Source organism: Maridesulfovibrio sp. (assembly GCF_963676065.1).
Classification (GTDB): domain Bacteria; phylum Desulfobacterota; class Desulfovibrionia; order Desulfovibrionales; family Desulfovibrionaceae; genus Maridesulfovibrio.
Window position 1 is genome coordinate 2,140,001 of sequence record NZ_OY780933.1, and the last position, 230,686, is coordinate 2,370,686.

The window sequence follows — 230,686 nt, forward strand, 5'->3', positions numbered from 1 at the left end:
ATCATGTGTAGGATAGGTGGGAGGCTTTGAAGCCGGCACGCTAGTGTCGGTGGAGCCAACCTTGAAATACCACCCTTGATAGTTTTGAATTCTAATCCAACGCCGTTATCCGGCTTGGAGACAGTGTCTGGTGGGTAGTTTGACTGGGGCGGTCGCCTCCCAAAAAGTAACGGAGGCTTGCAAAGGTTCCCTCAGGCTGATTGGAAACCAGCCGTTGAGTGCAAAGGCATAAGGGAGCTTGACTGTAAGAGAGACATCTCGAGCAGGAACGAAAGTTGGTCTTAGTGATCCGGTGGTCCCGCATGGAAGGGCCATCGCTCATAGGATAAAAGGTACGCCGGGGATAACAGGCTGATCGCGCCCAAGAGTTCACATCGACGGCGCGGTTTGGCACCTCGATGTCGGCTCATCACATCCTGGGGCTGAAGCAGGTCCCAAGGGTTCGGCTGTTCGCCGATTAAAGTGGTACGCGAGCTGGGTTTAAAACGTCGTGAGACAGTTTGGTCCCTATCTACCGTGGGCGTAGGATAATTGAAGAGGGTCTGTCCCTAGTACGAGAGGACCGGGGTGGACGAACCTATGGTGTTCCTGTTGTCACGCCAGTGGCATTGCAGGGTAGCTAAGTTCGGAAGGGATAACCGCTGAAAGCATCTAAGCGGGAAGCCTGCCTCAAGATAAGTTATCCCTATGCTTTAGCATCTAAAGATTCCAGGTAGACCACCTGGTTGATAGGCCGGAGGTGTAAGTGTGGCAACACATTCAGCTGACCGGTACTAATAAATCGTGCGACTTATTTTTCTTCTCTTCCCTTAACTTTAACTAAGTTAAGGTAATTCTTCTCTATTAAAACCATATATTTTGCTCATCGAAGCAAGCAAATTTGCTTGCGACCACTGAGGAGAGGTCACACCCGACCCCATTCCGAACTCGGAAGTTAAGCTCTCCATCGCCGATGATACTGCTAGGTAGCTAGTGGGAAAGTAGGTCGTCGCAAGCTTTTTTTTCAAAGCCCCCTTGTTAACTCAAGGGGGCTTTCTTGCGTCTCATGATTAAAGGGAAAAGATACTAGCCATGCAAAGTGAGGGGTTGAACATTTGAATGTTTATGAAAGTATGAATTTCATAATAGAATTGTCTTTTTTGAGAGCGCCTGTATAATTAGATAATTCTGTATATAATGTTTTTATTTTTTTAATAATAAATCTGATCGGTTAGTATCTTTTTTTTAGAAGTGGTAGGGGTCACATATTGAGTAAGTTCTCCTTATTTGACGGGCTACAGGTAAATTATTGATTACTGGGATCAGATGTTTAATCTTTTAATATAAATGTTGTGGGGGAGCGTATGCAAAATAACGTTAACGGGGAAACTTCCGAGAAGCTGAAAAAAGTTTTGATTGTTGAAGATAGTATTACTTTTTCCGGCATCCTTAAAAGGTGCATTCATGCAAAGTTAAATGTCGAGATTGAATTGTGTCGCGATTATGCTTCTACGGTAGAGTGTCTGAAGAATAATCCTGATGAGTATTTTGTAGCCCTTCTGGATATTGTGCTGCCTGACGCTCCTGATGGGGAAGTTGTTGATCTGGTTGTCTCTCATGATATCCCTTCAATAGTTTTTACAGGAGAGATCAGCGATCAATTGCGTTCTTCTATGTGGTCCAAGCGCATTGTTGATTATGTGCAGAAAGTTAATTTTGACGATATTGATCATGTTGTCCGTTTGGTGGACAGGCTCAGGAAGAATTTGTCTTCTAAAGTCCTTGTAGCAGATAGTTCTAAGGCGACCCGTACTTTGTTCAAGGAATTACTGCGGGTATATAATCTTCAGGTGGTTGAAGCTGATAGCGGAAAATCTGCGCAGGAAAAGCTTGAAGAAGATGAAATTCATCTTATCATTTCCGGTTACGATCTGCCGGATATGAGTGGGTCTTCATTTGTAAAAGAAGTCCGTAAAAAATATACTAAATCTGAACTTCCCGTCATCGGTTTTTCACGTGACAGCGAGGCGTCAACTACAGCTGAAGTTTTAAAGAGTGGTGCTAATGATTTTATAAAAAGTCCTTTTGAACCGGAAGAGTTTTATTGTCGGCTCAGCAACACGGTTGATACCGTGGATTACATCAAGACAATAAAATTGATTTCAGATCAGGATTCTTTAACAGGACTTTATACCCGCAGAGCATTCTTCAAGTATGGCGAAAAACTTTTTGGACAGCAAAAGCGTACTGAAGCAGCACTGGTTGCGGTAATGTTGGATATTGATAATCTCCGGGCCTATAATGAAGCATACGGACAGTTTGTAGGAGATGAAATTATTCGGAATATCGGCGAAACATTAGGAAATCGCTTTCGCAAGGGTGATGTGGTCAGCCGTTATGGTGGAGATGCATTTTGTGTGCTTTGCGCTGATATGAAGCTCCAATATGTTGAGTCTGTTTTTAAAGAGCTGGCAGCCAGCATAGCGCAGGTTCCCATTGAGATTGGTGAATACAGAATAGAGGCTACAGTTTGTATCGGGATCAATACTCAAGTCGGTGCCACTTTGGAGGAAATGATCTCTGGAGCTGAAGAAATGCTGCTTAAGGCTAAGGAGAAGGGTGCCAGCAAAGTTGAATGTGGTTCAGCTTAGTCGTAAATGGCTGTGCGGCTTGAATAATTGAAAAATCAGGGAGTATTTATGCTGCCACTGAGTTAACCTTTTTTTATGGTATGTTAGGTTTGCGCTGAATATCATTTATTTAAAAAAGGAAGTCGTCAATTTATCATGCCGATAACTCCAGATATTTTACTCGTTCTTGCCGTACTTTTTCTGGTCGTACTCTTTTTTGTCTTTGAATGGGTGCGAGTTGATATGGTCGGCATTATGGTCATGGTCTGCCTGCCTTTATTAGGACTTGTTACCCCTCAGCAAGCGATTAGCGGACTAAGCAGTAACGCTGTAGTTTCCATAATTGCGGTAATTATTCTCGGGGCAGGACTGGATAAAACCGGCGTGATGAACAAGCTGGCCATGTTGATTTTGAAATTTGCCGGAAAAGACGAAAAAAAAATAACTTCCATTGTTGCCGCGACGGTTGCAGTGATTTCCGGATTTATGCAGAACATCGGAGCAGCCGCACTTTTTATGCCCGCAGCCCGACGTATTTCGACACAAACCGGCGTTCCAGCCTCACACATTCTGCTTCCGATGGGGTTTTGTGCCATCATCGGAGGCACACTGACCTTAGTAGGATCAAGTCCCCTTATCCTCTTAAACGATTTACTGACCGTTCGGGGTGTTAGCTATGAGCATTTCGGTATGTTCAGTATGACACCTATCGGAATACTGCTCGTTATCAGCGCATTGATTTATTTTATTGTTTTCGGGAAATGGATTCTACCTCACTGTAAGGTTGGAGAAAAACGCGGATTGCTTTCGCCATTGCTAGCTAAAACTTATCATGAGGTCGGCGAAATTTATGAAATGAGTATCCCGGAGCATGGCTTCCATGAGCAATGTCTTTCAGAATTACAGATTCGTTCAGATTACGCCTGTTCTGTTCTGGCTTCGTACAACCCGACCACCCACAAAAGAAATGTAGCTCCCCGGCCCGAAGATACCCTTTGTCCGGGAGATACAATCGCGGTGATAGGTGAGGCCATATTTATCAACAGGCTCGCGGCTGATTTCGGATGGAAAATTTCTCCTGAAGTCACGGTATTTGCCGATGACCTTGCCCCTTCTAATTCCGGGATGATGGAAGGCATAGTTTCTCCCCGTTCGCAATTGGTCGGGATGACCGTGCAGGAAGCGAAGTTGCGAAAAAAATACGGGGTAGTTCCGCTAGCGGTTTTTGTTGGACATGAGATGATTATCAGTGATCTTTCCGAACTGACTATTAATGAAGGAACAGCCTTGTTGCTGCATGGCAAGTGGAGTGCATTTCATCAGCTCAAGGATCAGAATGACTTTGTTTTCACCGAGCCTCTTCAAGGAGAATCTGTTCGTGAAGACAAAGCTTTTTGGGCTCTTGGCTGTCTTGCTGTGACCATGTTCATGATTCTGGTGCTCGATATCCAGCTTTCCATTTCGCTTCTTTTCGGAGCAATGGCTATGATTCTAGGCCGCGTGTTGAGCCTTGATGAAGCTTACCGTTCTGTAGATTGGATGACCGTGTTTTTACTGGCTGGATTGATCCCGCTTGGGCTGGCCTTTGAAAATACCGGAGCAGCTAAGATGATAGCTGATATGCTGATGAATGCTGTCGGGGTGCCATCGCCTACGGTGTTACTGGTCTGCATTGGTTTATTGACTTCTTTTTTTACTCTTTTTACTTCCAATGTGGGGGCGACTGTTCTGTTGGTGCCATTATCAATGAACCTTGCTTTATCGTGCGGTGCTGATCCCAGAGTCGCGGCCATGACAGTTGCGCTGGCAGCCTCCAATACTTTTATTCTCCCTACCCATCAGGTGAATGCTTTAATTATGAGGCCCGCAGGGCTGAAAGCTGTGGATTATCTGCGTGCAGGAACGGGAATGACCATTCTGTTCATGATTATTTTAGTGGGAGGTATGCGGCTGTTTTTTTAATCTGATTTTATTCTTTTTTTATACTAAAAAAGCCGCAGCGCCATTAGGGGCTGCGGCTTAATTTGTTTTTATGGCTTCGATAAAGTGATTTTTGGGGCTAGTACATAGCCTGCGGCAGATACAGAATAATCTGGGGGAATATTGCAAAAAGAACGATCCCGACCAGAATAGCCAGCAGAAAGGGCATGGTGCCTTTAAAGATCTCTTCCAGCGTTATCTCCGGTGCGAACTTACGGGCCATACCGTAAACCACGTAGACGTTGATGCCTACCGGAGGGGTGATAACTCCTATCTGGGTTACCAGAACGATGATAACTCCGAACCATATGGGATCGAATCCCAGCGTGGTGATGACCGGGTAGAATACAGGGATGGTCAGCATAATCAGAGCCAAAGCGTCCATTATGCATCCGCCGATGAAGTACACAACCAGAATCATGGAAACAATAATCAGCGGATGAAGGTCGAATGAAGCTGTCCACGCTGCTACATTGAACGGAATACGGGTGACGGCAAGAAATTTACCGAAAATAAGTGCTCCGGCCACGAGAAACAGCACCATAACTGAAGTCCGCAATGTTTCGTAAAGTGAATTTACAAATGCCTGCCAGCTCAATTGGCGCTTGATCACCCCAAGTACAAGGATGCCCAGTACACCGACTGCTGCGGATTCGTTGGGAGTGAAAAAACCAAAAAACATTCCGCCGATAACAAGTGCGAATACTGCAATGGTATCGATAAGTCCCAGGAGAGATTTCAGCTTTGCGCCCATGGAAAATTTTTCGCCCTTTGGGCCGAGGCTGGGATCTCTGTGGCAGACTATGGCGATTGCGATTATGAACAACACCGTCAGCACTACTGAGGGAAGAATACCGGCCATGAACAGTTCACCGATGGATTGCTCGGTCAGGATTCCATACACGATAAGTACGATGCTGGGTGGCATGATCATGCCCAGTCCTCCTCCGGAAGCTACTGAGCCGGCGGCAAGGGAATTCGAGTACCCGTATCGTCTCATTTCCGGGATACCTACTGTTGCCATAGTAGCGGCGGTGGCAGGACTGGAACCGCAGACCGAACCGAATGCGGTGCAGGCTGCTACGGTTGCCATTGCCAGCCCGCCTTGAATGTGGCCCATGAAATGGTAGGCCGTGCTGTACAGCCGGCGACTGATTCCGCTGTTAAAAGCGAGCTGACCCATGAGGATGAACAGTGGAATGGTAGACAGGCTGTAAGATGAAAATGTGTCGTAAAAATTGCGTGAAAGCAGATTCATGCCGCCTTTCATAGAGATAAGCATTGAGAATCCGCCAAAGCCCACCAGGGTCATAACGTATGCAACGGGCATGCGGGTCATCAGAAGGGCCAGCATCACAAAGATGCCGATAATCCCAAGAGTAGTCGGTTCCATTTATTCTTCTCCCGTAAAGATCTGTATGAGTTCTTTCAGCAGGGTGAGAGTGAAGCAACCGAAACCGAAAGCGAGTGCGAAAATTATTTTATCCGTAGGCAGTTCAAGAGTCATGGAGACTTCGCCCGCTTCGTGCATGGAGCAGCCGTATAAGTATAGTCTCCAAGTGACCAGCCCGAAAAGCAAAGCGCTGGCGGATGTTGTTATGATTTTAACTACGCGCCGAGTGCGGAGTGACATCTTACTGTACAGAAATTCTACGCCGATGTTGGCTTTCTGTGATTCGGCGTAACTAAGGGATAGCCCCGTAGTCAGCACAGCTAAAACAGCAACAATATCTTCCACCCCGAAAATTGGTGCGCCGAGTATGCCGCGTGAAATAATATCCGCCCCGGTCAAAATGGCCATGCCGATCAGACATACGGCAGCTGCATTTTTTAGTAGAGCCTCAAATTTTTCAACGAAGCCAGAAATCTGATTACCCAAAATTTTCTCCGAAATTTATGCTTCAGATAGCCGGCAGAGGGAAATAGTTTAAAAAAATCCCTCTGCCGACCGCCGGTTCTTCTATTTATTGTATTTTGTTCAAAGTGCCTACGGTAAAGTCGAGGACTGCTTTACCGTCTATTTTTTTCTTGGAAACTTTTTCAATGTAATTCTGCATCATGGGAGCGGCTTTGTCTTTCCAGCGCTGTCCTTCGGCTTCGCTCAGTTCAATGTACTTGCCGCCTTTTTCAGTCAGGAACTTGCGCCCTTCTTTGTCGCTGTCATCCCATGCCTGGCCGTGCTTGGCTGCAAACTCTTTGCTGATTTCCATAATGATATTTTGATCCTGCTTGGAAATGGCGTTCCACTTGTCTTTATTCATTACTGCGAAAAAAGTTGTGGTATAGCCGACCGGATAATCGAGGGTACAGTAATCAACAACTTCACCCATTTTCCAACCTTTGTTGGTTTCCATAGGATAGACACCGCCGTCCACAACGCCTTTGCGGATGGCCTGATAAGTATCCGGCATGGACATAGCTACCGGTGCGGCTCCGAGGGCTTTGAGCAACTGGGCGGAGTTTCCGGTGCCGCGAAGTTTCATACCCTTGATATCTTCAAGGGTTCTTACTGGCTTCTTGGCAGTGAAAAGCAGTCCGGGACCGTGTGCGTGGAAAAACAGAACCTTTACATCACGCAGTTCTTTGGGCTGGAATTTATTGTACACCGCATTGGCTAATTCGGTCGCAGCAACACCGGACTTATAACCAAGGGGCAGGTCAACGGCTGCCATTACCGGGAAACGTCCGCGGGAATACGCAAGAGCGGACATGCCTATATCGGAAAGACCTTCAACTACGCCATCATAGCACTGCTTTGCTTTGGTGAGTGTGCCGCCGGGAAAGTAGGTGATTGTTACACGGCCTTCAGTGCGTTTGCCTACTTCTTCGCCCCATTGCTGAGCCAGTTTGGACTGGATGTGGGTAGGAGGGAAAAAATTGGAATATGTAAGGTTGATGGATTTCGCGCCTGCGCTAAGGGGCAGTGCGCATATGCACATGGCTACGGCCGCTACTGTAATTAAGATCTTCTTCATTTTCCCTCCGGTTGGTTTATATAAATCAGCTGTCTATTCAGCTTTTTTCAGCCCATTCTGTATTGCAAGGGTGACAGCCGCCTTGCGGATGTCTTCAAAGTCGATAAGGCCTTTTTGACCGTTATCTCTAATCATGAAACCGGTCTCTATCGAATTTCGTACCATGTAACCTTCAAATAATACGGTATTGAAAGCCCCTATCTTTTCCGGCGGATAGTCGGTTTCGACAAAATTACGGACCAGATCGGCGAAAACATCTTCGGAAAGTCTGTACTGACTCAGGCTCAGGTCTTCACGCAACTCCGGTATCCGGGAAGCGTAGATGGTGAATTCAAGAAAAACTTTGGCCCAGTTCCGGTCTCGGACAATATTCTCCAGAAAATCCCAGATGATGTTCATAACTTCTTCAAGAGACTCGGCTTTATCCAGCCGGTCATCGCGGGAATTGCGATATTCGGTCAGCTTTTCCTCCACGATTTCCAGAAAAAGTTTGTCTTTGCTGACCCAGTGGCGGTAAAAGCTTCCTTTAGCGTAGCCGGCATGCTTCGTTATTTCGGCCACAGTAGTCTCAACGAACCCTTTTTTACCGAAAAGTTCGTTGGCTGTTTCCATGAGCTCTCTTTTGGTCTGAAGAGATTTTTCTTGTTGTTTTCTTGCCATTTAGATTCTAATTAAGTGTGGTTGTGACCTGTAGTCATAAAGTGACCGCTGGTCATTTTTAATGACGTATAGCTGTGAGGGGGAGTTGCTGTCAACACCTATCTATGACAATCTGTTCGCTGGAAAAACAAAATTATCTGAGGGTAATATCAGAAGTGAAAAAGCTGTTTAATTTGTTTGTCTTATTCGTCTGCTGTCTTGGGAGCGTTTCCGTACAGGCCCATCCGTTGGGTGAGGTTGTGCAGGAAAGCACGGTTATGAACGAAGGCACACGTCTGCTCATAGTTTATGATACCTCGATAGGTCCCTCAATTACTGCCACGCTAATCCCTGATGCAGATCATGACGGTAAAGTTTCAGGCGCAGAAGAGCGCAGTCTTTCGCAGGACATACATAAACTTCTGGCACCAAATCTGGAAATATTTCTGGATAATAAAAAGGTTGTTCCAGAGCTTTATTATGCCTCGGTTTCTCCTTCGCCCGGAGGCTATAACAACGGATTGCGGTCAAACCTTGTATACACCGTTCCGCTGCCCAAAGAAGATTTCGGAAAGCATTACCTTAAATTATCCGATAATAATTTTCAGACCGGGGAGCTTAAATGGCTCAAATGGAAAGTGCAGGCAGATCCTCAGTTCAGTGTGGTCAGAACTTCTCCAGATTCACGAGAGCTGAATTATCAGTTTTTCACCAGGAAGATTGATGGGGCAGCTGCTTCCTTTCCCGTCCCGGATGCAGGCGGAAATAACGGCATTAGGCCTACCCCGCGCGAGAATGCAAGTCAGGCGACTCTAAAGGATTATCTCGCACAGGAAAATCTAGGGCCGGGGACCATTCTATTCGCACTTGGATTAGCTTTTTTTCTCGGTATGGGGCATGCGCTGAGTCCCGGCCACGGCAAGGCAATGGTGGCTGCTTACCTTATCGGGCGAAATGGCCGCATTCGTGACGCTTTTACGCTGGGGACAATAGTAACGGTTACTCACGTTGCCAGCGTAATAGTTCTCGGCATCGTGGCTCTGCTGCTTTCCCGTTATTTTCTGCCCGGAGATTTGTATCCGTGGCTGGGGGCATTTTCTGGAGCACTGGTCTTTGCCGTTGGGTACATGATGCTGGCCCGCAGGGCTGTTCATCACCACGGGCATACTCACAATCATTCACATTCGCATTCTCATAATCATGACGGTGAAGACGATTCCGACCCTGTTTCATGGTGGTCCATGCTCAGCCTCGGCGTTGCCGGAGGTATGGTTCCCTGTCCCACAGCATTGGTAGTGTTGCTGGCATCAGTTGCGTTCGGGCGTATTGTTTTCGGGCTGCTGCTGATTTTTTCCTTCAGCTTTGGTCTTGCCGCGGTGTTGATTCTTATCGGTATACTGACGGTGCGGGCATCGAAACTTACCGAAAGGTTTTCCGGTTCACGCCGATGGATTGAGAATCTGCCGGTACTTAGTGCCGGGCTGGTTATGCTCGCGGGTATCGCCATCGCACTGAATGCTCTGCATGCCGGTGGAATAATAAAATTTACTTTCTGAATTTCCAGAAATCCGTGATTGAATCCAGCGCCGCATCCTGTGTCGAGCCGTAGGGGATTAATTTGAAATCAAGCGCTTTTACCTGCTTAAGATAGTCGGCGTATTGGGATTTTTCTATGTATTCAACGTCAAGGATTGTCTTACCTGCTTCAGCAAGTTGTTTTGCCAATTGCAGACGGTAGTTTTTGTCTTCTTCGCTGTGGTAATTGAAAAGCAGGCTTTCAAGGCCGACCATATCGATAGTTTTGAAATAAACTTCCTTGTATTCCGGGGAGCAGTCTTTGAAAATTCCTATACCGTTCTGGGGACAGATGATGAAATTTTTACCTGCTTTCTTGCGGGTGTAGTCTGCGATTCTTTTGATTAATTTTACCATTTCATCTGCAGTGTCCCGCACTTCCATACCCTGTTCATGCCAGAACCAGTAACCGTCTACGATGTCCAGATAGACTCCATCGAATCCAGCTTCCAGAATACGGTCTAGGTAGGGGCGTAAACCTTTTTCCCACCAATCTTCGCGCCAGTATTTTACTTTATAGTTTCCGGTCCAGTCCTTATTTTCCGGTCCCAGAAAGCCGGGTTGATTCTTTTTCCAGTCGTTCTGCCAGTAGAAACGGTACTCTTCAGCTTCGCCAATGGAAAAGTAGCAGAGCACTGTCTTTTTAAATTTATGTAGAATGGAAATGTCTTTCGGCGATAATCTTTTCTCGTCCGACCCGTCCTTCGAATAGTCAACGACCAGTAAATCATATGGAGATTCAGCTAAAGCAGCGACCTTGGGATTTTGCAGTTGATAGGCCCAGCTTGAAATTTTTTTGTGGGGCGGGACGATACCGACTTTGGTTTTTGTTTGTTTGGCCGACGTGGATAGCGGATGTTTTGGTGTTGTGGAAACGCACGCGCTGACAAGCAAAAGACAAGTCATAATAGTTAGGTATCGTATCTTCATGTTTTTTTGGTGTTAGAATTTTTATATTCGAATAAATAGCACGGACTTGTTCAAAACTAAAGTTTCATGCTTTATTAAATCACAAGAATAAAAATAATTCAAAAGCATAAACAAAACTTTGCATAAGTATGAAATATGATTATAGTTGTTGAAAAATGATTTAAATTTTTTTTCTATGCTTTTTATGGGAAGTCTACTGAATTAATTTTATTAAAAGCTGATAGTTTTTCAGGAGTAAATAAGGAGGGTCGTGTGAATAGGAATTTTATAGCTGTTTTGGCTTTTTTTCTCTTTCTTTCCGGATGTTCCGGTACCTACATGAAAGATTATGTTCAATCGAACGGGATCGCCAGTGACGCGCGGCACGCAGCTGTATTGCCGCTGGTGAATCTGACCAACACCCCAAATGCGGGACGTATGGTCGGTGATCTGCTGACTACCGAACTTTATGCCTCTACCGGATTCGACCTCATGGAAACGACTGAAATGCTTAAGCGCATCAAAGGCGATGAGGATGATCTGGAGTTCGTCATGGAAGATGTCGTGGCCCAGAAATTGGGAAATAAGCTTGGCGTGGATACCGTTATCTACGGTTCTGTGACCGAGTACCAATACAAGCGGGGAGTGAATCAGAGTCCCACCGTGGGTATAAATCTGCGTATGATTGATGTCTCCTCCGGCAATGTTATCTGGGCTTCATCTTCTTCCAAGAGCGGGGGGTGCTTTTTCGGATGTACGGAATCCTTGAACAGCGTTGCGCAGGAAACTCTAGCGGAAATGGTTGCAGCTATGTCCACCGTTTCTGCACAATAATCCTGATCGTGATCTCTTTCTCCCTGTTCGGCAGAACTTTTGCTTTTGGCGGAAGTAATGCTGTTTCTTCTTGGGCTTGCTATTACGGTAGCGAGGACCGGACTGCCCAGCTATCCGGTTTTGATCTGCTGGTTTCTGCTCCCGGTGGGCAGGACCCGGCTTTGCTGCGTGCGAACGGGGCTAAGGTTCTGGCTTATGTAAGCCTCGGAGAGGTGGAGGAAAACGGCCCTTATTATGATGAAGCTAAAAAGCTCGGTTTGCTGGTTCGTCATAATGAAAACTGGAATTCATGGGTTGTTGATGTGCGTAGTCCAAAGTGGCGTGAACTTCTTTTCGCCCGGATAATTCCCGATGCCCTTTCCGCAGGGTATGACGGCCTCTTTTTTGATACTCTTGATTCACCTATCGATATGCAGCGTCGGGACCCTGATAAATACAAGGGTACCGAACGTTCCTGCGTGGATCTGGTCCGTACAATCAGGGAAAATTTTCCCAAACTGTTGCTCTGCCAGAATCGTGGTTTTGAGATTGTCCGGCGGACAGCCCCTTATCTCGATTATCTGCTGATCGAGGGGCTGAGCAGTTCCATGGACATTGCCACATTAACCCGCACGGATGTATCGAAAAATGATCGCGATTTCCTCATTGCTAAAGTTGAATCTGCGCTAAAGGCCAACCCGAAACTGCAGATCCTGACCCTTGATTATGTCCCGGCTGACGATGAGCAGGAGATTAAAAAGGCTTACGAATATTCCCGCAGCATGGGATTCATTCCTTACGTCAGCACTCCCGCATTAAATGAGGTGTTTATCCATGCGTCTGATAAGTAAATTTGTTCTTGCTGCCTTGTTTGTTGTTCTCAGTCTGTCGTTGGCTCATGCCGCTGAGGTCAAGCGCAAGGTGCTGGTCCTATATAATGGCGCAGAAAGTAGAACGGTTGTAAATAACAGTTTTGTTGAAGGATTTGCCTCCCCCCTGAATTATCTGGGCTTTTTGTATGAAGTCCGTGATGTCTCACAGCGTCCGCTGCCTTCGGATAAAAAGATGGCTGAATACGGAGCTGTTTTTACCACATTCGCCGAAAATATGATGAATAATCCTGATGAATATTTGAAATGGCTGATCAGGCAGCAGGAGAATGGAAAACAGCTGATTATAGCCGGTACGCCGGGAGCTTTAAGCGATTATGACTCGGTCAATTCCGATCCGGTATTGATTAAGAAGGTCTTTTCCAACCTTGGATTTTCTTATCAGGGAAACGCTGTCAACGATAATTCCCGTTTGAGGTATGACCATGTTGATCCTGAAAAAATGAATTTTGAGCGCAAGCTCCCTTTGTTTCCGCAGAAATATATGCAGATTGTGCCTAACCGTAAGGATGTTGAATCGTGGGCTAATGTAGGATTCAAGGGCAAATCCGAAACCTCAGCCTCTGTAGTTGGAGTGGGGCCGCGAGGCGGCTTTGCTTTCGATGGATATATGCGCTGGCAGGACCCGGTCGATTATCTGAAACGCTGGTATTTGAATCCATTTGATTTTTTGCGTGTCTGTCTGGATCTGAAAGGGATGCCCGCATTTACTCCAACAACACTTAACGGTAAGCGGGTGGCTTTTGCCCATATCGACGGGGATGGTTTTGCCGGATATACCGAAATTGATAAGCATAAGGTCTGCGCAGAAATAATCATGGAGCGTATCTTTGAACGCTACGATTTTCCTAATTCGGCTTCAGTTATCGCCGGCGAGATCAATCCGGCGGTGAAGGGCAGTAAAGATAATGTAGAGATGGCCCGGACCATGTATGAAATGAAGAATGTCGAAACGGCTTCCCATTCCTATACGCATCCTTTCGCATGGAGCGCCGAACTTCGCGAATCCAAAGAATATAAGGATGACTTTGTCATTGGGCAGTATGAGGTTCCGGGTTACAAATTTGATGCGCGGTACGAAATTGTGGGGTCCTGTGATTATATCACCGAGAATCTTGCCCCGGCTCAGAAACCTTGCAAAATCCTGCTTTGGTCCGGAATGTGCGAGCCGACTGAAAGTCAGGTTGCCATTGCTGACAAGGCCGGAATCCTGAATATGAACGGCGGGGATACGGTATTTGATGCCCGGCGCAATTCTTATTTCGGGGTGTCTCCACTATACAAGCCGTTAGGCTCCCGTCATCAGATCTATACCGGACAGGCTAACGAAAATATTCTTACCAATCTTTGGAACGGTCCTTATTTCGGATTTAGAAATATTGTGGATACCATGAAACGAACCGGTTCTCCGCGGCGTATCATGCCCATCGATATCTACTATCATTTTTACAGCGGCGAAAAATTCGCATCGCTCAAGGCTCTTGAAGATGTTTATGAATGGGCGCTCAGTCAGGATACCGCACGGGTATTCGCTTCCTCTTATATCAAAATGGTTAACGGCTATCTTTCTGCAAAGATAGATAAAATCAGCCCCGGCCATTTTGTCTTCCGCGATTACAATGATTGCCTTTCCGTGCGGCTGGACGGAATGAAGATGGTCCCAGATCTGGCGAAATGCAAAAATATTCTTGGGTATGACATCCAGCCGGAAGGTATTTTCGTTAATCTACGGCCCGGAACTTCTAAGGCGGAATTGGTGCTCACAGCGGATAAAAATGCTAATAATAAAATAGTTTATTTGAAGAACGGGTCCGGATGGGTACGTAATTTTGAACCAACATCAACCGGGGTGCGTTTTGATTTTGATTGTTTCAGTAAGGGGCGTTTCGATCTCGGTGGTCTTATCCCGGACCGGAAATATAAACTTATTCGCGGAGACGGTCCGGCTCTTGAATTTAACAGTAGCAAGGGCGGGGTGCTCAGCGTGAAGGATGTCCTTTCCGGACCGATGGAGATTGATTTGATTTGAACATAAAGCTCTGGCGGGTACTTGCTTTCGTACTCTTCATAACCGGGACGACCGTGCTTATATATCCCTTTCCGAGGGATCTTGTCCACCTGTACCTGCGGAGCGGTGAAGTTTCCAAGGCTGCGGATCTTTTGAACGACCTACTCGCTGAAGATCCTTATGATCTTGGCCTTTTAAAGGTAGGAGTCGAGGTTTATCTACAGCGGGGAATGCCTGACAAAGCTATTTCCAACCTTGAGGAGATCCTAAAGCAGAAGCCCCACCGCATACCGGAGCGCAAAAAACTGGCGCAGGTGTATGAATGGACTGTAATGCCGCACAAGGCTCTGCATGAATGGGAAAAATTGGCACAAGTTGAACCTGAAGAACTTGAGCCTTTGCAACGCATGGTTATGTATTACCGCTATTTTAATATGTTACCGCAGGAAGTCGATGCAGTTATCAGGCTCAATAAGTTGCAAGGCAGGAAGCCTTTCAATAGTGATTTTCTGCAGGTTCTAAATAAAGAGATAGATCGGCTTAGCGCTGAATATGATCAAAACAAAGATGATCCGTATCTTAATTTCCTGATTCAGCGTGTTTTTATTGTGGGGGAACAGTTTAAGGCTGAAACCGACTTCAAGGCTGAGACAGGGGGCAAGGTCGACTATTTGCAGTATGTCACCTATGTGCTTGAATATTTTATAGCTGTGGACCGCATGGATGAAGGCTACCTGTATGCCGAGCGCATGGACCAAAAAACAGGGGCTGACATTGAAAGCAGGGTTCAGATGGTCAAGGTTTTAGGGTGGGCAGGTAACTATAACCGAGGATTGGAAATAGCGGAAAAGTTACTCAAAATCAGTCCCGAAAATATCGAGCTGCTGACTGAAACCGCATGGATGGCCCGTTCTGCCGGAAGGTTTGATGTCGCAGAGGATGTGCTGGAAAAGCTGGTTGAAGTGGAGCCGGACAATACGGAACATCAGAAGGCTTTAGCTGACGTTTATATTGAAACAGGTAATTTTCAAAAAGCTGTGGACTTGTTCCGCCGTCTTGCACAGAGAGTTGGAAACTGGTTGATATACGCGCACGATATGTTGCGTGCAGCCCTTTTCAGCGGTGATATCAGGCTTATGTCTGAAGTAGTGGAAGAAACCGGGAAGGTTGATTTTTCCGAACCGGAATATCTGCGAACCCGCGCTGAGTTATTGCTGACCCTTGAGCGTCCCCGCGAAGCTTATGATGCTTTACGCAGGGTGGTGGACTCTCCGAGCGCGACACTGGCTGATTATCAGAGTCTAATCGATGCGGCGGCATCCACTGCCGATAACCGGCTTGTTGCTGAGACGGTTGATCTGGCCCTGAAGGTTTATCCTGACGATCTCGACCTGTTGCGTACTGCCGGATCCGCGTGGCTCAACGTTGGAAGGCCTTATAAGGCTTACCGTGCTTACCGGAAAGTGCTGCTGCTGGAGCAGACTCAGCAGGATATTATCGATATGCTGCTGGCTGCGTCCGAGACTCAGGATTTGAAGCTGGCGGTGCAGGCGGCTAAGTACGCTGAGAAGATTGCTCCCAAGGATGTAAAAGTCATCAAACAGGCCGGGGAAATCATGCTCTGGCTTAATTCACCTAAAGACGGCTATCCATACTATAAAAAGGCCGCGATTATGACCGGCGGCAATCGCGAATACGTAATGAATCTTATCCAGATAGCTTCCTATACCGGCGATAAGGCTTTATTCCGGGACGCTGCAGAGACGGCTATCCGGTTGCGGCCAAATGATGAACAGGTGGGACTGCTGGCCGCTGCTGTTTGGTCTGCCGCCGGGGAAAAGAAAAAAGCCGAACTGCTGCTTGCCCGTTTTGCGGGGCAGGGCGCAAAGAATCTGGGCATGCTGTATAAGTGGGCGGTCTTTGCGGATAAGGCCGGATTGAGTGAAGAAGCCTACCGTATCTATAATGAACTTTATTCGCGGGGATACAAGCGCGCTGAAATCAGAGATGATCTGGCAAGGCTGGCAGAGTGGACAGAACGTCCGGCTGTGGCTGCAAAGTTATACGCTGAAATTTCTGATGAATCTCCACGCGATTTCACTTTTGCCAAACGGGCTGCCAAATCATGGGCCGATGCCGGTAATTACGCGGATTCTGTAATCTATTACGAGCGGGCCTTGGACATTGAGCCTCGTGATTATGAGTTGATGCTCGATCTGGCAAGGGTTTACGGTTTTGCCGGGAAGCCTGCGGACCAGATCAGGGTCTATAAGAAATTGCTGGCTGCCGGTAAATTGCCGGAAACCGAACGGGTAGAGCTGGCACGGGCCTATCTTGACGCCCGGGAACCCGATGCGGCGCTGGGAATTCTGGAGCCGTATGCCCGCTTGAATAAACTGCCCCGGTTTGAAGGATTTCTGCTGGCTTCGGCTTTACACATGGCCGGACGCGAAAGCGAGGCCTCAGATGTTTATAAAAGGTTGAAAAAAGAGTATAATGACGACGAAGTGTTTCTGGCTCGTCTGGGCGCGGAGGCGTTGTTCAATAATTTAAAAACCGATGCGTATGCTCTTTTTGAAGCGGCTTTGAGGGTTAATCCTAAAAACCGCACAGCTCTTAAAGGATTGGGAATAATTTTAAGTGAGCGGGAGCAGTATAAAAGGTCTGTCTCCCAGTTTCGTAAATATTTGAGTCTGGTACCTAATGATGCGGATACACGTTTTCAACTGGGTGAAATATACAGGATCATGGGTCGTGAAAGCGCCGCAATCCGTGAGTTCAAACGTGCAGAGCGTATTCTCCGTCGTGAAGGGCGGAAAAAAGTGGATAAAGGAAGTTGAAAGGTAAGGATTTGAAAAAAGCAGTAGCAGTACTTTTACTTTTCGTGACGGTTTTACTGCCGGTCATATGCGCAACTCCGCTTTTGGCGGAGGATGGCGCAGCTGTATCCGTTGCGGAAAAGAGTGAACGTATCTGGACTGTCCGGATCAGCTCTTTCAAACAGGCTGACTCAGCCTGGGATTTTATGTCCTACTTAAAGGGCGAAGGCTACAATCCTGCCATGGTTTACCTTTATGATGGACAGGGTCAGGGCTGGCGGGTGATACAGCTCGGTGATTATCCTACCCGGAGTCAGGCCCGTGCAGCCGGGCGTCTTTTCAAGAAGAAAACCGGACTTGATTATCTGATCCGGTCCATGTCCGTTGCCCTGCTTGAAGAGCGTACCCTTGAGTCTCTCAGAAGCCCGCTTCCCGTGAGAAAGAGCGCCGAAACAGGGGCATCTAACGCTTCCGGCAATTCCCCGGCACTAAAGAAGAAGCTGATCGGCGCACCGGAGTCCCTGTTTTATGAGCTTGATCAGCGCGATGTGTTGCTGGCTGCGGATGAAAGACAACAGAACCTGATCCTTGCCCGGATAATGATCCGTAGAGGATATGTGGAAGACGGTTTGCGTCTTTATGAAAAGATGCTGCGTAGTACCCCAGGTGATGCCGACCTGCGCGAGGAATATATAGGCGCACTTATCGATAATGGTGAGCTTGCGAAATCAACCTCCATGATTCAGGAATGGCTACGTCGTGATCCCCGGTCCCCGGCCGCTTTGCGACTGGTGGCCCGGCTGCGTTTATTATCAGATGATTACCCCACGCGGGTGAAAACTATTGATTATCTCTTGCGGTTGCGGCCCGGCGATATTGATACGATTTCCAGCAAAGCGTACAGCGCTCAGCAGGGCGGAGATTGGCTGGGAGCCGTTGAAAGTTTTTCCGAACTAATTGACGCCGAACCGGATAATTACGAAGCCCGGCAGGCACTCTCCGAAATACTTATGGATCGCAGGCCGAAACTGGAGCAGATCTCCAGCGTATCCCTGCAATCTGATGAATCCATAACCACCACTTTCGGCAGTCGTTTTTCCATGCAGCTTACTGACTTGATCAGAGGGGAATTCTACTACGCCAATACCCGCATCTACCGTCCTCAGCAGGATGGAATTGAGAAGATCAACAAGGATGTGAATCAGGCTGAAATTTTATTGAAGAAAGATTTTAATCGAGTCTTTACCGGGATTGTCGGCATCGGAGCTCACGAAGGAACTTCCGACGGTATTTCAGCTGCGCTTGGCTTTGATTGGCGTATTCATGATTCCGGTAGCTTTTCCGCCATGATAGATTACGATAATCCATGGCTGGATGAACCTTCAGCCGCCAACTATGAGGGCAGATACAGCCAGATTTCCCTTACTTATGACGGATTTTATGATGATACGTGGGGACTTTATTTGAACGGTCAATTGCGGGAGTACCAGCTTGAATCAGACCGCAATTATGGAGCTAAAGGGATATATAACATAATTTTGACCCGCAGGCTTCTAGCTGATCCTGATTTGTACGTGTCTTATTCTTTTTACCGCTCCTTTTTCAAGTATGACGATGATAATTATAAGCCGTTTGAAGTGGTGGAGAATGAGAGCATTCATACTTTCAGCACCAGTTTCAGCAAGTCCATTTCCGAAAACATCGTTTTTCAGGCCTCCGGCGGGATCAGGATGGATGAGTTCAAGAATAGCCCCAGTTACTTCGGCGGGCCTTCGCTGGCCTTTAATCTGGGACGCTTTAAATTGAATTTCGATTATGAGTATAGCAGTGATTCTGGCCTTGCCGGAGGTGGGGAAACCCAGTTCGTAAGCGGGGGGATCGGGTATGTTTTCTAATGTGATTGAAACTAGGCGGGCCGGTGTATATGTTTAAAATTATTTCACCATCAAAAAAATTCAAGCTTTCAAAATATTATGAAGTCCTGCTCGGCCTCATCGCTATAACCGCGATAAATTTTCTATTTTACCGGCATGATCCGGGCTTTGTCTCGCTCTCCCCGCATCCTTACTGGATTGTTATTCTACTTACCTCTACCCGGTACGGGTTTTCGGGTGGTTTCTTTGCCGGGCTTGTGTCCGGGATGATTTATGTTATTTTCAAAAGCTTATCCATCCCTGATGTTGAGGTGGCTGATTTTAGGACACTTGCCATCTGGGCCAAGCCTATTCTTTTTTTGCTGGTCGGTGTCGTGCTTGGCGAGATGCGTCAATTGCATATCCGTGAATACGATGCTGTCTGTGAAGAGAGGGATACCTATCACGATGCTTTCGATAAAGTAAAAACCAAGTACGATATACTCAGTGAAGCTAAGCAGGAACTGGACAGTAAAATTATTTCTCAGGAGAGCACACTGGGAACTCTCTATGAAGCGGCGCAGGGATTGCGTACTTTAAGCATAGACAGCATTTATCCTGCGGTGTTGGAGATTCTTCGTGAATTTATGGATGTTGAGGATTGCTCGATCTATTTATTTGACGGCACTGAGTTTAAAATTGATACGGCTTTGCGGCACAGCAAAAGTTTTGTTGCCGATACGGTTCCTCTTGGGGAAAGTCTGATGAGCATCGCCGCAGAGAAGAAAAAAGCTGTATCCATTCGCGATATAGCAAGTACCGAGAGTATGCCCAGCGGTATTGTTATTTCCGCACCTATCTTAGCAGATAACCATTCTCACGTGATAGGTATGCTTAACGTTGAGAAAATGCCTTTTTTGAAATTCACCAGCGATTCCGTGCGGGTGGCCGGTCTGGTTGCGGACTGGTGCGGCAGTAGTGTTGAGAACGCCACTGTTTTTGCCGAGACTAAGGATAAACTTATCGCCGATGAAATAACCGATGCGTACACTTATGATTATTTCTTGCGCAGGTTGCGTGAAGAATTTGTACGGGCACGGCGTTACGAATTGGATCTTTCCCTGATTATGCTCGAATTTCCCGGTCTTTCCAATGCTTCGGACGAAGGGCGTGATGAAGTGCTGATGGCTTTCAGTATGATTCTCAAGAATCAGATACGTGAAATAGATATCCTTTTTATGAGTGACGAACCGGGAGCTTTTTACATGATACTTCCGACTACTCCCGCTGCCGGTGCGCGGGTTGTGGTTAATAATCTGCTGAGTTCTTTCCGGGCGCTCAGTGTAATGGCTTTTGAGACTGATCAGAATCTTGTCGAACTCCGGGCCGGGGTGGCCGGATATTCCCTGGAGATGGAGGAAGCCACTGAATTGGTCGATAGGGTTAAAGAGGATCTGGTAAGTGTTCTTTTTGCGGAATAAAGTAATCAGAAGGGCGCGGGTGCTCCTGCTGGGGGCTTTTGCCGCTTCCTATCTGTTCGAGGGGACAGCGCTCTGGTTCTTCCTGAACCGGGGGGGCGTCTTCTGGTATATTTATGCCGCTATTGCAGCTCATTTGATTTCCAGCCTGTCCTTTCTGATATTTACCACTCCCAAGCCTAGAGCTCTGCCGGGTATAGCTTTTTATTATCCCCGCCTTGCGGCTCTGTTTACGCTTTTCATGCCCGTGATCGGGCTGATCGGTATTTCCGGAACTCTCCTTGCGGCAAGGGTGCTTATGCGCAGTCGTGGGCTTGCGGAGGAATATAAAGAAAAAGCCTATGAAGGAAAGGATATGGAAGTGGATTTACCCACGGATATAACCGAATTCCTTTACGATGAAATTGATGTGCATCCCATTGCCGACATTTTGTCCGGTGATGATATGGAGATGAAGCGCGGGGCGGTTAATCTGCTGCGCCGTATCGGTTCCGCCGAGGCTGTTAATTTATTGCGAAAAAGCCTTTCCGATGAAAATGCCGAGGTCCGTTTTTACGCCCACACCGCACTCACCCGTCTCGAAGAAGACTACGCCGACGCAGTGGATAAGGCCCGTTTCAGGGCGGAGAGGTATGACAGTGCTCAGGCACATGCCGAGCTGGCCTCTACCTATAGGAATTATGCCAGAAGCGGTTTGCCGGAAGTTAATATGCAGGAGAGTTCCATGGCTCTTGCTTGTGAACACTGGCGTAAGGCAGTTGAACGGGATCAGGAAAATAAAGAATACCTCCTGCGCCTTGCAGAGTCATACGCGGAAAGTAAATCGTTTGCCGAAGCGTTGCACATCTACCGAGAGACTTTGAATGACCCCGAGCTTGAGCTTGAATCACGACTGGGGATATGCATGGTGTTTTTTGAGATGGGCAATTTCATTGCTCTTTTTGAAGAAGTTGAGAAATTGCGGGCCCGTCCGAAATTGGAAGCTCATGATCCTTTCAGAAAATTGATTTATACTTTCTGGCTTGAAAATACTTCCGCTGATGAAGAGCAGGCACCAGAAAACTTTGACGAGGTGGGCAGTGAGTTCGCATAAAAAATATGATGTCTGCCTGCTTCTGGAGGGGACTTACCCCTTTGTCTCCGGGGGTGTTTCTACCTGGATTCATAACCTGATCAAGGGAATGCCGGAGCTGACTTTTACCGCAGTGTGTATTCTGGCTTCCTCTAAAGAGAAGGCCGAATATCGTTACGATGTGCCGGATAATTTTGTCGATCCTAAAATTATCTATCTGCATGATAAGGTTGATATACCGCGTAATCCATTCAAGAAAATTTCCCGCAAGAATATGGAAAAGCTCAGGCATTTTCATTCCTCCTTGGATCGCAATGATATCAGCATGATGAAAGATATGGTCGAATTGTTCAGGCATGATAAATTCCCCCTCTCCGAACTTTTTCACGGCAAGAAATCGTGGGATTTATTGGTGGATAGGTACGGCCCGGAATCAAGTAAGGAATCCTTTATCGATTATTTCTGGACTTTCAGGTTTACCCATCTCCCGATTTTTAAAATGCTCTCTCTGGAATTGCCCGAGGCTAGAGTTTATCATACAATATCAACTGGATATGCAGGACTTCTCGGGGTTATCGCACGGGTTATGACCGGAAGACCACTGTTGCTTACTGAGCATGGTATTTACGTCAAAGAACGTAAAATTGAAATTTCGCAGGCAGAATGGGTTTACCGCCGGGAAGATGAACGAATGCGCATCGAGAGTAAGCTAGGAGCATTCCAGACATTCTGGATCAGGATGTTCGAGCAGCTAGGTCGGCTTTGTTACGACTATTCATCCGCTATTTATACACTTTACGAGGGGAACAGACAGCTTGAGATTCAAGAGGGGGCCGATCCGGATAAAATAAGGATTATTCCCAACGGGATCAGTCTGGATAATTTTCTGGGCCTTAAGCCCGCGAATCATGATTATCAAGGCCAGACTGAATTCGCTATCGGCTTCGTAGGCCGGGTGGTACCTATCAAGGATGTAAAAACTTTTTTGCGGGCTATTAAAATAGTAGCCGGCAAAATCGAAAAACTTAATGTTTACATCATGGGGCCAACTGAGGAGGATAAAGAATATTATGAAGAATGCGTTAATCTTGTTCGGTTGCTGCACCTTGAAAAGGTTGTGGAATTCACCGGCAAGGTGAAGGTTACCGACTATCTGCCCACGCTTGATCTGATTGTTCTAACCAGTATCAGCGAGGCCCAGCCATTGGTAATAATGGAGGCCAATTGCGCGGGAGTTCCAGCGGTAGCTTCCGATGTAGGTTCCTGCCGGGAACTTTTGGAAGGGCGTAGCGTGGCTGATCAGGCTCTCGGGCCGTCAGGGATTGTTACCAAGGTTGCCGATCCGGTCAGCACCGGAGAGGCTATCCTGAAAATTCTGACCAGTCCAATCCTGCGTCAGCGCATGTCCAGAGCCGGGATAGAACGGGTGAAGACATATTATAAAGAGTCCGACCTCAATGAAACGTATTTAAATATATATAAAGACTATATGGCAATGGATGATCTGGAGTAAAATATGGCTGGAATCGGTTTTGAATTAAGAAAAATGCTGCGCGGGGATAGCTTCCTGTCCGATGTGTCCGCCTACCTCTACGCGGCCATGGTTTCTTCCGGTCCGTGGCTTATGAGTGTGCTTTGTCTCGCTGTTCTGGGGGTATATTCTTATTCCGGTTTTTCCGAGCAGGATCAGGATATTTTCCGGTCTACCATTGTGTATGTTTACGCCTTTACCCTCATTTATGTGGGCTACATTCAGCTGGTGGTTACCCGCTATCTGGCTGACCGTTTTTATATGGGCGATGAGAAGATTACCCTGACTGCTTTTTTTACGGGGTCGGTAATTGTTCTGGTGGCCGGTGGGCTTTTAGGGACTGCCGGTATAATGTTTTTTGAGCTGACGCTGATTTACAAAATTATCTCGATTGTGCTTTTCCTGATTGTGGCCATGATCTGGCTGACGATGATTTTTCTTTCAGCGATTAAGGATTTCCGGTCAATAGTGCAGGCCTTTGCCCTAGGCACATCGTGCAGTGTGGGCGGAGCTTTTCTGCTTTATCCGTTCGCCGGGCTTGAGGGGTACCTGCTGGGGTATACTCTCGGACAGGCGGTGATATTTTTTTGGCTGCTGGCCCGTTTACTGGCAGAGTTTCCGGCCGGTAGAGTCTGGGACTCAAAGATGTTTTCTTATTTCGGGAAATATTGGGAATTGGCCTTGATCGGCGTGTTTTTCAACCTCGCCATCTGGATTGATAAGATAATGTTCTGGTTTGCGCCGGATTCAAGGGAAGTAGTCCCGTTTCTCCGTACCAATGATATTTACGAGGGACCGATTTTCTTTGCCTATCTGACCATTGTACCGACTCTCGCGCTTTTTCTGGTTAAGATTGAAACCAAATTTTATGAGCATTATCATGATTATTTCGCGAAAATTATTTCCAAGCAAAGTCTATCCAGCATACTGCAGGAAAAGAAACTAATGGTCTCCATGCTCAATGAGTGTTTACGGGAAATTCTCATCGTGCAGGGATCATTGACCATGATTTGTATTTTTCTGGCTCCTGAATTTGTGGATCTTGTAGGTTTGGCGCCATTGCAGCAGCCGTTGCTGCAGATCGCTCTTGTTGGAGCGTTTATGCAGGTAATGCTTTCCGTTGCCGTTATCATCCTTTCCTATTTTGACCGGCGTAAAGACGTGCTGGCAGTTACGCTTGTTTTTCTGCTGAGCAACTGCGGTCTTAGCTGGCTGAGCATGCAACTGGGATTTACCTTTTACGGCTATGGCTATTGCTACTCCTGCTTTATCTCGTTGATGTTTGCCTATTACCTTGTCTCCAAGTGTGTGCGTAATCTGGAGTACATAACCTTTTCAAGCCAGCCTATATTTTAAAATATGGAGTAAAGATAAATGCAGAAAGTATGTCTTGTGACCGGTTGCGCCGGGTTTATCGGAAGTCATCTGACCAGCAGTCTGCTTGATCTGGGGCATGCCGTTGTGGGGGTTGATAACTGTGCCAGCGGCTATTCTCGCAATATGGAATCTTTCATTGGACATGCCGACTTTACATTCTATGAACGGTCCATAACTGATAAAGGGTTACTCGCCGAATTGAAGGCTAGACATGAAGAACTGGATGTGGTCTTCCAATTGGCGGCGGTGGTCAGCGTGCCTTATTCTGTGGACAACCCTGAGCTGACCATTCAGGTAAATTTTGAGGCCAACAGGGACATGCTCGATGCCGCTAGGGAGATGGGCTTTTCGAGCTTTGTCTTTGCCGGGTCAGCTGCGGAATACGGCAACGAAGAACGTCTTCCGGTTAAGGAAGAATATGCTGGATCAGCTGAGCAACTCAGCCCTTATGGGGTGGCTAAATATAAGTCATCAGCATACATTGAAAAGTCCGGCTACGGATGCTCGTTGCGTTTCTTTAATATTTTCGGTCCGCGGCAGGACCCGACCAGCCAGTACAGCGGAGTTATTTCCCGTTTTGTTGATTTCGGTCTTTCCGGTGAAAAAATGGTCATTTTCGGTGATGGAAATCAAAGTCGTGATTTTTTATATGTTTCAGATGTGGTGACTTCCTACCTGATAGCTGCCGGACTGGACCGTGAGGGCCGAGGACCATTGACCGGTATTTACAATGTGGGTACGGGCAAAGGGCGTTCCATCCGTGAACTGGCGTCCATCATTGCGGATCTTACCTCTGGCCCTAAAGAGATTAGTTTCAAGCCGGAACGAGCCGGGGATATAAAACATTCCTGTGCTGACGTCAGCCGTATTACGGCTGCCGGATTCAAGCCGGAAATATCTTTTGATGAGGGGCTTGCTTTAACCGTTGCATGGGCTAAAGAAGCCCATATTCTTAATTCAGAAGGATAGCGATGCAGGATGTAGATAAGACAAAGACTTTAAATCCGCAGATTAAAGAAGCGGCTATTAGATATGTAAAAAGAATGTATCAGAATAACCGTGATTCCGATATTATGCGGGTTTTAAAAAAAGAGTCCTTCAAGCATGTTTATAAAAAAATGGTTGTTGATCCGGACGAGTTCAAGGTTAAACCGCGTCCGGCTGATATTGGGGCGTGGAATGGCAGAAAGCCTGAGAGTCCTAAAGATTTTTTGAAGTCAAAAGTTGTGCTGCCGTCCTTGCCTCAGGTTCTGATTGAGATACAGAAAATTATCCAGGACCCGGGCAGTTCCGCGGATGATCTTGCTCGGGTGCTCAACAAAGATCCCAAGTTGGTGGCCTCTATTTTGAGATTATCGAATAGCGCCATGTACAGCTTTCGTACCGAGGTGGATACAACTTCGCGCGCTGTTGCCTTGCTTGGATTCAAACAAGCGAGTTCTCTTGCACTGGGAACGGTTTCACTCAGTCTTTTCAAACGTTCGATGAAGGGAGCCGTTCTTCATGTTGAAAAGTTCTGGAAGCATTGTATTGCCTGCGGGGTGATTGCTCAGGCAATCGCTGAAGCAGCCGGCTGTGAGAATGTGGAGCGCTTTTTTGTGGCCGGGATGTTACATGATATCGGGCTTTATGTTATTTTTGAAAGTGACGCCAGTCTTGCACAGGAGCTTGTTGATCTGGCCGGTAAGGAAGGTAACTGTCTGTGTGATGCTGAAATGGAGTTACTCGGTTTTGATCACGCCACTCTTGGCGGTGTGATTCTAAAGGATTGGAGTTTTCCTACTATGCTGGTTCGATCCACTGCCGGACATCATGATCCCAGTAAGGTGGTAGATGATCCAGATTCCGGGATTGTCTATATTGCGGAATTTATAGCACAGGCTTTAGGGTATGATCTGGGACTTTCTTTAATAGTAGGGACCTTAAATGATGAGATAATTGAGAGCATTGGGCTTCCCCCCGAACGTTATGTTGAGATTCTTCCCAGTGTTCATAAAATAATTGATGAAATATTTGAAATACTCAATCCGTCATAGATGTTAACACGTTCCTATTAATAAGTATTATTTGTATGCCAACAGAAAGAATCAAAATAAGACCGGATGTTAAGGTCGCCGCAGTTCGGTATGTGCACCAACTCTTTATGCATGCTGGTGATTCAAGCCTGATCCGTGCTTTGAAGAAAGAAGCTTTCAAACGGGTTTACAAAGAGATTCTGCGTGATCCTAATTTTGGCAGGCCCCGGGCTATGCCTCATAGTTATGAGCCTTGGAACAGAGAAAAACCTAGTGGTTTTGAAGATTTTCTCAAAGGGTCAATCTCCTTGCCCTCTTTGCCGCACGTACAGATTCAATTGCGTAAAATAATTAATAGTCCTGATCACGATGCTGCTGATCTCATTAAGGTAATAAGTAACGACCCAAAGCTCTCCGTTGCAGTTATGAGGCTGGCAAATAGCGGACTATATCAGATTGATGAAGCCGTTGATACTCCGGCAAAGGCCGTTAAAACTCTTGGTTTTTCAAAAGCCGGATCTTTGGCTCTAGGGACTGTTTCACTTAGCCTTTTTAAGAGACAAAAAACTTATGTTCTCGATTTGGAAGAGTTCTGGACGCATTGCATCGCTTGCGGAGTGATTGCTCAGGAAATAGCATTTTCTGCAAAGCTTGGTGACCCGGAACGTTTTTTCACCGGTGGATTGATCCATGATTTCGGTCTTCATGTGATTTTTGAGAGCAATCCAGGTCTGGCTGTGGAGTTGTATCGCCTGGCGAATAGCGAAGGATACAATCTTTGCAAGGCAGAGCAGGAGTTACTAGGATTCAGCCATACTGACCTCGGCGGTTACATCCTTGAAAAATGGAAATTCCCACGGCAATTGGTATCTGCTGCGGGAGGGCATCATAATCCGTGTATGATAAAAACGGACCCTGATGCCATGGTCATTCATGTGGCTGATTTTATCGCTCAAGCACTGGGATATGGTTTAGGATTATCTAAGTCGATTGGAGTAATTGACCCGAACGCTTGGGAAATAATCGACATAACAGAGGATCAGTTAATTGAAATGTTGCCGGAAATCAGAAGATTGGTGAAAGATATCGTTAGTATTTTAGAAGAATAAAAAAAGTCCCGGAATATTACATCCCGGGACTTTTTATTTTTATGATTCCATTTCATAACCTGACCTGCGCCAGGCAATCGCTCCACCAGCCAGTGAGCATACTTGCGAAAAACCGCTGCTTTGCAGGTAGCTTCCTACAATATTTGACCGGTATCCCGATCCACACATGACTATGACGGGACTGTCTTTATCCACATCAATGCCTTCTTCTAGAATATTGGTAAAGGGTTTGTGGATCGCGCCCTTTACCATTCCGCTTGTAACTTCCGCGGGAGTGCGAACATCGATCAGGGTAAAATCCCTGCCTTCCGCAATTGCATCATGCAGCTGGTGTGCTGACTTCTGAGCAAGGCTTTCCACCGGGTAACCGGACATGAGCCATGCGGCCATTCCTCCATGCAGATAACCGAAAATACGGTCATAACCGATGCGGTGCAACTGGGTACACATCAGATCATAATCTTCCTTGGAGCTTACCACCAGCAGCAGGTCGGAATCCGGATCAACGGCCATACCAACCCAGTTGGCAAGCTGTTTTTCAAGACCGATGTTGAGACTGCCTGGAATATGAAAACCGCCGAAACCGGCAGCGTCACGCACATCAATGACCGTACAGCCCTTATCAATCATCTGTTTGAATTTCTCAGGGTTCATGGCCCGGTCGAGCGGACAGCGTTCCAGCAGCGGGGCACCTTTGAAGTTTGTGTTGATGATGTGAGTAAAGGATTTCGGGCGGCTGGGAAATGATTCCATAACCTTTGCCTTGAAATCCTTAAAGGTTTTGAATTGGAGCATGGGATTGTAGCGGCGTTCATAACCCAGTGTGCTGCTGGGTTTAGCGCTCATACCTTTACCACACAGCGATCCCTGCCCGTGGGCTGGGTATACTTCCAGATAATCCGGGAGCTTGCCCAGCTTATTGTATAAACTGTTGTAAAGGTTTTCAACCTGCTCATCCAGAATTTCATCACCGGGAAGGTCCGGGCGTCCGATGTCGCCGACAAAAAGCAGATCACCGGTGAGGATCATCCATGGTTCAGCTCCGCGCACGATGTCGGTAACAAGAATAGATACGGCGTTGGGAGTGTGGCCGGGGGTAAATAGAAAATCAAGTTTGGCTGCTCCTACAGTGAGGGTATCGCCTTCCTTGATGGGAGTGTGCGGGTAGCCGACATCCGCGTTTTCGTGGATATAAAGCTCCGCACCGACAATGGATTTCAGCTCCTGTTCACCGCCCACATGGTCAGCGTGAACATGAGTGTTGATGACACGGGTAATTTTCATGCCTTCTTCGCGGGAAATATCAAGATATTCCTGAACATCCCTTCGCGGGTCCACTACAACCATTTCTCCAGCGGCGGGGCAGCCAATTACATAGGAATAGCAGCCCAGTCCTTCTGTTGTTAATTGTTTAAAATACATTTAATGCGTGCTCCTATTAGTAGATTTCGCTTTTTAGAATGAAAGAGGAGAACATTTTCTACAGTCGTTTTCGTTTATAATTTAACAGGAGTAACCCAGAAATCGTGCTTGTTGCAGAAGCTGGTAGCGTAGAGTTTCTTTTTCTTGCTTCCAGCCGGCAGCTTGAAGGTGGAGATAGCTTTTTCGTCAGTGTTGGAAAATGTTTTGGCGCCGATAACATTACCGTCCTGATCAACTAAAGTATGCCGGACGATGTAATGTTTTTCGGTCATCGGGTGCAGGGTACGGATCGTGGCAGTGTTGTTTTCAACTTCTACTTGTGGAAGGTGGGTGGCAGCTTTTTTCGCCCAGACACCGGGATCTTTACTGGTGTATACGATGTTTGAAGGATACCCATGTCCCTTTTTTGCGGCTGCATTGGTTACAGGCATCAAGATAGCCGCTGTGGCTGCGGCGGACATAGCCATGAATTTTCTTCTGGAGTTCATAATTTTCTCCTTGCGACCTGAGGGCCGTGATTTATGTTTCTTACAACGGAATCATACTATAATAATATAATTAGTAATACCTTATGCTTGAAAATCTGATACTAGTCAATAATAATTCCTGATATTAGTTGTTATGAAATGTTAACACGCTTGATTCTTTCTAAAAACTGTAGCTTGGTAATGGGCTTGGTCATATAGCCGCTGCACCCGGCCGCATGGGCTGATTCTGCTGTTCCCTTAATCGCGTGAGCTGAAAGGGCAATAACAGGAACCGGTGTATGGCCGATCGTTTTTTCCCAGTCTCTAATTATTTTAGTTGCTTTATAGCCATCCATTATCGGCATCTCAATATCCATAAAAACAATGTCGGGCTGAAATTCTTTATACAGTTCGACTCCTTCTTCACCGTTCGCCGCACACTTCATAATATAGGAGGTCCCGGAGATGAAATGCTTAAAAAGAAGCTGATTACTCTGATTGTCTTCCACCAGCAGCACTTTGCTCTGGATATGCGAGTCTGCTGCCTTTGGTTCGGTCTTGTTTTCGGTAGAAGGCGAATCTATTACCTCCGGCATGGTTATGATGAAGGTAAAATTGCTTCCGCGACCGGGTGTGCTGGATACGGTTATGCTGCCGTTCATCAGTTCGCACAATTTTTTGCTTATGGATAACCCCAGCCCAGTCCCCTGAAATTCACGGGATATGGAATTGTCAGCTTGCGTAAACTGGTCAAAAATAGCCTGCTGTCTATTTGGCGGAATGCCAAGTCCGGTATCCTCAATTTCGAATTTTAACTCAACCTGACCGTTGCGGAGATTTTTGCTGCACGCCTTAACGCTGACTCTTCCTGAATCTGTAAATTTGACCGCATTTCCGATTAGGTTGATCAATACTTGTTTTACTCGTACCGGATCTCCTTTAACCTGATCAGGCAGCTCTCCGTCGATGCGGCAGGTTAGTTTTATTTTCTTCTTAGCTGCTGAAAGTTCAAAAATATTAAAAGCTTGATGCAGGGTTTCTGAAGGGTTGAAGTTAATATGTTCCAGATCCAGTAAGCCTGCTTCAATTTTAGACATATCCAGAATGTCGTTGATCAGGTCCAGCAAGCCACCGCCTGCATTATCAAGTAGTTTGATGTATTTTTTTTGGTTCTCTCGAGGATTGGATTCTTTAAGCAGGTCAGTAGCACCGAGAATGACATTCATAGGTGTTCGGATTTCGTGGCTCATAACTGCCAGAAATTTACTCTTGGCCTGATTTGCATCCTCTGCTGATTCCTTGGCCTTGCTTATTTTACGGGCCACAGCCCAACCTATAAAGCCGGAAATGAGGACCGCCAGCGCCGCAATGATCAGGCTTAGTTTGTATTCTTTTTTGATGCCGCCCAGATAATCGTTTTCCGGGAGATAGAGCCCTATAATCCATGGCCAGTGGTCATTTTTAAAGGGCGTGAACACGGAAATATAGCGTTCGTTATTGTGTTCAAAGGTTGTAAATACATGTTTTTTGGGTAGTTGGTCAGGTAGAAGGTGCAGGGAATTGAATGCCTTTCGGCTCAATATATCCGGGAGTTCGTTTATCTTGCTTAGGCGGACTTTATTATTCTGAGTTGTCTGTTTCAGTGCTTCCAGATCCGGAAAAGCCACCACGTTTCCGCTGGTATCAACAATAAAAGCTTTACCGTTTTTGCCGATGCTCAGCTGTTTTAAAAAAATCGAGAGTCTATCTATTGTTATGTCGACGCCTACAACTCCCCGCAAGCGTCCTGCTTTATCGTAAACCGGGCTGGCTGTGGTGATACCGGGTTTCTGGCTGGTAAAGAAGATGTAAGGAGCGGTCCAGATAACATCATTGCTGACCAGAGAATCGATGAACCATGGCCGCTTTCTGGGATCAAATTTGTCCAGCGGTGCGAATTTGCTTTCAAGCTCTTGATGATCGGGAGTTGACCAGATTAACTTTGTAGTCCTTTTGCCGTCCTTTATCTTGATTGTTTTGGTGAACAGTCCGTCCTTAACTTTGTCATTGGAACGGGTGACCATGAAAAATTCACCTTTTGTATTACCGTAGTATATTCCGGTAAACTGGTGATACAACGAAAGCTGCTCCTTGAAGTACTGAAGCATATTTTCAGAACGATCACCGCTGACGATATTACTGTCGGCCAAAAAACGGGTAAGTTCAGCTGCTTTTTCCGCCGGACTCAGATAACTTTCTGATTTATCGAGAGTATAGGCTGAAATATTGAGCATTATATCGTGTGCAAGTCCGGTGAGAGCTTCGCGAGAGGTGGTGGAGTAGGGGATTATTATGATTGCCGTAAGTGCCACTGCTAGAGATATAAAGCACAGCGTTATCCACCATTTTTTTAAATAATTCATATATTTGATATCTCCGCTCAGTTCTGGATGTCGTATATATTGTGTTTTTATCATGTACAAAATACATCATTAATTAATTATCCTGCTGAGAGCATAAAATCAATATACTATGTAGGAAAGTTGGAAAGCTAGCTTCCTTTCTGAAAGTGTTTCTTCCGCTTGTCACTTATAGTTGTAATGAGGTAAATATTTTTGCATGGTGGGGAAAATATGAACTGGAAAAATATCCCGGAGATTTGATGCTGCCTGTTAATATTATTAAGTTTTGGGCTGGGAACCTGCTTGCACCGCGAGCTCTTCTACAGCGAAAGTATGAAGCTTTTAAAGTCCTGCTGGAATATGATTCACAGGCTCTTGATCTGATAGCCGATATTGAGGAATTGTTCTACGGCGAAAGAATTGCAGACCGCAGTCAGGCCAATAGTCTACATAGACAGCTGGCTTCCGCTGTGTCCTGTATGATTGAGGAATTGCGGAAGATGCATCCTTTACGGTTTCGGGACCTGCCGGAGAATTTCAACCGTATCAATAATTATGCACGGGATCTGGTCCGTCTGCCTGTGATGGACTCCGGCCCTCCATACACAGTCCCGCTGGCCACGGCAGGTGAATACCCGGATTTAACTGGGGGCAAGGCCGCTAATCTGGGGCGTGTGCATGCGCTGGGACATACTGAAGCCCTGCCCGGGTTTGTGATAACCGCCAACGCTTTTTATGCCTACGTGGAGTATAACGGTCTACGCGAAGAGATAAATGCGAGACTATGCCGCATGGAAGTGGGGAATGTCCGCAAGCTTTCTTCGCTGACCCTTGAATTGCAGGAACTTTTTCTGGACGGAGAAGTCCCACCGGCAGTGGTGGAAGAAATAGAGCGGAGCCTGGAAACCTATGTGGACGGAACCGGTCTTCTGGCTGTGCGGTCCAGTGCTTTGGCCGAAGACAGCGAGATTTCATTTGCCGGGCAGTATGCCAGCGAACTTAATGTGAACCCTGCTGATGTGTTTGATGCCTATAAGAGGGTTCTGGCCGGTAAATATTGTCCCCGTGCTGTTTCATATCGTATATCCAACGGGCTGACGGATGATGATACTGCCATGGCTGCGCTCGTTGTGCCCATGATTGACGCGGTCAGTTCAGGCGTTGTTTATTCCATGGACCCGGACTGCTTGAGTCGGGACAGTGTGGGAATTTACGGGGTTCGCGGACTGGGGGCTTCGCTTGTGGACGGCAGTGTTATTCCGGTCAAGTGTTCGCTTAATCGCGGCAAAGAACCCCGTCTGGTAAGTGAATGCTCTTTTGACCGGTCCGCTTTACCTGATGAAAAAATGCTGATTCAACTGGCGAAATGCGTTCTTAAGTTGGAAGATCAGTTCGGTTGTGCTCAGGATATGGAGTGGGCCGTGGACGGGGCCGGGCAGCTTCACATCCTCCAGACCCGTCCTTTGCAGCAGGAAACACATGAACATCCGGCCCAGCCTGCTTTGCTTTCGGCCATGCCGATTCTCGAAGGATTGGAACGTGCCTCAGGCGGTGCAGGGTGCGGTGAAATCTATTTCGCCAGCACCGGTGCGGAGATAGCGCGCATTCCTGAAGGCTCTATCGTCATCACTCCTTCGCTGAAACCTTCACTTCTGAGTTTTTCAGCAAAAATGAACGGGGTCCTTTCTTCCGCCGGTAGTCGGGCAAGTCATTTCGGCTCTGTGGCAAGGGAGCTTGGGATTCCAGTACTGGTCGGTGATGTTGCCAAGTCTTTTGAGCAGGGCCAGTTGGTCACCGTTGATGGCCATGCCGGAGCTGTTTACAACGGCTGCGTGGATGATGTTTTAACCCGGTCCTGCGTCGATGCACAGGTTTCCACACGAGTTCTCGATCTGTATACGGATATGATTCATTCGTTCGTGCGTTTGAATCTTGTTGACCCGGACGCTGAAGATTTCGAGCCCTCAGGATGTGAATCCTTCCACGACCTCGTGCGTTATTGCCATGAGATGGCTGTTAGGGAAATGTTCTCGCTGGTAGATAAGCGCGGATTGGGTATGGGCCGGTCCAAAAAGCTGCGGACCGAGCTACCGCTGGTTATTTATCTGATAGACCTTGATCAAGGACTGCGAAACGGAGTGCAGAGGCAGAAAGAAGTCGCTCCGGCTGATATAGCTTCACTCCCCATGCAGGCCTTCTGGAAAGGGTTGAGCGATGAGCGGGTTACGTGGCCGGATAATATGACTCATGTGGATTGGGAAGAATTCGATCGCATGTCCGCCGGTATTTTAAATAATGATTCCAGATTATTGGCAAGCTACGGTCTGCTGGCGGAAGATTATCTGCATCTGCTGGTCCGTTTTGGGTACCATTTTTCTGAAGTGGATTCTCTTTGCGGGCAGCTTGCCGGTCAGAATTATGTGAAATTCCGTTTTAAAGGAGGCGGGGCAGCGATTGAAAATAAAACCCTGAGGCTGAAGCTTATTCAGCGTATTCTTATTCATTTCGGGTTTGAGGTCGGGATACGCGGTGATATGCTCGATGCGTTCTGTTCACGAATGGGGTTTGAGGACACCGCGAAACGGTTGAGTATTCTGGGGTATCTGATGGCAGTTACCCGGATGATGGATATGCGGCTGGATAGTGAGGGTAAACTGGATAAGGAATTTGAGAATTTTATTTCCGCAGTGGAGCACATTTATGGCTGATCAGGATAAATCTCAGGCTTATATTCCCACTTGGGTTACCGATCAGTTGGCTGTGGGGTGTGCTCCCATGAGCCATCATCAGTTGGATTCCCTTAAAGAGCAGGGTATTGATGCAATCATCAATCTTTGCGGAGAATTCTGTGATCTGCATGAGATCGAGCAGAAGGCGGGATTCGATGTATATTACCTGCCCGTTGATGATGAAGAATCACCGGAACTAATGCAGCTCGAAAATGCTCTTGAGTGGCTGGATGAAGCAATTTATCTGGGTAAAAAGGTGCTTATCCATTGCCGTCATGGTATCGGGAGGACAGGAACTGTACTTAATGCCTATCTGCTGCGGCGGGGGCTTGGACATAAGCTGGCCGGACGTAAGATGAAGGATCTGCGGTCAAAGCCGGCCAATTTTTCTCAGTGGTGGACTATCAGAAAGTATGGGCGCAAAAGCGGAAAACTTACCTCGCGCGCACCTACTTTAGAATTCAAGCGTCAGGTCGATCTCTCTCCGTTTTTCAATGATTACCTGCAACTGGCCGATAAAGTGGAGCAGCGTGCCGGACAATTGAGGTCGCGTCTTCAATGCGGTTTGGATCACGACCTTTGCTGTCGCACTCCGCTTAATATGACGCTTGCCGAGGCCCTGCATCTTAGCCACTGCGTAAATCTTGAGCTTACCCACGATGAAAGGACGGAAGTAATTGAAAGGGCAATGAACACGGCAAGGATAGAAAAACGGGCTATGCGGGAGCTGGCTGCGGATAACGAGGCCGGGTTTTGTCTCTCCGGTGTGGATTCATTTTGTCCTCTCTCTGCTGGGAATAAATGCATGCTTTTTGAATCCCGCCCTTTGCAATGCCGTGCGTTCGGGCTGGATAGTTCCGAAAACGGAAGACTCTGGCGGGAACTCTTAAGTCCCGGACTGGATAGCATTTCCACACAAATATGGTTTGCCTGTACCGGAGTGATGCAACATACTTCGCTACCGCATTTTTCTTTGCCGGATGTTGTTTCCGGAAAATTTATTGAGTTGCTTTTTAAGTTGATGATGGAACAGGGATTGGAAAGTTGAGCTGATCTGGATTAAGTTTATATTCATATCGCCCCTCTCTGCTTTTTTTGGGCACAGAAGGGCTTTATCTTCTACCTCGGTCTACATGAAACGTTTATCAATCACCCGTCTGATTTTTCCAGTTGTCTCAACTCTCGCAATGCCTCCTGATGGTACCACCAGAATTTTAAAGGCCCGGATGTTATTCTTGCGGCGGTTTATTCCCACTGCGGGTATCTCCGCGCTTAAACATTTATATATGCTGGAAGCCAGTTGATAATCATCCACAGCTTCACTATCCGCTGCTTCAACACGGATTATGATATCCGTCTGCTCGCCGTTCAAGTCCAGCCGGAGCTGGAAGACCGGGGCCAGTTCACTGAATTTCCCAAGGCATGACCCCAGCTGCTCCAAAGTCATGGAATCGTGCACGAATTCGATGATTTCATCGGAACGCTGCAGCAGTTTAAATCGGGGACTGGTCCGGCCGCAGGGGCATTCTCCTTCCAGCCATTCGATATTATCGCCGACTTTCATGCGGATTGAAGGTTGCAGGGTGCGGATAAGGGAGGTGGCGATTATTGCTCCGTCATCATCCTTTTCCACGATGCAGTCCGGTCGCAGGATATGGTGCTCGGTTCCGGTGCAGTGTTCACACTGAAAGCCGATCGGTCCGACCTCCGCAGCTCCGTAACCGGCTGAATGAAAGGTCGCCTTGGGCCAGACTGAAGAAAGATAGCTTTCCTGTTCCGTTGTAAGCGGGGTGGAGGCGAAGGCTACTTTTTCGATGTCCAGTTTAATGCCGCGTCGTGTTGCTTCCTGCGCTATAAGCACCAGTGTGGGAGATATGCCGAAAAGAGTGTTGGGGCGCATCATTTCCAGATATTCCAGTGTTTTTTCGATGGGCTGGTTGTCGGTGATGGGAAGGATGTTGCATCCTATCATTTCAAGAGCGCGGTAGCTGGTCAGAAAACCGGTCCAGAAAGCCCCGGCTCTTATGCAGTTCGCGACAAGGTCGTCAGGGGTGATACCGCAGGCTTTAAGGCCGTATGCCGCTCCGTTACATACTTCGCGGAATTCATCGAGACCGTAACGGGCAAAACTCATTCGTCCGGAAGTACCTCCGGTGGAGAATTTGTAGAATCCTCCGGTGGTCCGCGTGTATAGGGATTTTTTGCAGATTTCCCCTTCGGAGCACAGGGTCTGCTTATCAATAACCGGAAGGCGCTTGAGGTTGTCCAGACTTTTCAGCGGCAGGGTGATGCCTTGATACAGATTTTTATAAAACGGGGCCTTAACGGAAATTTCCAGTACCCGATTAAGTCTTGCCAGTTGCTGAGCTTCTGCTGTTTTGCGATCTGAAAAATGGATATCTGTCATACCGGCCTCCCTGATTTGTTCAATGCATGGAACAGGTTTTCATGCAAATCTTATCAGATTTTGGAAGGCTGTGTATATAAATACGAAAGCTTTTTTGAGGTTCGTTAAGTCCGGTTCAGGCTGCGGGTCAGGAATTTATCCAGCTGATTTGTGAAGTTCTGCCTGTCCTTAGGGCTGAAGGCGGCCGGACCGCCGGAAACAGTTCCAGCGCTGCGCAGTTCCTCCATAAGGTTACGCATGCTCAGGATTCCTTTTATGTTGTCCTCTGTGTACAGTTCCCCGCGCGGATTAAGGCCGGTAGCCCCTTTTTCCACAATTTTATCGGCCAGCGGTATGTCGGCGGTAATGACCAGATCACCGGCATGGCAGAGCCTGACTATCTCATTATCAGCCACATCGAATCCGGCACCCACCTTGACCATATCGATGAGCGGGGAAGCGGGTACCGTCATGTACTGGTTGGCCACGAGAGTAAGTTTTACTTCCCTGCGTATGGCGGTTTTAAATAGAATTTCTTTCACTGCCTTGGGGCAGGCATCGGCATCGACCCAGATCTGCATATTTTAATCCCTGATAATCAGAAGTTGCTTTTGGGGTTTAACTATGAGGGCCGGGGATAAAAATCAACAGCTAAATTAATGTTCCAGTTGTTTGAGAATAAAATCGGTCAATGCTCCGAATTCCGGCATGGCCCTGCTGCGGGGGCGTTGCATCTCTACATCGATCATTTTGTGGATGCGGCCCGGACGGCTGGACATAATAACTATCCGGTCGGCGAGGTAAACCGCTTCATCAACGGAATGCGTCACCAGCACGATGGTTTTACGGGTCATTTCCCAGACTTTGAGCAATTCCTTCTGCAACAGAATTCGAGTGTGGGCGTCCAGCGCGCCGAAGGGTTCATCCATCAGCAGAACGTCCGGTTCATTGGCGAGTGCCCGGGCGATGGCAACCCGCTGGCGCATGCCCCCGGAAAGTTCATGCGGATAGGCATCCTTGAATTCCGCCATGTTAACCATGCGGATGTAGTGCATCGCGTCCTTGTACCGTTTATCTTTATCGACCCCGGCGAATTCAGGTCCGGACGCGACATTATCAATCACGCTCAGCCACGGGAAAAGTGAGTATTCTTGAAAAACAAGGCCGATCTCAGCGCATGGTTTTCTGACCGGTTCGCCCTTGTAATGAACACTGCCTGATGATTCTTTTTCCAGCCCGGCTGCTATGCGCAGGATGGTTGATTTACCACAACCGGAAGGGCCGACAATGCAGGTGAAAGAGTTGCGGGGGATTTGCAGGCTTACGCTATCCACGGCAAGGATATTGTTCCCGTTTCCGGTGGTGAATTCTTTACTCAGCCGATTGATTTCTATGACCTGTTCCTGATTCATTTATTCCGCCTGTCTGCGCCATGAAAATTTTTTATGTTCAATGCGTCGGAAGACCGCGTCCATCGCAGTTCCGACCACGCCGATTGAGATCATCCCGGCAATGACGATATCAGTTGATGCCAGCGTGAATGCGTGGGTGATCATGTAGCCGATTCCGGAAAGGGAGCCGGGAAGCATCTCCGCGGAAACGAGGCACATCCAGGCAATACCCAGCCCGATACGCATGCCGGTGATGATGGAAGGCATGGCCGCGGGCAGCAGGACCTTGCGGAATATCTGGCTTTCACTTGCGCCGAGAACCCGTGCGGAATCAATCAGGGTTTTATTTACAGTGCGGACCCCGTGAATGGTCGAGGTCAGGATGGGGTAGAATGCACCGATGAAGATGATGAACAGCATGGAAAATTTGATGTTGTTCAAATAAATGTAGATTTTTCCGGTCTCAACACCGCTTATGGTGGCAAGGCTTGATATTCCGAACCAGGCCATGACCAGCGGTACCCATGCCAGTGGCGGAATGGGGCGGAATAGATTTAGAAATCCATTGAAAAATTTAAATATTACACCATAGTAACCCATTGCCACTCCAAGAGGGATGGCAATCAGCGCCGCAAAAGTATAGCCCATCAGTACCCGCACAAGGCTGACCAGTACATTGCTCGCCAGCGATCCCATGCTGATTAAGTCTTCCGTGGGATGAAATACAATCTGCCCGACCTGTTCTATACTTGGCAGGATAACCTGATTCCCGATCTCACGGGCAAGAGCTATCCATATTAAAGCCAGCAAGGCCGGGGCCATAACGGGAAGTGTAAGTGATAAGGCTCTTGTTCTCATAAGAATTAGGTGCGCTATGCGGTTTTATGTATGGAATTTGCCTCCGGCAGCTGGGGAAGGAAAACTTTTATCAGGGCTTCGCCGCTTAGTATTAATGAGATATCTGTTAATAAAAAGGTGCGAAGCTTACTAAAAGTTTTTGAAGAGTCCAGAGAAACTTTTTTCAAAAAGTTTCCTTGGTCCCCGCAGGGCCGCCGGAGGCTTCTGAATTATTTCTTCAAGCTTTTCTTAACAAAAGAGAAGTCGTACAAAATGGGGGTTGCGGAAGCTATGTCCGCGCCTTTCATTTTGCCTTTGAATTTATTCATGCCGTTGAGCATAGTGATAAATTCAGCTTCGCCCTTGAGCCAGTTTTCAGTGGGGTCGGTGGTGTAGATGATGGTGGATTTTTCCACTGCTTCAGCGGGAACACCGATCCATTTAGCCGAGATATCGGCAGCTTCTTTTTTATGGCTGTTGCTCCATTTGGAAGCAGAGGTCATGAGATCAGTCATGGCCTGAACGATGGCGGGATCATTTTTGATGATCTGGTCACTGGCACCCATTACGCAGCAGGGAAAGTCTGTCCATGCTCCTGCGGGCGGAAGATCGCGGGAATCAAGGCCGATGTGACCTACGTGCTTGTATTCGGCAACAACAGGATGCGGTGCGGGGCCGACCCAGCAATCAACCTGTTTGCTCAGCAGAGCGGGGATAAGGTTGGATGTGGATTTCAGGTCAACCATAAGAATATCCGCATCGGTATCGTTGGGATTTCCGCTGATTTTAAAACCGGCTTTGTGCAGCGCGCCTTCAAAAGCGATGCGCGGTGCGCTGGTAGGGGAGTGGTAACCGATTTTAAAAGGTGTTTTGGACGCTTTGATTGCGGCTGCCACATCTTTATAGCCATTGATTTTACTGCCTTCCGGGAAAACCATGCTCATGCCGTCCACATGCAGGGGACAGAGGATTTTCACCTTGGTGCCTTTGTCGATACCGCTCATAAAAGCAGTGCTGGAAGCAAGGCCGAGGTCCAGACGGTTCATGGCGAACAGGGTGGATGTTTCGGAGCCGCTTTTGGATACAATAAGGTTGATAACAGCCAAAGGTTTACCTTCAGCGTTCATGAGTTTGTATTTTTGTTTAGGGACCATTTCTTCAAAGTAGGAACCGGACTTTTGGAATTCCTTACCTTTGATCGCAGCCACCATTACCGGGGTGTGGTGGGTGGTGAAAACATATCCCATATACAGGCTGGGCAGTTTTGCCGCCTGTGAAGAACCCGCACTCAGGCCGCATGCCAGAATAAGGGCCGCAATAATTGCAAATCCTTTGTTGAAAACACCTTTAACGTTCATCATCATCTCCTTAAGAATGTGTTATTCAGCAAGTTCTACGAACGCCTCGATGCGGGTCCGCAGTTGCTCAATATCCGATTCGGAATAATCGGTCTCAATATGCAGGAAGGGCAGGCCGGTTTCTTCCTCTACAAACTTACGCAAAATAGTTGATTCCGCGTTGTAGGTATGGCAGCCCAGCCATGTGAGATCGATTATTGCGTCCACTTCAAAAATTTTGATCATCTCACGTATGGAATCGAGCCTGCCGGGATTGGGGCTCATACAGGAGCAGGGGACTTGCAGATAGCGGCGGGCAATGGCTTCGTAAGGATCAACTGTCTCCTCAACTGGCAGGGTCAATCCTTTCAGTCCCGAGCAATTCTCCATGCATACAACATGGGCGCCCAGCTCTTCAGTTATTGTGATTGCTTTCTCTGAGCCCTTGCCAACCGGGCAGCCGGTCAGCATTATGCGTACCCCTTTCTTGCTTTGCAGATTCGGGCGGCTGAGATATTCCTGCATTTCAGCGTGCAGGGTCTCAATTTTGGTCAGGTAATCTTCGGGATTTACGGAAAAACTTTTGCTCTCCTGCACTGCAAGCATGTCGCGGGCTGTGAGCGGGGAGCGCCTGTCCGCACAGAGAATCATCAGCTCGTAAAGTTCCTTACGGATTTTGTTCTGCAGTAGGATTTCCGCATGCAGCGTTTCTTCCGTAACTTTTATCCCGGAATGCTCGAAAAGAAATTTTTCCAGCTCATGAAGTCCGGCCAGCCAGTATTCAAAAGGAGCGTTTCCCTTCTGGGTATGCGGCAGCTGCATGAGGTGAAGCGGCTTGATGCTCTCCATCATCTCATACATTTTCTTTTTTCCGTCACAAGTGGTTTCGGCTATGATGATGTCTGAAAAACCGAAAAACGGGCAGGTATCAGTTACGGCATAGCCGTAGCTTGATTTGATAAGCGGACACAGGCTTGCGGGAAGATCTTTCTCTGCTTCTTTAATGGGAGTCTGTTTTTTCCCGCAGAGGCTTACCGGGGCAATCCCTGCTGCGCGGATAAGTTCTGTTGGCGCATATATGCAGTAGACCCCGGCAACGATGCCCCCGTTATCTTTCCATTGCTCAAGTTCAGTCAGACTGTATTCGGAAAAAGAAGTAAACGGCCTTAAGTTCATGGCTTCATCCCCGGTAATTATGTGATGGTTATTGCGCTTAAGAGTCCAAATAATTTGGTCAGTTAAATGAGCACAGAACAATATTTGCGTCCAATTGGTTATGTGGATGCTTGATTATGTTTAGGATAGATATGTGTGATGCAAAGGGCGGGATTGATTTGTTTGCAGAGATTCACAACTGATCAAATCTGTAAATCGGCTGCAATTAATAAAATGTTATTTTTAATATAGGTTTATTTTAACATATATTTTTTACAGTGTTCAGGTTGCCCTAAAAACCTTGTGATCGATAGGTTTTCAGCATGGATGAGGCTGCTAGTCATAATTTTCGCATATCGGTCCAAATAATCTTTGTTTATTGTAACTGTCTTAAATCAAACATAAAAATAGTTTTGTTCCAAACCGTAAGCAATCCGCTAAGTTTTGCTGTTTAGTTGCGTTTTCTTAATTGTGTCCAGAACGGCATAATAAAGCATTTAAGCATATGGAGAGAATATGAACCTTGAAGCCGCCATCGGGCAGGAAAATATAACCCCGGTCCGTGATGATTCTATCGGTCCGTACACTTATGACGAATTCATTGAGGCTGCCCGTAATTTTCACGGCAGTCCGGCCCCGGGGTTGATTCTAGGGGCGTATATGATGGAAGAGGCCCGCAGGAATCTGCCTGAGGGCACAATATTTGACGCAATATCCGAGACGTCGTGGTGCCTGCCGGATGCGGTTCAGATGCTTACCGTATGCAGTACCGGGAACGGCTGGCTGAAGGTGAAGAATCTAGGCGTATATGCGCTGTCCCTTTACGATAAATATACCGGCGAGGGTGTCCGTATCCGCGTTGACCCCGAAAAGTTAAAAGACTGGCCGGAAACCGAATCATGGTTCTTTAAAAAACGTCCCAAGCACGAGCAGGATTCCGTGAAGCTGCATGCGGAAATACGCGAAGCAGGGGCTTCGTTCTGTTCCATCGAGGCTGTGCAGATCAAGCCAGAGGCAATGGTTAAACGCAGCAAGGGCGGTATTGCCGTTTGTCCTATTTGCGGCGATGCCTATCCCGGTTCTTTCGGTGCCATATGTAGAAGCTGTCAGGGTGAAAGTCCTTACGCCAGCCGCGATATATGTTTAAAATCCGCAACGGCTCAGGTGCCGGAGGGGCTTAAAGTCGTCCCGGTAGAAGAAGCTGAGGGTAAAGCTGCGGTTCACGATATGACCAGCATAGCACCCGGCCAAAGCAAGGGGCCCGAGTTTCGCAAAAATCATGATTTTACCGCTCACGATATCTGTAGATTGCAGATGATCGGTAAAAACCACATCTATGTTGACGAAGGTGATATTCCCGAAGGTGAATGGATACATGAAAATGAAGCTGCCCGTACTTTCGGCAGAATTATGGCCGGGAACGGCGTATATGTAGACGGCGAACCGCGTGAAGGTAAAGTCACTCTGCTTGCCAATCATGACGGAGTGCTGGTCAGCGATTTAGAAATGATGAATCGTTTCAATCTTGTGCCGGATGTGATGGTCGCGGCCCGCAAGGGTGGTTCTCTTGTTAAAGAAGGTGCGCGAATTGCCGGAACAAGGGCCATTCCTTTATATATCTCGCGTGAAAATTTCTCCCGCGCTGTATCCGCACTGAACGGTGAACCGTTATTTCAAGTACTCCCCCTGCAAAAAAAGAAGGTCGGTATCCTCATCACGGGAGAAGAGGTTTTCAGCGGCCTTATTGATGATAAATTTGAGTCTGTCATCACTGCAAAGGTGCAGGCATTAGGCTGCGAAGTTGTCCGCTCTGTAATTAAACCGGATGACCGCGGAGAAATCCGTGACGCAGCAATCTCCCTCATGAAAGAAGGTTGTGATCTGATTATCACAACCGCGGGAATGTCTGTCGATCCTGATGATGTGACCCGCCACGGCTTGGTGGATGCCGGAGTATCCGACCTCCTCTATGGTGCTCCGGTACTCCCCGGCACTATGCTGCTGCTTGCTAAAGCCGGAAATGTCCGGGTTATAGGCGTTCCGGCCTGTGCACTCTTTTTCAAAACCACAAGTCTCGATCTTGTGCTGCCGCGCGTGATAGCCGGGCAGGAAATCACCCGCAGGGATCTCGCCGCCCTTGCTGACGGCGGATACTGTATGGAATGCAAGGTCTGCACTTTCCCCAAATGTCCTTTTGGAAAATAGGAGGCGAGTATGAATAAGAATCTTGACCCGCCGGAAATGGGTTCGACTGCGGCACTGGGCCAGATGGATTCCCATACACCGACAATCCGGCTGCATCTTTGGCTGGAAGGCGGCGAAGGGGTTTTCTTCGGTTACGGCAGATTGCTCCTGCTGGATCGCATTGAAAAATGCGGTTCGCTCAAAAAGGCATCAGAAGAACTGGGCATGTCCTACCGCGCCGCTTGGGGCAAGATTAAACAGACCGAGCAGGTACTTGGTTTCCAGCTCATGGAGCGGGTGGGCAGCAGGCGCAGCGGTTACCGGCTGACCGAAGCAGGGCGGCTTGTACGTGATAAGTATTTTGAATGGTTCAATAAAGTTGAACAGGATGCCCGAGCAAGAGCTGAGGAAATTTTCCCATGGAAATCCAAGAGCTTCGGTGAGAGTTAAGATTCAGGACTATCATAAATATAAAACCCGGGTCTTGCGTGGCTAAACACGCAAGGCCCGGTTTTATATATTCTCAATGCAGAATTCAGGCACCCTGCATTAAGCCTTCCAGCCCGGTCCTTTCACTACAATTTCATTTAAGGCGCGCGCCATCTTGGGGCCATCCATCATTCCGGTCACAACTTCGATATAGCATCCACTGTTCCCTGCTGCAGCTTTCTGCAATGCTTCATCCAGCTCGCGGTTAGTGGTCACTTTTGTGCTGAACCAGCCGTTCATGCCAAGCGCTTCCGGCAGTTTACTGTAATTCCACTGGGCCAGATCATTATAATAAATGTAAGGATCTTCGCAAAGCAGCCGCTCGATGAGATAACCGTCGTTATTCACACAAATGATTACTGGCTTGATCTTGAAGCGGGCGAACTGGCAGATTTCCTGCGCGGTCATCTGGTGTGATCCTTCTCCTGTGATCAGAATAGTGCGGCGTTTCGGCGCGGCCATAGCGGCTCCGAATGCTGCCGGAGTAGCCCAGCCTATGGAGCCCCAGAGCGTCTGGTTGAAGAATACGGCATCCTCCGGCAATCGGGAATTGACCAGCCCCATTGAGGAGGTCCCGGTTTCACCCATGATAATGTCATTGGGTTTGAAAAAACGTTCGATGCGCGGATAAAGAGAATCCGCGGTGATTGCATCGTCCGGTTTGCCCTTAGGTTCACCTAGACCTTGCTGGATCTTCGGAATGGGGAGGGAAAGATTTTTGATTCGTTTGCAGAGTTCGCGCAGAACATCATCCATAAGCACATTATGATAAACCGCATGGCCGATGCAGACCCGGTCCGGGTGAATTTTGATTTCATGGTTGGGGTCGAGATTGACGGTGAAAGCGCCGGTGTTGATGTCGGATCTGATGGCGCCGAAGCTGATCACTAATTCCGCTGATTCAACCGTCTGCTGCACTTTTTCATCAAGTATGCGCCCGTTGTAGACTCCGATAAAATTGGGATGTGTTTCGGAAAGAGTTCCCTTTGCCATAAACATGGAAGTGAACGGTATGCCGGATTTATCGATGAATTCCAGCATTGGTTCATGCAGTTCGTACCGTCCTATAAGGGCACCGACCATAGCGATGGAGTTGTCTGATTTTTCCAGTCTTTCAACGATAAGCTGAATGACCGTTTCGAGGGTATCCTTATCGCTGGCGGGCAGGGGCAGGATATGCGGCTTGGTGCAACCCAGCTCCTTGAGCGCTTCATCCGCCGGAACTGCGATGTAGACGGGCTGTTTTTTGGTTCGTGCAGCATTGATGCATCGTTCCACTTCTGCCACGGCATTTTCAGCGGTCAGAATTGTGCTGGCGCAGACAACCGGTTGAGCCATTTTATGAAAAAGATCGAATTCGCCGTTGCCCAGCGAATGGTGGATGAGGTTGCCGTTACGCTGTACCGAGCATTTGGGGATTCCCACAATGTGAAAGACGGGCAGATTCTCGGCATAACTTCCGGCGATGCCGTTGATGGCGCTGAGTTCACCCACTCCGTAAGTGGTGCAGAGCGCGGCCCGCCCCTTGATCCGGGCATACCCGTCAGCAGCATAGGCCGCATTAAGCTCGTTACAGCAGCCGATCCATTTGAAATCAGGATCATTGCAAAAAGCATCATTAACCGGGAAAGCATAATCGCCCGGAACACCGAAAATGTCTGTGATCCCTATCTCTTTTAGGCGTTCAAGAAGGTGCTCAATTACTGTCTGGCTCATGGATAATCCTCCTATTCCCGTCTATTTTGCCATTGTAGGGGATTTGTGTCTACCGGGATATGAGTATTGCTGAAGCTTTTGCCAGTTGCCTATTGCATGGCCGAAGTTGATCAGCTGATAAGAGAGAATAAGAATAAATATTGCTGCCTCTCTATTCAGCACGAAAATTTTTGAGTAATGTGACTTAACTATGTTTCCCATATCCATCCTGCGATTGGAGAATTTCCATGATACTACCTCCGCTTCCCGGTTTTCATGCTCTGGCAGTTCTGGCTTTAACTGCTGTTGCGTTGTTATTATTTAGCCAAAAAAAAATTCAGCTGGAGACCTCCAGTCTGTTTATTTTTCTGATTTTGACGGTTGGGTTTGAGCTTTTTCCTTACCAGTCAGACGGTGAAGTCTTCCACGCAACTAATTTTTTTTACGGCTTCGGTAATGAAGCCCTTATCGCGGTATGCGCACTAATGATTGCGGGGCAGGGAATTCTGCGAACTGGAACTCTAGACCCGGTAGGGCGTATGCTTGCCCGGGCATGGAAAAAAAGTCCTTCCCTTTCCTTTTTACTGACTCTGCTGCTGGGAGCATTTATCAGTGCCTTCATCAATAATGTGCCCGTGGTGGTTCTACTTTTACCGGTCCTCATCAGCGTATCTTTAAAGACGGGATCTCCTGCTTCATCTGTCTTGATGCCCATGGGATTTTCTACTCTGCTTGGTGGAACCGCTACAACCATCGGGACTTCAACTAACCTGCTTGTCGTTTCAGTTGCTTCAGATATGGGGTTAAAACAAATGGAAATGTTTGACTTCGTATTGCCGGCAGTCATTTCCGGAAGCATCTGTCTTTTGTATCTTTGGCAAATAGCTCCGCGCCTTATCCCGAAGATTGAAATTACTTTAACAGACGGTTCGCCTCGAATTTTTACCGCCCACTTGGAAGTCACCGAGAACAGTCCTCTGGTCGGTCAGCCTCTTTCAAAAGCTTTTGAACTTACCGATAATACAATGGAAGTTTCTGCAATTGAACGTGGCGAAGGAAAGCCGATCTATTTGCATCCGGGAGTCATTCTGCAACCCGGTGATCATCTTGTGATAAACGACACCCCGGATCAGCTCAAAGAGTTTGAAAAGGTATTGCAAGGCACTCTTTTTCCCGTAGGTTCGGAAGTCCCTATTGATGCCGAAGAACCATTAGTCGCGGCTGATCAACAGATTGCTGAAATTTTAATTTACCAAGGATCATCGCTGAAAGGTACGACCCTTAAAGAATACCATTTTGCAGAACGTACCGGCATGACAACCCTTGCCATTCACCGGTCCGGTAAAAAATTAAAACGGTATCTGGATAAGATAAGTGACGTAAAACTGAAGCAGGGCGACATCCTTCTTGTTCAGGGATCGCGGGAGAAAATTAAAGAACTCAAAATGGACACAAATGTGCTGGTCCTCGATTCCACAATGGACCTTCCGCATTCCAAAAAGATCCCGCAGGTCACTGTAATCATGTTAGGAATAATTCTTACCGCTGCTTTCGGCATACTGCCGATTGCCATCAGTGCCTCATGCGGGGCACTGCTCATGATTCTTACCGGATGCATCACTTGGCGGGATGCAACACGCGCCTTGAATGTTCAGGTGGTTTTGATTGTGGTGACAAGTCTTGCCTTGGGAAAAGCCATGCTGATTACAGGCGGCGCAGATTTTCTGGGTAAGCTGTTCGTTGCATTAAGCGGAGATGCTCCTGCTGCCTTGATTCTTAGTGGATTAATGCTATTTATGGCTATTTTAACCAATATTATTTCCAATAATGCGACAGCTGTAATCGGCACGCCCATTGCCCTGTCCATTGCCCAGCAGTTAAACCTCGACCCGGAACCGTTCGTTCTGGCGGTCCTGTTTGGGGCCAATATGAGTTTTGCTACTCCCATGGCTTACAAAACCAATTTACTGGTCATGAATGCCGGTGAATATTCATTCTCGGACTTTTTTAAGGTAGGGACCCCACTGGTATTGATTATGTGGGTTACATTATCAATCGTTTTGCCTATCCTTTATCTATAAGGATACAAGCTTAACTGGGGATTAAACCGGAAAGTTCAACATCGCCGCCATCATTGTTAATCCGCTTCTGATTGGGGGTAGTCTTCCGGGGTTTCTTTTAATTCTGGATGCCGCTCGTAAAATCCTTCGAGAGGTTCCAATTTAGCTCCACATGACTCACATGCTGCATTGGCTGGTGCTTTCCCTGCCATGTATACTTTTTGGCATTTTGGGCAGATGGTTTCTTCTTCTTTTGCATTATTATTTTTGCTGTCGACTCGAATCCAAAATAAAATGATTAACCCCAGTACGACCTCCGCATAGCCAGCGTAGGGTGAAACATAAAAACCTTTATAATATGATCCGTCTCCAATAATTGTAATTAGGCCAAAGGCAACTATTACCCAACCGAAAATTTTTAGTGTTGCAATGTTCATTTTATAAAATTTTATTTGAATTTGATCTGCGGTTTGAAGTCCTCTCAATATAATCGCCGATCTTATTTGTGTAATATATTCCTTCTTCAACAATGGCCTTGCCTGCGCTTACTGCTCCCCCTCGAGTAGGTGAAGGGGGCTGATTGTCGATAAGTCCTGTAGCTGCCTCACCGACCTTTTCAAGGTCTAATTGGTACTTTGTCCCAATCTTACTCGTCCGTATATCGATGTCAGCTTTTCTGCCCACATCCTTAACAAAATCTTTGCCGCGTTTTACTGCTTTGTTGAGCTTGCCAACTCCCTTTTCCAGATACGGGGCGGCGCGGCTATGTCCTTCTTCCGAAAGAATAGTGTATAAATTAAAGCCCTCGCACCAGAGTGCGAAGGCTGTGTATTATTTTAGCAAGTATTCTTTTCTGAATGGAATACCTTTCATACAATGGCGACAATAGAATTTTGGTTCAGAACATAGATAGTAAAGTGCTGGAGTCAAAAAAAGCAGCCTAGAATAGTAATTGATGCTGTCTCCTACCATAAGATCATGCACGATACGAGATCCTGTCATGAGTAGCAATACTGTTCCAAGTTGAGCATAGGTAACTGTTTTTATAACTTTTCCACATTCAATGCATTTGATTCTTTTTCTAAAAAGAACACAATAAATTAATGCTAAAACAAATATAATGACATTTAAATCTATGCTGAACATTTGTTAATTCCTATACTGCTTTTTAAAATTATCTATATGTTTATCTATGTCTTGACGTTGTGTGCGGAAGTTGTCCTCAATCTTTTGAGAGGCTTCATTCTTTGAATTCTTATCATCGTTAATCGCACCGATTAAACCGTTGAGCATACCTATTGAGCCACCAACCATTCCTTCAGCTAATCCGGCAGGCCCAAAATTCATGGCTCCATCAAGAGCTCGATCCGTTGCCTCTGCTTTAGCTTCCTTCATCATTTCATTGAATATTTTACGCTTTTTAGGACTGACATATTCCCCAAACTTAATATAGTCATCACCTTCACCTTGGAGAGTCTCACCCGCCTTAGAAACAGCTTCCAACGTAGCTTTTCCGCCTTCAGTAACAGCTTGGCTAACTCCGTCGTACACTTTTTCCAAAGATCCTTTCTCTTCTTTCTCAGCATCAGATGATTCTGCTTCAGATTCAGGGCTCTGTTTTTCAGCCTTCTCTTTTAGGGCTTGACGTTCCTTGCGCATATCCATGCCGGTAATGGAATGTTTTTTGTCCTCCGCTCCCGACTCCCCATCATCTTCTTTTCCATTGCGGCCTTTAAGCCCATCCCGGTCAACGAAGTTAATCGGATCATCGAGGCAGTAGCCGTACAGATCAACATCGCCGCCGGCGTAGCCAAGCGGATCGGGTGAGATGAATCTGCCGATGGTAGGGTCGTACTCACGGAACCCGAAGTGGATCAGGCCGGTATCGGGATCGTACAAGCCGCCTGCAAAACCTAGCGCCGTGTCATATTCGGGGGCGCTGTTCTGTATCCTTCTTCCGAAAGAATCGTATAGGACTTCCTGTACACTGTTTCCTGATGAATCGGCAAGTGGGCTTTGGTGGGGGGGGCTAGGCGGTTGTGCGGAGGAGGATAATAAAACCCCGAACCGAGGTCCGGGGTTATGGTTAATCTTCTTCTTGCTGGGGGTAGTCTTCCGGGGTTTCTTTTAATTCTGGATGCCGCTCGTAAAATCCTTCGAGAGGTTCCAATTTAGCACCACATGAGTCACATGCTGCATTGTCTGGTGCTTTCCCTGCCATGTATACTTTTTGGCATTTGGGGCAGATGGTTTCTTCTTCTTTAGCGACCTTACGCATGTCGGATGACCGTTTGTATAGTAGGGCATACCAGACCCAAAAAAATCCAGCTCCTAACTGAGACCACCCTGCTATTTTCATGACGGGAATTCCTTTATAAAGGCTCCCGCCGTCTAGCGTAAATAGACCTCCTATTATGAACAAAAGTCCAAAAAGAATAAGAAATATTTTTCGATCCTTACTTAATCCTTCCGGCTTATTCTTTTGCATGACGCTGATTACCTTTTCGATTAGATTCTGTATGATTTTTGTATCTGGTGTATAGGTCATTTGCAACAGCAACACCTGCACCTCCTCGACTTTGAGAAGGTGGAAGTCCTTCAATAGCAGCAGTTGCACCATCTATAATGTCATTGGAATCAATATATTTTCCGATTCTACTGCTGCCTATTTTAGCCTCAGTTCTTTGAGCCACATCCTTAACGAAATCTTTGCCGCGTTTTACTGCTTTGCTGAGCTTGCCAACTCCTTTTTCCAGATACGGGGCGGCGCGGCTGGCACCCGCTGCTCCTGCTGACAAAGCTGCTTCACCACTAAGTGTGCCCCCTGCGATTGCAGCTGGCAGTAATGCCGCTCCTGTTGCTGTACCCCATATTCTTGGGTCATCTGCAATAGCTTCACCCGCTTTAGAAACAGCTTCCAACGCCGCTTTTCCGCCTTCAGTCACAGCTTTGCCTACTCCGTCGGAAATTTTTTCCAAAGCTCCTTTCTCTTCTTTCTCAGCATCAGATGATTCTGCTTCAGATTCAGGGCTCTGTTTTTTGGCCTTCTCTTTTAGGGCTTGACGTTCCTTGCGCATATCCATGCCGGTAATGGAATGGTTCTTGTCCTCCGATCCCGAATCCCCATCATCTTCCTTTTCACTGCGGCCTTTAAGCCCATCCCGGTCAACGAAGTTAATCGGATCATCAAGGCAATAGCCGTACAGATCAACATCGCCGCCTGCGTAGCCAAGCGGATCGGGAGATATGAATCTGCCGATGGTAGGGTCGTACTCACGGTACCCGAAGTGGAGCAGGCCGGTATCGGAATCGTACAAGCCGCCTGCAAAACCTAGCGCCGTGTCATATTCGGGGGCGCTGTTCTGTATCCTTCTTCCGAAAGAATCGTATAGGACTTCCTGTACACTGTTTCCTGCTGAATCGGCAAGGGTGGGGAGTTGGTGGATTAGGCGAGGTGGTCATGGCTGGTGGGGTAAGAACAGCCCTCGAACCGAGGTCAGAGGGCTGTTGGTTATGAGCTCTGTCTGTTATTTTAGTAGTTGATTTATTGTCTTACAGTTAGGACATCTGTATTCTTCTTTTTTGAAGAGAGAATAAATGAATGTCGCTCCAGCAAGATAACACATAAATGAAAGTCCCTTGCCATAAATAAAAATATTAACAAAGGACATTTGGGTAAATATGCAAAAAGTTACAATAACTATCGTCCTTTTAGGGATTGCTCCGAAGTTTTGATTACATTTTTTACATATAATCGACGTTGTCATTTTTGATAAAATAAAAGTTAAAACTGCAATAAAAACTATTTCTGCAACAGAGTATATTAAGTATGTCATTACTTTTTCTGTGGTGTTTTAAAATTTTTATTTGATTTTTCCATAAGTTCACGTAAACGCTTTTGATCTTCTTCGCTAATTCCTGTTGACTCAGAAATTGCTCGTCCGCCCACTTTGTAAAGCATTCCCACAGATCCTCCGGCAAATGCCCCTGTGACTGCTCCTGCAGCAGTCCCCCATGGGCCTAAAGTGCTACCGTAAGCAGCTCCTGGCCATACTCCCTTTTTGGCTCCATCCCATGCAGCCTCACCGAGGTCTCCCAAGGTTAACTTAGATTCCTTTTTTTTCTGCGTTTCACGGGCTTCCCGATCCGCACCAGCAATCTTTTTCTTAATTGGTGCAGGGCTGGAGTTGTCAGCACCGGCTAGTTTGCTATTTGATTCCTGCTCCTCCGATTCCGAATCCCCATCATCTTCTTTTTCACTGCGGCCTTTAAGCCCATCCCGGTCAACGAAGTTAATCGGATCATCTAGGCAATAGCCGTACAGATCAACATCGCCGCCGGCGTAGCCAAGCGGATCGGGTGAGATGAATCTGCCGATGGTAGGGTCGTACTCACGGAACCCGAAGTGGATCAGGCCGGTATCGGGATCGTACAGGCCTCCGGAAAAATCTAGCGCCGGATTATTATATCAATTTGTCTAGTGACTTCAGGATCAATGACAACAAAACCGCTGGTGATGAAGCCACCAGGCATTCTGTTTTGCAAAATTTTCTCTATGCGCCCCAACAGAAGTCCAGTGCGTATCGCCGATCAGGTGTTGAACTCGATCCATCGTACCATTAAACTTTGTAGATAGTGACTTATGAAATCATGACAGATGTGGAGGCATGAAATCTCCTTTTGAGCTGGGAGTATTAATTTTTAGCATGAGCGAGTATTATTTTTTCGTAGTATTTTTTTTCAGCCGCGTATTTAACGACACATCCCCATTTTGAACTTGAAAGATAAAATGAATTGAAGTTCTTAGCACAGATAAGGTCAAGGATATAATTTTTCTTAACGCTTTTTACTTTCTCAATGGGGACCTTGAACTTAAAAATACTGAATTGAAGCGTTATCACTTCGTTTTCGTATTCCGCGAGAACAACTCCGCTATATATGGACATCAACAAAAAAATACAGCTACCAAGAATAAACCACAGTCCAAAGGCAGTTCCTGTTGTTAGCATGTAGATTCCTGTCAGAATGAAGATAGCCGTCATTAATAATGCGACGTGGTTGTATAATTTAATTAGTGCCATAATCTGGTTTCATAGAGTTTTATGTCTTTAAAGACTCGACAGTTTCTTTGATTGTTTTATAGCTATTTGAGTCTTTCTCGTACAACACCACGTATCTTCTATTCGAAATTGTCCGCATATAAAACCCCAGAACATCTTTGGGACAATAGAAATCAATGATGTCTGAGGTTTTAATTTCCTCAATTTCGCTGAATTTTATTCTTTTCTTTAGATACGAAAATTTTATAATTACCCCCTCATCATCAACTACATGAACAAGGCCATTGAATTTAAATGACAAATACAAGATTACAACAGCCACGGGAGACCAATACAACGGAAACAAATTAGACTTAGCAATACCGATCAAAGTAAAAAAAAACCAAGCCATCACAAAACCAAATATGCCATGATGAAACAGTTTTGTTTCGAACATTCCCTTACCTTAAGTTAAATACGGGGGAGCTCAGTGCTCCCCCGAAATTGATTACCACCTGACGCTTGTTCTGGGAGGAATGCTTGGTTTAGCTTTTCTGCCCTTATTGATTCGTGCCAGATTTTTATCGACTTGCTCTGCATACTCGTCAAAAGGCGGATTAAATTTAACGAGTGTCTTCGTGTAAGTCTTCCCGGTATTGGTTACAGGTAGCCCGTACTTGGAAGTTTTAAGCCCGACTCCTACATCTACTGCTGTAGAGTTGCTGGTCTTGCTAAAATTTTTAGTATACCCGGCATTCACTTTTTTGCCGGGGATGTTCAACCCGCCTCGTGCATAAGTCCCGCTTCCTTCCATTTCTTCTGCATTTTGGGCTGTTGATTTTTCAGCACTGACATTCAGCCCTATGCCACTATCATTTGACGCTCCAACCCTACCTTCGACAAGAAGAGCGGCATTCTCTTTATCGAAATATGCCAGTTTACCGCTTACTCCTACCTCACCACCAAAACCGGAAAGATCAACGCCAGCCCCTACTGCATACGAACCATCCTGCGAATCATCTTTGGTATCTTGATCATTTTTCTTAGATTTTTGCTCGTTGTTTTTTTCGTCTTGTGAATCTTTCTTCTCTTTGTCATTAGTAGATTCCTCTTCGTCCTCCTCACTCGCCTCACTGGTCTCACTCAACCCCAGCCGGTCAACGAAGTTAATCGGATCATCGAGGCAATAGCCGTACAGATCAACATCGCCGCCGGCGTAGCCAAGCGGATCGGGTGAGATGAATCTGCCGATGGTAGGGTCGTACTCACGGAACCCGAAGTGGATCAGGCCGGTATCGGGATCGTACAAGCCGCCGGCAAAACCTAGCGCCGTGTCATATTCGGGGGCGCTGTCCTTTATCCTTCTTCCGAAAGAATCGTATAGGACTTCCTGTACACTGTTTCCTGATGAATCGGCAAGGGTGCTTTGGTGTGGGGGCGAGGCGGTTGTGCGAAGGGGGATAATAAAAACCCCGAACCGAGGTCCGGGGTTATGGTTAATCTTCTTCGTGCTGGGGGTAGTCTTCCGGGGTTTCTTTTAATTCTGGATGCCGCTCGTAAAATCCTTCGAGAGGTTCCAATTTAGCACCACATGAGTCACATGCTGCATTGGCTGGTGCTTTCCCTGCCATGTATACTTTTTGGCATTTTGGGCAGATGGTTTCTTCTGTCTCATGATCTTTATCAGAACTGAATGATTCTTCTTTTCTTGTTCTCCATAAATAAATTAGTATGATGGATCCGATAACGAATTGTATATACCCAACAAAGTTATATACTTCAAAACCTTTATATTTTCCTCCTCCAGTAATAGGGGTCAGCACTCCAGAAAAGAAAAAAGCCCAGCCTGCCAAAATTAAGGTGAGTCTGTCGGCTCCGCCTTTTGCTGTTTCATTTTCTCGTTTTCCCTTTCTATTTTTTTTCATGGGTCTTTTTCGATTTAGCTGTTTTCTCAATTAAGTATTTGCCCGCGCTTACTGCTCCTCCTAGAGTTGGAGAAGGGGGTTGATTGTCGATAAGTCCTGTAGCTGCCTCACCGACCTTTTCAAGGTCTAATTGGTACTTTGTCCCAATCTTACTTGTCCGTATATCGATGTCAGCTTTTCTGCCCACATCCTTAACAAAATCTTTGCCGCGTTTTACTGCTTTGCTGAGCTTGCCAACTCCTTTTTCCAGATATGGGGCGGCGCGTCTGGCACCCGCTGCTCCTGCTGACAAAGCTGCTTCACCACTAAGTGTGCCCCCTGCGATTGCAGCTGGCAGTAATGCCGCTCCTGTTGCTGTACCCCATATTCTTGGGTCATCTGCAATAGCTTCACCCGCTTTAGAAACAGCTTCCAACGCCGCTTTTCCGCCTTCAGTTACAGCTTTGCCTACTCCGTCGGAAATTCTTTCCAAAGCTCCTTTCTCTTCTTTCTCAGTATCAGATGATTCTGCTTTAGATTCAGGGCTCTGTTTTTCTGCCTTCTCTTTTAGAGCTTGACGTTCCTTGCGCATATCCATGCCGGTAATGGAACGGTTTTTGTCCTCCGATCCCGAATCCTCCTCACTCGCCTCACTGGTCTCACTCAACCCCAGCCGGTCAACGAAGTTAATCGGATCATCGAGGCAGTAGCCGTACAGATCAACATCGCCGCCGGCGTAGCCAAGCGGATCGGGAGATATGAATCTGCCGATGGTAGGGTCGTACTCACGGAACCCGAAGTGGATCAGGCCGGTATCGGGATCGTACAAGCCGCCGGCAAAACCTAGCGCCGTGTCATATTCAGGGGCGCTGTCCTTTATCCTTCTTCCGAAAGAATCGTATAGGACTTCCTGTACACTGTTTCCTGATGAATCGGCAATAGTAAAAATGCTGCCTGATTGATCCGTTGCGAAGAGGAATACCTGATCATTACGGACCATCCCCATGCAGCGACCGTGTTCATTGTAATGAAATCTGCTGAGACCTCCCGCATCTTCAACCGCCGCAAGGGTGGTCAGATCTTTCCAAATGTAGCGCTGTATCAGCTGACCGTTGACGTATTTGGCAGTCCTGAAGCCGCGTTCATCGAAGCGGTATTCGATGTCTGTTCCATCCGGCAGATGTACTTCGCAGAGTTGCCCGGTTTCCAGATATTCGTAGCTGGTTATACCTTCGGGGGAATTTTTTTCGGACAGGTCGCCATCGGCATCATATGAATAGGCTGTTGCTCCGGCACGGATCAATTGGCCGAGATCGTTGTACCTGTATTCCTGCTTCTCACCACCTGCTATTTGCGAGAACACGCGCTGGCCCAATCTGTTGTAACGATATACTTCAACGGGCTCGCCACAATAACGGACGGACTGAAGCCGACCATCTTCATCGTACTGGTATTCCAGAACGTGGCTGGACTGCTCTGATACGAGGATTTTATCTTCGATTCTGAGATTGTCATCGCGGTTCACGGCCAGTACTGCGTATGGGCTTTCAGTTTCGGGGGTCAGGAATTGGAGCACTTCGTCGCCTATTTCTTCGATGCTCACATTATCACGCTGCATCTCATCGCGAATTGACTGACCTGTTCCTGTCTGGGGTGTTCCGGGCTTTATTCTGGTCTTGGGACCTCCGATATGTTTTTTATATTCGTTATTAACTTCAAATCCATACGTTGTTTTTTTCAATTTCTGCACCACAGGAAGATCGGGATTTTCTTCCATGAACTTAGCGTGGATCATACGTTTAAGCTTTGCGTGCATGGCTTTGGATTCTTCCCACTCATTATTTTTTCGGTCCCATCTGCATTTGACTTCCGGTTTCATCATGGAAGGGTACATGCGGTCACCGGTTGAGAATTCGGCGAAATCAGGCCTTGGCACGGCCAGTTCCTCACCTGTTCTGCGGTCCACGATTTTCCATAGATTTTCAATCTGCATCTCTGCCGGTTCAGTTTCACCGTAAAGCACCTGTCCTGCTGTCAGCTCACTGCGCGGTCTTGGTTCCATCCGATAATTTTTAAGCGATTTCATGCTGTCCTCCAGTTAAAATAGTTTAAGGGGAGATGCTTTGAACCACCGCGATTCAAGGCTATTCTCCCGCATCCAAATGTAATTTATCTGGTAGGGCGGACATGTTTCAGGTGGTTCAGGTCCGCTTTCGCTCAAAAATTGGTTTATATGTGTTAAATCTAACACATTGCAATTATTGACTTTATTTTGGAGGTGGGATTCTATGGGATAATCAATGAAATTGTCAGGCTTTTTGCGGATTTTGAGGTCTGACTTAAACTGTGGAGGTTCCATGAATATTTCACGGCGAGGGTTCATGAAACTTGCGGGCGTAAGTGTTGCAAGTATCGGTATGAGCCAGCTGGGACTCGATCTTTCCCCGACGCAGGCTTATGCCGCCGGGCTTAAGATCAAGGGCGCAAAGGAAGTTATTTCCATTTGTCCGTTCTGTTCAGTCAGCTGTCATTTCATCGCTCATGTGAAGGATGGCAAGATCGTCAGCACCGAGGGTGATCCTGATTATCCGGTAAGTGAAGGTGCGCTTTGTGCTAAGGGTGCGGCTATGCTTTCCATGCATAACAGCCACCACCGCATTGAAAAGCCGCTTTATCGTGCCCCTTACGGCACTGAGTGGGAAGAAAAAAGCTGGGATTGGGTGCTGGACCGCATCGCCCGGCGCGTTAAGGAAACACGTGATGCAGACTTCAAACGGTTCAATGATAAGGGCCAGGAAGTCAACCGTGTAGAATCAATTTTTCATCTGGGTACATCACAGATGGATAATGAGGAGTGTGCAGTCGTCCATCAGGGGGTGCGCGGCCTCGGCCTGGTGCATTTTGATCACCAGGCACGTATCTGACACAGCGCAACAGTTGCGGCTCTGGCAGAGTCGTTCGGGCGCGGTGCGATGACCAACCACTGGTGCGATATCGAAAACGCGGATTCTATCCTTATCATAGGTAGTAACGCCGCTGAGCACCATCCTATCTCCTTTAAATGGGTATTGCGGGCCAAGGACAAAGGCGCCAAGGTTATGCATGTTGACCCAAAATTCTCACGAACCTCCGCGAGATGTGATTTCCATGTACCTCTCAGGTCCGGTACTGATATCGCTTTCATGGGCGGTATGATCAATTATGTCCTTGAGAATGACCTTTATTTCAAGGAATATGTCGCCAATTACACTAACGCTGCCTTCATCGTCGGTAAGGATTTCAAATTCTCTCGCGGATTGTTTTCCGGCTATGACGAGAAATCCCGTAAGTACGACAAATCCCAGTGGGCTTTTGAGCTGGATAAAGACGGCGTTCCCAAGCGTGATGAATCCCTGAAACATTCCCGCTGCGTATTTCAGCAGCTTAAGAAGCATTATTCCCGCTATTCCCTTTCCAAAGTTTCCAAGACCACAGGTGTATCAAAGGATAACCTGCTCAAGGTCTATAAGGAATACAGTGCCACGGGTAAGCGTGATAAAGCCGGAACGATTATGTACGCACTGGGCTGGACTCAGCACACGGTCGGCGTACAGAACATCCGTTCCAGCGCAATCCTGCAGCTTCTTTTAGGTAATATAGGTGTCGCGGGCGGCGGAATTAACGCCCTGCGCGGTGAGCCGAACGTACAGGGTTCTACCGATCACTGTATTCTCTGGCATATCCTGCCCGGTTACCTGCCCATGCCCAAAGCCAGCATGGGATCGTTTGAAGAGTACACCAAAGCCACAACCCCGGTCTCACATGACCCGCAGAGTGCAAACTGGTGGCAGCACAAACCCAAGTATATGGCTTCATTGCTTAAGGGATGGCGTGGCGAGAATGCCACGGCTGATAACGGCTTCGGCTATCAGATGCTGCCCAAGGCCGATGACGGTGAAGATTACTCATACCTCTTCATCTTCGACCGCATGTATCGTGGTGAGATCCGGGGCGGATTCGCATTCGGAACCAACCCGGCCATGAGTGTTCCCAACTCCAACAAGGTCCGTAAGGCTCTCGATAACCTCGACTGGCTGGTCGTGGGCGAGATTCACCATACCGAGACTTCTGAGAACTGGCACCGTCCCGGTGTTGACCCGACCAGTAATAAGACTGAAGTCTTCATGCTGCCGTCTGCTCAGCGTGCGGAAAAAGCCGGTTCAATCAGCTCCTCCGGGCGCTGGCTGCTCTGGCATTACGAAGCATGTCGCCCGATGGGTGAATCAAAGAGCATGGGTGAAATGTACGTGGATATCATCAACCATGTCCGCCGTCTCTACGATAAAGAGAACGGTGTATATCCCGAAGCTCTGCTCAGTCTGGACTGGCCTGCCTACTATGATGCCGAGGATGTCGCCCAGCGCATCAACGGTCGTTTTACCAAGGACGTTGAATTCAAGGGTAAAAAATACAAAAAGGGCCAGCAGGTTCCTTCATTTGTAGCCCTTACGGATGACGGCGCTACCTCTTCCCTGAACTGGCTGTACGCAGGCAGTTACACTGAGGAAGCAGGCAATAAAGCCAAAATCCGTAGTCTGAAACAGACACCAATGCAGGCGAAGATCAATCTGTATCCCAACTATGCATGGTGCTGGCCTGTCAACCGGCGCATCCTCTATAACCGCGCATCCGTAGACCTTAATGGTAAGCCTTACGCTCCTGAAAAGGCTGTCATTGAATGGGACGGTTCCAAGTGGATAGGTGATGTGCCCGATGGCGGCTGGCCTCCGATGGCAACCGGAAAGGGACGCTATCCTTTCATCATGCGTAAGGAAGGTCACGGTCAGCTTTACGGTCCCGGCCGTCAGGACGGTCCTTTCCCCGAGCATTACGAGCCGGTGGAAACTCCCATCACACGGCATCCGTTCTCAAGCCAGCTTAGCAGCCCGGTCTACAAATTCACCGACAGTGATATGGATAAACTGGCTGACCCTGCTGATAAACGTTTCCCCATTGTACTTACCACCTACAGCCTCACCGAACACTGGTGCGGTGGTGGAGATACCAGAAATACCGCTGTCCTGCTGGAAGCGGAGCCTCAGCTTTATGTGGAAATGAGTCCCGAGCTGGCTAAGGAAAAAGGTATCGAAAATGGTGACGGTGTCATTGTGGAAAGTATCCGCGGCAAGGTTGAAGCTATTGCCATGGTTACCGTGCGTATGACTCCATTCGAGATAAAAGGTGATACCGTCCACGAAGTAGGTATGCCTTTCTGTTTTGGCTGGACAACCCGTGGCTGTGGTGACTCCACCAACCGTCTTACCCCGTCAGTTGGTGACCCGAATACCACTATTCCTGAATTCAAGGCCTCTCTGGTGAATGTTCGCAAAGCGAAAAAACTCACCGAGATCGAAGAATAACCCGCAACCAAGGAGTAAAACATGCCTAAAGCATTCTTTGTCGATACCTCAAGATGTACGGCTTGCCGCGGTTGCCAGGTTGCCTGTAAGGAATGGCATGGTCTGCCCGCAGTAAAAACAAAACAACGCGGTTCGCATCAGAATCCACCTGATCTGAATCCCTTCACCTATAAACTTGTCCGATTCAGTGAGCACCGCATCAACGGCAAGGTCGAGTGGTATTTCTTCCCCGACCAGTGCCGTCACTGCGAAGTTCCTCCCTGTAAGGACATTGCCGATTCATACGTAACTGGCGCGGTCATAAAGGACGAAGATACCGGAGCGGTAATCTTCACTGATCAGACCAAGCGACTTGGCGCTGATGAATGTGTTGAAATGACAGACGCGTGTCCCTACAATATCCCGCGTCGAAATTCCGGAACCGGTTTGATGAGCAAATGCGATATGTGTATTGATCGGGTTCAGGCCGGTCTGATTCCTGTTTGCGTCAAGACCTGCCCCACGGGAACCATGAACTTCGGTGATCGTGAAGAGATGCTCGAACTTGCTGAAAAGACCTTGACCAAGGTTAAAAAAGAGTATCCCGAAGCTGCAATAATCGATGCTGACGAAGTAAACGTCATCTATCTGGTTATGAATAAACCTGAACTCTATTACGAGTACGTTACCGCGGATGCCTCAGGCGTCGGCAACGGCGTAACCCGCAAAGAGTTCCTCGCTAATCTCACCAAACCTGCAAAACGCTTGTTTGGATAATTAGTTGCCTCCGGCGGCTGGGGAAGGGAAACTTTTGGGAAAAGTTTCCCTTCCCCAGACCCCATCCCTTCAAAACTTTTTAGTAGGGCTTCGCCGTTGGGGATGATGAAATGGGGTTGAATTAAAATAAAACAAATTTCTACAGACTTTCGTTACCGGACGCGAAGCAGAATAAAACGTTTTGGGAGCCTTAAACCCTTTTGGAAAAGGGTTTAAGGCTCCCGGCAGGGTCGCCAAAGGCGAAATCTTTCGAAAATAGCGCGTAGCGCATCAAATATTTCAGGAGCATGATTAATGGGTAATAAGAAGAAACATGATGTGCAGGCGGGATTACTGGCTTTACGTAAGAAAATGCCTGCCCTTGAGAATATTTTCGATGCCTTCGGGCCGCTGGTTGTGGCTTTGGAGAAGGCTGACGATCTGCTTCTCGACTGGGACGGCTATGTTTTACCAGAGGCTTATGCACCCCGTTTCGAGCAGGGGGTACCGCTGATGACGGATATGGATCTACCTCAGTTTGGTGCTAAGTACCGTGAAGTTTTTATGCTTATGGTGGATGCAATAGCTGAGGGGCTTCCCGCTATTTCCGCTCAGGTTGATGACATCAGGCAAGTTGCTGAGGTTGCGGATGATTTTGATAATTTAGCCAAATTCCTTTGGTTTGAGAAAGAGAAACAGCTGCATAAATTATTTGATAAATGGAAAGTCTCTGGTCAGATTCTGGCTTTTATCGGCACTTTGGCGCTGAAACCTTTCATGGTCGCCATGGAGCCAAAGGCAGCCGCGGCAATTGCGAGTATGGCCTGGCACAAAGGCTATTGTCCGGTCTGCGGTACTTTTCCCGATCTTGCTCTGCTCCGTAAATCCGGCGACGACAACGCCTATTTGAAATCACACGGAGGTCAGCGCTGGCTGCATTGTTCATGCTGCGGTCATGAATGGCGCTTTAAGCGCAACACCTGCCCGTGGTGCGAAAATGAAGATCATGAAAAACTGCGTTATCTTCAGGCTGAAGAACGTCAAAACGAGCGGGTCGATGTCTGCGATAACTGCAAGCATTATTTTGTAACCATCGATACTCGAGAACTTACCGATCAGCCCGATCCGCGTGTAGCACCGCTTGGCCTTGTTCATCTGGACATTAAAGCGCAGGAAGAGGATTACCGTCCTATTGCTGAAATGCCTTGGAATGTTCTTTAGATTTTTGGAGATTTGAAACGTGAAACCGCCGCACTCATTCGAGGTTGTGGCGGTTTTTTTATTGGCAGGAAATATCATTGCCCGCGATTAAATCTGCAAGCACATGATTTTTTTCGGTCTGATCAGGGAACTTGAGTAGATAAATGCAGTTCCAATTCCCTTCCCACAGACAATCCTGTTTCGGGGGATCGGCAAGGATTTCTTTGAAATTTTCAGCCGCCCCGGCATAGAGCATATTGACTTGAAAGCCGGACCTGTGTCCGCGCGGGTGGGTGTAGGAAAGAATGTAGATGCCGCCGTATTCAGGGATAGGACGGGTTTTGGCAAATATTCCGAAGTGATATTCTTTTCCCGATTTTCCGGTGAATATCCATTCTTTTTGTTTGAACATTTCTCCTCCACCCGTCACCCCTGAACCTGAGCTTACTTATATTTCGGTTCAGGGGTGATGTCTTTTGGGTTCCGAATTGAAATTTATTTAGGAATTGCCGCACGAAGTTTTTTAATCGTGCCGCCAATGTCGTCGGCTCCGACAATTTCTGTGACCAGAGCCACGCATTTTGCTCCCCGGTTCATTACTTCCGCGATATTGTGTTCTTTTATGCCGCCGATGGCTACGAAGGGGATATCAATATTTTTGACCACCCAGTCGAGGTATTCAAAGCCGACCGGATCAACCACATCTTCTTTGGTGTAGGTTTTGAAAATGGGACCTACTCCGATGTAATCCACGCCTGCTTCAACTGCGGCGAGGGCCTCCTCGGGAGTGTGGGTGGAAAGGCCGATTGCCATTTCCTCACCAATCAGCTTCCGTACTGCCTCTACCGGAAAATCTTCCTGACCGATGTGGATGCCGTCTGCTCCGACCATCATAGCGAGATCAATGTCGTCGTTGACGATGAAGGCGGCTCCGGCTTCACGGGTCATGCGGCGTATTTCCATGCATTCTTCGTATTTCTGCCCGGATTTAATCTCTTTTTCACGGTACTGAATCAGCTTGATACCGCTATCGAGCATGGCTTTGACCACTTCAACATTAGAGCGGTTTTTAGAAAATTTGAGGGCGGTTAAGCAGTAAATATCAGTATCGAGTATGTTTTTGCGGGTGATTTTTGTTTCGCTCATTGTTCGTTTCCTTAATTGGTTTCGTGGAATTTTTTCAGGTAATAATCGAGAACAATATCTGCCTGTTTTGCCGCACAGATTGCAACTCTAGGCGAAAATGGCGGGGTCTCGGCGTTGCACTCGGTTTTCATATCACCGACAATGTAAAAGTTGTCTCGGACCTTGCGGGTTTTGATTTCATCAGAGTTGCCCGCTCCGCCCATGCCGGAAGCTGTTATCAGCAGCTTGCCCGTGGGCAGGAAACTTTCCACCAGTGCTTTTTTGGCAGCGGCGTCATCAAAAGCCTCGACTATCACATCGCAACCGTCAAATATATCGTGCACGTTTTCGCGAGTTACAGCAGTAGTATTAGTAGTGATGTCGAGGTTCGGGTTGATGGACTTCAGATTTTCACACAGAGCATCAACCTTGCTGCGGCCCAGTTGGTTTATGAAGTAGAACTGGCGGTTAAGGTTGGACTTCTCAATGCGGTCAAAATCAGCAATGACGAAATTTTTGAAGCCGCTGCGGACCAGATGCACGGCGCAGTTGGAGCCTAAACCCCCGGCTCCGGCAATACCGATGCGGACCGTTTGCAGGTAGCGCAAACAGTCCTCACCGAGATATTTTGCTATGCCTTGCTCAGCGTGGTTCACGATGCTTCCTGCAGGGGATGCCAGTCTTTGAAGACAGGCTGATAGCCGTGGTTGCGCAGCATTTCACACATTTCATCAACACTGCGACCATCGCTGATATCGAACTGGCCTACTTTCTCCTGTTCCTCTTCATCTGCGTGACCGCCGACTTCGGTGCAAACTCCCGCTGACATGCGGGTTACACCAAGCGGAAGGATGTTCTCGCGGAAATCGGGTGCTTCACGGGTGGAAACAGTAATTCCGCAGCGGGGCAGGAAAATACGCAGGGCCAGCATGTTCTGGACAAGTGCGGTATCATTTACCAGTGATTTGGGCGTAAAAGCATCGCCCACATGTGTGCGGATGCGCGGCAGGGAAACTGCAATGTCGACTTCAGGATAATTGTTTTGCAGGTAGGCGGCGTGGATGCCTGTTTTCAGTGCGTCATGCCGCCATTCGTCAAGTCCGAGCAGGGCGCCGATGTTGACCACGCGCATTCCTGCCTTGCAGGCCCGTTCCGGTGCATCGAGACGGAAGCGGTAATCGTGCTTGGGGCCTGAAGGGTGCAGGGTCGGATAAAGCTCTTCATTGTAAGTTTCCTGAAACATGGTCATCCCGTCCACACCGACCTCTACCAGCCGGGAATATTCTTCTTCGGTCATGGCATAGATTTCAATGGCAACGGATGGAAAATGTCTGCGCAGAATTTTCACTGCGGATTCAATGTATTCAGGAGATGATTTAGCGCGTGCGTCACCGGTCAGTATAAGTAGTTGCTTAAGTCCGGTTGCGGCGATGGCTTTTGCTTCCGCTTCCAGTTCAGCGGGGCCGAGCTGTGAACGGGGTATGTTATTTTTAGTGTTGAAGCCGCAGTATACGCATCTGTTTGTACAGAAATTTGCCATATAAAGCGGGGTGAAAAGTTGGATGGTCCTGCCGAAATTCTGCAAAGTGAGCTGGCTGGCTTTGGCCGCCATTTCTTCCAGCAGGGGGATCGCCGCAGGGCTTAACAGGGCAAGGAAATCTTCCGGGCCGAGAGTTGTCTTGTTAAGGGCGCGCCTGACATCGTGTTCAGTTACGGAGCCGAATTGCTCGGCAAGGGGGGCGTCGTTGTATTCGGCGCAGATGGGATAGAAGCTCATTTTATTTATCCTTGGTGCAGGAATCCGGTAAGGGGTGAGGATGCCTTGGCATGGCTGTGTTTTGCTCCGGGACCGGAGAGGTATGCTTCACGACCGGCTTTTACTGCGCGGCTGAAAGCTTTGCCCATGAGAGCTGGGTCACTTGCGGTGGCGATTGCGGTGTTTACCAGACAGGCGTCAGCTCCCATTTCCATAGCCTCGCAGGCTTCGGAGGGGCGGCCTATCCCGGCATCAACGATGATAGGCAGCTCAATTTCATCAATCAGGATGCGGATCATCTCACGGGTTTTGAGTCCCCGGTTGGAACCGATGGGAGCGCCAAGGGGCATTACGGCTGCGGCGCCGGCATCGACCAGTGAACGGGCGATATACAGGTCCGCGTTTACGTACGGCAGAACCACAAATCCTTCTTTAGCGAGGATCTCGGTCGCCTTGGCGGTTTCGTAACCGTCGGGCAGCAGGTATTTGTTATCAGAAATGACTTCGATCTTAATCCAGTTTCCGCAACCCATGGCCTTGGCAAGATGGGCGATTCGTACAGCTTCATCGGCGGTGCGAGCTCCGGAAGTATTGGGTAGGAGCTGCATGTTTTTGGGGATGAAGTCCATAACGTTTCCGGTTTCCGCTTCAAGATCAACCCGGCGCAGCGCCACGGTAATGATCTGGGAGCCGGAAGCTTCACAGACATCCGGGATTACGGAATCATCAGCGTATTTACCTGTTCCGGTAAGCAGACGGCTATTAAATTCAACGCCGCCCAATTTAAAGATATCATTGCTCATTTTAATCAGCCTCCGCCTACAAAGCGCAGTATTTCGAGGTGGTCCCCGTCGTTTATTTCGGTTGTGCCGTAATTTTCAGCAGGTATGATTTCCATGTTCAGCTCAATGACTACTGTCTCGGGTACAAGATTTTTCGATTCAAGGAGTTCTAGAACAGTCATGCTTGCGGTCAGTTCAGCATCTTTACCATTAAGTTTTACGATCATTTTCACTCCGTAAAAAAAAAGCTCACCATGTAGGTGAGCACAACAATAGATGGAACAATGTGAATCTATGTAAGCTTCCCTACGGCGGGATTAACCGCATCAGGTTCGAAGGGACAGGCGAAAACGCCATCTCAGCCAAATAAGGCACCCCCAGCTGCGGAAGAGAGTATGAAATTAGTCGGGCAGTGTAAAGGGAAAAAGAAAAGGGCGGAGATACAAATGTATCTCCGCCCTTAAAAATTGAGGGATAAATCTTATTTTTTGCCGCCAAAATACTCAGCATATTTAATAAAATAGATATGCTCGGCAATGTTGGTGATGTGGTCGCCGACGCGTTCCAGACAACGCATGGTAAAGAGCAGGGAAATGAAACCCTTACCTTCAAGATCTTCGGCTTCCACGCAATTTCTCATGCCTGTTACGCCTTCTTTGAACAGCGCGTCCACATTGCTGTCGCTGTGCCAGACATCAAGAGCCTTCTCAACACTGAGTTCCTTGAAGGCTTCAAGGATGGTGCCCAGCATGGCGGTCAGTTCCTGTCCCATGTGTTTCACGTATCCCAGATGCTGGGTGTGTTCTTCTGCAAAGCCCCGTTTGCCTTTCTTGGCAATGCTCTTGGCATAGTCGGCAATGCGCTCAAGGTCGGAGGCAATTTTGCTGGCAGTCAGGACGTAGCGCAGATCAGCGGCTTTAGGCTCCATCTTGGTGATGATCATAAGGGACATCTTGTCCACTTCGTGTTCCAGATCGTTTACCTTTTCATCCCTTTTGACAATGGCTTCGGCTTTCTCGGGATCGTTTTCCTCAAAAGTTTCAAGGGCCTTGTTCAGTTGCTCGAGTGCCAGATTGCCTAATTCAAGGACCAAAGCCTGAAGATCGGAAAGTTCCTCTTCGTAAACCTTCAGAGGATGGTGCATATCCATATAATCTACTCCTGCGCCCGGATCGGGCGGCTGCTCTTTATAATTAAGTGTCCGTCAGCTTTAAACATGCTTCGCCGTTATCATTTACGTGGTTTTTGTTACGAAAACGTGGCGGAACTGTTTCGGGGGAGTAGATATGTTTTTGTCAGTCTACCTATTACCTATTCTGCCTTGAGTTCGGTTCTGCTGCGTGAATCACCTGCAAAAGTACCGAGTACGAAAGCACTGAGGGACGCCGCCGTGGTGGGGACAATGGCGTGTATACCGCCCATGGCTGGTTTCATTATGGTCAGCACAATAAAGGTCCCGACGCCGATGACTATGGAAGCTATCGCGCCTGTGGAATTGGCTCTGTCCCAGTACAGTCCGATGACAATTGGGCACAGGAAGGCCGCTTCCAATCCTCCGAATGCGAAAAGATTGATCCAGACCAGCAGATCCGGCGGCTCTATGGCGGCGATAAAGACCATCAGGCCGACCACCACTGTAACGATCAGACTCATTTTTTTCAGGCTGACCAGAGTCATTTTGGATGCGTCATCCTTGAGACGGTAGTGAATGTAGAGGTCTTTGATGATCGCTGCGGAAACCAGCAGAAGCATGGAATCCACGGTAGACATGATAGCTGCCAGCGGTCCGGCAATAAAAATTCCGGCCCAGACCGGAGAGAGCAGCTCCACAATGAGTGAAGGCATCGCGAGATCGCCCGCCGGGAGTTCCGGGAGAATCGCCCGGCCGAGAGTTCCTGCTAGGTGAGCGCAGAGGATCATAAATCCGATGAGCAGGGTGCCGATGATCATGGCATCATGCATGGCTTTGGAGTCCTTGTAGCCCATGCAGCGCTGGGTTGTCTGAGGAAGTCCCAGAATGCCGATGCCGACCAGCACCCAGAAGGAAAGGGTGAATGGCTGCGGTACCGCGTTCTTCGGTCCGGTGGGTGTGATCAGTCCGGGATCAATCGCCTTGAGTGACTGGATACATTTTTCCATGCCGCCTCCCGCATTGATAACCGCCAGAAGGATGACCACTACAGCCACGACCATGACTATTCCCTGAATGGCGTCAGTTAAGACTACTGCCCTGAATCCGCCGATGGCGGTGTAAAGGATAACGCTTATGCCGAAGAGCACAAGACCCACAACATAAGGGTATCCGGTCACAGTCTGGAAAAGTCTTGCCCCGCCGATGAACTGAGCCAGCATGGCAGCCATGAAAAATACGATCAGGGCCACTGAGCAGAGGATGACCACTGCGTCGCTTTTGTATCTGGCGCGCAGAAAGTCAGTGATGGTTACAGAATCCGTCCTGCGGGCCATGATGGCAAACCGTTTACCCAGTATGCCGAGGGTCAGGAAAGTGGTGGGAACCTGAATCATGGCCAGCAGCACCCAGCTAAGTCCCAGTTTGTAGGCTACTCCGGGGCCGCCGACAAAACTGCTTGCACTGGTATAGCTGGCGATGATGGTCATAGCCAGCACCATGCCGCCCATGGATCTTCCGCCTATAAAATAATCTTCAATGAAACCCTTGGATGATTCTGTCGATTCAGATTTTTTACGCGCCCAGAGAGCTACGCCGAAGGATATTGCCAGATAAAAAATGACCGGGATGATGGTCAGCATGGTATCGCTCATGATTGTCCCTCTCCGGTTTTACGGCTTATTTCATCTTCGGATTCTTCCTCGAGGGGCATATGCTTGAACTTGAAACGGACAAGACCCCACAGGATGATAGTTATGAGTGGGTAACCGACAATGCAGCTGTAAAAGAACCATTCCGGCAGGCCGAAAATGTATTCATATTCTTCCGGGTCTCCGCTGCCCATGCCGTAGGAGCAGACATACCACCAGATAAAGTAAAGGGCATATGCCCCCAGTGTAAACAGGGCTTCTTTATTCGCCTGTGCAAATCGCCAGTCCTTGGTCTGTTTTTCCATGGTGCTTGGCCTCAAGATGAGATGTTTGTGGTTGCGTGAATCAGGCGTTCGGATTTGAGGATTAAGTGAACTGCTTATGACCGACGCCGCGGCTTGAGTGCCTGATGCCTGCGATAAAAGCAAGTTTTTTTGTGGTACGATCCATATTGCTATTTTATCTTTTCCATCTTGGCTGCCGCTTTATGCACAGCTTGAGCGGGCGTGGTTCCGTTGTGCAGGGTTTCATAGATCATTTCCGGGATGATTTTCTGCTCTGACGCTTGGGCCGCCTGCGGGATGATTTCTCCATTTACCAGACTGAAGCTTTTAATGTTATCAAATCCGGAGACTATCTCCCCTATTCTTTTGCGAGAATATTTTTGGAAAACTCCCTGAGCGTCACGATAGAATGACGGATCGGAAGTGATGTGTTTCAGCATGGGCAGCATGCCTCCGGGAACCATATGAAGCCATGTTATATAGGCATCATCCTGATACAGAAATTCTGCTAAACGCACAGCTGCCGCCTGTTTTTTATCGTTTCCTGTTTTTAGTAATCCAAGGGCATGGATCACACCGTAGGCTGCATTCTCAGTCCCGCGGATACTTGAAATCATTCCCGTGTTTTTGAGTAGCATGTAATCGTAATCGGCGCCGTTGAGTTCCTTGAAATTGTCTGTCCCCAGTGAATCCTGGGCTATTTCCGGGATGGCTAGATCGTCCATTATGAAAGATGAATAGAACATCATGGCCAGCCTGCCCTGCATGTAGAAATCACGGCCTCGCCACCATTGCGGTCCCGGCGGGGTGTAGCGGGAAAGCTCTTTGTAAAATTCAAGAGCATCGACCGTCTGAGCTGAATCAAATACAACTTTTCCCTTTTTATTGAATTCTGAAACTCCGGCGGAAAGGGCCAGATGCGTAAAAATCTGCTCGGCATACGAATCACCGCGGGTTCCGATAAGAATCCCGTACCGTCCGTTTAGCGGATCATGAAGAACGCGGGCTGCCTTAAGGATATTTTCCCAGCTGTCCGGCGCGGCTAGTTTTTTGTCGGCAAACCAGTCCTTACGGTACCAGATGCCCTGTATCCAGCCGTTGAACGGCAGACCGCAGTATTTATCACCCGTCCGGAATTTGTTCAGAGGACCGGCGAAGAAGTTCTTCCTGCCTACATGTTCAAGAACTTTGCGGGTGGTGCGGCTGTTCATCCATCCTTTTTTGTTGAAAGCCACAACTAGATCGGAGGAGCAGGTTATGATATCCGGTGAGTCTCCGTTCGCACGCGCGGCAGCGAGTTCCTTCGCTATCCTGTTTTCTTCCACTCCCCGGACGGTAACATTAATGTAGCGGTTGCTTATCCGGAAAGCTCGGACCAGATATTCTATTACGGCCTGTCTGTCAGGTGCTACTTCCGTGGTCCAAAGGGAGATGGATGTTCTGGCCTGCGCGACGTTACTGAGCATCAGGCAGATCATTGTGATCAGCAGTAAGCTGCAAATTTTATTTAACATTGAATCTGATCTCCCCCTGCCAGTCCTTTTTCGGAGGATGGGCCAGAAACTCACGGGTTAATTTCAGGTAATAGTCAGCCAACCGGTCGGGGCCGTTGGTATCGAGGTGATTAATGAGGAGCTTTTCCGCTTGGTTGAAGTCGCGTGCCAGTAAGGCTTCCAATGCTTTTTCCCATTGCAGGACCTTGGTTTTATCCTGCGGTCTGACCGCAAAACGGGCATATTCTTCTGTGCTGTCAGGGCAGGTTCCAAGAAGTTCATAGACACCGCAGCTATGAGCGGTTCCCTTGGGCATAACTCTTCCGGCAAAGCGGAACATGAATCTATCCCCGGCCAGAAGCTTGGTGGATTCACTGACCAGTATGTCGGTACCGAGATGTTTGTTCAGTCCTTCCAGGCGGGATGCAAGGTTTACCGCTGCCCCGATTGCCGTATAGGACATGCGGTCCGATGATCCTATATTGCCTACAACCGCTTCCCCGGTATGAAGTCCCAGGCGGGTCAGCATTTCCGGTTCGTTATGCGCCCGGCAGTTCGCATTGAATTTTGTCAGGGCGTCGCGGAAGCTCAGAGCGGCAAGGCATCCGTTACGGGCATGCTGCCTGTCATCGACCGGGGCGTTCCAGAAAGCCATGATAGCATCACCGATGTATTTGTCGATGGTGCCGTTGTTATCCAGGATTACACGGCTCATGCATTTAAGATAGCCGGTGATGGTTTCAGTCAGTTTCTCCGGGGGCATTGTTTCAGAAATGGAGGTGAAATCCTTTATGTCACTGAACAGGAAGGTCAGTTTTTTTCTTTCGCCTCCCAGTCTGGGAACAATGTTGTTTACAAGCATGGATTGCACCAGCGGACGGGGAATATATTTTCCGAAAGAATTAAGTGTACTGCGCATGGTTTCAGTTGCTTCGGAAAGATCACGGACTTCAACAATTCTTGATTTAATATCCACCTTTTTGTTTAATTTGAATTGGCGGATGTTATCTACGCTGCGGGTAAGTTCAATCAGCGGTTTGCTCAATTTTCTGGCAACCAGATGAATGAGTGGAAGAAAAAGGATCAGAATTCCCAGTGAGACGAACAGGGCCCTTGTTCCTATTTCTGCAATTGGCTTTGTGAAGAAAGCTTCCGGGACTGTGATAGCGACAAAGAGTTTTTTCCCATATTCTGAGGGGAGAGGGTCGACCAGCGATATATATTTTTCTCCGTCAACATTCAGTTGCTGGATATGTATGGTCTTCCCGGGGTGTTTTTGCTGATTTAAAACCAGTGAATCAAGGACCGGGTTTTTAAGTCCGGTAACTTTAGGGCGGTCCAACTTACTGTTGGCTTTTGAGTATATGCTGCTGCGCATCTTTTCCATGTCGTGGTAACCGTAGAGATCACCTGATTTTTCAAAAATCATGATTTCGGAATTTTTGCCGACCAGCTCTTTTTTCATGAATATAGAAAGATTGGCCAGCGAGATATCCACCCCGATTACTCCGGGCACTGGGCCGTCGAACCTGCGTGATACTGTCAGCCCCGGTTCGCCGGAAAGAGCGAACATATATATGTCGCTCAGTACGGCCTTGTCGGTAATTTTTGCGCTGCGGTACCATTCGCGGATTCTAGGATCGTAGCTCGGGTTGCTGTCTGAATTCGAGCCGACTGTCACGAACCCTTTGTCCATATATCTGGTAAGTTCATATCTTCTTCCGCTGGGAAGATGCCCGAGAGTCTGAGTATACCATGCAGCATTTGCGGGGATGTTTTTTTCTTTTTTCATTTTTTCCCGGTTTCGCAGGGAGGAAATCAGGAAAAAGTCACCATCCGCAAAGCCGATGAAAATTGATGTGAAATCATTGTGTTCCTGAAGGCACTTGAAGAAAGCATTACTCATTGGATGGGAATGCAGGGAAGGTTTCTCTTCAATCTCATTGAAGCCGACATAGGTGTTGACTGTCATAAATGCACTGTCGAAAATGCTTTGGGTTCGTTCACCTATAGCTGCCCCGGTCTGCTTAACCAACTGTTGTGCCGAAAAAATAGCAATGCGTGAATTCTGGATGTAGCCATATGCTATTATGCAAAGTGCGATTGTGCACATAAGAATTGTAAATACGGTTAAGATGTTTAAATATAGTGGTATGTTCTTTTTCATAGAGTATGCTCGCAATTGCAGACATCATTGGTTTTATCTAACTTAGATATACTCGTGTTAAAATAAATCTCAATATTTAATTCAATTACAGGCTCTCCTGTGGCATATTTAAATAATAACCCGAACTGCATGGAGGAATTATAATGAGGAGCTGGCGTATTGCTATGGCTGTGAAATTATGTCTGGTTTTGGCAGTCTTACTTGTTTTGCCCGGATGCAGTGAAAAGAAACCCGAACAGAAAAAAGAGTTGTTGGTATATTGCGGCATCACCATGATTAAACCGATGACTGAGATAGCGAAAGTCATTGAGCGGGAATACGGATGCAAAGTTCTCATTACCAAAGGCGGTTCCGGTAATCTTTTACGCTCCATTAAATCTAATATGCTGGGCGATCTTTATCTGCCCGGCTCCAGTTCTTACATACAAACCTGTTTTGAAGAGGGATTGGTTACGGATACCGCCCATGTGGGATTCAATAAAGCTGCGATGATGGTGAAAAAAGGAAATCCTAAAGGAATCCCCGATTCTTTGGACAGCCTTACAGACAGCAATTTACTGGTGGCTATCGGCAACCCTGAAAGTGGAAGTATAGGCCGGGAAACTAAGAAAATTCTGGACAGGAAAGGCATTTTTTCCAAGGTCGCAAGTAATGTGGATAAGGTTACAACTGATTCAAAGGATCTCATTCGTTTACTTAAGGATGATGAAGCTGATCTGGTGATTAACTGGTATGCTACGTCGACATGGCCAGAGAACAGGGACAGCGTAACCGTTTTGTCTATTCCTGAAGAATATGCAGGTAAAAAGAAGCTTGTGCTCGGCCTGCTAAGGTTTTCCCGCTATCCTGATATCGCTAAATCATTGATGAAATATGCATCAGGAGAAGAGGGTAGGGCTATTTTTAATAAATACGGATTATATGATGTTAAGTAAGAAGATACCGGGACTTTTTAAGGAACAGGTAACCGCTAAGGTGCTTTTTCTATGTATGATTTTTTTTCTGGTTTTTTTCGTAAATTTTGTCGTCGACCGGGTTCAACTCAGTACTTTTGCGCGATATGATCGGGAAATTCGTAACCAGCAGGCTCGTTCCGACCTCGGGAAAGCCATCATGCATCGACTGCTGATGATTGAGCTTGGTGTGGAACGTATGGTGAATTACAATGATTTACGTAAAGTGGATTTGTCCATAGGTGACATAAACCATAGTCTGGATAAGCTGGGTAATATTCTGAATGTGTTGCAGCATGGCGGATCTTTCACGAATATTTTTCCGGCTAATTTTTATGATGTCGACGAAGTTTATGAGCAGATAGATTTCCACAGGGACGAAGGGGCCGGCTATGTGATGGAAGCCATTGATCTGAACCCCAAAATCTTTGAACTTGAAGAGGCTATAAACAGTGTCGTGTACATGATGCGGGATCTGCTTGGCAGAGAAAATGTGCCTACCCTCGGAAAGATTCATTCCATACTGAACTATCGTATCCTGCAGATAGATGCTTTAATTCTCAGGGCAAGGGAATCCACCGGTAAGATCTTCAATGAGACAGAGGTTGAAATTAACCGCCTTAAAAGGCTTAGAGATGAATCTTCCGATAGGTTGGAGAAGATAAAAATCGGTGTTTTAATTTTTAGTGTTACGGCTTGCCTCTACATTTTTTTTCGCATTATTTTTAATATTGTATCAATTCTGGAGGATCGAGAAAACAAGGCCCGTAATCTTGAGGAAGCTAAACTGACCATTGAAACCATTCTCGATTCTATCCCCGTGGGTATGGCTATTATAAATAAGCGCAGGGAGGTTGTCAGGATCAATCCGGCGGCTTTGAATATGTTTGGTGTGCAGTCGGAAGAGATGGTTCTTGGGCAGCGTTGTACCGATGTTTTTTGTATATCCGTATCAGAAGAGTGTCCGTTCGCGGATGGTATCGAAGATACTTATATGAATGAAGTTCGTCTTCAGACTGCCGATGGCCGCGAGATTACTGTCGTGAAAAACGCCACTTACGTCACTTTGTCCGGTGAGCGGGTTATTCTTGAAGCTTTTATGGATATCAGTGACCGCATTGAAATGGAAAAACGTCTTCAGGAGCAGCAGGAATATAACAGCGCGGTATTGCAGAGCGTGCAGGCCGGGGTAGTGGTTATTTCCGCTGAAACCCATACCATAGTGGATATGAATGAAGCAGCGGCCAGGCTTATCGGTGTAAATCGCGTTGAAGCCATCGGAGCGGTCTGCCATAAATATATCTGCCCAGCAGAAGTGGGGAAATGCCCGGTTACTGATCTGGAGCAGGATATTGATCATGCGGTGCGCAGGTTGTCTAATGGTAAATTGGTTTTGAAAAGCGTTGTTCCGTTCAAAAGAGGTCAGGAGACCCTTTTGCTGGAGAATTTTGTAGATATCACCGATCGCATCGAGGCAGAGGAACAGCTCAAGAATGCTCTTGAAGTTGCTGACTCTGCCAATAAGGCCAAATCCGAACTCCTTTCACGCATGAGTCATGAATTGCGTACCCCGCTAAATGCCATTGCCGGATTTTCCGATCTCCTGCAGACTGCGGAGGAACCCCTTGCAGATAAGCTGAGGTCCCATACTGAGCACATCGAAGCTGCGGGACGGCACTTGACGCAGGTGATTAACGAAATTCTTGATTTCTCAATGATTGAATCCGGAGATTTTACCATCAGTCCGGAAGCGGTCAGTGCTTATGAATTAATAAATGATGCAATCAAATTTGTCGCTAATGATGCTGCCGAAAGCGGGATTACGATCAGCGTTGATGAAAAAATCGCGTCATTGCCCATCGTGATGGTGGACAGGACCAGATTTAAGCAGGTCCTAATCAACCTGTTTTCAAATGGAATAAAGTATAATCATAAGGGCGGAAGTCTTGATATCACCGGGGCGTCCCTTGGAAATATGGTCCTGTTTACTATTTCTGATACCGGAATAGGGATTCCGGAGGACAGGCAAGGGGATTTATTCAAGCCTTTCAGCCGTTTTGCTGACGCTGATTCCGACATTGAGGTAGCCGGAATAGGGCTGGTGATTTCCCGGCAGTTAATTGAGCTTATGGGCGGGAGCATAAAGTTTACCAGTCAGGTCGGCCAGGGGACAACGTTTACTATTTCTGTGCCCGGCAGCATTGAATGTGTCGGAGATGAAGATGAACACGAGATATTGCCCTCGATTTTGTATATTGATGATGTACGTAAAAATATTGAAAATTTGCGGAATGTTATCGCCGTATGGGGCGGCGGTGACTTGATCGTACGCAAGTCCGTGGCAAAGGGAATGAGAGCTTTACCGTTGCTTAAGCCTGACGCTGTGCTCATAAGCAGAGAACTCGCATATGATTCCCTTGCACAAATAATCGAAGATATGCGTTTTTTGAAAGAGGATAACTGGGTGCCGATTATTGCGGTGGTCGGTTATGGTGAGCCCATGGGCGCTGATTGCGTGGTCCCCGCGCCTGTGACTTTGGAAGGACTGCAATACGTTCTGACGCAAAGCAAGGGTGAGCCGAATGATTGATGGTAATCGGATAAACATTTTTTGCCGTGACTTTGGAGCGTCCGTATAAATCAGTTCTACGCGAAGAAAAAAAATTAATTTTTATTTTTTTCGTTATCTGTATTAACATATGTAATAATGTGGGTCTGGATATTTGAGTATAATCCCAAAATTATTGCTGCGGAGGCTTAAGAGTAATGAAAATCAAGTTTAAAATGTTTATCATGGTTGGAGTGCCTGTTGTAGCGTTGCTCATTATTTCATTGCTAGGGCTTACCAGCTTTGATGGTATAAAAAAGGATATAGATCGGGTTAACTCTTTGCATCTTGATCGTGCAACAATGATTGATGCCGACCGTGACGCGTATCAGGCACAGCAGGCTGTAGTCGATGCAGAGATGGCAAAAGAAGTAGCGAGTATTAACTCGGATATCGAAACGTACAACGAGAATCAACAGCAGACTTGGGATAGAATAAACGGACCTTCCGAACATTTTACTGCCGACATGGCTGGTGATTTCGCTGATTTCAAAAAAACATTCAAAATATGGGATGAAGGAAACAGCGCAGCCCTTAAAATTACTTCAACAACCCTGACTGTTAATACTGAGAGAGAAGAATATAAAAAAAGCGCTATGGGTTCATTTAGCGCCATGCGTGATGTTATTGATAAGCTAGGCGAAATAGCCGGTGAGCAGGCATTGCAGATCGGTCCGCAGGCTCTTTCCAGCATTCTTAATGCCGACCGCGATGCTTATCAGGCATATGTAGCTATTTTGTTGATTGACCGGGCTTCGACTCAAGAAGAACTTAATACTCAGGTCGCGACCTATAAAGAAAACTCCGCGCAGACCCTTGATCGGGTCGTAAAAGGTGCCGACCTTCTCGGCTACGGTGCAGCCGAGCTGAAACAGCAATTTCTCAAGCAGTATAATCTCTGGAATTCACAAGGTGAAAAATTCGTAAGCCTAACAACGAAATCCTTTTCGGATAATATTAAACGAACTGAATTGCAGGCCAAAAGCGGTGAAGCCTTTGCAGTCATGCGTGAGAGCATTAACAGGCTTGGCGAAAAGGAAACTGAGCTTGTGGAAACTTATATAGGCCAGATGGAAAATACCATTTCCAGAACTGTTTCAATTTATATAGCAGTAGCCTTGATTTCCATCTTGGCGGCTTTGGGAATTGCATATGCATTTTCAACGCGCATTTCAAAAGCTTTGCAGGAAAGCGCCGAAGCTGCAACAGAAATTACCAGGGGTGATTTTGATATCGCTCTGCCTGCGAAGGGTAATGATGAAGTCGCAGAGTTGCAGTCTGCACTTAATTCCATGGCATCAACTTTACGTGATAACATAGCTGAAATTAATATCAAAACTGAAGAGGCCGAAGAAAAAGCGGTCCAGGCCCGTAAAGCTACCGAAAAAGCGGAAGAAGCCATGCGCCGTGCGGAAAGCGCCAAGCGGGAAGGTATGGTTCAAGCTGCTGATGAGCTTGAGGGTGTTGTCGGGCAGGTGAGCTCTTCTTCAACACAGCTTTCAGCGCAGATTGAAAATTCTAAAAGTGGAGCTGAAACGCAAAGGGTCCGTGCATCGGAAACAGCAACCGCAATGGAAGAGATGAATGCCACGGTCCTTGAGGTTGCAAACAACGCCGGACTTGCTGCGGAAATGGCCATGAAAGCTCAGGATGAAGGTGCCAAGAGCGGAAGAGTTGTCAATGAGGTTGTTAATTCTACCAAAAAATTGAATACGGAAACCGTTAAGCTTCGTGAGGAGCTGGATAGTCTTGGTAAACAGGCGAACTCTATCGGGCACATCATGAGTGTTATCACCGATATTGCGGATCAGACCAATCTACTGGCACTTAATGCTGCAATTGAAGCGGCAAGAGCAGGTGATGCTGGACGCGGGTTTGCTGTTGTCGCCGATGAAGTGCGGAAACTTGCGGAAAAAACAGTCTCCGCCACAAATGAAGTGGGCGACGCTATAAACGCTATTCAAAACGGCACTGCCAGTTCAATCAGCAGGATGGAAGAGACCTCGAGAGTAGTTGTAAGCAGTACGGATCTGGCGGGTCAGGCCGGTGATGCAATTGATGAAATTGTCAAGATGATCAATTCCACCACTGAAATGGTTCAGGCCATTGCCGCTGCATCGGAAGAGCAGTCTGCGGCATCTGAGCAGATCAACCGGAGTGTTGCCGAGGTTGATGAAATTGCAACTGAGAATGTTGTCTTCATGGATCAGGCATCCGAAGCGATGGTTTCCCTCTCCGAAATGACTGAGCGCTTGAATAATATCATCAAGGCACTGAAAGAAGAATAAGGCGTTAAGCTGTGGACGCTAAAAATTCACGGCTTAACCTGCACATCTAAATGAATTTTGAAAACTTCCGGCAGAGCAGATATTATGATGAAAATGTTTTTATCTTGTTTCTGCCGGTTCTTTTTGCCTCATATAATGCTTTATCAGCCTGAGTTATTAATTCGTCAAAGGATACTCCGATTTCGCGTGCATTATGTGTACTTATTCCAATGCTTACTTTGAACTGTATTGTGTTGCCATCTACTTCAAAAGAACTCGATTCAATTGTGCTGCGGATTCTTTCTGCAACTTTTAAAGAAACGGCACGATCAGTCGCAGGCATGTACAAGCCGAATTCTTCGCCGCCCAATCTTCCAAATATATCGTAATCCCGTATTAAAGAATTCGTGATTCTGCAGAAGAACTTGAGAACGTCATCTCCTACGCTGTGACCATAAGTGTCATTCACATTTTTGAAATGATCAATATCGAGCATTAAAAAGGAGAAGGGCTGTTTAGTTCTAATACCTCTTTCCATCTCTTTAGTGGCTAATTCGTAAAAACTTCTTCTATTATTGATACCGGTCAGTGGGTCTGTAGCGGCCTGTTTTCGCAGGGCATACTCAAGTTCTTTTTGCACGGAAATATCATTTACCATCCAGATACTGTTTATTTTGCTGCCACTGTGAATCTCTGCCTGACCGATAATACGGCACCAGAAAATGTTATTGTTTTTGTCCTTAATTTGAATCTCTGTTGTAAAAATACCACCGTCTTTCATCTCTTTTTCATATGCGTCTCCAATAAGCTTATAGTCTTCATCCGTTACCAATATTTTTCTGCTATTGGAACCTAACAGCTCCTCCATACGGTATCCTGTCATCCTTAGTAATTCAGGATTACAACGTTTTATTTTTCTGTCTACAATATATAAAATCCCAACCGGGGTGTTATTAAATATAACTGAGAGTTCTTTGTTCGTTGCTTGTAGTCCTTTTGTTTTGGCCTGAATCTGTTTTTTCAATGTTATGTTCCAAAAGAAAAAGAACAGGAAAAGTAAAAAGAGGCAGAGAGTTCCAAGTAAAATAAACTGGGTCTTTGTCAAAAGCATTTTCGACGGTTTAAGGCTGATCCATTTTCTGAAAATCTCTTTTTTCTGAGCCTCGCTGATCGAGTCCATAGCTTTTTGAAGAATACCGGCCAGTTCAGGCCAGTCAGATCTCACCGCGAAGCCGAGATTCAGGTCAAGATCTTTTTCCTCTACAACTCCCGCAACTCTCAGGTTGTTGATTCCCGTTTTTTCGGAGAAATATGAAGCCACCGCGTTTGTTGCAATCATAACATCGGCTGAACCTATAGAAACAAATCTCAGACCTGTTTCTATGTCAGGTACCACTATAAGATTGTAGTCGGGAAAGTTTTCTTTCATATATTTATGGGTCGCATAATTCTTGACCACAGCAACTTTTTTGCCTGCGAGATCCTCTATCGTATAGTTGGATTTGATATTCTCTCTGACAATCAGAACCGACGGAAAATAAATATACGGAGTCGGAAAGGTCATATATTTAAGTCTTTCTTTGTTCTTGGCGGCGCATCCCCATGCATCGACATTTCCCTGCTTTGTTGCCGCAACAACTTCAGCCCATGTATCATATTTAACTATCTTGAAGTTAATATTAAATTTTTCTTTCAAAATATGAAGAATATCGCTTGTTATTCCCGAAAAGCGGCCTTGTTTATCAAAAAATTCAATAGGGGGGTAATTAGGGGCGGGTGCATATCTGATGTTCTGGTGACTGTTCAGCCAGTTTTGTTCAGCTTCGGTTAATTCCATCGCGGCAAGATTGGGAACCTGAATTAGGAAGATGAATATTATAATTATTATTTTGTTGAGCAAGGTGTGACTCTCCTGTTGTGAATATCGATATGTCTATTATTGTTTATTTTAATTAATTTAAAAGTTTATTTCAATTGTATTTTTAAGGCAGTTCGGTAATCAGGATATGAATGAAGGTATAGGTGAATTTAAAAATTGATTATTTAATTTGCATACAACCTTTGATTAAATAATAAATGATGTTAGTAATATTAACTAGTGAATAGTCTGGATGGGTGATGTTGTTAGTTGAACTTTAAGATCCATTAGCGGTGTAGTTGTCAGCTGCGGAATAATTCTCATTGCAAAGGTAGCCGATGTCTGAATTGCCAAATATGTTGTATAAAAATAATCTGTTAAGGATAGCTGCTCAATCTATCGCCTGTTTTTTGGTTTCCTTGTCTCTCCTATTGGGTGGGGCATATCTTCTGTATCATTTAAAGTCGCATGAAGTTTGCTCGGAGATACAGAATCAGGTGCAGGAACATGTGGATTCAGCCCGGGATATGATTCTTTTTGAATTCGGAGAGCCGGTCGCCGAGCTTTTATATTTGGCAAGTTTAAGTGAGGCTACTGAAGCTTTTACATCCATTATTTCTCATGACAATCTTGCTGATCTGGTAAGTCTTTCCAGAATTAAGCGGAAATATGACCAGATCAGGCTCATTGACCGTTATGGTATGGAAGTTGTTAAAATTTATTATAATGACGGAGCCCCTGTCGTTGCCAAGGATAAAGAACTGTTTTTCAGAGGTACTAAAGAATGTTTCAGCAAAGCAAATGTTCTGAAAAGGGATCAGATTTATGTCTCTCCGCTTGATTTAAATGTAAAGCAGGGCGAAGTGGAGATCCCGCATAAACCGACTATCAGAATGGCAACACCTCTCTTTGACAGCGAGGGTAAAAGACGCGGGCTGGCGGTTCTGAATTATCTGGGTGAATATCTCTTTCCATACCTTGATTCTCCCGATGAAGCATTGGGTGAGGAAATATTTTTAGTTAATAATAAAGGTTATTACCTGTTTAGCCCAAACCCTGAAATTAACTGGGGGTTCATGCTTGACAACAGAGCCGATAATAAATTTCAAACCAGATTTCCGCAGAGCTGGGATGCGATAAAGAAGAATAAATCCGGTCATGTTATAAATGAGCAGGGAGTGTTCGCTTATACCACTATAAACATAAGCGAGGTAGAGCATGATTCTGCCGCTGAAATTATATCCCATGCCGGTGACTGGAAAGTTATTTCGTTCGTCCCAACCTCATCTTTAGATAAAAGTACTGATCAACTGTTCCGTGATATCTCGCATTTTGTCCGTATATTGATCCTTGTTGCTGCTGTGATTTGCCTTATTCTCGGCAGGATACGTTTTTCCAAAGCAAAAACAGAAACTTCCGTTCTGGAGATGACCAAATCATACGAGCGCTTCGTGCCCCGTGAGTTTTTGACTCTTCTTAAAAAAGAGCGGTATCGCGATATTACACTGGAAAGTCATGTCCGCAGATTCATGGGGATTTTGTTCAGTGATATCCGTTCTTATACCCATATCTCCGAATCACGGGAACCTGAGGAAGTGCTGCTTTTTCTGAATCAATATTTTCAATCAGTAAACCCCGCGATTTCATCTAACAGAGGTTTTGTTGATTCGTTTCACGGTGATGCTCTTCTGGCTTTGTTTCAGGAAAAACCTGATGACGCAGTACAGGCCGCAATTGATATGCGTGTAAATCTGGATGCATTCAATACGAAAAGAGAAGAGAATGGTGAAGATCCTATTAAGATCGGTATTGGTGTTCATTTCGGGGAAGTTACACTGGGAACGGTTGGGACTACTTATCGTATGCAGGCGACTGTTATTGGTGATGCCGTGAATCTGGCCTCACGCATTGAGTCCGTAACCAAGAATTTTAAGATAGGCATAGTACTTACCGGTGATGCTCTGGAAATGATGGAATCTCCTGATAAATTTCACATCAGGGAAATTGATACCGTACGGGTTAAGGGGAAAGAGCATCCTGTTGTGCTGTATGAAGTATTTGACAATGATCCAGCTGAAATAAGAGACGCTAAATCGGAAATGATACCGCTTATGACTCAGGGGTTGCAGTTTTATAAGAAAGGTGAATTTCAAAAAGCATTGGATATCTTTAAGATTTGTGCTGATTCTTGCGCAGAAGACAGTATCCCACCGATTTATATTAAAAGATGCAGTACGTTTCTCCGTGTACCTCCCGGTTCCGGGTGGACTGGAGTAAGTTCTGTGTAACCGCCTTCAAAGGAGATGGAAGATGGCTTTTATTGATTGGGAAGATAAGTATAGAATCAACGTGGCTGAGGTGGATAGGCAGCATAAAGGCCTTTTCGACATTCTTAACCGCCTTCACCAGTCTGTTATTAGCGGTGAAGATAAGTCCATGCAATCCGTTATCCTAGATGATTTGATTGACTACACCGTTGAACATTTTGCCACTGAAGAAAAAATGTTTAAGGAAACAGGTTATCCCGGATACGAAAACCATAAAGAAGTTCATGATGATCTAACGCGTCAGGCCGTTAATATTCAAAATGAATTCAGAAATGATAATGCGACGATATCATTCGATCTGTTGGATTTTCTGAATGAATGGCTGACTACGCACACTTTGGGTCTGGATCAGGAGGCCGGGGATTTCTTAAACAGTAAAGGAATATTTTGATTCAAGCTTTTTTCATAAATACAAGAAAAGGGGCTGCGGCTATCAATGAAAAATTGACCGTCAGCCCTTTTTTTATGGACTTGAGCGGGAGGAAAACCGGAGCATAGCGAATTCCTCATTATCTTAGGTCCTAAAAATATCGCCTTCCTTAATACTGTAAGCGAGAGCAACCCTGCTGCAACTGTTGGCACTTTCGATTTGGATAATGTAGGTGCTTTGACGGACATACAGTCATATATATTTGAGTTACATTTTATGATGACCAAGAGGACCTCTCCTCTGGTTTTGCTGTGTTGGATACTGCTGTTGCTGAAAACAATAGAAATAAGGAACCGGCTGTATAATGAGAATTCGTTATCTTACGCTTTTGTTGGTATTAATGGTGGGGCTGTGCTTTGGGGACTTGGCTTACGCCCAGATAAAAACCATCACTAAAACAATTCGCCAGCCGTTTGGAGGGGTGCAATCGCCCGAGGACGCCCGGATTACGGCCCTGACGCGTGCCAAGCGCAGTGCTTTGGAACAAGCTGGCACATATATCGAAAGTCTGACCGAGGTTCGCGATGGCATGCTGGAATCTGACGACATTATGGCCATTGCCGCCGGAGTGCTCAGCACGGAAATATTGAAAGAAAAAAAGTATGTTGAGGGCGATTCCTTCGGCATTGAAGTTACGGCCCTGGTTCGTGTGGATCAATCCGTGTTGGAGCAACGGGTTAAGGCGTTTCTTGAAGACCGGCGCGCTCTTGAAAATTATAGGGAGTTGGAAAAGCGTCAGGTAGAGCTTTTGAAACGGATTAAGAGGTTGGAAGCGGACAATGAGAATTTAAAGAATGGTAGTAACGAGCAACGGCAAGGACTTAAAGAGGAATATACGCAGGTCACTGAGGGATTGGTTGCGTCCGACTGGCTCAGTAAAGGATGGAGTGCAAGAGATTCAAACCAAGAACTTGAATATTATAATAAGGCCATTGCCACGGACCCTGAGTATGCACTGGCATACTATAGTAGAGCCTTTTACTACCAGATTAATGATCAATTTCATAAATCGTTGCGCGATATCAACAGAGTAATTGAACTTGAACCAGAAAATGCTGAAGCGTACCGTTTTCGAGGTGATGTATATAAATTAATGGACCAGCCCCAAAATGCGATACGTGATTACGATAAATCTATTGAATTGAATCCCGACTACTACAGAGCATATTCAGATCGTGGAACAGTTTATCTCAATAACGGTCAATTCGAAATTGCAATACAGGATTACACAAAGGCAATTGCTTTGGATCCTGAGTACGAATCAGCATACTATTATCGCGGAGAATCCTACTCTGCAATGGGCCGGAACCGTAAGGCATTAGCAGATTACAATAAGGCCATTGCTCTGGATTCAGAAGATGGATTTGCTTACTATGGCCGTGGAAATGTATATTTTGAGATGGATGAGCACAGAAAAGCAGTAGAAGACTACAACAAGGTCATTGCTTTTGGTCTCGCAGATGGTTGGGTATATAATAACCGCGGGATTTCGTATTTCAGTCTGGGAGATTATGATAACGCTTGCCGAGATGCCGAAAAGGGCGCGGAATTAGGAGTGGGTACGGCATTAAAATTATTGCGTGAAGAAGGGGAGTGCCGCTAACGAGAGGAATTAATTCCGAAGTGTAATGAGGAATACCCTCGGCTGATCAAGGATCACCGAGAGTCTTTTACCGCCCATACATGGAAGTCTTCATTTGCCTTGTAACCAACACCAACAGCTCCTTTTTTCCAGTACAGGCAAAATACCCAGTCAGGGTCAAATCCACTTGTGGTTGAGGACCAGCAGGCTTCCGGGACCTCGATAAATGGATGGTCTGCCGGAAGAGCCGGGGAAAATTGTGAACAGTCGGTTAATGATTCCAGCTCTTGAATTGTAGGCATGCGCCATCTCTCTCCGCTCTGACGAGCCATGTCCTTGACTGCTTTCATGGCCGAAGCCCAGCTGACTTGCTTCCCTGTGAGGCTGGCCTGTCTTGACCAGCAGAGTCCTGTCATCAGATCTTCTACATCATTATCACATTTACGAAAGCGTGATCCGTCCCAGCTGATTCCAGCTTTTACTTCGCCGTCTTGACCTGAGTCCGTGCAGTTAATTGTTTTGCCCTGCTCATCGAAACATGCTGTCTGTCCTGTTTGTAAAAGTTTTTCAGATGAACCGCGTACAGGCCATACAAGGGAATCTTCGACCTTTTTACCAAAGAACATCCGGCCACCGGTAAACTGAACTCTCCAAGCATAATCCGTAGCGCCCGCATATGTTGTTGATGTCCAGTACCATCCTTTCCAGACATCCTGAAACGGATGTCCCTTAAGCATAGCCGGTTGTTTCTCGCTATAGTCGATAAGTGAATTAAGCTCGCGCCTGTTGGGTAAACGCCAATCATTCTTCCCAAATTTATTCTGCTTATTCATTTCGCTCACAAACTGCAGTGCTTCCAACCACGGAAGACCGGTAAATGTAACAGCCGCATTCAGTGTCCATGTCAGTCCTGTAGCGGTATCCAAGACCGTGTTTTCATGAGTGATGAAGCGATTCTCAGACATGTATAATTCTCCGGTGACTAATGAGCGGTCGATCTGATCTACGGTTATGATTTCTGCTACCTAAGGGTTTCCTTCATTGAAATAGATGTCAAGGTGGCGTGGCTGTTTTTCCCGGTTAGTGCCGTTCGTAAGTATAATTTGGGGAGCAGCTACTGCCTCCAGATAGGCCTGTATTAGCAAAGTTAATTGACCACAAATCATAAAATATTGGGTGCACGTGAAGATTGTCTTGGAGGTGCAAGGTACCGATACAAATAGCAAAAAACTATTTATCTATATATAAGGCATTGTTTAAAAAAAGAATGTTGCGTTGGCTTGGTTATAGTATTATAGGTGTTAGCTGCCTTAGGTATGTGTAGAAATGATTTTAAATTTATTTTAAATGGTTAAATAACTAGAAATTATGCGTGATTAGGAATAACAGTATGCTCGTCCCATCATTATCAGAGTCTTGTGTTACCTTAGACGAATTCAAACCCAAAAGTGATTTAACATACAAAAAGATGACTGGCTTAAAGTTGCACAATATAAATGTAACTCAATCTTTACTTGCTGGTTCTCTGTTTAGAGAGACTGTCGTGTCTAGTAGCACATTTCATAGATGCGATTTTGAGGGTACAAGAATTGAAAATTGCAAATTTAAATCAACAAGTTTTGAGCTTGCTGATATAAGGTCATGCGATTTTTCTAATACAGTATTTAAAGAGTGCATATTTGATTCTGCTTTTATAAAAAATTGTAACTTTACAGAGTGTATTTTTGAGACTTGTTCCTTTAAAAAGAGTGCCTTTACAGAGTCTTCTGCCAAATTGTGCAAATTTAACAAAATGGACCTCACAGGTTCCACAACAATGTTGAATGAATATGTAAACTGCGAATTTATAACAACCTCGCTTGGAAACTGCACTTTTTTGCTGCACATATGTTTAAATTGTAGTTTTTTAAATGTTAGTTTTAATCTTGACAGTATTGGCCTTATCTATGGGATAAACGAACAAAATATAATCGATAATGATTTCGTTTTTCTTGGCAATGAAGAAGGTGTGAACGATAAGCATGAATTGGCATCGTCAATAATAAATGAATACGAAAGACGTAGATGGGTTTTACAAGCAGGCATAGCTAGGCTTAATTTTGGAATTATGTCCCCAATGGAGTTTACTGAATATCTTTGTTTGTATATTGAGCTTAGTATTAAGAATAATATTATTGTCAAAAAAGAAGATATGTTGTTTATTGGCAACATATTTAATCTTCTTTTAAGACTTGAATCTCTTCCGTACTTGGGCGTGCAGTCTTTGCTAAAATTTTCGCATCGATATTTTTCGTCAAGCGATAGTATTGGGTCTCAAAATATGGAGGCTCTACAAACTTTAGCAAATAATTTAATGCTAAATATTGTGTCTATGCAAGACAATCTAGCTAATAATTTGTCTAGTGTTGGGAATGTCGAACTAGAGTGTGAAGCTGAATTTATAATGTCATTTCAGAGAGAACTAGAGTTTGACTTATGTAATTTACTTGACAATGTGGCATATATAGTCAGTGGATTTAAAACTAAATCAAGGATAGTTAATACAAAAGAAGGTTCTTTTATATATTACATATATACAACAGTAGCAGCAGTTTTTGGTTTTCAACTAATTCTTTGGATGCTCAACGGTTGTTTAATTCAACTCACTGAAGTTTATGCCCGAGTTAAGGCGTTAAATGATGGCCCCCCTAAAGAATATCAAGAAATTGCGCAAAGCTCTAAGCATCCTATCCCTCCAGAAATTCAACAGGCTTTGGAAATTTTTTTAAAACATGCCCTTGATTCTGACTTCTCGTCTGATTCACTCCACAAAGGACTTGATATTTCTAATTTTATTTCTGTCGATGTAAAAAAATCATAAAAGAGCCAATGTTTTTAGCAAACGCACCAGAGCTCCACGAAATTGAGGTGAATCAGCGGCAAGATTAATTCTGAATCCGAGCCCCCATTCTTTTGAGCAATGATTTCGAGAACCAGGTATAAAACTTGCGCCACTATCCATGATACATTTTTTTAAACCTTCTCCATCCAGAATACTTTCATTTTTATCTGTAACGAAAACCATTCTAAGATAGCCGTGCGAATTATAGTCGTATCTAATATTAGGAATTTTATGAAAATGATCAGTAAGGTCGTTCCATGTTTTTTTCAAATTATCTCTGAATGTATTGTCATATATTTCAAAATCATCAGACAAATAGTGACATAGTGCTGTAACATTAGAGGAGCTTAAGCATCCGTATACTGCATCAGACCAATGGTCATAATATTTTTGGTCTGCTTTATTACTAACTATGCACGAGAATTTAATGCCATTCATGCATACCGTTTTATGTGGACAGTAGATGCCTGTAAAGTTGGTGTACCTGCCTAAGTGACGGGAAAGCTCTTTCCCTGACTCTGCCAGACATTCGTCTGCAACAATTTTTACTCCACTCTCAAGTAAAGTTCTAAATTTTTCAATTTCGCAAGTGGAATAATATACCCCAGAACAATATATTGGATTTGTAATCCATAGCACTGTATCACAGGGTAGTGCAAAATCATCAAATAAATATCCATCACTTGTTCTGTTGACATAAATTCTGTCGAATTCAATTCCTAGGCTTTTGGCAATATGTGGAACAGTAAAGTAATGGGGAGATAACGCTAAAACCCTTTTGTATCCTTCATCTCGAATTTTTTTTAATGCACAAACCAATGAGACTGAGCCACTTGGGGTGACAAGGCTGCTTTTATCGTTTTGTGCAAAGCCAAGTTTATCAATTAATTGTTCATGACAGTCTAGAGTATACGAAAAAGAGTAATCAACGACGTTGTCTATGAACGGAATATTGAGAGCAAATGATGTTCTTGCTTTAAAGTCAGAAGAGGGGTTCCACCATGACACATTTGTCGGCTTAATTCTATATTTTTTGCAATATTCATCTTCTATCTTTTCTATATCTTCTAAGGCTGAAAGTTCGTTTATTAGCATCCGCCAATTCCTAATCACGCATAATTTCTAGTTATCAATACTTCTCTCCTACCTAATCTTTCTCCTCGGATGTTTTTTTACCAATATGTCCCGCTGTGATGAAAGGCTCACGTGAGTGTATATTTCTGTGACAGATAATGAGCTATGGCCTAGTAATATTTGAATATTTCTTATATCTACGCCGTTTTCCAGCAACATGGTCGCAATGGTGTGGCGGAACATGTGAGGGGTTATGTTTTCAGTTATCCCGGCAATTTTGCTGTACTTCTTGATAATTCGCCTTACAGATTGATCGGAGAGTGGCCGCAAGTCTCTGTTTAGAAAGAATGATGTAGAGTCATGGAATTTGTCTTTATAAAGGCGGGTATATTCTTTTAAAATTTTGAGTGAGTTCTTTTCGCATAGTGGAATCATACGTTGTTTGTTGCCTTTACCATTTATTTTTAGCTTATTATTTTTTAGATCAATTTCTTGAGGTGCTATATCACACAATTCTGACACCCTAATTCCTGTAGCGAAGAGTAATTCTATTACACAAATATCTCTAGTAATTTCCATATAGGCTTTGCTGGATTGGCAAAATTTTTGTTGTTCAAGATATGCGTATTTTAAAATTTGAGATAAAGATGATTCTTTTATTGTTTTTGGTAATTGTTTAGATCTGTCAATCTTGATATGAAGTTTTCTAAATGGAGTAACAGGTATAAGATCTTCTCTTTCTAAAAAATTAAAAAATGATTTTAAAGTTGCGAGCTTTCGCTTTAATGTTTTCGGTTTATATCCATTATTAATCACTGATAAATATGACCTAATTATTTCTTTATCTAAAGATGTTACGTCATAATTTTCTGAGTCAGTAATGCTTAAGAATTGATCAAGGTCTTTTTGGTATGCATTTAGAGTCAATGGGGAGAGTGCTCTTTCTACTAAACAGTACTGCAGGAATGATTTAATAGCTCGATTGAATTTCATATATAGTATCTCCTTTGATTATTTGACTTAATGAGACAAAAATAAGGAGTATGCAATTGATATATATGCAATAATTATGGAGCTGTGTAAGGGTAAATAGCTGGCTGGGTCTTTCATCTGTTTTGAATGTTTTCGCTAGATTTTTATTCAGGTTTTATTAGTCAGCAGTTATAAAGTTATTGCCAGATGATATGTATAGTCGTCTTTTAGCTCACGCTATTTTCCTTGGTAGCAAGGGTAAAGAAGCCCGCGCTTGCAAGGTCCATATAATCAAGTCCGAATTCATCGCCAAAAATAAATTTGAAGCCTCCCCGCATTTTTGCGGGAAGGCTTCAATCATTGCTCACTGTATTTTCGCACCCGGATGTTACTTAATCTTCAAGGATTTCTTTTCTTTTAAGGTATTCATCTTCGTCGATGTCGCCCCTTGCGAATCTTTCCCTGAGAATTTGGACTGAATCCTTGCGGTTGCTCTTCCGGGGATTCGTTACACCGCTATTGCCGAGGTTCTGAACCAGCTTGAAAATGAGGTATGCGATAAGTGCGATAATCAGTATATTTATGAACATTCCCAAAAAACCTCCACCCATTAATCCGCTACCCATAAAGCTTCCTCCGGGACCGAATCCGAGATAGTTACATCCATACATATTATGCTCCTGATATTTTGGCCTGTTTATCTTTCAACTACCAGCTGCGTCCGTAACCTGCAGGACAGTTGTATCCACCGCCTCTGGGGCCCATGCGACCGAAAGAAACGTTATTGGCTTTGGCCTGATCAGAAAGCTGGATTTCCTTCTTGGCGATACTTTCAACAAGAGTGCGAACCTTTGCAGGATCAGGATTGGTTCCGGCCATTATTGCCTGAAGTTCTGCGCGATCGGCTCTGAGTGAAGTTCTGAGATCACGGGTTTGATCGAGAAATTGCTGATACGCAGTATTATTACCCTGCTGATAGTAGCCGCCCATCATCTGTCCACCACCCATCATTTGTCTTCCGTGCATGCCATGCCCCGGTCCATTTCCCCATGCGAGGGCGTTGGTGGTGGTGAAGGCCATTCCTGCTGCCAGTACCATTGCGATTGCGATAATTGTCTTTTTCATTTGTTATCTCCGTTTGGTTTTAAATTTTTGAACGCCTTTTGCATCGTATAAGGCAAGAGCGATGCCAAAATGGTGTTGTTTAGTATAAGATATTAAAATAAATACTAAAAATTAAAAAAATGATTTGATGTCAGCTTTTCACCGCTTGCTTAAATTTTAAGCAGATGTTTAAAAAATAGACACGGTCAGAGATTAACTGTCCAACTTTTAGACAGCCGGGGCTGACAAAATCCGGGAAGGAAAATGAAAAATAGGCTTAAGTCATATCTGGGTAATGTTTCGCCGTGGATAGTCATCGGTACGAGCCTGATACTTGTGGCCGTGGTGCTCACTCTGGCGTTCATGAACTATAATCGGGAAAAAGAATATACGGGCAGGGTGCTGAGCGAGAAAGGAACCGCCCTGATCCGTGCATTTGAGGCCGGAACCCGCACGGGGATGATGGGCCGCCTTGGACAGGGGGCAAACATTCAACAGCTTATAGATGAAACAGCCGCATTGCCCGACATCCTCTACATTACCATAGTCGACGGAGACGGCAGAGTCGTCGCTTCAAGCGAGAAAAATACAATCGGCAGTACTTTCATTGCTCCGGCAGGACTGAAGAGGCTGTCCCCCTCCAACAGTACCAAGTGGCGTGTTATGGACTCTCGGCATGCAACCGAAGCATTTGAGGTCTACAAGCTTTTTGCCCCGACTCAGCGAAGATTACGACACGATTCGCACGGCACGTCCCGGCACATGGGAATGATGGGAGGCAGAAATTCGTGGCGTGATAACAATTTTTTCTCCGGTCATGGTGGAATGGGCCGGATGCATTCCCGCCCTGACAGAAGACAAATAAACGGGGACGGGCGAACCTTCATTTTCATAGGCATGGACATGACCCCCTTCAAGGCCGCGATAAATGAAGATCTCTCGCTGACCTTGACCATGTCCGGGACCTTGCTGCTGTTGGGGCTTGGTGGATTCGTTTCCCTTTTCTGGATGAACAGTCACCTGCGCTCCCGGAAACTTTTGCAGGATAACCGGGCACTGACAGAGGAGATTGTCGCAAACCTGCCGGAAGCAATTGTTTCCTGCTCGCCCAAGGGTGAAGTCAATTTTATCAACCCCACTGCAAGGCAGATGCTGGCAAAGGATGTCTTCAACCCGGGACGAACTGTCCGGGCAATATTACCCGAAAATATAATCAGTCTGGGCGATGAAGTTCGGCGGACCGGATTCCCCATTATCAACAGCGAGATGGAACTGGAAAAACCGTCCGGCGTTGTGATTCCCGTGGCGGTGAACGTAACCGAAATACGGACCGGAAACAGCGAACACTTGGGCATGGTCTATATGATTCGCGATCTTACACAGGTCCGGCAGCTTCAGGAACAGATCCGCAAGGCAGACCGCCTTGCCGCCATAGGCCAACTGGCCGCCGGTGTGGCCCACGAGGTTCGCAATCCCTTAAGCTCTATCAAGGGCTACGCCACCTACTTCGGTTCCCTGTTTCCAGAAGACAGCGACAACCGCAAGGCCGCCGAAGTTATGACTACCGAAGTGGAAAGGCTGAATCGGGCTATATCCGAACTGCTTGAGATGGCCCGTCCGGCAGACATAAAGCTGCGTGAAACTGATGTGAAAACCCTGATAGAATCTTCGCTTAGGCTGGTGAGTCAGGAAGCCGAGTCCGCATCCGTTTCCATTGAGACTGATGTCGCCCCGGACATGCCACGGATAACTGCCGACCCGGACCGTCTGGCCCAGACCCTCATCAACCTGTATATCAACGCCATTCAGGCTATGCCGGAGGGCGGTATATTGGGCGTTTCAGCCGGGTTGGCGGAACAGGGGCTTAGAATAACGGTCAGGGATACCGGAGGAGGGCTGCCCGGTGATGACTTTTCAAGGATCTTCGACCCCTACTACACAACCAAACCATCAGGAACCGGACTGGGGTTGGCCATAGTGCAGAAGATAGTGGAAGCCCACGGCGGGACCATCGAGGTTGAATACAGCGGAACTCAAGGAACATCATTTATCATCACAATTCCGGCATCACCGGAAAGACAGGAATAAATTATGAGTGCATCCATACTGGTCGTGGACGATGATAAGGCCCACCTTTCCATGCTCTGTACCATCCTCTCGGGATGGGGGCATAGTCCAGAAGGGGTTGAAGACGGAGGCGACGCCATTGAAAAAGTGCGTGAAGCACCATTTGACGCAGTGCTAATGGACGTGCGTATGGCAAAGGTTGGCGGTATTGAAGCCCTTTCTAAAATTAAAGAGATAAATCCGTCCATTCCGGTGGTCATTATGACAGCGTACTCTTCTGTGGATACGGCAGTGGAAGCCATGAAGATCGGGGCCTACGATTATTTGACCAAACCCTTGAATTTCGATGAACTCAAGCTGACCCTTGAACGCTCCCTAGAACATATGACCCTTATTAAGGAAAATCGCAGCCTGAAGGAAAAGATTTCCGAAGGCGGGCAAGCTTCTGGAATCATCGGCAGAAGTCGGCCTATCAAGGAGTTGCTGGATATGGTTAAAACCGTGGCCGCAACCGAGGCCACAGTGCTTATCAACGGAGAAAGCGGAACCGGTAAGGAACTTTTTGCCAAGGCCATCCACACAGGCAGTAACCGCAGCGATTCACCGCTGGTTACGGTAAACTGTGCGGCCTTGACCGAGACCCTTCTTGAATCCGAGCTCTTCGGGCATGAAAAGGGTTCTTTCACAGGAGCCGATAGAAAACGTGAGGGCAGGTTTGTTCAGGCCGACGGGGGAACTCTCTTTCTTGATGAGGTGGGCGAAATCCCCATGCCGATGCAGTCCAAGCTGCTACGGGCCATTCAAGAGGGAGAGGTTCAAAGAGTGGGCAGTGATAAGGTTTTGAGTGTGGACGTGCGCATAATCGCCGCAACCAATCGCGATCTGCTCGAAGAATCTAAAAAGGGAAATTTCCGCGAAGACCTTTACTATCGCCTGAATGTGGTCAGCCTGAAAATTCCTTCCTTAGCCGAACGTAGCGAAGACATACCGCTGCTGGCGAGTCATTTCCTTGGGCGATATGCCGAGCGCAACAGGAAGAAAATCAAAGGCTTCACTCCCGGTGCAATGAACCGGCTGAACCGTTACCCATGGCCTGGAAATGTGCGCGAGCTCGAGAACGCAGTGGAAAGGGCTGTCATCCTGACCGCCGGAGAATACATTTCCGAAAAGGATCTTCCCCCGTCAATCACAGGGGATTTACCTATAATGCAGGAAGAGGATGTTCAGGTGGGCAGTGCTTCGCCTTCAATAGGCGGTAAGCCCCTGCACGAGGTGGAGAAGATTGCCATCCATGAAACCCTGATCCGCACCGGCGGCAACAAAAGCGAGGCGGCTAAAATTCTCAATATCACCCGTACCACACTGGATAACAAGATTAAAAAATATTCCATAGACCTGCATCATCTTGATAAAAAGAGTCTCTATTAAGGCTCAATCGGCCTCGAACCTATGGTCAGATATAGACATTATGCAAGGATTGTTCATAGCTCCATGTGGGTTTGAACAGCTCTTGCTGATTTAGAATCTTTTTATTGGATATCTTTAGCACATTTGTAGGTGTTTTGGCGGACATACATACCTTTCATTCTTCTGTATTTTATCAAAATAAATCAATTCCATTTCTCTCTGAAGCATTGTCAGGGTGAATGGATTCTAGTGCGTATTTGGTTGGCTACACTAGTTACTTGAAAATATTCTTACACATAGAGCTTTTCATATAATTTTAGTGTTCTATTTGAAGTAATGAAAGGGAATGATGTGATAAAAGAAATAAGGCTTCATGCGCTTGCTCAACTAGTCGTATTTTTGGGGTTTGTTTTTTGCTCTTTTACTATTGCAATTGCGGCAGAAAGTTCCAATTATGCTTTAAATATTTCATCCACAGATACTGTGAACCTTACTAGCGGGACATACTCTGCTGATGGTTCTGGTTCCGAGGTCTATGGTATTTATTCCTCTGCATCGTTACTTAATATAGGTGATTTGGGGGCGGGAACAACTGTGAGCGCTACGGCCACAGGTAGCGGAGCTCATTCTTACGGCCTATATTCTACTGATATAAATATTACGACAATGGCCGGGGCAGTGAGTGCAACAGCTGAGAATGCTGTTCAGGCGTTTGGCTTGTACGCTGATGGCGGCACGAGTGACGGCAATTTGAATATTGAGACTCTGTCAGGGACTGTAACCGCAGAGGGTACCAATGCCGCCGCTGCCGGTCTGTGGGCAAGGGGGGGGATGTCCAGCCATGGAATAATAGACATAACAACCCTTTCGGGAATGGTAAGTTCTTCGGCCTCCAATAGTGACTCATACGGCCTATATGCCAGTGGCAGAACGAATATCACAACCTTGTCCGGCACAGTAAGTAGTACAGCTTCCGGTTCAGTTTCAGAGGAACGACTAGTCTACACTAATGGAGTAGATGCTACCGGTGGATTATCGGAACTAACCTATGATCACGGCGCAACAGCTTATGGTTTAAGGACTCGTAATGTAAACATTGGAGCTCTGTCCGGCACAGTGAGTACCACCTCTACAGAAGGTACTGCCTACGGTATATTTAGCTCCAACGATGGGATCACCATTGGTGAATTGTCCGGTAATGTAAATACTTCTTCCCTTGGTGGCACGTATGCCACCGCAGATGTTTACGGAACAGTCACAACCGTCAATGCTCCCGCTTATAGTCTTTATGGTGATTATATAAGTATTGGAACGTTATCCGGTAGTGTCAGTACCAAGTCCGCCGGAGGCATAGCCTATGGCTTGTATTCCTCAGGAACACTCAACGGCGGTGATGCTGATAATGCGATGCTGATTTCGGGCTCGGTGGAGGCCACGGGTGGAAACGGGGCGTATGCCCTGTATTCCGATGGCGCAGCCAATGTATATGTCACGGGGGCACTTAAGGCCACTGCGTCTAGCGGTACCGCTTATGCTATTAAAACCGGTAACAGCGCAGACAAAGTGACACTGGGCACTGGTGCAAATCTGACCGGAGCAGTAGATCTGGGGGGAGGGACTGATAAATTAGCATTGTTGGGATCCGGCACGACTTCTTCAGTTTTCAGCAATATTGAAAATCTAGAGGTGGGTGATGGCAGCACCTCAACAGATTGGATCTGGGGCGCGAGTTCCAGTGCCTCCGTCTTTGATTCCATCAATGTTTATTCCGGTGCCGAACTAACCACGGGTCGTGATGTCAGCTTGAACACAAAAAGTTTTACTGTCGCTTCCGGAGGAACACTGAACATCGCGGCCTATGGGCAAAGTACGGCCGGCGTCACGGTTACAACAGCGACTATTGACGGCAAACTTGGTGTGGATCCTTCTTCCGGATCAGTAGGTACTACCTCGCAAATTCTTTCAGCCAGTACGTCTCTTAGCACTACGGGCGTGGTCTCTAACAACCCTAATTTTACGGTAACTCGTACTGATAATGATGCCTCAGGCACCGTGACTGTGTCGACATCTTTTACCCCTCATGATGACGAGTCCTCTTTAGGGACTGTTGCTTCACTGACCTCGGCTCAGGCCTTTTCTTCTGTTGCCCAGAGCCGCAACCTGAGTATGCTGGCGGAAAGCGGACAGGATAGTGATAAAGAAATTTTAGTAGCTTCCAGTGGCTCGCTCGCCGGATTGCTCAGTCCTCGCAAACCGGAGTCGTCCTGGGGCATGTATTTACAGCCTGTATTCAGTCAGGTCTCCCGGAATGGCAATTCTGAAAACGAGGGTTATGATTCCTATATGGGTGGGCTGGAACTGGGCGTTGACCGCAAGTTCGGTGAGAACTTGGTGTTGGGTTTCATGGGCGGGATCGGTATAGGCCAGATTGATTTCAGCGGGTCAGATTTTGTGTCCGGTGATTCAGAGAGTCAGTATTTATATGTAGCCGGACTATACGGAGGCTACAAGTTGAAGGATTGGACCTTTAGCGATACCCTGAGCACAACTTATGCAACTCACGAATCTTCCCGCAATGCGGGGCTATCGCAGACGGCCAAAGGCGATTACGACTCTATATTAACCTCCAACCAGTTTACGGCCATTTATCACTGGTCTCCAGCCAAAGACTGGGAGGTCGCTCCGCGCATCGGGCTGAACATAACCCATCTGCATCGAGAAGGGTTCAGCGAGACCGATGCCACCAATGCGGTCTCGTATGACGATTTGGATAAAACTTTTGCTGACGGGAGTTTGGGGGTACGTGTCAAGTATGATATTTTGATTAAGGAAACTCTTGTTACACCGTATGCTGGCTTTGGAGTTGTTCATTCAATAGGTAACAACGATATCACAGTCCTCCAGTATTTACCCACAACCTCAGCGCAGGTGACAACAGAGAATGATTCCAATCGTGTGACTCCAGAATTTGGTGTGACTTTTGGGCAGGGGAATACTTCCTTCACCTTAAGCTATGCCGGAGAGTACGGTGAAACAACGGAAAGTAATTCCATTTTTGGTGTTCTGCGGATGGATTTTTAAGTTGTTTATGTCAGCGCATGCAGAGATTTATTGCTTGTGAATAAACGATAAGCGATATGTAAGAAGTTTATTTAATTCAATAATATTTTTAATGTCTCATATAATTAAGATCGCAAAAATTCTCTTCAGAATTGTTTAAATCTGGGGTTCTTACTCTGATCTTTTTTTATCCTGAAGTTCTGAAAATGATTTCCAGCACTTCCACAGAATCACCAAAATAATCAATCCACTCAGTGACCAAATCAGACCAATCAGGATAACCTTCAATGTTTAGGTGTTCTTGGTTGAGACTGATAGCTCAGCCATGCCGAAGGATCAATCTCAGGGAGCTTTAACCCGTGTCCTCATCCCCCAGAGAAGTGTTCTAGAGATTATTTAAAAACGAGCATTTTTTGCGGTAAGTGAAAATATCATGCTGGTGATTCAGTATGGTCCTGATTTTGAGTAAAGCTGTCACCTCATATCATCCACGGTCACTAAAAAAGTTGTACAGAAGTTGTACAAAATTGCGTTAGGCACAAAAAAAGGGTCTACGAGACAACTTAGAAGTTGTTCATAAACCCTTGATTTTCTTGTGGTACCCAGAGCGGGAGTTGAACCCGCACAAGCGTAAGCTCGAGGGATTTTAAGTCCCTTGCGTCTACCAATTCCGCCATCCGGGCACGGAAAGTACTGCTTGATATACTTTGTCTTTTACGTAGTCAAGTCTAGATTAAGTATATTACAGAAGATTTTTCATGTCGAGATAGTTTCTGTACAGTCTTTTGCTGATTCTTGAGAATTTATCAAGATCAGAAACAATTTCCAGACCGGGGACGATAGCCCTTGTTACCGGAATCTCGAGGTCCTTGCGAGTCAGGTCTACATAGTATGGCGTGAATCCATTAATTGCCAATGTATTTTCAATGACCAGCACATCTCCTTCAGCGCTTCCGGTGGTCAGGTCGGGCAGCTCTTCCAGCTTGCGGACAGGCAGCCCTTCGGGAATTTCCGCTGTGGGAGGTCCGGGGAAGGGGTAAGGTATTTCGGTCAGGGCTGAGAGTAGAGCGCGTTTACCGGAGAGGGAGCAGCCTCCACCTTTATTGATGTCGCCGTGTTTGCCGACAGCAAAGGCTGTGTAGCAGGGGATACCGAGCTCAGAAGTCTTGTCCTGAAACCAGACGTTAATCCCGCTTTGCGCGAGCGCATCGAGATGTTTTTGTACTTCTTCATCTTCTGTTTCGATGGTGAAACATTTCTCCTTATCAAACGGGATAGTTGCGTCAGAATCCCTTTCCAGAACTTCCAGCAGGCCGCTGAGACGTGCTTCAGCCATTGTGTTGCCCGATGCAAGTCCGGTGGAATTCAGGCCGCTGAAAAGATTCTGCTCGTCAAGATTGCAGAATAGGAAAACGTGCTGAACCGGAATCTGCGTCGCTACGTGATTTTGTCCGTCGAATTTTTCCGCAGGCATCCACCATAATTGTTGCTCGGCGTAAGGTGTTTCAAGGCTCAGGTCTTCCGGGTTGAGGGCCGGACCCTGCTCGGAGATTTCCGCGTATGATCCTTTGACCACAGGCAGGGCGGTTGTGCGGTTTGCTACACCTGATTTTCCTATGGTTGCGTATGAACTGACTCGCTCGGCAACTTCCATGGCGCAGGAAACACAAGCCTGTTCAAAGCTGAAACCACGTCCGTAACTGGTTTGAATAGCACGCAGGGAGTTGTCGAGACTGCCGCTAGCGGTGCGGTTTTCAACCATCCAGTTATGGAGCACCGCAAAGGGGCTGAGGCATCCTTTCTGGCGCATTTGCGGACCCATGAATACGCCTGCAGCTTCAAGTTTCTTGTTGGCATTTGCGGTTACTTGCTCAATGGGAGCGCGTTCTTTGGCCGGGGGGAGTTTGCTTTCTGCCTCCAGCTTTGCGCGTATTTCGGAAGCGGTGGTGAAAATTTTAGAAGGCAGCTCATCTTTTTTGTACAAAGGTTCTAGTTCTGCAGCTTCTGCTGAAGGCATGTCTTTGTGCATGTCCATATTATCGGAGAAGAGTCCGGTCCATTTGTTGTGCAGAGGCTGGTCCTGCTGAAGATGAGAACGCAGATGCAGGGTCGGGCTGAATTCCTTCAGCTCTTCGGCGTCAAATACCGCTTCAACTTCGGCGCGAATGGAAGCCAGCCGGGGGTGGGTTACGGCTGCTTCGTATATGAGTGCGGCGAGGACTTTCTTTTTTGGATCGTCTTTGATCTCTTTGATCAGCTTTTGAATCTTACGTGTGCGGTGCTTGCCGAGCATATCCAGCATGTGGCGATGCATAAATTCATCATAAGGATGTGCTTCCAGATGGGCCAGTACTTCGGAGAAGCTCAGGTTTGGACCGGGGAACGCGGCAAAGCAGCCGGTTCCGGAAAGAGTGTCCATCAGTTTGAGTTCGTAGCGCATATTTTCCCCTAATTATTGTTTTCTGAAATGAGATTTTTAAGTAATTAAACTTTGAGCCGGTCAGCGTGTGTTATCCTTATATGATTTGGATGTCACGTCTATTTCGGACTTTGAAGGTATGGAATTGGGAGAAGTAAGTGAAGATGGAAAAGAAACATCCGGTGAAACATTATTCGAAAAAGATGATTTTACACGGGATTATTATGTTGCTGTTTGTCGGGGCTGTTTCCCTTGCGATCGAGCATTGGGGCGAGGGGCATCTCTCCGCTTTAACCGATTGGATTCAGGCCAGAGGTAATTTCGCGCCGTTTTTATTCATGCTGATAAATGTGATAGGCATGGTTCTGATAATCCCCCAGACCCTGTTTACTGTCGTTGCCGGGGTGCTTTTCGGTGCGGCAAAGGGTACGGCTATGTGTCTGACGGGTATGGCCGTAGGATCTTCATTGTCATTCTTTCTGGGGCGATTTGTGTTCAGAGAAAGGGTGATCAAAAGGTTCAGGACTGACCCCAATTTTATGAAAATGGAAATGCTCAGCCGCAAGCATCCAATCAAGGTGCTGGCTTTAAGCCGGATAGTTCCGGTGGTTCCGTATCCGGTGGCGAATTATTTATGGGCTGCTACAGGTGTGCGTTTTCTGCCTTATATTGTGATGAGTGTGCTTTGCCTTGTTCCCGAGACGGTTTTTCTTACCACCGGGGGGCATCTGCTTTCCGCCGGGGTGCGTAAGGGAAGTCTGGACCTGACCATGCTTGGTGTGCTGGTTGCAGCGGCTCTGCTGATTTATTTCCTTGTGCGGGCGGTGCGCCGAAGCATTGAAGCTGATGAATGATCAGGGCTATTCAAGCATGGTGGCCAATGATTTCTGCCCTGATTCCATTTGTATGATGTAGATAGGCTTTTCTGCGCCGTTCCCGTGAAAAGATATTTTTCCGCAGACTCCTTCAAAATTTGTTATTCTCGCGAGTCCATTACGGATGCCAGCTGCTGTGGAGTCTTTTTCGCCCGCTGCCGCAAGGAGCATGATGGAGTCGAACCCCAGCGCCGCGTACCCTGTCTGTGGGGCATTCCCGAAAAGTCCCTCATAGGACTTAACAAATGAACGTACAATCGGGGCTTCCCGGTCCATTGAGGCTTGTGAAGCATAGTATATAGTATCCGGATATTCTTGCATTCTTTGCTGCATGAAAACTGTATCAAAGGTCATCCCACCCAGAATTGGATACGGTTTCGTGTTTTTGAGCTGTTCCAGCAGCTTTGCAACGATGTGAGCCGGTGTGAAAATTATCACTGCATCCACCTGCGGCCGGTCCGGTTCGGCATCCCGTTTCTGGATGGTTATCTCCGCTGCACTATCATCAAAATCGCTGGCTCCGACAGTATCATCAACTACTGTGCTGTTTGTATTTTCGGGCGGGATCAAATCTTTCAGCTTTTCACTGATAAAAGAAAGATTCTGGTCTGCCTCGGTGATACGCATTTCAGCCATTATATTTCCGCCGTTTTGTTTGAAGCGGCGGGCAAAGCTGTCAGCCTGCCGGGCGGAGCTATCGGACAGGTCCGAGCGGATCAGCATTATGTTGTTGACCAGCATGGAATTAGTGGAGAATTCAGCAAGCAGCTGGCCGGTCCTGATATCCGGTACAGCAAGGCTGAAAATATTGGAACCGATGTGCGACAGATAATCGGCCTGAGCACCGCTGCACAGGAAAGGAAGGTTGGCAGCTTGAAATGCCGGCGCAGCTGTGAGAGCCGTATCCTCGGAGATTATGCCCGTTGCGGCGATTATTTTTCTGGTTTCAACAAGCGAATCAACTACCTTCAAGATTCCGCTGGGTTGGCCGGTACTGGATTCAATCTCCAGCTGGATTTTACTGTGCTTGCCTGATTCATTAATTTTTTTTGCTGCCAGCAGTGCGCCGTTTAAAGCTTCCTGTGCTGTAGGCGCCAGACTGCCTTTCAGCTCGAATATTGTCCCCAAGACCATTTCCCCGGCAAAGGCCGGTGAATTCAGGAAACAGAAACAGGCCAGTAAGACAGCAAAAAATCTCATACGCCGCTTCCTTTACGCTCTTTGCGTGTTTTTATAATCTTGAAAGTTCTTTTTTGTTCCGTTTTTCCTTTTTTGTTTCCGGTCATTTCTGGTCTTTTCTCTACAGTCTTTGGGCGATCTTTTTTCGTGGAAACTTTTTCCTTTTCGATTTTTTGCTCTTCTGATCTGCGCCGGCTTTCTTCACGCAATTCTCTTTTTTTCTTGAATTCCGTTACCGCTTCTTTGAAGGAATCTTTTTTGTTCGTGAATGCGACTTTTCCGGCATGTACGATTTCAGTGATTTTTTTCACTTCCCAGAGTTCGATGGGCCGGGGGTGTTTGATGTAAACCGGGATTATTTCGTGGTGGTGCAGATCAATAGAAAGAGGCAGCTGACTGGTCAGGATGGAGCGTTTGAAGATGCGCGATGTATTGAAATAGCTGGAAACAAAACTGTCCGGTTCCGGGTTGCAGGCATCATCAAAGTAAATGGCAATAATGATATCTATCTGCCGTTTCACGCATTCCATAATCGGAACAGGGGATGAAAAGGCTCCGTCAATGAGTCTTCTTCCATCCACATTACCGGGGGGCATAAGCGGATAAATGGCGCTGCTGGCGTAGATGGCCTGAGCGAGATTTCCTTTTTCAAGGATGACCGGTTTTCCGGTTTGCAGGTCTGTTGTAGCGATAAGTGTCTTCGGTGAGAGGTCGGAGATATCGGTTTTTTTGAAGAGATTTTCGTAGGTCCGGCGCAGGCAGTCTGTTTTGAGTATGCCGGATTCTGCTGTGAATTTTCCCATGCCGTTGCTGGCGATTTCCAGCACTGAGTTGTAGTCCACATCGGTGTAAAAGCGCGGGTCGACGGTTTTGGAAAAAACGTCCTGAATCTGTTTTAGATTATAACCGGCACCCATGAAGCCGGCGAGCAGGGCACCGCCGCTTACACCGATCACAAGGTCTATCTCGATATTTTCAGACTGCAGGTATTCGATAAATGGCAGGGCGCAAAAGGATTTTATGCCTTCGGAACCGATGATCAAAGCCACGGAAGGACTTTCAGGCTTTTTTAAAGCCTCAGGCTGCCCGTTTTTTTTAGGCTGTTCTGTTTTCTCGAGGGATCCCGGCTTGTCTTTGTCTTCCATTATCTCTCCGTGATTTACATGGAAAGATACATTGGCTGGGTGCAAAAAACAATATTAATTACCCGGAGATGGATTTCAAAAAGTCTTTAAAGGCTGGAAACATGTTTTCGACCATGACTGCCACGCCTTCGCTGTTGGGGTGAACTCCGTCCGGCTGGTAGAATTCCGGTGATTCTCCAATGCCTTTGGTCAGATTAGGGTAGAGAGGAATGCTGAATTTTTCAGCAATTTCCGTGAATATGCGGTTAAATTCAGAGGCGTAGGAATGGGGCGTGAAATTCATGGGTTTAAAGCCGAGCAGCAGAATGGGAATGGCTGCTTCCTGAAATGCTTCCACCATGCGCTCAAGGTTCATTTTAGTCTGCTGCGGGTCCATCAGCTGGAAACAGTCATTGGCTCCGAATTCTATGTAGGCAGCATCCGGTGCGCTCTCTAATACATCGGCAAGGCGAAACAGCCCGTCCGCGGAGGTATCCCCGGACAGGCCGAAATTATTTATTTCAACATGGAGGCCTTCCTCAAGCAGTTTGCGCTCAAGTTGGGACGGAAGAGAACTGTACGCCGGAAGACCGTACCCTTCTGTAAGACTGTCGCCGAAGGCTGCCAATGTTATTTTTGCCATGCTTATTTTTCTCCCTCGCGCAGCCAGTTCTGAAAGCTGGCGACTTCATCTTTCCACTGATCAGAGATGCGGATGGTGATGAATTCTTTGAAAACATGATCAAAGAGTGTGAGGCATTTTTCTATAAGGAAAATTTTTTCCAGAAACTTTGCGTCCGGATCATCACCTTCTTCATCTTTCATTTCGACTTTGGGGGTCTTCAGCCCGCTCATGGTGAAATCTTCGGCCTTGATCTGAACCTGCCAGAGGTTTTCGTCGATTTCCATCTTCAACTGACAGCGGGTTACTTTTTTACCTGTACGCAGTCCATAGAGGACTTCGGTCATATCTCCGCTGGCGGAGTTTACAGTGGCGGTATCCACGTTTTCTCCGTCGCCACCCTGAACGGACATGCGTTGCTCCATATAGAGCATGAAGCGTTCGCCGTTTTCCAGTTCGAACATGCCGTCCATAATTTCGCTTTTATACCACAACCAGGTCAGAAAATCCTGACCCAGAAGAGTGTTTTCCCTTTCGGCAAGCATCATGAGGTCCATAACTATGCTCCTTTAAGTAAATTCTTTTAGTCCCTAGCCTACAAAATAGGTGGGATCGAGCGATTCGAGTTTCTGTACAGCCTCTTCGCCGAGTATTTCCATTGCCAGAAAGAAGGGAGTCAGCGGTTCAAGGGTCAGTTCAAAAGTGTCGGAAAAATGGTCGGTAAAGAGGTCCATAACCTTGCTGTTGGTAGCGGCAAGGTAGACCCGGTTTTCAGGAACGTTCCAGACCACATCGAAAACAGCCGGGATGGGCAGGGAACGTGCGCGCAGTTTTAGGTTCACTTGTTCCTTGATTTCCCTTTTACGGTCCCGTGATACGAAATTTTTTCCTTCTTTCTTTGCTTCGGCCAACTCGTGGTTGAGAGCTATTTGAAAATGTTTTTTCAGCACCGCGGGCTGAATTCTGCGGGTATCAAGGCGCAGAGAGAAGGTGAAATACTGGGCCTTTTCAGGTGGCGATACAGCCCATTTATCATCAAGCATATCATCCATGTTCACCCAACCGAAGGAACGTTCTTCCGCAGTGTGATCAATATCCATGAATGCGAATTTAGCTAATTTTTCGGGTATTTCCCGAATTAAGTCATCGCTGACTTCTTCCAGAATCCTGTACCTTGTGATTCCTGTGCTGGCTGAAAGTATTGGCAAAGCATGCTCCTTGAACCGGCAGTCATTTTGTTGGCAATGCCGGATTTATTTCGCTGTGATGAAAAATACAATCGACAATAGTTATGTTCATTCGCCCCTGATGTAAAGGGAAAGAATTGCCAATCAACGAGTATGGCATATTAGGTGCATAATATAATTTAGTTGTAGAAGATTGTAAATTAGGCAACCCCTCAAGGAGGATTCAGTTAGTAAGAACTGATGCAAGCTGGTGGAGGTCGTTATGACTCTCATGGATGTACGGATCGAAGGTAATTATTTCGTTGTAGGTAATCAGCGTAGAAAAATGTTGACATCCGAAGGGTGCAACGAGCCGTTCAAGGACCGTTTCTGGTGCCCGCGTAAGAAGTGGTTTATGAAAAGTACCTGTCCGTTTATCAATAAGCTTGAGTGCGGTAATTATCGCCATATGTGCGGATCTCTTTGATTGCAGAAGTTTTACTGGCGTGATTTTTCCCTTGCTTTTTTTTTCGCTGAGGATTTAAAAATGTACGGTAATAAAAATTAAAGGGAGTAAAAATGAGTTCCGGTAATCCGTACATGCAATTGGCAGCCTGGCTGGAGAAGGAAGCTTCTGAAATACGTGAAATAGAGCGTGAAGCAGATCATGTCCTGCATAATGAGGGTGACGAGGACGCGTACAGGGAACTGATGCGTGCCAAGGCCTTGAAACTGGCCTCGCTTGAGGAGCAGAGTGTTGAGATTGTCCAAGAGGAAAATCCCGCGCTAGTTGCGGTTATGAAAAGGATAAAAAGGTTTTCGCAATCCGCGGCGCAGTCGCTTAGGGTCGGCAGTGTGTTTTTCATGTCAGCCCTGCTTTATCCTGAAAATTATAAGCACGGCGAACGTAACGATCTGGAGAATTTTGTCGCCGAGTTAAGATCTTTAGCGTCGTCTTCTGCGGATTAAACTGATCTTTGAGTGGGTATTATTATTTTTATTTTATGTCGGTTGATTTTGCCGTGGTGTTGATATATCAAACTACCTTGAACGAAGGGGGCAGACTTGGAGAAATAGTCTGTCTTGTGATAATTCTACAGGAAGTATTGGAAGCTGATGTATTATTCTGAGAAAAGAACACCTCGCATTGATGGAGCTGTTAAACCATTGAAAATTTTACTTGCCGAAGATTGTGAAAATAATGTCCTTCTGGTGCAGTTGTACCTGAAGAGTTTTCCGTATTCTATAGATGTAGCTGAGAATGGTAGTCAGGCATTTGATTATTTTCAGCGCAATGAATACGATGTTGTACTTATGGATATTGAAATGCCGGTGACCGACGGATACGAAGCAACGACCCTCATTCGTGACTTTGAAATCAAAAATGAGCGGACCAAGACCCCGATTGTCGCTGTTACCGCACACGCACTTCCCGAGAATGAAGAGCGGGCCTACGAAGTAGGCTGTGACTTTTTTATTACCAAGCCTGTCCGTAAAGCGGATCTTATCTCCACTGTCCAAAAGTACGGAGCCGGTGAAGCAACCTAGGCTTTTCCTACACCGTTAACTACGTTTATAGTTTTTCCGTCTACGAAAGCCTTTACATTAGCCACGGTTGTCTGGGTCAGTCTTGAACGCGCTTCAAGAGTTGCCCATGCAATGTGCGGGGTTATCGTCAGGCGCGGAGCTCCCGAAAGGGGATTGCCCGGGAGCATGGGTTCCGCCTCCACAACATCGAGTCCTGCACCGGCTATAACTCCTTCGGTCAGCGCTGCGGCAAGATCCGCTTCGTTGATGAGCGGTCCGCGGGCGGTATTGATCAGGTAAGCGTTAGACTTCATGGTTGAGAGCAGATTTTTATTGATAAATTTTTCATTGTCGGCGGTCAGCGGGCAATGAAGGGAAACAACATCCGCTTCCCGGAAAAGTTGCTCAAGGGGAACGAAACTGAAAGGTTTATAATCCGGTGCCGGTTTAGGCCTCGGCGCGTAAACCAAGACTTCCATGCCGAATGAGTTCGCTATACTTCCCACCTTCCTGCCTATATCACCGTATCCGACGATGCCCATCTTTTTCCCGGCAAGTTCGATGAGCGGGGCAGTCCAGAAGCAGAAATCCTCCTGCTCTGCCCACTGCCCGTTTTTTACTGCCTGATCATGCATGGCAATCCTGTTTGCGTGATTCAGCAGCATGGCGAATACGTGCTGGGCAACTGAAGGAGGCGAGTAGCCCGGAACATTTGATACCGGAATGTTACGCGCTGCTGCCGCTTGCAGATCCACCACATTATACCCGGTTGCAAGTACGGAGATGAATTTTAAGTTCGGCAGGGCATTGATGGTTTCGGCGCTGAGTATGGTCTTATTGGTGAGGATTATCTCTGCATCCATGGACCGTTCAAGTATCAGGTCCGGTGAGGTGCGGTCATAGGCGGTCAGCTCGCAAATTTTTTCCAGATCGGTCCAGGGATTATCGCCGGGATTGAGTGTATAGCTGTCGAGAATAACTGTTTTCATTGTGGTGTTCCTTGTTTTCCGGCCCTTTAATCGGGATTAAAGCTTGATCTTTTTATTGGAAGCGGTAACTACGCCGCGTTTTTTCTGGGCTTCGACTTCTTTTGCAATTTCTTCTTCCGTGTGGTCCGGGTGTTTGCCTGAATGTTTCTTTTGGATAAGCCGTTTCTGGGCGGCGAGAATTATTTTGCTGATGATTTTGTCTTGGGATCTTTCCAGATCCATAAATTCACATCCGACAACTTTAGGAGTTCGGCGCATAACTTTCAGTTTAAGATTTTTAAGGATGGGCTTTCCAGACCAGAGCAAAATCGTATCCAGAACGGTTCCCTCAGGAAATTCTTTAGAGCTGGCAAAGCCGATTCCGCTGGCGCTTAGATCTAGAATTCTGCATTTGACCCTTGGTTTCCGGCAGATAACATGCATGTTGTCAACTTCTATTCGATAGGCTCTGCGGGCGGCTGGAACTGTTTTTTGCGGTTTGTAATCAATGTCCAGCGATTCGCATTTTTTTCTGCCCAGCATGCGGTCGAGCTTGCTCGTTAGTGTACTGAGCAGCCCAGTTTTTTTCTTATCCTTGCCCATTCGTTACCCCTGATGAAAGGTGTTTGGATAAATAAAGTGTGAAGGATTTTCAACTTGTCAGCATTATTAAATTAAATATGAGATGCAATCTTTTTTTATCATATCTGTCTATGATTCTTTGTCAATATTTATACTTAAACTAGAGCTTGACATTCTTGCAAATAATAGAGAAGTATATTCAAAATTTTGGTAATAAATCTGGTTAAATACTTGGAGGTATTTGGGCATGATAGGCGAACTGATTCATAACATGGGCCATAGCAGCACAGCTGGCTTTGTAGGTGTTTCTCTTATTTTTGTTTACCTTGCATGGATTCTGTTCATGGCATTTTTCAGAATCGAGGAAGGCAAAAAAGAAGGTCATCATTAGGAACTTTTTTGGAGGGGGGTGAACCCCGGTCCAGTAAAAAAGGCGCGTATTACGCGCCTTTTTTTTATTCAAATTTGCTGTTTATTTCAGAGAGTTGCTCCAGAATTATTTTTAACTGGGCATCAAATCTCCGGGCCAATGCCTGAACCCTCTCTTCCTTTACTTTGGCACTGATATCCTTGATAAATAATTTACGTCGCTTGAAATCATTAAAAGCGTATCCGCATTTCTTTTTGAGCAGCTTGGCTTCCCGGCTTTGGAATTTTTTTTCTTTTTTTACGAGATTCACCACCGAAAAAAGTGAGCTCAGGCTGTGGACCTGCATTTTGCTGGTCTTGCACATATCCGCCATATCCTGCAGGGCATAGACCCTGTCCGGGCGAGTGTCTGATCCTGCTATCTTATCTATCTCCATGCGCAATGTCTTGATGGCTTTTTCGGTATCTGAAAGTTTGCTGAACTGAACGGAGAGGTCCTGTACTGCACAGAAACCAGCTGCCGGAGCAAGTAGCGCAACAATAATTACCAAACAGAGTCCTATCTTTTTCATGAGTTTATCGCCTTCGCGTCGTTATAGAGTTCAATCAGATACTGTCCGTAGTCGTTTTTAAGCATGCCGTCCGCCAGCTTTTTCATATCATCTAGGGAGATGTAACCCATGCGGAAGGCTATCTCCTCCAGACAGGCTAACATAAATCCTTGTCTTTCCTGTACGGCTTCCACATATGAGGCCGCCCGAAGAAGAGATTGGTGAGTTCCCATATCCAGCCATGCATAGCCGCGTCCAAGGAGTTCTACATTGAGTTTGCCCTGTTTGAGGTATTCATTGTTTACATCGGTTATCTCAAGCTCTCCGCGAGCTGACGGTTTTATTTTTTTGGCAATTTCAATAACTGAATTGTCGTAAAAATATAATCCGGTCACGGCAAATTTGGATTTAGGCTTTTGCGGTTTTTCTTCAATGCTGATCACGGTCTGTTCTTTGTCGAATTCTACAACGCCGTATCTTCTGGGATCTTTGACAGCGTATGCGAAGACGGTTCCGCCTTCATTTAAGGAAGCGGTTTTTTGCAGTATGTGTGGCAGGTCATGACCGTAGAATATGTTATCACCTAGAATCAGGCTGACGTTATCGTCGCCTATGAAATCTTCTCCGATGAGGAATGCCTGCGCGAGACCTTCCGGCTTGGGCTGTTCCTTGTATGAAATGTTGATCCCGAGGTGGGAACCGTCGCCGAGGAGGTCTTCAAATCTATGCAGGTCTTCGGGGGTGGAAATGATCAGGATATCCCGGATGCCCGACATCATGTGGATTGATAACGGGTAATATATCATTGGCTTATCGTAGACGGGCAGGAGCTGTTTGCTGACTACTCTCGTCAGGGGATAAAGTCTAGTTCCTGAACCACCAGCCAGAATTATTCCTTTCATATTTGCACCTTCCTTGTGCTTGTATTATTCGTTTATTCACAGCTAAATTAGCAATAAAATCTTGTGGTGTCTGTATTTATAGCATTTAATAACCAGAAATTGTGCACATCTGCAAAAAAGGAGTTTCGTTGGATGCGTGGACCCATGTTTTCTTTACCGACAGTCATGTTTCTGGGAATTATATTTTTTGTCCTCATATTCTTTTTGTTTATATTTGTACAGGTTGGTCTTGTTACCGTGGCCTTCTCCAAATTGGGACTGACCCCGGGGCAGGGCTTTCTGCTGCTGATAGCGACCCTTTTCGGAAGCGGTGTGAATATTCCGATCTTCCGTTCGGAAAGGCTGGTTCCGGATATAACCGTCAGGCGTGTCCGCATGTTTAATCCTTATTCTCCTATTAACGGACAGCGTGAAACTGCAACCCTGACTAATCAGGTCGTAGCCGTTAATCTGGGCGGTTGCGTTATCCCGGTGCTTCTTTCCCTTTCCCTACTGAGTCGATCAGGGTTCAATTTTTCCATTCTGCTTTGCATCGCAGTGGTCAGCGCAGCTGCCTATGCACTTGCCCGGCCCATTCCGGGGGTTGGGATTGGTATTCCGGTGCTTATTCCACCGCTGATTACCGCTCTGGCCGCCCTGATTTTTGTTCAGGGTGAAATGGCGCCTATAGCGGCTTATGTTGCGGGTAGTCTGGGAACTTTGATAGGAGCTGATTTGTTGCATTTAGCTACTCCGGCTACTCGGCGGATGCTGGACGCTCCGCTCGTTTCCATTGGCGGTGCGGGAACTTTCGACGGTATTTTTATCACCGGTATTCTGGCCGTATTACTGGCCTGATTTTTATAAGGGAGATATTTCTGTGTTTAAATGTGATTTTTCCAAGGTAAAAGGCGCTGGTGCAGGTAGCATAATTTTGCTTGGCGAAACCAGTTTTATGCCTGCAGGGTGTCAATGTGCGGTCCTTAGCGGTGAAATTCCCAAGCTGCGTTCCGGAGCGGTTCTGACTGTATCCGGATTAGGGGTCCTACGTGTAATCTCCGGCATCTGGACAGCCGGTATTCCGGGAGCAAAGTCTTGGACAGCGGAAGTTTTGAGCGAGCTGCCCGGGGAACAGACTGAAGTTTCAGTGACAAAAGAAGGCTATTCCCTGGCATATGTCACTCTCAGCGACAAAGGGGCGGCAGGCGAGCGCGAAGATCAGGCCGGACCCCTCATTGCTGAAATGATAAAAAATGCACTTCCGCTTTCCATCGTGCAGGGATATCTGATTGCTGATGAAAGTGATGATTTGAAGGCACTGCTGATGCATCTTGCCCATGTAGACGGTTTCGATCTGATCATGACTACCGGGGGAACCGGAGTCGGCCCGCGTGATGTATCCCCCGAAGCAACCATGGCGGTCATTGATAAAAGGCTGCCCGGTTTTGAGCGGGCAATAACCATGACAGGGCTTGCCAAGACGCCTCACGCGATGATTTCCCGAGCTGTAGCCGGAACCATAGGTGATAGCGTGGTTGTTAATTTCCCGGGAAGTCCCAAAGCTGTCCGGGAAAGTCTTGAGGCCGTTTTGCCTGCTTTGAAACATACGGTTGATAAACTGCAGGGGGATAAAACCGATTGTGCGCAGGTTTCATAGTGTTTAAAACAAAATTGACACTTGATTCCCTGCTCAGGAACATCTATATAGGGTCTGATTTTGTATATTAATTTCTTTTAAATAATAACAGCACGCTCAGGATGTGAAGAATGAAGCGCATTATTTCATTTTTAATTGTATTAATTTTTACGTTGTCAGTGGCCGGTTTCGCCAATGCACAGCAGGTCGAGAGTGCTAATGCCTCCGGTCAGGACAATGCTACCGTCTCTATGGAGCAGGCTACCGTTCAGGTTCCGCAGGCCGTTACGGATGGAGATGTGGATGCAGATATGACTCTCACTCTTAAAGAGTGTGTCGAGCTTGGTCTGAAGCAGAATCCTACCATCATCGCAGCCCGCAAGAATCTCCTTGCCGCAGAAAGTGATGTGAAGAGGCAGCGCGGTGCTTTCGGTGCTCCTGTGACCACCACTTACGGTTATACCCATTACAGTGATCAGCCACGCAATGGCGATGTAAAAGCTGATTATCAGGATAAATGGGCATTTACCGCTAAGATCAGCCAGCCGATTTTCAAGGGTTTTGAACTGCTTTCCAAATATCAGAAAACAAAACTTCAACGCGAGTCCACCGAGGCCAGCCTCTATAATGCGGAATTGACTCTGATCAGTAATATTCAGACTTCATTTCTGACTTTGCTGCAGGGACGTATGGAAGTTAAAAGTAAGCAGGATTCCGTTGCCCGTCTGCAATCGCAGTTGGACGTTATTCAGGCTTTTTATCAGGTCGGCCTTAGACCCAGAGTGGATGTCTTGCAGGCGGAAGTAGAGCTTGCCAACGCGGAGCAGGATCTGCTCATCGCTAAAAACTCTGTGGATTCAAAGGTTGCAAGGCTGAACACTCTGCTGAATCTGCCCATCGAAAAGAAAGTTAATTATTCAGGTGAGCTGACTTATCTGCCTTTTTCCATGACCCTTGATCAATGCATCGGTAAAGCGGAAAAAGGCCGTCCGGATTTGAAAATCGCACGTAAGGCCGTGGAAATATCTGAAAAAGATGTGACCCTCGCTGAAAGCGGTTATTATCCTGATTTGACTGCGGATTTCAATTACAGCAGTGCAGGCGGCGACCCCTCAGTAAGCAAGAATAAATATAATTATGAGAATCGTCCCGATTCATGGAATGTAGGGGCAAACGTGAACTGGGAAGTCTTCAGCTGGGGTCAGACCTACTATGATTCCAAACGTGCTGAAGAGAATGTTAAAAAGATTAAAGCTGAATACGATAATACAAGGCTTGAAGCGGAATACGAAATCAAGGATCAGATGCTCAGTCTTAAAGCTGCTGCTGACCGTATCGGTGTAGGCCGCAAGTCTGTAGAAGCCGGACGTGAAGGTTATCGCATGGCCATGGCCCGGTATCAGGCTCAGGTGAGCACAAACAACGAAGTACTTAACGCGCAATCACGCTTAAGTGATAGTGAAGCCCAGCTTATTCAGGCTCTTTCGGATTATCAGGTTGCATTGGCTAAGCTTTATGTTGCAATGGGTGATATGAATCCATCACTTAAAACCAATTAATTGTCAGGATCAGATTTTAATCTGATGCATTGAGTTTATTCGTCCGGCAGATTGCTTCGCAGCAGTCTGCCGGATTTTTGTTGTAGACATTGTGCTGCTATAAAATTTATATGTTTAAGCGGATGGAGAGAATAATGTTTAATAAAAGAGTTTTCAAAAACACCGCTGATGCCGGTGAAGGTCATAATGGACACTGCCGTGCATGCGGAGGTGATCTATATACTTACCGTGAGTGTCCTAGAGTTATTTTACGCTGCGGAGAATGCGGTAAAAAATTTAATATTGCAGATTATTCTGAATTTATTGATGATGAATTTGAAGAGGAAATGGCAAACGTACCCATGAACAGACTATAGGGGATGAATGCAGAAATGTTCAGAAAATTCAGAGTGGTTCTTTTTATCTTTTTAATTGCTGGCGTTGTGTTTGCCGCTGCCGCATCCGCTTCCGCGACTGATTCCCATAGCTGGGACGGGCTCAAAGATAGATTGGTTACCGATGGCTTTAACCGGGAATATGTGGATTCGGTTTTTTCCGCCAGCTCACTTAAATATGATTCCACAATGATGGCCCGTAAGATGCGCGTTCTTCTCAAGCGCAGATTTGAGCCTCCGGCGAAGAAAGTCGCTCGCGAAAAGCAATTTGATGAAAGATATATAAGCCCGGTCATGCTGGCTGGGGGCTATTCCTATCTTCGTGAACATTATGATTTATTGCTGAAAATAGACAAGCGTTACGGGGTCGCTCCTTCTGTTGTGGTTGCCCTGCTGCTTGTGGAGACCAAGCTTGGTTTCACCCTCGGAAATGCGCCGGCCTTTAATAATCTGGCCAATATGGCTGCCAGTTCGGATCCCCTAAAATTTTTTGATGAACTCGGATACAAAAAGCTTGATGATGAGGATATGCGTTGGCTGAAAAAAAGAACCCAGAAAAAGGCCGATTGGGCCTACAGGGAACTTTCGGCGTTACTTAAATTTTCTTCAGATAATACAATTGTTCCAACGGATATTCCCGGTTCACCGTACGGAGCTTTCGGGATATGCCAGTTCATGCCCAGTACCGCCCTGCATTATGCTGTGGATGGTGACGGTGACGGGCGTATTGATCTTTTCGGACGCGACGATGCCTTGTTCAGTATGGCCAGTTTTCTGGAGCGGCACGGCTGGACAAATTCTTTGAGTAAGGAAAAGAAACTGAAAGTCATCTATCGTTACAATCATTCCATGGTCTATGCCCGAACTATCTACGAAGTGGCCCGCCAGCTTGAAAAGATTCGTTCTACTTTCGGCCCGGCTTAATCTGAAGAAGCAGCCCTGAACCTTATCATAATTTTACGGTATTCATCAGACTTGAGCCTTTAAGTCGGTTTGAAATAAAAAAGCGCAATATAATGTTATATTGCGCTTTTTTATTTGCGTTTAGTGCACATCCGGTCCGGTCTTATGAAATAATCATTACCGGTCCGGGAACCGTGGGCATTACATTATACTCTGGTATAGAGTCATGGTTCGTTTTAGAAAATTTTCTCCTGAAAGCTGGGACATGGTCCTTTTGTGCTCAACAACAAGTTCTTCCAGAAATTCAGGCCTGTTTATTGTCTCAGTCAGTTTTAAAGAAAGCTGCGTAACATCTTGCGGCGGTACAATGGCCTGCTCGGGCAGCAGGTCCGGCATTACTCCAACCGAGGTTGAGATTAGCGGTCTGTCGCAGGCCATTATTTCAAGTGCCGCGCGGGCAATTGTCTCGGACCAGAGTGAAGCAACAACCCCGATATCAATGGCTGAAATACAGGCGTTTACGTCTTCGCATTTTCCGCTGATGGCGGTGATGTCAGCTATGTTGTTGTCTTTCAGCCATGTATCCACCTCGTGTTTGCTGGTGGCGGTAGGAAAGCCGATCAAAAAAAGTTTGATGCTTTTGCCCTGCACGTTGATACGGGTTTTGGCCAGTGCTTCGATAAGTTCCTTCTGGCCTTTTACCCGGTCGAATCTGCCGAGCATTCCGACGACGATATCGTTATCGGAAAAACCGAATTGTTTGCGTATCTTTTCTCGGCCCTGCGGATTAAAGTGGAACTTGTCGCTATCCACACCGCCGTGGATGAGCCAGAGCCTGCTTTCGTCCAACTCCATTTTTTTGAGAAAATGGTCGGCCATTCTTTTATTGGTAACGACCACAGCGTCGGCTATTTTGGAGTGCAGGTAGCGGTTGAAAAAATCGCTTTTGGGGAGCCTTTGGTCGCCGCGTGTACGCACCAGTTTGAAACCCATACGTATTTTACGCAGGATTCCCCACCAGAAAAATGCTTCCCCGCGATGGCAGTTCACCATGTGCGGTTTGTGTTTTTTTACCAGTGCAAAAACTTGTGAACAGGCTTTTATAAGCTTATGAGGCCGTGCGGAGTTAAGTTCAATGGTTTTCACGTTAAGCCCCATTTCAAGGGCGGTTGCCTCGGTTTCGGAGTTGGGAACGGTGATAACCAGCACGTCATGCCCTGCATCTTGCAGTAATTTGCTTAAATATAGGGCATACCATGAAGTGGCGTTGAACCAGCGGACATTGATGACTTGGAAAATTCGCATGTGAGTTGGTGGTATTCCGTAAAGAACTAAAGGGTCTAAAAAAATAACCGATTTTGATTATGTTCTGAAAAATTAGCCTTGTGTAACTGTACACAGGATATGTTTTTTTACTAATATGAGCAAATAACATTTGGCATATGAATTATTTTTAATGAAGCAGTATAGGTGATTAATTGGATAATCTTAGTGTAGCACCAAAAGTCTCTGTCATTATACCTACTTATAATAGGGAGAAAGCTGTCTGCCGGGCAGTTGATTCTGTGCTGGAACAGAAGTTCATCGATTTTGAATGCATTATAGTGGATGATGGTTCTACCGATAATACCTCTGAAAAACTGGCAGAATATTCCGATTCTCGGCTGAAAGTGCTCCTGCAGGAGAACAGGGGAGTCTCAGCTGCCAGAAATTTTGGAATAGCCAATTCGTGTGGCAGGTTCATCGCTTTGCTCGATTCTGATGATGAGTGGCTTGCGGACAAGCTCGCGAAGCAGGTCCCGTTCATGGAAGAGGGCGGATTTGAAATCAGCCAGACCGATGAGATATGGATTCGCAAAGGTAAACGGGTCAATCAGTGTAAGAAGCATGAGAAACCCGAGGGGATGTTTTTTGATCGTTCACTTTCTATGTGTATGGTCAGCCCCTCGTGTGTGATGTTCAGCCGCGCTCTCTGGGATGAGCTTGGACCGTTTGATGAGGATATGCCGGCCTGCGAGGATTATGACCTCTGGTTGCGGGTGGGGCTTAAGTATCCTGTGGGGCTTTTGCGTGAACGGCTGACTGTAAAGCATGGAGGAAGGCCGGACCAGCTTTCCAACAGTGTCGGGTGTTTGGATTTATACAGAATATACGCTATAGCAAAGTTGCTATACAGTGGAAAACTGTCTGTAGAAGAACAGACCATGGCTGTTGAGGAGTTACAGCTCAAGGCTGGATTTTATGTTGGTGGATGTCGGAAAAGGGGACGTGAAGCACAGGCCGCGAGGATTGAAAGGCTGGTACAGGACATAGTTTTAGGAAAACAGGTTTCACCGGCTGAAATAATTGAAAAATAAAGTGGGCCGGGATATTTATAACCCCGGACCACTACCATAAATTTAAGCCATTATTTCTTTTTTGGTGAAGGCTTCGGCTTTGACCCTATCCAGCAGGCTGGCAAGGCAAGCCTTGACATTCTCACGGATATCGCCTGCAACGATTAGGAAGAGTACATCGTCACCTGGTTTGAAGACGCCTTCGTTGGCGTGTGTGACGATCTTGTATATCCCGGGGAATTTTTCATGTTCCTCACGGATCTGTTCAATTTTTTCATGATCGGCCTTGATTTCTATGCCGGTAACTTTTTCACGGGTACCCCGCGACCAGCCGCGGACAATACCATTATGGATCAGGATCATGCCCACATTATCGGCAAATTCCGGGTCCTGTTTAAGTTCTGCAATTTTTTTTGAAATGTCCATAATTCCTCCACAGGTAAGGAGTTTTTGTTTTGTATTCGATTTCAAGCTTATTGGAAAAATTACCGGTTGTCAGCCATTCACGCATGGTAAATCGAGGTTTCGGTGTCTGGATAGTCTGGGCTGGCACTCTTGAAGATTCCATTGTGCGCAGTATGCGTGATTTCGGCGGCAGAATGATGAGCGAGGAATCAAATCAGGCTTACTGGTTTTTCTTCAGCGATGATGTCTTTAGGGTTGTCTCCCGGCTTGAAATCTGGGCAAGACTCAATCCTATGCCGGTGTATATTCAGGTGATGCCTGCCACTCTTCTGGTTGATTATAATCTGGGGCTTTCCCTGAAAGTAGACGGTGAATTTGCAAATCAGGAAACATCTCTTCCAACTGAATTTGATATTCACATCCACCCCAAGCTTGCTGACTGGATAAAAGCAATTGCCGGACTTGAGCTTGAAGAAGTCAGAACTCCCACCGGTATTTCCAAGTCCGGGTGGCTTTCGCTGATTCCGGATCAGAGTCTGGGCTACGATTCCCTGCAAAGTTGGTACTTTATCCTTATTCCGGTGGGGAATCCCTCCGATAAAGATTTTATCAAGGGTTGGCGTTCTTTTTTTTCTGAAGTGCAGGTCATGCTGCAGAAACTCGGAATTCAGTACATTACTTCAGAGGTTAAAGTCATCCTGCCCATCGGCTCGTTTTCCTTGCTCAGGACTTTTCTACGTGAGCTGCTCATGCTTATCGATCGGGTCAGGACCAACGAACAGACCGAAGAAGTATCCTATTGGCCCTCGGTTATGGCCCTTGTTCCCCAGATGAATATGAGCTTCAACGACGATATCCTGCGCAAGGTAAACCTTGATTGGGACAAGCTAACTCCGGACTGCCCGCATCTGCGTTATCGCGATGCTTTTTTGTTGGGCGATGATTTCGCTGTAAATGAAGTACGTTTCGGCAGCGATCAGGAAAACGTGGACGGATGGTGCCATGTCAGCCTCAAGCAGGGTGTGCAGGATTCCAGATCGTCTGCCGTATCGGTGACAATTTCCCGTAAAGTTTCAGTGGGTGAATACGAAGATTGTTTTTATTGCGGAATGAAAAATCATAGCCCCGACAACTGTCCGAGCCGCAGCTTGAGCGGTCTGGACCCGGTGGTCTGGAAACAGCTTGCAGCCATCGACGGCGATAAGTTCAACGAAGGTTTTCAAAGTATTGACCTCCAGATGCAGGATAAAGAGGATCTTGTCGATGAATTTTCCAAAATCCTTAATAGCAGCAAGGGCTATGAAGGAGTTATAACCCGCGCGCTTTTCTCTATAAACTCTATATCCCAGTTGCGCACACTGTATATGGTCTGGCGTTGCCGAGGTAAAGATTGGCCGCTTGGAATCAATGATCAGGGCCCGGAGGAGGGCGAATTAATCTGGTCTGCGTACGAAGCCTTACGCAATCGCTTTTACAATGAGGCGGAAACGTTGATTAAAAATGCCATGATCCGGTTCAGCCGCAGTTATCAGCCCAGAGCGCTGATGGCTTTTTATGAACTTGAAAACGGTGATCCCGATCAGGCTTTATTTTATTGGCAGGAAGCTGAAAGGCTCTGCTACTCTCCTTTGCAGCAGGGATATTTTGTTTATTTGCAGGGACGTATGAAGGAAGTCGCGGGAGAATATGGAGAGGCCAGCGATTTATACAGGAAAGTTCATAATATCTGCCCTGAATGGCTGGAGCCTCAATATCGCCGGGCTGTGTGTATGGTCAAGATGGGATTCGCGGAGCAGGCAGTGACTCTGTTTCAGGACGTTATTGAAAAAGATCCTCACTATTTTAACCGGGCTGCCATTGATCCTGAACTCGACCGGGGTCGGCTGACGGTCCTGCAGGAAATGGGGGAACTTTGGGCGGTGGCCGAGTCCGAGGCCAAGGAAGTTGCGTCGGGCATGGATACCCTGTCTTCCAATATCGCCCAGTGGTTTGAGGAAGGCCATGAATTCGCGGACGAAGCTAACCGTTTCATGGACCGGATGAACAAATTGGCCAAGGTTAAAAACTATGTCGCATTCCGGCAACTTATCAGCGGGATTGCCCGGCTTACTGATGAAATTGAAAAGCGTGTGGAATATGAAATCAAGGTAATTAATAAAAAATTGGAAATTTACCGTGAGGAACTGTTGGATGTCCAGCGGGAGGCTTCCTGGTTTCCATTTCCAAAACTATTAACCGAATTCAATAGCGATTTTAACTACTGCGCTGATAAAATTTACTGGATTAAAACCCAACAGCTTAATGCCGCGGAGACTTTTCGCAAGACACAACGCTATCTCAACCGGATTGATGACCGGCTTAAAAAACTTAGAAAAAGATTGGTCACACTCAGGGTTGTGCGGGATTCAACTCTATTCATCATGCTGCTGGGCAGAAGTTTTGTCTGGCTTGAGGTCGTTTTTCTCGGACTGGCATTACTCTGCATTCCATTGTTGATTTACTATTCGAATAATTTTCATTCAAATTTTATTATCGATATGATTATCCGTCAAAAATGGGAATTCCAAAAAGGTTTGATCCTGATTCTGAGTATTCTGGCGCTGGCAATTTCAGCGTTCCGTGCCGCTGTAGTCTTTGAGAAAAAGAAGAGAGAGCTTTTCCTTATTGATGACGGCAAGGATGATGATTGATTTTCCGTTTGGTACACTTGGTGCAATCCCTTAGTTGAAAAAGATATTTTTTTGACAGAGGGATACTATGACTAATGTGACCAACGATATTGCCGCGATGATGAAGATGCTGGGTAACGTGTCCGGTACTCCCGGAAAGACGTCACCCGGCCTTGCTGCCATGAAAGGTAAGGCGGGAGCCTTCGACATGGAACTCATGATGTCCGAAAAAATGTTCTCAGCCGGTTCAGATAATGAACTTTCGCCAAACAACATGGACATGGGAGTCATGGGCGATGTGCTTATGCTCGAAGCCCTTACCGCGCTAAATTCCATCAAGGGTTTGCAGGGCGGACCCGGCAGGCCTAACGCGCATGCGCTGAGTGCCTATCGCGCTAATCCTGTTGCGTCCGAAAAAAGCAGTGTCAAAAAAATGGATACCCCGCTTGTCTCGGGGGATCTTTCCGCAAAATTTGAATCAGGTTCAAATGGAGTTTCCGCTATCGGCTATGACCGGGTCGGCGGCACTTCCTACGGTAAATACCAGATAGCGTCCAAAACCGGGACCATGGATCGTTTCTTGGAATTTCTGAAAAGCAAGGCTCCGGAATTAGCTGAAAAACTGCTTAATGCCGGACCGGCAGACACCGGATCAAAAAATGGTGCCATGCCTGATATATGGAAGCAGCTCGCTGATTCAGATCCAAAGGGGTTTGAAAAGTTGCAGCATGATTTTATTCAGGGAAGCCATTACGATCCGGCGGTTAAGATGATCCTTGAAAAGACCGGTATAGACATAAACTCCATGCCCGCTCCCGTGCGTGAAGTGCTCTGGTCCACATCGGTGCAGCACGGTCCTACCGGCGCATCCCGCCTGATTTCCAAGGCCATAGAGAAGTTGGCTTCGAATGCCGAGAACAAGGGATTTCCTGCAGATCTGGTCAAGGAGATTTACGGTGAACGCAAGGGCCAATTCGCGTCGTCCACAGAGCGGGTCCGGCAAAGCGTAGTAAACCGCTTCGAGCAGGAGCAGCAAGCTGTTCTGGCTATGCTGGGGGGAGTTTCCAGAACCGCATAGCGGTAGGCGCCGCAGTTTAATGAAAATTGCGTGAATCTTATTTCTTAGCCAGCTTTGTTTCCAAAGACTGATCAATATCAACGTGCAGATTCTGAAGCACGCTGTCTACTGCCACTTGCCCGTGGGCCCAGCCTTTTACCTTACGAACGTCTTTCACCAGCGCGCACATAACGTCCGCCTTGGAATCATTTGTGCGATAGCTTTTCAGGGCCGCAAGCACGGCAGCTTCGCGCAGAGTCTGTTCAGGTACTTCCTGGCTGGGATGGTCCCTTTTAAGAATGACGTGGGAACCGGGGCCGCCCTGCACATGAAACCAGTAATCGAAAACCGAAGAAACTTTGCTTAAAATTTCGTGATTGGCTTTGCTGTTCTTTCCTCTGATCATGAGAAAACCATCGGACGATATAAACAGAGCTGCCGCTATATTCTTATATTTGCTTGGGATTTCGACGTTCTTCTTTTTCCGGTCCTTATCAGCGGAAGGCATAAGGTTGGCCTTCAGAAATTGCTCGTGCTCGGCCTCAACTTCCTGCCTGCGTCGCTCCATGTGCCGGAATCCACGCTGAGCTTTGGCCGCGAAACGGAAAATTTTCTCCATATTCTCGGTCGGGGTCAGTAACGGATCAAGCTTAACTTCCATTTCACCATGTTCCGGATGGGTGACCGTCACCTTGTCCAGTTCACGCAGGTCTTTTAAGCGATACATCTCCGCCTGCAAGGCTTCGGCTTCGATCTTGCGGGCCAGCAGAGCGTTTAAGCGTTCTTCTTCCTGCTCAATACGTCTGAATATCTTCTTGTATTTCTTTTTACCGGATTTAAGGGTGCTGCGCTGCTCGGCATTCTCCATGCGCTCCATTACCGGAAAAAGAACTTTTTCTCCGTATACCGAAGCCGCTTCACTTGCAGAGTGATAAACCTGCTCGGTCATTTGGGGGTTGGACCAGACGCGAGGGGCTGTCAGTTCACCTTTCTTTTCAGAGATATAGAACTTATCGGTAATCCCATGTTCAAGTCTGCTCAGCAGGTCCTTCCCTTCGCTCTCACTGAGTGTATTCAGCTTTTTGCGCAGGGGAGGGGATATCTGCGGGAATTCCCGCCAGATTTCATCACTGGAACGGGTCTGCTCGTAGGTCGGCCAACTGACTGGCGCGGGAAATCCCGGCGGCAGTTCATGAATCAGGGAAACTCCTTTTTTCATGTCCAGCAGCAGGTAGCGGTATTTATCGCGTTGTTTCCAGGGGGAAAGAGTAAAGGCAACCCGTAGGTTGATCCAGTCATGGTGAGCTTCAAAAAGCCTGCGCCCGGCCAGTCTTTTACGCAGCCACATAACCTGTGACGGCGGACTGGGGGGATTAACCGGTTTTACTCGTGAAAGAAAGAGCAGGCCCACCGATTTGGCGGGCCTGAAGAGAAGATATTCCTTACCTCCCTTTGATTGGAGTGCGAAAGTCCACACTCCATCAGCGGGGGCAAATATTTTTTCCACCCTGCGGCCTTTGAGGTTTTCCTCAAGTTCACCGGTCAGGGTACGAAAGAAGTGAGCATCCATTTAGATTAATCCGGACCTAGTCTCCGCGGTTCTGTTCCTCTTCTTCCTGTTTGCTTTTACAGGCGATACAGAGAGTTGTTACAGGACGGGCTTTCAGCCTCGGGATGGAGATGTCGTCGCCACAAGAGTGGCAGACACCGAAATCACCATCTTCAATGCGTTGAATAGCCTTCTGAATTTTCTTGATAAGCTTGCGTTCCCTGTCCCTTAGTCTAAGGGTAAAGGCTCTGTCAGACTCTGCGGTTGCGCGGTCTGCCGGGTCTGCATAGGTTTCCCCTGATTCAGTCATGTCATCAATTGTTTCCTTACCCTTTTGAAGAATGTCGTCGAGCATCTTGTTCAGGGTTACGCGGAAATATTCAATATCTTTCTGTTCCATATTGATAACCTCTCTTTGAAAATACGGAGGTGGGGTTACGAGTTTTCCAAAACAACTCTAACAATATTTTAAGATGAATGGTATTAGCCTAAAGTAGGTATGGAAGTAAAGGGCATGATAAAAAAAAATAAAAAAATAAAAAATTAAAATGGTTGACAAAATTTTACGCCTGCCCTAAACCCTTTTCTCAACGGCGGACGAGCCGGTTCTTTGAAAATTAATGTTTGACTTAATGACTTAAAAATGAGCAAGATGATTAATCATTTTTGCTTGCAGGCAGGTCATTTGAGTAAAGCAAAAAAAAACAAAATAAATTTTTAAAAAAGTGTTGACAGTTTGATGACAGAAAGTTAAAAACTGCTTCGCTTTTCGTGAGCGGGAATAACTCAGTGGTAGAGTACAACCTTGCCAAGGTTGGAGTCGCGAGTTCAAATCTCGTTTCCCGCTCCACAAAATCAGGCGGCATAGCCAAGTGGTAAGGCAGAGGTCTGCAAAACCTCCATTCTCCGGTTCAAATCCGGATGCCGCCTCCACTTCGCGGGAATAACTCAGTGGTAGAGTACAACCTTGCCAAGGTTGGAGTCGCGAGTTCAAATCTCGTTTCCCGCTCCAGTAAAAAATCGGGCCGACCTTAATTGGTCGGCCCGTTCTTCGGTTAACCACGAAGATATATATCCCGCGGGAATAACTCAGTGGTAGAGTACAACCTTGCCAAGGTTGGAGTCGCGAGTTCAAATCTCGTTTCCCGCTCCAGAATTTCATAAAGGGCTATCCATTTAGGATGGCCCTTTTTTGTTGTTAATTGCGGGTGTTTCAGAGTATGGTCTGCCGGGTCAAAGTTGAGGTGGCGAAAGGTCTATTGCCCTTTCCCGGTGTTTGTCCGGTTGGTTCTCATCATAGTTTGCAGGATTAATAATATGAAAATTGTTACTCTTGAGTCCGATTTTCTGGCTTCTTCATTTTTGGAATTAGGGCACGATGTCTTCTATATCCGGTGGGGTGATGAACCCGCTGAAGACAATAATTTTCTGCAGGTAAATCGCCCGCTCTTCTATAAAGATCTTCTTACTGTTTTCGATAAATATTCATTTCAGCCCGACTTGGTCCTCTGGCACGATGTGGGGAATATCCCCAGAGTCTGGGGGCTGGAGGCACTGCCTTGTCCCACAGTAGGCTTTTTTGTCGATTCATATTGCAATCCATGGCATGTTCCGTATTCATACGCTTTTGATTGCTCTCTGGTTGCCCAGAAGAATGCGGTGCCTTTCTTTCATGAAGATGATTTTCCTAAGTTGAATAAATGGTTTCCTCTTTTTTTTAATAAACGCAGAGCGTTTAATGATTCTACAAAGCGGGATATTCCGGTCTGTTTTGTGGGAACTGTTGACAATAAACAAAACATTTTGCGGAAAAAATTTCTGGACGAGTTTTCCAAATATTGTCCCATCCTTGTGAAGCAGGGCGCTTATCAGCCCCTATTTGCCCGCTCTAAGATAATTTTGAATCAATCTGCCGCCGGGGAATTAAATTACCGCACTTTTGAGACCGCAGCCTGCGGTGCAGCCGTTTTAACCGAAGATTGTGATAATGGTCTTCTGGATTTATTCAGTCCCGGGGAAAATATTCTGCCCCTGTACGAAAGGGGGAATGCGAGACATGCTGCGGAAATTGCTCTTGAAGCGCTCAGCAATGAAAAAAAACTGGCAGAAATTTCCCGCGAGGGCGAGCGGTTGGTCAATGAAAAACACAGCTCTCTTGCCCGCGCGCAGGAACTGCTCGATTCCATTGATTCTTTTTCTGCTTCCGTAAGCAGGCGCATAGTCGGCGGCGAATTCATTAGGTCAAAGCTGGCTCTTGCCGCAATGTTCATTAGCGGCGAGTCGCAGACAATGCTTCCTGCGCATATAATCCAGCACTTTGATGAGATCGCAAATACCTATCAGGACCGCTGGGATAAGGTTCACCTGTTTTCTTAATATGTTGCCCGTCTGCGCTGCATGAGTTCACTATAATTGGCCGGTCCCGCTGTTGACCGTCCGCTGGTTAATGATTATTCCTCTTCGTTCTTGGAAAAAACAACTGCCGTGATTCAGGTTTCTCCCTGTCCGGCAGGTGAAATAAATATCGATTCCTTTTGGAGGTTTCCTTGAAAAATATTGCGTTGAAGCCCGAAGCTTCTTTTGATGAATTGCTTGCAGCCGCCCGAAATAAGTTCGGAGCAGTCAAGTTTGAAGAAGTTAAGGTGGGTGACCGGATTTTTGAATTGGCTCAGATCGCGGATATGCCGGCATATCTTGATAAGCTCGTGAACAAGGCTCGCGGTGGCAAGAAAATTGACCTGCCGCTCTGGGCGAAGATCTGGCCTTCCTCTCTGGTGCTCGGTTTTTACGCGCTTAAGTTCAAGGCCGCCGATGGAGCTAAATTTCTCGAGGTGGGAACTGACGGAGGGCTTTGCGGAATGATCGCTGCCAGCCGTGGTTACGAGGTTGTCCTTGCCGATACGGATGATGACGCGCTTCTCTTCGCCCGCCTCAATGTCTGCCGCAACAAGCTTGATGATAAAATCAGCATGCGTAAAGTTGATTTTGCAGAGACCGATCTGGATGAAAAATTCAATTACATTCTTGGATGCGAAATTCTGCATCGTGACGATGTGGCCGAGGCTTTACCCGGATTCATAATCAGACACCTCGCGGATGACAAAGGGGCCGAAGTTCTCCTTGCCATGGATAAAAAACGTGGTGGTAAGAAATTTTTCGAGCAGACCAAAGACAGCTACCGCCTTATGCGGCAGGAAGTCCCGTTTGCCGGTAATCAGGGTGAGGGTAAATCCATTGTTTCTCTGGTCAGAATGGGGGTTAAGTAATGCTTGAGCTTAAATCATGCCCCAAAGTATACTCCAAGGATCAGGATAAAGCTGTAAGTCCGGAAGAGACTGTTGCACGCGTTAAAGCTCTGCTTGATGAAAAATGTAACGGTGTTTTAAAGTGTACCCGGAAAGTCGATACAGGGCGTCTGGGGATTCCTGTGTTCATCAGTGAATGCGGTGACGAAGCCCGCGAAGTGATGCCTACCCGTAAGCAGATGGGTAAGGGCGCTTCCGTGGCTCAGGCCGAGGCTTCCGCGTTGATGGAGCTGGTCGAAAGGTTCAGCTTCTTCAGTTTCTGGGCCAATCGCGAAAATTTTACCCTTGCCACCTATAGTGAGGCCGAAGAACTCTGGCCCGGCAAGGTTATTTCCATAGAGAAGATTTTACAGTCCGTCGGTGAGGATATAGACCCCGGTAAAGCACGCGTCATTCTTGATCTGGTGCGCTGGCATTTTTATCCGGCACTGAATGTCCACACCGGTGAAGAAGAATATGTGCCATTGGACTGGTTTAAAATTCTTAATGAATTTAACGGTGCGTCCGCCGGTAACTCACCAGAAGAATCTGTCCTTCAGGGGGGCAGCGAGCTGGTTGAAAGGCATGTTTGTGCCGTCATCGATCGTGAACGTCCTGAAGTTCCGGTTATCGATCCCGCTTCCTGCGACGATGAAGTGCTCTCCAATCTCTGTAAATGTTTTGATGATAACGATATAAAATACATCATCAATGACTTTTCACTCGGTATGCCTTTGCCTACTGTAGCTGTTACCGCATGGGACCCATCAACTTTTCCGGGTATGAGTGAAATTGTTTTCACTGCCGGAACATCCGCTTCCCCGTGTAAGGCTGCAATCCGCGCCTTTACCGAAGTGGCACAGCTAGCAGGGGATTTTGAGACCGGGCGGGTTTACGAGGCTTCCGGGCTGCCTAAGTTCACCGAGATTGAGCAGACCGGATGGCTTGAAGCAGGGGAGTGCGTAAAAATGAAATCCCTGCCGTCTGTTGAGGGCGAAGATATTTACGACGAGCTGAAATCTTTTGCCGCTCAATTGGATGAAAAAGGTTACACCCTTTACACGGTCGACACCACACATCCTGAATTGGGCGTTTCCGCAAATTACAATTTCGTGCCCGGATTTCAGTTTCGCGAGCGCACCCCGCACGCAAGCCTCGGCCTTTTCGTAGGTCGCATTTTGTCAGAGAAAGTAGCGCTTGATCTCGCCGGGGACGGGCTGGATGTAATTTCCGACATCTACGGTGAACCTTATTTTATACCGTTTTTCGAGGGAATGCTGGCTCTGCGCGGAGGCGATACCGCACGTGCTGTCGATATGTTCAGCATAGCTGTTGACCTTCAGCCTGCGGACGAAGAGAAGGCGTTGTCTGCATTTTACACCGCCTATGCACTCTCCCTTGAAGAGCGTTGGTCGGAAACAATTCCCTATCTCGACCGGGCCATTGAGCTTGACGACGAGGCCAAGGAGTATTTCAATCTGCGCGGTGTGGCTAAATTTAAAGCTAAGGATTATGCCGTGGCTGCAGTTGATTTCAAAGCCGCGCTTGCGCTTGATAGCGGATCAGCTTCCGACCTTGCCAATCTTGGATTGTGTCATAAATTTATGGGCGAAGATGATGAAGCCATCGAGTATCTTACCACCGCTTTGGAGCTTGACCCGTCTCTTGATTATGCGTTGCCGCATCTTCAGGAGTTACTCGATAAATAAATTGCAGTTTTGTCCCCTTCAGTTAAGAACTTGATTGACAAGAAAGGGTTTAAAGGCTTATTTCATCTGGAGCAAAAAGGCGAAAGCTTTTGAGTGCAAAATAGTCGTGAAACAGCGGATCGCTGTTTTTGGATATGGCAGATTCGGCTGAGGTCGAACTACAGTAATAAATGTAAATATTCCTAGGAGTATTATTATGGCTATCGTAGAATTCGAAGGCAAAAGCTTTGACGTTGATGAAGATGGTTTCCTCCTGAAATTTGAAGACTGGTGCCCTGAGTGGGTTGACTACTGCAAAGAAGGCGAAGGTATCAAAGAACTCAACGAAGAACATCAGAAAGTTATCGACTTCCTGCAGGACTACTACAAAAAGAACGGTATCGCTCCTATGGTGCGTATCCTCTCTAAAGTTACTGGTTTCAAACTGAAACACATCTACGAACTGTTCCCCTCCGGTCCCGGTAAAGGAGCATGTAAGATGGCTGGTCTTCCTAAGCCTACTGGCTGCGTTTAGTTCCAGACAGCTTTCAGAATATTTGGGCGGGATCTTCGCGATCCCGCCTTTTTTGTTCACATATGACAGGTAGATGACTGGTGACGGTCCGGTTACTATATGAATGGGGATAGTGACTGGTAACGGCCCGGTAGTCGAATCTTCAGCAGGCATCTGCTGTCAGTTGGCCCTGCCGCTTGACGAAAGTCCGGTCGGCTTGTTATTTTAATCCACTTTAATTTACGAAACAGGTCAAATAAACCTTGCATATTATCAGTAGCAGGGGTATTGGGCTGTGTTTCCACGGTTAACAAAGACAGGAGAAAGTCATGAAAAAAGATATCCATCCTAAACTTCATAAGGCAACAGTCCGCTGTCACTGCGGCTATGAGTCTGAACTTTACTCTACACTGGGTGAAGAAATCAGCACTGAAATTTGCTCCAATTGCCATCCTTTTTACACTGGTAAACAGCGTTTTGTTGATACCGCCGGTCGTATCGATCGCTTCAAGAAGAAGTTCGGTAACTTCGACGCTGCAAGCAAAGTTAAAGGCAACTAGCTTATCTTTTTGCGGTTTTGCCGCGTAAACATGCCTCTGTCGTATTGTGCGGCAGAGGCATGTTCTTTTTTTGATTTTTCAAAGTCCTGCATCGTAGCCGGGTGGGACGTTTCCTATCCCTCCCCGCTGTCTTTTCTGTAATGATATTCAATCTCAGTCTTGCTTGACTGCCGATAGTGATTAATTTACTGAGAAGCATTACTATTTTACAGGCCGCTGGTCTAATAAGTGAGGAAACGGATTTGAAATTACCTCTTCTCGTGTCCGCTGCCAAATCAGTTGGCGGACAGGCTGTTATCGAAGGCGTTATGATGCGCGCAAAGGACAATCTTGCCATTGCTGTCCGCCGACCTGACGGCGAAATCACTGTTGAAGTCCGTCCCTGGTTTTCTATGACACCCGCGTTTATGAAGAAACCTTTTCTGCGCGGTTTTCCAATTTTTATGGAAACTATGGTTAACGGAGTCAAAGCCCTTAATTATTCTGCCACACAGGCTCTCGACGAAGAGGAAGACGGCGAACTGACCACCTTCCACCTTGTGCTGACCATGGCCTTTGCGCTCGGTGCTGCGCTCGGACTTTTTGTTGTGCTGCCGCACTTTTTTTCCGTGGCGATGAAATGGTGGGGGATTTCAGGCGGTGTGGACTCCTTGAGTTTTCACGTCTGGGACGGCTTTTTCAAGATGCTCATGTTTCTCGGTTACATTATTTCAATTTCATTTGTGCCGGATATTAAACGTGTGTTTGAATACCACGGTGCAGAGCACAAGGCTATCTGGGCTTACGAGGCCGGTGGCAACCTTGATGTCTGCGAAATTAAGAAATTCAGCAGGCTCCATCCCCGTTGTGGAACAGCATTTCTGCTTTTTGTGCTGGTGGTGAGTATTCTGCTTTTTACTGTGCTGGTTCCCTTGATTGTTTCGATCTGGGTGCCGAAAGTATTTGTGCTTAAACATTTATATATAGTTGGTATCAAGCTGCTGCTGATGGCTCCTGTTAGTGCTGTCGCTTATGAAATGATCAAGGCGTCTTCCAAGCATGAGGATAAAGCCCTGTGCAAAGCCGCCTGTCTGCCCGGTATGGGAATGCAGCTGCTGACTACCCGCGAACCCGATGAAGAGCAGATCGCAGTTGCTCTCGCGGCATTGAATTCGGCGGTTGCTGCCGAGGCTGATGGAGGAAACAGCTGATGTTTGCCAAATTGGAAGATATTGAACGTTCTTTCATGGATCTGGAGCAGGAGCTCGCAGACCCGGAAGTATATAATAATCAGGACCGCTATCGCAAAGTAACCATGGCTCACGCCGAGCTTGGTGATGTTGTTGAAGCTTTCCGTGAATATAAGAAGCTTTCCGCTGACCTTGAAGACAACAAGGAAATGGCCAAGGATTCCGATCCTGAAATCCGTGAAATGGCCGAGATGGAAATTGCTGAAATCAAGGACCGGATGCCTAAGCTGGAAGAGGAGCTTAAACTCCTGCTTCTGCCTAAAGATCCCATGGATGGTAAGAACATCATCCTTGAAATACGTGCCGGTACCGGCGGTGAAGAAGCTGCTCTTTTTGCAGCTGACCTTTTCCGGATGTATTCACGCTTTGCCGAGTCCAACGGTTGGAAGGTTGAAGTCATGAACTCCAACCCCACCGGAACAGGCGGTTTCAAAGAAATCATTGCCGCCATCAGCGGCAGTCGCATCTATTCCAAAATGAAATATGAGTCCGGTACTCATCGCGTTCAGCGTGTTCCCGCTACCGAGACTCAGGGACGTATTCATACATCTGCTGCCACGGTGGCAATCATGCCCGAGGCGGAAGAAGTTGATGTTCAGGTGCGTACCGAAGACCTGCGCGTCGATGTCTTTCGCGCTTCAGGTCCCGGCGGTCAGTCTGTTAACACCACTGACTCCGCTATCCGTATTACTCACCTGCCTACCGGGCTTGTTGTTATTTGTCAGGACGAAAAGTCCCAGCACAAGAATAAGGCCAAAGCTATGAAAGTTCTTTGTTCACGCCTGTTGCAGGCTGAACAGGACAAACAGCATGCTGAAATGGCTGAGCAGCGTCGTGCTCAGGTCGGCTCCGGGGACCGTTCCGAACGCATCCGTACTTACAACTTTCCGCAGGGCAGGGTAACGGATCATCGCATCAACCTGACTCTTTATAAACTCGACTCAGTAATTGAAGGCGATATGAATGAGCTGGTCGATTCGCTCGTAAGTCACTACCAGTCCGAAGCCCTTAAGCAGCAGGCTCAGGACGGTTAATGCAGCCTGATACATTCAATTAAGCCTTGAAGGTTTAAATTTAATGAAATGCATTTCAGAACGGGATATTAATTCAATATCCCGTTTTTATTTTATTCCCGGAGATGAGATTTGTCTGAACCGAAATTAAAGGATGTCTTATCCAGAGCCACTGCCGTGCTTAGCGAAGCAGGGGTTGATTCACCGGCTTTGTCAGCTCAGTTACTGGCGGAGAAGGTTTTCGGGCTGGATCGCCTCGGTCTGATTATGGAGATGGGCCGTGCTGTAAAGGAAGGTCCGGTTGCCGAGTTTATGGAACTGGTCGAGCGCAGGGCGTCCGGCGAACCTGCGGCTTATATTTTGGGAGTGAAGGAATTTTTCGGACTGGAGTTTAAGGTCGGTCCCGGAGTGCTGATCCCGCGCCCTGAGACTGAGGAAATAGTCGAAAAAGTGCAGGACTTATTCGGCGCTGACGATAATTTTTTGTTCTCAGATTTTGGAACCGGGTCAGGAATCCTTGCTGTGACTGTGGCTAAACTCTTTCCCCGTTCGAGGGGGATCGCTGTTGATCTCAGTCCTGCCGCGCTCGAAATTGCGCAGGAAAATGCGCGTTTGCACGAAGTGGACGACAGGGTGCAGTTTGTGCTGGCTGATTTCAATCGACCGCTACTTTCTGAGGCTAAGTTTGACCTTATTCTGGCCAATCCACCCTACCTCTGCGAAGCTGAGCTGGATGAGATAAGTTACGAAGTTGCCGAGTTCGAGCCGGTTTCCGCATTGGTCAGCGGGCCGTTGGGTGATGAAGACATCCGGGGCAGCGTTCCCCATATAGGTGCAGCCTTGAAAAAAGGCGGAATGTCGTTCATGGAGATCGGCTACCTTCAGGGAAAAGTGGCGTATGATATTTTTGACTCTTGCGCGGATTTTTCAGGAGGCGTTGAGGTTGTGAAAGATCTTTCCGGGCATGATCGAATTGTTGTGGCTGAAAAGAGATAGCTTTGTTGCAGGGTTGCAAAAAAACCACAACGTATGTTTGATGTTGTTGTAAAAAAACAACTAGTTACGATTGTTAAAAAATATATTAATAAAAAACTAATAAAATAAGTACCTTAGATGATAAGCGAAAGTGGCATATTCTTTGCTTGTGTTAGAGGCAACAGGAGATAATATGCTACAAACTACAATTCAGAATACAGTAAGATGCAAAGGCGTCGGGCTCCACAGTGGTAAACAGGTGGAAATCGTACTTAGACCTGCTGTAGAAGATACCGGAATACTTTTTTCATTACACACCGGTTCTGGAAGTTCCTTCATTACTCCCAATCCAAATCTGGTTGTAGCCACCGGCCTTGCCACTACCCTTGGCAACGGACAGGATTCTGTTTCCACAGTCGAACACCTGCTCGCCGCTCTGCGCGGAATGGGCATTGATAATATCCACGTAGAAGTCAGAGGTAATGAGCTGCCCATTATGGACGGCAGCGCAGGTCCTTTCGTTTATTTGCTCCGTCAGGCCGGTGTGCGCGAGCTCGCAAAGGCCCGTAAGGTTCTGGCTGTGACTAAATCAATTAATTTTGAGCAGGACGGAAAATACGTCAGGGCTTTTCCTCATGACGGTTTCGCTGTTGATTACACTATTGATTTCGGTCATCCCCAGATCGGTAAACAAACCCTTTCCCTTGAAATTACTCCTGATGTTTTTATGGATGAGCTGGCAAAAGCCAGAACTTTCGGCTTCCTGAAAGAAGTAGAATATCTGCATGCAAACGGTCTAGCTCTTGGCGGATCTCTTGATAACGCGGTTGTCCTTGATGACTACGGTATTCTTAATGACGGCGGTCTCCGTTTTGCTGACGAGTTTGTAAGGCATAAAATGCTCGATTTTATCGGTGATATGGCTGTTCTAGAAGTGCCGCTGCAGGGCCGCTTTGAAGTTTATGCTTCCGGTCACGCACTGAATAATTGTTTCCTGAAATATCTGCATGAAAACGCTGTTGACTATCTTGAAGAACATGTTCTCGAGCCTGTCCCCGGTAAGGTTGCTGAAAAAGGTTTTACCGCTGTTGCTCCGGATGCTATCCCTGCCCCAGCCTAGCCTTTATCTTTTATAAAATTTTTAGAGACCTGCCGTAATTGGTGGGTCTTTTTTTTGAGGAGATTGCATGCCGATACATAAATCCATTTGTCCCTACGATTGTCCAACCTCCTGCGGTCTGCTTATTGAAAATGACGGTACCAGAGTTCTCAAAGTAAAAGGCGACCCTGATGATCCTATCTGCGGAGGGTTGATCTGCCGCAAGATGCAGCGTTACGAAAAATCGATCCATTCACCGGAGCGCATTCTTACTCCCCTTAAACGAATAGGAAAAAAGGGAGAAGGGCGTTTTGAACCGATTTCATGGGATGAGGCGGTCAATGCTATTACCGGAAAATGGCGAGAGGCTCTGGATTCGCACGGACCGGATTCTATCCTCCCATTCTACTATTCCGGCGTCATGAGCATGATCCAGCGAAAATGCGGTGATGCATTATTCAATCGGATGGGAGCATGCAAACTGATCATGACCCTCTGCTCTTCGGCCAAAAGTGCCGGTTACAAGTCCGTGATGGGGGGGACCGGATGTCTCGATCCCCGTGAGCTGGCAAAAAGCGATTTTTATATTGTCTGGGGCAGTAACATGAAAGCCACCCGTTTGCAGAGCATGCCTGATCTGGTCAAGGGGCGCAAAAATGGTAAGCGGGTTGTGCTTATAGAATGTTTTGCCGGAGAAATGGCGGGATATTGTGACCAGGTGGTGCTGGTAAAACCCGGTACAGACGGCGCCCTTGCACTCGGAATGATGCATGTGCTGGCTACTGAAGGTCTTGATGATACAGATTTTCTGCAAAACGAAGCGGTGGGGTACCATGAATTCGTAGCCACGCTTGGTCAGTATACCCCGGAGTGGGCTGAAGCTATTACCGGTGTTCCGGCGCAGGTCATCAGCGATCTTGCCCGTGAATATGCTGCGGCAGCTTCCCCCGCGATAATCCTCGGAAGTGGTAATTCCCGCTACGGAAACGGCGGCATGACTGTACGGCTGATAACTATTCTTTCAGCTTTTACGGGCGCGTGGAAGAATTCTGGAGGCGGTCTGTGCGGTTGTAATCCCGGTGGCGGACCTTATGTTGATGCGGACCGCATCACCCGCCCCGATTTGCGGCAAAACGAAGCACGTAGAGTGAATATAAATCAGCTGGCGATGGCGCTAAAAGGTGATGATGGACACGCTCCAATCCGCTGTCTGCATATTTTTGGAAGTAATCCGGTCGGTTCTGTTGCAAATCAGCTCGGAATCCGTGCCGGACTGGAAAATCCAGAACTTTTCACCGTTGTCCATGAGCGTTTCCTCACCGATACCGCATGTTATGCAGACATTATTTTGCCTGCTACTTTTTCGGTTGAGCATTCAGATTGTTACGGTTCATACGGATATTGTTCATTCGGAACGGCTCGGAAAATTATAAACCCGCCGGGTGAATGCAAAAGTAACTGGGATATATTCTGTCTGCTTGCAAAAGGTATGGGCTTTGAAGATCAGCATTTCCATCATTCGGAGGATTCCCTGCTGGATGAACTGCTTGCGAATTCGCTGCCAGCTTTGCAGGGTCTTGATGCAGAACAGCAGGAACGGTTACATTCCGGTGGAATGATTTCAGCACCTTTCGCGGATCACACAGATTGGAAAACTGTTTCGGGGAAAATTCAGATAGTTGATGAAGAGCAGCAGGTTTCCATGCCGCAGTATCAGCAATGTCATGGCGGTGAGTATCCTTTGCAACTGATTGCCGTGCCTAGCGTAGAAACGCTTAATTCCATATTTTTAGAGCGTGATGAGCTTGTGGAAGGGCGCGGGCCCATGGTTATGGTTATTCACCCGGATGATGCGGAAGAACGGTCCATTTCCGATGGTGACGAGATCGTGGCTTTTAATGATCTGGGAGAGGTTCCTTTCACCGCAAGGGTTACGCCCTTAGTCGCAAAGGGAGCTGTCGCAGTGGCTGGTATTTTTAAATCTTCCCAGTCCGCAAACAGGAATCTGGTCAATGCGCTGCATCACGAGCGTCTTTCCGACATAGGAGAAGCAACCACCCTCAATGATAATACCGTCGATATCCGGCGCTGAAGAGTATCCGGTGGATGAATGTGAATTCCTGCGAGTCTCCGTACTCCTTCTTTTTTTCAATTAATTTAGGCTGAAGAGTTGACAGTTTGCATAAGATTTTATAGAAATTCTTTCACCCAACACAAGTGGGGCTGTAGCTCAGTTGGGAGAGCGCTTGAATGGCATTCAAGAGGCCAGGAGTTCAATTCTCCTCAGCTCCACCATAGATATCAAAGGCTTAGAAGGTTTTCCTTCTAGGCCTTTTCTTGTTTCTGGTGTTTAAGGTACCAGTTTGGTACCAGTTTTTATGCCTCCTCTTAGTGTCACTTCAAAATGCCTTCATATTATGTCATTCTCTGTGAGAAAAATAGAAAGGTGGCATATGTTTTCGACTTTATTCAATAAGAACAAGAATAGTTCTACCTTAGAAGGGAGTTCTCGTAAGAATAAGAGCCTTTATTCAAAGGTCGCTTCGTTTTGTAAGAAGGTTTTTTGCAAAAGTGAATATTCCAAAAGGGCTGAAAGAGAAGTGAAATCTGAAATGTATGCTTTTTGCTGTGTAGCTGTTTTTCTTCATGAAGAAATTGTGAATGCAAGTAAAAAAAATGCGCAAGGTCTTTCAGATTCTTTTTGTAATTTTATTGAAATCATTAATATAAATGCGCTTAACGGGCTAATGATCAACAAACATTTTTTCCGATCATTAGCTGAGATGAATTCGATGTATTTCTTAAGTAGCATCGATCAAGAATATTACCATCCCAAATATGAATGGCATAAGACTTCTGAATTTAGTGCTTATGTATTCAATCCTTCTATTTCGCTTCCTGAATATGTTTTCTCTGGAGATCTTTTAAGACGTTTCATAGGAAATCCCGCTTCAGTCCATAGGCAAAAAATAATCATATTTCAAAGAGTGTTTTTAGAAATTTTCATGGAGTCATCCATTCTTGTACAAGAATATAGAGAGGCTGGGACTATTAATAATCCTTTATTTGAAAGACTTGTACAGAATGGAAAGGAGTTAGAATATCTGTCGAATATAAGCATTTCTGATCATGAATTTTTGAGTTTTGAAATGGAGCGGGAAAAATCGCTAATAGGAATTTCATATGAGGGCGTGCAAAGGCTGATGATCCCTTACAGTCTATCTCTTGAAGATCTGTCGGAGTCTGATACTGCGCTAGAAGATCTAAACGACATGGTTCTGCAACAAGCGGAAAATTCTCTTAATTCCAAAAGAAATATTGAATCGACTGAGAAGCGTTTAGACGTTGAAATTGTTGAGTTGCCAAACGTTGAGTTGTTAGACGAAAGTGAAGAATCGATTGAAGATGCTAATGCTGATGTAATCCAGTTTCTTTCAAAACTTGAAGAAGATCACCACCGTAGAGATATTTATTTTTCAATTATTGCTTATGAGTATGTAAAGGGAGGTAAAAAATTAAAATTTAAACCTTTTTGGGAATGGCTTCTAATACATTTGGCGGATCAACCTTATCACACTCGTAATATTGATGGTTATGAAGTTAAGATCTTTTTGAGGGGAGAAGTTATCGAGCATTTAGGTCTGTTGAAGGATGCAAAGAAGAATAGTCAAGTTCAAGAAGATACATTTAAAAGGGTGTACTTTAAAGAAATAAACTCTATCTGTCCGAAAATAAAGAAGTTTTGTATAAAAAGTAATATTGAGAATATTCCTATTATTCTCTAATTTTGCCGTTATCTTTGGAGGAAATCATAACTCTGGAGATGACATCATGTCTTTTAAGAAATTAAAAACAACGACTAGGGAACCAAAACGTCAAGATACGTTTTTTAAAAATCTTTTAGCTGAACTTCCGCCTATTATTCCTCGTAAGGAGCTGCCTAAGTATCTTGGTAACTTGATAAGTGTAGGCTATATGGCAAACCTTGATTCTGCCGGGCAAGGACCAGAATCACGCAGAATTGGCGGGCACGTTGTTTATGAACGTGATAGTTTTGTACAGTGGCTTGAATCCCGCACAGGGAATGATTAAGCCATGCTGGATTACCTTCATATAAACGCATCTAGTATAAGCAGTGCCGCTTTGCTGTACGCTCGTTCTGGGATTCCCGTCTTTCCATGTACTGATAAACGCCCCTGTGTTTCTGGCGGATTTAATGCTGCGAGCACAGACTTAGATCAAATCACTGCTTGGTGGCAGAGATTTCCTGATGCAAATATTGGAAGTCCTACAGGCGCAAATAGTTTTGTCTTAGATATTGATCCTCCGCATGGAGAGGAATCTCTAGCCTTCCTTGAAAGCAATAATTCTCTATTACCTGAAACTTTGACCCAGCGAACCGGAAGTGGTGGAAGACATCTTTTCTTTTCTAAGCCGGTTGGAATGGATATCCGCAACTCTGCCGGTAAACTTGGATTAGGTCTCGATATCCGAGGAACTGGCGGATATGTTATTTTGCCACCTTCCATTCATAAATCAGGAAATAGCTATCAATGGATAACCGAGGTTTCACCCGTTGAAGCTCCTGCTTGGCTGATCGAGTTGATTGTTCAAAATTCCAAGTCTGGACTCTCCGCTTCAAACTCATCAACTAAAAATATCCCATATGTTCAATCTTTACTGGAAGCCAAAGAGGGAACTCGGAATGATTCACTTAACAAGGCAGCATTTCAGGTTGGAAAAGATATTGCTTCGGGCAAAACAGGAGAAGCGAGTATTGATGATGTTGCTGAAGTAGCTTTGAAAACAGGTTTAGGTTCGCAGGAGATTCAGAAAACAATTCAGAGCGGGGTTAAGGCTGGTAAAAGGGTTGTCGAAGAGAACAACCCGTATTCAAGCCTTGAAACCGCTCCGTGGCCCATTCCCGCTAAGAATGTATTTTATGGTTTAGCAGGGGAATTTGCACAATTTGCAGTCGAGCAATCCGAAGCAGATCCTATTGGTGTCCTTGCTACTTTCTTATGCCGCTTTGGCGTTGAGATCGGTCACTCTCCGCATATGTTTGCTGGGGAAAAGCAGTATGGCAGAATTAATGTTGTGCTGGTCGGCCAAAGTTCAAAGGCTCGAAAAGGCACATCCGCTTTGCCAATTCGTGAACTTTTCAGTTTCAATGAAAAGCAATGGATTCCCGCACACACTTCTCAAGGGCCGCTTTCCAGTGGGGAGGGTCTAATTCATGCCATTCGTGACCCAGAACATAAGTTTCAGGTGGATAAGAGTACTGGTGTTTGTGAATCCATTACGACAGATCCCGGTGTTGAAGACAAACGGCTGTTTATTCTGGATCAGGAATTTGCTGGAGCTCTTGCCTGTACTAAAAGGGAAGGGAATACCCTTTCAACTATCATCCGCACCTTGTTTGATGGTGGAACCATCGAGCCGCTGACAAAAACCAGCAGACTCGTGGCCACAAATCCTCACGTAGCTATCACAACACATATTACGTTGCAGGAACTGCACGCCCGTCTTGACCGAGTCGAGATATTTAATGGCTTTGCCAACCGCTTTTTATGGCTCTGCGTTCGCAGAACAAAACTCATTCCTTTTCCTGAACCGCTGAATGTTTCGATGGTGAAACAATTTCAAGATAAACTGATCTCCCTTCTAAAATTATCAAAGTCACGTTCTCAGATGGATTTCAGTCCCGAAGCAAAAAAAGAGTGGGGGGACATCTATCCATTCCTTGCAAAAGAACGGGCAGATCTTCTTGGCTCAGTGCTTAATAGATCAGAAGCGTATGTCAGGCGCATAGCGTTAATTTATGCCTTGCTTGATGGATGTGAGAGTGTTGAACTTTCTCATCTAAGGGCTGCGCTTTCGCTTTGGGATTTTTGCGAACAGTCAGCGCAGTTTATTTTTGCGGGTATGGAAACAGATTCGACATGTCAGAAAATATTAGAAGCTTTGGAGGAGTCGGGCGGAAGCTTGGACACTTCGGGGCTGTATAAGTTTTTTGGAAATCACATCTCGAAAAAGAAAATGACCGTTGCCCTGAATAACCTCCTTGCCAGCAAAAATATACGACTTGATGAGATGAAGCCTGAAGGTGGCGGAAGACCTCGAAAATTATTTTATTTGTGCGAATAAAGCGAATTTTGCGAATTTACTCAAGTCGCTATGAGAGTAAAATCGCAAAATTCGCACGCTTTATATTGAGATAGTAAATTCGCAAAGTTCGCAAAAATCGCAATAAAAAAGAAAAAAGTAGGGATAACTCATAGCAGGTTCAGGTGCTCTTATTGGAGTGTGCTTATCCTGCTAAGCCAGCCTACCCAATGTCACACTTTTGCTCCGCAAAAACATTGGGGCTGGTGAGGGAGTTGCTACCGCCTCCCTTCAAACCCTCTGGACGAAATACATTATGAATAACGCCAAAAAAACAGAAAATCTGTCCATGCGAGTGAGTCCAAAGGACAAAGAGTTAATTCTCGCAATGGCAGCTGAAAGCGGAATGAGCATGGCCGATTTTGTTCGCGTGCGCTTGGGACAGACCAGAGTGCGCCGCAGCAAAATTGAAAGAGAGAAATTACTCCATATGGCTCGTATCGGAAATAATCTGAATCAACTTGCCCGCTGGGCAAATACGCACAAGAGCAGTGCTGATTCACTTTTAGTTCTTGCTGAGCTGACCGCCATCGAGCAGGAGCTGAAATGTATATGAAAGTTTTCGCCCATGGTCAGGGAGATGGAGCCAAGGCCGTTAATTACGTGATTGATCCGAAACGAAAAGGGCGTGAGGAATCGCCGCCTGAAGTTTTGCGCGGAGACCCGGAGATAGTCCGAATGGTAATTGGCTCAACTGATCGTAAATGGAAATATACTTCAGGCGTTCTTTCATGGGCTCCAGAAGATCAGGTTTCGCCCGAAACTGAAAAGAAGATCATGGAAGATTTTGAGAAAACAGCTTTCGCAGGCATGGAACCTGATCAATATTCGGTCTTGTGGGTTCGTCATAGCCACGCTGGGCATCATGAAATGCATTTCATAATCCCACGTACGGAATTGACTCAAGATAAGGCTATGAATGCATGTCCGCCGGGTTGGCAAAAACAATATGATGTCTGGCGGGATTTATGGAACGAGCGAATGGAGTGGGCAAGGCCGGATGATCCGAAGCGGGCGAGGGTTGCTCAGCCGGGGAAGGAAATCCAGTTTGACAGCAAAAATAAACGTGCAGAGCTGAAGCAGCAAATTACAGATTATTTGGCTCAGGGAATTTCTAAGGGCGTTTATCAAAACAGGGATGACCTAATTGAAGGGTTGGAAAACGTAGGTTTTTCCATTCCACGTAAGGGCAAAAATTATATCACACTGGAGTCGTCTCAGGACGGTCAACGAATAAGGATGAAAGGAGGAATCTATGCAGCATCTTGGAGAGCTGACAAGCAAATTGAAAGAGCAGGTGAACTCACAGTCGCAGGAAATGGAGCAAGTCGTGCAGGACGTATTTCACGACTTGAGCGAGAGCTTGAGGAAGTACGCCGCAGCCGAGCTGAATACAATCAAAAACGATATGGACGATCAACTGCAAAAATTGAGAAAGAGGCAGTCCGCAATTTCGGCTTATCATTGGAAGCAAAATTTACTGGCAAATTTCCTATCCGCTTTGCTGCTAGTCATAGTGTCGGTCTCCATAACAGGATTCTACGGTTGGAGAATCAAGGAGAATCGCGAGGACTTAGCAATAATCAACACACAAATAGCAAGCCAGAAGAAGAATATAAGCAAAATTACCGCATGGAAGATCAACGCATATCAGACCGAGAATCAAAAATATCTGGTTTTCCCCAAGGGAATGAAGCTGGAAATAGTCCAGACAAACAACGGCCTGCCAGCCGTTTTATTAAAGAGGTAGATTATGAACGAGTTAAGTCAGAACTTATCGGAGGCCCTAGCCAGAATAGAGAAGGAGCAAAGCCGAAGGTTAAACGAACAGGACGAGAAAATTGCCGAGCTGACAAGGGAGGTTCAAGGCTGCCGGGACTTGCAGAGCGACTTGGAAAGAGTCTTGAGCGAGTTGGAGCTGTTGTCGGGGCGTTTGGGCGGTTAGTGGGGAGAGCAAAAATGAAGTCCAAAGGTCTTGCTGCGAGTTGTAGAAAATCCTCAAAAATGTGGATGTAGTTGTTTATAAAGAAATTTGTAGGTAAAGTCGGAAGTACTTCGTAAATTGGTGGATCTTAATTTTTTACTATCCCTATGAGTTCGTACCTAGAGGCTTGAAACTATATGCAAGAGATAATGTTAGATTCAAATAATCTTAAAGAGATGGCTTCTGAAGCCGATGAACTTCTATTAGCCAAAAAGCATAGTAAAATTGAAGAATTACTAGAAAGGTATCAGAGAGTTAACTACGTTTTTGAAAGCCTATCCGATGAAGCTCAGTTTTACTATACTTTAGGGAATTGTTCTCAAGAGTTATTTAATTATCATAATCTCGACTGGTTTTCGGATAAATTAAGTAAAGCTGTTATCTTTTTTCGAAAGGCTTTATATGTCGTTCGCCAGATAGATTTTCCTTCTGAAGCAGAACGATATCTTAAAAGTTGTATTGCGACTAATTTAGGTAACAATTTGAGTTCGCAAGGTCGTGCATTTTGTTGCATCCCATTTTGGGATGATGCTTTAAAATATTTTGAAAACCCTGTAGCAATTATTTCTAAAGCTCAGAATGAATTATTCATCGCAGATGTTCTTTATGATCAAGGTCATAGAGCGTTTCACTACTTTGCGGCTTACCAATTAATTAACTTGGGGCTTAAGTCTCAGGATCAACTTTATCCTGAGCAAAAATTGGCTTATTCAAAAGAAAGTCAGTTTATAAAATTTAAAGAATGGTTTGAAGTAAATTATAGACTAGAAGATTTTGAATATTTTGAAACATATGAGGGGGAATGTGTTACAAGAAAAGAGAAGGAATATTTGAGATGGTGCGGAGATAATAAACTTTTTATAAATGATTTAAATGATGTGTCGTGTTTTGAAATTGCTTATCAAGATATTTTGAGTCTTCCTTCTTTTTCGTATGACATTAACACTGCATTAACGATGCATGAAAAGCTGATGTACCATGGTAATTTTGATGAATTGAAAAATGATTATTGCTATGCTCGTTACTTGGTTTTTACAGCTCGAAATATACCTAGTGAACAAAAACATTTTTCCAACTCAACTTATCCACATATTGAGGACATGTCACACTCAATAACGAATCTCAAAGCTAGTCATTACAAAAGTGCATTTAAGACACTTTACTCTCTTTTCGATAAAATAGCGTATTTTATGCATCGTTTCTGTGATTTAAACGACATTGGTGATGATCACAAGGTTGATTTTGATAAAGTCTTCAAGGATCTAAAAAGTAGAAAGAAGTGGAAGCCGCACACAAAGCTTAAAAGTAGCCATAATTGTTTTATCCATGCTCTATTTTTTATATTGAAAGATATACGTGACGTGGATGGTTCTACTGTGCATCGCTACCTTGATCCTGATGCACAAGAATTCTTTAAGATAAGGAATTTCATTGAACATCGTTCTTTGAAGATTGTTGACGATTTTGGTTACACACTGCTCCAGTCAGATAAAGACCTAAAGGAGGCAGAACTTGATAAATTAGAGGTTCTTATAAATGATTTGACGGCGCAGATTGTAGAGTTAAACCGTAAGATTGATGAAACAAAATCAGATCAAAGTGAAGAAGTTGAAATTCTTGAAATGAAGTTAGAACAAGCTTTGTTGAAAAAGCATGAGAAGAAAAAACTTTCGTCACATTCTATGCTCATTTCTGAAAGCGAATTTAAGTCAAGACTTATGACCTTAATGAGACTGGTTCGAAACTCGATTATGTATCTTTCCTTAGCAATTCATGCCGAAGAGCAAAACAAACCAGATGATGGTAAAGTGCTCATTCCTAGCACGCTTTTTTTTAAATGAGTTGTATTAGTTTCGACTTGATCTGATATTATCTCTAGAAAAGTAGAAACCTATAAATTAAAAAAGAGCAATAGTCTGGGAGCAAGTAGCCATTGCTAACGGGGGCTACCTTTTTTAGCCACCATTGTGGATCTAAGTCTCAGATTACAGTCCGCACCTGCAATTTTTTGAAAATATTAATGGGCTTGTAATGCATGAAAATTATCCTGTAACCACCCATTGTGTAAATCTTTTCTTAAGAGATTCTAGTTGCTTTGGGCTTAGCTTCTTACCTTTATAGGCGGATATTTTTACTTCTCTATTGGTTTCTTTGTTTTTTTTGAACGTCATAAAGTCAAATAAGTTATGCCCTATTGTGTTTACTTGAAAACGAAATTCATACTTTTCTTGATGTCCAATGTAGTTGCCAGATTCGTCAGTTGTCCAGTAACCTTTGTAATTTATTCTTTCTAATGCTCGACGCATATCAAGAGCTGATTTGTAGCGTTTATTAGGGAGGGGAGTAATCGCCTTGTTTATAATCTTTTTTAAACTTTGTGGTACAAAAAAATGGTAATCATTAGTTGAAATGATTTTGCCATTTTTTACACGCTCATTAAACTTCGACTCTCCGCATTTTTCAAACGTATTTTTGATTGCACCAATGCTGCTAATTAACCGAAATAAAGTTAAACCTACTTGGTATACATCTGTTTGCGAATTTACGTTGTTTGAAGTGAGTGTCTCAGGAGCTACATGGCACTTATAAAAACCTTCATGATGAACTGGTTCTCCCTCGCTAGAAACACAAGAAATACCATAATCAGTAAGAATTCCTTGTCCTGTTGCGCCCATAAGAATATTTTGAGGCTTTATATCATTATGAAATAAATTATTTTCATGCAAATATTCAAGGCCTCTCAAAATGTCCCTAGTCGTGGATAGAGCTTTTGGTATTTGCATAAAATTAGCAGCATTTAGCTTGGAAATAATGGAGCCTTCAGCGTGGTAGTCCATAGCGATGATAACGAGGTTTGTATTATTGTGCCTGACTACATCAGCGTAGTGCATCTTTACTAAGTTCGCATGTTCTAAACAATTGCCTATACGAGCTTCTTTTAGGCGTGCATCAATTGTCGCGTTTTCAGGAAGTATTTTAACAGCCACCTCTCGAGAAATAGTTTGGTCTTCTGCTAACCACACTTGACCAAAGCTACCCCCTCCAATACGCTGTTTTAACTTATATTTGTATATTGTTTCATCTGCTTTTATGTTTAAATTGTGTGGCATTATTTAGTTATTCCTACCCATGCAGCTGCTGTGGCATCTGCCATTTGGTTGTCCCAATTAATGTTTGTTTTCCCAATATTATTTTCTGCATATGATTTAATTTTTTTAGAATTCATCCCTTTCTGTATGGATGCATAAATAACTGATTTTAATTGTTTGTTTTGTTGTTTAGCTGCAAGCATAACTATAGCATCTAAGTTAGTAGAATATCTGGATGTAGAATTGTCTTTGCCTAAAAATTGATTTGCCTTAATTACTACTTTTGTTATGTGAGGAAAGTCTCGAAAAATACGAATAAGCTCATCATAAAACCAAATTATTTTGTTTTCAATGGTGTCGCAATCCTTCGGAAAATTTAATTTATTTTCACTGTCAGTGTTAACGAATGTTGTATCTTGATCATTTTTTTCTAAAATAGCATATCGTACACACTTTGAAGATGTCCTAATTCCAAGTACTTGCATGGTTTTCCTTGTTTTAATTTCGATGTAAATTCAGTAATAAGGTATTCGCCATGTTGCTGTATATAGTTTTTACGTTTTTTAGTCTGTTTCTGCAAAATTTTTCGCCATTATTTCTAACGCCCTCAACACATCCCCCTCCGCAGGCAATTCCCCATAAACAATAGCCCCAAGTCCATCCCGATACGCAGAACTTAACGATTCCCATACATTCTCCGTGTCAGCAAAAATAGGGCATTCGGCAATATCCATGTCTATCCATTTGGCATCTCCAACCGGGGCTTCCTGATCATATTTCCGCACTATTTCCAGTAGTTCATGAAAGGCAGGAGAGTTTACGAATGTTTGAATTTCTTTCCTCTGCATAAGCTGATGGATGTCGTAGATATGCCTGATTTTCTGGCGCAGAGATTCGATCGGAGTTTCGCTGCATGATGCTTTGACTATTGCCATGATTTTTTCAGTGAAGGTCCTCTCAAGGCAGAGAACTTGAAACGGGAAAGGCTGAAGGTCAAATTGCTTTATAATTTCATCTTGTCCACGGCTTTTCAGAAAGTCGTGAATATAAGTAGAAATTGGCATGGGCTGAGCTGGTGACGGATGGGCGAAGGCATTTACTTCCAACAAAATTTTATTTGAAACAGACCCAAATGTTCCATCGAATGACTTTGGGTACGAATAGTAGATCTTACGGATCATGGAACCTTTGCTGCTACCTTCCAGTTCTTCTTTTAAATCAATACTCGCTACTGTGGTGATTCTTTTGAGTAGTTTTTTTGTCTGGTTAGCGGGCTGGTTCTTGTCTGTAATGACGGCAAGGTCAACATCTTCTGAAAAGCGTTCGATACATCCGTATGCTTTGGAAAGTGAAGTCCCGCCTTTGAAAACGGTAACATCTGCAAGGTCTGTCTGGGCAATGCGATAAAGAGCCAATGTCAGCCAGTAATCTTTTTCAATGAAGATATTTTGCAGGCGGTGGTGCTCTGCGGTGGCCTGTATTGCGTCTTTAAAAAGTTCTTCGGATTCGTGAAGCTTCACACTATACCCCATGCCTTTTTATTTTTCAGAATCGTTTCAGATATCGGTAATTTGTATTTCGTATATGGATTCAAACTCGCACGTAATGACTCGATCAGAAAGGGTTTAGCTAACCCTTCAGGAATGGTTTCGCAAAGGCATCCGCAAAGGGCTCGAACCATGGGAGGGTATGCTTTCGCAAACTCAACCAGTCTTTTCAATTCTCCTTCTGTAAGGTCTTTCATCTTTCTCCCGACCGCAGCAACAATTTCGTCCGGTGTGCAATCCTGAGCTTTCTTGATGAACCTTAGAGCTTCGAGCTGCTCTATCAGTGGGATGTCTTCTTTCTCTATTGATGAAACATAACTGCGTACGAACTGGACTTGAAGTTTGCCTACAGTTTGTTTTTTTCTAGGAATGATACTCGCAATGGTTAGAGTGTTCGGAACCTGCGTGGCTATCTGGAGCTTGAGATATACTGACTGTCCGGTGAGAATCCCGGTAATCCTATCGTCTTTGCGTGTCAGGAAGGAAATAAGTTCCTCGTCAGAAGGGCTGATTTGTCCAAAAATGGTTTCCTTGGGGCGATAGAAAGTCCCTTTCGCCTGCCGGATTAAAACCTGCTTTTTTACCAGACGTTCCAAAGCCTTTGCCAGAGCTTGTGGCTTGCTTTTCTGCAAGTCTCTAAAGTCCTGATAAGTGATGATCTTCCCCGGTGGGATTGATTCTATATAGTTATTTATCTGCGCTGAAACTTGCATGATTTAATCCGCTCCTGAAATTAAGATATTCTCCTTTTGTTATTTGTCAAGTTTTTAGTGGTTAAAACATGACAAGATGATGCTATTTATCCTTAGTCCTCAGGGTAAATGATAATTAAAAATATTCTTTAAAAAAACATTTTTTCATTTAGATAAGCATAATACCTAACCCCGAAAAAGGGTTTACATTCTATTGAATGCAGCCTCTTAACGAACTCATGAAAAACAGTAAAAATTATTTTGGGTTCATCACTTTTTTTAGTTTTATTTCTTCAACACCACAATAAAGCACAGGCACTACAAATACGGTAAGTATGGCAATAGTCATGCCTCCGAATGATGGAATTGCCATAGGAACCATAATATCTGATCCGCGACCTGTTGAGGTTAGGATAGGGAGTAGTGCAAGGATAGTAGTTGCCGAGGTCATCAGAGCCGGGCGGATTCTTCTTTGTGCTCCTTTAATGATAGCCTGCTTGATTTGGGGAATGCTGGTAGCTTTACGTTCATTTTTAGTTTCATCCAGATAGGTTGCCATGATAACTCCATCGTCCGAGGCTATGCCGAATAGAGCTAAAAAACCGACCCAAATGGCAACACTTAAGTTGATGGGAGCTACCTGAAATAATTCGCGCATGGGTGTGTTAAATACGGTAAAATGCATAAACCACGGTTGACCGTACATCCATACCATAAGAAATCCGCCGGACCATGCAACGAAAATGCCTGAAAAGACCATTAGAGTTGTTGCTAGGGATTTGAACTGTAAATATAAAATAAGTACTATGAACATCAGTGCCAGTGGCAGGATTATAGCAAGTTTCTTTTGTGCTCTGATCTGATTTTCATAACTACCTGCAAATTCGTATGAAACTCCGGCAGGAATAGTCAGCTCGCCTGATTTAATTTTAGAATTAAGAAAAGTCTGAGTCTGCTCAACTACATCCACTTCGGCAAACCCTGGTTTTTTGTCGAACAGTACGTAGCCGACCAGAAATGTATCTTCACTTTTGATGACCTGCGGTCCGCGAATATATTTTATCTCTGCCAGTTGGCTGAGCGGGATTTGTTCTCCGGCCGGAGTGCTTACAAGAATATTGCCGAGATTATCTATGTTATCGCGCAGCTCTCTCATGTAGCGAACCCTGACAGGATAACGTTCACGACCTTCGACAGTCGTTGTCACTACCTTACCGCCGACAGCCACTTCAATAACATCCTGTACCTGTGAAAGCATAATTCCATATCTTGCAATGGCTTCACGATCGATAACAATTTCAAGGTATGGTTTACCCACGATGCGGTCGGCAATAACGGCTTCCGGCTGTATTGACCCTACCTGCTTGAGCAGTCTTTCCAGATCAAGAGCTACTTTTTCCAGTGTTTCCAGATTTGGGCCTTTAACTTTGATGCCCATGGGAGCTCGCATGCCGGATTGCAGCATTACAATTCTTGCGGCTATTGGTTGCAGTTTCGGCGCGGAAGTTACTCCGGGGATTTTAGCTGCTTTGACTATTTCATCCCATATATCATCCGGAGAAGTTATACCTTTCCAGCTCTTGCGTTTTGGATTCAGCTCTGGACTAAGGGCAGATCGCCAAATTCTGAAAGGTTTACCATTTTCATCAGGAATAAGTTCTCCATTGTCGTCTCTAGCATAGTATCCTTGCACTAAATAGGGATATCCGTCCTTTGCCGGAACAAGGTCACCTTTGACATTGCGAAAGTAGTCTTTTTGATCGGGGTCATATTTAAAACGGAGTCTCTCTCCTGATTTACTAACAACATATTCGGATTTATAATTAATGACAGTTTCGATCATGGAAATAGGCGCTGGATCGAGAGGCGTTTCTGCTCTTCCGAGTTTGCCAACGGCCGATTCCACTTCTGGAATAGATTGAATCATCATATCCTGTTTACGCAGAACATCATGAGCTTCGCCTATGGATGCATGCGGCATAGTGGTGGGCATGAACAAAAATGCGCCTTCATCAAGGTCCGGCATAAATTCCTTACCTAAGCCGGGGAAAGTGTGAGCCAGTTTGATGTACGGAGCAGAGGTTCTGATTGTGTCAGGTAGGAATGATGTAAGATTGCCGAAGCCAAGCCAGATAGACATTCCCAACGCAATGATAAAAGTTGGCAGAGATAAAAAGAGTAATTTATGATTAAGGCACCATCCAAGCATTCTGGCGTAGTTGTAACGGAATAATTCGAAAAAGAGCATTAAACTTCCGATAATTAAGGCTACAAAAGCATAATTATTGCTCATGCCTTTTTCCGGTCCGAGCGGCAGCCACGAACTTGTAAGAACGGAGGCGACCAAACCTACAATTACCCATGTTTCTGCATACCCTATAAATTTATGAGTCTTCGCAGGAACAAATGGCAATATAAAGTGCTTTATACCCAGATAAATAAAGAAAATTCCAACCCACCATTTCAGTATTATGGAAAGAGTAATTCCAGAAAGGATGTAGAGGGCCGAACGAATATAAGATTGCTTCCCCTTGGCAAATTTTTTACGCGCAGTGAACAGAAGTTGAGCTAAAGGCGGTAAAACCGTCAAAGCTACAATGATGGAGGACAGTAACGCGAAAGTTTTCGTATAAGCTAATGGTTTGAATAGTTTTCCTTCGGCTCCGTCCATGGCAAATACAGGCATAAAGCTGACGATTGTAGTGGCAACAGCAGTCATTACTGCGCTGCCGACTTCTGTTGTTCCATCGTAAATAAGCTTAAGGCGGCTGACTCCCTCTTCTGCCGTTTCGAGCTTTTTCAGTATGTTTTCACAGATGATAATCCCCATGTCGACCATGGTTCCGATTGCAATTGCAATTCCTGATAGAGCTACAATGTTTGCATCAACTTTGAAGACTCTCATACCCATAAAGCTCATGAGTACGGCAAGAGGCAATAATGAAGAAATAAGTAATGAACTTTTAAGGTGCATGACCGCAATAAGGACTACAATGATAGTAATCAGTATTTCTTCAGTCAGGGCTGTGTTAAGCGTGCCGAGGGTCTCATGAATCAAGTTTGAGCGGTCATAAAAAGGAACAATCGTCAGTTTACTTTTTGTCCCGTCCGGCAGAATCTTTGAGGGTAATCCCGGTGAAATAGCTTTTATCTTGCTTTTGATATTATCAATTACCTGCAGTGGATTTTCGCCATAGCGGACAACTGCAACTCCGCCGACAACTTCTGCACCGCCTTTATCCAGAACTCCACGACGCAGGGCCGGACCTTCAGCCACCCGCGCGACATCGCGAACATGAATAGGGATGTTATTTACAACTTTAACAACTGAGCTTTCAATATCAGATATCTTTTTGATGAACCCGATACCTCTGATGACATATTCAGCGTTGTTAATTTCGATAGTACGTGCGCCAACATCAAGGTTGGAATTTTTTACAGCGCGATATACTTCGCTAAGAGTTACATTCGCAGCTCTCATTGCATCGGGATCGACATCAATCTGATACTCTTTTACAAAGCCTCCGACAGAAGCCACTTCGCTTACTCCTTCAGCAGAGAGCAGCGCGTAGCGGACATACCAATCCTGTGTTGAGCGCAATTCATCAAGGTCCCACCCTCCGGTGGGATTGCCGTCAGGGTCGCGTCCTTCAATTGTGTACCAATATACCTGACCTAAGGCCGTTGCATCAGGCCCCAGAGATGGTTTTATACCCGCTGGGAGAGTTCCAGCCGGAAGACTGTTAAGCTTTTCGAGCAACCGTGAACGGGACCAGTAAAAGTCTACATCTTCTTTAAAAATGACGTAAATTGTTGAGAAACCGAACATGGAGTAACTGCGAACGGTCTTTACTCCGGGCACACCGAGCAGGGCCACGGTCAGCGGATAACTTATCTGATCTTCCACATCCTGAGGGGAACGACCAAGCCATTTGGTGAAAATAATCTGCTGATTCTCACCGATATCAGGAATTGCATCAACGGGGACGGGGGATCTGTCTATTCCGTCAATTTTCCAGTTGAAAGGCGCAGTATATATTCCCCCGCAAATGACCATAATCAAGAGGATGGCAACAATCAGTTTCTGCTCAAGGCAAAACAGTATGACCTTTTCTGTTAAGGTGCGGGGTACAGGGCGTTTTGGTTCAGGTTTTAAATTATCACTCATAGCTGTTACGCTCTATTCCTTATCTTTGAGCTGACGCTTAATTTCACCGCACTGGAGCATGGTTTCTCCAAAGTAGGGATTTCGAATGTTTTCGTCGCTTTGCAGCCACATGGCTCCTTTAAAATCAAAAGCCATAGGGCAGAATATTTCGTAGACAGGTTGAGATGATTTGATGCCGAGTTTGTCCACAACGTCGATCATGCCGTATGAAAGAGGCTCCAGTCCGGCGCGCACTCCCACGATATCCTTTGCACTGCGTATGGAATCAATCCCGTCATTGATATTTTTGAAGGCGTCCATCCAGATTTTATGAGCTTCACTGCTGAGAGATCCATGATCTATTTTCTTTAGCTCTGCAGCCATCAGCTCTGCGTGTGTTTGCGCCAAGAGCATATTATCTGCCGCAAGATCTTCTGTGAAAGCTGAGTATGAAGCATATACTTTCCCCATTTGAATTTTGAAAGTTTCAGGGGTTTCAACTTTGCTTCCAGTGTTTTTGGCAAGGTTTGATATGTTAAAAGCATTATCAAGTCGTTTAAAATGTTTTGCCGTTTCATCTGTAATTGATTTCAGCCTAAGAGCATTCTTTGCATCGCGACCAATTACAGCGTCATTAGTAAGAAGCATGGATAACTCTTTCCAGACAAGTGAGTTGTCTCCTTTGAGTCCTGCACTGTCTATAGCTTTAAGGCTGTCATAAAACTTGGAATAGAGCATGCGGGTTTTGTCGATAGAGTCAGCCTTGGCTGAATTAATCAGAATATCAAAACTTTTTTTCAGGTGTATTAATTTAGAAACGAAGATAGGAGGCAGCGAGTGTTCAGATCCTTTGTTGTCTAGGACTGTTTTTACGCCGCTTTCCTGATTCATCATGCTTGGCTTAGCTATAATCTGCAGGGCACTGTCTATTTTGAAATTTCCATTTGTAACAACTTGCTCACCATCTACCAGACCATATTTTACCACGTAGAAGTCCCCGGCTTTGGGGCCGAGTACTATTTCCCGTCCTTCGTAAACTCCTTCTTTGCCGGGTACAGCAATATAGACTACAGCACGTTTTCCGGTAATGAGCGGAGCTGATGCCGGGATAACAAGCTGAGATACTGCATTTTTATCAACCTGACTGACAGCGCGCACAAACATGCCGGGTTTAAGTTTCAATTCCTTGTTCGGAACTTCAAGACGGATTCTGATCGTTCTGGTTTTTTCATTAACAACCGGATCTATGTAAGTGACTTTTCCTTGAAATGATTTGCCGGGGTATGCTTCGGTCGTGAAATCAACCTGCATTCCCATTTTAATCCATGGCAGGTCTGATTCATACGCTTCAAGAAAGACCCAGACTCTTGAGAGGTCGGCAATGGTGTAAATGGGAGTTCCTGTCTTAACATAAACTCCTTCAACTACGTCTTTTTTCAGAACAATGCCGCTCATTGGAGAATAAAGTATAATGTGTTCGGCCGCTTTGCCGTTTTTTATGATATCTGCAATTTGAGATTTGGAAAGACCGAGTAGGCGGAGTTTTTCACGGGAAGCTTTTTCAGTGCGCGCAGCAGTGTCTTTTACGATCTGCATAGAACTTCCGCGTAATGCTTCTTTTGCTTTTACAGACTGGATAAGTTCAACTTGCGCGGTAAGAAGTTCGGGACTGTATATGGAAGCCATGGCTTGTCCTTTACGGACTGAACTTCCAGTGTAATCTATGTAAAGTTTATCTATCCGTCCTCCGGTCCATGCCGTAATGGTTCCCATGCGGGTTTCATCATAATCAACCTTTCCCACCATGCGGGTTTCAACACTGACATTTCTTTTTTGAACAGCACTGGTCTCGATTCCGGCAAGTTTACGTGCCTGAGCTGTCAAACTTATCTGTCTAAGGCTGATTGCTTCGTCTCCTGATTTGCCGCCTTTTTCAAGCGGGATCAGATCCATAAAACAAATCGGACATTTGCCCGGTTTCGGCAACTGAATCTGCGGATGCATGGAACAGGTCCAGACCACTTCGCCTGTTTCAGTTACTTCGGCATCAAGTCCATGTCCGGCGTGCTCATCTACAAGTTGTTTTTCAGCGGTTGTACTGTCATTTCCGGAAAACCAGTATCCGGCCACGAATGCGATCAGTACGATAGCGATGACCGGTATAATTGATGATTTTATGTCTTTAAATTTTTTCATGATATATTTGCTTGATATATATGGTTATTTTACAGGTGGGGATATCGCTGTATGGGGCAGCATAGAGCCATGAATTGTGCATGGTATTTCATGACCGACTAGGTATTCAATGGCGGCAACCCTTTTGGCCTGTTCTGCCAGCGATTGATAATAGACAAGTTGAAATTCGATAAGGGTTCTTTCTGCATCAATCAGGTCGGCGGATGAAGCTGTTCCGGATTGAAAACCTTCAATGGAAACAGCAAGTGACTGTTCTGCTTTGGGAGTAAGCGAGTCTCTGTAAAGGTTCACTTTGCGGATAGCATCTTCGTAACGATAGATTTCCAGCTCAAGGTCGGCAGATAGATTGCGTTCAAGCCCTGTTTTTTCGCGGCTGGCTGACTTAACTTTCTGCTGAGCCTCAACAAGCTGAGCTTCTTGTTTATCGAACCAGATAGGAAGGTTTATAGACATCCCGGCAACAACAGGATCTTTATTTTCGTTGGTAACATTGGGAGATCTGGATTTACCTGTTTGGATATATTCAACTCCGAAGGAAAAGTCAGGAAAGTAGTCTTTTTCAGCCAGTTCTACAGAAAGTTTTTCTTTATTAATTTTATGGGTAAGAGCCATCAGACTAGGATTGGCTTCCTTGAAATCTTTTTTAAGCTGATGTGGGTCGGCTTCTATCTTCATGATCGGGATAAAAGCAGGCAGGGGTAAAGATTGTCCATCCGGCCTGTTCATGGCGGCAAGCAATTTCGCAACTGTAGGTCTTTTGCGTTCTTCCAGAGAGCGGAGTCTATCCTCAAGTTTACCGAGTTCTACTTGGGTTTTTATGAGCCCGTCATACTTACCCGAGCTGGTGGCGTATTTGGAGCTGGCAACGGATTCGAGATATTTCATAAGCTCAATATTTTCACGAGTGATGCGGATTGCCTGTGCAAGGTAGGCGTAGTCGTAGTAATTAGTTTTAACTTTGTAGAATATCTTGAGTTTAAGGGCATCAAATTTTGCTTTTTTAATATCTGCATCACGCAAGGCCTGTTCACCTTTAAGATTCAGTTTGCCGAACCATGGAAGAGTCTGACTTAATCCATATTTAAATTCCTGTGGTCCAGTCCGGGTCTCCACCGGCTGAATAAACCATGCAAAACTGAATCTAGGGTCCGGTAGGCTTGAAACACTTGTTTCGCGTTGTAAGGCGGCTTTCCAGCTGTAGAATGCCGCATAGAGGTCGTCATTATTGCGTGCAGCTTCAATCAGATATTCTGTAAGATCTTTTATTTCAGCGTGTTCGGTTTTGTACTCAGCCATGCCGTTACTTGAGCTGTTCTGGGCACTTCCTGTACTTGGCAATAGGATAAGCACTGCTATGATTAAAAGTGTGGTACATTTAAAAAATTTAGACACTGGATCTCCTGCACGTTTTTATCTGATGATCATTTTGTGTTTGAGCAATTACTATTCCATTCCATATATAAAGCCGTATAATGGTATTTAGTCTGGGTATAACCTATTTCTATCTGCTATAGCCAGACTTTATTAAAATATTCTGTGCAAGTTCTGTCGTATTAGTTTATGTAATTACAGGATATTGCGTTTAGTTGTTGCACTTTTTGCACAAAATTTTTAAGTGCAACCTATTGTTAATCTATACTAAAATAGTATAGATTTTTTAGTGTGAATAAGAAACATAAATTATTGTGCAATTTTTTACACAATAGTTGATGTGTCGGTTAATTAAATATGTGCTGTGTATTTTAATATCTTATAATAATTAAATAAATATTATATGGAATGTAAAATGTAATCTCTATGCAAAATTGTTGAGCGTAATACTTAGATATGAGGTATATTGACTCAAACTTTTATCATCTCTTTTTTTAGTGTAGTTGCTCTCCAAAAACAGGAATTTTATGAAGATTAGATTTAAACTGCTTTTACTCTTGTTACTTGTTTCAATTGTACCCCTTGTTGCCGTGCAGACCGGGGTGCTTGAATCGTTGCATTCTCTTTCTGGGGAGATCGGCGGAGAAGTTCGTAGTGAGCTTGTAAACAAAAGCAGTGTTGAATTAAAAAGATTGGTGGAAGATCATGCGAGGGTTCTTTCAAAAGAACGTAAAATTGTTGAGTTGAGGTTGCAACAGCTCTCTGCCGAACTGACCGCATGGATTGAAGAAGGGGACATGTTTGTTCTGCCAGAGATACTTGTAGATTCTACAGATCATGACACCGAGAGTGACTATGAGCGGCTTCAGCAAAAATATGGGCAGCATAATTTTGTTATGCACGGGAGACGGGAGATCGACTTCAATTATGTCGGTTATGGTTCCGGATATCTTGGAACAGCGGATAGAATTATTCAGCAGAGATCAACTGATGCGATATTTCCTCTTTTTAAAACAATTGAACAAAGAAATCCTAACCTGACTTTATGGATTAAAGCAGATTTTATTTCAGGAGAATCACTTACCTATCCGGCACGTTCAACAGGTATGTCTATGGGGCAGATGATGAATGAATCACAGCCTCAGACGGCTTCTATTCTTCAGGAAAATTTGCTCCCAACTTGGTCACTTCCTAAAAAAGATCCCCTGACAGGAAGAACAGTCCTTACTGCTTCTTTGGCAATAGTCGTACAGGGAGAGACTGTGGGATCTGTCTCTATTGATGTGCCACTTGATACTCTTTTATCCGGCAATAATCATCTTAATATGTTTTCTCACAATATTGATTCATTGCTAATCAAGCCGCAGCTGAATGATAACGGTACAGGTGTGGTTGAAGTTGTTGCGAAAGAAGTTTCCGGAACTAACCTTAAAACCATGATGCATATGTGGGAGCCTTCAACTGCTGAGGTCATGCTTTCCTCTTCTGATTCTGTATTATTTTCTAAATTTAAAGAGCTTCTTAAAGAAGGAAAGTCCGGTGTTGTAAGCATGCCATATAAAGGGCGTGACAGTATCTGGGCTTTTTCAGCTCCTGATAAACGTGGTATTTCACTGGTTTTAATTCTGCTTTATGATGATGTCGTTAAGCCTGCTGAGAATGCTAAAAAATTCGTAACTTCCGTAATATCACAGCAATATCGTAGTACTTTTTTGGTGCTTGTTGCCGTAGTTCTGCTCGTTTCAATCCTCGCTTTTATGCTGTCTCATCGTTTTACAAAAAACATTTTGATTCTTGCCAAGGGCGTAAAGCGAATTGCATCCGGTGATTTTGCTGCCAAAGTTGAAATTTCAAATGCTGATGAGGTTGGTGAGCTTGCGGATAATTTTAATAAAATGGTTCCCAGTCTTCAGGAGCATATCGAGATTAAAAGCGCTCTTGATGTTGCGATGGAAGTGCAGACAAATCTGTTGCCGCAGAGTTCCCCTCATATTTCAGGATATGATATCTATGGTGAGAGTAAGTATTGCGATGAACTGGGCGGAGATTATTTTGACTACATCAAATCTTATGTAGATCAGGAGAATATCCGTTTTACTGTGGGAGATGTCAGTGGGCACGGGGTTCCAGCGGCAATGCTTATGGGGTCTATCCGGGGTTATGTGCGGGCACGGAGTTTAAGTAGTGGCACTCTCGGGGAGGTTTTAGCAGATGTGAACAAATTGGTGGCGGAGGATACCTGTAAGACAGCTCAATTTATGACCATGGTTATGGTTGAACTTGATCCCTTAAAAAATGAGTTGCGCTGGGTAAGGGCCGGGCATGATCCTGCATTAATATTTGATCATACCCAAGAGGAATTTATTCAACTCGAAGGGAACGGAATTGCTCTTGGAGCTGTAGCAGAGGCCACATATTCCGAGAGTTGCTGTTTTGATTTGAATGCTGGTCAGATTTTAATTCTGGGAACTGACGGGATCTGGGAAGCTTCCAACAGCGATGGAGAATTTTTCGGAAAAGAGCGGCTATGGAAAGTGATAAATTCTGCAAAGGATTTGTCTGCTGAAACTCTTGTAGAAACCATTTTTGATGCTGTGCATGAGTTTACAGGAAGAAATAAACAAGAAGACGATCTCACCGTTGTGGTCGTTAAAAGAAATAATTAAAATTAAACAAAACAGAGGGATTATCAAATGAAAAAGATTTTAAACATCACTATGCTGGTCGCATTTATTGTTGCAATGTCTACGGCTGCTTTTGCTATGGATATGAACATGGATCACAGCTCCATGCAAGGTAATGACAAGGTTACAGGGTCCATGCATGAAGGAATCATGATTATGGAGAAAGGGATTGAAGATATGAAAAATGGAGCGGATATGATGAAAAATCCTGCTACCATGAAAGAAGGCATGGGAATGATGAATAAAGAAATGATGCCTATGCATAATGGAATGAAAATGATTGAAAATGGTGCAGAAGGTAATCCCCACCAATCCATGATAGAAAATTCGATGGGCAATGCTAATAAAGGCATGATGGAAATGATGAAGGGGATGGGAATGATGAAAAAAGGTACAGCCGGTGGTATGCAGATGGTGAATGACGGGCTTCAGAAGATGGAAAAGTCACTTGAAGATGTAAAAGCCATGACAGGTTTGTAGTTTTTAGAACTACAGTAGTGATCTTAACCTTCAGGAGGTTCTTATGTACGGTTGCAGCTGGGGTAGTCTGTTTGGAGCTGGGCATGGATTCATGGGTGTGGGAATGTATGGTATGTTTTGGAATATTTTGATTGTCGTACTTGTCCTCTTTGGGGTCATGAAAATTATTCAATCCTTTAAGTCAAAAGAACCGTCCTGCGCTTATAATCGTGATCCACTTGATATCCTGAAGGAAAAATTTTCCCATGGCCAAATAAGTGAAGATGAGTTTCGACGTATGCGGGAAGTTCTATTAAACGGATAAATTTAAATTATATGCTTAGCATTTAAGGCTGCTTTCCAGTATGGAGAGTAGCCTTTTATTTTTTTTAAATTAAAATTGCCTACTATTTTAAATAGGTCAGTTTTTAAACAAAACATTTTTAATTACTTATGTTTAGGAGTAAAATTGATTGAAAATGATAACTGCTTTTATGACTTAAAATATAGTTAGATTGCAAGTCCTTTAACCCCTTAATCCTCCAAAACCTTAACAGCCTTCCTAAGTCCGTCAGGGGCGAGGTGTGCATAGCGTTGAGTCATTTTGAAATTACTATGTCCCATAAGCTCTTTTACAGTGTACAAGTCAGTTCCTAGTTGGACATGCCACGATGCAAATGTATGGCGTAGATTATGAAAGCACATTTTTTGTCTTGAGTCGTCTATGCCCTCGTTGAACATCTCCGCAACGATCCTGCCATATGTTTTAGAAACTCGTGCAAGTTTGCCTCCATCAACTGTATTGAATAGCCTCTCTGAATTTGAATGGGGCTCTAAAGCTCTTCGTTCTAGCATTTCGCGTACAGGCTTAATGAAAAAAGCCTTCCTGTTTACTAGGGTCTTTGGATCTCGGATATAAATATCTTCATTCTCGAAATCGATGTCCTGCCATGTAAGGGATGCGATCTCTCCGAATCGCAAACCGCAGTATAAAGCTAGAATAGCCATGTCATGTGTTTCGGGGGATCTTTCTCTCAGTTCTTTGAAAAGTCTGGATGCTTCATCTTTTGTCAAGAAGCGGGTGCGCCGATTGTCTTTTTTAGGGAGTTTGACCTTTTTAGTGGGGGAATCTCCAGTAACAAGTCCATCGCGTTTTGCCAGATTCCAAACTTGCGATATAACAGCTAATGCATAGTGGACAGAAGCTACGCTTTTCTTCTTCGCAAACATAGTGGATGACACTTTTTCTATGTCTCGTGCTTCAAGTTTGATGAGTTGAGTCTTACCGATTTTTGGGGATACCCATTTTTTATATAGAGCCGATTCTGCCCCGAGGGACCCGACAGCTTTGTGGCTTTGTGCTGGCCAGTAGCTATGCACCCAAAAATCGGAGAAGGTGATGGACTCTTTCTCTTCTGTTTTTTGTTTTTCTTGTTCCTGCAGATATTTTTCCTGATTTTTCTTTCTTTTTTCTGAAAGTGAGAAGTCTCCTTTTCCCGTTTTGTAAGCTTCCTTGAGCTTTGAAAGTTCTATGGCTGCTTTCTGCTCAGTCCATCCTTCACTAGCCCATCCAAGGGTTGGCTGAAATCTTCTACCAGCCGCCGCATAGCGTAAACCAAAGCACTTATCAAATTTAACCCCATGCTTTCGAGTTGCATGCTGGTACCACCGCACACCAGAAAATTTTGCTGAAGTAACCCACTTTCTTTTATCCTTCGCCATACGTCCCTCCAGACGTGCGGTACCACTTTGGTACCACTTTTTGTAAAAAACGATCTGAAATATGGTGATAGTAAAATAAGCTTAAAGTCGTCAAGTTCCTTTTAAATAAAGGGATAATGTGATGTATTGTGATGCGAAATGAATGGTGAAAAAATTGAATGGCATTCAAGAGGCCGTGGGTTCAATTCCCTCCAGCTCCACCATTAAAAATTTCTTAGAATTAAGCCTAGTTATCAGTTTTGATAACTAGGCTTTTTTCGTTGTTGGTGACCGATATACCGAAGACTCACAGCTGTATATTGTGGCGATCCAGTTTAGCATAAAGTGTATTTCGCCCAATTCCCAAGGCCTTAGCTGTTTTGCTGATATTACCCTTATGGTAGTCGAGTGCCTGCCGTATAGTGTTTGCCTCCATCTGCTTAAGCGCGAAATCCGCCCCTTGGCACGTTCCGCAGATTGCTTTGCCGCCTTTTGCCTTTTCAAGGAGATATGGCGGCAAGTGCCGTTTCTCAAGCCATACATCAGACATATTATTCACTGCAAACTCAATACAATTAACCAATTCCCGGACGTTTCCGGGCCAGTCATGCAGCATGAGGGTCTGCTGAACATCCTCAGTCATACCATTACAGTTGATACCGAAGTCTTCACACATACGTTCCAAATGGTATTTAGCAAGCTGAACTACATCGTTCCCGCGCTCCCGTAGTGAAGGAATATTTATTCCCACCACATTAAGCCTATAAAAGAGATCCTCGCGAAATAATCCTTTTTTGACCTGTTGCAGTAAGTCCTTATTGGTAGCGGCAATTATTTTAACATCAACAGGCTGGGGAGTTGTTCCCCCAATCGGAACTACAGCCCTTTCCTCAAGAACTCTCAGCAGTTTTACCTGTTGTGAAAGAGGCATTTCCGAAATTTCATCCAGAAACAACACTCCCTTATCAGCTTTTTGGAATTTGCCTTCCCGTCCCGTCTTTGATGCACCGGTAAAAGAACCGCCTCGGTAGCCGAAAAGTTCACTCTGGATAAGCTCCTCGGAAAAAGCCCCACAGTTCATGGCGACAAAAGGTTTATCAGCTCGGGGTCCTGATTGGTGAATTCCCTTTGCAAACAATTCCTTGCCTGTACCGGATTCTCCGAACAATAGAATAGTGGAAGGAGTTCTTGATGCCCTCGCAGCCTGACGAATAACCTGACTCATGCAGTTGCTGGAATGAAGAATATGCTCAAACCCTTCAGGTGTGCTCTCCGCATAGTTATTATTTGAACTTACTCGATGGGGCGCGGCGGGTGTATGATGGGAAGGCTGGGTTTCGCAAATGGTGACAATAGTATCAAGGCGGGAACCGATCAGGCTGTATACGGTCAGCCCACGGGCAAAGAGATGCGGGTTGGCATGGCAATGCATGGTTACCGGTTCTTGTAGAGAAGTCCGCTTCAGTTTGGCACTGAATGCTTTATAATCAAAGAAATCAGCTGCACACCTGCCCCTCAATGATTCCCACGGGTTACCCAGCAAAGTTTCAGCAGCAGCATTGGCACTCAGAATTATTCCATTTCTGTCCAGAGAAAGAACTCCGGTCATGACAGAATTGAACATAGACGAGAACATTGTCCCCAGATGTCCTTCAAGCTCGGAACAATAAAGGCGACACAATCTTTGCTCTAAAGATCGTGTCGCCTGCAGGACAAGTTCAAGGTTTTTGCTGTGGTCCGATTCTATCGGTCCAGAAATATCAAAGCATCCCCATATACTGCCGTGAGGATCAACAATGGGGGCAGCAGTACAGCTCCAGTTGTGGTGACTGCGGCAAAAATGTTCTTCTCCGAAAACCTGCATAGGACGGCCTATTTTTAGGGCTGTGCCTATGGCATTGGTCCCTACGCATTCCTCAGCCCAGTTGGCTCCGGGGCCGAAATTAAGATGATCAGCCTGCCTCAGGACTTCAAGATCTCCGCATGTTCGGATCACCCGACCCTTGGCATTGGTGAAAGTAATAAGAAGTTTTTTGCCCCGGATAGCCTCATAGGCGGTTTGCTCAACATTTGTGCAGACTTTTTCAAGTGTGGAAGTGTAGGGCTCCAACTGGGACATGGGTAAAAAATCCCAGCAACTGCGCGGGGTGTGATCTACAGCCATATTTCTACATCTGTTCCAGGAATCAACAATGGAATCATCAAGGTTCTGCAGGTCTACTTTTTTACCTTCGACAAATTTTTTCCATCGTGAATAGTCTGTCTGTGGCTTCCGCTTGGGGCTTGAGCAAGAAAAGTTGTGTTTGACAGGCCTGGACGGTTTATCTTGCTGTGGGCTGATTTCAAAGCTGTCACCATCTCTTATGAGTAAATGCATCTCAATCTCCGTGACAAGGCAAAAAAATTTATAATTATTTCTAAGAAACCTGACCGATCACAGCACCCCAGTCAAGTGTTCATAATTCGAACACGTTAAAGAGTTAAAGGTATAGTAAATCTATTTAATATCAATACAATAGATGCGCTTGAACGTTAATTTTCACAGCAATAGACGTTTGTTCCACTACAGAACACAGATTAAGCGTAAATACGATATGGCTCATGTAAGTTGTTGTAATAGAGTGAGTTTATGTCTTGGCATTGCCATTGCAATCCTCCAGCCCAACTACCTAAAAAAATCAGGAGGATTGGTCATGGCTCAAGAAGTGATTATGCCCAAATGGGGCTTAACCATGAAAGAAGGCAAACTTGCCCGATGGCTCAAAGCCGAAGGAGACTCGGTGGAAGCCGGTGAAGCTCTCTTTGAGGTGGAGACCGACAAAATCACCAACTCGGTGGAAGCTCCGGTCAGCGGTGTTCTTGCCCAGATCATCGTACCGGAAGGGGAGGTTGCTGAAGTTCAGGCCGTACTGGCAATCATTGCTGCTCCGGGTGAAACACCTGAAAAAGTTTCCGCAACTACTGCAAGCTCCGGAGAAGCTGCTACTCAGGCGGAAGAAGATAAACCTGCGGAAGCCGGTGTAACTCAGGATGCTCCTGGTAAAGGAGAATTCGTCAAAGCCATGCCTGCTGCCCGCAAGCTGGCTAAAGACTTGCAGATTGATCTAGCTACTGTCACCGGAACAGGCCGTAACGGTTCAGTTACCATGAAAGATGTACAGGCTACAGCCGATGCTCCTTTCAAGGATATCAACGCCAGCCCGAAAGCTATCGAATTCGCCCGCAAGAAGGGTGTGGATCTCAGTCAGGTGACCGGAACCGGTGATGGCGGCAAAATAACCAAGGCCGACATTCTGCGGGCCATGAATCCGGCAGTTGAGCAACCAGCTCAGGCATCTCCGGCAGTTCCTCAGGATACAATCATCCCAATGGAAGGTGTACGCAAGCTTATCGCGGACAACATGCAGGCCAGCCTGAACAATGCGGCTCAGCTTTCTGTTTTTGTGGAGCTTGATGTAACTGAAATGGTCCGGTTGCGTGCGACCCTGCTTGAGAGGAATAAACGTAACAAAGAATACCGTATTTCATACAATGACATCATTTCCTATGCAACCTGCCGTGCTCTTAAACGTCATCCCATCATGAATTCAACCATTCAGGATGACGGTATCCATCAGCACGACTATGTCAATCTCGGCATAGCAGTGGCTATTCCAAACGGGTTAATCGTTCCCAACGTTAAAATGGCCGATTCCTGCACCCTGGAAGAGCTTAAAGAGAAAGTCCGTGATGTCGCCGGACGTGCCCGTAAAGGCGGTCTGGAAATGGATGAAATTTCCGGTGGCACATTTACTATCAGTAACGTCAGCATGCTCGGTGTGGACGGTTTTACCCCCATTCTCAATCCGCCGGAAACCGGAATTTTGGGAATCGGTCGGATCGTTGAAAAACCGGCTGTGAAAGACGGCGAAATCCAGATCAGACATATGATGACCCTTTCCCTGACTTTCAACCATATGACCACGGACGGTGCTCCGGCCATGTCTTTCCTGCGCGAGCTTGGTGACATGCTGGAAAATCCCGGCCTGATGATCGTGTAGGTCTGCCATGGCAAGAAAACGGTTTGCCATCGAACTGGGCTACGCTGCCGACCTGCACGGAGAAGATATGACGAAGGCTGCTGTTCGTGCCGTACGTGACGCGGTGTCACGGATTTGTCTGTGCGGCATTGTGGAAATCTGCGGTCGGGACCGGTTTCAGGGCGTTTATGTTCACGCTGATCTGGCTGTGCCCGGCCCGGAAAAAGTCGACCGTGAAGCCGTGCTTGCCGCTATTCCCATCGGCGAAGCATCGCTGAATGTGACTACAGGTGGAATCAGCGTGCCGGGCATCGAAGTTCCGTGTTTCGGTGCAGGCGTGAGCAACATTGTAGTCGCGTGTGCAGCACTGACCATTTCCATTGAAACAGACATGGACAGCACTGGGAATCAATAAAGGAAAACTGGTCTGGAAAGTATCCGGACAGAACAATCCATAGGAGAAACAACAATGGCTCTCAGCAAGAAGACATTGACTCAAATGTACGAAACCATGAACAGGATCAGACTGTTCGAGCTGAAGCTGCAGGAACTCTTCGCTGCCGGCGAAATTCCGGGCTTCGTTCACCTTTACCTCGGAGAGGAAGCAGTCGCTACCGGAGCATGCTCCGTACTCACCGATACCGATATGATTTCCAGTACCCACCGCGGCCATGGACATCTTCTGGCTAAAGGCGGGGATGTGAAGCTGATGATGGCTGAAATTTTCGGCAGGCAGACCGGCTATTGCAAAGGCAAAGGCGGTTCCATGCACATTGCCGACCTTGATCTCGGAATTCTGGGTGCAAACGGAATCGTCGGTGGAGGCGGCCCTCTTGCTGTCGGAGCTGCTTTGGCTGCCAAGTACAAGAAAACCGACAACGTTGCCCTGTGCTTTTTCGGAGACGGTGCTTCCAATCAGGGCACCACTCAGGAGGCGCTAAACATGGCCAGTGCCTGGAAACTTCCTTTGGTCTTCGTAAACGAAAATAACGGCTACGGCATCTCCTGCCCGCAGTGCAAGTCTATGGCAGTTGTAGATATTGCCGACCGTGCCGCTGCCTATGATATGCCCGGCGTTGTTGTTGACGGCAACGATGTACTTGCCGTTCAGGAAGCTATTTCCGAAGCGGTCAAACGCGCTCGTAAGGGTGAAGGTCCTTCCCTTGTCGAATGCAAAACCTATCGCTGGCGCGGCCATTTCGAAGGTGATGCGTGTACTTACCGTTGCGACGAAGAGCTGAAGGATTGGATGACCAAAGATCCTATTCCCCGTTTTGAAGCCAAACTGATTGAAAGCAAGACCCTCACCCAGAGCGAATTGGATAAGATCAAAGCACGCATCGGCAAGGAAATTGATGAGGCAGTAGCATTTGCCAAAGAAAGTCCCATGCCGCAGAGCAGCGCTCTGATGGAAGATGTATACGCTTAAATCTTCACCTTCCCTTTTACGAATACAAATCCAACGGAGAAAATAATGTCCGAAAAAACATACCTTCAAGCACTCAATGAAGCTTTGAGACAGGAAATGGAGCGTGATGAGAATGTTTTCATTCTCGGCGAAGACGTGGGACAGTTCGGCGGTTGCTTCGGCGTAACTCAGGGACTGTACGATGAGTTTGGCGAAGAGCGTGTGATGGACACACCTATCACCGAAAGTGCCATTGTCGGCGCTGCCACAGGTGCAGCCTTCAGCGGCCTGCGTCCCGTGGCGGAACTTATGTTTGTTGATTTTATCGGCGTATCCATGGACCAGCTTTTCAACCAGGCTGCAAAGATGCGCTACATGTTCGGTGGTAAATCCACAGTACCCATGACCCTGCGTATGCCTCAGGGTGCCGGTATCGGTGCCGCCGCCCAGCATTCACAGTGCCTTGAATCATGGTTCATGAACATTCCCGGACTTAAAGTGGCAATACCGGCAACTCCTTACGATGCCAAAGGTCTGCTTATCAGTGCAATCCGTGATGACAACCCCGTAGTTTTCCTCGAGCACAAGATGCTTTACGGCGTCAGCGGAGAGGTTCCGGACGAAAGTTATACCATCGAAATCGGTAAAGCCGACATCAAACGCGAAGGCACTGACGTGACCATCGTCGCTACCTCGCAGATGGTTTATACTGCTTTGTCGGCAGCTGAGAAACTGGCTGCTGAAGGCATTGAAGCTGAAATTGTCGACCTCCGCTGTGTACTGCCTCTTGATACCGAGACCATCCTCGAATCCGTCAAAAAGACCCATGCATTGGTTGTTGCCCATGAAGCAGTGCAGTTTGCCGGTCCCGGTGCCGAAATAGCAGCATTTGTTGCCGAGGAAGCAATCGAATATCTTGACGCCCCGGTTAAGCGGGTCGGTGCTCCCTTCTGCCCCGTCCCCTTTTCTCCTCCTCTGGAACAGCACTATATTCCCGGAGTGGAAGATATTGTTGAGGCCGTTAAGAGCATTCGGTAACCATATTATGCGGAGAACCGTTGTCCCGGCGGTTCTCCCTTGAATTTCATGAGGGCAGACAAGTGAGTGTTGCAGCTATATTGGCTAACCCTGCATCCGGCAAGGATATCCGGCGTCTGATAGCCCATGGCAGTGTTTTCGACAATCAGGAAAAAGTACGCATGGTCCGCAGGCTTATTCTCGGGCTGGAGCGTGCCGGGGTTACCAAGATTCTCTATATGCCGGATTCCTACCAGATCATCCCGCGTGCCCTCAACTCCATTTCGCCTTCCATCCCTGTTGAAGCAGTAGAGATGCCCGTCAGGAACAATCAGACGGATACGACCGTCGCTGCGGGCATAATGGAGACACTTGGCGCGAAGTGTCTCATCATTCTTGGTGGGGACGGCACAAGCAGAGTTGCCTGCAAGGGCACTGTTGCCGTCCCCATTCTACCGCTTTCAACCGGCACGAACAACGTATTCCCATACATGGGTGAAGCAACTGTGGCCGGACTGGCGGCTGGGCTGGTGGCCAGCGGAAGGCTTCCGGTCCGGGAATGTTGTTATCAATCATGTATGTTTGACATTCTTGTGGACGGTAAAGTGGAGGACATCGCATTGGTCGACGCTGCTGTTTATAATGATGTTTTCCTGGCATCAAAAGCAGTCTGGCAAATGGAAAAAGTTCCGCAGCTGTTTCTGACCCGCTGCAGTGCCTGTTCCATCGGGCTTTCTTCAATAGGAGGCCAATTGTGCGAAATCCTGCCCGAAGATCCGCGCGGGCTGGCCCTCACTATCGGTGAATGTCCCCATACTACTGTAACAGCCTCGATAGCTCCGGGCATGTTCGCTGAAGTGCCCGTTCAAAAAATGTCCGAGATGGCACCGGGGGAGCTCTTTAATATCAGCGTTTCCCCCGGCCTTGTCGCCGTGGATGGAGAACGGGAAGTTGAGATCCCTTGTGGATCAAGTGCCGGTATACGTCTCAATACAGATGGGCCCATGGTTGTGGATATCCGGAAAACAATGGATCTGGCCAGGGATGCGGGCCTTTTCCGCTAACAATATTTCAAGGAATGAACATGAGTAATGTACTGAAAGCCGCTTTTATTTTCATATCACCCAATGGTAATCCCGAAGAGCACAGGAGTTGGGTTCGTACCGAAGCCGTGGAGCTGCTTACTGTTGCTGTAAGTAATTATGCTCAGGCCGAAAAAGTTGCCCGCAGTCTTGTAGAGAATGAGAATATTGCCGCCATTGAGCTGTGCGGAGGTTTCGGAACAGCCGGAACATCCAGAGTAGCAGATGCAGTTGATGTTCCGGTGGGAGTGGTCCGCTTTGACATTCATCCCGGACTGAACAATGTCAGTGGAGATAAGCTTTTCAGCTAGACTTAAAGCAAGCAGGGGCTACTTCCAGTTGAAGGATGCAGCCCCTGTATAGTAGAATACAACATATTTACAGTCAGCGAATTACATACACATTTTGAATACAGCGAACTACCTGCCTTCAAGAACATGCTTTTGGGGTATGAAACAGGTAAAGGTGCCGCTGAAAACAATGTCATCAGCGCAAAAGACTTCCACCTTCACCATATGCCTGCTTCCTTCCGGAGACGAGCACTCAGCCCGGGCAACCAGCACATCGCCAACCCGTGAAGGTTTGAGGAAACGGGTTTCTGCCGCTCCAAGCACAACATTGGGATGATTTACCGCCAGCATGGCGGCATAATCGGCCAGTCCGAAAATGAATCCACCGTGAACGAGTCCGCTTTCATCTGCAGCCATACATGGTGCGCATTCCAGACGTATTTCACTCATCCCGTCTTTTACACGCACCGGCTCGCCGCATAATGAACGGTCAATAAGCTCATGGGTTTTTATTTTCATTATTTCCTCTTTAAATTTCATCTGTTTCAGACGATCAGCGACATTTTCCCCTGGATAGCGGAGAGTATGTTTTCTCCGCAGGCCAGGGGAAAATGTGTGAATCGACTAGTTGAACAGGTCTACTAGTCGAACAGGTCTTCCAGTTCGTCAAAAACATAATGCATATACATTACCTTGGGAGAGCCGCCCATGGCAATCGCGAGCATGGCTGCCTGCATGATTTCTTCCTTGCTGGCACCATGGCTTGCTGCTCCCTGAATATGGAGCGAGATGCACATTTCACACTGGGACATCATGGAACAGGCTACATGAATCAGTTCCTGAGTTTTATGGTCGATGGGGCCGAATTCGCTGATTTCCTTGGTGAAGTTAAGGTATTTGGGGAAAACATCGCCGGCTTTCTGAGTCATTTTTGCCAAAGTGCTCGCTGCTTTTTCTGCTGCATCCATTTTAAATTCTCCTCTTTAAGGTTTAAGATACAACTATAAAGCAAAGAGCGTGCCTCATTTACTTTGATCTGAAATGTCCTGAATTCCGTAGAATTAAAGAGCCTGTGCACATAAAAATCACATAAAAAATGTTCCGGAGGTGAACATTGATCGGAAAATGAACAGTACAACATAAGAATTTTACAGCACCAGAACAGTTTGCAGATCTAAAATAACAAGTAGTGAAGCAGTACAAATCTTATAAATCCTGATTTGGTCATGATTGTTGTCGCAGCAAACGATCACTGGCATATATGTTGCTTTGCTTAAAGTATGTTTAAGGAAGACTCTCATCAGCAATCAGCACTGCTGCTAAATTTTTCCATCAGCGATTATATGGAAATATTTCAGCTGCAGAAGGACCTCCTTGCTTTGAAAAAGCAGGGACTTATACCTGATGTTGTTATCATGTTGGAGCATTCGCCATGTTTCACCATTGGCCGCAGCGGCAGCCTTGATCATCTGCTTGTGGATAATCAGGTACTTAGCCGGCAGAATATCACCGTGCATGACACTTCCAGGGGCGGGGATATAACCTACCACGGTCCCGGCCAGCTTGTGTGTTATCCTATTATATCCCTTGAAGGGGAGCAGCGCGATTTGCATGCCTATGCCCGGAAGATGGAAGAAGTCATGATTCGGACCTTAAGTACTTTTGATATCAAGGCCGGACGCAAGCAGCAGTTTCCCGGGGTCTGGGTGGGGGACCGAAAGATAGGAGCCATGGGCATAGCGGTACGCAACTGGATTACAATGCATGGAATTTCACTGAATGTCTGTCCCGACCTGGAGCACTTTTCTTACATAATTCCATGCGGCATAACATCGTATGGGGTTACCTCAATGAGCGAAGTCATGGGCGAGCCGATCCATGTTGAAAATGTTCGAAATGAAATGCGTAAACAGTTCAGCGCAGTTTTTGATATGCCGTTGCAGCCGACAACCTTGAAAAATATTCTCATGGAGAAAAAATATGCAAAAACCTGAGTGGTTGACCATACCCGCACCGGACGCGCAGCATATGAACAGTATCCGGGATCTGCTGGGTAAAGGGGCGCTTCATTCAGTATGTGAAAGTGCGCAGTGCCCCAATATCGGTGAGTGTTTTGCCAGCAGAACCTGCACATTCATGATTCTGGGTGATATCTGTACCCGTAATTGTGCTTTCTGTGCCGTCACGCACGGAAAGCCGCTTGCTCCGGACCCCGAAGAACCGGTCAAACTGGCTCTTACGGCAAAACAGCTGGGGCTGAAACATATAGTCATAACATCCGTGACCCGTGACGATCTCCCGGACGGAGGGGCCGGGCACTTTGCAAGCACAATTGCTGCAATCAGAAAAGAAACCCCCGAATCAACAGTGGAAGTTCTGATACCTGATTTCAAAGGCGAAGTAGGTCCTTTGCAACAGGTAGTCGATGCTGCCCCGGAAGTGATAAACCATAATGTCGAGACAGTACCCAGACTGTATCCCACAGTAAGGCCGGCGGCAAAATACAAGCGGTCCCTTGAGTTGCTCAGCAATGTTTCCCGGCTTTCTCCCAAAAATAAAATTAAAACCAAATCAGGGCTTATGCTCGGTCTTGGTGAACAAAAAGCTGAAGTAGTGGCGGTTATGAAGGATCTGCTTGAGGCAGGGTGCAGTATACTGACTATCGGGCAATATCTTTGTCCGTCTCCGGAGCATCATCCGTTGATTGAATATATCCATCCGGACAGATTCGCTGAATATGCGGAAATAGGTACAGCACTTGGTTTCAAACAGGTTGTTTCCGGGCCTTTGGTCCGCAGTTCTTATCATGCGGAAAAAAGTTTTCGGCAGCTGAATTCCAAATGTTGCGGAAGTCATTAACAGGTGCTTGCAGCTGATAAAATTTTCGGCCGGGTGGTTATCCCCAACTAATCAACCATCTGGAATCGGAATGGGCTCCAGTGGAACGCGCTTTTGGTATGAAAGACGGAACCTTCACCTGTTTTACAGGTTGTTGGCCCAAAAGCGAAGTTGCTGTCTTTCCCCTTGAAGAATATATGTTTGTAATCCGCATTTAACATATTTTTCCCGGGCACGTTCCACTGTCAGCCTTAACTGCATGGGGTCGTTATGTTCATTCGGCATATGATAAACAACCACATTTTGAGGCCTGAATATTTCATTGATGATCCTGCGTCCTTCCCGGTTATGATAAAATAGGGGATTTACAAATACGGCTTCCAGCTCGACATCCAGCAACGGCTTTTCATAATACTCGGCCACATGGTCGGCATCTCCTGTAAACAGGATCTTTGTTTCTCCCATTTCCAGCATAAAACAGTCATTTCGCAGGTCCTGATATTGCGGTCCCATATGGCGCGTACCGATGACTGTCATTTTCAGGTCTTTTTCCAGCTTAAAAGATTCAAATTCTCCCGGTCCCAAACTTGAAACCCGGTGGCGGATATCGCGCTCCCTAACCTCTGCAAGCAATTCTTTCAGGGGCTTGGAACCGCTGCTGCCATCCGGCATCAAAATAAATTTTACCGGCCTGTTTTTCAATTGCTCGCAGACAAGGGCGGGCGTGAAATGATCGGGATGCTCGTGGGAAAACAACAGATAATCAAGCCGCTCGAAAGGGGGCGTTCCCGTCTTCATGAGCTGCAGGTCCATTGGAGAAACCTTGCAAAAGGGATGTCCGCTTTCATAATGTATTCCATCGATCAGAATGTTTGTTCCGTTATACCTGACCAGCACTCCGGCGTTGGCTACAAGAGTAACATCGACATAATTCATTATCTTCTCCTACTGCCAAACAAAATCGGCATTTTGATATAAGTTCGCCTTATTTAGCGAAAAGCCATGAGAAAAGGGAAGAATCTTGCGACTCTTCCCTTCGGACGTTTTCGGGTGCACAATCCCGTTTCCGATAACTGGAAAACCGAAAACGTCTCTTCCTCTGTCAACTGTACAAGGCACCGGCCTTTACACCTCTTATTTCGCTCTGCGCATAATCCCGAAGGACACGCTGCAGCTCAAAATCATTTTTTACCAGACATTATTATTTGCGGTCCTGCATTCTGCTCTTAAGGCCTTACTATAATCTTGATATTTTCATCTTTATTGTTAATCAGTTCCAGAAATCCTTTTTCAACAATATCTTCCAATTCAATTTTTCCGGTAATCATGGGTTCAGCCTTAAGCTGGCCTGTGGCAAGCAATGCAGAAACCCCCTTGAAGTCTTCAAGGGTATAGGCCAGAGTTCCGATTACTCGTTTGTCTGTACCGCTCAGGCTGAAAAAATTAAAAGAACTCGGTTCTTCGAAAATACCGACAATAACGGCTCGCCCGGCATTACGGATTACATCCACTGCGAGCGGTCCGGTAAATTTGTTGCCCACACACTCAAATGAAACGTCTGCTCCGGAGCCGCCGGTCATGGCTTTGATCTCAGCCACTGCATCGCATTCCGTAGGATTGAGAATTACATCCGCTCCGCACTCTTCTGCCTTGGCGGTGCGGGCTTTGGACATTTCCAGCATAATAACTTTACCGGCACCGGCGGCTTTCGCTGCCATGAGCGTTCCTAGCCCGATGGTTCCGGCACCGATAATTACAACCGTTTCCCCAAGAATGGATCCGGCTTCACGCACAGCTTTGAATCCGGTTGCCAGAGGTTCTATTAATGCTCCCGCTTCCGGGCTAACTCCGGACGGCAGTTTGTAGCACAGCTCTGCGGGGATATTTACATACTTGGCAAAGGCGCCATCATTGTGCAGGCCGGTAAAGGCGAGTTTCTCGCAGACATTGTAGCGGCCGGTCCGGCAGGTAATGCATTCTCCGCAATGCTGGCAGGCGTCAGGGGCGACAAAGTCACCGACGCTCACGTTACTGACCCCTTCACCCACTTCTACCACTGTACCGGTAAACTCATGCCCAAGAATCAGGCTGCCCTGCTTGCCGGTAAGGGGATGCGGCTCTTCAGTCGGGATAAAAATCGGCCCTGCAATATATTCATGCAAATCAGATCCGCAGATACCACACCAGTCAACCTTGACTTTTACCCACCCAGCAGAAGGAAAGGGGGGAACAGCGACAGTTTCTACACGTACATCTTCTTTAGCATGCCAAACAGCAGCTCGCATTGTTTCATTCATGGGAACCTCTCTTGAATTATCGTACTATGGAATTTATTGATAACAGCTGATGAGACCACAAATAATGAAAACTCAAGTAGCATTACGCATGCCACACCGTGCAGATAGATAGAATTGAGATGGTAGAAAAGGTGAGAAAATTAAAATAAAGATATATATCAGTCTTTACAGTGCCTCAGGAGGGGGGTATGGGCGGTAAATTTTGAGAGTGTATCAATATATAAGACAACAACCCTATGTCCCAAATCAGGACACATCATGAATTGTGCTCGTTTTTAGAACAGGAGCATTCTTAAAAAGTGCTGCGCGCTATGCTTTTATCCGCAAATGCGATTATGGTAATAATGTCAGTATGACTCAGACCGGTTTTTCGTTGAACCAGCGGTGAACCGGGATTCGAGAATATTACGCTAGGATTCCGACAAGAGTGTTGACGAGGTGGGTAAAAAGTTGAATAAAATCAGCGTTTATTGGCTTGGTTATAGGAACGGCATTCAAGAGGCCGTGGGTTCAATTCTCATCCAGCTCAACCTGAGATTTCAAGAGGTTATCTAGTATTTTGGGATTTTATACGGAGAACATATGGGCCTCAATAGGATTGGGTAGAGGCTGTGTTTACAGCCTTTCAGATGGGTAGTATTAAGAAGCAATGAAAAGAAAAAAGATTCTCATTTTAGGTGGCATGGGAGAAGTCGGACGAATTCTTAGTAATGGATTATGCGATACATATGATGTCATTGTATCAGACATTGCAAGCACAGGTGCTGATGATCATGGAAGATATATACAAATCGACATTACAGATTTTAGCCAATTAATTGAAAAAGTAACTCCAGACATTGATGTTATTATTAATCTGGCTGGCCTACCAGAGAAAGATAGTATAATTTCAGAAACTGAAGTAAAGGAGATGAGTGACCTCTATGTCGTAGGTTCATACAATGTATTTCTTTGTGCAAAGATGTTAGGAATCCCGAAGGTTGTTTTTGCAAGTACAAACCATGTGAGTGGCTACTACGAAAACAATGGAGATAGTTCACTTGGACGCCTAATCACTTCTTCTGATTCCCCTGCCCCTGATAGTGCTTATGGAGCCATGAAAAGTTGTGCGGAACAATTTGGTTTTGTGTTTGCTAACGAATGCAATATTAGTATTATTTCTTTGCGGATAGGTACAGTTCGAAGCAATGAGTTGGAGTTGTTGAAAGATAATGGTAGAGCCCATAAAACCATTCTCAGTGCCGTTGACACGGTTAATCTTTTCATTTCAGCAATGGAAACTAAAACGAAATATGGCGTCTATTACGGTGTTTCAGATAACCCTGGCAAGCCATGGGATATCGAAAATGCTATTTTAGAACTGTCATATAAGCCTACTCAAAATTCGAAAAGCATAGTTAAACAAAAAACTTTACAGGGTAAGTGATGAAAGATTATGTTAGCTATGTAGCTGCAATTTCAAGTTTTTTGACTATAGTGTCATTCGCGATTATTATCATTCAACATTTGACAAGAAAGCAAGAGATTGCTGCGCTTAAAAGTCAAGTTCAAGAAAATTTCAACGCATATTTTTTAATTGCCAGAGCGTGCACAAGAGGCAGAAGCGATAAGCAGAATGTCGTTGATGTGGCTATGACTTGTGAACTTGAATATATACGCGGTGTTTGTGACACGCAACGAAATGGTATCATAGCATACGGCAGGGAGCATTTATCTTTTGTACCATTCTACGAGCACCCTATGTTTCCTGGAGAAAAACAACCTGATGAAGTAATGGCAGGCATGCCGCCGGATCAATTCGAATGTAAGGGTTCGAGCAAAATTAAAGAAAGCAAGCAACCGGCGAGTGATTTGCTTCCTCCCAAAAAATAAAGCTAGTCCCATCGAATGTTAGGTGTGTGGTCCATGAAGGCGGGAGGATATGCCATTAAAGACACGCCCTAAACAGATCATCTTTAAGCTTAGAAAAGCCGACCTTGCCTTGGCTTAGGAGGCTCGAGAATTGCCATCGCTTAATCGGTTGGAGAACCGCCTACAGCACGAAATCCCCTCTTTTCGGCAGAAAATGTTATCCACTCCAAGATTTAATTAATGATTTCAGGTGCTACAAGCCACGCGCCATGAATGGAATTCAAGAGGCCGTGGGGTCAATTTCCTCCAGCTCCACCATTTTTTTAGTAAATCAACCGGTTAGGCGAATAGCTTAATCGGTTTTTTTGTGTGGATAACAATTGGATAAAATTTTGAAATTCTGGTTTGTTCAGTTCCCTTTTCGCTTGGATTTCACAAGCTCATCAGCGGGGTAGCCCCGGAAGGGAGGTGGACTCCCCAAGACCTAAGTCTAAGTTCAGTGTAATTAGCATACGACGTGATACTTCTTGTTACCTTCTTTATCATACGCATTCCCTCCCCAGCGTGAGCTGTTACGAAGCTGATTAGTTCCGAGAACGCAAATTGTTCTACCAAAGATGTTGGATTAATTGTGTAAAACACTACGGCTGTCATCATCAGTCTCAGGAGGCCACCTCTGAAAGACACTCTTATGAGTGTTTCGACTTTTGTGTAGTTATAATATTTCATCAAAGTTTTTAAATGTACAGACTTTGAATTGTATCCAAGATTTCGATTCCCTTCAGTTCCGCAAATAATTAATTTTAAACATCAGGTAACCGCCAGATTTGCTACAAAAAAGGCTTGGATAGTTATCCAAGCCTTTTAGCGATTTGAAGATCATTGCGTTGTTATAAGTTAATTTATTCGTTTAGAGACTATAGCTTTCATGCCGAGTAATATTCAATAGTTTCCCGTCCCTATCTTGCTTGGACGCTTACGTCTTCATAGGAACCATATGCCTGCCCAAGTGGGATGGTCGGATTCTTTTTTCCTGCAAAAGGTTGTTTATTAAAGTGGACAACGAAGTTGTTTTAACTAGTCTATTATACATAAAATATTGAATTACAAGCGATTATAAGTCTATCGCTTTGTCCTTCAAAAGAATGATCGGTAAGCAGTTGACAATATTAAAAGTGAACTATATATTCATTTTTATAAATGAATTACAAATTCACTATTAGAGAGGCAAGGAGGTGAGCCGATGGTTCAAATATTAAAAGAGAGTGTTCGAAACCAGATTGTCGAAGCTGCGGAATCTCAGTTTGCGAAGATGGGATTCAAAAAGGCCACGGTTGGGTCGATTGCTCAAGAAGCAGATGTCGCAACAGGAACAATATATAAGTATTTTCCAAACAAGAAGGCGTTGTTTGAGACCGTTGTCTCGGATGAATTTGTTGAAGAATTCCTTCGCCTGACTCAATGCAGAATCAATAAATTCGACACGTCTCAGGGTATTGATTCGAGTCTTTCCAATATGGAAGGTGACGCTGAAAGCTTACTTCATTTTTGGATTCGTAACCGGCGTAAGGTCATCATTCTTTTGGCTCGATCAGAAGGGACCAAGCATGAAAGTTTCGGTCGGAAATATGTGCAAGGAATGACGGATCAAGCCGTCGCACAAGCATGTCAGCAATATCCCCAGCTGGAAATTACGGACTTGCTGCGATTCATGCTTGAAAAGGCTCTCACGGATTCCGTGAGAGGGGTTGTCTTAATCTTGGATCATTTTGAGGACAAAGAGTCTATCTTTGAGGCTTTTGACGCCGGAACAACATACCATCTCAGTGGAATGGCTGCACTTGTTGAGTGGGCTTGCAAAAAAAGGGGGTTCTAATGAACGCTTTTGACATTATGGCTGAAGCAAAAATGCGTCAGTGGGAGAAGTCAAAAAAAGAAGGAAATGCCAAGCAGAGCACGAGTAAGCAGCTTGTTTCAGTCAGCTCTGGCGATTCTTTGGAGAAGCAGTTATTTGCCGACATAAAGCGGTTGATAAAGCGGTCGCATCAGGAAGAACATTGTCTTCGAGAGGCAACATTATTGGAAGCAGAGAAGCTGCAAGTCCAGTTGTCGACAAGGTTGGAAAGTAGTGGTTGCTACTATCTGGCCAAGTATTTGTTTGATGAGATCAATAAGTTGAGAGTGAATGAGGGAGCATAGGTGTTGTTCTTGGGGTCGCCCTCTGAGACCGCATGGAGCAGCAGAAGAGATGGCGGATATCGTAGCTGACAAAGTCATCACTGATCCCGGCACGGCGGCAGGAATTTCTGAACCCATTACTCCAGCTCTTGATGGAGCGACCATTGTACTCGATGACATGGTCAGTTTTGGCTTTTGCTTTTTCATCCGCAGCGTCAAGAACCTTCTCAGGTTCAGTTGCAGCTGTTTCCGACTTATCAACGACACGGGTCAGAACAATCCCTTCGTTGTCGATTTCCAGTTCAAACTGGTCACCGTGCGCGTAAGTCGAGTCCGGGAAGTCGAGCATACGCTTGGTCAGTCGTATGTCACCTTTGAAGTTGACCTGCGGTCTTTTCAAGTTGCGGACGTACAGCCCTGGGACTTCGTAAAACTGCCGATCCTCGTTGATGAGCTTGAGGATGTGCTGCCTGAGAGATTGTTTCGAGACAACACCCAGTGTGGCCTATATCTCGTCAGCGTTTTTGCCGTCTTTAATCATCTGCCGAAGCAGTTTTGCATCGAACTTAGACTCGAAATGCTTCTTACCGGTTTCCTTCTTTGCCATGATAGAACCTCCTGGCTTATGAGGTAATATCTGTAGGAAATGGGTGAAAAGCACGGAGGAAACTGCGGCAGTAGTACGTGTCAACTAATTTGCTGTTGCTAAGTCTCCATGCTTTAGGGCAGTATGCTGCTAATCTATATGGTGTTGTGATTTTCGTTTTATTTGTCTTCGCTGGGTTTCGGGTGTTGTTGTGCCCAGTCTTCTAAACAGAGGTGTCGATCAAAGTGTTTAAGTCTTCTAAAAAAGAAATTCATGAAGAACTTATGAATCTGCGTATGGAAATTGAGAAGCTGCGCGAACAGTTGGATAAACAAGCCAACCCTACTTCGAAAGTAGCAGATAATGCTCACCGACTCTGTGATCTGGTTAGTTACGTAGGAGCGAAGCAGGCATTCAAGGTGGTTATGGATAATCGTGCAAATACAGACGATGAAAAATTTAGCCAACAACTTTTGGCAGTGGCCAGCAGTTGTCTTTCGTGGGAGCTGCAAGACATTCTAAGTGACTATGCCCAAGAGTTACTTCCGGTAATGAGTCAAATAGCCACAATTGGCTCGATTCCGTTAACTGTGATTCAAGAACTAAATATTGAATTGGAAGACGTGGCGGAAAAACAATGGAATTTAGACAAAGGGGAGCAAGCAGCATTTATGGCCGGACTGATCAATGCAGCTTCCGATAAGGATCAAGCTTTTGCATCCCTAGACTCTGAAATAATCGATCCTGCATTGAAACATTTAGTGCTGGATCTGCTTTTCGATTTTGATGCGTTCAGAACATCTTTTAGTGATCATGCCATCCGTGAGCTGCTCATGGTAATCAATAATGAAGATTTAACATTTGCCCTTGCAGGAGCAGATGAAGATGTCAGGGAAGTATTTCTTCGGAATTTATCTGAACGGGCTCGCAATATGGTTGAAGAAGATATTGAGATATGCGGGGGTGTTTCAAAACGCGATAATGAGAATGCTCAGTTGAGTCTTGTTCGAAGTATGCGGATGTTGGTGGCGAAAGGGGTGGTTGAGCGTTCTTAATGCTTTGTTGATATGTCGCTACTGTATACTCCGGTAATCATAAGGATTGTGGCTTGGGTGAATACTTAAATTTGTGTGTGCTGAATTTTTGATGCTAAATTTTATTAAAAGAAATAGTTTTGTGCTGTTGGGATATAGCCTGATTTTGTTGGTTTTAATTCCGCAACTCTTCGCAATCCCAGACTCCTCTTCACTGGCAATTATTAAAAAGCATCCGGCTGTTTTGGTCGGGTGCTTTTCTTTTGCTTTAGCCGGTTATCTATATTTCCTTACTCGACTCTCCGGTCAAGCTACTTCGCGTAGTAAACGGACAGGTATTTTTGGGATGGGGGTATTTGTTTTGCTCCTGATTTCTAGCCCCTACTTGGCTGGGCAGGGTCGAGTTGTATGGGTTTATGATACATGGAGGCTGGAGCAGAAGGCGGAGCAAGGTGATCCTCTTTCTCAGATTCGTATGGCTGCACGGACCTTGATGCGTGAGCCAGACAGGGAAATATCCCTTCCAATTGCCATGGATTGGGTAAATAGGGCAGAACAGAATGGTCTTAAAGGGACGAATTTTTATAGCGAAACTCCAGTTTGGTTCAACTCGGAGCTATTCGGTGCAGAGGAATCCGTATTGGGTATGGCTGCGTATAACCTTAAAAATAGCAATGAAATCAGGTCTAGGGCAATTTGTGCTCTTAATGAAATTTATCCTCTTAGTGTTCCTGACGAACGGAAAGTAATCGATAGAACTCTTTTACGAATGTATTGTGAGTTTAGCAATAACGCTACATATTCTAAAGGTATAAGCCCTGAAGCTATGACCATTCTTAAATATGCCAAGGTCAAAAGTGAGCTTAAACCTAAGAAAAAGGAACGCAGCACAACTTATTTCCGGTTTTCTTATAACGGACCGCCGTATGAAAAACTGAATCGTGAAATGAGGCAAAAGCTTGAAGATAAAATGAAAGAGCGTGAAAGCAAATTGATTTCACCATATTAAGGAGTTTGTTTTGAAGAGATATAAATTGTGTACTTCAGCAATCTGTTGCCTCTTGTTGGTAGTCGCCACTACGCCTTACTCGTTTGCTGGAGTTGATTGCATTGCCCTTAAGCAGGAAGTGAAAAATTATTACAATGGAATCAATGGCTACCCTAAGGATAAGGGGAAAATGATTGAGACCTTGAAAAAGGCAGAAGGAATGAAATGCACAACCCAAATGCTCATTCTTGGTGCTTTTTATGAGAAGGGACAATTCGTAAAAAAAAATATTTCTGAGGCCATGCGGCTGTTCTCTTCTGCAGCGGATATGGGGGATGTGCAGGCCATATCGCTGCTTGGTGAAACTTATCTTACGGGTGGAACAGTAGAGAAGGATTACGATAAAGCTATCCACTGGTTTGAAAAAGCTGCTGCTGAAAATGACGGTAATGCAATGTTCATGTTGTCATATATGTATCTGGATCCCCGCATAGGCATCAAGAAAAGGTCAGAAGGATTGGATTGGCTTCAGAAAGCTATTTCCGCCGGAGATGCCAGAGCTATGAACCAGATGGCCAGAATGCAGGAAAGCAGAAATCCAACCGAAGCTTTTTACTGGTATCTGCGGGCAGCAGAAAAAGGCATACCGGGCGCTCAGTACGAAGTCGCCATGCGCCTGGTTCAAGGGAAAGGAGTTGATAAAAGTCCTGCCAAGGCTAAAGAGTGGTTTGAAAAGCTTTCTGCCAAAATGAAGCCTTCCGATATTTATGACCTTGGAGTTGAGTTCTATGGCGGTGTCGGTGTGGAAAAAGATCACGATATGGCTGCATTTCTTTTTAATCTGGCAGCCAAGAGAAATTTTCCTGCTGCATATTACAGCCTTGGTGATATGTATGAGCATGGAAAGATTGGCGAAAAGAACCTCGGTAGCGCGAGTGTTGCCTATAAGAGTGCAGCAACCTTGGGTCACAATTATTCAATGTTCCTTCTTGGGCGGTTGTATGAAAAATCCGGGGATATGCAGAATCTTGTCGAAGCTTATCAGTGGTACTTGTTGGCGGATGCAGCCAAAGAAGCTTTAGCTAAGGATTCTCTGGAAAGGCTGAAAGGCAGGTTAAGCGAGAAAGAAATTAATGCAGCTAAAAAACGCGCTGAAATTTGGGCGCGCATGAACTCTAGGGTGCCTAACAGTTTAGATGTGTATTGACTGTAAAGTTGTTGTTTCGTCTGATCTGAAAACGTTCACTGTGCGCTTTTTGTGAAGTAGTAACTTAAGGGAAACATCCGTGGTTTCCACATGTAGCTATGTCTGGTGGTGTGAAAGGGGGAGACCGCGAGGCCCCCCCCACTCGATTTAATTATAAGCGTATTTAAAATTACTTTTGGTACACTGCAGTGGCCCAGCCGATGACATTGGATTTACTACCAGTCGCATACCATTTGCCATTACTTTTCAATTCAAATGTGCTGTAACGGTCCCGGCTGGGGCATATTTTTGCTTTTCCACTTCCGGCACTGCTTCCGCTCATGTAGTTCTGTTCGAACATATATGCTTTTATTTTAGTCGGTGAACCACTAGAGTCCTTCCTCTCTACAATAATCTTTTTGACCATGGATACATGTCCTATATTACGACGCGAACCAGTCCACTCAGATATAATTGAGCCGATTACCGGCGGAGCAGATGCATACCTATTTGCGTGATAAACCATCTTGATAGGTTTTGAATTATACTTACCTGTCACATTATGGAGTCCTTTGGCGACAACATCTCCATTACCTCTACTGCCGTTAATGCCGTAATATTTATGTAAAAAATCTTTGATCAGGCCGACACATTGATACTTGCCTGACTCATATGCATTACTACCATCCCAGATAGAGGCATAGTAGGTAGACTGTTTTTTTACCGGTCCAATTTTTGAAGACACACCAAGGAAACTCTCAGTCACTTTGACAGGTCGACCTTGCTTTACCCACTCACTAAAGGTGGTCATCACCGGTACGGTGAAACAAGCTTTTGTTGTTTTCGGGTTTTTTGCACTTGAAATCCTGCTCAGATCAACAACATTTTCAGCAATTGAGAGTTTGACAGCGCTAGAATATTCATTTTTTGCACCATTCTTATATTTAACCAATGCTTGAACAGAGCGTAATCCAGCACCACTTAATGTTCTGCTGAGAGTGTATTTACCCGCCCCTGAGCGATTTAAAGATATTAGTTTATCGTAATCTGCGAATTTGAGGTAGACACCCTTTAAATTGGAATCTGCAGAAGATTTACCTCGAACAACAAAGGTAAACTTATCTCCGGCCTTGCCCTTTTGGGGACTTATTGACAAACGGGGACTGAACTTACTGCTTGCACTTGAACTGGATCCTGATGTCTTGCCTTTTGCTTTCTTGTAGGCTGCATATTTTTTTAACGTATCTGAACGCAGAGCCAGAACCTGTTTCTTTTTTTGGGATCTTTCTTTGTAATGACGGAGAAAACTTTTAGATGATACTAAATCGCTCTTAAGTTTCTTGTATTCTTTATATTTTCTTTTATATTCAGTAGTTGCCTTTTTTGACTTGTTTTTCAGCAGCCAGGAACGGGTAGTTGAATATTCACTTAGTTCTTTAAATTCCTTGCTATATTTCTTTTTTCCGTCAGCAACATACTTAAGGTATGCTTTTTTTTGCGAAAGGTAGTCTCTTTTAGCTTTGAGAAAAGCATCGTATTCGCTTGATGCCACTGCTTGAGTGGCTAAAAGCAGAAAAAAAACACAGAGCAACCCGGCAGTTCGAACCAGAACCCTCATATCAGAATCTCCTTATGTCGTTTAAATACACTAATAGCCCAATGTTATTAGCAACTTCATATTTTCTAGTGGGTTAAAAGCCACATCATCATGGTTTCACTATCGGCAAGAATTTCGGTCAGCTTTTTCGCGGTAGCCCGCATGGCCTTTGCCACTGCCGGAGAATTTGCCGGTTTTTTTATTCCTTTATTGATTGTAAAAGTCCACGAAGCTTTCTTGGAACCAATTATTTTGCCTTCCTGAGCATCAATTGCTTTCACATCCAAAGAAATGGTTACAATATCCATCTGGCCGTCACTTCCGGTCCGTTTTACCTCAATGTGCGGATCGTAGCCCATAAATAGACCAAAACCGAATTCATTACTGAATTTATTAAGCTTATCCATGGTGAATCCACCCTGCCTGAGCCGGGCAAATTTACGTTCGGCATCGCCATGAAGGGAGCGCTCCATGGGCTCGGTTTCGCGCGATGCAACAACTTCTTCAATGCTGGTTCGGGCGGATTTCTCCATATTGCTGCCTGCATACTCAGGAGAAATGCAGTAGCAAAAATATACCGCACGGGCATGAACAGTAGCCGGGACAAGCAAACACCCCAGAATCAAAAATAATATCATACGTTTCATGATCTATCCCGCAAACTAATACGGCGTGCATGGATTCATGCACGCCGTATTAACAATTATGACTTGATAAGGTCCTCTCCGGCATCAACCACCTTTTCAAGATAGTCGATCTTCGGATCAGTCAGTTCGTACTGGGTATAAATCTGTGAGGCAGTATTGAACAGGTTGGGGATCAACATGATGGAACGTTCCAAGGTCAGCTTGATACGTTTCTTTGCAATTTTCAAAGCTTCCCTTTTGCTCTTACCGGTAACCTGAATGGTTTCAATGGCAAGAGTCTGAGGAAGCGCAGCCATCTGCGGTGCTGCAGAGCCGAGATAGCAGATATCCAGTGCGCATTTACCCATAACCACAGGCAGACAGGACACTGCCTTACCCATATTGTCGTATGCAGCATTAGCAACAGTCAGCATTTTCTGAGCAAGCAGGACACTGTTCTTGTTGTTGACAACAATTGTTTCTTCAGCTTCTTCCATGAATCCCTGATAAGCATCAACGGCATCGTCAAACATGTCTTCCTGCTTATCGAGTTTCTCTTCAAGAGGCTTGAATGCTGCGTCGAGATTGGCTATTTTGGCTTCGCGTTTGGCAACAGCGGCATTACGCTTTGCTACCTCAGCATCCTTTTTCTTCTGAGGCATCTTTGCAATAGCCTGCTGTTCCTTAATCTCTTCAGGGGTCGGTTCGGAAGAACCAAAAATATCCCCAAAACCAAAACTTATTTTACCGGTCAAAAGGCCAATTCTTTTCTCGTCAACATCATTGGCGTCTTCAAGTTTTTGCTTTTTCATTTCAAGAGTCGCAATCGCTTGCTTGATTTTCATGGTTTCTTTAGCCTGATAATCAACTTCTTTTTGGGTCTTCTTATAACGGTTTACCAGACTGGGATCGAGAAGACTGATAAAAGCACTTTCAAAACTGTTTCCTTTTTTGGATTTGGTTTTGACTGTTCTGAGACATCTACGGTTAACAGCTTCATCAACCCAGATCATACCTTTCTTTTTCATGAAGGCATTAAAGATCTGCTCTTCAATGGGGCGATTGAACACACGGCAGGCTTGTCTTCTGGAGGAAATAAGCTTCGAGCAGGCTTTTGAGCTGATTTTTTTCTTACCGAGAATAGCAGGAGAATCACAACCATCAGGTTTGTAGCTCATCACCTTGCGCTGATGGAGGATGCTCTCAATCATATACTGGGCGCCTTCGATGACCGGGCGTTCACCCATTTTCTTAAATGAGATTAAATCACTGATCGACATGTCACCATAGTATGAAAAGAAACTGAAATTTCGTTTTGTTTCTTTTTCAAGCCAGTCTGAATAAGCCTTTTCGGTAGCTTTATCCATGTCAGGCTTTTCCAGTTCATCAATCCATTTTGCATCGGCAGTAATCGGCATCTGATTAAGCATGACATTGTTCATCTTCAGCATAGCCGTAAGGGCATCAAGGAAAACCAGATCAAGTTCCAGTCCCTGCAGGGGATTTTCTCCGGCAACAACATCAGAAGCGTGCCCCATACTAGGCGTTAAAGTGAGGCAAAAAACAAGCAGTAGAGAGAGAGAAAGAGCCTGAATATTTTTTTTCATTGATCGCATTCCTTATAATTTTATTATTCAATGGTTCCCATGAATTCCAAAGGACCGTTATCCCTGAGTTTGTCCTGAGCCATCTTGGCTTTGCTCTTGCCTTTTGCGTAGAGCGAAAGACTCTGTTTCACTTGGGAAGCTGCTTTAAGCAAATCCTCGGAATCATCACCGAGGGCAATTGCCTTGCGGTATACAGCATTTGATCTTGCAAGATAGTTAAGCCGTTCGTCTTCAGAAATACTTTTCCTCGCCATGCATTCATAGGCTACACCGACATCATACAATGCATCCGTATTTTTCTGGTCTGCAGACAGGGTATCTCCAAGTGCGTCAAGTGCAATGTCGCAATTACCGCTATCAATAAACTTGGCTACGCGACTTAAACCTTCCCCGCCTGTTCTTAACGGCCGGTAAATATGAATCCGTTTAGGAGAAATCTGACGTGCCACCATATCCACAACACTATCCATGGCCATGTAGGTCATCTTGGCATTGGAAGGGAAATCCGCTTTATCATAGGCCGGGGCTTGACTGGTAACCGAATCCATGAACGACTTTGTTCCGCAATTCGTATAACTGTCATCACCATTGGATTTTTTCATAGTGGCTGAAATAGCCAGATTCACTGTCTTGTACAGATCCGTTTCATCGCTGTTATCAACGACTTCAAGAAGATCAACCTTGAATGTCAGAAAATGGTGCGGAGCCACAACCTCATCCACTCCCTTCCCTGCTTTGGAATTGACCATTTCACGCAAGGTAAAATACGGCACTTCACTTAATCTTTCCTTGGACTTCTGCAGCAGTATAGCGTTCTGGCGTTTGGTGATCCGTTTATTGCTCTTGTCAACATCGACAAGAATAAGTGAAGGATTTCCACATCCAGACCATTCATCCATATCCGGCGGCATAAGCATCTCCACGGCAATACCGTCACCGGACTTGCCCATGGTTTTACAGCCGCTGAGCGCGAATAAAAACACGCCGAGGAACATCAGACACAACACATTCATTTTAATATCAAATTTCATAAACATCCTTACTGGTTAAATCCAGAACAATATATTTTACCGACATGATTCCTCCAGATTTACCAATCTGAAGAAGAAGGTTTCCTTCGGTGTTTGGGCGTGGTGACCTTTTTGACCTCAATCTTGCGGCTCGCCATTTGAATACGAGTCTTATGCTGAAGTTCTTTCATAACCTTGTACATGTTTCGCTTCATCTTGGCGGTATTGAGAGAGGACTTGTACCAATAATTATGCAGGGAGCTGGTGTTCATGCAGGTAGAGCAGGGACGGAGGCTGTCATATCCTGAAAAAATCACCAGAAAATCTTCAATTTCCAACATCTCATCCATGCTGAAACCATCGAAGGTCAAGGTCCATTCCACTGCGGGACCCATAGCAGCACTATTGCTGTCTGCGCCGGCCCAGAGTGAATTTAGCTTGGTCGCGAGTGCATCTCCTACCTCCTGACCGAAAGGCTGGGCGATATCTCCAAGGGCTTCGTGAGCAGTGGTTTTGGTAAATGGCGGGGTAATGGCTTTATAAGCCGCTGGTGAAATTTCAAAATTACCAAACGCCCGGTTATCAACAACGGAAATCAAACGTCCGGTCACTCTGGCTTTGATTTGAAATAAGCCGTTAATTTTTTGAAGTCGGGGAAATACAGAAAAGATTACAATAACATCAGCACCGATATCACGTGCAATCTGAATAAGCTCAGTATCCTTGCGAAACTGACGGCCCTGCACGTGGGTGTCCATGGTAGCGGCCTCTTCAATCAGAACATCATATCCCTGATTAGTAAGAGAATTCTTGATCGCACCGTAGACTCGCTCAAATGCAGGACGTCCGCGCGGAACAGTTCCTTTAACCCCGTCTTCACCAGCAATAAGGATTCGTGGCATGTCAGTGGCGCCAGCCTGAATCGGCGCCACACATAACATCAACGCTAAAATAAAATATTTGAATGACGATAGTTGCAAAATTTCCTCCCCAAGAAATTCCCACCTATAAATTTTGCAATGCTGAAATTATCAAAGCTACGCTTTGTAAGGACAAATAATTGCTTTCATAAGATAACAGATCAAATAGATTCAAGAACAGCAGGGTTTTATCAGAAAACGATATTATTGAAAAGCTGATTGTTTACATTTTTTAATACTCAATATGCATCAGTAGAAGTGATTAATTACACATTTAAGAATGTCATCTCAAGTAACTTATAAATATATTGCAATGAGATTTACGGGGTGCTATTGGTCTGTGTGTTTTTTTAGTATTTATAAATATTAATCAATCGTTAAACACATATAAGGTATGTTCATCGACACATATAAGGTATGTATTTCGACATATTAAAATTTATGATCAATCAAAGATTAGTTTACTAATTTTTTCTATAGAGGCGTTAATGATGCTTCAATGAATTTAAAATCAATTTTGCGTGTGAATACTCAGGGAGGTGGGATGAAACGCTTAATATTGATCTTCTGTCTCATGCTGATTTTTCCTACTACAGCTCAGGCAGTACATGGAACAGGCAATGGCGAGACCAAGGATCTTGCCCTTCGAGCAGCATTGCAAAGCGCTGTCGAATCTGGTGTGGGGATATATCTTTCATCAAGCAGTGTAGTGGATGACGTAGAATTACTTAAGGACACCGTCGTCTCGCATGCTCATGGATTTGTCAAATCATACAAAATTATTTCAGCTAAAGCTGACTCTGACGATATGTGGAGCGTGGAAATTGACGCTCAAATCAGCAAAGACATACTCGAAAGTCACGTCAGCGTCCTTGAAACACTGATGAAACTTGGCGGGCACCCAAGGGTTATAGTGGTACCGGACAACAGTGATTTTGCCGCAATCTCACTGAACACTGAAGTTTTTGAGCCACTCATGGAATCAGTCCGGTCTGTCTTTCGTGACGATTTTCGTTTTGACGTAATTCCCTGCACCGAAGTGCGCTCACTCATTCACTGCAAACCAACGATTGAAAATATCAAAAGAGCTGCAACTAAAATCGGTGTTGATTTTATTGTAGCAGTCTCCATCACCGAGAAGCGCAATGGTAATTTAAATCTTATAATGCGTACCTTCCAAACTGTAAATAAAACAGAACTCGGTGCCTTCCGGGCGTCCATTAAAGCCAAGGGGCTGAAAAGACTGAAAGGCAGACCCTATTTCAAGGCAGTAGCTGAATTAGCTGAACCGGAAGTTTTTAAGACCTCAATCAATGCAGCCCAAAGCGTTGTAGGCGTGTTGCACGATGAGGTTGAGGGGGGCAACGGAACTCTTTACAGAGTAGTGCTCATCGACTTCAAAGACACCGACACAATCATCAGTCTTCTTGAAGACATTCCCGGCTCTGTCAGCATTAAGCCGGTTTTGCGAACTTCCAAACGATGCAGGCTGGAATACCGCTCGCACCTCACCCCCACCCAGTTATCCGGTAAAATACTCTCCGAACTGTCTCGAAATGGAGCCAAGGTCCTCCACAAACAGGAAGGGAAGACCTTGAAATATAAAAATGATATTAAAAAAGAATTTTAGTTTTTTTAGTGAATAGGAGTCACAATAATGCAATTCAGGTTCCGCTTCTCTCGCCGTTTTTTGATCATCATGTTTTGTTTCAGTTTCATAATTTTCGGAGGTTGTGTTGGCAAAAGAGCTACACTTCAGCACGAAGATCAGGTTAGCGATGTATTCGGCAGCAACTATTTAGTTCCTAAATTCCCCAAAGATGATGCCTGCATCGGTTACTGGGTCTCACCCAAAGGCCGATTTGTGGCTGATGCGCATTCTGAGGATATTGAAACCAGAACAGAACGCTCCCACAGCTCAATGGAGCAGGACTTTGCGTTCAGCGTAGGACTGGGTGTCACTGGTCAGACTTTCGCTGGTCCGGGAGGACACGCAGGCATTGATATCGGTGATCTGGACCGTACTCAGTTTCAGGGACTTGAAATCATAACCCCTGAAAATCTGGCAGAGATTTCATTTGAGCCCAATACCCCATACGTTACGGAAGCAATGCGTCTGACCCGCTATGATCTCGCATCAAAAGATAATTTTAAAACCGAGGCCGGAATAAAAGCCGGAACGACTATCGGTATTGGGGCAGCTCATACTGGTGTAGGAACTGATGCCAACAGCGGAACCAGCGGTGACGGACTTGTTGTTGCCTACAAGCTGGAAATGCTCGACACGATTATCCAAAAGAAGTCAGGTTATCTGCCTTTGGCGCTGAATAAAAACGTCAGCTATGACGAGGCCGGACTTTTTGCCAAAGTCAGACTGGCAACAGTCAAAGGCGGCTCAGGCACCCCGCTTCCATACAATATTCGTTGGGCCTGTGATGCTGCCGAAGCACAAAGCAGAGCCATGATAGCCGCTTGGATTATTGAGATAAAATCTCTGGGAGAACGTGAGATAAATGCGAAAATCGGTTTCCCAGCTCTGCCCACTTTAAACGGGTGCAGTAAATTTACCCAGGTAATAGATTCCTACCAGAAACATGGTACCGACACCTTTGTAAGAATTAAGGCCAACATAACTATTCTTGATTCAGAAGTGGATAACTATCTCAGACCTAAGGTCTTCGATGCCCGCATTGCATTTGTTGTTGAAGAATTTACCATCCGTGAAGTTTCTCCCCGTGAATTAGCCGCAAAATAGTTTGCCACAAAGGAAGCATCTATGAAAACTCTGACTCTAAGGTATCTTATTGCCTTAACTCTGACTCTGTTATGCGGTTTTGCAACTCAAGCTGAAGCTGGCTCGAAACCTGAAATAAGTGAAGCTACCGCTGTCCGTTCCGGGGATAATGCGCATTTACGGGTTAAATGGAAATCCAAGCAACCCGTAATAAAAGTTAAAGTTCTTGCCCCGGGAGAAAATAAAGCTCAAGTGTATAAACCTTCTCCCTATACGGACAACCGCTTGCGCGGAAGATACTATTACGGAGACTATTCTTTTGTCGTCGGACTGATCGGCGGAGAATCAAAGGAAACATTGGTTGTTGAGGCTCAGGATGTCAACCAGCGCATGAGCAGAGCGGTCAGGGTGGATATTCCGGAAATTGATAATGCCCAGAGCTTTGATTCTTCAGACAGGCTGGATGAACACGTTGATCCATATAGAGAATCCAGTGTGGAAAAAGCCGAGGCGGTTCATGATAAATTCAAGATTCCGCCGCTGATCCTTTCAAGCGATGTCGAACGTTTCGAAAACGGCAATGTTTCTGTTTCCGTGAAGGTCGGCGGGGAAGCCCTCTCCAGCATTAAAATCAGGATACTGAACGCCAACGGTGTGGAAGTTGATCAGGATGAGCTTTCAGCCGGAGGTATTGCTTTTTCCGGTTCCAGTAAAACATTTGAACTTCCTACAGGCAAATATAGCGCCAGAATCATAGCTACTTCTTCCAACGGGTTAACGTCTCCTGAAAAAAGTCTCAGTTTCACCGTCACCAAAAGTGCAGTTGTTGCTGAGAACGACTCAGTAAATACCCCCAATGATGCAGATTCTAAGATCACAGGACAGGATGATGCCGACTTGGGTGGAGACGATGCCGCCTTGGGCGGAGACGATGCCGACTTGGGCGGAGACGATGCCGACTTGGGCGGAGATGATGCCGACTTGGGCGGAGACGATGCCGACTTGGGCGGAGACGATGCCGACTTGGGCGGAGATGATGCCGACTTGGGCGGAGACGATGCCGACTTGGGCGGAGACGATGCCGACTTGGGTGGAGATGATGCCGGCTTGGGCGGAGATGATGCCGACTTGGGTGGAGACGAGGCTGGCTTGGGCGGAGACGATGCCGACTTGGGCGGAGACGATGCCGGCTTGGGCGGAGACGATGCCGCCTTGGGCGGAGACGATGCCGGCTTGGGCGGAGACGATGCCGCCTTGGGCGGAGATGATGCCGGCTTGGGCGGAGACGATGCCGACTTGGGCGGAGATGATGCCGGCTTGGGCGGAGATGATGCCGGCTTGGGCGGAGACGATGCCGACTTGGGCGGAGATGATGCTGGCTTGGGCGGAGACGATGCCGACTTGGGCGGAGATGATGCCGGCTTGGGCGGAGACGATGCCGACTTGGGCGGAGACGATGCCGACTTGGGCGGAGACGATGCCGACTTGGGCGGAGATGATGCTGGCTTGGGCGGAGACGATGCCGACTTGGGCGGAGATGATGCCGGCTTGGGCGGAGACGATGCCGACTTGGGCGGAGACGATGCCGCCTTGGGCGGAGACGATGCCGCCTTGGGCGGAGACGATGCCGCCTTGGGCGGAGATGATGCCGCCTTGGGCGGAGACGATGCCGACTTGGGCGGAGACGATGCCGACCTGAACGACGATGCGGGCCTAAATGACGTAGACAGTCCTCCGACTTTAACTGTCACTTCAAGACTGGAAGGCAGTATATTAAAAATAACATTAGATTCTTCTGATGATCATGGGCTCTCAAAAATTGTTGTCAGCAAAATCAAATCAGGAAGAATAATCGACACTGACAGCCTCCCCCTTTCGGGTACAAAAAGATATTACAAGCCTACAGAAATTGACCTAAAAGGAAAAAAGGCTGGAGATTATCGTATTACGGTTGTAGCCATCGACACGGCTAATAACGAAAGCCGTCAGGAAGAAATTCGCTTTCACTGGAAAGGTGGCCTAAAACCCAACGAACCACCAAGACTAAGCCTGTCTTCACGCGTGGAAAATGACAAATTATATGTCACCATTAGTGCCTCTGACGATAAAGGTTTATCCAAGCTCTACTTCAAAGACCCGAAAACGGGAGAAAGGATGCTGGCTAAAAATTTATCCGGCCCCACATACAATGACACTCTCTCTGCAGGCAACTTGAGCCGTCTTTCATACGGGACCCACTCTTTTGAAGGTATTCTGGTAGACACTGACGGCAAGGAAACTTCAGCGAAAGTATCTTTCACGAGATCAAAACCAAAGACCAACGAACCACCAAGACTAAGCCTGTCTTCACGCGTGGAAAATGACGAACTATACGTCACCATTAGCGCCTCTGACGACAAAGGATTATCCAAGCTCTACTTCAAAGACCCGAAAACGGGAAAAAGGATACTGGCTAGAAACTTATCCGGGACCAGATACAATAAAACGCTACCGGGAGGCAACTTGAGCCGTCTTTCATACGGGACCCACTCTTTTGAAGGTATTCTGGTAGACACTGACGGCAAGGAAACTTCAGCGAAAGTATCTTTCACGAGAGCAAAACCAAAGACCAACGAGCCGCCGAGGCTAAGCCTGTCTTCACGCGTGGAAAATGACGAACTATACGTCACCATTAGCGCCTCTGACGACAAAGGATTATCCAAGCTCTACTTCAAAGACCCGCAAACGGGAAAAAGGATACTGGCTAGAAACTTATCCGGGCCCAGATACAATAAAACGTTACCGGGAGGCAGCATCAGCCGCCTTTCATACGGAAGCCACACCTTTGAGGCCATCGTGGTTGATACTGACGGCAAGGAAGATTCCGCAAGGACCTCATTCTCTCGCCCCAGACCGAAAGTGGACAATCCGCCTGAGGTGGACATCTCCGCCAGCACAAGCGGCAGCACAGCCACGCTGACCGTCAGGGCTTCTGATGACACAAAACTGAGTAAATTAACCTTAACAAACTTAAAATTTAAAAAAACAGTTTCTCTAACCGTATCTGGCAAAAGCTATTATCAAAAATTCCCAGTTGACCTGAACAAACTGCCTTCAGGTGCAAACGTATTCGTAGTTGAAGCTGTTGATTCTGCGGGCCACCACAAAACGGATAAAACTTACCTGAGGGGTAGAAAGAACTGATTCGTAACTGGTGCAAAGGCATTTAAAACTGACAGCTCAAAAAAGAACACTATCGATGATGGAGAATAAAATGAAATACAGATTAATCTTACTGGCAGTAATCCTTTGCGTACTTTCCGTATCTGCGGCATCCGCTCAGGACGGGGAAGTAAACTGGACTGCAGGAGTGGTCAGCTCAGTCGGAATGGGAACAGCCACTTCTTCCGGCAATAAAGCCAAGGACAAAATCAAGGCAATTCGCGCAGGTAAAATCCTTGCTGCACGCAACTTGCTTGAAACCATCAAGGGAGTCCATATTGATGGACGTACCCTTGTGGTGGATGCGGTTTTGGAAAAAGAAGTAATCGCTTCCCGTGTCAACGGCATGATCCGGGCGGCCCGTGTTATCCGCACTGATGTCAGCATAGAAGATGACGGCTCCGTATTGGCTGAGGTTGAACTGGCTGTCTGCCTGAATGGCCGGGGCAAATGCAAAGGCATGCCCAATCTAGCTGAAGCCGTAGACTACGAAACAGCGCTAAGGTCTCCGGCTGTGCCTGAGAAAACGTATATTCCCGATACAGAATCACTGCAGTCCATTTTGGGCTCTATAGATAAGACAGAATCAGTCAAAAAGGGCCCTTCTGAAGAATTACACACTAAAGAACTCTCCGATGTAAGCGGGTTATTTGAAGACAGTAAATTATCAGAAGAGCCAGAACTGTCCGACCCAGACGAATTATCTGCTGAAAACGAAAACTCCGAGATAAACGAACTATTCGATGCTGGCGAAACAGCGAAAGAAAACATTATAAAACGAGTAACAACACCTGTTCCGGGTATGACACCGTTTGACCCTGCAAAATCAGCTACAGGACTGGTTGTTGCACTTCAGGGACACCGCTTTGAGCAAACGCTGCTTCCGGTTATAGCTGTGCGGACCAAAGATGGGAGTACCGCTGCTATATATTCCATCAAAGTCATCGACCCGGCATCTTTTCGTGACAGGGGAATGGCTAGATACGCGGCTTCTGTTAGTGAAGCCGCGCGCATGAATGAATTGGGAGACAACGTAATTCTGGCCAAAGGCCAATATGGAAATGAGCCGGGATTGATAATGTTAAATGAAAAGGATGCCTGGGCTATTTCAGAACAGGCACGCCGCGGAAGTCCTTTTCTCAAACAAGGTAATGTTGTTATCTGCATTCCCTAGGAGTAAATATGTCGCTAACCAGACGCAAATTCCTCAGCGCCGCTATCTGCGGTGGGCTGAGCTTTTTTGCCTATCCGGCTCTTGCCAAAGATTTCTTCGCTGAATTCGAGCAATCAAAAAACAACAATTTTAATGAATTCGAAAGCTTAGTTCAAGAGCGGTTTGCCGAACTGGACAGGATGACCAGAGCTGCATATGCCAATGCTCGTGACAAAATTGAACCTAAGTGGGGATATTCTGAAGCAATATTGCCTTCTGCCACACGCTGGGTTGGTTATGATGATGAATCCAATGGACGCATTATGGTGGACTACGAGCGGCAGATTGTGAGCATTGAAGCCATTGTCCCTTCAGGTACTTCAAAACGGCATGAGGCGAAATGGATTGAAGAACTTGGAACAAAGCTGCTTGATAAACGGACTAAAGAACAAAGCAGAATGGACCCGGTCCGGGAAAAGCTGCCGAGGTTTAAAGAAAACACGGAAAAATTTTCTGTAGGGCGGGAAAATCTGGCTGATGCAGGTTCACTCATTCTAAAGGAAGGGCTGTCCAAAAACCCCAGGACCATTCGACAAGCGATACGTAAACAGGGCAGAATCAGCAAACGTCCACTGGATAGTTATGAGCAATCAGCTGAAATTGTATCTGTTCAAATTCAGTTTGACCCAAAAGTAAATCGTCTTTCAAGCGAAATATTAAAAAGGCCGGTGCAAAGATATTCCAAAAAATACAGAATCCCCGCAAATTTGATTTTCGCAGTGATCGAAACCGAGTCAGCTTTCAACCCTAGAGCAATTTCTTCCGTTCCGGCATATGGCCTGATGCAACTTGTTCCCAGAAGCGGCGGAGTTGATGCCTATGAATTTGTTTTCGGCAATAAACGTGTAGTTGAAATGGAATATCTCTTTGTTCCGGAACAAAACGTACAGCTGGGGACGGCCTATCTACATCTTTTAAATTATCGTTACTTCCGAAAAATACGGGACAAGCAAACCAGACAGCACTGTACCATTGCAGGCTACAACACCGGAGCCGGCAACGTCGCCCGGGCATTGACCGGGACAACCAGTCTCAGCAAACTGGCCAAGGCTGCAAACAAACTCTCCCCGGAAGAAGTTTATGAGCAGCTGAAAACAGATTTACCTTATGATGAAACAAGACAATATCTGGTTAAAGTTTCCGATAGAATTGGGAAATATAGCTAGAGATAAGTAAATCAGCCTGTATTTATAGGCAAAATATATGATGAACTGACCAAGGTTTTTGCTGGATATAAAAGAACTTTTTCAGGTGTTGAAAATATCAACGGAAACGACGCCTATGTTCTGAAGTATGTTTTCCAGAGTGGCGTTATACCTGTGTCCGGTGAAATTTATGTTTTTTAACTCGACTTTCGGAGATATTTTTACAGTTTAACCAACATTCAACATGTTGAAATAAGGGCTGTTTTTAATTGAAGGGTCCTTACTGCCTTGATATTCTGTTGTTCTCACGCACCAGGAATAAAAAGGAGAAGGACTCGGATGCAACGTATCTCTACCAACCACGTCCTGCAAGCCTCTGAACAACAAATTCCAAGTCGAATTGACTCTTTTTTTCAGCATTTCGGGATTGGAACCCTTGCCCATAGCTGCGGAATCACGAAAACAAAGGGAGTATCCCAAACCATTCTGTTTTCCTGCATTTTTTCTTTTCCGTTTTTCAGCCTCAATCTTTACCGATGCTTTGCAACCCAGCAGAACAAGGATTTTGCTAAAGACGCAGCCTACGATTTCTTCCGTTCAAGCCGTTTCAGTTGGCGGCGTTTCTTGCTCCGTCTGGCAGCCAAAGTCTGCGCTGTATTTCAAGAACTGACCTCGGACGACCTAGAATTGGTGTTTATGATCGATGACTCCATCGTGCATCGTCCCCGTGCAAAAAAAATCGAGTTGCTGGCCTGTGTTTTTGATTACTCGGAAAGCAAATTTCTTAAATGTTTCCGGTTGTTGAGCTTATGTTGGTCTGACGGCAACAGCCTTGCTCCCCTAGATTTTGTCCTGTTGTCTTCTCACAATGAGAAGAAGCGAATTCTAGGTGTCACCAAGCAGGTTGATAGCCGAACCTGCGGAGCCAAGCGTTGCCAAGAAGCTATACGCAAATCCACAACTTTAATCGGCCCTATGCTGCGTCGAGCTTTATTTGCCGGAATTCGGGCCAAATATTTGCTCATGGACCGTTGGTTCGACATGCCTTCAATCATCGCTGATACAAGCGAATTTTTGCCTGTTATCTGCATGGTTAAACGCACCTCCAAAATACTTTACAGGTTTGGAGAGGAACGTTTGACCGTTGATGGAATCTTCCGCACAATCAAACAGCATCTGGATTTGGAAAAAGGCTGTCAGGCCAGATATTTCGATGCGCTTATCGCGCACACCACCATTGTTATGATGCGGTATCTCTTCCTCGCTTTGGAACAAAGGCGAAATGACGATCCACGCATTCCCGGTCTGCTTTTACACACCTGCTGCGAAGAAATGCGCGACTTGGATTACTTGGAGTCCCTTCAACTAATCCTGATTTTAGCTTCGGTAAATTTACTGAAAAACAAGCCTGTTGCAGAGAAGTTGAGCCAAGTTATGATGGCTGAAATCCTCAAGCAAGAATTTTATATTTACGGCTTAAACAGGTAGAAATGTCAAAGATCAAAGGGAGTTATAGAATAATCTACAACTCCGAAAGTCGAGTTTTTTAGGTAAAGAAAGATCTTATGTAATAACCTATACTTCGAAAGAAGACCGCTACAAATCCAGACAGAAGTTGTTTCGGAATGCGGTCTTAGTTTTGAAATGATTGAAGATTAAATTGCGCACTTTGGAAACTAAGCAGGGGAAATTCATGGCAGAACAAGGTAGTGAACTCATAGAAAAATATGGAGCAGATTTGCTGCTTTTTACCGACAGCAGGATATTGAATGGTATTATCTGGAATTATCCCGCTTATTCGGATGAAGAGTGGGCGTTAATTTTAAAGTCCGTTTCAACAGCTGCGCGTACACGGGTTCTGGATCATCTGCCGCAGGCCAGAAGAGAGAGCGTCTCTGCTCTGAGTAAGTCAATACCTCTACCTTCACATGAGCAGTTGGCCGTTCTGATTGCCGATTTTTTAAGGTGCTATAGTTTTAGTTCTTGTCTTTTTCCCGATAAGGACTTTGATGATTTTGAGCATTTTGATAGTCCGCCGCTGAAGCCCAAATTCCTTTGGATTGAAGAATCGTACAGCTCGTTTACTGCCGACCCTGAAGACACCATAGTTCGCTGGCTGATGATAACAAATGCCTGGCGTGAGCACGGGGGGATTGTTTTTGATTCACTCCTTGAAGCTGACATAGATATTTATACACGGGAAATACTCATGAGAGCCATGCAGACCCCAAACAGTAAAAAGTTTGAGGTCCGGGATTTGCGTGAATCCCTGCTTGGTGAAGTTAGAAATACTCTTGAAGGAATGTCGGAACTGTTCCTTGGAATATGTAAAGGTGATAGGCCGGATAAGTTTATTGCGCTACTTGCGGATAAATTTAATCTGAAGCAGTCGGAGGTGCATCCGGGGCCAATCATGCATGAAAGCATAGTGGAAGGCCCGCAAAATACAGAGTCCGTTAATTCCATGCTCGGATTGATGGATAAAGCTTTGAATGATGGAATTCTTTCCGTTGATATTGATGTTCCTAAGATCACTTCTTCTTTTTTCCGCGATGGACTTACCCATGTGACTGACGGTTTTGAACCGGAAACACTTGAGCTTTGGGCTAAGGGGCGTATCAACCTTATTTTGCAGTATGTGGGTTGGTCTTTTGACATTGTGGAAACCGGATGCCGTTGTATTTTAGGCTCGTTTTCTCCTCATATGACCAGAGTGGCGCTTCAGGCTCATGTTTTTGAGAAATTGCCCATGACCAGAGAAACAGGCCTGCTTCCACAAGAGGGAAACAATGAAAATAAGACTGAATATTCCGCAATACAAGGAGATGATGGTTCCAAGTTCTTTGTGGATCAAGGCGATGATCCTGCCACCCTCTTCGGCTGGTTTGTTTTTAAATTATCTCTGGACGAAGTGAAGTCAGGCAATCCACATGATTTTGATCAACTTTCCGTTGTTGCTGAATTGGCGTCGATGATCCCTCCTAAGCGTTGGGTTGGGATGGATTACGTGCTTTCACAGCAGCAACGCATTGATGCTTTTCACTTAGGACTTGAATTCATAGTTCAGAGTAATGAAGAGGAAATAGGCATAAGTCTTTTGAATCTGGTCCAGAATCTTCAGCCTGATTTTGACGCACTCTCTGACAATTACACCCAATACAGGGGCATGTATCAGGAATTGGCCGGACTGAAATATTGGGACGCCTTACTTTTGGAGCGAATTGAATTTGCACAACTTCTTGGTCGGCTCAGGGCAGAAGAAATTGCATCTTTTGCTTCATCTTCATGGGGCTTTTTTGCAGCAAATGTAGGAATGCCTGTGGGGGAACAGAGGGGGGCAGGCTGTTCATGGCAGCAGGCAAGTTCAAGTCTTCTTGCAGGTCTTGCAGACATGATTATCTCGAATTATGATTTTAAGGTGTCAGCATGCGAGCAAAGAGACAAAAAGAGCCCTGCTGTTAGGCTTATTGATACTCTGGTCAAAAAATATGCGGATACTTTTGTCTATGGTTCCGCTCCTGTGCATAAGAGCCTCTCCGAGAAGGTAGTTGCGGGATTGTACGTGATGGATGCGCTGGAGAGGGTCTCGGTGTTCAGCAGGCTTCATGAGAATATAATCCTTCATGTCCTGCTGGAGCTTGAGCCGTATACAGATGATTTTGACCTGATCTGTTCTCTGCTTCCACATTTGAATCAGGAGAAGCGCGAGTCGCTTCAAACTGTTATTATTGATTCCGATTGTAAAATAGCTGTGACTTTAACCAGAGTTTTAAGTTTCGGTTTTGATCAGATGATTGAATTGTCGGATTACCAGATTCGTGAACTGCTGAAATATGTTTCCAATGTTGATTTATGTTTGGCCCTTGCGGATGCTTCCGAGGAGTTGATAGAACTTTTTATGTCCAACATGTCGGAAAGGGCAGGGGATATGATCAGGGAAGATATGGAAATGCAGGGTTGCAGCCTTAATCAGGAACAGGTGTTTAAGGCGAAGTATAATCTGGTAAAAGTTGTGCTGGAGTATGGTCTACTTTCATCGGAACAAGATTGCGGCCAGGATAGCAATGAGAGCATCGTGCAGCGGATTGTTGCTGTGGCCAGTGATTTTGATGATGACGACCTGTTCAGTGACCCGGACGACATCTTTAGCGAAAATTAGGACCAGTTGAGCTTTGTATTTATGTTTTGATTCTGGAGGTTGATCGTGAGCCTTGTGAGAATATTGTGTTTTGTGCTGTTAATGTTGCTTGCAGCGTGTGCCTCCCATCCGCTTGATATGTCGGATGATGAATGGGGTGCGCTCACTCTGCAACAAAAGCTTGAAGCACGTGAAAAGCAGGCTGAACTTGATTTAAAGGCCAGAGAACTGGCTGTAGAGCAGGAAAAACGAAGAAATGAGGAACGAAGAATTGCCAGAGTCAAAGAGCGTGAAGCAGATATTGCCAATGGTCTGATCGTTGAGTTCTATCCTGCTAAGGCTGCCTGTATTGGCGGCGATAAGTGCCGTCCTAGGGATGTCAATGAAATCATAATCCCTTTGCATGGGTTGTGTGCCATAGACGTTGTCCATATTTATGCCGATGACCGTGTGGGAAATCGGCATGATGGGGTGCTTGAAGTTATGGCTGACCATTACCGTTTGGAGCGTGTCGACATCTCCAAGCGTAGCAAATGGTATCAGGTCTTTGCCGGGCGCAGGGCCCGTAATGTGGTTTTGAAGACGGTAACTGATGATGAAGTGCAGGTTTACTGGGTCAAGGTGTTTGGTTCGCGGATTGATTCGGGCCAGATTGAATACCGGGTTATTGAAAGGTAGAGATAGGTCGTTTTAATGCTGAGTTATTTTTATATCCTTCACCGCCATCTCAAAAACATAACTCCGGTGGTTGTGGGTGTTTATACTTTTATCCTTTTTCTGGGAGCGTTTTTCACTTTTCCTTTTTCTACTTCGCCATCAGATCTCATGGGGGTCTTTTTTTTAGGGGGGGGCGGAGCTTTAATCTTGGAAACATTGTCTTTGTTGGGCCTGATCCCTGCTTACGGCTGTGCCCCGTTTAGCGAGGGACTTATAAAGTTCGGGCTGGGGGCATTTTTTGTATGGGTTGCCTTTGATATGAGTCTTGCCGGTCAGGGAACCGCTACCATTGCTGTTATCTTTTATGTATTGACTGCTGGATTCTACGCACTCACTTTCCGTAAGCACAAATGGTATAGTGTTGTTGCAACCGGTCCGCTCGGTTCATTTGATACTTTCATGGAAAAAATGGAATCTTCCGGGGCAGAACAATTCAAATATCTCGATAATACGAAAGAAGGCCGCCACTATACTCTCAATAAATTTTTGGTAAATTTTAATGCTATTGAAACAGATCGCTGTACTTATACTGTGAGCAATCTGATGCCGCAGAATCTGAAATGTTTGAAAAAAATATTCGGGGAGATGGAGGGTATCACATCAATATGGGAGGGCCTTGATTTTCATAGCAACTGTCGTGTTACTAACGGCAATATCCAGCGCATATTTGATGATTCAACAGAACTTGACGAAGCTTATATCTATGGCAACGGGTTATTTCTTTCTTTACGTTCGAAAAATATTCTTTCCGGGATTCATGGTTCCCTTGAAAGGGAAGTTGGGCCGGGAAGGGGGCAGCTTCACCGGATTACCGTCAGTTTTGAACCCTATCCCCAAAAGAATGATTTTTTCCTGAACCTCAATACCCATAATCCCCAGGAGCTAGTGAAACTGCGAATAGTTAATCCTGCTGATGGTGATGAGAAAATTCAATGTCCTGAATTACTGGGGGAAAATATATCCTTTTCCGTTGTCCATGAAGGCCCGCTTGATACTTTTGGAAGTCGGTTGATTTTTAAGAAACATGGCGAAGATGGACGGGAGTATTTCCTGATCTCATACTCTTATCTTGAAGGAATTATTATCAAACCGATAAGCGGAGCCGAAGCAGCAAGTCTTCCAACTGTTTCGGTGGAAAAATACCTTGATTACTGGAGCTGCTTTACTGCTTTGGATGCCGCTTCGAATGTTGAAGAAGAGGAGATTTTTGATCCCAATATTTTTATGGCACCGCGAGGAAACTTTATTCTTTTGGGCTATGATGAAAGTATTGATGAGCACCGTCATGCTGGAATTTTCCCGTCAGAAGGAAAAACCATTACCGAAGCTTTGAGGATAACAAAAAAATCTGATCCAGATAATTTAGTTTATCAAGTGTATGATGAAAATGGGGACTGTCTTTTTGCTACGAACCAGAAAGCTCCTGTGAAGAGAGAGCATTTTGTGGCAAAGATGATGCGCTATAGTGGGCCCTTTTGGCATGAGTTTTTTGATGACGGCTATTGGAAGCTGCTTGTTGGAAGCTATACGTTGGCCTGGGTGGCATTAATTCCTTTGTTTGTCCCTTTTATGCAGGAGAACGGCCTGATCTTTCTGGCCTATGGTTTAATCCCTATAGCACTGGCCGGTATCCACCTGAGACTTTGGGGTGATCTTTCACTCTATGCCACAAGCAGAGGTGGAAAGCTTAGCTGCGTTCTAGTGGGCATTTTTGGAACAATTGCCTTTACGTGTCTCTTGGCAATTTTGGTTGCTTTTCGGGTTAAATTACTCTGGTGTTTGGGCTAGCAGTACTTTTTATAATTAAGAATTTTTGACGCTAAACGATCAGCCAACATTTTGTTGGAATCTTTCAATTGTTCATGGATCAATTTTGCTTCTTCACGGTATTTGGCGCATTTTTCCTTTGTCCAGTAGGATGGCGGCGGCTGAAGATTTACAACCCGGTCTGCAAGTTTGACCAGTTGTGCTTCATGGGGGAGTTTCTTCAAGCGTTCGAGGCTGTCGGACATTTGGGCTTTCTTGTCAGGGAGGGATTTGTCTTTGGTTAATCCTGTTACCCCATCTGCAACCCCCTTTCCGAACAGCTCTTCTAATTTTTCATAGGTTGTCTCTGTATCTTCAATGGTGTCGTGAAGCAAAGCGCAACAGACCGCCAGATCGCAATCCATGTCTGACGGGCTGACAGCCAATGCAGACATTACTTCCATGGCAACAGCACCGACATGCAAGATGTATGGTTTTTCTGTTCCGGGTACACATTGCCCAAGGTGCTTTTGCGCTGCAAAGTTCCAAGCTTTCATATATGTGTCTTGCGAGATGAAATTCAAATTGTTCTCCATTTGTACGGCAATGTTACATTATATAAATAATATGTTGTCTTGCCAGGTATTTGCCGAGTTCTTCAGCTAAAAAATATGATCCGATCCATAAAAAACATTTGAAGATTGCCCAAGGAGGGGTGACTATTGGCACAAAGCCTATAAGAAAAAAGCACCCCCTATTCCAAATATTCTGTCATAAAAGTCTTTTCCTATACCTATACTGTCGGGGTAATATATTGAAATAGTATTTAAAGGCTTTGATAGCTACCCAAGCCTTTTAGTTTCAAATAATTAAATTTCCTTTAAAAAATATTCACCAGTCCACTTATAGCCTTCTTCCATAAAGTCTTTAAAATGTTTTGGGTCAGTGATATTATTTTCAATAAGCCACCTGACAAAGCGACCTTTAATGTGCTTTCCCTGGTGACCTGCCGGCATCTTCTTACCTGCTTTTTTTAGAACAAATTCAACCTCAATTCCATGATCATATTTTACAGCTTTCTTGTGTGCTTGCGGTAATAAATCAATAACAAATTTGTTTTTCAATTGCTCTGAATTGGAATTCACCCATAACTTGGCAGCTTTTAATTTATCAATTTTTAAACGATAATTAGGAATCAAATCAGACGGGCTTACAAGGCCAAATAGACCTGAAACAATTAACACTTTTTTATCGAAGTCAGATTTATTTTTCAAAGTTTGATAATCAATTGCGTCATAAACTACGCCTGTATACCGTTCAATAGCAGGCATTGTTTTTGAAATTAAGACTTCCTTATTTACAGTAATAGCTTTCTCGAGAGCCGTTTTCTTAAGTCCATATAGCTTTATGGGATCAGCTTCTTTAATCGCTTCAATTAAGTCGGCAGCAATACCTGATACAGACTTTAGAGGTTTATTGTGTCCGCCGTCAGCTTTACCCTCAGATGGTGGAATTAAGATAATAGTTTTCATAAAAATTCTTACGAGTTTAATTCGTTAAAAACGTTGGAGTTTAGCAAGTAAAATAAACGAATCAGTTAATTGCAATTTATTTGTACAAAATAAAAGTTGGGGTCCTCTTCTATATTATGGGATGAAATAGAAAGATATTGTTTTTTGAGAAGGGCCTTAATTTACATATTCTTTTCCAGTGAAAAAAATCCTGGAAATCTCCCATTCTCCGCAAATCCCGGAAAATACCCAAAACGTGTTCTCTCATGGATAAAATTAATCTTATTATGTCAAACCCTGGCGAGCTGTCTTTTCGCATTGCATTCAAGAGGCAGTTGGTTCAATTTCCCCAGCTCCACCATATAAATTTCTCATAATTAAGCCTAGCTATCAAAACTGGTAGTTAGGCTTTTTCGTGCTGGTTAACCTGCGGGTAAACAAGGTCAACTCGGGGCTACCTCAAGCAAAGATGTACAGGCTCGAACGGTCAAATTTCTAACTGTTGATTATTCCTAAGTCGTAACGAAATTTTGTTGTTAATACACTAAATTTCGTTTCTTCAACGAAATAGCGTTGTTATGTTTTAGTGTCAAAAAATAAATAGTTCATTATTTCGGTGGCTTATTTGGTTTTATCTCGTAGGCACAGCTCTTGCCTTATAGCTGAATAAAATAACTTAAGCCAAAAGCCTTTGGGGTATTTTTGAGCGACAGCAATAATCGGCTTGCGTTGGTCAAAGTGCCTACCTTAGGTGAAACAGCCATCGAGGAATGCAGAAATGGGAAACGAAAAGCATACACATGAACATGATCATAGTCACGGTCACCATCATCATAGCCACGGGCACCATCATCATAACCACAACGATTTCACTGACTACAAGAATGCAGTCAAAGAATATCGTCAGTCATTTGCCAGTAAAAAGGATGTAATGGAGCAGGCCCCTGATCCGGCTGTACGGGACATGGTTAAATATATGGATGAGCAGGGTGTAGAAAACTGTTTTGATCGTTTCGACAAGCAGAAACCGCACTGCACCTTTGGGTTGGCAGGGGTCTGTTGTAAAATATGCTCCCTTGGTCCCTGTAAGATCACTGAACGTTCTCCCCGTGGAACATGCGGTGCTGATGCTGATCTTATTGTTGCCCGAAATCTGGTCAGGTCGGCTGCAGGTGGCGTTGCCGCACATGGAGCTCGTGCGCGGGAGATCATTCTCACTCTGAAAAAAGCAGCAGAAGGCGATGTTAATCTGCCTATTGAAGGTGTGAATAAGGTCAAAGCTGTTGCCGACATGTTCAATCTTGATGTTAAGAACAGCACTATCGAAGAGCTGGCTGGACAAATCGCAGACATTCTTTTGGAAGATTTAAGTAGAGCAGTCCCCGGAACTCATAAGACGCTTGATGCTGTAGCTACGTATGAAAGAAAATTAGTTTGGGAGAATCTGGATTTACTTCCTGTTGGTTCATACCATGAAGTTTTCGAAGCCCTGCATCAGACCACCGTCGGCACTCAGGGAGATTGGCGTAAAGCCATGGATCAATTCATGCGCCTTGGTGTCGCATTTTCAATGAACAGCGTTGTTGGCGGTTCTATTGCAAGCGACTGTCTTTACGGTGTGCCTCAGCGGACCACCGTCAAAGCCAATTTGGGGGCATTGAAAACAGACACAGTAAATATTGCAGTCCATGGACACGCCCCTCAGATGGCAATGGAAGTGATAAAAACAGCCCGCAGTGAGAAGTTCGTTGAAATGGCGAAAGAAGCGGGAGCAACTGGTATTCAGTTTTACGGTATTTGTTGTTCCGGATTGTCATCTCTGTACAGGCTTGGAGGAGTAATTCCCCTTTCCAACGCCAACGGATCTGAACTTGTTCTCGCAACAGGTGCTCTTGATCTTTGGATGGCTGATATTCAGGAAATATTTCCGGGTATTATGGATGTTGCAAACTGCTACAAGACTGTAGTCGTGACAACTAACGAGTCAAACCGTCTGCCCGGAGCAGAGCATATCGGTTATAAACGTGACCTTTCTGATCTGGACAAACTTCCAGAAATGGCAGAGCGCATTGTTACCCGCGCAATTGAAAGCTTTAAGAATCGTCGCGATGTAAAGAGACATATTCCCGAGCATGAGGTTGAGGCTGAAGTTGGATTTAACCTTGAAACACTCAAGGCCCGCTATGGTTCACTTTCAACAATAGCCTCGGCATTGATTGAAGGAAAGATCAAGGGAATCATCAACCTCGCAGGATGCACAAACACCAGAATCGTATTTGAAAAAGCGATCGTGGATATCGTCGATATCCTGTTGAAAAACAACGTACTGGTCTTTACCAACGGATGCGCTTCCTTTCCTATGGCCAAGTTGGGATATTGTTCCAGCAAAGGGCAGGAAAAATGCGGCGACAAGCTGCTTAGATTCCTAGGTCCTAAAATGCCTCCTGTCTGGCATTTTGGTGAATGCATAGATAATGCACACTCTGTATCTGTGTTTAGAGAAATAGCAAAGTATACCGGACGTCATTTGAAAGATCTGCCTTTTGCCGAAGTGACCCCGGAATGGTCCAATGAAAAAGGTGTGGGAGCAGCTCTCGCTTATCGCATGCTCGGTTTCAATTCCTATCACTGCGTTCATGCCCCAGTTCAAGGTTCTAAAAAAGTTGAAGAATTCCTTTATAACGGCACAAAGGAATTGCTCGGCTCGTGCATGAACGTTGATCCCGATCCTGCAAAAGTAGCCGCAATGATCCTCAGGGATTTTGACGAAGCCAGATCTAATGTGTGCTGGCGGTCATAGTCCAATTAGCAATAACGTTTGTTTGTAGCCTCGATGGCTTACGCAGCCGGCTCCGGTCTTTCCGACCACATCACCGGGGTCGGCTGTGCAACCATCCGGTTTGCTATCAAGACTAATTCGTAATGATGTCCTTGGGGTAATAGATGCATTTCAGATCAACTTCGGTACAGTTCAGATTATCCAGACCATGCCGCGAAGAATTTTCAAAAGAATTATATCGTCCGGGAGTTGTTTCTCTGACGCGTATAATCTGGGGCTCTCTTGGTGGTGGGCTACTGCTGTGGTTCATCGCTATTCTTTCCGGAAAAACAGGAATCAATGTCCTTTATCCTCCTCTTGCAGCAACATGTTTCATAAACACTACCTGTGTCTTTTTGCGTGTTGCACGTCCAAAGTCAGTAATAGTCGGACATACGGTAGCTTCAATCTGCGGATTGGCTGGAGTCTGGATAGGAAATTATATCGCCCCGGGGCCCGAATTCATAATCCCTGTGAAGCTTGGACTTTCCGTCATGCTCGCGGCTGTCTTCATGCAGATATTTGATGCCGACCACCCACCTGCAGCCGCCACTGCAGCCATACCGGCGATACTCCCACTCCCCATGCCTTGGTACTTGCTCCCACTGCACATGGCATGGGGTGCCACAATAACCGTTATCTTTGCGTTTATCTGGAATAGAATCTGGTTTGAATTTCCTGTCCGGGATAGTGATAACTGCGTCAAAAACGCAGGGCTATACATGGAAAAGGTTCAAATTGCGGGCTTAGCAATATGTATAGTCAGTTGTATGATTATGTGCTTTCAATCCATATCCCCTACAATCAGAATGTCCGGTCTCTGGGGTATGGCTGTAGGGAATATAATTCTCGGGACACATCATTTTTATAATATTACCTCAAGTTAATTAAAAGGAGGGATTGTCATTAGAAATTAATAAAGGCAGGACATGGATTAGCGGATGTTTATAATCTGAGATATACCTACCAACCTCAAAAAAATATCTCCATGTCCTGTCTCATAAGACTATGTTACTGCCATTTCTATTGTCAGTCGGAATAATTATGTTTAGAACTTCAGGCATGGCTGACGAAAAAACTTTTCACTTCAGAAATGAGAAAATTCAATCTCTTTTGCTGGAGATGGGGCAACAAAGGTCTACCGGATCTCTTTTCACTCTTATAGTAAATGGGCTGGCCCAATTCCCGAATATTTCCCTCGCTCGAATATGGCTAATCAAAAATGGCGATATCTGTCCCTCATGCCCTTTACAAGATGAGTGTCTGAATCAAAAAGAATGTCTGCACTTGGTTGCCAGCGCCGGACAGTCCGTTTTTGATTCTGCTGTAGATTGGGCACGTATAGACGGTGATCATCGACGTTTTCCTTTGGGAGCCAGAAAGGTAGGGCATATCGCTGCTACAGGAACTCCCGTCATAGTGAAATCAATATCCAAAGACTCCAAGTGGATACTCCATCAAGATTGGGCAAAGCGGGAAGGAATAAATGGATTTGCCGGTCAACCGATGGTTTACCATGGTGCAACTATGGGGGTTCTGGCTGTTTTTACCAAGAGTGAAATAGCCCAACCCGCTCTTGAGATACTGAATATTATCTCAAACCATGCTGCTGCTGCACTTGTTAACGCACGGGCTTTTGAGAAAATAGAAGAACTGAGACGACGTCTTGAGTCCGAAAACAGCTATTTGCGTGAAGAGTTGATGAGTTCAACCTCTTTCGGCGGATTCATTGGTCAAAGTGCTCCACTACAAAGAATTATCCAGCAGATAGACCTTGTAGCGTCCACAGACGCAAGCGTATTGATACTGGGCGAATCTGGAACAGGAAAAGAACTGGTCGCCCGAGAACTTCACCAGCGAAGCGCACGCCGAAGCAGTCCCATGATCAAGGTGAATTGTGCTTCCATTCCCAAAGATTTATTTTCGAGTGAATTTTTCGGCCATGTTAAAGGTGCATTCTCCGGTGCTGTCGCTAACAGGGTTGGTAAGTTCGGTGCCGCGCACAAGGGGACTCTGTTTCTTGATGAAATAGGGGAAATCCCCCTTGAGCAGCAGGCTCATCTACTTAGGATTTTGCAGGAAGGAGAGTACGAACGTGTCGGAGAGGAAAAGACTCGTAAGGTTGATGTAAGAATTATTGCCGCAACCAACAAGGATCTTAAAACCGAGATTGAAAACGGTAGATTCAGGGAAGATCTCTATTTTCGGCTTAATGTCTTTCCTATTGATGTCCCGCCGCTACGAGAGCGAAAGGAAGATATCGTGCTCTTGGCAAATCATTTCTTAAAGCAATTTCTTTTAGAAATTAAACGGCCTGTATTTCAATTTACAGATGCGCAGCTACAAAAGCTGGAACAGTATTCATGGCCCGGTAATGTTAGAGAGCTTCAAAATATAGTTGAACGTTTTGCTATCACCTCCAGCTCTGATCCAAGAAATCTAGATTTTTTTAACAGTCTGAAGTCAGAGCTGCCGTCCGTAGAACAATTCCAAACCAGCGATTCCAGTGAACAGATATTAACTGAGCATGAACTGGAGCAGATACAGAAAAAAAACATAGAAAGAGCCCTTAAATTGTGCCGGGGTAAGATTTATGGAACTGATGGCGCCGCGAAATTGTTGGGTTTAAAGCCCACAACTCTTGCCAGTCGTATAAAGAAGATGGATATTAGTTAGGTTCTAAAATATGGAGAACCGCTCACAGCCGCAAATTCCAAAAAATTACGCAATGTGTTCCCAATAGTTAAAATTAATCCAATTCTTTCAAATGTTGGAGCACTAGGGTCGTGCATGGTATAGCAAGAGGCTGTGGGGCCAGAAGTGTGCACCATCTGTTGGATCATAGGATGCATTTTTGAAGTTTTCGGTGTTATTGGGAAACGGTTAAGCTACGTCCTTACTTTGATTCTTCGCCATAATATTTAACGCAATCCTTAATTGTTTCGCAGTTTCAAGATCGTTGCGTGCATTAGCTGCCTCCAGTCCCAATCGTGCCTTCTCCTCGAAATTAATACGCGTCTGGTCGGTCTCCATGCTCATGGATTGTCCTGTTGTTGCGGATATCTTGAGCGTCATGGACATTAGCGGAAAACTTTCATCCAATGACATCCGTCCGCCTCGAACTTCTCCATTCATCCAATCTAGCAGCTCCTTTCGGGTCGCATCAGAGAAATTAATGGTGGAGGACTCATCAGCCTTGTCGGGGGTTGATTCATTTGTTGCTGTAGAATTCTTTGGTATGGCAGTTTCTTCCACCTGAGTCGCTTTAACATCTGCCGAATTTTCGGGCTGTCCCTGCAAGTTCGTCTGGTCGGCCTGAGATGATAATGTGGATGATGCACCCACAGTCATTATGAACGCATCATTATTATTTTGCCCAAAGAGTTGCTCCCCGAACTGGGCAACCGCAGCATAAGGGTTCTTCTTGTATTGCTTAGCAAATTCCGTGTGGGTATGTCCTGCCTCAACCATGCTGGACATAGCGCTAACCCTTTTGAAATCATTTTCAAGATCAGCGTTGTCTGCAAAGAGTTGTTCTATTTGTTCGGCTTGGGGATGGTTACCTGAAACCCGCACATGCCCCTCTTCATCGGACGTTAACTGTACCTCCGGGGGAGTGTTTATGCCGTTTTCAAGAAACATGGCCGTAATATCACTGTTCAGGTTCTGCCGTTTCTGTTGCAGTCCGGTTTCAATATCATCCAGAGAAACGCTTTTCCCGGGAGTGTAGGCAACGCCCATATCGGCAAAGAAGCCTGATATTAGTTTGCCAGTCTTTGATATGCTGACTTTATCCTGATTGGCAGCTGGTTGCGTCTGTTGTCTGGTGGTATATGACTTTTGTGAGTCGTAGCTGACCTGCTGCAACTGTGTGTTGGCTCTCAATGAATTGATCATACATTCCTCCAGTAAGAATTTTTTTCCTAACTGGATAGAAAAGCAAAAAATATTCCGAGGGATATGTTTTCCTGTATGGCAATAAACGTTGCCCGGTTATTAACGGTATTCAATAGGGCACGGAGTCAATTGTCCTCTGTTCTTCCGCCATAATATAAAGGACTTACAATGAAAATTGTAAGTCCTTTATATTAGGATGAATAGAAATTACGTTGTAGCACTTGCGGCTTAAGCGCCTTCAGCTAGGGTTGAACCCGGGCCGGCCAGTGGCCGGAAGGATTTTTTAGTAGCCCCGCAATGCGGACACTTCCAATCGTCAGGAATATCGGCGAAAGCTGTTCCGGGAGCGGTTCCGGTTTTAGGCTCTCCTTTATCGGGGTCGTAAATGTAACCGCAGTTGCTTACTTGGCATTGGTACATATCTTTGGGTGCAGCCATAATGTCCTCCTGCAATGATAGGGTGTTAGAAGTGTTAGTTAGCTAGTTGATGCTTTCAGAGTAGCATAAAATTAAACAAGTTGGGTATGTTTTTTAATTGATTAGTGTTTGAAGTATGGGCGCTGTCTGACTGCCATCAATTTCCGTGTACGGAACCTTTTGGGCATGATAACCGAGAATACGTCCTGAGGATCTGGGTATGTCTATATGTATGGTCCTTTTTTATCGATTTTATAATTAAAAATAAAAAAGCTTTACTTCTTGCTGAGAATGGTTGATTACTTACCAACTCAGCGTGACTGGACGCACGATTACTTCTTAGCCCCACTTGGGTAACATACGTTCCACGTAAGCTTTAGATTTACTCTCCCCGTACCAGAGCCTTCCAAATATTACCCGGTAAATCCGGGCTCGACCGTTGTCACGTTTCGTCGTATTTCTTACTTTTTTCCAAGGCTTTTATGACCTTTACAGATTTTTCGTTTGACCGTCGCATCAACGCCGGCGTCAAACTCTGCGGCTATGACACTCCCACACCCATTCAACGCAAAGCCATACCGCTGGTTCAGAGTGGGCATGATGTGATGGGATTGGCACAGACGGGCACAGGCAAGACTGCCGCGTTCGCTCTGCCTATTATGCAAAAGCTCCTTACCAGTACTTCCTCTAATAGAGGCCCGCGTGTACTGGTACTGGCCCCTACGCGTGAGTTGGCTATTCAGATTGATGAGAGTTTCAGAGCTCTTGCCCGCCAAACAGACATCACCAGTAGTATCGTTATCGGCGGCGTTGGCATGCGGCCGCAAATCAAGGCATTCAGCACTTCTAATATCATCGTTGCCTGTCCGGGACGGCTGGTCAGACTCATGGCAAGTGGGGACGTTGATCTTAAAGATGTAGATACACTTGTGCTGGATGAAGCGGATAGAATGCTTGATATGGGTTTTCTGCCTGACATCAAGCGGGTTATCGCTAAACTTCCGGTAAAGAGGCAGAATCTGCTTTTTTCCGCGACCATGCCTAAATCCATCCTGGCTTTGACGAAGCGCATCCTTGTGAATCCCAAAACTGTTCAGATTAATGCAACTTCTCCTGTCTCTAGCGTAGAGCATGTCTTCTACAAGACGCAGAATGCCAGAAAGAGCGCATTGCTGGATGAAATCATTACAAGATCAGAGCATAAGAGCATGCTGATTTTTACCCGTACCAAGCACAAAGCCAAAAATCTTTCTCGAAAGCTTGGCGATAGCGGGTATAACACCACAGTCCTGCAGGGAAATATGAGTCAAGGACAGCGTGAAAGAGCATTAAAAGGCTTTCGCGATGGTCGTTACTCGATTCTGGTCGCGACTGATATCGTTGCTCGCGGTATTGATTGTGATCGTATCACCCACGTCGTAAATTACGATATGCCTGACTCTGTCGAAACTTACACGCACCGAATTGGCAGGACTGGCAGGGCAGGGCGCTCCGGCCATGCAATAAGCCTGGTTACATCGGAAGACGCATCTCAACTTCGTGACATTCAAAGGGTAATGGATGTGTCGATTGAACAAGATGCCCATTCTGCTCATGGAACAAGCAGAGACAAAAGTGCAAAACCAATAAAGTTATCTTCACATTCACCTGTGAGGACAACTGGAAGACGGCGCAAACGCAAGCCTTTACGCGCTTAGCGATCTGCTGCCTGATATTTTTCTATCCTGCCAATATCTTTTTGATGGGTAGGATTGGATGTTTGAATTAGAAATAAACAATCACAAAGACGGATCATCTTAAAGTAAAGGTGAGCGTCACAACAAGAATAGGTAAAAATTATGTCTAAGAATATTTATGTCGGTAATCTCGCATGGTCCACCACTGAAGATGAAGTTCGTAACGCTTTTGAAGCTCATGGTGAAGTTCTTTCCGTTAAATTGATCGAAGATCGTGAAACCGGCCGTCCTCGTGGCTTCGGTTTCGTCGAAATGAGCGACGATTCTGCTGCTCTGTCCGCCATCGATGCTCTGGATGGTCAGGATATGGGTGGTCGTAACCTTAAGGTTAATGAAGCCAAGCCTAAAGTCGAACGTCCGCGTTGGTAGTTTTTTCTGCTTCTTAGCAGGTTATATTGACCGCCCCTCCTGGTGAGGGGCGGTTCTTACTTATTTATAGATTTAATAACAAAAAAGGAGATCGCTATGGCAAAGCCGAATTATTCATTTGCTAAACGTCAGAAAGAGTTGGCTAAGAAGAAAAAAAAGGAAGAAAAAAAGCAACGCAAGTTGGCGAAAAAACAAGATGATCAGGAAAGGGCAGAAGAAGATGTTGTGCTGGAAAATGACGCCGAGTAGCTGCTTCTTCATGAAGTGCAGTAATGATTTTAATCCCTTAACTGCGCTAAAGAGGCCGTGGGTTCAAGCTCCCCCAAGTATAAGATTAAAATTGACCATAAAAAAGGCTGTTTAGCACTGGATGCTGAATAGCCTTTTTTTTATTGTAGAAGACGTCGATAGCAGTCTTATACTTTTCAGATGTACTAAGAGTTAGGGACAGGTAAGCCCTTATATTGGCCGTTGCTGCGGTTTTTATGTACACATATTTATGGTCCGGACTTGACTCCACTGGTAGCAGCGGTAAAAATGAAATATTAAATTCGAGATCCAGTTAGTATCCATATATTTCAAGGAGAATAAATGTTCCGGTCAATCAGTACTAGAATTTCATACATAGTCGCTGCTGTTGTTGTTGCCTCAACTCTGGCTACACTGCTGTTAACCGGCTCCACCCTTGAAGATGATATGGTTGAGGCGCAGGGCCGCACTGCCCGTAATACCATCAGAATGGGCATGCTTTATCTTCAGGAAGGCTATCAGGCACTTGATCGCTACCGTGATCACGCTTTCGATGATCGCAAACAGGCCATTAAAGATGCCATGTCTATTTTTGTAGGGCAGATTGATAATTTTTATGCCCTGTATAAGTCCGGCAAGCTCACTGAGGATCAGGCCAAGGAAGCCGCCTATCGCCTTGCCCGGCAGACCAGATATTTCAATAATGATTATTTTTTTATTCATACGGACAAGTTGTTATCGCTTGCACACCCTAACCGGAGTCTTGAAGGGCACGATTTATCAAAACTGGTGGATAAAAACGGGTATGCTTTCGGACCGGATATGATACGTAAGGCCACAGAGGAAGGAGGAGGGTATCTGGAGCTCCTGTGGCCGCGATTAGATGAGTCCGATTCCAATTCCAAAATTCTCTATGTAAAAGGTTATCCGCAGTGGAACTGGATTATCGGAACCGGTGCTTACGTTGATGATATTGAGGCCGCAGTAGAAAGACAGCGGAGAGATCTGATCGCGGAAATGCGTAAAGGTTTTTCCCGGATTCGTCTTGCCGATACAGGGCGGCTTTTTATTTTTGATAATGATAAAAATGTTCTGGTGCCTCCACTCGGTGCCGGTCCTGATTTCAAAAACACCATAAACCTGAACACCGGGCATACACTGATTCATGATTTAAAAGAAGTCGGTAAGCTTGGAGAATGGCGTCTTGATTTTAAGGTGCGCCGGCATGACGGTGAAATTGTCGATCGTCAATCGTATGTTCGTTTTTACGCTCCCATGGGCTGGTATGTGGCTTCCACTGTTCCCATGGCGGAAATTTATGCTCCGATGAAAGAATTGATCATGAAACAGGGCGCGATCAGTTTAATTATCCTTCTGCTGACAATTCTAGTAATTTATTATGTTGTCCGCAGAATCTGTTTACCTATTCGCAGTGTCTCCAAGGTAGCTTTTCATGTATCCAAGGGAGATTTGCGTGAAGCGAAAAAAGTTTTTGCCATGTCTACGGACAAGGGACATCTGAAAAAGGTTGTTGATTCTTTTGAAACCGGTAGGGAAAAAAGGTTTGATGAAGTCGACCATCTAGTTAAATCCATTCACACCATGCTGATGACTCTTAATTCATTGGTCAGTCAGGTTCAGATTTCCGGGGATCAGGTTGCCGGTTCCGCCCTCAAACTTGGAACCGCTATCAATCAGCTTGAAGCCGCGGTGGAGAATCAGGCTGCGGCCACACAGGAACTGGGCAGTTCTTCCCGTGAGATTTCCGCCACTTCTCAGGAGTTGGCCCGGACCATGAACGAATCAACAACTGTAGCCGTCTCAACAGGCGAACTGGCCGCTCAGGGAGTTCGCGATCTTAATGAGATGGGGGTTACCATGGATGTCATGAGTGATGCATCCGGAGGCATCTTTTCAAAATTGTCGGTTATTAATTCCAAGGCAGCCAATATCAGTTCGGTGGTAACTTCTATTTCTAAAATTTCAGAACAGATTAACCTGCTTTCCCTGAATGCTGCTATTGAAGCGGAAAAGGCCGGTGAGTTCGGTCAGGGATTTTCCGTGGTTGCACGGGAAATCCGTAAGCTCGCCGATCAGACTGCCATGTCTACACTTGATATTGAGAAGATTGTGGCCGAAATGCTTTCCGCCGTTTCCGCCGGGGTTATGGAAATGGATAAATTCCGCAAGCAGGTGGAAAACGGGGTCAGCAATGTAGCCGCGCTCGGCGAGGGAATCTCAGGTGTCGTCACTCAGGTACAGACTCTGACACCCCGTTTTGAATCGGTTAATGAGGGCATGCAGAACCAGAGCGAGGGTGCGGAGCAGATCAGCAAGGCCATGGTCCAGCTCAGCGAAACTTCCATTCAGACCAAGGATACTTTGGCTGAATTTGCGAGCATTACAGAGCAGCTTGCCAATTCAGTTGGCAGTCTTGAGGAAGAAGTCGCCGCATTTAGGGTTGATAAGGATTAGCTGGGCGACCGAAATGTTCTTCCGTGTTTAACCTGCTAACAGCTCAGAAAGTGCCCCGCCAGCATTATGGACCGGAATGCGTTCGGTGCCGAGAAATTCCGGGAAACTATGTTTTAATTCCGGTTCAAGCAGAGCTTTTAAACGAGGATCATCTGCCAGCATTTTGAATCCGCACTGGGGATTTTTGTACATAATTTTGAAGCGTGCAGGGGTTGACGGTGGCAGATCCAGCGAGAAGAGCATCTCGTAGAACGAGTTCTCAGGATTCTCTTTGTCATATCTCGTTTTGAGCACAATTTCCTGATTCATCCCGCAGGGAACCAGCCACGGCATGTAGTATAGTTTTGTGGATGAAAGCACTGAATTGAGCTGGGCTGCGCAGCTTAGCGTCTTAAAAAACATAACCGCGGTTTTTACGTCATTTTTGAGCATATCCAGAAATTTCTCTTTGCGCTCTTCCGCGCCGGCGATCTTTTCCGCTTGAATCAGCTTGAAAATAGAGCTTGCCTGAGATTGGAACGCGGCCCGGTTGCTTACGAATCTACGGGTCGCCTCCGCCGGATTAATGTATGCTCCCTGATTTGTAAGATGTGCAGGGTCGATTTCTTTGAGGATTATGTCCGGATATAGTTGCTCGACATGAAAGGTGAGTATGTCTCCGGGGGATGCGTTGGTCTGGATGCTTGCCAGCAGTTCAAGGTCCTGAATTAATATCCAGCCTAGCTTTGGCTGATACCATTTGAGCAGTTTGCCTTGAAGTATATCACCAACTGAAAATTTTTTTCGAAATATGGCTGATCTTGCCGAGGGTTTATTGCCGCCTCCGCTGAATTCCCGCTTTCCGTACCTTGAAATTTTCATGACGGGTCAATCCTGATTTATATTTTGCCTTTGGCGGCTGAAGTTATTTTGCAGTTTGAATTCAACTATGCTGGTCGATAATAAGTTCTACTTCTTCAATGGACAGACCGGTTGCCTTGGCAAGCCTGCTTATAGGCTTACCTTCTTTATGCCCGGTCAGGATGATCTGGCGCAGGAATTGCGGCGAACGTGAGAATTCTTCAGCCTGGGAGAGAATCTTTTTAAGCTTTTTGGACTTGCGGTCGAGCATCATATCAAGCTGGGCCAGCTCTTCCTGCCGTTCGGCAAAAGAGTTCATCAATTCATTTTCAAGCTGGGTGTTGAACTGAAGCTTCTTAACAAATTCTTCCTGCTTGGTCTGAAGTTGTGTGACCAGCTCTTCGGATTTGCGCAGCCTGAGAAAGAAAAAGATTACAGTGATCAGCAGGGCGATCTCTGTTACGGAAAAGAAAATGAGCAGGAATACAGTCATAATTAGCTATGGTAGAGGTTTATCGAATCCACAACAGTTTGCCCTGTTTGCTGGAGAAGGGCAATAGGCTCGTAAGATCAAATCCTTACATTGATTATATTTCCGGACCACGGGGACTGCTTTTCTTCTTCCGGTTCTTCTTCTTTTTGCTTCTTCTGGCGCTTGGAATGCTGTCCGCCGTTGTTTCCTGCTTTTTCATCGCTTACGGAAATGGCGGCTTCGTCCTTTTCGGCCTTCTGTATCTGCTTCTGGGCGTTTTTGTTATTTTCCTGCTCTTGAGGGTTGATCATGAGTGTCTGCTGAAGTTGCGCCTTCGTAACTTCAGAGTTGGAAATCTTCTGGACATTCGCAAGTTGCGAAATGATCAGGGGCATATCCAAGGTACCGGGCATGATTTTTACCTCACGAGATACTCCTCAAACAGGATTTTCTCAAATTCGCCAGCAACTATATACTGGTTGATAACCATAAGCAGATCTTTTTTCAGCTTATCTGCATTTTTCTTATCGGCCAAAAACTGTAAATCTTTATTTTTGAGATAAAAGTATACCGCATCACGCAGAATCAGAGTCTTGCGGCCATATTCAGCAACAACTCTTTCATCCGTTGTGGTCATGGCGAAGCGGGCAATAAGGAATCTGGTATGGTTATCCCCATCTTTTTGTTCAATCCAGAAAGGTTCCATACGCAGCAGCGTCACCCCCGGTTCTTCCGGCGGCGGAGGCGGCGGTGGGGCTTGTGTGGGAATTTCTTCCACTTTTTCTTCAACAGCGGGCTTTTTTTCAGGCGGTGGAGGGGAGTCAAATAAGAAAAGTTTTACCAGAATAGCGCCCAGTAAGAGGATAATAACGCCGATTCCGATGAAAATCAAAAGCTTGGTTTTTGATTTTTTCTCGACAGGTGCTTCTTCAAGCGAATCAAGTTCTTCCGGTTCTTCTTCCGGAAGATCGTCCTCTTCGTCCTCATCTTCTAGAAAAGGTGCGTCATCAAGGTCCAGCTCTACCTTTCGGGCTGCTTTGTTATCAGGGGCCGAAGATTGAGTCTCTTCCCCAGATTCAGAGTCATCATTATCATCAAGAGCGAGGAAGATCATGCGCGTATCCTGAAGGACAAGGTTCCGGACGGAAAATGTTTAATTGCCGTCTGAAAGAGTCCGGCAGGTAAGTAGGAAAATACCTGCCGGACAGGATCTTTTTATTCAAAAATTTTGTTGATTTTCTGGCCGAGGGTGTCAGGAGTGAAAGGTTTTACAATGTAGTTGGAAACCTTTGCCTGAACAGCTTCGATGATGTTTTCCTGCTGTGCTTCAGCTGTAACCATCAGGAACGGGAGATCTGCGAATTCTTCACTCGCTCTTACTTTTCGCAGGAGCTCGATGCCAGTCATCTGCGGCATGTTCCAGTCGGAAACGATAAATTCGATGCTGTCATCTTTATTCAGAGTTTCCCATGCTGTGGTTCCGTCATCAGCTTCTACTATGTTTGTGAAACCGATCTGGCGGAGTATGTTTTTGATAATACGCCGCATAGTTGCGAAGTCATCCACAACAAGAACTTTCATAGAGTAATTAATCGCCATTTATTTCTCCTTAAGGTTCCGTATGATATTTATCTTGGAACATTTTTCTCAATTTTTTCAAGGCCTGAGAATGTAACTGTGAAACCCTGCCTTCTGTAATCTCCATAACTTCGGAGGTCTCTTTCATATTGAGTTCCTCTCCGTAGTACAGAGATAATACCAGTTTTTCTCTCGGCGTCAAATTATCAATCAGATCAGCTACCTTGTCCACTGTTTCTTGAAAAACAGCATTTTGGAAAGGTTCATCGTCTAGCTGTGAATCTTTATTGCTGGGAATATTATCATTAAAGGCATCAAGATTGACGCAGAGTTGGTTTTGCAGGGCCTCAAGTCCCTGCTGCACTTCTTTGGCAGAGAATCCGGTCGCTTCTGCAATTTGAGCGCTGGTCGGTTTTTCACCTGTTTCGTGCTCAAGTTCATGGATGCTGTTTTCAATGGTCTTTACTTTATGCCGCAGTCCGCGTGAAAACCAGTCCATGCGCCTTAGCTCGTCAAGCATGGCACCTTTGATGCGGTTTTCCGCATAGGTTTCAAACTTGATTTTCAGCTCAGGCCGAAATTTTCCAAGTGATTCTACTAGTCCCAGACTTCCGGCACTAATCAGCTCTCCTAGCTCCACATTCTGCGGGAGCTTGGCTTTCATGCGGAGTGCAATAATACGGATTTTGGGTGAATAATGCCGTACTATCGCCTCTTGATCTGCGGGCGGAAAATCTTCCCAATCAGTAGCCCCGGACTCTAAATTAAGCCACGGACTGTTCTTGGAAGAGAAGTTTTTTCCAGAAGAACTTGATATTACCATCTAGCTCGGATGTCGCTTTCCATTTAGTTATTTTTTTAGCAGCTTCAGCAATTTGAACACAAGCAGGACTTGAGGGAGCAAAACTGCATAGCGGGGTTTGTTTAATAACCGCTTGGCGCATGTTCTGATCGCGAGGGATAACCCCCACAAGATCCAGTGAAACTCCGCTCAGGAAATGGTCACAGGCCATGTAGAGCTTTTTGAATACTTCTTTGGCACTTTTTACGTCCGGTGCCATGTTTACCATAACCTTGAATTTGTCAACCCCGTGATTAAGCTTCATTACTTTGATCAGGGCGTAGGCATCGGTAAGGGATGTCGGCTCCGGGGTCAAAACCAGGAGGCGTTCCTGAACTGCAAGATTGAAGTACAGTACATTATCGTTAATGCCCGCTCCGGTATCGACAATAAGGTAATCAATTTCTTCTTCAAGGTGATCCATGGCTTCCAGCAGGTCCAGTTTTTGGCCAGTAGAAAGGGAGACCATGTCGCTTACTCCGGAAGAAGCCGGGAGAATATGGAATCCGTAATCTGTCTTGTAGAGGACTTCCCTGATTCCGGTCCCTTCGTGGAAGAGGTGAAACAGGTTGTACTTGGGTGCAATACCAAGCAGAACGTCGACATTTGCAAGGCCGAGGTCGGCATCCAGCAGCAAGACTTTCTTGCCCATGCGGCTTAAGTTGTAGGCTAGGTTTACGGAAATATTTGTCTTGCCTACCCCCCCCTTACCGGAGGTTACTGAAAATACCATGGGAAGATTGGAACTCATTTGTATCACCCTATTCTTATTTATCTATACTGTTTACGTTGCCATCTGTTTTTATGCAACGAATATTGTGCTCTATTTGCCTAATTTTCCGGAAAAAGGCTTTTAAACAGCCTTGGCAAATTCCAGCTTTTCTTCGGTTGGGAGCTGGTGCTTGAAGACCAGTCTCCAGAAGTCTTTTTCACTGGCCGGTTTCATGCTGTTCCGCAGGCGGGAACCGTATGAAAGCAGGGAAACAGGAAGTCCGCTTTCGTAAGATGTGTTAACCAGTGCGCCGAAGTTGCAGGCTTCATCCAGTTTAGTCCAGATGAGGCTTTTTACTTTGTCGGATTTAAATTTTTTCAGGAAGGCCGTGTATTGTGCCGGGGCGTAGTATGGATTGAGGACCAGATGTACAGCGAGATCGCATGGCCCGTGCATTCCGCAGGCGGCCAGCCAGCCTTCCAGTTCCGCATTGCCTGATAGTCCGGGCAGGTCGATAAAAACCCGGTCAAATTTTTGGCTCTCGCCGATCAGCTTGGCGAAATCTTCACGGCTGGACAGTTCCCTGAATTCAAGTCCGGAAAGGTCGGCATAGTGGCGAAGGACGAGGCGTCCTTTTCCATGTCCCTGATCTGCAGAGGCAAGGCAGATGCGTGCTGCCGGATTTTCTTTCTTTTCCTTGAGGGCTAAGCGGATGATGGTTGATGTCTTTCCTGCGCCGTGCGGTCCGGCGAGGGCCTGCAATTTCTGGGGCCAGTTGCGTGAATCAAGAGCGCGTACCGGAGCGATCTTCTCAAGCTCAGGCAGGATAGCCATGGACTTGTCACCGCGCAGTTGCTGAAAAAGGTCGAGGATGACTTTATTCTCGACGCCTTCACGCTCAAGGTATTCCAGCGCAAGGCGCTGGCGGGGGGCCAGCAGGTTCAGATTCATTTGGGGCTTCAGAAGCGCCATCATGTGTCCCTTGATCTGGTTCCATTCCTGATTCCAGTCCGGGATGTTATTCATGGCGTCATCGAGAACTTCCTCGCGTGTCTCTGCTGCCGGAGCAGGGGCTTCCTGAGTGTCAACGCCGACCATGATCTCGTGGATCTTGCGTCCATCCTCTTCAACAGATTTGTTGCTGAGGATGATAGCGTCGTCGCCGAATTCCGCCTTGATTTCGGCGAAGACCGCTGCAGTGCTGTTACCTCTGAATGTTTTTACCCGCATGTTACCAACCTTTTTAAATCTCTACGGTTCCCGCAGACATGATTCTTACGCTTGCAGGAATCTCTGCCTGCGATATTACAGGTATGTTAGGCAAGAAGCGTACCATCAGTTGAGCCAAGTGGCTTCTCAGCTGAGGAGCACAGAGAAGTACGGGCTGACCGTCAGTTTCAACTACACCTTCAGCCGTATTGTTGACACTTTGAATGAGCTGCTGGGCGCTGCCCGGATCAAGGGCCAGAAAGCCGCCTGTTTCGGAAGAACGTATAGCTTCATTGAGCTTGTTATCCGCGTTGGGCCCGAAGGTCAGGATCGGCAGGCTGCCGTCACTGGCAAGGTAGGGCTTGATAATGGTCCGGCTCATGTGGGAGCGCACGTATTCAGTAAGCTGGTTGGGGTCCTGAATGGAAGGACCGTAGTCAGCCAGAGCTTCAACAATGGTCAGCAGGTCACGGATGGAAACACTTTCGCGGACAAGGTTCTGGAGCACTTTCTGAACCACGCCCAGAGAAAGGATGTTGGGTACGAGATCCTCAACTGCCTTGGGAGCGCGCTTGGAAAGGTTATCCAGCAGATCCTGTGTTTCCTGTCTGCCGAGGAATTCACCGAGGTTGCGGCGGAATACTTCGGTAAGGTGGGTTGCAATAACCGTTGAAGGATCGACAACAGTGTATCCTGCGAGCATTGCTTCTTCCTTCTGGGTATCTGGAATCCAGATGGCGGGAAGGTTGAATGCGGGCTCGACGGTTTCGATACCTTTAATTCTGTGTTTGGCATCGCCCGGGTCCATGGCCAACTGGTGGTCGATAAGGATTTCCGCGGAGGCCACAGCGTTGCCTTTGATGATTACGCGATATTCACCGGGTTTAAGCTGCAGGTTGTCACGCAAATGCAGTGACGGAATAATGACACCCATGTCCAAAGCGTACTGTCGGCGGATGGAGCGGATGCGCGAGAGCAGGTTTCCGCTCTGTTCTTCGTCCACCAGCGGTATAAGTCCGTATCCGACTTCCAGTTCCAGAGAGTCGAGAGGCAGCAGGGCCTGAACTTCTTCTGGGCTGTCCAGTGCAGGCTGGTCCGCTTTGGCTTTTTGGGCCTTCTCTTCTGTTTTCTGGTCCTCTGCTTCAAGATCACGACCGAGCATGGATACAGCGTAGATCAGGGCTGCAAGGGTCAGGAACGGTATGGTGGGCATGCCCGGAACTATACCGAATACGATGAGGATAATTGATACCAGTTTAAGTGCCCGGGAGTGAAAAGTAAGCTGACCGATGAACTCTTCACCCATCTTGGCTTCAGCTGCCGCGCGGGAAACAATAATACCGGCGGAAGTAGAAATAATAAGTGAAGGGATGGTGGAAACGAGACCGTCACCGATAGTCAGCAGGGTGTAAGTCTGTGCGGCGTCTGTCCAAGCCATGTTTTTCTGCAGTACACCGATAAGAATTCCGCCGATGATGTTGATGGCGGTAATGATCAGGCCCGCGTTAACGTCCCCCTGTACGAACTTACCGGCACCGTCCATAGCACCGTAAAAGTCAGATTCGCGGCGCAGGTTCTCACGCTGGCCTCTTGCCTCGTCTTCATCAATCAGGCCGGAGTTGAGGTCCGCCTCAATAGCCATCTGTTTACCGGGCATGGCATCAAGGGTAAATCTTGCGGCTACTTCTGCGATACGTGTTGTACCGGATACGATAACGGTTTTGTTCAAGATGAACAGGATCATGAAAATGACAATACCGATTACGTAGTTACCACCGACAACAAATTCACCGAAACTCTGAATAACGCTACCCGCTGCCGAAGTACCTTCATCACCGTGCAGCAGGATGGCACGGGTGGTGGCAACGTTCAGTGCCAGCCGGAGCAGTGTGGTAACCAGTAATAATGTAGGGAAGATGGAAAATTCTAGAGGAGACTGCAGAAACATGGAGGTAATCAGGATTACCAGTCCCAGTGAGATACTGACACTGAGCATGAAGTCGATAAACATCGTAGGCAGTGGGATGAGCATGACGAAGAGAATAACAACAACTCCGCCCGCGAGAAGGATATCGCCCTGTTTGGCAAATTTCTCATAATTTATCGCTTTTGATGTAGCCATGATTTTGACACCCCTTTCAGGTCTATTTTACTGTGGCATTTTAACCCCGGAAGAGGTGTACAGGCCTTTATTTGCGGGTAAATTTATTCAGTTTCGCAAGTATCGCCGCAACAGCCTTATAAAGTTCTTCCGGAATGATGTCACCGATCTCAACCTGTTTATACAAGGCCTGTGCCAAAGGTTTATTTTCTCGAATTGGGACTTTGTTTTCGCGGGCAACGTCCTTAATGCGTTCTGCTACTTTATCCATTCCCTTCGCTAGAACAAGCGGCGCGGGAGCTACCAATGGATCATATTTCAAGGCGATGGCGAAGTGTGTGGGGTTGGTGATGACTACGTCCGCGTTGGGCACTTCCGCCATCATACGTTGCTGAAGGATTTCCATCATTTTTTGTTTCTGCTGCTGCTTTACTTTCGGGTCACCCTGTGACTGCTTATGTTCATCTTTGACTTCGTCCTTGGTCATCTTCATCTCTTCGTGATAATTGTAGCGTTGATACCACAGGTCTGCCAGAGCAAGAACCAGCATGGGCAGCATGGTATAGGTGACCATTTTATATCCGATTTTCAGTATGTAAATAGCCAGCTGATGCGCATCCGTGTAGAAGAGTGGCAGGAAATTACCGACTTCATTCTTGATGACTAAGTAAGGGGCAATTCCTACGATAATCGCGAAAAGCATGCTTTTGATAAGTCTGATTGCTGTTTTGATGTCGAACATCAGCCTTTTCAGGCCCTGCATAAGATTAAACATCTTCGAAAATTTGGGCTTGAATACCTTTGTGGTCCACAGATGTCCAACCTGCAGACGCAGTACGATAAAAGCGATAAAAGCGATGAAGAGGAATAAAGGCAGCAGGATTGCAGCCAGTTTCTGAGAAGACCATTGGAACAGCTGGTAGACGGACTGCTTATCCAGTTGAGTAAAAATACCTTTGGTAAAGAACCAGTGGAAAATTTCATAGAACTGTTCGTAATAGTAGTCCATGATAACCCGCAGGCAGACGACTCCCGCAATGAGGGTCATGACCTTGCCCATCTCTTCACCTTTGGCGACACTCCCGTCCCTACGGGCTTTATTCAGTCGTTTGGGGGTCGCCTTCTCGGTTTTACTAGGATCTTTAGACATTAAGCCGCCTCCTAGTTGCCTATTGGCGGGCTTACCGGGCTGGCCGCCTTGATGATGCTCAAAAGATACGCCGGCATGTCGGCTACAAAATCGTGTACATGAATTGATAGAACGGTGAAGACAAGGCTGAGCACGAAAAATCCGGTTAAGATTTTAAGGGGAAATCCAAGCATAAGAACGTTCATCTGCGGGGCCATTTTACCGATCAAGGCGAGTCCGAGGTCTACAACAAAGATGCTGGCAATGATGGGTGAAGCCACTTTAACCGCAAGTACGAACAGGTCTTTGGAAATCAACATGATCTGGCTGGTCAGGGTGGACGATATAAAAACCTGCCCCGGTGGGATGTATTTAAAGCTCTCCACCATGGCTGACATCAGGTATAGGTGACCGTTGATGCTCAGGAAAACCAGAATTGCGCACATATATAGGAAGTGGGCGGTTACCGATTCATTTGTACCGGTTAATGGATCAAGGACGTTGACCATGGAAAATCCCATGAGTACGCCGATGAGGTTACCACCGGTCTGGATCGCTGCGAACATGACGTGAACGGATATCCCTATTATCAGGCCAAGTACCAGTTCGCCAAGTATCATTAGTGCGATGTTGTATGGGCTGGCCGGCATGAGGCTGCCGTCGAAAGAAACATGAGGCCATATTCCCAGCGTCAAAACAATGGTCAGCGCAGCCTTCACTGGATTTGGTATTGAGTTTCCCCCGAAAAAAGGCATTAAAAACAGCACAATACTTACCCTGAAGAGGGTAAGGTAAAAGCTCATAAGATCACTGGGATTGAAATCAAAAAAAGTCATGCTGTCCTCGTTTCAGATGAGTCTGCAAAATAGGGACCCATTCTTGAAAATCTATTACCACCAAGAGAGGCGGAGAGCAAAGGGCGGCTCAAAGGAAAAGTTATTTTTTTTTGCATCCGCTACAATGAAAAAGGTCCGTAAAGATTTCTCTTTACGGACCTTTGCAGTTGATTTTATGCGCTCTAGTTCAGGATGTAGCGCATCGGGTTTACCGGAACTCCGCCGAGGCGCACTTCATAATGGACATGCGGTCCGGTGGAACGTCCTGTATTACCTGTGTAGCCGATAAGTTCGCCTCTGGTTACAACCTGTCCCTTCTTGACGATCTGCTGTTTCATGTGACCGTAACGTGTAGAGAGGTTTGCGCCATGATTGATTTTGATGAGCTTACCGTAACCGCCTTGCGTTCCTGAGAACGAAACGGTTCCTTTAGCAGGTGCGTAAATGGGAGTTCCCATGGGGCAGGAGATATCTACACCTTTGTGGTATTCACGTTTTCCTGTAAAGGGTGAACTTCTCCAGCCGAAGGGGGAGGTTACCCAGCCTTCAGCAGGCCAGATGGACGGTGTGGCATCCAGCGCGTCCTGCTTGGAACGCATTGAATGGATGATTTCCTGCTGTCTAACTTCCTCAAGCTTGGCTTCAGTTCCGAGCTGGGCAAGGAAGTCATGCATTTTACGGACGAGGAGTTCCTGTCTGTAAAGGGGCAGGTAATTGTTGGAAAAATCAGCTCCGGAAGATCCACCTTTGGGGGCGGTCTTTTGCACACTTCCCTGATCAAGATTGATCATTACCCGCAGTTTTGAGTCAAAGTTGCGGACCCTGTCGAGGTCCTGTGAAATATTCTGCATTTTCTGGGAAAGGGAAAGTAATTGCGCTTTCTGCTCTTGAACGGCCTTTTCCGCGTGGGCAAGGTTGTTCTCAAGGCCGGAATAATTCTGGTAATATTTCCATAAGTAAATGTTACCCCCGGCCAGACCTGCAATAAGTGCGAAAAAGAAGAAAAAGAGCCAGCCTCGCAGTTGGAATTTGCGGGCGTTATCGCAGGGATTTTTAAAAATTACTACGTGGTATTTCTTAAATAGCATAATCGGTTGAAGCCTTGCTTTGTAATGACGTTTATTTGTCTCTGATTAACAGGCGTAATTAATTTTAAAAATTTTTATGTTGTTTTCATATTTAAGTCAAGCTGCCAGCGCCTTAAAGCATTAAAAGTATTGTTTCTTGATCCGGGCATTTTGCGCCATTCCTGCTCCAGCCAGTTGTTTATTTCGCTGCGTTTGGTGTTGTCGTTGGATGGGCACTTATTGTTCCAGATGGGCAGTTCCCACTGACGGGCAGCCGCCTTGATATACTTCTTTTCGAGCATCAGGGTCGGACGGATAAGGTTAAGTTTTCCTTGAAAAAAAGATTCGTTGGCGGAAAGGCCCTGAACCCGTCCATTATGAAGCATGTTCATATGAAAGGTAGTAACCAGGTCGTCGGCAGTATGGCCGAGAGCCAGATGGGTCAGGTCGTATTGGTCACAGAGCTCGAAGAGTCTTTTGCGCCTTAATCTGCTGCAATAAAAACATGCCGATTTTTTTTTATTCTCAGGTCCATGGGCTCTAGGTCCGAAGTCTGTAAGCTCAATGTGTGAGGCCACTCCGTTTTCAAGGCACCATTTTGATAGCGGGTAATGACTGTCCGGGATGAAGCCGGGGTTGACGTGTAACACCATCAGTTCTATATTAAATGGTATAATGGCCTGTCTTATGAGCATGGTGCGGATGAGTACGAAACTGTCCACGCCTCCGGAAACGGCGATCCCGATGCGGTCTCCGTCCTTGATCATCTCGGTCTTCTGCATGAGCATTCCGACGGTTGATACACATTTTTTCTGGGCAAAGCTTAGTTTTCCCCATTTCGCCATTTTGGTTCTCCGAATCATGTTTAATAAGTAGTAGAAAAAAACAGTGTAATGTTTAATAATAATAGCAGACCGGAAATTCCAGACTGATTAGATGTGGATTATGCCTTAAAAGATATTGACATGCAAGCTTATGTCACATATAGTTGCAAATTGCTCCGTTGTTGAAGTGTCGTGAGTCTATTAATACCAAGGTGCTGTTTGTGCTGAAAAGGTTTTTATTTTTTTTGACTCTGGTCTCCATTGTTTGCGGAGCCTTTTATTTGAGTTCCCCGAAAAAATCGGTGGAGCGCGTTGAGCCTGTTTGGCCTGTTGTCGATGTGAAGCAGGTAGACAGGCTAGATGTGTGTCCTCAGGGAGAGGTCTGCTTTTCTCTTGTTCGCAGGGCGGACGGGTGGGGCGTAGTCCAGCACGGCTGGAATGGAACTCTTGAAGCCGACCCTGAAAAAGTGGAGACTCTTCTTAACGTACTGAAGCAGGATAAGGCCTTTCGATGTCTCGGTTCTGTCGAGGGCGGCAGTGTAGCAGAATATGGGCTTGAAAAGCCTCGTGTACGGATTGATGTAGGCGGGGGGCATGAGCAGACCGTTGTCGTCGGTTCCCGGAATCCTTCGGGTGAAGGCTTTTACGCTCTAAACTCCAAGGCAAAAAACAGTTTATTTCTTATAGATAAAGATTTTGTGAGTCGCTGCGAATTTCCCGCAGAACATTATTATAATTTATTCCTGTTACCGGGGCAGCCGGACAGTGTTCAATCTGTTTCACTTGGACACGGAGGTTCTGTTTCATGGACTCTTATCCGCAGGAAAGGCTCTTTCCAATTTTCTTTTCCGGCGCCGTTAAGCGGTAAAACCGCCAGTGACGGGGATGTGGATCTCTTTCTTCATTCCCTGCTTGAGGTTCCGGCCAAGGGACTTGTTGTCCACGGTCCGGGAGCTGACAGCAAACTTGCTGTCAATATTGAAATTTCCATGCCCGGAAATAAGGTCCAAACTCTTGAAGTTTTTGAACCTGACGGGGAAGACGGACTGTATACTGCCCGGTCTTCATCCCAAAGCGGTTTTTTTGTTTTAAGCAAAGAACATTTTGAACAATTGGATAAACAGGCTTTCGCCATGCAACAGCGAAATGTGGTTTCCGTTGCCACTGGAAAGCTTGGTTCTGTGAAGGTTGTTCAAGGCAACCAGACTTTTATCGGAGTTAAATCCGATAAGAGTTGGATTAATTTTGAGGATAAAAAGCCGCTGTTGGGCATTGACATGTCACTTTGGCGACTTAATGAATTAAAATTCGAGGCGGAACCGGTGGCGACTCTTTCGGAAAGTTCCGAAAAAGTCATGGACCTGGACTTACTGGACGAAAACGGCGCTCGTGTCGTGAAAGTGTCCTTTTTTTCAGATCCAGAACTTCCCACCGGACAATGCTGGCTCTCTCTGGGCGACGGCAGCGGATACTACCCTGTTTCCGATAAGCTGCTTGAAGACCTGCAGGGGCAGATCCCTCTCAGAAAATAACCGGTCTTTGTACCGGTAAAACCATTGTGTTGGAGATAACATGGCAAGAGTCACCGTTGAAGATTGTCTGGCTGAGGTTGGTAACAGATTCCTTATTGTCCAGATGGCCATTAAAAGAGTGAAGCAGTACCGTGAAGGTTACACTCCTCTTGTTGAATCCAAAAACAAAGAAATCGTAACAGCTCTTAGGGAGATTGCGGCTACCAAAGTTATCCCCGAGAGCTACCACACTGCTGACGGAAAAAAGCCCGGCAGCGAATAAGCTATGTCAAAACGTTGTTATTATGAAGTATTAGAGGTTTCCAGGGAAGCCCAGGAAGGGGAAATTAAAAAGGCCTACCGCAAGAAGGCCATGGAATTCCACCCCGACCGTAATCCGGGTAACGCGGAAGCTGAAGAGAAATTCAAGGAAGCTGCAGAAGCATACGATATTCTGCGTGATCCTGAGAAAAGAAGTCGTTATGACCGTTTCGGCCATGAAGGCATGAACGGTATGAACGGCGGCTTTGGCGGATTCCAGTCTTCCGAAGATATTTTCGGTGCTTTCGGTGATATTTTCGGCGATATATTCGGATTTTCCGGCGGACGCGGCGCAAACCGCATGCAGGCCGGTTCCGATTTAAGGTATAATCTGACCGTTTCTTTCCGAGAAGCGGCCAAAGGTACCGAAGTCGAGCTGAATATCCCGGTTACTGATACCTGTGAAACATGTGATGGAAGCGGATCTGAACCCGGAACTACTCCTGAAACCTGCTCCCATTGCGGCGGCAGGGGTGCAGTGGAACAGACTCAGGGATTCTTCCGCATATCTGTTCCCTGTCCTTCTTGTAACGGTCGGGGTAAGGTTATCACCAAGCCCTGTCATGACTGTCACGGCGCAGGATATGTGCGTAAGAAGAAGGACTTGAATGTCCGCATCCCTGCAGGTGTGGATAACGGTTCCCGACTGCGTCTGCGCGGTGAGGGTGAAGCCGGAATGAACGGCGGTCCTCACGGTGACCTGTATGTGGTCATCACAGTTGAGCCGGATAAGGTTTTCAAACGTCAGGGACAGGATCTGGTTCTGAGTTCCGAGGTTACCTTTGTGCAGGCCGCACTTGGGTATAAGATGGAAATTCCCACCCTTGATGAGCCCATTGAAATGGATATCCCCAAGGGCACGCAAAGTGGTGAAGTTTTTCAATTGCGCGGACTCGGTCTTCCTTATCTCGGCAGCTCCCATAAGGGTGACCTGCTGGTAGAGATCAAGGTCAAGACTCCTACCGGTTTAAGTAGCAGGCAGGAAGAGCTCCTCAGGGAATTTCAGGCTCTTGACGAAGAGAAGCCTATGAAAAAGGTCAAGAAGCTTTTCAAAAAAGCAAAAGATAAAGTGATGGGTGAGTAGCATGAGTGAGTTTTCCCACATTGATGCCGAAGGCAATGCTGTTATGGTAGACGTGGCCGCCAAGGCTGATACCAAAAGAACTGCCATCGCCAAGGGACGGGTCATCCTCAACGAGGAGACCTTCAATCTGTTGCGGAAGCAGGCTCTCCCTAAAGGGGATGCCCTTGCCTCTGCGAAGATAGCAGGCATCATGGGAGCGAAGGAAACTCATCGTCTCATTCCTCTTTGTCACCCCATTGCGCTCAGTTATGTTGATGTGCGTTTTGCCGTTAACGAAGCTGAGCTTAGCATTGAAGTGGAAGGCGAGGCCCGCTGTACCGGGAAAACCGGGGTCGAAATGGAAGCTTTGGTGGCTGTTCAAGTCGCCTGTGCCACCATTTACGACATGTGCAAGGCTGTACAGAAGGATGTCATTATCACCGATGTACGACTCGTCTACAAAGAAGGCGGCAAGTCCGGGGTGTTTAAGGCAGAGTAGCCTTATAGTACTACGAACTATTAAAGCGGCGGGACTGAATTATCAGTCCCGCCGCTTTTCTTTTTTCAGCTACTTGCGTTTATTCATTAAAATGATTAGTTCGTAAACCAAAGACAATTCCCCTATTGAATAGGGTCCTATTCAGTAGTTATGTAAATCTCAAAACAGAGGTTCGGTTCATGTCAGAACATGTAGTTGTCATTGGTGCTGTCGCACTCGGTCCTAAAGCGGCCTGTCGATATAAAAGGCTCAATCAGGATGCCAAAGTAACCCTCATCGACAGGGACGAAATATTTTCTTACGGCGGTTGCGGTATTCCCTATTATGTTTCAGGTGATGTTTCAGAGGCCAATCAGCTTCGTTCGACTGCCTTTCATATGGTACGGGATGAGCCTTTTTTTCAGGATATTAAAGGCGTATCAGTCGTCTCCTCCACGGAAGTCACCAAAATCGATCGTAAGAGTAAACAGGTTCATACCCGGAATGTGAAGACCGGTGAAGAGGGCGTTGTTGATTACGACCAACTCGTCATTGGTACCGGAGCAACTCCGCGTAAATTGAACCTTCCCGGTGAAGATCTGGATAATGTTTTTTATGTCGGGAATATGCATGATGCTGAAAAGATCAAAGAAGGCATCACCAAGGGACAATACGGAAAAGCTGTTGTTATCGGTGCCGGATTTATCGGCTTGGAAATGGCTGAAGCCTTTGCCGACATGTGGGGCATTGAAACAACCGTTGTTGAAATTTTTGATCAGATCCTGCCGCGGATGTGCAGTCCCGTGCTGGCGCGTATGGGCCAGAAACATATGGAAGAGGAAGGCGTCGCCTTCCAATTGGGACAGACTGTTTCCCGTATTGAGGGTGACGGCAAGGCTGAGCGCGTTGTAACTTCCGAAGGAACCATTGAAGCTGATATCGTAATCGTATCAGCCGGGGTTATTCCGAATGATAAGCTGGCCCGTGATTGCGGACTTGAATGCAGTGAGCGCGGCGGCATTCTTGTCGATGAAACCATGCGCACTTCCGATCCCCTGATTTTTGCCGGCGGTGACTGCGTGATTATTAAAAACGCCATTGACGGCTCCCCGCTTTTTCTGCCCATGGGTTCCATGGCAAACAGGCAGGGCCGCGTAATCGGCGGTAATCTTGCCGGACGTAAGGAAACTTTCCCTGCGGCGGCCGGTTCATGGTGTGTTAAGATTTTTGAGAATGCCATGTCCGGTACCGGAATGAGTCTCGGCAGCGCAAAACAGGCCGGATTTGATGCCATCAGCGTAATTTTGATAATGGCTGACCGTGCTCATTTCTATCCTGAAAAGGATATGATGACCCTTGAAATGGTTGTGGATAAGGCAACCCGGCGTGTTTTAGGCATTCAGGGTATATCAAAAGGGGGCGATGCTCTCGTTGGGCGTATCAATGCTGTGGCCGCTATAATGAAATACGAGCCCACGATTGAAGACGTAAGCAATATCGAAGTAGCTTACTCTCCGCCGTATGCTTCCGCCATGGACGTGCTTAACGCCATTGCCAACATGGCAGATAACGCAATCCATGGGCTGAACCATGGTCATGGACCGGATATCTTCGCACAGTATTGGGATGAACGCGAAAGCGGTAAATACTGTTTCCTTGATGTTCGGGAAAAAGCAGATGCTGAACCTTTCCTCGAAAAATATCCTGAGTACTGGCACAACATTCCGCAGGGAGAGATTCCTAAAAGGTATGAAGAACTGCCTAAAGATAAAAAGCTGGTGTTAGTCTGTAACACCGGTGGTCGTTCTTACGAAGCGCAAATCATGCTCGATGCCTTAGGTTTTGATGAAGTCCTCAATACCCAGGGCGGTATGGCTGTAATCAAAGCCTACGGTGTGGATATTTAATATCTGTAAAATGTACTTTAAACGCCGTCTTTTTAATAAAAGGCGGCGTTTTTATGTATATGACGAAAAGAATATTTTTCTTGTATCAATCATATCTTCTCGTTCTCTCTCAGGTCTTTTTTCCAATTTAGCGTTGCTATGGATTTACATTTATTCTAAAGTATGATGCAGAAATTAAAAACGAATTGTTGGATATGTTGCCTGTAACCAAATTCATTCTGTGCCAAGTGAGGGGATATGAGGTTTCTTATTATAGACGATGATGAAACCGTTCACATGTACTTGAGCAAGCTGCTTTCACCATATGCC

General features: G+C 45.8%; 193 protein-coding genes, 6 tRNA genes, 2 rRNA genes, 1 other RNA gene, 1 pseudogene and 1 riboswitch (2 of these 204 cut by a window edge). Of the genes and pseudogenes, 109 read left to right on the plus strand and 94 right to left on the minus strand.

Annotation, left to right across the window (positions count from 1 at the left end; translation table 11 throughout):
• The 4 genes from ACKU35_RS09495 to ACKU35_RS09510 form a co-directional block, all read left to right on the plus strand.
• Nucleotides 1–798: ribosomal RNA gene (locus tag ACKU35_RS09495) — 23S ribosomal RNA — on the plus strand (it extends 2,138 nt beyond the left edge of the window).
• An 84-nt stretch (nt 799–882) separates the two neighbouring features.
• A 5S ribosomal RNA gene (gene rrf / locus ACKU35_RS09500) occupies nt 883–997 on the plus strand.
• A gap of 346 nt (nt 998–1,343) precedes the next feature.
• On the plus strand, nt 1,344–2,630 hold the full coding sequence (locus tag ACKU35_RS09505; protein ID WP_319758987.1) for a diguanylate cyclase: 1,287 nt from the start codon (nt 1,344–1,346) through the stop codon (nt 2,628–2,630).
• Between the two features lie 135 nt (nt 2,631–2,765).
• The gene (locus ACKU35_RS09510; protein ID WP_319758988.1) at nt 2,766–4,571 is read left to right on the plus strand and encodes an SLC13 family permease; all 1,806 of its coding nucleotides are present in this window, start codon (nt 2,766–2,768) and stop codon (nt 4,569–4,571) included.
• Between the two features lie 97 nt (nt 4,572–4,668).
• Here ACKU35_RS09510 and ACKU35_RS09515 read toward each other — a convergent pair whose 3' ends face one another.
• The 4 genes from ACKU35_RS09515 to ACKU35_RS09530 all read right to left on the minus strand — a co-directional run bounded on the left by ACKU35_RS09515 (nt 4,669) and on the right by ACKU35_RS09530 (nt 8,224).
• Complete coding sequence (locus ACKU35_RS09515; RefSeq protein WP_319758989.1) at nt 4,669–5,982, minus strand: TRAP transporter large permease; 1,314 nt, start codon at nt 5,980–5,982, stop codon at nt 4,669–4,671.
• Nucleotides 5,983–6,468 carry a TRAP transporter small permease gene (locus tag ACKU35_RS09520; protein ID WP_319758990.1) on the minus strand — a complete coding sequence of 162 codons (486 nt, stop codon included), beginning with the start codon at nt 6,466–6,468 and terminating at the stop codon, nt 5,983–5,985.
• A gap of 85 nt (nt 6,469–6,553) precedes the next feature.
• Nucleotides 6,554–7,564 (minus strand): TRAP transporter substrate-binding protein, encoded by a 1,011-nt coding sequence (locus ACKU35_RS09525; protein WP_319758991.1) that lies wholly within the window; start codon nt 7,562–7,564, stop codon nt 6,554–6,556.
• Nucleotides 7,565–7,597: 33 nt separating this feature from the next.
• Nucleotides 7,598–8,224 (minus strand): TetR/AcrR family transcriptional regulator, encoded by a 627-nt coding sequence (locus ACKU35_RS09530; RefSeq protein WP_319758992.1) that lies wholly within the window; start codon nt 8,222–8,224, stop codon nt 7,598–7,600.
• Between the two features lie 155 nt (nt 8,225–8,379).
• On the opposite strand from ACKU35_RS09530, the gene ACKU35_RS09535 reads away from it, so the two are divergent.
• A complete protein-coding gene (locus tag ACKU35_RS09535) occupies nt 8,380–9,759 on the plus strand; it encodes a sulfite exporter TauE/SafE family protein (protein WP_319758993.1) in 1,380 nt (459 codons plus the stop codon).
• Here the strand turns inward: ACKU35_RS09535 and ACKU35_RS09540 are convergent.
• A complete protein-coding gene (locus ACKU35_RS09540) occupies nt 9,749–10,684 on the minus strand; it encodes an MJ1477/TM1410 family putative glycoside hydrolase (protein WP_319758994.1) in 936 nt (311 codons plus the stop codon). The genes ACKU35_RS09535 and ACKU35_RS09540 overlap by 11 nt on opposite strands.
• Nucleotides 10,685–10,960: 276 nt before the next feature.
• On the opposite strand from ACKU35_RS09540, the gene ACKU35_RS09545 reads away from it, so the two are divergent.
• The 12 genes from ACKU35_RS09545 (at nt 10,961) to ACKU35_RS09600 (ending at nt 27,652) form a co-directional block, all read left to right on the plus strand.
• A complete protein-coding gene (locus ACKU35_RS09545; RefSeq protein WP_319758995.1) occupies nt 10,961–11,521 on the plus strand; it encodes a GNA1162 family protein in 561 nt (186 codons plus the stop codon).
• Nucleotides 11,440–12,351, plus strand: a complete 912-nt coding sequence (locus ACKU35_RS09550; RefSeq protein WP_319758996.1) for an endo alpha-1,4 polygalactosaminidase — start codon at nt 11,440–11,442, stop codon at nt 12,349–12,351. Before ACKU35_RS09545 ends, ACKU35_RS09550 begins: the two co-directional genes overlap by 82 nt.
• Nucleotides 12,335–14,419, plus strand: a complete 2,085-nt coding sequence (locus ACKU35_RS09555) for a DUF2194 domain-containing protein (RefSeq protein WP_319758997.1) — start codon at nt 12,335–12,337, stop codon at nt 14,417–14,419. The genes ACKU35_RS09550 and ACKU35_RS09555 overlap by 17 nt, the downstream gene beginning before the upstream one ends.
• Nucleotides 14,416–17,238 (plus strand): tetratricopeptide repeat protein, encoded by a 2,823-nt coding sequence (locus tag ACKU35_RS09560; RefSeq protein WP_319758998.1) that lies wholly within the window; start codon nt 14,416–14,418, stop codon nt 17,236–17,238. Before ACKU35_RS09555 ends, ACKU35_RS09560 begins: the two co-directional genes overlap by 4 nt.
• 11 nt (nt 17,239–17,249) lie before the next feature.
• On the plus strand, nt 17,250–19,112 hold the full coding sequence (locus ACKU35_RS09565) for a tetratricopeptide repeat protein (protein WP_319758999.1): 1,863 nt from the start codon (nt 17,250–17,252) through the stop codon (nt 19,110–19,112).
• A gap of 29 nt (nt 19,113–19,141) precedes the next feature.
• Entirely contained in the window at nt 19,142–20,551 is a 1,410-nt protein-coding gene (locus ACKU35_RS09570) for a GAF domain-containing protein (protein WP_319759000.1), read from the plus strand.
• Nucleotides 20,532–21,641: a HEAT repeat domain-containing protein gene (locus tag ACKU35_RS09575; RefSeq protein ID WP_319759001.1), complete on the plus strand. Its 1,110-nt coding sequence runs from the start codon at nt 20,532–20,534 to the stop codon at nt 21,639–21,641. Before ACKU35_RS09570 ends, ACKU35_RS09575 begins: the two co-directional genes overlap by 20 nt.
• Nucleotides 21,628–23,133 (plus strand): GT4 family glycosyltransferase PelF, encoded by a 1,506-nt coding sequence (gene pelF, locus ACKU35_RS09580; RefSeq protein ID WP_319759002.1) that lies wholly within the window; start codon nt 21,628–21,630, stop codon nt 23,131–23,133. Before ACKU35_RS09575 ends, pelF begins: the two co-directional genes overlap by 14 nt.
• A gap of 3 nt (nt 23,134–23,136) precedes the next feature.
• The gene (gene pelG / locus ACKU35_RS09585; RefSeq protein ID WP_319759003.1) at nt 23,137–24,507 is read left to right on the plus strand and encodes an exopolysaccharide Pel transporter PelG; all 1,371 of its coding nucleotides are present in this window, start codon (nt 23,137–23,139) and stop codon (nt 24,505–24,507) included.
• 18 nt (nt 24,508–24,525) lie between these two features.
• Nucleotides 24,526–25,497 carry an NAD-dependent epimerase/dehydratase family protein gene (locus ACKU35_RS09590; RefSeq protein WP_319759004.1) on the plus strand — a complete coding sequence of 324 codons (972 nt, stop codon included), beginning with the start codon at nt 24,526–24,528 and terminating at the stop codon, nt 25,495–25,497.
• A gap of 2 nt (nt 25,498–25,499) precedes the next feature.
• A complete protein-coding gene (locus ACKU35_RS09595) occupies nt 25,500–26,564 on the plus strand; it encodes an HDOD domain-containing protein (RefSeq protein WP_319759005.1) in 1,065 nt (354 codons plus the stop codon).
• Nucleotides 26,565–26,704: 140 nt separating this feature from the next.
• The gene (locus tag ACKU35_RS09600) at nt 26,705–27,652 is read left to right on the plus strand and encodes an HDOD domain-containing protein (protein WP_319759006.1); all 948 of its coding nucleotides are present in this window, start codon (nt 26,705–26,707) and stop codon (nt 27,650–27,652) included.
• Nucleotides 27,653–27,691: 39 nt separating this feature from the next.
• Here the strand turns inward: ACKU35_RS09600 and ACKU35_RS09605 are convergent, their stop codons facing one another.
• The 3 genes from ACKU35_RS09605 to ACKU35_RS09615 form a co-directional block, all read right to left on the minus strand.
• On the minus strand, nt 27,692–29,074 hold the full coding sequence (locus tag ACKU35_RS09605) for an MBL fold metallo-hydrolase (protein WP_319759007.1): 1,383 nt from the start codon (nt 29,072–29,074) through the stop codon (nt 27,692–27,694).
• Nucleotides 29,075–29,148: 74 nt separating this feature from the next.
• Entirely contained in the window at nt 29,149–29,562 is a 414-nt protein-coding gene (locus ACKU35_RS09610; protein WP_319759008.1) for a desulfoferrodoxin family protein, read from the minus strand.
• 131 nt (nt 29,563–29,693) lie between these two features.
• Nucleotides 29,694–31,943, minus strand: a complete 2,250-nt coding sequence (locus ACKU35_RS09615; protein WP_319759009.1) for an ATP-binding protein — start codon at nt 31,941–31,943, stop codon at nt 29,694–29,696.
• Between the two features lie 239 nt (nt 31,944–32,182).
• Here ACKU35_RS09615 and ACKU35_RS09620 point away from each other — a divergent pair, with 239 nt between their 5' ends.
• Together ACKU35_RS09620 and ACKU35_RS09625 are read left to right on the plus strand one after the other, a co-directional pair.
• Nucleotides 32,183–34,630, plus strand: coding sequence for a PEP/pyruvate-binding domain-containing protein (locus ACKU35_RS09620; RefSeq protein ID WP_319759010.1), 2,448 nt, complete (start codon nt 32,183–32,185; stop codon nt 34,628–34,630).
• Complete coding sequence (locus ACKU35_RS09625) at nt 34,623–35,699, plus strand: dual specificity protein phosphatase (RefSeq protein ID WP_319759011.1); 1,077 nt, start codon at nt 34,623–34,625, stop codon at nt 35,697–35,699. The genes ACKU35_RS09620 and ACKU35_RS09625 overlap by 8 nt, the downstream gene beginning before the upstream one ends.
• Nucleotides 35,700–35,780: 81 nt before the next feature.
• Here the strand turns inward: ACKU35_RS09625 and ACKU35_RS09630 are convergent, their stop codons facing one another.
• The 6 genes from ACKU35_RS09630 to ACKU35_RS09655 form a co-directional block, all read right to left on the minus strand.
• Nucleotides 35,781–37,058: a phenylacetate--CoA ligase family protein gene (locus ACKU35_RS09630; protein ID WP_319759012.1), complete on the minus strand. Its 1,278-nt coding sequence runs from the start codon at nt 37,056–37,058 to the stop codon at nt 35,781–35,783.
• Nucleotides 37,059–37,162: 104 nt separating this feature from the next.
• The gene (locus tag ACKU35_RS09635) at nt 37,163–37,618 is read right to left on the minus strand and encodes a YaiI/YqxD family protein (RefSeq protein ID WP_319759013.1); all 456 of its coding nucleotides are present in this window, start codon (nt 37,616–37,618) and stop codon (nt 37,163–37,165) included.
• A gap of 75 nt (nt 37,619–37,693) precedes the next feature.
• Nucleotides 37,694–38,449 carry an ABC transporter ATP-binding protein gene (locus ACKU35_RS09640; RefSeq protein ID WP_319759014.1) on the minus strand — a complete coding sequence of 252 codons (756 nt, stop codon included), beginning with the start codon at nt 38,447–38,449 and terminating at the stop codon, nt 37,694–37,696.
• The gene (locus tag ACKU35_RS09645; RefSeq protein ID WP_319759015.1) at nt 38,450–39,286 is read right to left on the minus strand and encodes an ABC transporter permease; all 837 of its coding nucleotides are present in this window, start codon (nt 39,284–39,286) and stop codon (nt 38,450–38,452) included.
• A 209-nt stretch (nt 39,287–39,495) separates the two neighbouring features.
• Complete coding sequence (locus tag ACKU35_RS09650; protein WP_319759016.1) at nt 39,496–40,623, minus strand: CmpA/NrtA family ABC transporter substrate-binding protein; 1,128 nt, start codon at nt 40,621–40,623, stop codon at nt 39,496–39,498.
• A 21-nt stretch (nt 40,624–40,644) separates the two neighbouring features.
• Nucleotides 40,645–41,778: a double-cubane-cluster-containing anaerobic reductase gene (locus ACKU35_RS09655; RefSeq protein WP_319759017.1), complete on the minus strand. Its 1,134-nt coding sequence runs from the start codon at nt 41,776–41,778 to the stop codon at nt 40,645–40,647.
• A gap of 495 nt (nt 41,779–42,273) precedes the next feature.
• On the opposite strand from ACKU35_RS09655, the gene ACKU35_RS09660 reads away from it, so the two are divergent.
• Complete coding sequence (locus tag ACKU35_RS09660) at nt 42,274–43,962, plus strand: FmdE family protein (RefSeq protein ID WP_319759018.1); 1,689 nt, start codon at nt 42,274–42,276, stop codon at nt 43,960–43,962.
• Between the two features lie 9 nt (nt 43,963–43,971).
• A complete protein-coding gene (locus ACKU35_RS09665; RefSeq protein ID WP_319759019.1) occupies nt 43,972–44,391 on the plus strand; it encodes a LysR family transcriptional regulator in 420 nt (139 codons plus the stop codon).
• Between the two features lie 99 nt (nt 44,392–44,490).
• On the opposite strand, the gene ACKU35_RS09670 is transcribed toward ACKU35_RS09665, so the two are convergent.
• Complete coding sequence (locus ACKU35_RS09670) at nt 44,491–46,146, minus strand: thiamine pyrophosphate-binding protein (protein ID WP_319759020.1); 1,656 nt, start codon at nt 46,144–46,146, stop codon at nt 44,491–44,493.
• Between the two features lie 227 nt (nt 46,147–46,373).
• On the opposite strand from ACKU35_RS09670, the gene ACKU35_RS09675 reads away from it, so the two are divergent.
• Nucleotides 46,374–48,206: an SLC13 family permease gene (locus ACKU35_RS09675; RefSeq protein WP_319759021.1), complete on the plus strand. Its 1,833-nt coding sequence runs from the start codon at nt 46,374–46,376 to the stop codon at nt 48,204–48,206.
• A 56-nt stretch (nt 48,207–48,262) separates the two neighbouring features.
• Here ACKU35_RS09675 and ACKU35_RS09680 read toward each other — a convergent pair whose 3' ends face one another.
• From ACKU35_RS09680 to ACKU35_RS09725, 10 genes and pseudogenes are all read right to left on the minus strand, one after another.
• Complete coding sequence (locus tag ACKU35_RS09680; protein ID WP_319759022.1) at nt 48,263–48,715, minus strand: hypothetical protein; 453 nt, start codon at nt 48,713–48,715, stop codon at nt 48,263–48,265.
• Nucleotides 48,716–49,334: 619 nt separating this feature from the next.
• A complete protein-coding gene (locus ACKU35_RS09685) occupies nt 49,335–50,276 on the minus strand; it encodes an RHS repeat-associated core domain-containing protein (protein ID WP_319765376.1) in 942 nt (313 codons plus the stop codon).
• Nucleotides 50,272–50,673 (minus strand): hypothetical protein, encoded by a 402-nt coding sequence (locus ACKU35_RS09690; protein WP_319759023.1) that lies wholly within the window; start codon nt 50,671–50,673, stop codon nt 50,272–50,274. Before ACKU35_RS09690 ends, ACKU35_RS09685 begins: the two co-directional genes overlap by 5 nt.
• Nucleotides 50,660–51,631 (minus strand): RHS repeat-associated core domain-containing protein, encoded by a 972-nt coding sequence (locus tag ACKU35_RS09695; RefSeq protein ID WP_319765378.1) that lies wholly within the window; start codon nt 51,629–51,631, stop codon nt 50,660–50,662. The genes ACKU35_RS09690 and ACKU35_RS09695 overlap by 14 nt, the downstream gene beginning before the upstream one ends.
• A 389-nt stretch (nt 51,632–52,020) precedes the next feature.
• A complete protein-coding gene (locus tag ACKU35_RS09700) occupies nt 52,021–52,152 on the minus strand; it encodes a hypothetical protein (RefSeq protein ID WP_319759024.1) in 132 nt (43 codons plus the stop codon).
• 315 nt (nt 52,153–52,467) lie between these two features.
• Nucleotides 52,468–52,629 (minus strand): annotated as a pseudogene (locus ACKU35_RS09705) (RHS repeat-associated core domain-containing protein); the annotation flags it as partial.
• 250 nt (nt 52,630–52,879) lie between these two features.
• The gene (locus ACKU35_RS09710; RefSeq protein WP_319759025.1) at nt 52,880–53,194 is read right to left on the minus strand and encodes a hypothetical protein; all 315 of its coding nucleotides are present in this window, start codon (nt 53,192–53,194) and stop codon (nt 52,880–52,882) included.
• A gap of 538 nt (nt 53,195–53,732) precedes the next feature.
• Nucleotides 53,733–54,725 carry an RHS repeat-associated core domain-containing protein gene (locus ACKU35_RS09715; RefSeq protein ID WP_319765381.1) on the minus strand — a complete coding sequence of 331 codons (993 nt, stop codon included), beginning with the start codon at nt 54,723–54,725 and terminating at the stop codon, nt 53,733–53,735.
• Nucleotides 54,721–55,149: a hypothetical protein gene (locus ACKU35_RS09720; protein ID WP_319759026.1), complete on the minus strand. Its 429-nt coding sequence runs from the start codon at nt 55,147–55,149 to the stop codon at nt 54,721–54,723. The genes ACKU35_RS09715 and ACKU35_RS09720 overlap by 5 nt, the downstream gene beginning before the upstream one ends.
• Complete coding sequence (locus tag ACKU35_RS09725) at nt 55,136–57,214, minus strand: RHS repeat-associated core domain-containing protein (RefSeq protein ID WP_319759027.1); 2,079 nt, start codon at nt 57,212–57,214, stop codon at nt 55,136–55,138. Before ACKU35_RS09725 ends, ACKU35_RS09720 begins: the two co-directional genes overlap by 14 nt.
• A 271-nt stretch (nt 57,215–57,485) precedes the next feature.
• On the opposite strand from ACKU35_RS09725, the gene fdnG reads away from it, so the two are divergent.
• From fdnG to ACKU35_RS09740, 3 genes are all read left to right on the plus strand, one after another.
• Nucleotides 57,486–60,527, plus strand: a complete 3,042-nt coding sequence (gene fdnG, locus ACKU35_RS09730; RefSeq protein ID WP_319759028.1) for a formate dehydrogenase-N subunit alpha — start codon at nt 57,486–57,488, stop codon at nt 60,525–60,527.
• A gap of 21 nt (nt 60,528–60,548) precedes the next feature.
• On the plus strand, nt 60,549–61,283 hold the full coding sequence (locus tag ACKU35_RS09735; RefSeq protein WP_319759029.1) for a 4Fe-4S dicluster domain-containing protein: 735 nt from the start codon (nt 60,549–60,551) through the stop codon (nt 61,281–61,283).
• A 294-nt stretch (nt 61,284–61,577) separates the two neighbouring features.
• The gene (locus tag ACKU35_RS09740; RefSeq protein WP_319759030.1) at nt 61,578–62,483 is read left to right on the plus strand and encodes a formate dehydrogenase accessory protein FdhE; all 906 of its coding nucleotides are present in this window, start codon (nt 61,578–61,580) and stop codon (nt 62,481–62,483) included.
• A gap of 58 nt (nt 62,484–62,541) precedes the next feature.
• Here ACKU35_RS09740 and ACKU35_RS09745 read toward each other — a convergent pair whose 3' ends face one another.
• From ACKU35_RS09745 to ACKU35_RS09795, 11 genes are all read right to left on the minus strand, one after another.
• Nucleotides 62,542–62,874, minus strand: a complete 333-nt coding sequence (locus ACKU35_RS09745; protein ID WP_319759031.1) for a hypothetical protein — start codon at nt 62,872–62,874, stop codon at nt 62,542–62,544.
• A gap of 83 nt (nt 62,875–62,957) precedes the next feature.
• Nucleotides 62,958–63,608 (minus strand): thiamine phosphate synthase, encoded by a 651-nt coding sequence (thiE, locus tag ACKU35_RS09750; protein ID WP_319759032.1) that lies wholly within the window; start codon nt 63,606–63,608, stop codon nt 62,958–62,960.
• A gap of 11 nt (nt 63,609–63,619) precedes the next feature.
• Nucleotides 63,620–64,243, minus strand: coding sequence for a sulfur carrier protein ThiS adenylyltransferase ThiF (gene thiF, locus ACKU35_RS09755; RefSeq protein ID WP_319759033.1), 624 nt, complete (start codon nt 64,241–64,243; stop codon nt 63,620–63,622).
• Nucleotides 64,240–65,364 carry a 2-iminoacetate synthase ThiH gene (thiH, locus tag ACKU35_RS09760; protein WP_319759034.1) on the minus strand — a complete coding sequence of 375 codons (1,125 nt, stop codon included), beginning with the start codon at nt 65,362–65,364 and terminating at the stop codon, nt 64,240–64,242. Before thiH ends, thiF begins: the two co-directional genes overlap by 4 nt.
• 5 nt (nt 65,365–65,369) lie before the next feature.
• Nucleotides 65,370–66,146 carry a thiazole synthase gene (locus tag ACKU35_RS09765; protein ID WP_319759035.1) on the minus strand — a complete coding sequence of 259 codons (777 nt, stop codon included), beginning with the start codon at nt 66,144–66,146 and terminating at the stop codon, nt 65,370–65,372.
• A 5-nt stretch (nt 66,147–66,151) separates the two neighbouring features.
• Nucleotides 66,152–66,352, minus strand: a complete 201-nt coding sequence (gene thiS, locus ACKU35_RS09770; RefSeq protein WP_319759036.1) for a sulfur carrier protein ThiS — start codon at nt 66,350–66,352, stop codon at nt 66,152–66,154.
• Nucleotides 66,353–66,411: 59 nt separating this feature from the next.
• Nucleotides 66,412–66,514: riboswitch (TPP riboswitch) on the minus strand.
• Between the two features lie 92 nt (nt 66,515–66,606).
• A complete protein-coding gene (gene phoU, locus ACKU35_RS09775; RefSeq protein WP_319759037.1) occupies nt 66,607–67,275 on the minus strand; it encodes a phosphate signaling complex protein PhoU in 669 nt (222 codons plus the stop codon).
• 161 nt (nt 67,276–67,436) lie between these two features.
• Nucleotides 67,437–68,909 carry a sodium/pantothenate symporter gene (gene panF, locus ACKU35_RS09780; protein ID WP_319759038.1) on the minus strand — a complete coding sequence of 491 codons (1,473 nt, stop codon included), beginning with the start codon at nt 68,907–68,909 and terminating at the stop codon, nt 67,437–67,439.
• Nucleotides 68,906–69,211 (minus strand): YhdT family protein, encoded by a 306-nt coding sequence (locus ACKU35_RS09785; protein WP_319759039.1) that lies wholly within the window; start codon nt 69,209–69,211, stop codon nt 68,906–68,908. Before ACKU35_RS09785 ends, panF begins: the two co-directional genes overlap by 4 nt.
• A gap of 149 nt (nt 69,212–69,360) precedes the next feature.
• The gene (locus tag ACKU35_RS09790) at nt 69,361–70,704 is read right to left on the minus strand and encodes an extracellular solute-binding protein (protein WP_319759040.1); all 1,344 of its coding nucleotides are present in this window, start codon (nt 70,702–70,704) and stop codon (nt 69,361–69,363) included.
• Nucleotides 70,694–72,850 (minus strand): adenylate/guanylate cyclase domain-containing protein, encoded by a 2,157-nt coding sequence (locus ACKU35_RS09795; RefSeq protein WP_319759041.1) that lies wholly within the window; start codon nt 72,848–72,850, stop codon nt 70,694–70,696. Before ACKU35_RS09795 ends, ACKU35_RS09790 begins: the two co-directional genes overlap by 11 nt.
• A 143-nt stretch (nt 72,851–72,993) precedes the next feature.
• Between ACKU35_RS09795 and modA the strand changes: the two genes are divergently transcribed.
• From modA to ACKU35_RS09810, 3 genes are all read left to right on the plus strand, one after another.
• Complete coding sequence (gene modA / locus ACKU35_RS09800; RefSeq protein WP_319759042.1) at nt 72,994–73,785, plus strand: molybdate ABC transporter substrate-binding protein; 792 nt, start codon at nt 72,994–72,996, stop codon at nt 73,783–73,785.
• The gene (locus ACKU35_RS09805; protein WP_319759043.1) at nt 73,775–76,393 is read left to right on the plus strand and encodes an ATP-binding protein; all 2,619 of its coding nucleotides are present in this window, start codon (nt 73,775–73,777) and stop codon (nt 76,391–76,393) included. Before modA ends, ACKU35_RS09805 begins: the two co-directional genes overlap by 11 nt.
• Before the next feature lie 176 nt (nt 76,394–76,569).
• Nucleotides 76,570–78,699 (plus strand): methyl-accepting chemotaxis protein, encoded by a 2,130-nt coding sequence (locus ACKU35_RS09810; protein ID WP_319759044.1) that lies wholly within the window; start codon nt 76,570–76,572, stop codon nt 78,697–78,699.
• Nucleotides 78,700–78,781: 82 nt separating this feature from the next.
• Here the strand turns inward: ACKU35_RS09810 and ACKU35_RS09815 are convergent, their stop codons facing one another.
• The gene (locus ACKU35_RS09815) at nt 78,782–80,578 is read right to left on the minus strand and encodes a diguanylate cyclase (protein ID WP_319759045.1); all 1,797 of its coding nucleotides are present in this window, start codon (nt 80,576–80,578) and stop codon (nt 78,782–78,784) included.
• 455 nt (nt 80,579–81,033) lie between these two features.
• Here ACKU35_RS09815 and ACKU35_RS09820 point away from each other — a divergent pair, with 455 nt between their 5' ends.
• The 3 genes from ACKU35_RS09820 to ACKU35_RS09830 all read left to right on the plus strand — a co-directional run bounded on the left by ACKU35_RS09820 (nt 81,034) and on the right by ACKU35_RS09830 (nt 84,896).
• On the plus strand, nt 81,034–82,824 hold the full coding sequence (locus ACKU35_RS09820; RefSeq protein ID WP_319759046.1) for an adenylate/guanylate cyclase domain-containing protein: 1,791 nt from the start codon (nt 81,034–81,036) through the stop codon (nt 82,822–82,824).
• Between the two features lie 22 nt (nt 82,825–82,846).
• Nucleotides 82,847–83,254, plus strand: coding sequence for a bacteriohemerythrin (locus ACKU35_RS09825; RefSeq protein ID WP_319759047.1), 408 nt, complete (start codon nt 82,847–82,849; stop codon nt 83,252–83,254).
• A 343-nt stretch (nt 83,255–83,597) separates the two neighbouring features.
• Nucleotides 83,598–84,896, plus strand: coding sequence for a tetratricopeptide repeat protein (locus ACKU35_RS09830; RefSeq protein ID WP_319759048.1), 1,299 nt, complete (start codon nt 83,598–83,600; stop codon nt 84,894–84,896).
• 53 nt (nt 84,897–84,949) lie between these two features.
• Here the strand turns inward: ACKU35_RS09830 and ACKU35_RS09835 are convergent, their stop codons facing one another.
• Nucleotides 84,950–85,840, minus strand: coding sequence for a DUF1566 domain-containing protein (locus ACKU35_RS09835; protein ID WP_319759049.1), 891 nt, complete (start codon nt 85,838–85,840; stop codon nt 84,950–84,952).
• Between the two features lie 425 nt (nt 85,841–86,265).
• Between ACKU35_RS09835 and ACKU35_RS09840 the strand changes: the two genes are divergently transcribed.
• Nucleotides 86,266–87,735 carry a pentapeptide repeat-containing protein gene (locus tag ACKU35_RS09840; protein WP_319759050.1) on the plus strand — a complete coding sequence of 490 codons (1,470 nt, stop codon included), beginning with the start codon at nt 86,266–86,268 and terminating at the stop codon, nt 87,733–87,735.
• On the opposite strand, the gene ACKU35_RS09845 is transcribed toward ACKU35_RS09840, so the two are convergent.
• The 4 genes from ACKU35_RS09845 to ACKU35_RS09860 form a co-directional block, all read right to left on the minus strand.
• Entirely contained in the window at nt 87,730–88,851 is a 1,122-nt protein-coding gene (locus ACKU35_RS09845) for a hypothetical protein (RefSeq protein ID WP_319759051.1), read from the minus strand. The genes ACKU35_RS09840 and ACKU35_RS09845 overlap by 6 nt on opposite strands.
• Nucleotides 88,852–88,899: 48 nt before the next feature.
• Entirely contained in the window at nt 88,900–89,823 is a 924-nt protein-coding gene (locus ACKU35_RS09850; protein ID WP_319759052.1) for a tyrosine-type recombinase/integrase, read from the minus strand.
• 371 nt (nt 89,824–90,194) lie between these two features.
• Nucleotides 90,195–90,473, minus strand: coding sequence for an SHOCT domain-containing protein (locus tag ACKU35_RS09855; RefSeq protein ID WP_319759053.1), 279 nt, complete (start codon nt 90,471–90,473; stop codon nt 90,195–90,197).
• A 37-nt stretch (nt 90,474–90,510) separates the two neighbouring features.
• Nucleotides 90,511–90,927, minus strand: a complete 417-nt coding sequence (locus ACKU35_RS09860; RefSeq protein WP_319759054.1) for a periplasmic heavy metal sensor — start codon at nt 90,925–90,927, stop codon at nt 90,511–90,513.
• Nucleotides 90,928–91,170: 243 nt separating this feature from the next.
• Here ACKU35_RS09860 and ACKU35_RS09865 point away from each other — a divergent pair, with 243 nt between their 5' ends.
• From ACKU35_RS09865 to ACKU35_RS09875, 3 genes are all read left to right on the plus strand, one after another.
• On the plus strand, nt 91,171–92,994 hold the full coding sequence (locus ACKU35_RS09865; protein ID WP_319759055.1) for an ATP-binding protein: 1,824 nt from the start codon (nt 91,171–91,173) through the stop codon (nt 92,992–92,994).
• 3 nt (nt 92,995–92,997) lie between these two features.
• Entirely contained in the window at nt 92,998–94,401 is a 1,404-nt protein-coding gene (locus ACKU35_RS09870) for a sigma-54 dependent transcriptional regulator (RefSeq protein ID WP_319759056.1), read from the plus strand.
• A gap of 462 nt (nt 94,402–94,863) precedes the next feature.
• A complete protein-coding gene (locus tag ACKU35_RS09875) occupies nt 94,864–97,461 on the plus strand; it encodes an autotransporter domain-containing protein (protein ID WP_319759057.1) in 2,598 nt (865 codons plus the stop codon).
• A gap of 575 nt (nt 97,462–98,036) precedes the next feature.
• Here ACKU35_RS09875 and ACKU35_RS09880 read toward each other — a convergent pair.
• Both ACKU35_RS09880 and ACKU35_RS09885 read right to left on the minus strand, forming a co-directional pair.
• Nucleotides 98,037–98,123, minus strand: a tRNA-Leu gene (locus ACKU35_RS09880).
• 59 nt (nt 98,124–98,182) lie between these two features.
• Entirely contained in the window at nt 98,183–99,880 is a 1,698-nt protein-coding gene (locus ACKU35_RS09885; protein ID WP_319759058.1) for a YcaO-like family protein, read from the minus strand.
• 143 nt (nt 99,881–100,023) lie between these two features.
• Here ACKU35_RS09885 and ACKU35_RS09890 point away from each other — a divergent pair, with 143 nt between their 5' ends.
• Nucleotides 100,024–100,713 carry a VTT domain-containing protein gene (locus ACKU35_RS09890; protein ID WP_319765384.1) on the plus strand — a complete coding sequence of 230 codons (690 nt, stop codon included), beginning with the start codon at nt 100,024–100,026 and terminating at the stop codon, nt 100,711–100,713.
• A 6-nt stretch (nt 100,714–100,719) separates the two neighbouring features.
• Here ACKU35_RS09890 and ACKU35_RS09895 read toward each other — a convergent pair whose 3' ends face one another.
• From ACKU35_RS09895 to rdgC, 5 genes are read right to left on the minus strand one after another with little or no spacing between them, the layout of a single operon-like run.
• The gene (locus ACKU35_RS09895; protein ID WP_319759059.1) at nt 100,720–101,934 is read right to left on the minus strand and encodes an ABC transporter substrate-binding protein; all 1,215 of its coding nucleotides are present in this window, start codon (nt 101,932–101,934) and stop codon (nt 100,720–100,722) included.
• The gene (locus ACKU35_RS09900; protein ID WP_319759060.1) at nt 101,931–103,058 is read right to left on the minus strand and encodes a patatin-like phospholipase family protein; all 1,128 of its coding nucleotides are present in this window, start codon (nt 103,056–103,058) and stop codon (nt 101,931–101,933) included. Before ACKU35_RS09900 ends, ACKU35_RS09895 begins: the two co-directional genes overlap by 4 nt.
• Nucleotides 103,059–103,116: 58 nt before the next feature.
• Nucleotides 103,117–103,680 (minus strand): arylesterase, encoded by a 564-nt coding sequence (locus ACKU35_RS09905; RefSeq protein ID WP_319759061.1) that lies wholly within the window; start codon nt 103,678–103,680, stop codon nt 103,117–103,119.
• A gap of 2 nt (nt 103,681–103,682) precedes the next feature.
• Nucleotides 103,683–104,216: a hypothetical protein gene (locus ACKU35_RS09910; RefSeq protein WP_319759062.1), complete on the minus strand. Its 534-nt coding sequence runs from the start codon at nt 104,214–104,216 to the stop codon at nt 103,683–103,685.
• Nucleotides 104,217–104,249: 33 nt separating this feature from the next.
• Complete coding sequence (gene rdgC, locus ACKU35_RS09915; protein ID WP_319759063.1) at nt 104,250–104,867, minus strand: recombination-associated protein RdgC; 618 nt, start codon at nt 104,865–104,867, stop codon at nt 104,250–104,252.
• A 241-nt stretch (nt 104,868–105,108) separates the two neighbouring features.
• Here rdgC and ACKU35_RS09920 point away from each other — a divergent pair, with 241 nt between their 5' ends.
• The 3 genes from ACKU35_RS09920 to ACKU35_RS09930 all read left to right on the plus strand — a co-directional run bounded on the left by ACKU35_RS09920 (nt 105,109) and on the right by ACKU35_RS09930 (nt 106,373).
• A complete protein-coding gene (locus tag ACKU35_RS09920; protein ID WP_319759064.1) occupies nt 105,109–105,312 on the plus strand; it encodes a hypothetical protein in 204 nt (67 codons plus the stop codon).
• A 92-nt stretch (nt 105,313–105,404) separates the two neighbouring features.
• Entirely contained in the window at nt 105,405–105,794 is a 390-nt protein-coding gene (locus ACKU35_RS09925) for a hypothetical protein (protein ID WP_319759065.1), read from the plus strand.
• A 198-nt stretch (nt 105,795–105,992) separates the two neighbouring features.
• Nucleotides 105,993–106,373: a response regulator gene (locus ACKU35_RS09930; protein ID WP_319759066.1), complete on the plus strand. Its 381-nt coding sequence runs from the start codon at nt 105,993–105,995 to the stop codon at nt 106,371–106,373.
• Here the strand turns inward: ACKU35_RS09930 and ACKU35_RS09935 are convergent.
• Together ACKU35_RS09935 and ACKU35_RS09940 are read right to left on the minus strand one after the other, a co-directional pair.
• Nucleotides 106,370–107,341: a D-2-hydroxyacid dehydrogenase gene (locus ACKU35_RS09935; RefSeq protein WP_319759067.1), complete on the minus strand. Its 972-nt coding sequence runs from the start codon at nt 107,339–107,341 to the stop codon at nt 106,370–106,372. The two genes, ACKU35_RS09930 and ACKU35_RS09935, sit on opposite strands and share 4 nt — an antisense overlap.
• Before the next feature lie 36 nt (nt 107,342–107,377).
• The gene (locus tag ACKU35_RS09940; protein WP_319759068.1) at nt 107,378–107,923 is read right to left on the minus strand and encodes a PilZ domain-containing protein; all 546 of its coding nucleotides are present in this window, start codon (nt 107,921–107,923) and stop codon (nt 107,378–107,380) included.
• A 226-nt stretch (nt 107,924–108,149) separates the two neighbouring features.
• On the opposite strand from ACKU35_RS09940, the gene ACKU35_RS09945 reads away from it, so the two are divergent.
• The gene (locus ACKU35_RS09945) at nt 108,150–108,293 is read left to right on the plus strand and encodes a hypothetical protein (protein WP_319759069.1); all 144 of its coding nucleotides are present in this window, start codon (nt 108,150–108,152) and stop codon (nt 108,291–108,293) included.
• Nucleotides 108,294–108,357: 64 nt separating this feature from the next.
• On the opposite strand, the gene ACKU35_RS09950 is transcribed toward ACKU35_RS09945, so the two are convergent.
• Nucleotides 108,358–108,843 (minus strand): hypothetical protein, encoded by a 486-nt coding sequence (locus ACKU35_RS09950; protein WP_319759070.1) that lies wholly within the window; start codon nt 108,841–108,843, stop codon nt 108,358–108,360.
• A complete protein-coding gene (gene rfbA / locus ACKU35_RS09955) occupies nt 108,840–109,724 on the minus strand; it encodes a glucose-1-phosphate thymidylyltransferase RfbA (protein WP_319759071.1) in 885 nt (294 codons plus the stop codon). Before rfbA ends, ACKU35_RS09950 begins: the two co-directional genes overlap by 4 nt.
• Before the next feature lie 132 nt (nt 109,725–109,856).
• On the opposite strand from rfbA, the gene ACKU35_RS09960 reads away from it, so the two are divergent.
• The 5 genes from ACKU35_RS09960 to ACKU35_RS09980 all read left to right on the plus strand — a co-directional run bounded on the left by ACKU35_RS09960 (nt 109,857) and on the right by ACKU35_RS09980 (nt 114,196).
• Nucleotides 109,857–110,561 (plus strand): DUF1614 domain-containing protein, encoded by a 705-nt coding sequence (locus ACKU35_RS09960; protein ID WP_319759072.1) that lies wholly within the window; start codon nt 109,857–109,859, stop codon nt 110,559–110,561.
• Between the two features lie 22 nt (nt 110,562–110,583).
• Entirely contained in the window at nt 110,584–111,360 is a 777-nt protein-coding gene (locus tag ACKU35_RS09965; protein WP_319759073.1) for a MogA/MoaB family molybdenum cofactor biosynthesis protein, read from the plus strand.
• A 110-nt stretch (nt 111,361–111,470) separates the two neighbouring features.
• Entirely contained in the window at nt 111,471–112,898 is a 1,428-nt protein-coding gene (locus tag ACKU35_RS09970) for a TolC family protein (RefSeq protein WP_319759074.1), read from the plus strand.
• Between the two features lie 134 nt (nt 112,899–113,032).
• A complete protein-coding gene (locus ACKU35_RS09975) occupies nt 113,033–113,254 on the plus strand; it encodes a dual CXXC motif small (seleno)protein (RefSeq protein WP_319759075.1) in 222 nt (73 codons plus the stop codon).
• A 15-nt stretch (nt 113,255–113,269) separates the two neighbouring features.
• Nucleotides 113,270–114,196 (plus strand): lytic murein transglycosylase, encoded by a 927-nt coding sequence (locus ACKU35_RS09980; protein ID WP_319759076.1) that lies wholly within the window; start codon nt 113,270–113,272, stop codon nt 114,194–114,196.
• A 180-nt stretch (nt 114,197–114,376) separates the two neighbouring features.
• Here ACKU35_RS09980 and ACKU35_RS09985 read toward each other — a convergent pair whose 3' ends face one another.
• Nucleotides 114,377–115,480: a glycosyltransferase family 4 protein gene (locus tag ACKU35_RS09985; RefSeq protein ID WP_319759077.1), complete on the minus strand. Its 1,104-nt coding sequence runs from the start codon at nt 115,478–115,480 to the stop codon at nt 114,377–114,379.
• 173 nt (nt 115,481–115,653) lie between these two features.
• Between ACKU35_RS09985 and ACKU35_RS09990 the strand changes: the two genes are divergently transcribed.
• A complete protein-coding gene (locus ACKU35_RS09990) occupies nt 115,654–116,532 on the plus strand; it encodes a glycosyltransferase family A protein (RefSeq protein WP_319759078.1) in 879 nt (292 codons plus the stop codon).
• A gap of 42 nt (nt 116,533–116,574) precedes the next feature.
• Here the strand turns inward: ACKU35_RS09990 and ACKU35_RS09995 are convergent, their stop codons facing one another.
• Complete coding sequence (locus ACKU35_RS09995) at nt 116,575–116,937, minus strand: molybdenum cofactor biosynthesis protein MoaE (RefSeq protein WP_319759079.1); 363 nt, start codon at nt 116,935–116,937, stop codon at nt 116,575–116,577.
• 29 nt (nt 116,938–116,966) lie between these two features.
• Here ACKU35_RS09995 and ACKU35_RS10000 point away from each other — a divergent pair, with 29 nt between their 5' ends.
• Complete coding sequence (locus ACKU35_RS10000) at nt 116,967–119,606, plus strand: hypothetical protein (protein ID WP_319759080.1); 2,640 nt, start codon at nt 116,967–116,969, stop codon at nt 119,604–119,606.
• A gap of 67 nt (nt 119,607–119,673) precedes the next feature.
• A complete protein-coding gene (locus tag ACKU35_RS10005) occupies nt 119,674–120,663 on the plus strand; it encodes a hypothetical protein (protein WP_319759081.1) in 990 nt (329 codons plus the stop codon).
• Nucleotides 120,664–120,700: 37 nt separating this feature from the next.
• On the opposite strand, the gene ACKU35_RS10010 is transcribed toward ACKU35_RS10005, so the two are convergent.
• A complete protein-coding gene (locus ACKU35_RS10010) occupies nt 120,701–122,212 on the minus strand; it encodes an NFACT RNA binding domain-containing protein (RefSeq protein ID WP_319759082.1) in 1,512 nt (503 codons plus the stop codon).
• A 16-nt stretch (nt 122,213–122,228) separates the two neighbouring features.
• A complete protein-coding gene (gene dksA, locus ACKU35_RS10015) occupies nt 122,229–122,591 on the minus strand; it encodes an RNA polymerase-binding protein DksA (protein WP_319759083.1) in 363 nt (120 codons plus the stop codon).
• Nucleotides 122,592–122,966: 375 nt separating this feature from the next.
• Between dksA and ACKU35_RS10020 the strand changes: the two genes are divergently transcribed.
• The 21 genes from ACKU35_RS10020 (at nt 122,967) to ACKU35_RS10120 (ending at nt 142,543) form a co-directional block, all read left to right on the plus strand.
• Nucleotides 122,967–123,041, plus strand: a tRNA-Gly gene (locus ACKU35_RS10020).
• Between the two features lie 8 nt (nt 123,042–123,049).
• A tRNA-Cys gene (locus ACKU35_RS10025) sits at nt 123,050–123,124 on the plus strand.
• Nucleotides 123,125–123,128: 4 nt separating this feature from the next.
• Nucleotides 123,129–123,203: transfer RNA gene (locus ACKU35_RS10030), tRNA-Gly, on the plus strand.
• Nucleotides 123,204–123,269: 66 nt separating this feature from the next.
• Nucleotides 123,270–123,344, plus strand: a tRNA-Gly gene (locus ACKU35_RS10035).
• A gap of 164 nt (nt 123,345–123,508) precedes the next feature.
• Complete coding sequence (locus ACKU35_RS10040; RefSeq protein ID WP_319759084.1) at nt 123,509–124,567, plus strand: glycosyltransferase; 1,059 nt, start codon at nt 123,509–123,511, stop codon at nt 124,565–124,567.
• Between the two features lie 170 nt (nt 124,568–124,737).
• The gene (locus ACKU35_RS10045) at nt 124,738–125,457 is read left to right on the plus strand and encodes a methyltransferase (protein WP_319759085.1); all 720 of its coding nucleotides are present in this window, start codon (nt 124,738–124,740) and stop codon (nt 125,455–125,457) included.
• Complete coding sequence (locus ACKU35_RS10050) at nt 125,457–127,184, plus strand: YcaO-like family protein (RefSeq protein ID WP_319759086.1); 1,728 nt, start codon at nt 125,457–125,459, stop codon at nt 127,182–127,184. Before ACKU35_RS10045 ends, ACKU35_RS10050 begins: the two co-directional genes overlap by 1 nt.
• 196 nt (nt 127,185–127,380) lie before the next feature.
• Entirely contained in the window at nt 127,381–127,698 is a 318-nt protein-coding gene (locus tag ACKU35_RS10055; RefSeq protein WP_319759087.1) for a TusE/DsrC/DsvC family sulfur relay protein, read from the plus strand.
• A gap of 308 nt (nt 127,699–128,006) precedes the next feature.
• Nucleotides 128,007–128,237: a 50S ribosomal protein L31 gene (gene rpmE / locus ACKU35_RS10060; protein ID WP_319759088.1), complete on the plus strand. Its 231-nt coding sequence runs from the start codon at nt 128,007–128,009 to the stop codon at nt 128,235–128,237.
• 242 nt (nt 128,238–128,479) lie between these two features.
• A complete protein-coding gene (locus ACKU35_RS10065; protein WP_319759089.1) occupies nt 128,480–129,427 on the plus strand; it encodes a DUF1385 domain-containing protein in 948 nt (315 codons plus the stop codon).
• The gene (gene prfA, locus ACKU35_RS10070) at nt 129,427–130,500 is read left to right on the plus strand and encodes a peptide chain release factor 1 (protein ID WP_319759090.1); all 1,074 of its coding nucleotides are present in this window, start codon (nt 129,427–129,429) and stop codon (nt 130,498–130,500) included. The genes ACKU35_RS10065 and prfA overlap by 1 nt, the downstream gene beginning before the upstream one ends.
• 111 nt (nt 130,501–130,611) lie before the next feature.
• Nucleotides 130,612–131,475 (plus strand): peptide chain release factor N(5)-glutamine methyltransferase, encoded by an 864-nt coding sequence (prmC, locus tag ACKU35_RS10075; protein ID WP_319759091.1) that lies wholly within the window; start codon nt 130,612–130,614, stop codon nt 131,473–131,475.
• 172 nt (nt 131,476–131,647) lie between these two features.
• On the plus strand, nt 131,648–132,574 hold the full coding sequence (lpxC, locus tag ACKU35_RS10080) for a UDP-3-O-acyl-N-acetylglucosamine deacetylase (RefSeq protein ID WP_319759092.1): 927 nt from the start codon (nt 131,648–131,650) through the stop codon (nt 132,572–132,574).
• Between the two features lie 67 nt (nt 132,575–132,641).
• Nucleotides 132,642–134,645, plus strand: coding sequence for a molybdopterin-dependent oxidoreductase (locus tag ACKU35_RS10085; RefSeq protein WP_319759093.1), 2,004 nt, complete (start codon nt 132,642–132,644; stop codon nt 134,643–134,645).
• Between the two features lie 127 nt (nt 134,646–134,772).
• Nucleotides 134,773–134,848 (plus strand) — tRNA-Ala (locus ACKU35_RS10090).
• Nucleotides 134,849–135,153: 305 nt separating this feature from the next.
• The gene (locus tag ACKU35_RS10095) at nt 135,154–136,338 is read left to right on the plus strand and encodes a hypothetical protein (protein ID WP_319759094.1); all 1,185 of its coding nucleotides are present in this window, start codon (nt 135,154–135,156) and stop codon (nt 136,336–136,338) included.
• 46 nt (nt 136,339–136,384) lie between these two features.
• A complete protein-coding gene (locus tag ACKU35_RS10100) occupies nt 136,385–136,645 on the plus strand; it encodes a hypothetical protein (protein WP_319759095.1) in 261 nt (86 codons plus the stop codon).
• Between the two features lie 3 nt (nt 136,646–136,648).
• A complete protein-coding gene (locus tag ACKU35_RS10105; protein ID WP_319759096.1) occupies nt 136,649–138,700 on the plus strand; it encodes a bifunctional DNA primase/polymerase in 2,052 nt (683 codons plus the stop codon).
• A 274-nt stretch (nt 138,701–138,974) separates the two neighbouring features.
• Nucleotides 138,975–139,274, plus strand: coding sequence for a plasmid mobilization protein (locus ACKU35_RS10110; protein WP_319759097.1), 300 nt, complete (start codon nt 138,975–138,977; stop codon nt 139,272–139,274).
• Nucleotides 139,265–140,734 (plus strand): relaxase/mobilization nuclease domain-containing protein, encoded by a 1,470-nt coding sequence (locus tag ACKU35_RS10115; RefSeq protein ID WP_319759098.1) that lies wholly within the window; start codon nt 139,265–139,267, stop codon nt 140,732–140,734. Before ACKU35_RS10110 ends, ACKU35_RS10115 begins: the two co-directional genes overlap by 10 nt.
• Nucleotides 140,735–140,851: 117 nt before the next feature.
• On the plus strand, nt 140,852–142,543 hold the full coding sequence (locus ACKU35_RS10120) for an LA2681 family HEPN domain-containing protein (RefSeq protein ID WP_319759099.1): 1,692 nt from the start codon (nt 140,852–140,854) through the stop codon (nt 142,541–142,543).
• A 201-nt stretch (nt 142,544–142,744) separates the two neighbouring features.
• Here the strand turns inward: ACKU35_RS10120 and ACKU35_RS10125 are convergent, their stop codons facing one another.
• The 7 genes from ACKU35_RS10125 to ACKU35_RS10155 form a co-directional block, all read right to left on the minus strand.
• A complete protein-coding gene (locus tag ACKU35_RS10125) occupies nt 142,745–143,812 on the minus strand; it encodes a serine/threonine-protein kinase (RefSeq protein ID WP_319759100.1) in 1,068 nt (355 codons plus the stop codon).
• Nucleotides 143,812–144,276 carry a hypothetical protein gene (locus ACKU35_RS10130; RefSeq protein ID WP_319759101.1) on the minus strand — a complete coding sequence of 155 codons (465 nt, stop codon included), beginning with the start codon at nt 144,274–144,276 and terminating at the stop codon, nt 143,812–143,814. Before ACKU35_RS10130 ends, ACKU35_RS10125 begins: the two co-directional genes overlap by 1 nt.
• A 78-nt stretch (nt 144,277–144,354) precedes the next feature.
• On the minus strand, nt 144,355–145,311 hold the full coding sequence (locus ACKU35_RS10135; protein ID WP_319759102.1) for a nucleotidyl transferase AbiEii/AbiGii toxin family protein: 957 nt from the start codon (nt 145,309–145,311) through the stop codon (nt 144,355–144,357).
• A complete protein-coding gene (locus tag ACKU35_RS10140; protein ID WP_319759103.1) occupies nt 145,308–146,051 on the minus strand; it encodes a DUF6088 family protein in 744 nt (247 codons plus the stop codon). Before ACKU35_RS10140 ends, ACKU35_RS10135 begins: the two co-directional genes overlap by 4 nt.
• Before the next feature lie 235 nt (nt 146,052–146,286).
• Complete coding sequence (locus tag ACKU35_RS10145; RefSeq protein ID WP_319759104.1) at nt 146,287–150,198, minus strand: efflux RND transporter permease subunit; 3,912 nt, start codon at nt 150,196–150,198, stop codon at nt 146,287–146,289.
• A gap of 12 nt (nt 150,199–150,210) precedes the next feature.
• The gene (locus ACKU35_RS10150; protein WP_319759105.1) at nt 150,211–152,373 is read right to left on the minus strand and encodes an efflux RND transporter periplasmic adaptor subunit; all 2,163 of its coding nucleotides are present in this window, start codon (nt 152,371–152,373) and stop codon (nt 150,211–150,213) included.
• A 24-nt stretch (nt 152,374–152,397) separates the two neighbouring features.
• Nucleotides 152,398–153,765: a TolC family protein gene (locus ACKU35_RS10155; RefSeq protein ID WP_319759106.1), complete on the minus strand. Its 1,368-nt coding sequence runs from the start codon at nt 153,763–153,765 to the stop codon at nt 152,398–152,400.
• A gap of 581 nt (nt 153,766–154,346) precedes the next feature.
• Between ACKU35_RS10155 and ACKU35_RS10160 the strand changes: the two genes are divergently transcribed.
• Genes ACKU35_RS10160 through ACKU35_RS10170 form a run of 3 tightly spaced genes read left to right on the plus strand, consistent with a single transcriptional unit; the run spans nt 154,347 to nt 157,212 of the window.
• Nucleotides 154,347–156,410: a SpoIIE family protein phosphatase gene (locus ACKU35_RS10160; RefSeq protein WP_319759107.1), complete on the plus strand. Its 2,064-nt coding sequence runs from the start codon at nt 154,347–154,349 to the stop codon at nt 156,408–156,410.
• Nucleotides 156,411–156,437: 27 nt separating this feature from the next.
• Nucleotides 156,438–156,908: a hypothetical protein gene (locus ACKU35_RS10165; protein ID WP_319759108.1), complete on the plus strand. Its 471-nt coding sequence runs from the start codon at nt 156,438–156,440 to the stop codon at nt 156,906–156,908.
• 43 nt (nt 156,909–156,951) lie between these two features.
• On the plus strand, nt 156,952–157,212 hold the full coding sequence (locus ACKU35_RS10170; RefSeq protein ID WP_319759109.1) for an SHOCT domain-containing protein: 261 nt from the start codon (nt 156,952–156,954) through the stop codon (nt 157,210–157,212).
• Between the two features lie 209 nt (nt 157,213–157,421).
• On the opposite strand, the gene ACKU35_RS10175 is transcribed toward ACKU35_RS10170, so the two are convergent.
• Both ACKU35_RS10175 and ACKU35_RS10180 read right to left on the minus strand, forming a co-directional pair.
• Nucleotides 157,422–158,609, minus strand: coding sequence for a site-specific integrase (locus ACKU35_RS10175; protein WP_319759110.1), 1,188 nt, complete (start codon nt 158,607–158,609; stop codon nt 157,422–157,424).
• A 286-nt stretch (nt 158,610–158,895) separates the two neighbouring features.
• Nucleotides 158,896–160,965: a sigma-54-dependent Fis family transcriptional regulator gene (locus ACKU35_RS10180; protein ID WP_319759111.1), complete on the minus strand. Its 2,070-nt coding sequence runs from the start codon at nt 160,963–160,965 to the stop codon at nt 158,896–158,898.
• 316 nt (nt 160,966–161,281) lie between these two features.
• On the opposite strand from ACKU35_RS10180, the gene ACKU35_RS10185 reads away from it, so the two are divergent.
• Genes ACKU35_RS10185 through ACKU35_RS10210 form a run of 6 tightly spaced genes read left to right on the plus strand, consistent with a single transcriptional unit; the run spans nt 161,282 to nt 166,425 of the window.
• The gene (locus ACKU35_RS10185) at nt 161,282–162,628 is read left to right on the plus strand and encodes a 2-oxo acid dehydrogenase subunit E2 (RefSeq protein ID WP_319759112.1); all 1,347 of its coding nucleotides are present in this window, start codon (nt 161,282–161,284) and stop codon (nt 162,626–162,628) included.
• Between the two features lie 7 nt (nt 162,629–162,635).
• Nucleotides 162,636–163,022, plus strand: a complete 387-nt coding sequence (locus ACKU35_RS10190) for a Lin0512 family protein (RefSeq protein ID WP_319759113.1) — start codon at nt 162,636–162,638, stop codon at nt 163,020–163,022.
• Nucleotides 163,023–163,076: 54 nt separating this feature from the next.
• Entirely contained in the window at nt 163,077–164,036 is a 960-nt protein-coding gene (locus ACKU35_RS10195; RefSeq protein WP_319759114.1) for a thiamine pyrophosphate-dependent dehydrogenase E1 component subunit alpha, read from the plus strand.
• 45 nt (nt 164,037–164,081) lie between these two features.
• Entirely contained in the window at nt 164,082–165,053 is a 972-nt protein-coding gene (locus ACKU35_RS10200; RefSeq protein ID WP_319759115.1) for an alpha-ketoacid dehydrogenase subunit beta, read from the plus strand.
• A 20-nt stretch (nt 165,054–165,073) separates the two neighbouring features.
• On the plus strand, nt 165,074–166,096 hold the full coding sequence (locus ACKU35_RS10205) for an NAD(+)/NADH kinase (RefSeq protein ID WP_319759116.1): 1,023 nt from the start codon (nt 165,074–165,076) through the stop codon (nt 166,094–166,096).
• Between the two features lie 20 nt (nt 166,097–166,116).
• A complete protein-coding gene (locus ACKU35_RS10210) occupies nt 166,117–166,425 on the plus strand; it encodes a DUF6506 family protein (RefSeq protein ID WP_319759117.1) in 309 nt (102 codons plus the stop codon).
• Nucleotides 166,426–166,533: 108 nt separating this feature from the next.
• On the opposite strand, the gene ACKU35_RS10215 is transcribed toward ACKU35_RS10210, so the two are convergent.
• Complete coding sequence (locus ACKU35_RS10215; protein ID WP_319759118.1) at nt 166,534–166,923, minus strand: PaaI family thioesterase; 390 nt, start codon at nt 166,921–166,923, stop codon at nt 166,534–166,536.
• 122 nt (nt 166,924–167,045) lie between these two features.
• Entirely contained in the window at nt 167,046–167,372 is a 327-nt protein-coding gene (locus ACKU35_RS10220) for a carboxymuconolactone decarboxylase family protein (RefSeq protein ID WP_319759119.1), read from the minus strand.
• A 312-nt stretch (nt 167,373–167,684) separates the two neighbouring features.
• Here ACKU35_RS10220 and lipB point away from each other — a divergent pair, with 312 nt between their 5' ends.
• Both lipB and lipA read left to right on the plus strand, forming a co-directional pair.
• Complete coding sequence (gene lipB, locus ACKU35_RS10225) at nt 167,685–168,398, plus strand: lipoyl(octanoyl) transferase LipB (RefSeq protein WP_319759120.1); 714 nt, start codon at nt 167,685–167,687, stop codon at nt 168,396–168,398.
• Complete coding sequence (gene lipA / locus ACKU35_RS10230; RefSeq protein ID WP_319759121.1) at nt 168,385–169,263, plus strand: lipoyl synthase; 879 nt, start codon at nt 168,385–168,387, stop codon at nt 169,261–169,263. The genes lipB and lipA overlap by 14 nt, the downstream gene beginning before the upstream one ends.
• A gap of 123 nt (nt 169,264–169,386) precedes the next feature.
• On the opposite strand, the gene ACKU35_RS10235 is transcribed toward lipA, so the two are convergent.
• Both ACKU35_RS10235 and ACKU35_RS10240 read right to left on the minus strand, forming a co-directional pair.
• On the minus strand, nt 169,387–170,178 hold the full coding sequence (locus ACKU35_RS10235) for an MBL fold metallo-hydrolase (RefSeq protein WP_319759122.1): 792 nt from the start codon (nt 170,176–170,178) through the stop codon (nt 169,387–169,389).
• Nucleotides 170,179–170,468: 290 nt separating this feature from the next.
• Nucleotides 170,469–171,539 (minus strand): 2,3-butanediol dehydrogenase, encoded by a 1,071-nt coding sequence (locus tag ACKU35_RS10240; RefSeq protein WP_319759123.1) that lies wholly within the window; start codon nt 171,537–171,539, stop codon nt 170,469–170,471.
• A 649-nt stretch (nt 171,540–172,188) separates the two neighbouring features.
• Between ACKU35_RS10240 and ACKU35_RS10245 the strand changes: the two genes are divergently transcribed.
• A complete protein-coding gene (locus ACKU35_RS10245) occupies nt 172,189–172,965 on the plus strand; it encodes an NAD(P)-dependent oxidoreductase (RefSeq protein ID WP_319759124.1) in 777 nt (258 codons plus the stop codon).
• Nucleotides 172,965–173,411, plus strand: a complete 447-nt coding sequence (locus ACKU35_RS10250; RefSeq protein ID WP_319759125.1) for a hypothetical protein — start codon at nt 172,965–172,967, stop codon at nt 173,409–173,411. The genes ACKU35_RS10245 and ACKU35_RS10250 overlap by 1 nt, the downstream gene beginning before the upstream one ends.
• 620 nt (nt 173,412–174,031) lie before the next feature.
• Here ACKU35_RS10250 and ACKU35_RS10255 read toward each other — a convergent pair.
• An RNA gene (locus ACKU35_RS10255) (hammerhead ribozyme type II) lies at nt 174,032–174,096 on the minus strand.
• A gap of 537 nt (nt 174,097–174,633) precedes the next feature.
• On the opposite strand from ACKU35_RS10255, the gene ACKU35_RS10260 reads away from it, so the two are divergent.
• Together ACKU35_RS10260 and ACKU35_RS10265 are read left to right on the plus strand one after the other, a co-directional pair.
• On the plus strand, nt 174,634–175,266 hold the full coding sequence (locus ACKU35_RS10260) for a TetR/AcrR family transcriptional regulator (RefSeq protein ID WP_319759126.1): 633 nt from the start codon (nt 174,634–174,636) through the stop codon (nt 175,264–175,266).
• Nucleotides 175,266–175,589, plus strand: coding sequence for a hypothetical protein (locus tag ACKU35_RS10265; RefSeq protein WP_319759127.1), 324 nt, complete (start codon nt 175,266–175,268; stop codon nt 175,587–175,589). Before ACKU35_RS10260 ends, ACKU35_RS10265 begins: the two co-directional genes overlap by 1 nt.
• Here the strand turns inward: ACKU35_RS10265 and ACKU35_RS10270 are convergent.
• Nucleotides 175,558–175,968, minus strand: a complete 411-nt coding sequence (locus ACKU35_RS10270; RefSeq protein ID WP_319759128.1) for a hypothetical protein — start codon at nt 175,966–175,968, stop codon at nt 175,558–175,560. The two genes, ACKU35_RS10265 and ACKU35_RS10270, sit on opposite strands and share 32 nt — an antisense overlap.
• A gap of 431 nt (nt 175,969–176,399) precedes the next feature.
• On the opposite strand from ACKU35_RS10270, the gene ACKU35_RS10275 reads away from it, so the two are divergent.
• The 3 genes from ACKU35_RS10275 (at nt 176,400) to ACKU35_RS10285 (ending at nt 179,383) form a co-directional block, all read left to right on the plus strand.
• Nucleotides 176,400–177,209: a FliG C-terminal domain-containing protein gene (locus ACKU35_RS10275; RefSeq protein WP_319759129.1), complete on the plus strand. Its 810-nt coding sequence runs from the start codon at nt 176,400–176,402 to the stop codon at nt 177,207–177,209.
• Nucleotides 177,210–177,300: 91 nt separating this feature from the next.
• Nucleotides 177,301–178,197 carry a hypothetical protein gene (locus tag ACKU35_RS10280; protein WP_319759130.1) on the plus strand — a complete coding sequence of 299 codons (897 nt, stop codon included), beginning with the start codon at nt 177,301–177,303 and terminating at the stop codon, nt 178,195–178,197.
• Between the two features lie 10 nt (nt 178,198–178,207).
• On the plus strand, nt 178,208–179,383 hold the full coding sequence (locus tag ACKU35_RS10285; RefSeq protein ID WP_319759131.1) for a tetratricopeptide repeat protein: 1,176 nt from the start codon (nt 178,208–178,210) through the stop codon (nt 179,381–179,383).
• A gap of 169 nt (nt 179,384–179,552) precedes the next feature.
• Here the strand turns inward: ACKU35_RS10285 and ACKU35_RS10290 are convergent, their stop codons facing one another.
• From ACKU35_RS10290 to ACKU35_RS10310, 5 genes are all read right to left on the minus strand, one after another.
• The gene (locus ACKU35_RS10290; protein WP_319759132.1) at nt 179,553–180,980 is read right to left on the minus strand and encodes a hypothetical protein; all 1,428 of its coding nucleotides are present in this window, start codon (nt 180,978–180,980) and stop codon (nt 179,553–179,555) included.
• 65 nt (nt 180,981–181,045) lie between these two features.
• Nucleotides 181,046–181,606 (minus strand): hypothetical protein, encoded by a 561-nt coding sequence (locus tag ACKU35_RS10295; protein ID WP_319759133.1) that lies wholly within the window; start codon nt 181,604–181,606, stop codon nt 181,046–181,048.
• A 56-nt stretch (nt 181,607–181,662) separates the two neighbouring features.
• Complete coding sequence (locus ACKU35_RS10300) at nt 181,663–183,192, minus strand: hypothetical protein (protein ID WP_319759134.1); 1,530 nt, start codon at nt 183,190–183,192, stop codon at nt 181,663–181,665.
• 23 nt (nt 183,193–183,215) lie between these two features.
• Nucleotides 183,216–184,223 (minus strand): hypothetical protein, encoded by a 1,008-nt coding sequence (locus ACKU35_RS10305; RefSeq protein ID WP_319759135.1) that lies wholly within the window; start codon nt 184,221–184,223, stop codon nt 183,216–183,218.
• A gap of 59 nt (nt 184,224–184,282) precedes the next feature.
• Entirely contained in the window at nt 184,283–185,104 is an 822-nt protein-coding gene (locus ACKU35_RS10310; protein WP_319759136.1) for a hypothetical protein, read from the minus strand.
• A gap of 562 nt (nt 185,105–185,666) precedes the next feature.
• Between ACKU35_RS10310 and ACKU35_RS10315 the strand changes: the two genes are divergently transcribed.
• The 9 genes from ACKU35_RS10315 to ACKU35_RS10355 all read left to right on the plus strand — a co-directional run bounded on the left by ACKU35_RS10315 (nt 185,667) and on the right by ACKU35_RS10355 (nt 200,058).
• Nucleotides 185,667–186,752 carry a hypothetical protein gene (locus ACKU35_RS10315; protein WP_319759137.1) on the plus strand — a complete coding sequence of 362 codons (1,086 nt, stop codon included), beginning with the start codon at nt 185,667–185,669 and terminating at the stop codon, nt 186,750–186,752.
• A gap of 27 nt (nt 186,753–186,779) precedes the next feature.
• On the plus strand, nt 186,780–187,877 hold the full coding sequence (locus ACKU35_RS10320) for a hypothetical protein (protein WP_319759138.1): 1,098 nt from the start codon (nt 186,780–186,782) through the stop codon (nt 187,875–187,877).
• A gap of 910 nt (nt 187,878–188,787) precedes the next feature.
• Entirely contained in the window at nt 188,788–189,555 is a 768-nt protein-coding gene (locus ACKU35_RS10325) for a hypothetical protein (RefSeq protein WP_407944207.1), read from the plus strand.
• Nucleotides 189,556–191,109: 1,554 nt separating this feature from the next.
• The gene (locus tag ACKU35_RS10330) at nt 191,110–192,231 is read left to right on the plus strand and encodes a hypothetical protein (RefSeq protein ID WP_319759140.1); all 1,122 of its coding nucleotides are present in this window, start codon (nt 191,110–191,112) and stop codon (nt 192,229–192,231) included.
• A gap of 8 nt (nt 192,232–192,239) precedes the next feature.
• A complete protein-coding gene (locus ACKU35_RS10335; RefSeq protein WP_319759141.1) occupies nt 192,240–193,436 on the plus strand; it encodes a murein transglycosylase domain-containing protein in 1,197 nt (398 codons plus the stop codon).
• A gap of 318 nt (nt 193,437–193,754) precedes the next feature.
• The gene (locus tag ACKU35_RS10340) at nt 193,755–194,903 is read left to right on the plus strand and encodes a transposase (protein WP_319759142.1); all 1,149 of its coding nucleotides are present in this window, start codon (nt 193,755–193,757) and stop codon (nt 194,901–194,903) included.
• Nucleotides 194,904–195,108: 205 nt separating this feature from the next.
• Nucleotides 195,109–197,574, plus strand: a complete 2,466-nt coding sequence (locus tag ACKU35_RS10345) for a FliG C-terminal domain-containing protein (protein WP_319759143.1) — start codon at nt 195,109–195,111, stop codon at nt 197,572–197,574.
• Nucleotides 197,575–197,619: 45 nt separating this feature from the next.
• Nucleotides 197,620–198,231, plus strand: a complete 612-nt coding sequence (locus ACKU35_RS10350) for a hypothetical protein (RefSeq protein ID WP_319759144.1) — start codon at nt 197,620–197,622, stop codon at nt 198,229–198,231.
• A gap of 15 nt (nt 198,232–198,246) precedes the next feature.
• The gene (locus ACKU35_RS10355; RefSeq protein ID WP_319759145.1) at nt 198,247–200,058 is read left to right on the plus strand and encodes a hypothetical protein; all 1,812 of its coding nucleotides are present in this window, start codon (nt 198,247–198,249) and stop codon (nt 200,056–200,058) included.
• Here ACKU35_RS10355 and ACKU35_RS10360 read toward each other — a convergent pair.
• Nucleotides 200,055–200,600: an HD domain-containing protein gene (locus tag ACKU35_RS10360; protein ID WP_319759146.1), complete on the minus strand. Its 546-nt coding sequence runs from the start codon at nt 200,598–200,600 to the stop codon at nt 200,055–200,057. The genes ACKU35_RS10355 and ACKU35_RS10360 overlap by 4 nt on opposite strands.
• 285 nt (nt 200,601–200,885) lie before the next feature.
• On the minus strand, nt 200,886–201,548 hold the full coding sequence (locus ACKU35_RS10365) for a peroxide stress protein YaaA (protein ID WP_319759147.1): 663 nt from the start codon (nt 201,546–201,548) through the stop codon (nt 200,886–200,888).
• Nucleotides 201,549–202,305: 757 nt separating this feature from the next.
• On the opposite strand from ACKU35_RS10365, the gene ACKU35_RS10370 reads away from it, so the two are divergent.
• From ACKU35_RS10370 to ACKU35_RS10380, 3 genes are all read left to right on the plus strand, one after another.
• Entirely contained in the window at nt 202,306–204,327 is a 2,022-nt protein-coding gene (locus ACKU35_RS10370; RefSeq protein ID WP_319759148.1) for a hypothetical protein, read from the plus strand.
• A 143-nt stretch (nt 204,328–204,470) separates the two neighbouring features.
• Entirely contained in the window at nt 204,471–205,232 is a 762-nt protein-coding gene (locus ACKU35_RS10375) for an HPP family protein (protein WP_319759149.1), read from the plus strand.
• 157 nt (nt 205,233–205,389) lie between these two features.
• Nucleotides 205,390–207,021: a sigma 54-interacting transcriptional regulator gene (locus ACKU35_RS10380; protein ID WP_319759150.1), complete on the plus strand. Its 1,632-nt coding sequence runs from the start codon at nt 205,390–205,392 to the stop codon at nt 207,019–207,021.
• Nucleotides 207,022–207,228: 207 nt separating this feature from the next.
• On the opposite strand, the gene ACKU35_RS10385 is transcribed toward ACKU35_RS10380, so the two are convergent.
• Nucleotides 207,229–208,242, minus strand: a complete 1,014-nt coding sequence (locus tag ACKU35_RS10385) for a hypothetical protein (protein ID WP_319759151.1) — start codon at nt 208,240–208,242, stop codon at nt 207,229–207,231.
• A gap of 228 nt (nt 208,243–208,470) precedes the next feature.
• Nucleotides 208,471–208,680: a rubredoxin gene (locus tag ACKU35_RS10390; protein ID WP_319759152.1), complete on the minus strand. Its 210-nt coding sequence runs from the start codon at nt 208,678–208,680 to the stop codon at nt 208,471–208,473.
• A gap of 461 nt (nt 208,681–209,141) precedes the next feature.
• Here ACKU35_RS10390 and ACKU35_RS10395 point away from each other — a divergent pair, with 461 nt between their 5' ends.
• From ACKU35_RS10395 to ACKU35_RS10410, 4 genes are all read left to right on the plus strand, one after another.
• Nucleotides 209,142–210,356, plus strand: coding sequence for a DEAD/DEAH box helicase (locus ACKU35_RS10395; protein WP_319759153.1), 1,215 nt, complete (start codon nt 209,142–209,144; stop codon nt 210,354–210,356).
• A 141-nt stretch (nt 210,357–210,497) separates the two neighbouring features.
• The gene (locus ACKU35_RS10400) at nt 210,498–210,764 is read left to right on the plus strand and encodes an RNA-binding protein (protein ID WP_319759154.1); all 267 of its coding nucleotides are present in this window, start codon (nt 210,498–210,500) and stop codon (nt 210,762–210,764) included.
• Nucleotides 210,765–210,860: 96 nt separating this feature from the next.
• Complete coding sequence (locus ACKU35_RS10405; RefSeq protein WP_319759155.1) at nt 210,861–211,013, plus strand: hypothetical protein; 153 nt, start codon at nt 210,861–210,863, stop codon at nt 211,011–211,013.
• A 342-nt stretch (nt 211,014–211,355) separates the two neighbouring features.
• Nucleotides 211,356–213,488, plus strand: a complete 2,133-nt coding sequence (locus tag ACKU35_RS10410) for a methyl-accepting chemotaxis protein (protein ID WP_319759156.1) — start codon at nt 211,356–211,358, stop codon at nt 213,486–213,488.
• Between the two features lie 27 nt (nt 213,489–213,515).
• Here the strand turns inward: ACKU35_RS10410 and ACKU35_RS10415 are convergent, their stop codons facing one another.
• The 13 genes from ACKU35_RS10415 to ACKU35_RS10475 all read right to left on the minus strand — a co-directional run bounded on the left by ACKU35_RS10415 (nt 213,516) and on the right by ACKU35_RS10475 (nt 225,118).
• Nucleotides 213,516–214,349: a hypothetical protein gene (locus tag ACKU35_RS10415; RefSeq protein ID WP_319759157.1), complete on the minus strand. Its 834-nt coding sequence runs from the start codon at nt 214,347–214,349 to the stop codon at nt 213,516–213,518.
• Between the two features lie 61 nt (nt 214,350–214,410).
• Nucleotides 214,411–214,821 (minus strand): hypothetical protein, encoded by a 411-nt coding sequence (locus ACKU35_RS10420; protein WP_319759158.1) that lies wholly within the window; start codon nt 214,819–214,821, stop codon nt 214,411–214,413.
• Nucleotides 214,822–214,898: 77 nt separating this feature from the next.
• The gene (locus ACKU35_RS10425; RefSeq protein WP_319759159.1) at nt 214,899–215,213 is read right to left on the minus strand and encodes a hypothetical protein; all 315 of its coding nucleotides are present in this window, start codon (nt 215,211–215,213) and stop codon (nt 214,899–214,901) included.
• A gap of 5 nt (nt 215,214–215,218) precedes the next feature.
• On the minus strand, nt 215,219–215,914 hold the full coding sequence (gene fliL / locus ACKU35_RS10430) for a flagellar basal body-associated FliL family protein (protein ID WP_319759160.1): 696 nt from the start codon (nt 215,912–215,914) through the stop codon (nt 215,219–215,221).
• A 101-nt stretch (nt 215,915–216,015) separates the two neighbouring features.
• A complete protein-coding gene (locus ACKU35_RS10435) occupies nt 216,016–216,399 on the minus strand; it encodes a chemotaxis response regulator CheY (RefSeq protein WP_319759161.1) in 384 nt (127 codons plus the stop codon).
• A gap of 10 nt (nt 216,400–216,409) precedes the next feature.
• Complete coding sequence (locus ACKU35_RS10440; protein ID WP_319759162.1) at nt 216,410–217,201, minus strand: FliA/WhiG family RNA polymerase sigma factor; 792 nt, start codon at nt 217,199–217,201, stop codon at nt 216,410–216,412.
• On the minus strand, nt 217,143–217,970 hold the full coding sequence (locus tag ACKU35_RS10445) for a MinD/ParA family protein (RefSeq protein WP_319759163.1): 828 nt from the start codon (nt 217,968–217,970) through the stop codon (nt 217,143–217,145). Before ACKU35_RS10445 ends, ACKU35_RS10440 begins: the two co-directional genes overlap by 59 nt.
• A gap of 102 nt (nt 217,971–218,072) precedes the next feature.
• The gene (locus tag ACKU35_RS10450; protein ID WP_319759164.1) at nt 218,073–219,161 is read right to left on the minus strand and encodes a flagellar biosynthesis protein FlhF; all 1,089 of its coding nucleotides are present in this window, start codon (nt 219,159–219,161) and stop codon (nt 218,073–218,075) included.
• 13 nt (nt 219,162–219,174) lie between these two features.
• Nucleotides 219,175–221,262: a flagellar biosynthesis protein FlhA gene (gene flhA, locus ACKU35_RS10455; RefSeq protein WP_319759165.1), complete on the minus strand. Its 2,088-nt coding sequence runs from the start codon at nt 221,260–221,262 to the stop codon at nt 219,175–219,177.
• 67 nt (nt 221,263–221,329) lie between these two features.
• Nucleotides 221,330–222,391: a flagellar biosynthesis protein FlhB gene (flhB, locus tag ACKU35_RS10460; RefSeq protein ID WP_319759166.1), complete on the minus strand. Its 1,062-nt coding sequence runs from the start codon at nt 222,389–222,391 to the stop codon at nt 221,330–221,332.
• Between the two features lie 11 nt (nt 222,392–222,402).
• Nucleotides 222,403–223,206, minus strand: coding sequence for a flagellar biosynthetic protein FliR (fliR, locus tag ACKU35_RS10465; RefSeq protein WP_319759167.1), 804 nt, complete (start codon nt 223,204–223,206; stop codon nt 222,403–222,405).
• Between the two features lie 182 nt (nt 223,207–223,388).
• Nucleotides 223,389–224,294: a M23 family metallopeptidase gene (locus tag ACKU35_RS10470; protein ID WP_319759168.1), complete on the minus strand. Its 906-nt coding sequence runs from the start codon at nt 224,292–224,294 to the stop codon at nt 223,389–223,391.
• A 74-nt stretch (nt 224,295–224,368) separates the two neighbouring features.
• Complete coding sequence (locus ACKU35_RS10475; protein ID WP_319759169.1) at nt 224,369–225,118, minus strand: tRNA 2-thiocytidine biosynthesis TtcA family protein; 750 nt, start codon at nt 225,116–225,118, stop codon at nt 224,369–224,371.
• 260 nt (nt 225,119–225,378) lie between these two features.
• On the opposite strand from ACKU35_RS10475, the gene ACKU35_RS10480 reads away from it, so the two are divergent.
• The 6 genes from ACKU35_RS10480 to ACKU35_RS10505 form a co-directional block, all read left to right on the plus strand.
• The gene (locus ACKU35_RS10480; RefSeq protein WP_319759170.1) at nt 225,379–226,629 is read left to right on the plus strand and encodes a DUF4340 domain-containing protein; all 1,251 of its coding nucleotides are present in this window, start codon (nt 225,379–225,381) and stop codon (nt 226,627–226,629) included.
• A 40-nt stretch (nt 226,630–226,669) separates the two neighbouring features.
• Entirely contained in the window at nt 226,670–226,891 is a 222-nt protein-coding gene (gene rpoZ / locus ACKU35_RS10485) for a DNA-directed RNA polymerase subunit omega (RefSeq protein ID WP_319759171.1), read from the plus strand.
• Between the two features lie 3 nt (nt 226,892–226,894).
• Nucleotides 226,895–228,013, plus strand: coding sequence for a molecular chaperone DnaJ (dnaJ, locus tag ACKU35_RS10490; protein WP_319759172.1), 1,119 nt, complete (start codon nt 226,895–226,897; stop codon nt 228,011–228,013).
• A gap of 1 nt (nt 228,014) precedes the next feature.
• Nucleotides 228,015–228,491 carry a cyclic pyranopterin monophosphate synthase MoaC gene (gene moaC / locus ACKU35_RS10495; RefSeq protein ID WP_319759173.1) on the plus strand — a complete coding sequence of 159 codons (477 nt, stop codon included), beginning with the start codon at nt 228,015–228,017 and terminating at the stop codon, nt 228,489–228,491.
• A 179-nt stretch (nt 228,492–228,670) separates the two neighbouring features.
• Nucleotides 228,671–230,377, plus strand: coding sequence for an FAD-dependent oxidoreductase (locus ACKU35_RS10500; RefSeq protein WP_319759174.1), 1,707 nt, complete (start codon nt 228,671–228,673; stop codon nt 230,375–230,377).
• Between the two features lie 237 nt (nt 230,378–230,614).
• A protein-coding gene (locus ACKU35_RS10505; RefSeq protein ID WP_319759175.1) for a response regulator crosses the window boundary here: on the plus strand, nt 230,615–230,686 show its 5' end (the start). 324 nt of this gene lie beyond the right edge of the window; only the first 72 of its 396 coding nucleotides appear in the window; it begins with the start codon at nt 230,615–230,617; its stop codon lies beyond the right edge, outside the window.

Bases quoted from the DNA above. Each gene is read 5' to 3' on its own strand.
- ACKU35_RS10295 (WP_319759133.1), bottom strand. From the start codon at position 181,606: ATGAAACGTATGATATTATTTTTGATTCTGGGGTGTTTGCTTGTCCCG.
- ACKU35_RS09675 (WP_319759021.1), top strand. From the start codon at position 46,374: ATGATACTACCTCCGCTTCCCGGTTTTCATGCTCTGGCAGTTCTGGCT.
- prfA (WP_319759090.1), top strand. From the start codon at position 129,427: ATGTTTGCCAAATTGGAAGATATTGAACGTTCTTTCATGGATCTGGAG.
- ACKU35_RS09790 (WP_319759040.1), bottom strand. From the start codon at position 70,704: ATGTTAAATAAAATTTGCAGCTTACTGCTGATCACAATGATCTGCCTG.
- ACKU35_RS10125 (WP_319759100.1), bottom strand. From the start codon at position 143,812: ATGCCACACAATTTAAACATAAAAGCAGATGAAACAATATACAAATAT.
- ACKU35_RS09505 (WP_319758987.1), top strand. From the start codon at position 1,344: ATGCAAAATAACGTTAACGGGGAAACTTCCGAGAAGCTGAAAAAAGTT.
- thiE (WP_319759032.1), bottom strand. From the start codon at position 63,608: ATGAGCGAAACAAAAATCACCCGCAAAAACATACTCGATACTGATATT.
- ACKU35_RS09655 (WP_319759017.1), bottom strand. From the start codon at position 41,778: ATGAACTTAAGGCCGTTTACTTCTTTTTCCGAATACAGTCTGACTGAA.
- ACKU35_RS10250 (WP_319759125.1), top strand. From the start codon at position 172,965: ATGAAAGATTATGTTAGCTATGTAGCTGCAATTTCAAGTTTTTTGACT.
- ACKU35_RS09855 (WP_319759053.1), bottom strand. From the start codon at position 90,473: ATGTATGGATGTAACTATCTCGGATTCGGTCCCGGAGGAAGCTTTATG.
- ACKU35_RS09555 (WP_319758997.1), top strand. From the start codon at position 12,335: ATGCGTCTGATAAGTAAATTTGTTCTTGCTGCCTTGTTTGTTGTTCTC.
- ACKU35_RS10470 (WP_319759168.1), bottom strand. From the start codon at position 224,294: ATGCTATTTAAGAAATACCACGTAGTAATTTTTAAAAATCCCTGCGAT.
- ACKU35_RS09810 (WP_319759044.1), top strand. From the start codon at position 76,570: ATGAAAATCAAGTTTAAAATGTTTATCATGGTTGGAGTGCCTGTTGTA.
- ACKU35_RS09650 (WP_319759016.1), bottom strand. From the start codon at position 40,623: ATGAACGTTAAAGGTGTTTTCAACAAAGGATTTGCAATTATTGCGGCC.
- rpoZ (WP_319759171.1), top strand. From the start codon at position 226,670: ATGGCAAGAGTCACCGTTGAAGATTGTCTGGCTGAGGTTGGTAACAGA.
- ACKU35_RS09970 (WP_319759074.1), top strand. From the start codon at position 111,471: ATGAAGCGCATTATTTCATTTTTAATTGTATTAATTTTTACGTTGTCA.
- ACKU35_RS10370 (WP_319759148.1), top strand. From the start codon at position 202,306: ATGGGAAACGAAAAGCATACACATGAACATGATCATAGTCACGGTCAC.
- ACKU35_RS09985 (WP_319759077.1), bottom strand. From the start codon at position 115,480: ATGCGAATTTTCCAAGTCATCAATGTCCGCTGGTTCAACGCCACTTCA.
- ACKU35_RS09950 (WP_319759070.1), bottom strand. From the start codon at position 108,843: ATGAAAAAGATAGGACTCTGTTTGGTAATTATTGTTGCGCTACTTGCT.
- ACKU35_RS09840 (WP_319759050.1), top strand. From the start codon at position 86,266: ATGCTCGTCCCATCATTATCAGAGTCTTGTGTTACCTTAGACGAATTC.
- ACKU35_RS10435 (WP_319759161.1), bottom strand. From the start codon at position 216,399: ATGGCGATTAATTACTCTATGAAAGTTCTTGTTGTGGATGACTTCGCA.
- ACKU35_RS10410 (WP_319759156.1), top strand. From the start codon at position 211,356: ATGTTCCGGTCAATCAGTACTAGAATTTCATACATAGTCGCTGCTGTT.
- ACKU35_RS09725 (WP_319759027.1), bottom strand. From the start codon at position 57,214: ATGAAATCGCTTAAAAATTATCGGATGGAACCAAGACCGCGCAGTGAG.
- ACKU35_RS10375 (WP_319759149.1), top strand. From the start codon at position 204,471: ATGCATTTCAGATCAACTTCGGTACAGTTCAGATTATCCAGACCATGC.
- ACKU35_RS10320 (WP_319759138.1), top strand. From the start codon at position 186,780: ATGCAATTCAGGTTCCGCTTCTCTCGCCGTTTTTTGATCATCATGTTT.
- ACKU35_RS09610 (WP_319759008.1), bottom strand. From the start codon at position 29,562: ATGAACTCCAGAAGAAAATTCATGGCTATGTCCGCCGCAGCCACAGCG.
- ACKU35_RS10175 (WP_319759110.1), bottom strand. From the start codon at position 158,609: ATGGCGAAGGATAAAAGAAAGTGGGTTACTTCAGCAAAATTTTCTGGT.
- pelG (WP_319759003.1), top strand. From the start codon at position 23,137: ATGGCTGGAATCGGTTTTGAATTAAGAAAAATGCTGCGCGGGGATAGC.
- ACKU35_RS09940 (WP_319759068.1), bottom strand. From the start codon at position 107,923: ATGGGCAAGGATAAGAAAAAAACTGGGCTGCTCAGTACACTAACGAGC.
- ACKU35_RS10145 (WP_319759104.1), bottom strand. From the start codon at position 150,198: ATGAGTGATAATTTAAAACCTGAACCAAAACGCCCTGTACCCCGCACC.
- ACKU35_RS09690 (WP_319759023.1), bottom strand. From the start codon at position 50,673: ATGCAAAAGAATAAGCCGGAAGGATTAAGTAAGGATCGAAAAATATTT.
- ACKU35_RS10355 (WP_319759145.1), top strand. From the start codon at position 198,247: ATGCTGAGTTATTTTTATATCCTTCACCGCCATCTCAAAAACATAACT.
- ACKU35_RS09620 (WP_319759010.1), top strand. From the start codon at position 32,183: ATGCTGCCTGTTAATATTATTAAGTTTTGGGCTGGGAACCTGCTTGCA.
- ACKU35_RS10290 (WP_319759132.1), bottom strand. From the start codon at position 180,980: ATGAGGGTTCTGGTTCGAACTGCCGGGTTGCTCTGTGTTTTTTTTCTG.
- ACKU35_RS09710 (WP_319759025.1), bottom strand. From the start codon at position 53,194: ATGCTAACAACAGGAACTGCCTTTGGACTGTGGTTTATTCTTGGTAGC.
- ACKU35_RS10340 (WP_319759142.1), top strand. From the start codon at position 193,755: ATGCAACGTATCTCTACCAACCACGTCCTGCAAGCCTCTGAACAACAA.
- ACKU35_RS09825 (WP_319759047.1), top strand. From the start codon at position 82,847: ATGGCTTTTATTGATTGGGAAGATAAGTATAGAATCAACGTGGCTGAG.
- lipB (WP_319759120.1), top strand. From the start codon at position 167,685: ATGTTTAAGGAAGACTCTCATCAGCAATCAGCACTGCTGCTAAATTTT.
- ACKU35_RS09980 (WP_319759076.1), top strand. From the start codon at position 113,270: ATGTTCAGAAAATTCAGAGTGGTTCTTTTTATCTTTTTAATTGCTGGC.
- ACKU35_RS09925 (WP_319759065.1), top strand. From the start codon at position 105,405: ATGAGTTCCGGTAATCCGTACATGCAATTGGCAGCCTGGCTGGAGAAG.
- ACKU35_RS10390 (WP_319759152.1), bottom strand. From the start codon at position 208,680: ATGGCTGCACCCAAAGATATGTACCAATGCCAAGTAAGCAACTGCGGT.
- ACKU35_RS10185 (WP_319759112.1), top strand. From the start codon at position 161,282: ATGGCTCAAGAAGTGATTATGCCCAAATGGGGCTTAACCATGAAAGAA.
- ACKU35_RS09885 (WP_319759058.1), bottom strand. From the start codon at position 99,880: ATGCGCTACGAACTCAAACTGATGGACACTCTTTCCGGAACCGGCTGC.
- ACKU35_RS09515 (WP_319758989.1), bottom strand. From the start codon at position 5,982: ATGGAACCGACTACTCTTGGGATTATCGGCATCTTTGTGATGCTGGCC.
- ACKU35_RS09960 (WP_319759072.1), top strand. From the start codon at position 109,857: ATGCGTGGACCCATGTTTTCTTTACCGACAGTCATGTTTCTGGGAATT.
- ACKU35_RS09975 (WP_319759075.1), top strand. From the start codon at position 113,033: ATGTTTAATAAAAGAGTTTTCAAAAACACCGCTGATGCCGGTGAAGGT.
- flhB (WP_319759166.1), bottom strand. From the start codon at position 222,391: ATGTCTAAAGATCCTAGTAAAACCGAGAAGGCGACCCCCAAACGACTG.
- ACKU35_RS09865 (WP_319759055.1), top strand. From the start codon at position 91,171: ATGAAAAATAGGCTTAAGTCATATCTGGGTAATGTTTCGCCGTGGATA.
- modA (WP_319759042.1), top strand. From the start codon at position 72,994: ATGAGGAGCTGGCGTATTGCTATGGCTGTGAAATTATGTCTGGTTTTG.
- ACKU35_RS09830 (WP_319759048.1), top strand. From the start codon at position 83,598: ATGAGAATTCGTTATCTTACGCTTTTGTTGGTATTAATGGTGGGGCTG.
- ACKU35_RS10195 (WP_319759114.1), top strand. From the start codon at position 163,077: ATGGCTCTCAGCAAGAAGACATTGACTCAAATGTACGAAACCATGAAC.
- ACKU35_RS10140 (WP_319759103.1), bottom strand. From the start codon at position 146,051: ATGCAAGTTTCAGCGCAGATAAATAACTATATAGAATCAATCCCACCG.
- ACKU35_RS09605 (WP_319759007.1), bottom strand. From the start codon at position 29,074: ATGTATTTTAAACAATTAACAACAGAAGGACTGGGCTGCTATTCCTAT.
- ACKU35_RS10150 (WP_319759105.1), bottom strand. From the start codon at position 152,373: ATGAAAAAATTTAAAGACATAAAATCATCAATTATACCGGTCATCGCT.
- ACKU35_RS09995 (WP_319759079.1), bottom strand. From the start codon at position 116,937: ATGGACATTTCAAAAAAAATTGCAGAACTTAAACAGGACCCGGAATTT.
- ACKU35_RS10240 (WP_319759123.1), bottom strand. From the start codon at position 171,539: ATGAATGAAACAATGCGAGCTGCTGTTTGGCATGCTAAAGAAGATGTA.
- ACKU35_RS10365 (WP_319759147.1), bottom strand. From the start codon at position 201,548: ATGAAAACTATTATCTTAATTCCACCATCTGAGGGTAAAGCTGACGGC.
- ACKU35_RS09870 (WP_319759056.1), top strand. From the start codon at position 92,998: ATGAGTGCATCCATACTGGTCGTGGACGATGATAAGGCCCACCTTTCC.
- ACKU35_RS10190 (WP_319759113.1), top strand. From the start codon at position 162,636: ATGGCAAGAAAACGGTTTGCCATCGAACTGGGCTACGCTGCCGACCTG.
- ACKU35_RS10475 (WP_319759169.1), bottom strand. From the start codon at position 225,118: ATGGCGAAATGGGGAAAACTAAGCTTTGCCCAGAAAAAATGTGTATCA.
- ACKU35_RS09550 (WP_319758996.1), top strand. From the start codon at position 11,440: ATGTACGGAATCCTTGAACAGCGTTGCGCAGGAAACTCTAGCGGAAAT.
- ACKU35_RS10260 (WP_319759126.1), top strand. From the start codon at position 174,634: ATGGTTCAAATATTAAAAGAGAGTGTTCGAAACCAGATTGTCGAAGCT.
- ACKU35_RS10130 (WP_319759101.1), bottom strand. From the start codon at position 144,276: ATGCAAGTACTTGGAATTAGGACATCTTCAAAGTGTGTACGATATGCT.
- ACKU35_RS10220 (WP_319759119.1), bottom strand. From the start codon at position 167,372: ATGGATGCAGCAGAAAAAGCAGCGAGCACTTTGGCAAAAATGACTCAG.
- ACKU35_RS09720 (WP_319759026.1), bottom strand. From the start codon at position 55,149: ATGAAAAAAAATAGAAAGGGAAAACGAGAAAATGAAACAGCAAAAGGC.
- ACKU35_RS09735 (WP_319759029.1), top strand. From the start codon at position 60,549: ATGCCTAAAGCATTCTTTGTCGATACCTCAAGATGTACGGCTTGCCGC.
- phoU (WP_319759037.1), bottom strand. From the start codon at position 67,275: ATGGATATGCACCATCCTCTGAAGGTTTACGAAGAGGAACTTTCCGAT.
- dksA (WP_319759083.1), bottom strand. From the start codon at position 122,591: ATGGAACAGAAAGATATTGAATATTTCCGCGTAACCCTGAACAAGATG.
- fliL (WP_319759160.1), bottom strand. From the start codon at position 215,914: ATGATCTTCCTCGCTCTTGATGATAATGATGACTCTGAATCTGGGGAA.
- ACKU35_RS10170 (WP_319759109.1), top strand. From the start codon at position 156,952: ATGTACGGTTGCAGCTGGGGTAGTCTGTTTGGAGCTGGGCATGGATTC.
- ACKU35_RS09945 (WP_319759069.1), top strand. From the start codon at position 108,150: ATGATAGGCGAACTGATTCATAACATGGGCCATAGCAGCACAGCTGGC.
- ACKU35_RS09625 (WP_319759011.1), top strand. From the start codon at position 34,623: ATGGCTGATCAGGATAAATCTCAGGCTTATATTCCCACTTGGGTTACC.
- ACKU35_RS10330 (WP_319759140.1), top strand. From the start codon at position 191,110: ATGAAATACAGATTAATCTTACTGGCAGTAATCCTTTGCGTACTTTCC.
- ACKU35_RS09635 (WP_319759013.1), bottom strand. From the start codon at position 37,618: ATGCAGATCTGGGTCGATGCCGATGCCTGCCCCAAGGCAGTGAAAGAA.
- thiS (WP_319759036.1), bottom strand. From the start codon at position 66,352: ATGATCGTAAAACTTAATGGTAAAGATGCTGAACTGACCGCAAGCATG.
- ACKU35_RS09740 (WP_319759030.1), top strand. From the start codon at position 61,578: ATGGGTAATAAGAAGAAACATGATGTGCAGGCGGGATTACTGGCTTTA.
- ACKU35_RS10100 (WP_319759095.1), top strand. From the start codon at position 136,385: ATGTCTTTTAAGAAATTAAAAACAACGACTAGGGAACCAAAACGTCAA.
- rpmE (WP_319759088.1), top strand. From the start codon at position 128,007: ATGAAAAAAGATATCCATCCTAAACTTCATAAGGCAACAGTCCGCTGT.
- fliR (WP_319759167.1), bottom strand. From the start codon at position 223,206: ATGACTTTTTTTGATTTCAATCCCAGTGATCTTATGAGCTTTTACCTT.
- ACKU35_RS09805 (WP_319759043.1), top strand. From the start codon at position 73,775: ATGTTAAGTAAGAAGATACCGGGACTTTTTAAGGAACAGGTAACCGCT.
- ACKU35_RS09665 (WP_319759019.1), top strand. From the start codon at position 43,972: ATGAATAAGAATCTTGACCCGCCGGAAATGGGTTCGACTGCGGCACTG.
- lpxC (WP_319759092.1), top strand. From the start codon at position 131,648: ATGCTACAAACTACAATTCAGAATACAGTAAGATGCAAAGGCGTCGGG.
- ACKU35_RS10445 (WP_319759163.1), bottom strand. From the start codon at position 217,970: ATGAGTTCCAATCTTCCCATGGTATTTTCAGTAACCTCCGGTAAGGGG.
- ACKU35_RS10400 (WP_319759154.1), top strand. From the start codon at position 210,498: ATGTCTAAGAATATTTATGTCGGTAATCTCGCATGGTCCACCACTGAA.
- ACKU35_RS09900 (WP_319759060.1), bottom strand. From the start codon at position 103,058: ATGGAAGACAAAGACAAGCCGGGATCCCTCGAGAAAACAGAACAGCCT.
- ACKU35_RS09530 (WP_319758992.1), bottom strand. From the start codon at position 8,224: ATGGCAAGAAAACAACAAGAAAAATCTCTTCAGACCAAAAGAGAGCTC.
- flhA (WP_319759165.1), bottom strand. From the start codon at position 221,262: ATGGCTACATCAAAAGCGATAAATTATGAGAAATTTGCCAAACAGGGC.
- ACKU35_RS09525 (WP_319758991.1), bottom strand. From the start codon at position 7,564: ATGAAGAAGATCTTAATTACAGTAGCGGCCGTAGCCATGTGCATATGC.
- ACKU35_RS10115 (WP_319759098.1), top strand. From the start codon at position 139,265: ATGTATATGAAAGTTTTCGCCCATGGTCAGGGAGATGGAGCCAAGGCC.
- ACKU35_RS10450 (WP_319759164.1), bottom strand. From the start codon at position 219,161: ATGCGGGTAAAAACATTCAGAGGTAACAGCACTGCAGCGGTCTTCGCC.
- ACKU35_RS10335 (WP_319759141.1), top strand. From the start codon at position 192,240: ATGTCGCTAACCAGACGCAAATTCCTCAGCGCCGCTATCTGCGGTGGG.
- ACKU35_RS10345 (WP_319759143.1), top strand. From the start codon at position 195,109: ATGGCAGAACAAGGTAGTGAACTCATAGAAAAATATGGAGCAGATTTG.
- ACKU35_RS09640 (WP_319759014.1), bottom strand. From the start codon at position 38,449: ATGAATCAGGAACAGGTCATAGAAATCAATCGGCTGAGTAAAGAATTC.
- ACKU35_RS09595 (WP_319759005.1), top strand. From the start codon at position 25,500: ATGCAGGATGTAGATAAGACAAAGACTTTAAATCCGCAGATTAAAGAA.
- panF (WP_319759038.1), bottom strand. From the start codon at position 68,909: ATGAGCGATACCATGCTGACCATCATCCCGGTCATTTTTTATCTGGCA.
- lipA (WP_319759121.1), top strand. From the start codon at position 168,385: ATGCAAAAACCTGAGTGGTTGACCATACCCGCACCGGACGCGCAGCAT.
- ACKU35_RS09860 (WP_319759054.1), bottom strand. From the start codon at position 90,927: ATGAAAAAGACAATTATCGCAATCGCAATGGTACTGGCAGCAGGAATG.
- ACKU35_RS10440 (WP_319759162.1), bottom strand. From the start codon at position 217,201: ATGGTAATATCAAGTTCTTCTGGAAAAAACTTCTCTTCCAAGAACAGT.
- ACKU35_RS10280 (WP_319759130.1), top strand. From the start codon at position 177,301: ATGCTAAATTTTATTAAAAGAAATAGTTTTGTGCTGTTGGGATATAGC.
- ACKU35_RS10315 (WP_319759137.1), top strand. From the start codon at position 185,667: ATGAAACGCTTAATATTGATCTTCTGTCTCATGCTGATTTTTCCTACT.
- ACKU35_RS10385 (WP_319759151.1), bottom strand. From the start codon at position 208,242: ATGATCAATTCATTGAGAGCCAACACACAGTTGCAGCAGGTCAGCTAC.
- ACKU35_RS09920 (WP_319759064.1), top strand. From the start codon at position 105,109: ATGACTCTCATGGATGTACGGATCGAAGGTAATTATTTCGTTGTAGGT.
- ACKU35_RS10300 (WP_319759134.1), bottom strand. From the start codon at position 183,192: ATGAAAAAAAATATTCAGGCTCTTTCTCTCTCTCTACTGCTTGTTTTT.
- ACKU35_RS10055 (WP_319759087.1), top strand. From the start codon at position 127,381: ATGGCTATCGTAGAATTCGAAGGCAAAAGCTTTGACGTTGATGAAGAT.
- ACKU35_RS10500 (WP_319759174.1), top strand. From the start codon at position 228,671: ATGTCAGAACATGTAGTTGTCATTGGTGCTGTCGCACTCGGTCCTAAA.
- ACKU35_RS10245 (WP_319759124.1), top strand. From the start codon at position 172,189: ATGAAAAGAAAAAAGATTCTCATTTTAGGTGGCATGGGAGAAGTCGGA.
- ACKU35_RS09935 (WP_319759067.1), bottom strand. From the start codon at position 107,341: ATGAAAACAGTTATTCTCGACAGCTATACACTCAATCCCGGCGATAAT.
- ACKU35_RS10165 (WP_319759108.1), top strand. From the start codon at position 156,438: ATGAAAAAGATTTTAAACATCACTATGCTGGTCGCATTTATTGTTGCA.
- ACKU35_RS09910 (WP_319759062.1), bottom strand. From the start codon at position 104,216: ATGGACCTCATGATGCTTGCCGAAAGGGAAAACACTCTTCTGGGTCAG.
- ACKU35_RS10120 (WP_319759099.1), top strand. From the start codon at position 140,852: ATGTTAGATTCAAATAATCTTAAAGAGATGGCTTCTGAAGCCGATGAA.
- ACKU35_RS10415 (WP_319759157.1), bottom strand. From the start codon at position 214,349: ATGAAAATTTCAAGGTACGGAAAGCGGGAATTCAGCGGAGGCGGCAAT.
- ACKU35_RS10305 (WP_319759135.1), bottom strand. From the start codon at position 184,223: ATGAAATTTGATATTAAAATGAATGTGTTGTGTCTGATGTTCCTCGGC.
- ACKU35_RS10050 (WP_319759086.1), top strand. From the start codon at position 125,457: ATGCTTGAGCTTAAATCATGCCCCAAAGTATACTCCAAGGATCAGGAT.
- ACKU35_RS10010 (WP_319759082.1), bottom strand. From the start codon at position 122,212: ATGGATGCTCACTTCTTTCGTACCCTGACCGGTGAACTTGAGGAAAAC.
- ACKU35_RS10425 (WP_319759159.1), bottom strand. From the start codon at position 215,213: ATGCCCGGTACCTTGGATATGCCCCTGATCATTTCGCAACTTGCGAAT.
- thiH (WP_319759034.1), bottom strand. From the start codon at position 65,364: ATGAGCTTCTATCCCATCTGCGCCGAATACAACGACGCCCCCCTTGCC.
- ACKU35_RS10265 (WP_319759127.1), top strand. From the start codon at position 175,266: ATGAACGCTTTTGACATTATGGCTGAAGCAAAAATGCGTCAGTGGGAG.
- ACKU35_RS09745 (WP_319759031.1), bottom strand. From the start codon at position 62,874: ATGTTCAAACAAAAAGAATGGATATTCACCGGAAAATCGGGAAAAGAA.
- dnaJ (WP_319759172.1), top strand. From the start codon at position 226,895: ATGTCAAAACGTTGTTATTATGAAGTATTAGAGGTTTCCAGGGAAGCC.
- moaC (WP_319759173.1), top strand. From the start codon at position 228,015: ATGAGTGAGTTTTCCCACATTGATGCCGAAGGCAATGCTGTTATGGTA.
- ACKU35_RS10380 (WP_319759150.1), top strand. From the start codon at position 205,390: ATGTTTAGAACTTCAGGCATGGCTGACGAAAAAACTTTTCACTTCAGA.
- ACKU35_RS09895 (WP_319759059.1), bottom strand. From the start codon at position 101,934: ATGAGATTTTTTGCTGTCTTACTGGCCTGTTTCTGTTTCCTGAATTCA.
- ACKU35_RS10215 (WP_319759118.1), bottom strand. From the start codon at position 166,923: ATGAAAATAAAAACCCATGAGCTTATTGACCGTTCATTATGCGGCGAG.
- ACKU35_RS09660 (WP_319759018.1), top strand. From the start codon at position 42,274: ATGAACCTTGAAGCCGCCATCGGGCAGGAAAATATAACCCCGGTCCGT.
- ACKU35_RS10420 (WP_319759158.1), bottom strand. From the start codon at position 214,821: ATGACTGTATTCCTGCTCATTTTCTTTTCCGTAACAGAGATCGCCCTG.
- ACKU35_RS10325 (WP_407944207.1), top strand. From the start codon at position 188,788: ATGCCGACTTGGGCGGAGACGATGCCGACTTGGGCGGAGATGATGCCG.
- ACKU35_RS10395 (WP_319759153.1), top strand. From the start codon at position 209,142: ATGACCTTTACAGATTTTTCGTTTGACCGTCGCATCAACGCCGGCGTC.
- ACKU35_RS10405 (WP_319759155.1), top strand. From the start codon at position 210,861: ATGGCAAAGCCGAATTATTCATTTGCTAAACGTCAGAAAGAGTTGGCT.
- ACKU35_RS09785 (WP_319759039.1), bottom strand. From the start codon at position 69,211: ATGGAAAAACAGACCAAGGACTGGCGATTTGCACAGGCGAATAAAGAA.
- ACKU35_RS09510 (WP_319758988.1), top strand. From the start codon at position 2,766: ATGCCGATAACTCCAGATATTTTACTCGTTCTTGCCGTACTTTTTCTG.
- ACKU35_RS10210 (WP_319759117.1), top strand. From the start codon at position 166,117: ATGAGTAATGTACTGAAAGCCGCTTTTATTTTCATATCACCCAATGGT.
- rfbA (WP_319759071.1), bottom strand. From the start codon at position 109,724: ATGAAAGGAATAATTCTGGCTGGTGGTTCAGGAACTAGACTTTATCCC.
- ACKU35_RS10005 (WP_319759081.1), top strand. From the start codon at position 119,674: ATGACTAATGTGACCAACGATATTGCCGCGATGATGAAGATGCTGGGT.
- ACKU35_RS09905 (WP_319759061.1), bottom strand. From the start codon at position 103,680: ATGGCAAAAATAACATTGGCAGCCTTCGGCGACAGTCTTACAGAAGGG.
- ACKU35_RS09590 (WP_319759004.1), top strand. From the start codon at position 24,526: ATGCAGAAAGTATGTCTTGTGACCGGTTGCGCCGGGTTTATCGGAAGT.
- ACKU35_RS09850 (WP_319759052.1), bottom strand. From the start codon at position 89,823: ATGAAATTCAATCGAGCTATTAAATCATTCCTGCAGTACTGTTTAGTA.
- ACKU35_RS10235 (WP_319759122.1), bottom strand. From the start codon at position 170,178: ATGAATTATGTCGATGTTACTCTTGTAGCCAACGCCGGAGTGCTGGTC.
- ACKU35_RS10310 (WP_319759136.1), bottom strand. From the start codon at position 185,104: ATGCCACGAATCCTTATTGCTGGTGAAGACGGGGTTAAAGGAACTGTT.
- ACKU35_RS09630 (WP_319759012.1), bottom strand. From the start codon at position 37,058: ATGACAGATATCCATTTTTCAGATCGCAAAACAGCAGAAGCTCAGCAA.
- ACKU35_RS09670 (WP_319759020.1), bottom strand. From the start codon at position 46,146: ATGAGCCAGACAGTAATTGAGCACCTTCTTGAACGCCTAAAAGAGATA.
- ACKU35_RS09835 (WP_319759049.1), bottom strand. From the start codon at position 85,840: ATGTCTGAGAATCGCTTCATCACTCATGAAAACACGGTCTTGGATACC.
- ACKU35_RS09570 (WP_319759000.1), top strand. From the start codon at position 19,142: ATGTTTAAAATTATTTCACCATCAAAAAAATTCAAGCTTTCAAAATAT.
- ACKU35_RS10040 (WP_319759084.1), top strand. From the start codon at position 123,509: ATGAAAATTGTTACTCTTGAGTCCGATTTTCTGGCTTCTTCATTTTTG.
- ACKU35_RS09615 (WP_319759009.1), bottom strand. From the start codon at position 31,943: ATGAATTATTTAAAAAAATGGTGGATAACGCTGTGCTTTATATCTCTA.
- ACKU35_RS09765 (WP_319759035.1), bottom strand. From the start codon at position 66,146: ATGAGCAATGATATCTTTAAATTGGGCGGCGTTGAATTTAATAGCCGT.
- ACKU35_RS10105 (WP_319759096.1), top strand. From the start codon at position 136,649: ATGCTGGATTACCTTCATATAAACGCATCTAGTATAAGCAGTGCCGCT.
- ACKU35_RS10180 (WP_319759111.1), bottom strand. From the start codon at position 160,965: ATGCATTTACTCATAAGAGATGGTGACAGCTTTGAAATCAGCCCACAG.
- ACKU35_RS09645 (WP_319759015.1), bottom strand. From the start codon at position 39,286: ATGAGAACAAGAGCCTTATCACTTACACTTCCCGTTATGGCCCCGGCC.
- ACKU35_RS09540 (WP_319758994.1), bottom strand. From the start codon at position 10,684: ATGACTTGTCTTTTGCTTGTCAGCGCGTGCGTTTCCACAACACCAAAA.
- ACKU35_RS10110 (WP_319759097.1), top strand. From the start codon at position 138,975: ATGAATAACGCCAAAAAAACAGAAAATCTGTCCATGCGAGTGAGTCCA.
- ACKU35_RS09795 (WP_319759041.1), bottom strand. From the start codon at position 72,850: ATGAAAAAGAACATACCACTATATTTAAACATCTTAACCGTATTTACA.
- ACKU35_RS09890 (WP_319765384.1), top strand. From the start codon at position 100,024: ATGGAAAAGAAACATCCGGTGAAACATTATTCGAAAAAGATGATTTTA.
- ACKU35_RS09845 (WP_319759051.1), bottom strand. From the start codon at position 88,851: ATGCTAATAAACGAACTTTCAGCCTTAGAAGATATAGAAAAGATAGAA.
- ACKU35_RS10085 (WP_319759093.1), top strand. From the start codon at position 132,642: ATGCCGATACATAAATCCATTTGTCCCTACGATTGTCCAACCTCCTGC.
- ACKU35_RS10200 (WP_319759115.1), top strand. From the start codon at position 164,082: ATGTCCGAAAAAACATACCTTCAAGCACTCAATGAAGCTTTGAGACAG.